This window comes from Mesorhizobium sp. WSM4842 (assembly GCF_055901575.1).
The window spans coordinates 1469244-1696414 of the sequence record NZ_CM148372.1 but is presented as its reverse complement, the minus strand read 5'-3'; the positions used below and the strand labels follow the sequence as shown (position 1 = coordinate 1696414).

Annotated in this window: 223 protein-coding genes, 1 tRNA gene, 3 pseudogenes and 1 riboswitch (2 of these 228 cut by a window edge); of the genes and pseudogenes, 109 read left to right on the top strand and 118 right to left on the bottom strand. The window is 62.3% G+C overall.

The features are described 5' to 3' along the window. A protein-coding gene (locus tag AC0NIE_RS08110) for a tyrosine-type recombinase/integrase (protein WP_473488055.1) crosses the window boundary here: on the top strand, positions 1-127 show its 3' portion. It extends 1121 nt beyond the left edge of the window; only the last 127 of its 1248 coding nucleotides appear in the window; its start codon lies off the left edge, out of view; the stop codon is at positions 125-127. 1071 nt (positions 128-1198) lie between these two features. On the opposite strand, the gene AC0NIE_RS08105 is transcribed toward AC0NIE_RS08110, so the two are convergent. Further along, a complete protein-coding gene (locus tag AC0NIE_RS08105; protein ID WP_473488054.1) occupies positions 1199-1906 on the bottom strand; it encodes an SMI1/KNR4 family protein in 708 nt (235 codons plus the stop codon). A gap of 602 nt (positions 1907-2508) precedes the next feature. Between AC0NIE_RS08105 and AC0NIE_RS08100 the strand changes: the two genes are divergently transcribed. Next, entirely contained in the window at positions 2509-3045 is a 537-nt protein-coding gene (locus AC0NIE_RS08100) for a DnaJ domain-containing protein (protein ID WP_473488053.1), read from the top strand. 221 nt (positions 3046-3266) lie between these two features. Here AC0NIE_RS08100 and AC0NIE_RS08095 read toward each other — a convergent pair whose 3' ends face one another. The 5 genes from AC0NIE_RS08095 to AC0NIE_RS08075 form a co-directional block, all read right to left on the bottom strand. Continuing rightward, positions 3267-4346 (bottom strand): IS630 family transposase, encoded by a 1080-nt coding sequence (locus AC0NIE_RS08095; protein ID WP_473490046.1) that lies wholly within the window; start codon positions 4344-4346, stop codon positions 3267-3269. Between the two features lie 43 nt (positions 4347-4389). Next, a complete protein-coding gene (locus tag AC0NIE_RS08090; protein WP_473489706.1) occupies positions 4390-4623 on the bottom strand; it encodes a hypothetical protein in 234 nt (77 codons plus the stop codon). A 9-nt stretch (positions 4624-4632) separates the two neighbouring features. After that, entirely contained in the window at positions 4633-5622 is a 990-nt protein-coding gene (locus AC0NIE_RS08085) for a phosphatase PAP2 family protein (RefSeq protein ID WP_473489705.1), read from the bottom strand. Between the two features lie 119 nt (positions 5623-5741). After that, positions 5742-6596: a sterol desaturase family protein gene (locus AC0NIE_RS08080; protein ID WP_473489704.1), complete on the bottom strand. Its 855-nt coding sequence runs from the start codon at positions 6594-6596 to the stop codon at positions 5742-5744. 137 nt (positions 6597-6733) lie between these two features. Beyond that, the gene (locus tag AC0NIE_RS08075; protein ID WP_473489703.1) at positions 6734-6907 is read right to left on the bottom strand and encodes a Flp family type IVb pilin; all 174 of its coding nucleotides are present in this window, start codon (positions 6905-6907) and stop codon (positions 6734-6736) included. 332 nt (positions 6908-7239) lie between these two features. Here AC0NIE_RS08075 and AC0NIE_RS08070 point away from each other — a divergent pair, with 332 nt between their 5' ends. Further along, complete coding sequence (locus AC0NIE_RS08070) at positions 7240-7473, top strand: DUF7940 domain-containing protein (protein WP_473489702.1); 234 nt, start codon at positions 7240-7242, stop codon at positions 7471-7473. Beyond that, on the top strand, positions 7460-7894 hold the full coding sequence (locus AC0NIE_RS08065; RefSeq protein ID WP_473489701.1) for a glycoside hydrolase family protein: 435 nt from the start codon (positions 7460-7462) through the stop codon (positions 7892-7894). The genes AC0NIE_RS08070 and AC0NIE_RS08065 overlap by 14 nt, the downstream gene beginning before the upstream one ends. Here AC0NIE_RS08065 and AC0NIE_RS08060 read toward each other — a convergent pair. The 8 genes from AC0NIE_RS08060 to AC0NIE_RS08025 all read right to left on the bottom strand — a co-directional run bounded on the left by AC0NIE_RS08060 (position 7855) and on the right by AC0NIE_RS08025 (position 13823). Beyond that, positions 7855-8025, bottom strand: coding sequence for a hypothetical protein (locus AC0NIE_RS08060; RefSeq protein ID WP_473489700.1), 171 nt, complete (start codon positions 8023-8025; stop codon positions 7855-7857). The genes AC0NIE_RS08065 and AC0NIE_RS08060 overlap by 40 nt on opposite strands. Before the next feature lie 302 nt (positions 8026-8327). Next, entirely contained in the window at positions 8328-9017 is a 690-nt protein-coding gene (locus tag AC0NIE_RS08055; RefSeq protein ID WP_473489699.1) for a methyltransferase family protein, read from the bottom strand. Continuing rightward, positions 8989-9249: a hypothetical protein gene (locus AC0NIE_RS08050; protein ID WP_473489698.1), complete on the bottom strand. Its 261-nt coding sequence runs from the start codon at positions 9247-9249 to the stop codon at positions 8989-8991. The genes AC0NIE_RS08055 and AC0NIE_RS08050 overlap by 29 nt, the downstream gene beginning before the upstream one ends. A gap of 105 nt (positions 9250-9354) precedes the next feature. Continuing rightward, positions 9355-9879 carry a prepilin peptidase gene (locus AC0NIE_RS08045; protein ID WP_473489697.1) on the bottom strand — a complete coding sequence of 175 codons (525 nt, stop codon included), beginning with the start codon at positions 9877-9879 and terminating at the stop codon, positions 9355-9357. A 9-nt stretch (positions 9880-9888) separates the two neighbouring features. Next, positions 9889-10434 (bottom strand): tetratricopeptide repeat protein, encoded by a 546-nt coding sequence (locus tag AC0NIE_RS08040; protein WP_473489696.1) that lies wholly within the window; start codon positions 10432-10434, stop codon positions 9889-9891. Positions 10435-10491: 57 nt separating this feature from the next. Beyond that, on the bottom strand, positions 10492-11442 hold the full coding sequence (locus tag AC0NIE_RS08035; protein ID WP_473489707.1) for a type II secretion system F family protein: 951 nt from the start codon (positions 11440-11442) through the stop codon (positions 10492-10494). A gap of 18 nt (positions 11443-11460) precedes the next feature. Continuing rightward, positions 11461-12432 carry a type II secretion system F family protein gene (locus AC0NIE_RS08030; RefSeq protein ID WP_473489695.1) on the bottom strand — a complete coding sequence of 324 codons (972 nt, stop codon included), beginning with the start codon at positions 12430-12432 and terminating at the stop codon, positions 11461-11463. Beyond that, a complete protein-coding gene (locus tag AC0NIE_RS08025) occupies positions 12432-13823 on the bottom strand; it encodes a CpaF family protein (protein ID WP_473489694.1) in 1392 nt (463 codons plus the stop codon). Before AC0NIE_RS08025 ends, AC0NIE_RS08030 begins: the two co-directional genes overlap by 1 nt. A gap of 523 nt (positions 13824-14346) precedes the next feature. On the opposite strand from AC0NIE_RS08025, the gene AC0NIE_RS08020 reads away from it, so the two are divergent. The 10 genes from AC0NIE_RS08020 (at position 14347) to AC0NIE_RS07975 (ending at position 22418) form a co-directional block, all read left to right on the top strand. Next, positions 14347-14529: a Flp family type IVb pilin gene (locus AC0NIE_RS08020; RefSeq protein WP_258121790.1), complete on the top strand. Its 183-nt coding sequence runs from the start codon at positions 14347-14349 to the stop codon at positions 14527-14529. Between the two features lie 94 nt (positions 14530-14623). Further along, positions 14624-15664, top strand: coding sequence for a Flp pilus assembly protein CpaB (gene cpaB / locus AC0NIE_RS08015; protein WP_473489693.1), 1041 nt, complete (start codon positions 14624-14626; stop codon positions 15662-15664). Between the two features lie 44 nt (positions 15665-15708). Then, entirely contained in the window at positions 15709-17154 is a 1446-nt protein-coding gene (locus AC0NIE_RS08010; protein WP_473489692.1) for a type II and III secretion system protein family protein, read from the top strand. A gap of 4 nt (positions 17155-17158) precedes the next feature. Further along, entirely contained in the window at positions 17159-17428 is a 270-nt protein-coding gene (locus AC0NIE_RS08005; RefSeq protein WP_473489691.1) for a hypothetical protein, read from the top strand. A gap of 54 nt (positions 17429-17482) precedes the next feature. Continuing rightward, entirely contained in the window at positions 17483-19003 is a 1521-nt protein-coding gene (locus tag AC0NIE_RS08000; RefSeq protein ID WP_473489690.1) for a TadE/TadG family type IV pilus assembly protein, read from the top strand. Between the two features lie 61 nt (positions 19004-19064). Beyond that, positions 19065-19526, top strand: a complete 462-nt coding sequence (locus AC0NIE_RS07995; RefSeq protein WP_473489689.1) for a TadE family protein — start codon at positions 19065-19067, stop codon at positions 19524-19526. A gap of 67 nt (positions 19527-19593) precedes the next feature. Then, positions 19594-20100: a TadE/TadG family type IV pilus assembly protein gene (locus tag AC0NIE_RS07990; RefSeq protein WP_473489688.1), complete on the top strand. Its 507-nt coding sequence runs from the start codon at positions 19594-19596 to the stop codon at positions 20098-20100. After that, a complete protein-coding gene (locus tag AC0NIE_RS07985) occupies positions 20097-21260 on the top strand; it encodes a CpaE/TadZ family protein (protein ID WP_473489687.1) in 1164 nt (387 codons plus the stop codon). The genes AC0NIE_RS07990 and AC0NIE_RS07985 overlap by 4 nt, the downstream gene beginning before the upstream one ends. Further along, positions 21244-21834, top strand: a complete 591-nt coding sequence (locus tag AC0NIE_RS07980) for a L,D-transpeptidase (protein ID WP_473489686.1) — start codon at positions 21244-21246, stop codon at positions 21832-21834. The genes AC0NIE_RS07985 and AC0NIE_RS07980 overlap by 17 nt, the downstream gene beginning before the upstream one ends. After that, positions 21831-22418, top strand: a complete 588-nt coding sequence (locus tag AC0NIE_RS07975; RefSeq protein WP_473489685.1) for a hypothetical protein — start codon at positions 21831-21833, stop codon at positions 22416-22418. Before AC0NIE_RS07980 ends, AC0NIE_RS07975 begins: the two co-directional genes overlap by 4 nt. Positions 22419-22987: 569 nt before the next feature. Here the strand turns inward: AC0NIE_RS07975 and AC0NIE_RS07970 are convergent. Both AC0NIE_RS07970 and AC0NIE_RS07965 read right to left on the bottom strand, forming a co-directional pair. After that, positions 22988-23268: pseudogene (locus tag AC0NIE_RS07970) on the bottom strand (GIY-YIG nuclease family protein). Between the two features lie 159 nt (positions 23269-23427). After that, positions 23428-23967 (bottom strand): hypothetical protein, encoded by a 540-nt coding sequence (locus tag AC0NIE_RS07965; RefSeq protein WP_474046537.1) that lies wholly within the window; start codon positions 23965-23967, stop codon positions 23428-23430. Positions 23968-24266: 299 nt separating this feature from the next. Here AC0NIE_RS07965 and AC0NIE_RS07960 point away from each other — a divergent pair, with 299 nt between their 5' ends. The 4 genes from AC0NIE_RS07960 to AC0NIE_RS07945 are packed head-to-tail and all read left to right on the top strand — an operon-like array spanning position 24267 to position 29852. Further along, positions 24267-25715 carry a TolC family protein gene (locus AC0NIE_RS07960; RefSeq protein ID WP_473489683.1) on the top strand — a complete coding sequence of 483 codons (1449 nt, stop codon included), beginning with the start codon at positions 24267-24269 and terminating at the stop codon, positions 25713-25715. Positions 25716-25755: 40 nt separating this feature from the next. Then, complete coding sequence (locus tag AC0NIE_RS07955) at positions 25756-27885, top strand: type I secretion system permease/ATPase (RefSeq protein WP_473489682.1); 2130 nt, start codon at positions 25756-25758, stop codon at positions 27883-27885. Positions 27886-27934: 49 nt separating this feature from the next. Next, positions 27935-29224, top strand: a complete 1290-nt coding sequence (locus AC0NIE_RS07950; RefSeq protein ID WP_473489681.1) for an HlyD family type I secretion periplasmic adaptor subunit — start codon at positions 27935-27937, stop codon at positions 29222-29224. Next, positions 29214-29852, top strand: a complete 639-nt coding sequence (locus AC0NIE_RS07945) for a ribbon-helix-helix domain-containing protein (protein ID WP_473489680.1) — start codon at positions 29214-29216, stop codon at positions 29850-29852. Before AC0NIE_RS07950 ends, AC0NIE_RS07945 begins: the two co-directional genes overlap by 11 nt. A gap of 62 nt (positions 29853-29914) precedes the next feature. On the opposite strand, the gene AC0NIE_RS07940 is transcribed toward AC0NIE_RS07945, so the two are convergent. Further along, positions 29915-30865 carry a transglutaminase-like cysteine peptidase gene (locus AC0NIE_RS07940; RefSeq protein WP_473489679.1) on the bottom strand — a complete coding sequence of 317 codons (951 nt, stop codon included), beginning with the start codon at positions 30863-30865 and terminating at the stop codon, positions 29915-29917. 322 nt (positions 30866-31187) lie between these two features. On the opposite strand from AC0NIE_RS07940, the gene AC0NIE_RS07935 reads away from it, so the two are divergent. From AC0NIE_RS07935 to AC0NIE_RS07915, 5 genes are all read left to right on the top strand, one after another. Beyond that, positions 31188-41195: an Ig-like domain-containing protein gene (locus AC0NIE_RS07935; protein WP_474046534.1), complete on the top strand. Its 10008-nt coding sequence runs from the start codon at positions 31188-31190 to the stop codon at positions 41193-41195. A 60-nt stretch (positions 41196-41255) separates the two neighbouring features. After that, a complete protein-coding gene (locus AC0NIE_RS07930) occupies positions 41256-41627 on the top strand; it encodes a hypothetical protein (protein ID WP_473486885.1) in 372 nt (123 codons plus the stop codon). Positions 41628-41659: 32 nt separating this feature from the next. Continuing rightward, the gene (locus AC0NIE_RS07925; RefSeq protein ID WP_473486886.1) at positions 41660-42100 is read left to right on the top strand and encodes a hypothetical protein; all 441 of its coding nucleotides are present in this window, start codon (positions 41660-41662) and stop codon (positions 42098-42100) included. Then, a complete protein-coding gene (locus AC0NIE_RS07920) occupies positions 41997-43355 on the top strand; it encodes an ABC transporter substrate-binding protein (RefSeq protein ID WP_473613672.1) in 1359 nt (452 codons plus the stop codon). Before AC0NIE_RS07925 ends, AC0NIE_RS07920 begins: the two co-directional genes overlap by 104 nt. 1025 nt (positions 43356-44380) lie before the next feature. Then, positions 44381-45127: a GGDEF domain-containing protein gene (locus tag AC0NIE_RS07915; protein WP_473486887.1), complete on the top strand. Its 747-nt coding sequence runs from the start codon at positions 44381-44383 to the stop codon at positions 45125-45127. A gap of 869 nt (positions 45128-45996) precedes the next feature. Here AC0NIE_RS07915 and AC0NIE_RS07910 read toward each other — a convergent pair. The 8 genes from AC0NIE_RS07910 to AC0NIE_RS07875 form a co-directional block, all read right to left on the bottom strand. After that, positions 45997-47055, bottom strand: a complete 1059-nt coding sequence (locus AC0NIE_RS07910; protein ID WP_473486888.1) for an ABC transporter ATP-binding protein — start codon at positions 47053-47055, stop codon at positions 45997-45999. 46 nt (positions 47056-47101) lie between these two features. Then, positions 47102-47923 (bottom strand): carbohydrate ABC transporter permease, encoded by an 822-nt coding sequence (locus AC0NIE_RS07905; RefSeq protein WP_473486889.1) that lies wholly within the window; start codon positions 47921-47923, stop codon positions 47102-47104. After that, a complete protein-coding gene (locus tag AC0NIE_RS07900; RefSeq protein WP_473486890.1) occupies positions 47924-48883 on the bottom strand; it encodes a carbohydrate ABC transporter permease in 960 nt (319 codons plus the stop codon). After that, positions 48883-50220, bottom strand: coding sequence for an ABC transporter substrate-binding protein (locus AC0NIE_RS07895; RefSeq protein WP_473486892.1), 1338 nt, complete (start codon positions 50218-50220; stop codon positions 48883-48885). The genes AC0NIE_RS07900 and AC0NIE_RS07895 overlap by 1 nt, the downstream gene beginning before the upstream one ends. 62 nt (positions 50221-50282) lie before the next feature. After that, positions 50283-50942 carry a GntR family transcriptional regulator gene (locus AC0NIE_RS07890; RefSeq protein WP_473486893.1) on the bottom strand — a complete coding sequence of 220 codons (660 nt, stop codon included), beginning with the start codon at positions 50940-50942 and terminating at the stop codon, positions 50283-50285. A 23-nt stretch (positions 50943-50965) separates the two neighbouring features. Then, a complete protein-coding gene (locus AC0NIE_RS07885) occupies positions 50966-51850 on the bottom strand; it encodes a dihydrodipicolinate synthase family protein (RefSeq protein ID WP_473486894.1) in 885 nt (294 codons plus the stop codon). A 150-nt stretch (positions 51851-52000) separates the two neighbouring features. Next, positions 52001-53287, bottom strand: coding sequence for a D-tagatose-bisphosphate aldolase, class II, non-catalytic subunit (locus AC0NIE_RS07880; RefSeq protein ID WP_473486895.1), 1287 nt, complete (start codon positions 53285-53287; stop codon positions 52001-52003). Further along, the gene (locus tag AC0NIE_RS07875; protein ID WP_473486896.1) at positions 53284-54228 is read right to left on the bottom strand and encodes a sugar kinase; all 945 of its coding nucleotides are present in this window, start codon (positions 54226-54228) and stop codon (positions 53284-53286) included. Before AC0NIE_RS07875 ends, AC0NIE_RS07880 begins: the two co-directional genes overlap by 4 nt. A gap of 244 nt (positions 54229-54472) precedes the next feature. Between AC0NIE_RS07875 and AC0NIE_RS07870 the strand changes: the two genes are divergently transcribed. After that, a complete protein-coding gene (locus tag AC0NIE_RS07870; RefSeq protein ID WP_473486897.1) occupies positions 54473-55495 on the top strand; it encodes a LacI family DNA-binding transcriptional regulator in 1023 nt (340 codons plus the stop codon). Here the strand turns inward: AC0NIE_RS07870 and AC0NIE_RS07865 are convergent. Continuing rightward, positions 55483-56460, bottom strand: a complete 978-nt coding sequence (locus tag AC0NIE_RS07865) for an alpha/beta hydrolase (RefSeq protein WP_473486898.1) — start codon at positions 56458-56460, stop codon at positions 55483-55485. The genes AC0NIE_RS07870 and AC0NIE_RS07865 overlap by 13 nt on opposite strands. A gap of 18 nt (positions 56461-56478) precedes the next feature. Next, positions 56479-57626, bottom strand: a pseudogene (locus AC0NIE_RS07860) (Gfo/Idh/MocA family protein). Positions 57627-58139: 513 nt separating this feature from the next. Here AC0NIE_RS07860 and AC0NIE_RS07855 point away from each other — a divergent pair. The 11 genes from AC0NIE_RS07855 to AC0NIE_RS07805 all read left to right on the top strand — a co-directional run bounded on the left by AC0NIE_RS07855 (position 58140) and on the right by AC0NIE_RS07805 (position 68197). Continuing rightward, complete coding sequence (locus AC0NIE_RS07855) at positions 58140-58913, top strand: sugar phosphate isomerase/epimerase family protein (protein WP_473486990.1); 774 nt, start codon at positions 58140-58142, stop codon at positions 58911-58913. 10 nt (positions 58914-58923) lie between these two features. After that, the gene (locus AC0NIE_RS07850; protein ID WP_473486899.1) at positions 58924-60000 is read left to right on the top strand and encodes a Gfo/Idh/MocA family protein; all 1077 of its coding nucleotides are present in this window, start codon (positions 58924-58926) and stop codon (positions 59998-60000) included. Next, entirely contained in the window at positions 60000-60818 is an 819-nt protein-coding gene (locus AC0NIE_RS07845; RefSeq protein ID WP_473486900.1) for a sugar phosphate isomerase/epimerase family protein, read from the top strand. Before AC0NIE_RS07850 ends, AC0NIE_RS07845 begins: the two co-directional genes overlap by 1 nt. Further along, positions 60818-61651, top strand: coding sequence for an alpha/beta fold hydrolase (locus AC0NIE_RS07840; protein WP_473486901.1), 834 nt, complete (start codon positions 60818-60820; stop codon positions 61649-61651). The genes AC0NIE_RS07845 and AC0NIE_RS07840 overlap by 1 nt, the downstream gene beginning before the upstream one ends. Continuing rightward, on the top strand, positions 61648-62370 hold the full coding sequence (locus tag AC0NIE_RS07835; protein WP_473486902.1) for a ribulose-phosphate 3-epimerase: 723 nt from the start codon (positions 61648-61650) through the stop codon (positions 62368-62370). Before AC0NIE_RS07840 ends, AC0NIE_RS07835 begins: the two co-directional genes overlap by 4 nt. Then, the gene (locus tag AC0NIE_RS07830) at positions 62370-63407 is read left to right on the top strand and encodes an ROK family protein (RefSeq protein ID WP_473486903.1); all 1038 of its coding nucleotides are present in this window, start codon (positions 62370-62372) and stop codon (positions 63405-63407) included. The genes AC0NIE_RS07835 and AC0NIE_RS07830 overlap by 1 nt, the downstream gene beginning before the upstream one ends. Further along, positions 63400-63909, top strand: a complete 510-nt coding sequence (locus AC0NIE_RS07825; protein ID WP_473486904.1) for a TOBE domain-containing protein — start codon at positions 63400-63402, stop codon at positions 63907-63909. Before AC0NIE_RS07830 ends, AC0NIE_RS07825 begins: the two co-directional genes overlap by 8 nt. A gap of 375 nt (positions 63910-64284) precedes the next feature. Next, positions 64285-65274 (top strand): sugar ABC transporter substrate-binding protein, encoded by a 990-nt coding sequence (locus tag AC0NIE_RS07820; RefSeq protein WP_473486905.1) that lies wholly within the window; start codon positions 64285-64287, stop codon positions 65272-65274. After that, complete coding sequence (locus AC0NIE_RS07815) at positions 65271-66272, top strand: ABC transporter permease (protein WP_123150262.1); 1002 nt, start codon at positions 65271-65273, stop codon at positions 66270-66272. The genes AC0NIE_RS07820 and AC0NIE_RS07815 overlap by 4 nt, the downstream gene beginning before the upstream one ends. Further along, on the top strand, positions 66269-67033 hold the full coding sequence (locus AC0NIE_RS07810) for an ATP-binding cassette domain-containing protein (RefSeq protein WP_473486906.1): 765 nt from the start codon (positions 66269-66271) through the stop codon (positions 67031-67033). The genes AC0NIE_RS07815 and AC0NIE_RS07810 overlap by 4 nt, the downstream gene beginning before the upstream one ends. A 78-nt stretch (positions 67034-67111) precedes the next feature. Next, a complete protein-coding gene (locus AC0NIE_RS07805; protein ID WP_473486907.1) occupies positions 67112-68197 on the top strand; it encodes a Gfo/Idh/MocA family protein in 1086 nt (361 codons plus the stop codon). Positions 68198-68204: 7 nt separating this feature from the next. Here AC0NIE_RS07805 and AC0NIE_RS07800 read toward each other — a convergent pair whose 3' ends face one another. Further along, entirely contained in the window at positions 68205-68474 is a 270-nt protein-coding gene (locus AC0NIE_RS07800; protein WP_473486909.1) for a hypothetical protein, read from the bottom strand. Between the two features lie 228 nt (positions 68475-68702). Beyond that, positions 68703-69239: a TetR/AcrR family transcriptional regulator gene (locus AC0NIE_RS07795; protein WP_473486910.1), complete on the bottom strand. Its 537-nt coding sequence runs from the start codon at positions 69237-69239 to the stop codon at positions 68703-68705. 150 nt (positions 69240-69389) lie between these two features. On the opposite strand from AC0NIE_RS07795, the gene AC0NIE_RS07790 reads away from it, so the two are divergent. Continuing rightward, positions 69390-70652: an efflux RND transporter periplasmic adaptor subunit gene (locus tag AC0NIE_RS07790; RefSeq protein WP_425294135.1), complete on the top strand. Its 1263-nt coding sequence runs from the start codon at positions 69390-69392 to the stop codon at positions 70650-70652. Next, on the top strand, positions 70649-73732 hold the full coding sequence (locus AC0NIE_RS07785; protein WP_473486911.1) for an efflux RND transporter permease subunit: 3084 nt from the start codon (positions 70649-70651) through the stop codon (positions 73730-73732). Before AC0NIE_RS07790 ends, AC0NIE_RS07785 begins: the two co-directional genes overlap by 4 nt. A 98-nt stretch (positions 73733-73830) precedes the next feature. On the opposite strand, the gene AC0NIE_RS07780 is transcribed toward AC0NIE_RS07785, so the two are convergent. Next, positions 73831-74304: a L,D-transpeptidase gene (locus AC0NIE_RS07780; protein ID WP_123150257.1), complete on the bottom strand. Its 474-nt coding sequence runs from the start codon at positions 74302-74304 to the stop codon at positions 73831-73833. A gap of 366 nt (positions 74305-74670) precedes the next feature. On the opposite strand from AC0NIE_RS07780, the gene AC0NIE_RS07775 reads away from it, so the two are divergent. Continuing rightward, positions 74671-75015 carry a hypothetical protein gene (locus AC0NIE_RS07775; RefSeq protein WP_473486912.1) on the top strand — a complete coding sequence of 115 codons (345 nt, stop codon included), beginning with the start codon at positions 74671-74673 and terminating at the stop codon, positions 75013-75015. A gap of 23 nt (positions 75016-75038) precedes the next feature. Further along, entirely contained in the window at positions 75039-75206 is a 168-nt protein-coding gene (locus AC0NIE_RS07770) for a hypothetical protein (protein WP_123150255.1), read from the top strand. Between the two features lie 39 nt (positions 75207-75245). Here the strand turns inward: AC0NIE_RS07770 and AC0NIE_RS07765 are convergent, their stop codons facing one another. Further along, positions 75246-75932 (bottom strand): response regulator transcription factor, encoded by a 687-nt coding sequence (locus AC0NIE_RS07765; RefSeq protein WP_123150254.1) that lies wholly within the window; start codon positions 75930-75932, stop codon positions 75246-75248. Positions 75933-75978: 46 nt separating this feature from the next. Here AC0NIE_RS07765 and AC0NIE_RS07760 point away from each other — a divergent pair, with 46 nt between their 5' ends. Next, on the top strand, positions 75979-76758 hold the full coding sequence (locus AC0NIE_RS07760) for a response regulator (protein WP_189522455.1): 780 nt from the start codon (positions 75979-75981) through the stop codon (positions 76756-76758). A 57-nt stretch (positions 76759-76815) separates the two neighbouring features. Further along, positions 76816-78903 carry a GAF domain-containing sensor histidine kinase gene (locus tag AC0NIE_RS07755; RefSeq protein ID WP_473486913.1) on the top strand — a complete coding sequence of 696 codons (2088 nt, stop codon included), beginning with the start codon at positions 76816-76818 and terminating at the stop codon, positions 78901-78903. An 83-nt stretch (positions 78904-78986) separates the two neighbouring features. On the opposite strand, the gene AC0NIE_RS07750 is transcribed toward AC0NIE_RS07755, so the two are convergent. The 6 genes from AC0NIE_RS07750 to AC0NIE_RS07725 form a co-directional block, all read right to left on the bottom strand. Beyond that, the gene (locus AC0NIE_RS07750) at positions 78987-79394 is read right to left on the bottom strand and encodes a hypothetical protein (protein ID WP_473486914.1); all 408 of its coding nucleotides are present in this window, start codon (positions 79392-79394) and stop codon (positions 78987-78989) included. A 275-nt stretch (positions 79395-79669) separates the two neighbouring features. Beyond that, complete coding sequence (locus tag AC0NIE_RS07745; RefSeq protein WP_473486915.1) at positions 79670-80956, bottom strand: flavin monoamine oxidase family protein; 1287 nt, start codon at positions 80954-80956, stop codon at positions 79670-79672. Positions 80957-81092: 136 nt separating this feature from the next. Beyond that, positions 81093-82151: a dipeptidase gene (locus AC0NIE_RS07740; protein WP_473486916.1), complete on the bottom strand. Its 1059-nt coding sequence runs from the start codon at positions 82149-82151 to the stop codon at positions 81093-81095. A 184-nt stretch (positions 82152-82335) separates the two neighbouring features. Continuing rightward, complete coding sequence (locus AC0NIE_RS07735) at positions 82336-82635, bottom strand: GNAT family N-acetyltransferase (protein WP_095494371.1); 300 nt, start codon at positions 82633-82635, stop codon at positions 82336-82338. 3 nt (positions 82636-82638) lie between these two features. After that, on the bottom strand, positions 82639-83262 hold the full coding sequence (locus AC0NIE_RS07730; RefSeq protein WP_473486917.1) for an alpha/beta hydrolase: 624 nt from the start codon (positions 83260-83262) through the stop codon (positions 82639-82641). Between the two features lie 10 nt (positions 83263-83272). Next, the gene (locus tag AC0NIE_RS07725) at positions 83273-84205 is read right to left on the bottom strand and encodes a VOC family protein (protein ID WP_473486991.1); all 933 of its coding nucleotides are present in this window, start codon (positions 84203-84205) and stop codon (positions 83273-83275) included. A 217-nt stretch (positions 84206-84422) separates the two neighbouring features. Between AC0NIE_RS07725 and AC0NIE_RS07720 the strand changes: the two genes are divergently transcribed. Continuing rightward, positions 84423-86000 (top strand): alkaline phosphatase family protein, encoded by a 1578-nt coding sequence (locus tag AC0NIE_RS07720; RefSeq protein WP_473486918.1) that lies wholly within the window; start codon positions 84423-84425, stop codon positions 85998-86000. 50 nt (positions 86001-86050) lie between these two features. On the opposite strand, the gene AC0NIE_RS07715 is transcribed toward AC0NIE_RS07720, so the two are convergent. After that, on the bottom strand, positions 86051-87448 hold the full coding sequence (locus tag AC0NIE_RS07715) for a PRC-barrel domain-containing protein (RefSeq protein WP_473486992.1): 1398 nt from the start codon (positions 87446-87448) through the stop codon (positions 86051-86053). A 293-nt stretch (positions 87449-87741) separates the two neighbouring features. Between AC0NIE_RS07715 and AC0NIE_RS07710 the strand changes: the two genes are divergently transcribed. Next, a complete protein-coding gene (locus AC0NIE_RS07710; protein WP_473486920.1) occupies positions 87742-88662 on the top strand; it encodes a diacylglycerol/lipid kinase family protein in 921 nt (306 codons plus the stop codon). 29 nt (positions 88663-88691) lie between these two features. On the opposite strand, the gene AC0NIE_RS07705 is transcribed toward AC0NIE_RS07710, so the two are convergent. Then, positions 88692-88892, bottom strand: a complete 201-nt coding sequence (locus tag AC0NIE_RS07705) for a hypothetical protein (RefSeq protein ID WP_473486921.1) — start codon at positions 88890-88892, stop codon at positions 88692-88694. A 196-nt stretch (positions 88893-89088) separates the two neighbouring features. Between AC0NIE_RS07705 and AC0NIE_RS07700 the strand changes: the two genes are divergently transcribed. Then, on the top strand, positions 89089-90606 hold the full coding sequence (locus tag AC0NIE_RS07700) for a sensor histidine kinase (RefSeq protein ID WP_473486922.1): 1518 nt from the start codon (positions 89089-89091) through the stop codon (positions 90604-90606). Between the two features lie 102 nt (positions 90607-90708). Here the strand turns inward: AC0NIE_RS07700 and AC0NIE_RS07695 are convergent, their stop codons facing one another. After that, positions 90709-91173, bottom strand: coding sequence for a hypothetical protein (locus AC0NIE_RS07695; protein ID WP_473486923.1), 465 nt, complete (start codon positions 91171-91173; stop codon positions 90709-90711). An 11-nt stretch (positions 91174-91184) separates the two neighbouring features. Continuing rightward, positions 91185-91511, bottom strand: a complete 327-nt coding sequence (locus AC0NIE_RS07690) for an ElaB/YgaM/YqjD family protein (protein WP_123150242.1) — start codon at positions 91509-91511, stop codon at positions 91185-91187. A gap of 340 nt (positions 91512-91851) precedes the next feature. Between AC0NIE_RS07690 and AC0NIE_RS07685 the strand changes: the two genes are divergently transcribed. Beyond that, positions 91852-92223: a response regulator gene (locus AC0NIE_RS07685; protein WP_473486993.1), complete on the top strand. Its 372-nt coding sequence runs from the start codon at positions 91852-91854 to the stop codon at positions 92221-92223. Positions 92224-92277: 54 nt separating this feature from the next. On the opposite strand, the gene AC0NIE_RS07680 is transcribed toward AC0NIE_RS07685, so the two are convergent. Together AC0NIE_RS07680 and AC0NIE_RS07675 are read right to left on the bottom strand one after the other, a co-directional pair. Beyond that, entirely contained in the window at positions 92278-92829 is a 552-nt protein-coding gene (locus AC0NIE_RS07680) for an RNA polymerase sigma factor (protein ID WP_029348707.1), read from the bottom strand. Between the two features lie 3 nt (positions 92830-92832). Beyond that, complete coding sequence (locus AC0NIE_RS07675; RefSeq protein ID WP_473486924.1) at positions 92833-93027, bottom strand: NepR family anti-sigma factor; 195 nt, start codon at positions 93025-93027, stop codon at positions 92833-92835. 236 nt (positions 93028-93263) lie between these two features. On the opposite strand from AC0NIE_RS07675, the gene AC0NIE_RS07670 reads away from it, so the two are divergent. From AC0NIE_RS07670 to AC0NIE_RS07645, 6 genes are all read left to right on the top strand, one after another. Further along, positions 93264-94058 carry a response regulator gene (locus AC0NIE_RS07670; RefSeq protein ID WP_258121726.1) on the top strand — a complete coding sequence of 265 codons (795 nt, stop codon included), beginning with the start codon at positions 93264-93266 and terminating at the stop codon, positions 94056-94058. A 233-nt stretch (positions 94059-94291) separates the two neighbouring features. After that, complete coding sequence (locus AC0NIE_RS07665; protein WP_023797107.1) at positions 94292-94459, top strand: DUF1328 domain-containing protein; 168 nt, start codon at positions 94292-94294, stop codon at positions 94457-94459. Positions 94460-94607: 148 nt separating this feature from the next. Then, complete coding sequence (locus AC0NIE_RS07660; RefSeq protein WP_473486925.1) at positions 94608-95642, top strand: sensor histidine kinase; 1035 nt, start codon at positions 94608-94610, stop codon at positions 95640-95642. A gap of 163 nt (positions 95643-95805) precedes the next feature. Then, positions 95806-95988, top strand: coding sequence for a hypothetical protein (locus AC0NIE_RS07655; RefSeq protein WP_473486926.1), 183 nt, complete (start codon positions 95806-95808; stop codon positions 95986-95988). Positions 95989-96136: 148 nt separating this feature from the next. Continuing rightward, positions 96137-96463 carry a hypothetical protein gene (locus tag AC0NIE_RS07650; protein WP_473486927.1) on the top strand — a complete coding sequence of 109 codons (327 nt, stop codon included), beginning with the start codon at positions 96137-96139 and terminating at the stop codon, positions 96461-96463. 81 nt (positions 96464-96544) lie between these two features. Next, positions 96545-96787, top strand: coding sequence for a YMGG-like glycine zipper-containing protein (locus tag AC0NIE_RS07645; RefSeq protein WP_258121719.1), 243 nt, complete (start codon positions 96545-96547; stop codon positions 96785-96787). 95 nt (positions 96788-96882) lie between these two features. Here the strand turns inward: AC0NIE_RS07645 and AC0NIE_RS07640 are convergent, their stop codons facing one another. From AC0NIE_RS07640 to xylF, 4 genes are all read right to left on the bottom strand, one after another. Next, entirely contained in the window at positions 96883-98526 is a 1644-nt protein-coding gene (locus AC0NIE_RS07640) for a CHASE domain-containing protein (protein WP_473486994.1), read from the bottom strand. Between the two features lie 113 nt (positions 98527-98639). Then, positions 98640-99434, bottom strand: coding sequence for an ATP-binding cassette domain-containing protein (locus AC0NIE_RS07635; RefSeq protein ID WP_473486928.1), 795 nt, complete (start codon positions 99432-99434; stop codon positions 98640-98642). Between the two features lie 93 nt (positions 99435-99527). Continuing rightward, positions 99528-100859, bottom strand: a complete 1332-nt coding sequence (locus tag AC0NIE_RS07630; RefSeq protein ID WP_473486929.1) for a sugar ABC transporter permease — start codon at positions 100857-100859, stop codon at positions 99528-99530. Positions 100860-101001: 142 nt separating this feature from the next. Then, positions 101002-102042, bottom strand: coding sequence for a D-xylose ABC transporter substrate-binding protein (xylF, locus tag AC0NIE_RS07625; RefSeq protein WP_292512078.1), 1041 nt, complete (start codon positions 102040-102042; stop codon positions 101002-101004). Positions 102043-102309: 267 nt separating this feature from the next. Here xylF and AC0NIE_RS07620 point away from each other — a divergent pair, with 267 nt between their 5' ends. Then, on the top strand, positions 102310-103557 hold the full coding sequence (locus AC0NIE_RS07620; RefSeq protein WP_473486930.1) for an ROK family protein: 1248 nt from the start codon (positions 102310-102312) through the stop codon (positions 103555-103557). Between the two features lie 196 nt (positions 103558-103753). Here AC0NIE_RS07620 and phoB read toward each other — a convergent pair whose 3' ends face one another. The 6 genes from phoB to AC0NIE_RS07590 form a co-directional block, all read right to left on the bottom strand. Beyond that, positions 103754-104443 (bottom strand): phosphate regulon transcriptional regulator PhoB, encoded by a 690-nt coding sequence (phoB, locus tag AC0NIE_RS07615; RefSeq protein WP_123150227.1) that lies wholly within the window; start codon positions 104441-104443, stop codon positions 103754-103756. A gap of 16 nt (positions 104444-104459) precedes the next feature. Further along, a complete protein-coding gene (gene phoU, locus AC0NIE_RS07610) occupies positions 104460-105167 on the bottom strand; it encodes a phosphate signaling complex protein PhoU (protein WP_123150226.1) in 708 nt (235 codons plus the stop codon). Positions 105168-105205: 38 nt separating this feature from the next. Continuing rightward, on the bottom strand, positions 105206-106021 hold the full coding sequence (gene pstB, locus AC0NIE_RS07605) for a phosphate ABC transporter ATP-binding protein PstB (RefSeq protein WP_473486931.1): 816 nt from the start codon (positions 106019-106021) through the stop codon (positions 105206-105208). A 12-nt stretch (positions 106022-106033) separates the two neighbouring features. After that, entirely contained in the window at positions 106034-107647 is a 1614-nt protein-coding gene (gene pstA / locus AC0NIE_RS07600; RefSeq protein WP_473486932.1) for a phosphate ABC transporter permease PstA, read from the bottom strand. Then, positions 107640-109028, bottom strand: a complete 1389-nt coding sequence (gene pstC, locus AC0NIE_RS07595) for a phosphate ABC transporter permease subunit PstC (protein ID WP_473486933.1) — start codon at positions 109026-109028, stop codon at positions 107640-107642. Before pstC ends, pstA begins: the two co-directional genes overlap by 8 nt. Before the next feature lie 119 nt (positions 109029-109147). Beyond that, on the bottom strand, positions 109148-110152 hold the full coding sequence (locus AC0NIE_RS07590; RefSeq protein WP_473486934.1) for a PstS family phosphate ABC transporter substrate-binding protein: 1005 nt from the start codon (positions 110150-110152) through the stop codon (positions 109148-109150). A 777-nt stretch (positions 110153-110929) separates the two neighbouring features. Here AC0NIE_RS07590 and AC0NIE_RS07585 point away from each other — a divergent pair. Together AC0NIE_RS07585 and AC0NIE_RS07580 are read left to right on the top strand one after the other, a co-directional pair. Beyond that, positions 110930-111292, top strand: a complete 363-nt coding sequence (locus AC0NIE_RS07585; RefSeq protein ID WP_473486935.1) for a hypothetical protein — start codon at positions 110930-110932, stop codon at positions 111290-111292. A gap of 371 nt (positions 111293-111663) precedes the next feature. Next, the gene (locus tag AC0NIE_RS07580; RefSeq protein WP_473486936.1) at positions 111664-111879 is read left to right on the top strand and encodes a hypothetical protein; all 216 of its coding nucleotides are present in this window, start codon (positions 111664-111666) and stop codon (positions 111877-111879) included. 106 nt (positions 111880-111985) lie between these two features. On the opposite strand, the gene AC0NIE_RS07575 is transcribed toward AC0NIE_RS07580, so the two are convergent. Next, positions 111986-112240 carry a hypothetical protein gene (locus tag AC0NIE_RS07575; protein WP_473486937.1) on the bottom strand — a complete coding sequence of 85 codons (255 nt, stop codon included), beginning with the start codon at positions 112238-112240 and terminating at the stop codon, positions 111986-111988. A gap of 510 nt (positions 112241-112750) precedes the next feature. Between AC0NIE_RS07575 and AC0NIE_RS07570 the strand changes: the two genes are divergently transcribed. Beyond that, on the top strand, positions 112751-113635 hold the full coding sequence (locus AC0NIE_RS07570) for a hypothetical protein (protein ID WP_473486938.1): 885 nt from the start codon (positions 112751-112753) through the stop codon (positions 113633-113635). A gap of 465 nt (positions 113636-114100) precedes the next feature. Here the strand turns inward: AC0NIE_RS07570 and AC0NIE_RS07565 are convergent, their stop codons facing one another. The 5 genes from AC0NIE_RS07565 to AC0NIE_RS07545 form a co-directional block, all read right to left on the bottom strand. Next, positions 114101-114991, bottom strand: coding sequence for a glutathione S-transferase family protein (locus AC0NIE_RS07565; RefSeq protein ID WP_473486939.1), 891 nt, complete (start codon positions 114989-114991; stop codon positions 114101-114103). 26 nt (positions 114992-115017) lie between these two features. After that, positions 115018-115599 (bottom strand): VOC family protein, encoded by a 582-nt coding sequence (locus tag AC0NIE_RS07560; RefSeq protein WP_473486940.1) that lies wholly within the window; start codon positions 115597-115599, stop codon positions 115018-115020. A 1082-nt stretch (positions 115600-116681) separates the two neighbouring features. After that, a tRNA-Glu gene (locus AC0NIE_RS07555) sits at positions 116682-116756 on the bottom strand. A 90-nt stretch (positions 116757-116846) separates the two neighbouring features. Then, complete coding sequence (locus AC0NIE_RS07550) at positions 116847-117254, bottom strand: VOC family protein (protein ID WP_123150213.1); 408 nt, start codon at positions 117252-117254, stop codon at positions 116847-116849. Continuing rightward, on the bottom strand, positions 117251-117628 hold the full coding sequence (locus tag AC0NIE_RS07545; protein WP_123150212.1) for a fimbrial protein: 378 nt from the start codon (positions 117626-117628) through the stop codon (positions 117251-117253). Before AC0NIE_RS07545 ends, AC0NIE_RS07550 begins: the two co-directional genes overlap by 4 nt. Positions 117629-117654: 26 nt before the next feature. Here AC0NIE_RS07545 and AC0NIE_RS07540 point away from each other — a divergent pair, with 26 nt between their 5' ends. Together AC0NIE_RS07540 and rpoH are read left to right on the top strand one after the other, a co-directional pair. Further along, on the top strand, positions 117655-118740 hold the full coding sequence (locus tag AC0NIE_RS07540; protein ID WP_473486941.1) for an RluA family pseudouridine synthase: 1086 nt from the start codon (positions 117655-117657) through the stop codon (positions 118738-118740). A gap of 207 nt (positions 118741-118947) precedes the next feature. Next, entirely contained in the window at positions 118948-119859 is a 912-nt protein-coding gene (gene rpoH / locus AC0NIE_RS07535) for an RNA polymerase sigma factor RpoH (protein WP_029348727.1), read from the top strand. Positions 119860-119912: 53 nt separating this feature from the next. Here rpoH and AC0NIE_RS07530 read toward each other — a convergent pair. Continuing rightward, a pseudogene (locus tag AC0NIE_RS07530) lies at positions 119913-120053 on the bottom strand (DUF2274 domain-containing protein); the annotation flags it as partial. Positions 120054-120356: 303 nt separating this feature from the next. On the opposite strand from AC0NIE_RS07530, the gene AC0NIE_RS07525 reads away from it, so the two are divergent. Then, entirely contained in the window at positions 120357-120764 is a 408-nt protein-coding gene (locus AC0NIE_RS07525) for a hypothetical protein (protein WP_473486942.1), read from the top strand. 236 nt (positions 120765-121000) lie between these two features. Here the strand turns inward: AC0NIE_RS07525 and AC0NIE_RS07520 are convergent, their stop codons facing one another. The 4 genes from AC0NIE_RS07520 to AC0NIE_RS07505 all read right to left on the bottom strand — a co-directional run bounded on the left by AC0NIE_RS07520 (position 121001) and on the right by AC0NIE_RS07505 (position 123508). Further along, positions 121001-121873, bottom strand: a complete 873-nt coding sequence (locus AC0NIE_RS07520) for an MBL fold metallo-hydrolase (protein WP_473486943.1) — start codon at positions 121871-121873, stop codon at positions 121001-121003. 150 nt (positions 121874-122023) lie between these two features. Then, positions 122024-122683 (bottom strand): peroxiredoxin, encoded by a 660-nt coding sequence (locus AC0NIE_RS07515; protein ID WP_258121696.1) that lies wholly within the window; start codon positions 122681-122683, stop codon positions 122024-122026. 175 nt (positions 122684-122858) lie between these two features. Beyond that, positions 122859-123224, bottom strand: coding sequence for a cell division protein ZapA (locus tag AC0NIE_RS07510; protein WP_095495292.1), 366 nt, complete (start codon positions 123222-123224; stop codon positions 122859-122861). A gap of 11 nt (positions 123225-123235) precedes the next feature. Then, positions 123236-123508, bottom strand: a complete 273-nt coding sequence (locus tag AC0NIE_RS07505) for a DUF4164 domain-containing protein (RefSeq protein ID WP_023797069.1) — start codon at positions 123506-123508, stop codon at positions 123236-123238. A gap of 306 nt (positions 123509-123814) precedes the next feature. On the opposite strand from AC0NIE_RS07505, the gene tkt reads away from it, so the two are divergent. From tkt to AC0NIE_RS07470, 7 genes are all read left to right on the top strand, one after another. Further along, positions 123815-125806 (top strand): transketolase, encoded by a 1992-nt coding sequence (gene tkt, locus AC0NIE_RS07500; protein WP_473486944.1) that lies wholly within the window; start codon positions 123815-123817, stop codon positions 125804-125806. Positions 125807-125960: 154 nt separating this feature from the next. Continuing rightward, on the top strand, positions 125961-126971 hold the full coding sequence (gap, locus tag AC0NIE_RS07495; RefSeq protein WP_473486945.1) for a type I glyceraldehyde-3-phosphate dehydrogenase: 1011 nt from the start codon (positions 125961-125963) through the stop codon (positions 126969-126971). A 245-nt stretch (positions 126972-127216) separates the two neighbouring features. Beyond that, positions 127217-129106 (top strand): potassium/proton antiporter, encoded by a 1890-nt coding sequence (locus AC0NIE_RS07490; RefSeq protein ID WP_473486946.1) that lies wholly within the window; start codon positions 127217-127219, stop codon positions 129104-129106. 109 nt (positions 129107-129215) lie between these two features. Continuing rightward, positions 129216-130412: a phosphoglycerate kinase gene (locus AC0NIE_RS07485; protein ID WP_473486947.1), complete on the top strand. Its 1197-nt coding sequence runs from the start codon at positions 129216-129218 to the stop codon at positions 130410-130412. A gap of 129 nt (positions 130413-130541) precedes the next feature. Continuing rightward, positions 130542-131567, top strand: a complete 1026-nt coding sequence (locus AC0NIE_RS07480) for a class I fructose-bisphosphate aldolase (RefSeq protein WP_473486948.1) — start codon at positions 130542-130544, stop codon at positions 131565-131567. A 128-nt stretch (positions 131568-131695) separates the two neighbouring features. Next, positions 131696-132436 (top strand): DUF899 domain-containing protein, encoded by a 741-nt coding sequence (locus AC0NIE_RS07475; RefSeq protein ID WP_473486995.1) that lies wholly within the window; start codon positions 131696-131698, stop codon positions 132434-132436. A 99-nt stretch (positions 132437-132535) separates the two neighbouring features. Further along, on the top strand, positions 132536-133267 hold the full coding sequence (locus AC0NIE_RS07470; RefSeq protein WP_123150201.1) for an SGNH/GDSL hydrolase family protein: 732 nt from the start codon (positions 132536-132538) through the stop codon (positions 133265-133267). A 116-nt stretch (positions 133268-133383) separates the two neighbouring features. Here AC0NIE_RS07470 and AC0NIE_RS07465 read toward each other — a convergent pair whose 3' ends face one another. Both AC0NIE_RS07465 and AC0NIE_RS07460 read right to left on the bottom strand, forming a co-directional pair. Then, positions 133384-133566, bottom strand: a complete 183-nt coding sequence (locus AC0NIE_RS07465; protein WP_165848714.1) for a hypothetical protein — start codon at positions 133564-133566, stop codon at positions 133384-133386. A 45-nt stretch (positions 133567-133611) separates the two neighbouring features. Next, a complete protein-coding gene (locus AC0NIE_RS07460; RefSeq protein ID WP_473486949.1) occupies positions 133612-134565 on the bottom strand; it encodes a ring-cleaving dioxygenase in 954 nt (317 codons plus the stop codon). A 266-nt stretch (positions 134566-134831) separates the two neighbouring features. On the opposite strand from AC0NIE_RS07460, the gene AC0NIE_RS07455 reads away from it, so the two are divergent. The 5 genes from AC0NIE_RS07455 to AC0NIE_RS07435 all read left to right on the top strand — a co-directional run bounded on the left by AC0NIE_RS07455 (position 134832) and on the right by AC0NIE_RS07435 (position 137271). Beyond that, entirely contained in the window at positions 134832-134999 is a 168-nt protein-coding gene (locus AC0NIE_RS07455; RefSeq protein WP_095495301.1) for a hypothetical protein, read from the top strand. Positions 135000-135083: 84 nt separating this feature from the next. Further along, positions 135084-135686 carry a DJ-1/PfpI family protein gene (locus AC0NIE_RS07450; protein ID WP_473486950.1) on the top strand — a complete coding sequence of 201 codons (603 nt, stop codon included), beginning with the start codon at positions 135084-135086 and terminating at the stop codon, positions 135684-135686. A gap of 63 nt (positions 135687-135749) precedes the next feature. Further along, complete coding sequence (locus AC0NIE_RS07445) at positions 135750-136115, top strand: VOC family protein (protein ID WP_473486951.1); 366 nt, start codon at positions 135750-135752, stop codon at positions 136113-136115. A gap of 7 nt (positions 136116-136122) precedes the next feature. Then, positions 136123-136533, top strand: coding sequence for a hypothetical protein (locus AC0NIE_RS07440; RefSeq protein WP_473486952.1), 411 nt, complete (start codon positions 136123-136125; stop codon positions 136531-136533). A gap of 18 nt (positions 136534-136551) precedes the next feature. After that, positions 136552-137271, top strand: coding sequence for a helix-turn-helix transcriptional regulator (locus tag AC0NIE_RS07435; protein WP_095487267.1), 720 nt, complete (start codon positions 136552-136554; stop codon positions 137269-137271). A gap of 155 nt (positions 137272-137426) precedes the next feature. Here the strand turns inward: AC0NIE_RS07435 and AC0NIE_RS07430 are convergent, their stop codons facing one another. Beyond that, positions 137427-138122 carry a DUF1013 domain-containing protein gene (locus AC0NIE_RS07430; RefSeq protein ID WP_473486953.1) on the bottom strand — a complete coding sequence of 232 codons (696 nt, stop codon included), beginning with the start codon at positions 138120-138122 and terminating at the stop codon, positions 137427-137429. A 528-nt stretch (positions 138123-138650) separates the two neighbouring features. On the opposite strand from AC0NIE_RS07430, the gene AC0NIE_RS07425 reads away from it, so the two are divergent. Continuing rightward, positions 138651-139199: a LysE family transporter gene (locus AC0NIE_RS07425; protein WP_473486954.1), complete on the top strand. Its 549-nt coding sequence runs from the start codon at positions 138651-138653 to the stop codon at positions 139197-139199. Between the two features lie 194 nt (positions 139200-139393). Here the strand turns inward: AC0NIE_RS07425 and AC0NIE_RS07420 are convergent, their stop codons facing one another. Then, on the bottom strand, positions 139394-139534 hold the full coding sequence (locus AC0NIE_RS07420; protein ID WP_065011316.1) for a DUF1127 domain-containing protein: 141 nt from the start codon (positions 139532-139534) through the stop codon (positions 139394-139396). Positions 139535-139666: 132 nt separating this feature from the next. Then, a complete protein-coding gene (locus AC0NIE_RS07415; RefSeq protein ID WP_473486955.1) occupies positions 139667-140680 on the bottom strand; it encodes an NAD(P)H-quinone oxidoreductase in 1014 nt (337 codons plus the stop codon). A 187-nt stretch (positions 140681-140867) separates the two neighbouring features. On the opposite strand from AC0NIE_RS07415, the gene AC0NIE_RS07410 reads away from it, so the two are divergent. From AC0NIE_RS07410 to AC0NIE_RS07400, 3 genes are all read left to right on the top strand, one after another. Continuing rightward, positions 140868-141062, top strand: a complete 195-nt coding sequence (locus tag AC0NIE_RS07410; protein WP_473486956.1) for a DUF1192 family protein — start codon at positions 140868-140870, stop codon at positions 141060-141062. Between the two features lie 84 nt (positions 141063-141146). Then, positions 141147-142394, top strand: a complete 1248-nt coding sequence (locus AC0NIE_RS07405; protein ID WP_095495307.1) for an MFS transporter — start codon at positions 141147-141149, stop codon at positions 142392-142394. A gap of 31 nt (positions 142395-142425) precedes the next feature. Beyond that, positions 142426-142713, top strand: coding sequence for an ArsR/SmtB family transcription factor (locus AC0NIE_RS07400; RefSeq protein ID WP_473486957.1), 288 nt, complete (start codon positions 142426-142428; stop codon positions 142711-142713). Positions 142714-142856: 143 nt separating this feature from the next. Here the strand turns inward: AC0NIE_RS07400 and AC0NIE_RS07395 are convergent, their stop codons facing one another. The 7 genes from AC0NIE_RS07395 to AC0NIE_RS07365 all read right to left on the bottom strand — a co-directional run bounded on the left by AC0NIE_RS07395 (position 142857) and on the right by AC0NIE_RS07365 (position 146371). After that, the gene (locus AC0NIE_RS07395) at positions 142857-143060 is read right to left on the bottom strand and encodes a hypothetical protein (RefSeq protein ID WP_473486958.1); all 204 of its coding nucleotides are present in this window, start codon (positions 143058-143060) and stop codon (positions 142857-142859) included. A 240-nt stretch (positions 143061-143300) separates the two neighbouring features. Then, positions 143301-143909, bottom strand: a complete 609-nt coding sequence (locus tag AC0NIE_RS07390; RefSeq protein ID WP_473486959.1) for a glutathione S-transferase family protein — start codon at positions 143907-143909, stop codon at positions 143301-143303. Between the two features lie 44 nt (positions 143910-143953). Next, positions 143954-144247, bottom strand: coding sequence for an SRPBCC domain-containing protein (locus AC0NIE_RS07385; protein WP_473486960.1), 294 nt, complete (start codon positions 144245-144247; stop codon positions 143954-143956). A 16-nt stretch (positions 144248-144263) separates the two neighbouring features. Further along, positions 144264-144410, bottom strand: coding sequence for a hypothetical protein (locus AC0NIE_RS07380; protein WP_473486961.1), 147 nt, complete (start codon positions 144408-144410; stop codon positions 144264-144266). 10 nt (positions 144411-144420) lie between these two features. After that, a complete protein-coding gene (locus tag AC0NIE_RS07375; RefSeq protein WP_473486962.1) occupies positions 144421-144765 on the bottom strand; it encodes an ArsR/SmtB family transcription factor in 345 nt (114 codons plus the stop codon). 5 nt (positions 144766-144770) lie between these two features. Continuing rightward, the gene (locus tag AC0NIE_RS07370; protein WP_473486963.1) at positions 144771-145427 is read right to left on the bottom strand and encodes a glutathione S-transferase family protein; all 657 of its coding nucleotides are present in this window, start codon (positions 145425-145427) and stop codon (positions 144771-144773) included. 107 nt (positions 145428-145534) lie between these two features. Further along, on the bottom strand, positions 145535-146371 hold the full coding sequence (locus AC0NIE_RS07365; protein WP_473486964.1) for an alpha/beta fold hydrolase: 837 nt from the start codon (positions 146369-146371) through the stop codon (positions 145535-145537). A gap of 99 nt (positions 146372-146470) precedes the next feature. On the opposite strand from AC0NIE_RS07365, the gene AC0NIE_RS07360 reads away from it, so the two are divergent. Next, positions 146471-146998, top strand: a complete 528-nt coding sequence (locus AC0NIE_RS07360) for a winged helix-turn-helix transcriptional regulator (RefSeq protein ID WP_473486965.1) — start codon at positions 146471-146473, stop codon at positions 146996-146998. An 80-nt stretch (positions 146999-147078) separates the two neighbouring features. After that, complete coding sequence (locus AC0NIE_RS07355; RefSeq protein ID WP_095495316.1) at positions 147079-147309, top strand: hypothetical protein; 231 nt, start codon at positions 147079-147081, stop codon at positions 147307-147309. A 133-nt stretch (positions 147310-147442) separates the two neighbouring features. Here AC0NIE_RS07355 and AC0NIE_RS07350 read toward each other — a convergent pair whose 3' ends face one another. The 3 genes from AC0NIE_RS07350 to AC0NIE_RS07340 all read right to left on the bottom strand — a co-directional run bounded on the left by AC0NIE_RS07350 (position 147443) and on the right by AC0NIE_RS07340 (position 149178). Further along, positions 147443-147844, bottom strand: a complete 402-nt coding sequence (locus AC0NIE_RS07350) for a hypothetical protein (RefSeq protein ID WP_095495317.1) — start codon at positions 147842-147844, stop codon at positions 147443-147445. A gap of 243 nt (positions 147845-148087) precedes the next feature. Beyond that, positions 148088-148270 (bottom strand): 50S ribosomal protein L32, encoded by a 183-nt coding sequence (rpmF, locus tag AC0NIE_RS07345; RefSeq protein WP_029348751.1) that lies wholly within the window; start codon positions 148268-148270, stop codon positions 148088-148090. A 137-nt stretch (positions 148271-148407) separates the two neighbouring features. Continuing rightward, positions 148408-149178 carry a biosynthetic peptidoglycan transglycosylase gene (locus AC0NIE_RS07340; RefSeq protein WP_473486966.1) on the bottom strand — a complete coding sequence of 257 codons (771 nt, stop codon included), beginning with the start codon at positions 149176-149178 and terminating at the stop codon, positions 148408-148410. Positions 149179-149257: 79 nt separating this feature from the next. Between AC0NIE_RS07340 and AC0NIE_RS07335 the strand changes: the two genes are divergently transcribed. Next, positions 149258-150175: a polyprenyl synthetase family protein gene (locus AC0NIE_RS07335; protein WP_473486967.1), complete on the top strand. Its 918-nt coding sequence runs from the start codon at positions 149258-149260 to the stop codon at positions 150173-150175. A 27-nt stretch (positions 150176-150202) separates the two neighbouring features. On the opposite strand, the gene AC0NIE_RS07330 is transcribed toward AC0NIE_RS07335, so the two are convergent. From AC0NIE_RS07330 to AC0NIE_RS07310, 5 genes are all read right to left on the bottom strand, one after another. Beyond that, positions 150203-151111, bottom strand: a complete 909-nt coding sequence (locus tag AC0NIE_RS07330; protein ID WP_473486968.1) for a LysR family transcriptional regulator — start codon at positions 151109-151111, stop codon at positions 150203-150205. 273 nt (positions 151112-151384) lie between these two features. Further along, positions 151385-152122, bottom strand: a complete 738-nt coding sequence (locus tag AC0NIE_RS07325; RefSeq protein ID WP_473486969.1) for a class I SAM-dependent methyltransferase — start codon at positions 152120-152122, stop codon at positions 151385-151387. 88 nt (positions 152123-152210) lie between these two features. Beyond that, positions 152211-153083 carry a lytic transglycosylase domain-containing protein gene (locus AC0NIE_RS07320; RefSeq protein ID WP_473486970.1) on the bottom strand — a complete coding sequence of 291 codons (873 nt, stop codon included), beginning with the start codon at positions 153081-153083 and terminating at the stop codon, positions 152211-152213. A 4-nt stretch (positions 153084-153087) separates the two neighbouring features. Beyond that, complete coding sequence (ispG, locus tag AC0NIE_RS07315; RefSeq protein WP_473486971.1) at positions 153088-154341, bottom strand: flavodoxin-dependent (E)-4-hydroxy-3-methylbut-2-enyl-diphosphate synthase; 1254 nt, start codon at positions 154339-154341, stop codon at positions 153088-153090. Positions 154342-154758: 417 nt separating this feature from the next. Next, a complete protein-coding gene (locus AC0NIE_RS07310; protein ID WP_095495322.1) occupies positions 154759-154938 on the bottom strand; it encodes a YdcH family protein in 180 nt (59 codons plus the stop codon). Between the two features lie 240 nt (positions 154939-155178). On the opposite strand from AC0NIE_RS07310, the gene AC0NIE_RS07305 reads away from it, so the two are divergent. Then, entirely contained in the window at positions 155179-155382 is a 204-nt protein-coding gene (locus AC0NIE_RS07305; protein ID WP_077380473.1) for a YdcH family protein, read from the top strand. Positions 155383-155415: 33 nt separating this feature from the next. Here the strand turns inward: AC0NIE_RS07305 and AC0NIE_RS07300 are convergent, their stop codons facing one another. Next, a complete protein-coding gene (locus tag AC0NIE_RS07300; protein WP_473486972.1) occupies positions 155416-156219 on the bottom strand; it encodes an IclR family transcriptional regulator in 804 nt (267 codons plus the stop codon). A gap of 121 nt (positions 156220-156340) precedes the next feature. Here AC0NIE_RS07300 and AC0NIE_RS07295 point away from each other — a divergent pair, with 121 nt between their 5' ends. From AC0NIE_RS07295 to AC0NIE_RS07245, 11 genes are all read left to right on the top strand, one after another. Then, on the top strand, positions 156341-157222 hold the full coding sequence (locus AC0NIE_RS07295; RefSeq protein ID WP_473486973.1) for a transporter substrate-binding domain-containing protein: 882 nt from the start codon (positions 156341-156343) through the stop codon (positions 157220-157222). Between the two features lie 70 nt (positions 157223-157292). Then, complete coding sequence (locus AC0NIE_RS07290) at positions 157293-157958, top strand: amino acid ABC transporter permease (RefSeq protein ID WP_473486974.1); 666 nt, start codon at positions 157293-157295, stop codon at positions 157956-157958. A gap of 1 nt (position 157959) precedes the next feature. Continuing rightward, the gene (locus AC0NIE_RS07285) at positions 157960-158610 is read left to right on the top strand and encodes an amino acid ABC transporter permease (RefSeq protein WP_473486975.1); all 651 of its coding nucleotides are present in this window, start codon (positions 157960-157962) and stop codon (positions 158608-158610) included. Between the two features lie 4 nt (positions 158611-158614). Beyond that, positions 158615-159409 carry an amino acid ABC transporter ATP-binding protein gene (locus AC0NIE_RS07280; RefSeq protein ID WP_473486976.1) on the top strand — a complete coding sequence of 265 codons (795 nt, stop codon included), beginning with the start codon at positions 158615-158617 and terminating at the stop codon, positions 159407-159409. Positions 159410-159445: 36 nt separating this feature from the next. Then, positions 159446-159907 (top strand): RidA family protein, encoded by a 462-nt coding sequence (locus tag AC0NIE_RS07275; protein ID WP_473486977.1) that lies wholly within the window; start codon positions 159446-159448, stop codon positions 159905-159907. 24 nt (positions 159908-159931) lie between these two features. After that, entirely contained in the window at positions 159932-161137 is a 1206-nt protein-coding gene (locus tag AC0NIE_RS07270) for an aminotransferase class V-fold PLP-dependent enzyme (RefSeq protein WP_473486978.1), read from the top strand. 103 nt (positions 161138-161240) lie between these two features. Then, positions 161241-161738 carry a 5-(carboxyamino)imidazole ribonucleotide mutase gene (gene purE, locus AC0NIE_RS07265; protein WP_473486979.1) on the top strand — a complete coding sequence of 166 codons (498 nt, stop codon included), beginning with the start codon at positions 161241-161243 and terminating at the stop codon, positions 161736-161738. Continuing rightward, positions 161735-162811, top strand: a complete 1077-nt coding sequence (locus AC0NIE_RS07260) for a 5-(carboxyamino)imidazole ribonucleotide synthase (protein WP_473486980.1) — start codon at positions 161735-161737, stop codon at positions 162809-162811. Before purE ends, AC0NIE_RS07260 begins: the two co-directional genes overlap by 4 nt. A gap of 272 nt (positions 162812-163083) precedes the next feature. Then, a complete protein-coding gene (ykgO, locus tag AC0NIE_RS07255; protein WP_006327841.1) occupies positions 163084-163209 on the top strand; it encodes a type B 50S ribosomal protein L36 in 126 nt (41 codons plus the stop codon). A 217-nt stretch (positions 163210-163426) separates the two neighbouring features. Continuing rightward, positions 163427-164011 (top strand): tetratricopeptide repeat protein, encoded by a 585-nt coding sequence (locus AC0NIE_RS07250; RefSeq protein ID WP_473486981.1) that lies wholly within the window; start codon positions 163427-163429, stop codon positions 164009-164011. Between the two features lie 88 nt (positions 164012-164099). Next, a complete protein-coding gene (locus AC0NIE_RS07245; RefSeq protein ID WP_473486982.1) occupies positions 164100-165167 on the top strand; it encodes an alpha/beta fold hydrolase in 1068 nt (355 codons plus the stop codon). A 238-nt stretch (positions 165168-165405) separates the two neighbouring features. Here AC0NIE_RS07245 and pyk read toward each other — a convergent pair whose 3' ends face one another. Both pyk and AC0NIE_RS07235 read right to left on the bottom strand, forming a co-directional pair. Beyond that, positions 165406-166842: a pyruvate kinase gene (pyk, locus tag AC0NIE_RS07240; protein ID WP_473486983.1), complete on the bottom strand. Its 1437-nt coding sequence runs from the start codon at positions 166840-166842 to the stop codon at positions 165406-165408. Further along, positions 166839-167285, bottom strand: coding sequence for a DUF1036 domain-containing protein (locus AC0NIE_RS07235; RefSeq protein ID WP_292187291.1), 447 nt, complete (start codon positions 167283-167285; stop codon positions 166839-166841). Before AC0NIE_RS07235 ends, pyk begins: the two co-directional genes overlap by 4 nt. A gap of 287 nt (positions 167286-167572) precedes the next feature. Here AC0NIE_RS07235 and AC0NIE_RS07230 point away from each other — a divergent pair, with 287 nt between their 5' ends. The 3 genes from AC0NIE_RS07230 (at position 167573) to AC0NIE_RS07220 (ending at position 170085) form a co-directional block, all read left to right on the top strand. Beyond that, on the top strand, positions 167573-168370 hold the full coding sequence (locus AC0NIE_RS07230) for an N-formylglutamate amidohydrolase (protein ID WP_473486984.1): 798 nt from the start codon (positions 167573-167575) through the stop codon (positions 168368-168370). 10 nt (positions 168371-168380) lie between these two features. Beyond that, positions 168381-168689, top strand: coding sequence for a DUF1244 domain-containing protein (locus AC0NIE_RS07225; protein ID WP_192360898.1), 309 nt, complete (start codon positions 168381-168383; stop codon positions 168687-168689). A gap of 199 nt (positions 168690-168888) precedes the next feature. Further along, positions 168889-170085, top strand: coding sequence for an MFS transporter (locus AC0NIE_RS07220; RefSeq protein ID WP_473486985.1), 1197 nt, complete (start codon positions 168889-168891; stop codon positions 170083-170085). Here AC0NIE_RS07220 and AC0NIE_RS07215 read toward each other — a convergent pair. Beyond that, the gene (locus AC0NIE_RS07215) at positions 170043-170954 is read right to left on the bottom strand and encodes a LysR family transcriptional regulator (RefSeq protein WP_473486986.1); all 912 of its coding nucleotides are present in this window, start codon (positions 170952-170954) and stop codon (positions 170043-170045) included. The genes AC0NIE_RS07220 and AC0NIE_RS07215 overlap by 43 nt on opposite strands. A gap of 94 nt (positions 170955-171048) precedes the next feature. Here AC0NIE_RS07215 and AC0NIE_RS07210 point away from each other — a divergent pair, with 94 nt between their 5' ends. Continuing rightward, entirely contained in the window at positions 171049-172008 is a 960-nt protein-coding gene (locus tag AC0NIE_RS07210) for an NAD-dependent epimerase/dehydratase family protein (RefSeq protein WP_473486987.1), read from the top strand. Between the two features lie 138 nt (positions 172009-172146). Here AC0NIE_RS07210 and AC0NIE_RS07205 read toward each other — a convergent pair whose 3' ends face one another. The 5 genes from AC0NIE_RS07205 to AC0NIE_RS07185 form a co-directional block, all read right to left on the bottom strand. Continuing rightward, complete coding sequence (locus tag AC0NIE_RS07205; protein WP_036267059.1) at positions 172147-172305, bottom strand: DUF3309 family protein; 159 nt, start codon at positions 172303-172305, stop codon at positions 172147-172149. A 119-nt stretch (positions 172306-172424) separates the two neighbouring features. Continuing rightward, on the bottom strand, positions 172425-175601 hold the full coding sequence (locus AC0NIE_RS07200; protein WP_474046351.1) for an efflux RND transporter permease subunit: 3177 nt from the start codon (positions 175599-175601) through the stop codon (positions 172425-172427). A 2-nt stretch (positions 175602-175603) separates the two neighbouring features. Next, positions 175604-176782 (bottom strand): efflux RND transporter periplasmic adaptor subunit, encoded by a 1179-nt coding sequence (locus AC0NIE_RS07195; RefSeq protein WP_474046349.1) that lies wholly within the window; start codon positions 176780-176782, stop codon positions 175604-175606. 396 nt (positions 176783-177178) lie between these two features. Further along, complete coding sequence (locus AC0NIE_RS07190) at positions 177179-179452, bottom strand: xanthine dehydrogenase family protein molybdopterin-binding subunit (protein ID WP_473486376.1); 2274 nt, start codon at positions 179450-179452, stop codon at positions 177179-177181. Between the two features lie 2 nt (positions 179453-179454). Then, a complete protein-coding gene (locus AC0NIE_RS07185) occupies positions 179455-179916 on the bottom strand; it encodes a (2Fe-2S)-binding protein (protein WP_123150164.1) in 462 nt (153 codons plus the stop codon). A 122-nt stretch (positions 179917-180038) separates the two neighbouring features. On the opposite strand from AC0NIE_RS07185, the gene AC0NIE_RS07180 reads away from it, so the two are divergent. Then, positions 180039-180635, top strand: a complete 597-nt coding sequence (locus AC0NIE_RS07180; protein ID WP_473486375.1) for a TetR/AcrR family transcriptional regulator — start codon at positions 180039-180041, stop codon at positions 180633-180635. 14 nt (positions 180636-180649) lie between these two features. Here the strand turns inward: AC0NIE_RS07180 and AC0NIE_RS07175 are convergent, their stop codons facing one another. The 3 genes from AC0NIE_RS07175 to AC0NIE_RS07165 all read right to left on the bottom strand — a co-directional run bounded on the left by AC0NIE_RS07175 (position 180650) and on the right by AC0NIE_RS07165 (position 183466). After that, positions 180650-181780 carry a patatin-like phospholipase family protein gene (locus AC0NIE_RS07175; protein WP_473486374.1) on the bottom strand — a complete coding sequence of 377 codons (1131 nt, stop codon included), beginning with the start codon at positions 181778-181780 and terminating at the stop codon, positions 180650-180652. 46 nt (positions 181781-181826) lie between these two features. After that, entirely contained in the window at positions 181827-182609 is a 783-nt protein-coding gene (locus tag AC0NIE_RS07170; RefSeq protein WP_473486373.1) for a 3-hydroxybutyrate dehydrogenase, read from the bottom strand. A gap of 170 nt (positions 182610-182779) precedes the next feature. Continuing rightward, entirely contained in the window at positions 182780-183466 is a 687-nt protein-coding gene (locus tag AC0NIE_RS07165; RefSeq protein ID WP_473525651.1) for a TetR/AcrR family transcriptional regulator, read from the bottom strand. Positions 183467-183567: 101 nt separating this feature from the next. On the opposite strand from AC0NIE_RS07165, the gene AC0NIE_RS07160 reads away from it, so the two are divergent. Then, positions 183568-184014 carry a hypothetical protein gene (locus AC0NIE_RS07160; RefSeq protein ID WP_473486372.1) on the top strand — a complete coding sequence of 149 codons (447 nt, stop codon included), beginning with the start codon at positions 183568-183570 and terminating at the stop codon, positions 184012-184014. A 196-nt stretch (positions 184015-184210) separates the two neighbouring features. Here the strand turns inward: AC0NIE_RS07160 and phaR are convergent, their stop codons facing one another. Beyond that, positions 184211-184822 carry a polyhydroxyalkanoate synthesis repressor PhaR gene (gene phaR / locus AC0NIE_RS07155; RefSeq protein WP_473486371.1) on the bottom strand — a complete coding sequence of 204 codons (612 nt, stop codon included), beginning with the start codon at positions 184820-184822 and terminating at the stop codon, positions 184211-184213. A gap of 299 nt (positions 184823-185121) precedes the next feature. Here phaR and AC0NIE_RS07150 point away from each other — a divergent pair, with 299 nt between their 5' ends. Further along, complete coding sequence (locus AC0NIE_RS07150; RefSeq protein ID WP_473486370.1) at positions 185122-186300, top strand: acetyl-CoA C-acetyltransferase; 1179 nt, start codon at positions 185122-185124, stop codon at positions 186298-186300. 205 nt (positions 186301-186505) lie between these two features. Then, positions 186506-187231, top strand: coding sequence for an acetoacetyl-CoA reductase (phbB, locus tag AC0NIE_RS07145; protein ID WP_065011280.1), 726 nt, complete (start codon positions 186506-186508; stop codon positions 187229-187231). Between the two features lie 87 nt (positions 187232-187318). Here the strand turns inward: phbB and AC0NIE_RS07140 are convergent, their stop codons facing one another. Then, the gene (locus AC0NIE_RS07140) at positions 187319-188563 is read right to left on the bottom strand and encodes an FAD-dependent monooxygenase (protein ID WP_473486369.1); all 1245 of its coding nucleotides are present in this window, start codon (positions 188561-188563) and stop codon (positions 187319-187321) included. Positions 188564-188646: 83 nt separating this feature from the next. Between AC0NIE_RS07140 and AC0NIE_RS07135 the strand changes: the two genes are divergently transcribed. The 5 genes from AC0NIE_RS07135 to AC0NIE_RS07115 all read left to right on the top strand — a co-directional run bounded on the left by AC0NIE_RS07135 (position 188647) and on the right by AC0NIE_RS07115 (position 195137). Further along, a complete protein-coding gene (locus tag AC0NIE_RS07135; protein WP_473486368.1) occupies positions 188647-189231 on the top strand; it encodes a TetR/AcrR family transcriptional regulator in 585 nt (194 codons plus the stop codon). Positions 189232-189901: 670 nt separating this feature from the next. Continuing rightward, a complete protein-coding gene (locus tag AC0NIE_RS07130; RefSeq protein ID WP_473486367.1) occupies positions 189902-193300 on the top strand; it encodes a helicase-related protein in 3399 nt (1132 codons plus the stop codon). 14 nt (positions 193301-193314) lie between these two features. Then, entirely contained in the window at positions 193315-193701 is a 387-nt protein-coding gene (locus AC0NIE_RS07125) for an RNA-binding S4 domain-containing protein (protein WP_473486366.1), read from the top strand. A gap of 149 nt (positions 193702-193850) precedes the next feature. After that, positions 193851-194189 (top strand): ferredoxin FdxA, encoded by a 339-nt coding sequence (gene fdxA, locus AC0NIE_RS07120; protein ID WP_023762879.1) that lies wholly within the window; start codon positions 193851-193853, stop codon positions 194187-194189. A gap of 366 nt (positions 194190-194555) precedes the next feature. Beyond that, complete coding sequence (locus AC0NIE_RS07115) at positions 194556-195137, top strand: CarD family transcriptional regulator (protein ID WP_027152934.1); 582 nt, start codon at positions 194556-194558, stop codon at positions 195135-195137. Between the two features lie 102 nt (positions 195138-195239). On the opposite strand, the gene AC0NIE_RS07110 is transcribed toward AC0NIE_RS07115, so the two are convergent. From AC0NIE_RS07110 to AC0NIE_RS07100, 3 genes are all read right to left on the bottom strand, one after another. Next, positions 195240-196013, bottom strand: a complete 774-nt coding sequence (locus AC0NIE_RS07110) for an amino acid ABC transporter ATP-binding protein (RefSeq protein ID WP_473486365.1) — start codon at positions 196011-196013, stop codon at positions 195240-195242. Beyond that, a complete protein-coding gene (locus AC0NIE_RS07105) occupies positions 196010-196690 on the bottom strand; it encodes an amino acid ABC transporter permease (protein ID WP_473486364.1) in 681 nt (226 codons plus the stop codon). The genes AC0NIE_RS07110 and AC0NIE_RS07105 overlap by 4 nt, the downstream gene beginning before the upstream one ends. A 159-nt stretch (positions 196691-196849) precedes the next feature. Then, positions 196850-197623 (bottom strand): amino acid ABC transporter substrate-binding protein, encoded by a 774-nt coding sequence (locus AC0NIE_RS07100; RefSeq protein WP_473486363.1) that lies wholly within the window; start codon positions 197621-197623, stop codon positions 196850-196852. A 331-nt stretch (positions 197624-197954) separates the two neighbouring features. Here AC0NIE_RS07100 and AC0NIE_RS07095 point away from each other — a divergent pair, with 331 nt between their 5' ends. Further along, on the top strand, positions 197955-198818 hold the full coding sequence (locus AC0NIE_RS07095; protein ID WP_473486362.1) for an RNA polymerase factor sigma-32: 864 nt from the start codon (positions 197955-197957) through the stop codon (positions 198816-198818). Positions 198819-198915: 97 nt separating this feature from the next. On the opposite strand, the gene AC0NIE_RS07090 is transcribed toward AC0NIE_RS07095, so the two are convergent. From AC0NIE_RS07090 to thiB, 4 genes are all read right to left on the bottom strand, one after another. Further along, on the bottom strand, positions 198916-200343 hold the full coding sequence (locus tag AC0NIE_RS07090; protein WP_473486388.1) for a M48 family metalloprotease: 1428 nt from the start codon (positions 200341-200343) through the stop codon (positions 198916-198918). Between the two features lie 299 nt (positions 200344-200642). Further along, positions 200643-201413 (bottom strand): thiamine ABC transporter ATP-binding protein, encoded by a 771-nt coding sequence (thiQ, locus tag AC0NIE_RS07085; RefSeq protein ID WP_473486387.1) that lies wholly within the window; start codon positions 201411-201413, stop codon positions 200643-200645. Then, positions 201413-203032, bottom strand: a complete 1620-nt coding sequence (thiP, locus tag AC0NIE_RS07080) for a thiamine/thiamine pyrophosphate ABC transporter permease (RefSeq protein WP_473486361.1) — start codon at positions 203030-203032, stop codon at positions 201413-201415. The genes thiQ and thiP overlap by 1 nt, the downstream gene beginning before the upstream one ends. Before the next feature lie 261 nt (positions 203033-203293). Next, complete coding sequence (gene thiB, locus AC0NIE_RS07075; protein ID WP_473486360.1) at positions 203294-204307, bottom strand: thiamine ABC transporter substrate binding subunit; 1014 nt, start codon at positions 204305-204307, stop codon at positions 203294-203296. 43 nt (positions 204308-204350) lie between these two features. After that, positions 204351-204465, bottom strand: a riboswitch (TPP riboswitch). Positions 204466-204567: 102 nt separating this feature from the next. Here thiB and AC0NIE_RS07070 point away from each other — a divergent pair. The 4 genes from AC0NIE_RS07070 to AC0NIE_RS07055 are packed head-to-tail and all read left to right on the top strand — an operon-like array spanning position 204568 to position 207629. Then, positions 204568-205212: a thiamine diphosphokinase gene (locus AC0NIE_RS07070; RefSeq protein ID WP_473486359.1), complete on the top strand. Its 645-nt coding sequence runs from the start codon at positions 204568-204570 to the stop codon at positions 205210-205212. Between the two features lies 1 nt (position 205213). Further along, positions 205214-207031, top strand: coding sequence for an ABC-F family ATP-binding cassette domain-containing protein (locus AC0NIE_RS07065; protein ID WP_473486358.1), 1818 nt, complete (start codon positions 205214-205216; stop codon positions 207029-207031). 56 nt (positions 207032-207087) lie between these two features. Further along, the gene (locus AC0NIE_RS07060; protein ID WP_123150288.1) at positions 207088-207330 is read left to right on the top strand and encodes a type II toxin-antitoxin system CcdA family antitoxin; all 243 of its coding nucleotides are present in this window, start codon (positions 207088-207090) and stop codon (positions 207328-207330) included. Next, positions 207330-207629: a CcdB family protein gene (locus AC0NIE_RS07055; RefSeq protein WP_123150144.1), complete on the top strand. Its 300-nt coding sequence runs from the start codon at positions 207330-207332 to the stop codon at positions 207627-207629. Before AC0NIE_RS07060 ends, AC0NIE_RS07055 begins: the two co-directional genes overlap by 1 nt. Positions 207630-207656: 27 nt before the next feature. Here AC0NIE_RS07055 and AC0NIE_RS07050 read toward each other — a convergent pair whose 3' ends face one another. Both AC0NIE_RS07050 and AC0NIE_RS07045 read right to left on the bottom strand, forming a co-directional pair. Continuing rightward, positions 207657-209339: a hypothetical protein gene (locus AC0NIE_RS07050; RefSeq protein ID WP_473486357.1), complete on the bottom strand. Its 1683-nt coding sequence runs from the start codon at positions 209337-209339 to the stop codon at positions 207657-207659. 73 nt (positions 209340-209412) lie between these two features. Continuing rightward, positions 209413-210711 carry an adenylosuccinate synthase gene (locus AC0NIE_RS07045; RefSeq protein ID WP_473486356.1) on the bottom strand — a complete coding sequence of 433 codons (1299 nt, stop codon included), beginning with the start codon at positions 210709-210711 and terminating at the stop codon, positions 209413-209415. A 320-nt stretch (positions 210712-211031) separates the two neighbouring features. On the opposite strand from AC0NIE_RS07045, the gene AC0NIE_RS07040 reads away from it, so the two are divergent. Then, positions 211032-211922: a DMT family transporter gene (locus AC0NIE_RS07040; protein ID WP_473486355.1), complete on the top strand. Its 891-nt coding sequence runs from the start codon at positions 211032-211034 to the stop codon at positions 211920-211922. 113 nt (positions 211923-212035) lie between these two features. Here AC0NIE_RS07040 and serA read toward each other — a convergent pair whose 3' ends face one another. The 5 genes from serA to glmM all read right to left on the bottom strand — a co-directional run bounded on the left by serA (position 212036) and on the right by glmM (position 218552). Next, positions 212036-213634: a phosphoglycerate dehydrogenase gene (serA, locus tag AC0NIE_RS07035; RefSeq protein WP_123150140.1), complete on the bottom strand. Its 1599-nt coding sequence runs from the start codon at positions 213632-213634 to the stop codon at positions 212036-212038. Positions 213635-213812: 178 nt separating this feature from the next. Next, the gene (locus tag AC0NIE_RS07030) at positions 213813-214988 is read right to left on the bottom strand and encodes a phosphoserine transaminase (RefSeq protein WP_473486354.1); all 1176 of its coding nucleotides are present in this window, start codon (positions 214986-214988) and stop codon (positions 213813-213815) included. 201 nt (positions 214989-215189) lie between these two features. Beyond that, entirely contained in the window at positions 215190-215939 is a 750-nt protein-coding gene (locus AC0NIE_RS07025; protein ID WP_473486353.1) for an outer membrane protein, read from the bottom strand. Positions 215940-216129: 190 nt separating this feature from the next. Further along, positions 216130-216975, bottom strand: coding sequence for an outer membrane protein (locus tag AC0NIE_RS07020; protein ID WP_473486352.1), 846 nt, complete (start codon positions 216973-216975; stop codon positions 216130-216132). A 224-nt stretch (positions 216976-217199) separates the two neighbouring features. Continuing rightward, complete coding sequence (glmM, locus tag AC0NIE_RS07015; protein ID WP_473486351.1) at positions 217200-218552, bottom strand: phosphoglucosamine mutase; 1353 nt, start codon at positions 218550-218552, stop codon at positions 217200-217202. A gap of 481 nt (positions 218553-219033) precedes the next feature. Here glmM and AC0NIE_RS07010 point away from each other — a divergent pair, with 481 nt between their 5' ends. Beyond that, a complete protein-coding gene (locus AC0NIE_RS07010; protein WP_473486350.1) occupies positions 219034-219696 on the top strand; it encodes a hypothetical protein in 663 nt (220 codons plus the stop codon). 226 nt (positions 219697-219922) lie between these two features. Here the strand turns inward: AC0NIE_RS07010 and ftsH are convergent, their stop codons facing one another. The 6 genes from ftsH to AC0NIE_RS06980 all read right to left on the bottom strand — a co-directional run. Then, the gene (ftsH, locus tag AC0NIE_RS07005) at positions 219923-221851 is read right to left on the bottom strand and encodes an ATP-dependent zinc metalloprotease FtsH (RefSeq protein ID WP_065011263.1); all 1929 of its coding nucleotides are present in this window, start codon (positions 221849-221851) and stop codon (positions 219923-219925) included. A 123-nt stretch (positions 221852-221974) separates the two neighbouring features. Further along, positions 221975-223348: a tRNA lysidine(34) synthetase TilS gene (tilS, locus tag AC0NIE_RS07000; protein WP_473486386.1), complete on the bottom strand. Its 1374-nt coding sequence runs from the start codon at positions 223346-223348 to the stop codon at positions 221975-221977. A gap of 58 nt (positions 223349-223406) precedes the next feature. After that, complete coding sequence (gene ybgF / locus AC0NIE_RS06995; protein ID WP_473486349.1) at positions 223407-224531, bottom strand: tol-pal system protein YbgF; 1125 nt, start codon at positions 224529-224531, stop codon at positions 223407-223409. Positions 224532-224733: 202 nt separating this feature from the next. Continuing rightward, positions 224734-225240 (bottom strand): peptidoglycan-associated lipoprotein Pal, encoded by a 507-nt coding sequence (gene pal, locus AC0NIE_RS06990; RefSeq protein WP_027152911.1) that lies wholly within the window; start codon positions 225238-225240, stop codon positions 224734-224736. A gap of 267 nt (positions 225241-225507) precedes the next feature. Further along, positions 225508-226818, bottom strand: a complete 1311-nt coding sequence (gene tolB, locus AC0NIE_RS06985; protein ID WP_473486348.1) for a Tol-Pal system beta propeller repeat protein TolB — start codon at positions 226816-226818, stop codon at positions 225508-225510. A gap of 29 nt (positions 226819-226847) precedes the next feature. Next, positions 226848-227171, bottom strand: the 3' portion of a protein-coding gene (locus tag AC0NIE_RS06980; RefSeq protein ID WP_473486347.1) for a cell envelope integrity TolA family protein. The gene runs 843 nt beyond the window's last position; 324 of the gene's 1167 nt are visible here — the last part of the coding sequence; its start codon lies off the right edge, out of view; it ends in the stop codon at positions 226848-226850.

The following is a 227171-nucleotide window of genomic DNA, read 5'->3' as shown; positions in this document are numbered from 1 at the left end:
GAAATCGGTACAGGAGCGCCTTGGCCACTCGACGATAGCCCTGACGATGGATACCTATTCGCACCTGTTCCCACGTACCGACGACGCCTCTGAGTTGGCCACCGCAGAAGCGGCCCTGCTCAATTAGGGTACGGGCTCTAGCGTAATGCTATGAAGCAAGGACCGACTTCCGGTCCCCACGTCCATCGCTATGTACAGTTCCTTCCTCGCGATAACGGCATGGGCTTGATCCTCCGTAACACGCCGCTGGTGTTCCGTCGCCTTCCAGCGCTTATCTCCAGGAATATAGCCTACCGCTCTCGCGAAGCCGTCCTCTCCAGTGTGGACGGTTACGATGCGCCCGGTGGGCAAATGCCGATACTTCATCTGTAATGCTCCTAGGCTTCCATGACCACGTTATAGCAATCGTGGCGAGGGAACGCTGAGGATTGCAAAATTTTTTATAGATAGGGCGACGGCAAATCGCACTCATGCGACATGAATGCGACATGACGGTCTCTATAGCTTGCAACGTAAGGAGTTAAGGAAGCTTCCTAATCTGTAGGTCACAGGTTCGATTCCTGTCGGGATCACCACGCTTAGCAACGGGGAGGATTATATTCCTGATCGTAATGGTCATAGCAAGCGCCTACCTTGCGCACCTCCGGAGCTGCCTCAATCGATCAGGTCGATTTCAAATTCCGGTAACCGCTGCCACTGCTGCAACGGTGTTTCGCGCCGCCAATATTCCAGCACCTTAATTCCCACTGCGCTCACATCGCCGTTCTTGGCGTGTGCAGACCTGCTGGTGGTTCTCCTATCGGAAGAAACTGGCGTCGGATAATTTGTTCGGCTCTTTCGAATTGCTCGGTATAGCCGCATATCAGTTGTAGGTATTCGGGACCACCGCGAGCCCGAGCCAATACGAGGACGCATTCTCTGCTGGACCCGCCTGGACGGAAAGGGACATAGCGCGGCACACCGTATCTATCCCACCAAATCGGTTCTCTGTTGACCAACGATTGGATGTCGTCATAGGCGTGGATGTCATTGTAGACGTTGTGCATCAGACTCCCCGCCTTCAATGTAAGGCGCCCTTAATAGACCTCAAATCTCATGAATGCTCAACCAGACGGCGCCGAGTGGCAGAAGGGCGCGCTAGCTTTCGTCCCAGAAGTCCTGAAGCGAAGCGTGCCGAAGGTCACCGAAATACGTGCCGTCATAGGAAGGGGCCAGGTACGCCCAGAAGGCTTCGTGCGCCTTCGTGGAAGTCGTTTGATGGGGGGGCTTTCAATCGGAACCGGCGCAGCACTGGCTCTTCCGCCGCTTCCAATCTGAAATTGCCGCTTTCCAGCAGACCGGCGATCCACTCGAGGAACTTGCCAAGGGATTCCGCAAGCACCGCCTTCACGTCTTCGTCGCGCCCAAAGAGGATGACCTGGCCGACGCGACCGCTGGGCCAGGGATCGAAATCGAGACCGATATGATTACCTGAACCATCATGGGTCAGCGGTATCCAGCGCGGATTGATATAGGCCGGGTCAACCGCGTGTTCAGGCCACGCCCCTCCGGGAATTTCATAGCGATTGCCGCCGAAATCGGCGAGCACATCGACCCAGGCTTTCCATTGCGCCCCCGCCTGATGCAGCGGCAGCAGCGGATGCCCATAGATATGGCCCCGACGGTCGTCGTTCTCGCCGTCGTGCCATCGGTATAGGTCGCGATAGGCGCGCGGCATCTTGAGGCCGATCAGGCGCTCGAACGCATCCAGTTGCGCGTCCGTGGCCGGCGGATTGAACACATATTTGTCTGGCGGCAGATGGGCAGCATACCAGGCATCAAGGCGCGCAAGCACCGGCGCGATATCTTCCTCCAGCAACGGCTTCGCCTGTCCCGGCGGCCGTTTGGGACGACTGGTTTCGGCCATGGGGGATTTTGTCCTTTGCCGCCTTGCGCACATGGTAGGAAGCAGCCCCGCAAGGCTCAGGGCTCCGAAGATAGACGCACCGATCAGCACATTGCGCCTGCTCCGATCCATCACGGACATTCCGGCGCGATTGATCGGCGCCGCCACACAAGCCCTGAAGGCATCGCAGGTCTCGGCCCGAATTCGTTTGCCGCCATTCAGACGAAGTCCGAGTCTGGCGGGTAACGGTTGTCCATGATTATCTTCATAGCAGACACTTATACCAGAGATCACCGATAGCGACTCATTGTGAGGGCAGTTCGAGCCTTGGAAGACGATCCGTCAATCGAAATCGGATCGGTGCACGAAGACTACCAGGCGGGCATCAGTGATCCCGACTGGAGAGAACGATCGCCGACGTATATCGGCGGATGACCGGAATGAGAGCAGCCCTTTGCAGGGGCGAAGCTTGCGCGCTAGTATCTGCAAAACGGGAGGGGGACTAATGCCACGAATTGAGCGAGTAGAAACCCGCAAGCGCGGATTTCTGGCTATGACCGCAAGACACTCCGGCGACGTTCTCTCGACTGTGTGCGCAATAGCGTTGTTGTGGGAGCACCACTTTGTTCATTGACTACTACGAACTCCTGGAAATCAGCCCGAACGCCAACTCGGAAACGATAGAACGGGTATTTCGTTATTTTGCTATGCGCTACCATCCCGACAATCAGGACACCGGCGATGCATCACGCTTCAGTGAAATCGCGGAGGCCCATAATACTCTCAAAGATCCGGTCAAACGCGTGCAGTACGACATTCAGTATAAAGACCATTTGAAACTTCGCCTCGAGTTGATTGAGGAAGTCAGCAACACTAAAGGAATCGAACGGGACGGCGTCATTCAGGCCAAACTGCTCTCGCTACTTTATGTCAAACGCCGACAAGACGTCAACAATCCTGGCATTGGCGATGAAGAACTCGAACGCATGTCGGGCTGTCCGCGTGAACATCTGGAATTTCATCTCTGGTATCTAAAAGCAAAAGGTTGGATAGGAAGGGTCGAAAACGGAATGTTCGCGATTACCGTAGAAGGCATCGATCGCGCCAATACCGGACATCGTCGTGACACCTCCACCAGACTACTGAATCATACAGGCTGACGAGTGGAAGCTCGCGTGCCAGTGCCCCTTTGATTAGCCCTTAGGAGCCCCACCAGCGCGCGTTCCGGCTGGCCGCTCTCCTAACACCGCCGAAGCGCCTCGCGCACGCCGGCGCTTCTCGCTGGCCTGAATGAGACGCTGCAAAGCCCTGGCCTGAACTCCGGCCCGGAATCGCCTCAACAGGACGCTCTCGCGGCAGACTTCGGGTCTCACATCGGGGCCTAGTGTTGTGACTCTAACACTCGACGCCCTCGTGCGACCTTTTCAAGGATGTCAGCAGCCTTGGCGGTCCAGATGAAGGGTTTGGGGTCGGCATTGTGATGCTCCAGGTAGGCCTCGATCGCGATCGTCAGATCGGTCACGCTGCGAAAGACGCCGCGGCGGATGGCGTCGTCGGTGATGAGCCCGAAGAAGCGCTCGACCTGGTTCAGCCAGGAGGCAGAGGTCGGGGTGAAGTGGAGGCGGAAGCGCTTATGCCGGGCAAGCCAGGCTTTGACCTTGGGATGCTTGTGGGTGGCGTAGTTGTCGACCACCAAATCCAGGGCGAAGTGCTTGGGCGTGTTGCGATCGATCGTACGCAGGAAGCGCAGGAACTCCTGGTGGCGGTGTCGCGGCATGCATTCGCCGATGACCTTGCCGGTGGCCACGTTGAGGGCGGCAAACAGTGTCGTGGTGCCGTTGCGCTTGTAGTCATGGGTCATCGTGCCGGCCCGCCCCTTCTTGATGGGCAGCCCCGGCTGCGTGCGGTCGAGCGCCTGGATTTGGCTCTTCTCGTCGACGCAAAGCACCAGGGCTTTGTCCGGCGGGTTGAGATAAAGGCCGACGACGTCCTGGACCTTCTCGACGAACGCCTTGTCATTGGACAGCTTGAATTTTTTGATCAGATGCGGCTTCAGCCCGTGCGCTGCCCAGATGCGCTGCACGCTCGACGGGCTGAGCCCAACCACCTTGGCGAGCTTGCGCACCGACCAATGGGTGCCCGCCGGCGGCTTCTGATGCAGCGTCATATCCACCACACGCTTGATCACCTCGGCCGAAAGCGGCGGCTTGCGGCTCGGCCGGCTGGCATCCCGCTTCAGCCCCTCAATGCCGCACGCAACGTAACGATCACGCCAGCGATAGGCGGTTCGCTTGGTTTTGCCGGTCGCCCGTACAATCGCGGTGACGCCGTCGCCGCCCGCCCACAACAGCACGATCCGCGCCCGCCAAACCCATTTCTGTGGCGAGTTGCGGTCCGCCACCCAACCTTCCAGCGTCGCCCGATCCTCAGGAGACAACCGGATGCCCGATTCAGTTGACATGCCCTCTGACTCGCACATCAGAGAGCTAAAGGGAATCCTTTCGTCAGAGACGGAACACTAGAAGCCGGCAACCTTCAGCGGCCATATCGTGGCGTCGTAGATCGAGAAAGCAGACGCCGATCAGGTTCAAATCGCTGCCGTGGATGAAGCTCAGGACCAGCGAGGTTAGCAACGCCGGCAGGTATCCGACCACGTAGACCGCTAGCACCAAGGTCAGCGGATCGGTCTTGATCTTGCTGATCGACCAGTGAAGTGCTTCGCGAGCCAGTTCTTCCATAGTGTGCAGTCAACCACGCCGGCGGCTTTGCAGCAACATCCAAGGCCGCGACGATCCTGCCTCCTTCGTCGCGACCGCGCGAACGATCAAAGTCGCCGCCAGAGCAGCAGCTCCACCGGCAAAGACGTCGGCCAGATAGTGGCTGCCTTCGGGGATTGTCGCCACGATCATCGTCGCATTGAGAGCCGCTGCCGGCAGGGCGACAAACCTGACGCCGCGCAGCGCATAGATGAAGATGAAGCCGATCGCCGCGTGAAACGATGGGAAGGTCACCAGTCCTTCGACTTCCGAGAGCGTGAACGGCTCCAGGCGGCGTAGCGCGAAGAGCTGGGCTAGGTGACGCGTGCCGGCGCCGGGGCTGAATGAACTCAATATCTCCGGCGAGGGCCTGTAGAACTCATATGTGCCGGCCGCAGGGATTGCCCACATCACCAGGCAGGTGAAGCAGGCGGTCAGCCCATACAAGGCCACGAACTCGTGGAGGCGACGTGTGCGACCGGCGAATGCCAGGACCGCCGGCACGGCAAGCATCTGCGCTGTGATGCTTCCATAGGCCATCGACAATACCGAGGCAGCGAGCTGGCTCGAGTTGAGAGCGGCGACAAAGCCTGTCCAGTGAAAGCCGAGAGACTCGTCGAAGGCCGCCAGATCGGCATCCATGAGCGGCCTGTCTGTCGCGCTCGCAAGGTACGAAAATATGCCAAAAGCCGCAGTCAGAAAGACCATCAACAGCATGGCGCCTGCCAACGTTCGACCACGGCTCACAGCCATGCTCATTGTGTCGCGGTAACGAAACCGCATCTTGCGAAGCTGGTAGCTAAGCGCAACTAAACACAGCCATAGCAGGGCGATCGACGCCGCCAGGGCGGCGTAGACGCGCAGTGCAGCCGGATCGAGCGAAATGGTCGAGGTCGGCAGCCAGAGCGCGTCGACCACGGCTAACACGATCGTAATCACCACGCTGACTGCAATCAGACAACGACTTCTATCGTTTTCCATGCCCCGCCCCCTGAACGACCCGCCAGATTGAAACACCGCTATCGGTTGCGCGCAAGGCGATGGTTTCCGATGGGTTAACCTCCAATTTGAAGGCCACTTGAAAGGGCCTTAGAAACTGCTCAATCAGGCCGGTCGGCCGCAAATCCGAACGGACGCTGGCCTTGCTCCTCCGACTGCGGCGGTGCCACGGTTTTGCCAGGTGATTGCAGGCGGCCCGTTCTGAGAAAGGGATACAGCAGTTGGGGGGTGAACCACCCCGGGATTTGCTCGTCGATTCCGTACTTTTTTGGCATCTCGTTTCCGGGCAGATAGAGAGTGCCGAAGAGGGCATCAAGAAACGGAAGCTGTGCAGCGAAGTTCGTGTCATGGGCGGCCTTCTCGTGGCCATGGTGCCAGTGATGGAACTGAGGCGTTGCGATCAGCCACCTGAGCGGGCCAAGACTGACCTTGGTGTTCGAATGGATCAGGCAGGTGTGAAAGTAAAATACGGTGCCGAACAGGGCGATCGCCGGCTCCGAGAAGCCAAGTCCGAATACTGGCACGAAGGATGCCGCCTTGGTCAGAATCAGGTCGACCGGGTGTATTTTGAAGGACGCCGCCCAGTCGAGTTCTTCTGAGCTATGATGGATCGAATGGAAGCGCCAAAGCACCGACCAACGGTGCATTGCGCGGTGTGAGAAATAATACCCAATATCTGCGACCGCGACGATTTCCAGAATCTGCAGCCACACAGGCTGTGAGGCCACCGCCGCGCGCATCGGCTCCGGGAAAATCCACGCCAACACCCACATGCCGCCCGTTACGATGGGTATCAACCCGGCCTTGACCATCGGTCCATTGAGCATGGCGAAGGCGATGTCGTTTGCCCATCCGGCCCTGAACGTCTTCTGGTGTGCTCGAAGGCTGATCAGGTGCTCCAGGGGCACGAAGATCAGAAAGGTAACAAGCAGCAGTTTGATGCTGAAGATATCCACGTCCCGCGCCCCAAAATGTCCAGAGACAGAATACCGGCAGCGACGATCCATTGAAAGCTAATCAATGGGTTCAAAGCTGCCGGTAAACGTGCCGGTCTCTCGGGTCCAAATCGACGGGGCCGGCGGTGGTTTCCAGATTACGGGTTGGCCGTCAGTGTCGCGGACAGCGAGGTCCACCGGGCCCCGACCCAGGTGCCGACGACAACGATCGAGGCGATCACGGCGATGGTGATGATGCCGAGGAGGATCGTGTATTCCACCATCGCGGCGCCGTTTTCGTCGTCGCGGAACTGCTTGAAAAGTTTGGTCATATCTCTGTACCCCTTACCCATTTACCCGGACAGAGGTGCCCCTTTAGGTCGCTCATCCCCCAGTCCCGAAGATGATCCTCTTCCTCAAATCCGATGCAAGTCAACTGTCGTTTAACGGACGGTTAACCTTGGGATGCTTCCGGGCTTGCGGGTTTTACACCTAAGCCTCTGCGAATTCATCGAAATTTGCCGGCTTAACCATTCGGCGTAGTTTTGACCGACCACTTCGTGGGACCTAAGCCCCAGATATATCCCGTTATTTAGAGGGTGCTGATGCGCCTTCGCTCCGAAAATCTGAACCAGCAACTTCCGCGATCACGGAAAGGCAAACCATGCGCCTCATCGACAACTGGCAGGCCGTGCTTAAGCGCGGCTGGACGCCGCGCCTGATCGCCCTGATGGGCGTCGTCAACGGCGTCTATGCCTTCACCGATATCATCGTTGGCACCATGCCGATGCCGCCGAAATGGCTGGCTGCCGTCAACGGCGTGCTTGCTGCCGTGACGTTCGTGGCGCGCTTCATCCCGCAAAAGCCAATCTCAGGAGATCCCGATGCCGAGGAATAAGATCGTTTCGAGCAGCCGCGCCAAGGCCGCCATCGCCGCCGTCATGGCGATGTCGAGCATGATCGGTGGTGCTTGGCATGTCGTGAGGCCGGGCGAGGCGTCGGTGCCGGCTGCCATCGTGCTTGCCGGGCAGACGTTGGTCCAGCCCTGGGAGGGCCGCGAACTCAAGGCCTATTACGACAGGATCGCCAAGCCGGCGGTCTGGACCATCTGTGATGGTGACACGGAGAACGTGAAGGCCGGCATGGTGGAAACGCCGGCCGGCTGCGACAGGCGGCTGCAAAAGTGGCTGACCAAGGATTTCTATCCCGGCCTCAAGAAGTGCATTGCCTCGTTCGACAAGAAACCGGTGTCCTGGCAGGCGATGATGACCTCGCTTTCCTACAATGTCGGGATCGGCGCGGCGTTGAGTGCGATGTAGTCGGCGAGCCCGGGAACGGGCGTGACGACCGTCAGCGCCGGGTCGGCAAGCGGGCGCCCAGTGGCGCTGGCCACATGCATTAGAATAGTCGTGCAGATCAGCAGTGGGACAAAGGCTGCCGCGACAAGCACCAAGCTTCCAAGAAAATCGGATGCCCGGCGAACAAATTGGCCTGCCCGCGAGCGATCGTCCGTAGGCGCCGCGTGGCAAGCCACGAAACCAAACCAGCCAAGCAGATGCATAATGCCACTGCTCTAATGTCATGCCAGTTAAGTGGCGAAAAGCGGACGCTCGAATAGGGCAGCCACAGCAGGTCAACAGCCCCGAGCAGGCCTGAAGTGATCAACGTCGCGTAAAGGTAGTTCCTTGCGCCCATAATACTCGCCGCAGTATTGGATGAATTTACCCACCGTGTTTTGAGATGCGACATAAGCTATCGCGGGTCAGGCGCCGGCAAAGATGCGCCAGCGAAACGAGGCAAGAGCATCGGGACGCGCTGGGCGTATTCATGATATTCGGGAAACGTCGCTCGCAAGATCCTCTCCTCGTTGATTATCCGCCGGTATTGGAAAGCGAGAGCGATCGCGCAGATTGCGACCGTTGCCCATGTCGGATTACCGAGAAGAATGCCGAGCAGGACGATCGCTTCGCAGGCGTAGAGCGGGTGCCTCACGATTTGATAGGGGCCTGCGGTGACGAGCCGCCTGGCCTGAGCAGCGATGCTGAACGATCTGCCGAGCCACCATAGGCACCAAACACAAAGCGCGAAGCCGATGATGGTAATCAGGTCGGCAGTGAGCTCAATCTGCGGAAGTATCTCGACTCGAGGGACAGCAATCAGAGTTGCGGTGGCAAAGCATCCGATCAGCGCCGAGATTCGGGGCTCCAGTCCCTGCGCTGTCTTCAGTGGCGGAAGACGCACCACTGTCGTTGCAACAACGAGAACGAGGAAGCCGAGAGCGGCAACGTCTGCTGCGAGCCCGATAATTCGTGTTATTGGCCATTCTTCGCCGCGAAGAGCTATAACCAATGCTCCAGCCTTCAAAGTCGCGCAGAACGTGAAGTAAAGTGTCATCGTTGCGCGCCCGATGAAATCACGCGTCGCTGCTGGTGGGAGCTTCATGGATTTTGCCCTTCGGAATAAACGGATAGGCGAGTTGCTCGACGTAAGTTGGTGGAATGGGATCATCGACGCCATAGCGGTCCGGCACCGCTTTGCCAGGCAGGTGCATCGTTCCAAACAGCGCGTCGGCTTTCCTGACGATCTTTTGACCTAGCCTAACAGCGAGCAGGCGCTCGACCGGAACGAAGATCAGAACCGCAATCAAAAGCGCTTTGAGATTGAGAATGTCCATACGGCGCCCCGCCGGCAAGACCCAATCCAAGCACTTCGCCGATTTGAGCGCAAGTTAATGGTTTCCAAAAGGTTAATTGGGAAGGTGACTTGCGCGCCACCAGTGTCAGATCGAGAAGCCGACTAGAACCGTCAAGTTGCTATAAATCTGAAACGCTATCGTGAAGATCGCTGCGAGTGAGATCGGCACACCAAACGGCACAACGCCTTTGCGATCCAGGTGCTGAACATAGAGGCGGAAGGCGCCCGCGGGCAGCATGAGTGGATTTTTGACGACCATCGCCGTGGCGAGGGCGAAAAGAAGCAGGAGCACGGAAAACACCAGGAGGCCGCTGCCGCCGATCAGAAACGGCACCACCGCTAGCAGCTTGACATCGCCGGCCCCGACCTTGCGCAGGGCCCAGAACGGAAACAGCGCAACAAACAGCAAAAGACCGGCAAGCGCGCTCAGGCCCATGTCCCACCACGACCCGGATTGCACCGACAGGAGTTGCAGCGAGCCCAAACCCAGGCAAAGCAGCAGCAGCACATTCTGGTTGGATATTTTCTGGGTGGTGAAGTCGAGCCAGGCGATCCTTGCCAGCAAAGGAATGGCTAGTCCCTTCAGCAGCACCGATGCGGCGAGCAACATGCTATCGCCTTACCGCTCGAGATTCTTCACGCTGGACGACAGGAGCTGCAGATTGTTGGCCACGGTCGGATCGTTGGGCGCCAGTTCATAAGCCTTGAGGAAATTGCTGCGCGCGTCCTGCAGCTTGCCACGCAGCAGATAGGAATAGCCGACATTGTTGTAATATTCGGGTGTCCCGCCGACCAGCCGGAAGGCCTGGCGATAGGCCAGGTCGGAGAGGTCGAAGCGGCGGATGCGATCGCTAGAGGCGGCCAGGCCCATCCAGGCACCACCATCATTGGGCGCCAGTTGCGTCGCCTTGTAGAACAGGGCGCCGGCATTGCCGTAGTTTTCCGCGCGGAACTGGTTCTTGGCTTCGGCGACGGCTAGGTCCGAGGCATAATATTCGACGTCGCTGACCGTCTTCAGCCCGTCGAAGGCATCCCCAAAGGCAGTCACATCACCTTTTGAGGGCTCGTTGGTGCGGACGACACCGCTGGTATCAGCCGTCTGACAGCCGGAAAGCACGATCAGCAGCAGACTGGCTGCGGCTGCGAGGCGCATTGGCCCTGTCATTTCGTCCCCCAAAAGAATTCTCTCCGACTCTGTATTCCGACCAAAGCATATACCTGCCTAGAAGAAAATGCCCTTCATTCGAATGATGACAGGCAGCATCACGACCATCATCACCACCGGAAAGATGCACAGCCCCAATGGAATCATCATCTTGACCGGCAAAGAGTTGGCGCGTTCCTCGGCCCGAAGGATTCTCTGTCCACGCATTTCGTCGCTGTAGACGCGCAAGGCTTCTGTCAAACTTGTACCGAGTTCCTCGGATTGCCGGAACAGAACCGCCAGCGCCCGCGCCTCTTCAAGCCCGATGCGGTCAGACAGTTCGCGCAGCGCCTCGCGCAGCGGCTTGCCGGCGCGCAACTGCAGAGTCATGATCGAAAGCTGGATGCCAAGCCATTTATGGGTGCCGGCCAGTTCGTTGCTGACGCGCTCGACGGCCGCCTCGAGGCTCATGCCCGCGTCGGCGCAGGTAATCATCATATCCATGAAATCCGGAAAGCCGCGACGATAGATCTGCTTTTGCCCATTCTCGAACCGGTCGAGCGCGATGCTGGGTATGACAATACATGCCAGCCCAAGCAAGGCTGAACCTCCAAAAGCAACAAGACTGGGCAATTGGGGCGGTAAAATCTGGGACAGGAGAGCATAGGTCGCAACAAAGCCGACGCAGACTGCGCCGAGCCGAGACAGAGTATAAATGAGCGGCGCGCTTGACTGGTAGAAGCCGGCGCGAAAGAGCTTCGCGTCCAGCGCGCTGGGCTCGTCCCGTTCCTTTTTGAGCGATCGAAAATACGCTTCGACCGGCCGCTGCGCCGAGATCCTGGCCAGTTCTTCCTGTCCCACAAGCGAGCGTCGATTGGGAATACCCTCTGCCAACAGGCTTTGCGCAACCCGTTTCCTCGTCTGCAGCGCCGGCGTGAAGACAAATGCGCCCAACAGGAATAGCGCCACCGCCGCCAGGAAAACGGCGATGGAGACCAGAAGGCTCAGATCCTGGGTATTCGAAAACAGGTTTATGGCTGGCTCCTGTCAAAAATCGAAATTGACCATGCGATACATGATGAAGTCGCCCAGCAGAGCCCATAGTCCGAAAATCAAAAACACAGGCATGATCAGCGGATTGCCCCATACATCGCCATAGTAGCTCGGAGCGATGCCCATGAGGATGCCGAACATGAAGAGCGGAAACAATGAAATGATCCACCCCGACATTCGCCCCTCGGCCGAGAGCGCCTTGATCTTCAATCTGAGTTTCTGCCGTTCGCGCAGCACCGATGCGAGGTTCGACAGTATCTCGGTCAAATTGCCTCCGGTCTTGGCCTGAATCGATAGCGACACAGACAGCAGTTGAAGGCCCTCGAAGCCGACGCGTTGCGAGAGTTTCCGCACCGCGTTTTCAAGGCTAAGGCCAAAGGTGATTTCGTCGGAAACGATGCCGAATTCGGTGCCGAGGGGATCAGGCATTTCACGGGCGACAAGACCTATCGCCACGGAAGTCGGATGACCGGCGCGCAGCGAACGCACGATCATGTCAAGTGCATCCGGCAATTGCTTCGCGAATTTCTGTATTCGCTTGGCACGGGCGCGGCGGAGAACCAGAAACGGCAGGGCGAATCCGATGAGAAGAAAGGTGATACATGAAACCACGGCGGAGAAGTGTAGCAGGAACGAAAATACCAGTGCCAGTACTAGCCCAGCGAGAATAAATATCGCGACAAACGACAGCGGATTCCCGGTAATGCCGGATTGGGTGTATAGCCTGTTCAGCCCGACCGCATTGAAAAGAAAATCGCCTGAGCCGGTAAGCCCACGTTCTCGCAGCAATCCCTGCAAGGTCTGTTCGGCCGGAACCTCGTCAGCGAGCCGCTTCAGCCGACGATTGATCGTGCTGACCGTTGAGCGGCGCTTGGAGTACGTCATGTACAGAGCTTCGGCCGCGAGAATAACCGACGCCGACGCCATCACATAGATGAGGTAAAGTAATGTCTGGCCAGACGGCATCAAAGCGGAACCTGCGGATTGAAGGCATCCTTGGCGAAGTGGTGGCCGAGCGTCGCCGCTTCCTGGGCAAAGCGCGGCCGGACGCCGGTGGCGCGAAATTCACCGACGATCTGACCCTCCGCATTCACATCGCGGCGAACGAAATGGTAAAGTTCCTGAAGCTGGACGACATTGCCTTCCATACCGGTGAGTTCCGAGATGGAAACGACCCGCCTGCCACCGTCTGAAAGGCGCTGTGTCTGCACGATGATGTCGATGGCCGACGCAATCTGCGCTCGGATGGACTCATGTGTCATCGGCATGCCGGCCATGCCGACCATCTGTTCCAGCCGCGATATGGCATCTCGCGGTGTATTGGCATGAATAGTGGTCATCGAACCTTCATGGCCGGTGTTCATCGCCTGCAGCATGTCGAAGGCTTCCTCGCCGCGGACCTCGCCGACGATGATGCGGTCGGGCCGCATGCGCAGCGCGTTCTTGAGCAGTTCGCGCTGACGAACCTCGCCCTTGCCCTCGACATTGGGCGGACGCGTCTCCAGCCGGCCGACATGCGGCTGCTGCAATTGCAGTTCCGCCGCGTCCTCGATGGTGATCAGGCGCTCCCGGGACGGGATGTAGCTCGACAGCGCGTTGAGCAGGGTCGTCTTGCCGCTGCCGGTGCCGCCCGAAACCAGGATCGACTTGCGCGCCTGCACCGCAATGCGCAGCAGGTCAATCATCGGCTGGCGGATTGAATTGAACGCCATCAGGCGTTCGAGCGAATAGGGGTTTTTGGAGAATTTGCGGATCGACACCAGCGGGCCATCCACCGAGATCGGCCGCACCGCGATGTTGACGCGCGACCCATCTTCCAGCCGCGCATCCACCATCGGCGCCGACTCGTCGACGCGTCGGCCGATCGCCGAGACGATCTTGTTGATGACACGCAGCAGATGCGCCTCGTCGCGGAAACGGATCGAGGTTTCCTCGATCACGCCGCGCCGCTCGATGAAAACGCGATTATGCGTGTTGATCAGTATGTCGGAAATTGAATCGTCTTTCAGCAGCGGCTCGATCGGCCCCAGGCCGAGCATCTCGTCGGCGGTGTCGCTGGTCAATTGATCGAGCTCGCGAGCATTCAGCGGCACGTTGCGAGCGCGGACAAATTCCCGCACGATCGGCCGGATTTCGTTCAAGATTTCATCCTTGGACGCGTTTTCAAGGGCGGTCAGGTTGAAGCGGTCAATGAGGTGGCGGTGGAGCTCGACCTTGAGCGTCAGGAAATCGTTACCATGCGGCGCTAGATCGGAGGCTGGGGAAAGCGTAGGGACGACAGGCGACACCGCCGCTATCGGATGGAGCGTTGGCTCGACCCGCGGCTCGCTTGATCCCTTGATGAATCGCCCCAGCATGACGCTTCTCCCCTTTGAAATCCCCACCGCGAAACTAAGCGTTAACCACGCTTGGCACAAGCGCCAGCCGCACCATGCAACTTAATACTTCAGACATAGTTAAAATCAAGGATAAGAAAACGCGACGTTCATTTGGTCAGCGGCGCTGTCCTAATGGAACACGAGCACTCGCCTTTCAATGCCAGATGCTTTTTTGTCACAAAGGCGCCATGGAACCCACGCAAACCCTTAAGATATAAAGGAATATGCACTACCGCTAATGCTGCCCCACTTCTGCCATACCCACGGCCAAATTGTGAACGAATGGTTAAGATGGTTGAAAAACGAGGCGAATCAATGTTTTGGTCCGCCTGAGATCGGCAATATTCTTGCCAACTCATGTATAGGAAAGTTAAGAAACCCTTAATGTCGTTTGACTCTGATTTTCGTCGGGACTTAGATCGAGATGACGGGGGATGCTTGGGTATGGATTTCATCCTTGGCTCGTCTCGTCGGGTTCAAACCTCCAAAGGGAGAAATTGGCATGAAGAAGCTCATGACGATGACCCGGCAGTTCCGCGACGACGAAAACGGCGCTGCCATGGTCGAATATACCATCTTGCTCGGCATCATTACTATCGCAGTGATTGCGTCGATTGTTGTCGTCGGCACTTGGGTCGGTGCCCGGTGGACATCGCTATCGACGACGTTGACTGCCAACCCGTGATACGGGTCGCGTCATCGACGCCGCGGATATCCGCGGCGTCGATGATCAAGAATAATACAGCAAGCTGTGCAAACGCAGTCGGGTGGGGCAAGAAATGCGCGCAAACACTGTCATCATGATCGTTCTCGCCGGCGTGTTCGGCGTGGTGGCGGTGGTGCTCGCCAATATTTGGCTGGCTAGCCAGCGCAGTGCAATGGCGCGGACGGATGATGTCCAGCGCGACACAGTCGTGGTGGCCGCGATGCCGTTGAAGTTCGGCGACACGCTGTCGGCGGACAAGCTGCGCGAAGTCGCCTGGCCCTCAGGCGCCGTCCCGACCGGAGCTTTCAAGACAACGAAAGAAATGCTGGACGGCGAAGGCACCAGGCAGGCGCTGCAGGCGATCGGCGTCAACGAGCCTGTTCTCGCCACCAAGATCACTGGCCCGGGCCAACGCGCCACCCTTTCAGCGGTGCTCGGCGAAGGCATGAAGGCCGTCTCTATCAGGGTCAACGACGTGCTTGGCGTCGCCGGGTTCGTTTTCCCCGGCGACCGGGTCGATGTGCTGCTGACGCGCAAGGTGCGCACCGGCCAAGGGACGGACCAGAGTTTTGTCGACGTGCTTCTGCAGAGCATGAAGGTGCTCGCCGTCGACCAGGTCGCCGATGAAAGCACCGAGAACCCGACGGTCGTGAAGGCGGTCACGCTCGAGGCCAGCACCAAGGACGCACAGAAGCTTACCCTCGCCGCCGACGCCGGCCAGCTGTCCCTGGCGCTTCGCCAGGCTGCCGCCAGCAAGGGCGAGACGACCGAACGTATCACGCTTTCCGACCTGACCGGTGATACGCCGGACGATGTCGCCGCCAGGCAGGCCGAACTCGCCAAGCAGGCTGCAGCCGAGGCTGAGGCCGCGGCCGAGCGCAAGCGCGCAGACGACAAGATCAATGGGCTGACCCAGGCCGTGGAACGTGTGGGAAGCAGGCTCGACCTGTTGAGCAGCGCAAAACCGGCGCCGGCAGTGGCCTCAGCACCCCAGGTGCAAGGAGTGGTTAAGGAAGTGATCAAATATGTGCAGCCGGAGCCGCCGACGCGTGCGACAATCGGCGTGTTCAGGGGTGTGAAGCTCGAATCTTACGACGTGCCGCGACAAAAATAACGCTAGGGTAGTGCCGAACGAATCGGCAAACGGGGGTAGTCTAGATGCGTATGTTCCGGGGACCACTGGCGGCTGCCGCGCTGGCCTGTTCGGTCATGTTACTGCCGATCGACCTTGCTGCTCATGCAGCCGATCGCAGGATCGATGTATCGAACCCCAGCGTCCACCGTGTTTTCCTGCCCATGTCGCAGTCGGTGACGATCCAGGTGAACGCCACGCTGGGCGACATCGTCGTCGGCGACGAGAAGATCGCCGACGCCCAGCCAATGACCGATCGGACGCTCTATGTCATCGGCAAGAGCGCCGGCACCACCACCGTCAACCTCTTTTCAGAAGACAAGCGCTCGCTTGGCGTGATCCAGATCGAAGTCGGCGTCGACGTGAGCGACATGGCGCAGGCGATCCGGCAAGTGGCGCCCAATTCGCGCATCGATATCGGTTCGATCAACGGCAAGGTCAGGCTTGGCGGCCATGTCAAGGACGGCGCCACGCTGGCGGCGATCATGGAGGTTGCCCAGCAATATGGCCCCGATGCGATCATAAACGCCGTGACCGTCGACGACAGCCAGCAAGTAAACCTCGAAGTGCGCGTGCTCGAGGCCAAGCGCAACGCCGGCCGCGATCTTGGCGTCTCAATCAGGAGCACCAACGGCAGCGGCACGACCCGCACCGCAACGGGCATAGCCGCCGTCGACGAGGACGGTGTGGTGCTGGGGCCGGGCAATCTGCTTACCGGCCTTCTTTCGAACACCAACCCGTTCGCGGCGCTGATCACCCGCGTCATCGACAGCAACATCAAGGTCGACCTGATCATTGAGGCGCTCGAGGCCAAGGGCGTGGTGCGCACCCTTGCCGAACCCAACCTCACCACTCTTTCCGGTGAGCTCGCCAGCTTCAATGCCGGCGGCGAAGTGCCTATCCGCACCGACGAGGGTGATGGCGAGATCTCGGTCGAATACAAGCAGTTCGGCGTCAATCTGCTGTTCACGCCGGTCGTGCTCAACAACGACAAGATCAACATCAGGCTGGCGCCGGAAGTCAGCGACCTCACCGGTTTCACCGTCGCCGGCGACCCGATCTTCACCAACCGCAAGCTGTCTACCGTCGTCGAGTTGCGCGACGGCCAGAGCTTCGCGGTCGGCGGGCTCTTGTCCAGCAAGAACACCAAGATCCAGAGGCAGGTGCCGTGGCTCGGCCAGGTGCCGATCGTCGGGACGCTGTTCCGGAATTCGAGCAACCAGAAGGAAGAGACCGAACTGGTCGTGATCGTCACGCCGCGTATCGTGCGGCCGGTAAAGCCTGGCGAGCAGCTGGCGACGCCGTTCGACAAGACACGGTCCGCCAACGACCCGGAGCTCTTCATTCTCGGTCAACTCGAAGTGACCAAGGACATGGTTCGCAAATATGAACTCGGCCAAGGCGTGGTCGGTCCCTACGGCCACATGCTCGACCTCAAATCCAAGGACAAGATGCTCTATGTCAAGAAATAGGATCTTGCTCATCCTCTTGTGCGCCGGCGGGCTGACGGGCTGCGCCGCTGACTACCTGAACAATTACGAAACGGTTACACTGGCTGCCGGCGACACGCAGAAATACAATTCGCTGCTGCAGACCGTCGATCCGCTCAATCCGGCGTCGAGGAACACGGCGATCGAAGGCGATGGCGCTCGCGCTGCCGCTGTTGCCCAGAGTTACAAATTTCCACCACCGCCGCCGCCTCCGCCGGCCATCACGGTCAACGTCGGCAACACCGGGGTTGAATAGAAGAGTGCGGGTTCAGCGTCAGGCAAAGCGACTGGCGTCAGGGGAGCAAGGGCCATGCTGCGGATTGTTCGCGCGTTCTGGCACGATCAAAGAGGAATAGCGCTGATACTGGTCAGCATCATGCTGCCGGCAATCATCGGCTTTTCCCTGCTGGCGATCGACATGAGCCGGGTCAACAATTTACACAATGATTTGCAGAAGGGCGCTGACGCGTTCGCGCTCGCGGCGGCAGCGGAACTGGACGGCAAGCCGGATGCGTGGACCCGGGCGGAACGAGCACTCGCCAACCTTGTCGAAAACGACAGCCGCTTCTCCAGTGTGACTGCTCGCGCCGACCTTGATAATGGCGGCGCCGTGAACGGCACGACGGCCTGCCGGAACGGAGGCGACATCGCTTGGTGCTTTCTCGCGAGCATACCGCCAAGCGATTCGACGGCCATAAATCCGCTGACGGGGGTCGACGCCAATGGAGTCGATCGGAAGGCGGCGACCAGCGCGGATGCGCAGTTTGCCATGGTTTCAGTCCAGGCAAGCCGTTTCGACGCGATCTTCCCAGCGTCCTTCGTCGGCGCCGGCGCGAACAACTTCTTCGATGTCGGCGCGACCGCCGTTGCGGGATTCGCGGGCGTCGTCGTCTGCGACATGACCCCGCTCTTCATCTGCAACCCGTTCCCGGGTCAGAACCTGCAGGATGTGGCGAACAATCAGAATTTCTACCGAAAGGGCATTAAACTTGTGATGGGCTCAACGTCGTGGGGGCCGGGCAACATGGGCTTCCTGCGCCCGCTGTCTGCCCATGGTTACGGTGAGCCAGATCTTGCCGATGACATCGCGCACGTCGATTTTCCGGAATGCGTGAACAGCAGAGGAATTTACACACAGACCGGCAATCTGACTGAAAAAGCGAAGGCGGCGTTCAATACCCGGTTCGACATGTACGGATCGCACTTCGCGAAGACCGACGCGTCGGTGCCACCGGCACCCAATATTCGAAAAGGGTTCGACTTCGCGCCAAAGGGCAACAATCCCGGCACCGACCCGTGCGACAAGATACCCGGGACCGACCTCACAAAGTTCCATGGCCTGACGCAGGACACCGCCTACCCGCTATTCGACGGGCGCATCGGTAATGGCCTGTGGGATTACGAGGGCTACGTGGCAGCCAACTACCCCAATGGTGAGCTGGATGACTTCCAACACGAAGACGGGAGCGCCTATACGAACGCCAACCCGCCGTCCCGGTATGACCTTTACAAATACGAGACGGACCCCGCCAACGGTCTGGTCGACACCCTATCAGTCGGCGGTGAAACCGGCGAAGCACTTTGCCATGCATCGCCATCGACCGATCCTGATCGGCGTTTGATCTACGCAGCCATTGTCGATTGCGCTCAATACGAGGATGAACTGAACGGACAGAGTGGCAGCATGACCGCGATGGGCTTCGCGAGTTTCTTCCTCACCGAGCCGGTTACCGGTGACGACGTGCTGGCCGAAATCGTTGACATCGATGGCAATAAGGGTCGAGGCACCATGATGGGCTTCGCGAAGGACAATGTGCAGCTTTATCGCTAGGTGCGTCGACTCCGTCCAGCGCCTCGCCCGGCAATTCCGGCGCGAGGAGCGCGGTGCAATTTTGGTCGAGATGACGTTGATCACGCCGCTGATGATTGCCCTGACGGCCGGCGTATTTGAGTTTGGCACCATTATCCATCGCAAGCTGCTGATCGAGGCGGGTCTGCGTGATGCCGCACGCTTCATGGCGCGCTGCACAGAGGACTTTGTAAACCCTGACCCAGGCACAAATTATTGCGTCTCTACTGCACAAAACATCGCTAAATACGGGACACCGGTGGCCGGGACGTTCAGGGTAGCTGACTGGGCTGCCGACGAGCCCGTCGCAATCGCGACCTACGACACTGCAAACCCGGTCGATCCAGACACGGGCTTGCAGGACTACAGAGGGACCGGCACGACCGTTCGCACAATCCGCGTGACCACTACCTACAACTATGGGGCCGGCTCGCTGTTGTTCTACATCGGGGTCGGCCCAATCACCATCGCGGCCTCGCATGAGGAGCGATTTGTTGGCTATTGACATGCGACCACGACGTGATTTCAGACAAGAGGAATGCGGAGCAGCAATGGTCGAGGCTACAATTGCCATGACCCTGCTTCTCACGCTGACGCTCGGCTTTATCGATTTCGGCTATGCGCTTTACCAATGGAACGCAGCCACAAAGGCGGTCCAAGTCGGCGCGAGGGCAGCCTCTATTTCCAATCCTGTCAGTGTCGCGCTTGCCAGCGCGGCGGTCACCACCAACGTGCCGCTGGTGGGAACGGCTATGGCGTCTGGAAGCTTCCCCACCTATTCCTGTACCGGTGCAGGCGGATGTACTGGATTCGACCAGGCGAATTTCGACGCGATCTACAATCGCATGGTCGTTTTCTTCCCCAGGCTCCAGCCGGCGAATGTCAGGATCACCTACTCCGCGACCGGCCTCGGCTATTGGGGCCGTCCAGGCGGACCGGTCCCGACGGTCACGGTCAGCCTTGAGGGTCTTACCTTCCAGTTCTTCTTTCTCAGTGGGCTTCTTGGATTCAATGACATCACCATGCCCTCCATGCTCAGCACAGTTACGGGCGAAGATATGAAAAGCACCTACCCATGAATGCCATCAACACCAAAGTTCTCCCGACCAAAAGAAAGCAGGTCGCTCTGTTCTCGTCGGATCCGCAGTTCAAGCGCGAGGTGGCGACGCGGCTGGACGCCCTGGCCATCTACGATGTCAGGATTTCCGAGACGGCTGACTTCCTCAACGGTCCGCCCCCCGAGTCGCGCCCGGGCATCGTCATCCTCGACCTGGCCAATGGCGAGCTGCTCGGCATGCCCGGTATCGTCGCGGCCCGCGCCTTGTGGGCGACCGTTCCGCTGATTGCGGTTTCCGACGAATTGACTTCCGAACAGACGCGCATCCTGGTTCGCATGAACGCTTCGGACTGGCTGCACAAGCCGCTCGACGCCAAGGAGCTGCTGAACGCGGTCACCTTTCACGACACCGGCAACCAAGGCACCAAGAGCCGCATCATCACCTTCATCAGCGCCAGCGGCGGCGCCGGCGCCACAACAATCGCTCTGTCGGCAGCGGAGTTCCTGGCCTCGAAATCCACCGAACGTGCGGCTTCGACCTGCCTCGTCGACCTCGATTTCCAGAGCGCCAATTGCGGCGCCTATCTCAACCTGTTCAACCAGTTCGACCTGGCCGGCATCATCGGCCAGCCGGAAAGGCTCGATGTCGAACTGATGGACGTCATCAAGCTCTCTCGCCCGTCCGGCCTGACCCTCTATTCATTCGAGAGGCCGCAGCTGCCGTTTGAGCCGCAGGGCGCCGATTTCGTGTTCCGGCTGCTGGACCTCGTCGCCTACCGGTTCGACGACATCATCATCGACCTGCCGAATATCGAAACCCCCTGGCAGAATTCCGTGCTTTCGACGAGCGACGAGATCTTCATCGTCTTCGAGCTCAACGTCGCCTCGCTGCGGCAAGGCAAGCGGCTCTACACGAAGATCCGCGAACTGCGCGGCAATTCGGTGAGCATCACGCTGGTCGCCAACAAGCATAAGCGCAAATGGTTCGGCAACCACTTTTCGCGCAGCGAACTCGAGAAGATCTTCAAGGCGCCGCACATCAAGTCGGTCGGCCTGGACAATGCGCTGCTGACCGACGCGCTGAACCGGGCCATCCTGCCATCCGAAGTGGACGGGCGGGCGCGCTTCAACAAGGACCTGAAGCGGATGTTCAAAGAACGGCTCGATGACGCTGCACGGTAGATTTCGCACCGTCCCGAGGCTTGCCGGCGCCTGCATCATCGGCCTTGCCTTGGGGATGCCTGCCTGGGAATTCGCCCATGCCCGATCCGCGCTGTCGGACCGGCCACCGCTGCCGGCAATGGGGCCTAGCCTGCGCAAGGCAGTTGCTCTCCAAACCGCGGAACATCCCGGCACGATCATCATCCGCAAGGACGAGAAGGCGCTTTATCTGGTCACCCGGCAGGGCCAGGCGCTGCGCTACCAGATCAGCGTCGGACGCGACGGCTTTGGCTGGACCGGCATCGTCAAGGTCGGGGCGAAAACGGAATGGCCGGAATGGCGCCCGCCCAGGGAAATGCGCGCCCGCCAGCCGGAGCTGCCGGAAATGGTGCCCGCCGGTCCCTATAATCCGCTCGGCGCCAGGGCACTCTATCTGCTGCGGGACGGGCGCGACACGCTCTACCGCATCCACGGCACCAACGATCCCAAGGGCATCGGCTTCGACGGAACATCGGGATGTTTCCGTCTTACCAACACTGATGTGATCGATCTCTTCAAGCGCGTCCCGGTCGGCGCAAAGGTGGTGGTCCAATGACGATGATCAGCGACCCGGATATGCCGGCAATCGACATTGGGCCGGCAGCCCACACTGAAGAACAAGCTGCAGTGGGGAAACCGAGCAGTGCAAGGATGATCGGCGTTGTCGCAGTCGGCGCCTTGCTGATCACGGCGGTGAACATAACGGCCGCGGTCTATTTCTACCGCGGCATCAACGATCTGCGCCTTGTCGAACGGCGGCTGGAACAGCTCGGATCGTTCGAGCAACGGATCGCAGCCCGGATTGATACGGTCAACAACGGCTTTCAAAGCCGGTTTGAAAAACTGGACGGTCAACTGCAGGGCAGCTTCAACGAAGTCAAAGGCAGCATTGCCCGGCTTGAACAGGAGCTGCCCCTGGACAGTGACGACAACATGTCGAGCATGGCGGAGCCTTCCGTGATCACGACCAGCACTATGGCGGAAGCAGCCACCGATCTCGAAGAAGCGACCGAACCCAGTATCGTCGAAACGCCGCGCCCGCCCAAAAAGAGGATCGCGGCGCCGCCCCCTCCCCCAAACTCGTCCTACCAGCGCATAGTGCAGCCTGACGGCAAGGTCCACTACAAGAAAATCAACTAGAAGCGACAGACATCGAGAGACGGTTTTTGCGTTCAGCTGCGTGCAGAGCTGCCGTCGTCTTGTTGGCAATGCCGATCGGGAGCGCGACGGCTGCTACCTGCTACCATGTTGTCAATGTCGACTTTTGGGATGTTCTCTATATCCGATCGCAGCCAAGCCACCTCTCCAGGGCTACGGGCGCAATCGCTAGCGATCACAACGGCATCATCGTGGCCACAGGCCCATGCCGGCCGGCCGGGGCGGACCGAAAGCGGCAATGGTGCCCGGTCACCTACTATCCGTTGCCGTCAGTGAGCCTGGACGGCTACGTGAAAGCCCATTTCGTGAAAACCACGGCGTGCCCTGGGTCCTAAAGCGCGTCGCATGTGAATGGATTCATGCGACGCGCTTTAGACTGTCGACGGTCACTGCCGACCGGCCTGCAGCCGCCACTCCGACGTCTGCGATTAGCCGTAAGCCCCCGCGCCTTCGTCTTCCTAGGGCGAAGCAAGGAGCGAAGCGACGCGGCGCAGACCCTAGGATCCATGCCGTTACCCAAGCCGAAGAATGCAGCGGACCAGAACCCAACGCTACCACCCCGTTCCGCGAAAAAGCTCGAACCACTCTGGATTGGTCTTCTCGATCAGTTCGATCTTCCATTGGCGCGGCCAGCGCTTCAGCGACTTCTCGCGCTGGATGGCGTCGCGAATGTCTCCTCGTACCAGACCAGACGCTGCACACCGTAGCGGCTGGTGAAGCGCGAGCCATCGCCGGACTTATGCTCCGGCATGCGGCGGCCGAGATCATTGGTGACGCCGATGTAGATCGTGCCGCGCTTCTGGCTCGCGGTCATATAAGCATAGCCGGTCATGGTGGAAGGGTAGCTGGCACCGTTGCGGATACAAGCACCCGTTCCAGTCCGCTGCATTCTTCGGCTGATGTCACGGCATGGATCCCAGGGTCTGCGCCGCGTCGCTTCGCTCCTTGCTCCGCCCTGGGATGACGAAGTTGGCACGGCGTGTCCCGGGTCCTAGAGATCCCGCTGCAGAGCAATAAGCCGTACGGCGAGCGCTTGGAAACGCTGTCGCGCTTCGCCGAGAAACGCAACATGACAGTAGGCGCAGGCTGCAGTGCCCAGAAGCAGCACCAGGCTGTTTTGCCATGTGAAGTCGAGGATCAGCGAGAACGGATGGCCGCTCGGTGCGGTGAATGCCGCAATCGTGCTCGCTGTTTCAGAATGGCTGCTGGAAGCGACCATCATCGCGGCGAAAAGCAGAGCGACGTGGTTGGCAAGGAAAAAGAACGCGGCCGACTTTCGCGTCCGGCAAGCCATCCAGCAGAGGATCGATGCGGCCGTCAGGATGGCGGCATCAAGGGCCATTGAACCGCTGAGATAGAGGTCGACCTGCTGCCAGAACATCATCGACAACGGCCGCAGTTCAAGCCAGATCCGCCACAAAGCGGGGCTAGCCGGATAGGTTCCGAGCAGGAACGTCGCCGCTCGCCCCCCTGCAAGAATCAGAAGGATGAGAGCCGGGAAGGCAAAAAGCAGTAGCGGCTTGCGCGTCATGTTCCCTCGCCAATCGATGAGCAGAATAGGCTGCAAAGATTGCGCGAAGCTTAAGGAAGGCGGCGAGCAGCATTGATCACAGGCGCAGGCGCTTGCCGCAACCACAGCGAGCGCCCGTTTTATGTGCCATTTTTGCTACATTCCCGAAACTTATGACCCGAATTCGCTTCTTGGCCGGCCCTAGATCAATAAACACTCACGTATTCGAAGAATTTATTGGATAATTTGTCAAAGCTTCGGTGAGAAGGCTTGGCATACAAAAAGTACCGGGCAGAAGCATGGGTGGGGTGGGGTAGACCATGAATACGACAATCAAAGTGGCCATTGGCAAGCGCCTTGGCCTGCTCTTTACATTTTCGATGCTGGCTTGCGGGAGCGCTAGTGCCCTCACGCTCAAGGAAGCGATGGCCGTCGCCGTCGAGTCCAATCCGGAGATCGGCCAAGCAATAGAAAACCGCGAAGCAATCGAATTCGAGCTGCGCCAGGCGAAAGGGCTCTACCTTCCCAGCATCGATCTTGAGGCATCTGCAGGTGCCCGCCTCCTCGACAATTCGTCCCGACGAGCGCTCTCCATAGAGAATGACGGGCTCTATCCGGCGGAAGCGGGTGTCGTGATATCGCAAACGCTCTACGACAGTGGAGCACGACGGGCCGAACTGAACCATCAGGCGTCGCGGGTCGACGGGGCTTCTTTCAGGGTACTGGAGCGGTCTGAATTCATCGGGCTCTCCGTCGTTCAGGATTATCTTGAATACATGCTGCAGGCCTCGATCGTTTCGGAGGCGAAAAAGAACCTGGGCTTCCATCAGGGGATTCTCGGCGATATCCGGCAAGGCATCGCGGGTGGTGCGTTGAACGATGCCGACGGCCAACAAGCCCAGGAGCGGCTTTTAGCAGCCAAGGCACGCTTGCAGGAAGCCACCGAAGAGCTGGAACAGGCCAAAATACGGTTCTTCAAGACCGTCGGCAAGCCGCTGACGAACGCCTCAAGGCCAGGCAGTGTTGGCGGCGCGCTGCCAAGGTCGCTTGATGAGGCGCTGGGACTGGCGCGCGAGAATAATCCGCGCGTTCACATGGCCAACAGCGATATCGACGCTGCTGCTTCACTGGTGGACGCAGCCCGGGCTAAATTCGGGCCCGCTATCGTCGCCGAAGGCCGTGCCCGGGCCGGATATGATCTTGATGGCGATGACGGCGACGCCAGCGACCTGCAAGCGCGGCTCGTGCTGCGCTGGAACCTCTATCGGGGAGGTATCGACAAGGCCAACGAACAAGAACAGATCCGCCGCACCAGCGAACAGCGACTTGGATTGAATCAGGTCTTGCGGGAAATCGAGGAAGCCGTCCGCACCTCGTGGGATCGCCGTTTCCGGCAAGCCGAACTTGCCAAGACTCTGCGGCAGCAAGCTGCCGAGAGCGTAAAAATCGTCGCGTCCTACCGCGAGCAATTCAAGGTCGGACAGCGTTCGCTGCTCGACGTGCTTGACGCGCAAAATACGCGGTTCAACACAGCAGCGCTGGCGGATACTGCCTCCTACGCATCGCTTTTCGCCGAGTATCGGCTGTTGGCGGCGACCGGGCAGTTGCTGAAAACGATGAACCTTCAGCCGGCAAAACAGGCGGCGGCTTATGCCAGGACCGAGTTTGGAACGCCGGAGACTGCTGACACCGAAACCTATGCGCGCACCCCGTCGGAACAGAAAAATGATCTGCCTTTCGACATCCTCGCCCCGGTCAGGAAGAAATAGCTCGGTTTAAGGATCGATCGAGAGTCCTTGCGGGCAGATCGTGAATCAGCAACCCAACATCCTCTCTCCTAAAGAGGCATTCAAGGCCTGCTTTTCGGCTGTTGCCGGATATCTCGGCAGACCGAGCGCCGAAACCGTCCTGTTCGCCGGGGTTCCGCTTTCAGAGACGCGAATAGAGGTGGAGGACATCAGGCATCTTGCCGAACGGATCGGTCTGGAGGTCCAGGAATTCAGCCACCGGGATTTTCTGCGCGGTCGTGTCGATCTCCCTGCCATTCTCTTTCGCGTCAGCCAGTTGCCTGTTGCCCTGCTGGCGGAGATGCACGACGGCGCATATACGACCGCCCCGCAGGAAGATGGCCGCACGATCATCGCCAAATCCGAGCTTGCCGCCAGTTTCATCAGTGGCGGCGTATCCTTTTCGATTACCTATGCCAATGCCGCCGAAGGAATGAATGTCGGTTCGGCGGCGAAGATAGAAAGGCGCCACTGGCTGACGGGAACGATGGGCGCCTTCTGGCGCACCTATTCGAAAGTGGTCCTGTCGGCGATATTCATCAATCTGCTGGCCATCGCCTCGCCGATCTTCACCATGAACGTCTACGACAGAATCCTGCCGAACAAGGCAACTTCAACGCTGTGGGTTCTGGCAATCGGCATCGGCGCCGTCATTCTGTTCGATCTGCTTTTGAAGACCGCCAGGGCATCTCTCATCGACTATGCCGGGCGCAAAGCAGATCTGCGAATATCATATCGTCTGTTCGAAAAAGTCCTCAACTCGTCTTTGTCAGCGCGCCCTGGCTCGACCGGTGAATACGCAAATCGTGTGACCCAATATGAGTTCGTGAGGGAGTTCTTCACCTCCAACACCATCAGCGTCTTCATCGATACGGCTTTTGTGTTCGTCTTTCTTCTGGTCATCTATGCGATAGGCGGCTGGTTGGTGGTGATACCGGCATTGGCCTTCGTGGCGTCGGTCATCGTCGGGCTGATCACGCAGCGACGTATCGGCAGGCGAGTCGCCGCCTCGATGAATGAAGCTTCTCAGCGCCAGGCCTTGCTGGTCGAATCCATTTCGACGCTGGAGACGATCAAATCGCTGCGGGCCGAAGCGTATCTGCTGCGGAGATGGGGCGAGCACTCCAAGAACGCTGCCAACACGTCGGAAAAGATCAAGCAGCTTTCGGCCGCCGCCGGCAACATCACCCAGGCCATACAGCAGCTTGTGACCGTCGCCCTGGTCGTAGCCGGTGCCTATGCCTTCTCGGAAGGGGATATTTCGACGGGAGCAATAATAGGCACGGTCATGCTCGCGAGCCGCGCGGTTGCTCCGCTTGGCCAGATCGCCATCACGCTTTCGAGACTGCGGCAAGCCATGCTCTCGTTGAGAATCATCAATTCGATCATGGCTCAACCGGAAGACCGGCCGGACACGGTGGGCTTCGTCAATCGCCCCATCCGCAACGGTGCGATGGTGTTCAGGAATGTCGGGTTCGTCTATCCCGGTTCGGAAAACGAGGTTCTTACCGGCCTCAATTTTTCGGTGAAACCGGGAGAACGGATCGGCATCATCGGCCGCATAGGGTCCGGCAAGACAACGATGGGTCGCCTGATCGGCAGGCTTTTCCTTCCGACCTCGGGAGAGCTTTTGCTCGACGGCATCGACATCCGCCAATACCACCCGTCGGAGGTTCGCGCTGCGGTGGGAATCGTCGCCCAGGCCGGCGATCTGTTTTCAGGCACCATCAAGGAAAATCTCCTGATGGCCTGCCCCGAAGCGACCGATGAGGAAATCATCGACGCCGCAAAGGCTGCCGGCGTCGACGAGTTCGTCTCTCGCCACCCGCGCGGCTATGACATGAACGTCGGCGAGCGGGGTACCAATCTCTCGGGGGGCCAGCGACAGACGGTGGCAATTGCGCGGCTGCTGCTGACCAAGCCGAAAATCGTCTTCCTGGACGAGCCGTCAGGCTCAATGGATCTCGCCTCGGAACGACAATTGATCAAACAGCTCAAAGTGGCTTTCGACGGGAATACGACGCTGATCGTGTCGACCCACCGCTACAGCATGCTTGAGTTGGCGGATCGGCTTATCGTTATCGAGCAAGGCAGGATAGTGGCAGACGGGCCAAAGGAACAGGTCGTAAAGGCTCTGCAGAAAAGTGGCTGATAAAAAATAGATTATATTGAGCGAGTTCAATATAATGGGGCGTAAGGAAATGCTTGCCAAAGAAGATCGTCCGCCGCTTTTCGCGTCGGCGTCCATATTCATCATAGGAGCGCTCTTCGTCGTTTTTGTTGCTTGGGCGTCTTTTGCCGAAGTCGATGAAATCGCACGCGGCGACGGCAAGGTCATCCCGGCGTCCAAGACCCAAATCATCCAGGCCAGCGAAGCCGGCGTCGTCCAGGAAATCGCCGTCAAGATTGGGCAGGTCGTCAGGAAAAACGACCTGATCATTCGCCTCGACAACACGCTGAATACATCCAGCCTTGGCGAGCAGCAGGCCAAGTCACGCGCGCTTGAAGTGCGAATCGCAAGGCTCAAATACGAACAAAGCGGCAATCTCGCAGGGCCCTTTCCGTGCCCGGCCGACATTCAGTCGATCGCTCCGCAAATCTGCGACAATGAGCAGAAGCTCCTTATCGCCCGGCGCGAAAACTTCGACAATAAATTGTCGGTTCTCAAATCGCGCCTCGACCAGCGCGAAAAGGAACTGGACGAAGCAGCCGCCAATTCCGAACGCCTCACCAAGAATCTGGCCGTTAGTGACGAAGAGGCAAAACTGGTTGGATCAATGGTCAAAAAGGGGCTGATGGCCAGGACAGAGCAAATCCGGGTTGAACGGGAGCAAACCGAACTCAATGGTCAGCTGAATCTGTCCGGCGAGACAGTCAAGAAGATCAGGTCAACGATCACTGAAGCTCAACTCCAGGTTGATGAGCTCGGCCTCCAGCTGCAGCAGGAAGCACTGGATGAACTGACGCAGGCGCTGGCCGAGCTTTCGGTCGTGGACGAAACCATTCGTGGGGCCACCGACAAGGTAGCGCGCACCGATATCCGTTCGCCGGTGGACGGCATCGTCAATACACTGGAGCTAAACACGGTTGGCGCCTTCGTCCAGCCTGGCTCGGTCGTGGCAGGCATCGTGCCCACCTCCGAAACCTTGCTGGTCGAAGCGCGGGTCTCGCCACGCGATGTCGCTTTCATTCGTCCCGACCAGGAGGCGCTGATAAAAGTCACCGCTTACGACTTCTCGATCTTCGGCGGCATCGAAGGCAAGGTCTCCAACATCACCGCCGACAGCCTGGTCGACGAGAAAACGGGTGAGCCCTTTTACCAGGTGCGTGTCGCGACGGACAAGTCGACCCTCGAAAGGGACGGCAAGGCCTATTCGATCATCCCCGGCATGATCTGTTCAGTCGACATCAAGACAGGACGCAAGACGATCCTCAGTTACCTTTTGAAGCCGATCAACAAGGCGCGTCAGGAGGCCATGAGTGAGCGGTAGCGCCAACTCTCCTCCCACCACCCATGATCGGTTGCTCCTGCCGATCACCAGAGAGGATTTCGGGCTGGAGTTCCGGGTTGTCGCGCGTGGCGGCATACGCCGCGGCATTCGTCTGGAAAAGGCTTTCTGGATGTCGCTGAAGCAGATGGCTGAAAACAGGAAATGCACGATCGGCATGCTGATCGACGAGATCGCCAAAAATCAACCCAAGACTGGTAATCTGACGTCGGCGATACGGGTGGCCTGCATACTCGGGCTGGCGGATGAAAACCTGATCCTGCGAAAGCTTGCATCGATCAGAACGATCAATGCCATATTGGTTGCCTGTCCCTCGCCCGCTTTTGCCTTGGCGTCATCGAAGAAGATCCTGACTTTCAATGCTCCGTTCCAGCAATTGGTCAAGCGTCAGTTGCCGACCGGACCAAACAATGATGCACGACAAGATCTCAAGCTGGCGCTGGATCTCAATGTCGCCGACATTTTTGCCCGACTCGATGCCAATGGCGAAGTTCCGATCGCCAGCGGATTCGTCATCGGCGCCGGCGAACGTCGGTATCGAGGTCAATTGAATGCGGTGCGGGCGCCCGTACCCGAACCGGAGCTGCTGATGGCGTTCGTCAACGGCTAATTTAGAGCTGCCGCTCCGGGCAAGTGCAGCTCAATCCTGGCTGACGATGCTTCGCGTAATTTTCACAGGGACATATCCGGCTCCGAACCGTCGCCAGGAGCAACCGTTGCGAAAGCGCCTTTGATGTCGGCTATTTGCGCGCCCCCTGGTTTTGCGCCATGGATCCACGCCCGGTCAGTGCTGAAGGAATACAGCGGCAGATAATCAGGGAGATCGCTATCTTTCAAAACAGTGTTGTTGAGACTGTCGAGGATGAATGTGCCGCTGTCCGTACTCACCGACAGTACGGCATGAAAGAATTTTCTGCGGCGATCCTGGAGAACAACAAGCGACATGCTCTGCGCCGGGATGCCGGCCCGCAGCAGCGCCGCCATCTTGAGGATGGCAAAATCCTCACAGTCGCCAGCCCGCCGCTCGAGGATTTCCGAAGGCTTCGCCCAATAGTCGAGCCTGCTGTAAACTGCACTGTCTTTCTTGTAGGCAATCGCGCGGTTTATGCTGCTGTTGACGAAGGACAGCTTGTCGCTGAATCCCCGGTCTTTGACAGCGTTAACGATCTCGGCGAAAGCAGCGCTCTTGCGCTCGCACGCACTGCTCGCAGAGCAGCCGGCGATGGCCCTGTAGACAGGTGCCCAGCGCGCCGAGACGGGAGAGTTGCGCATCGACAAGGCAACCGATCCGAACACACCGGGGATTATCGCCGCCGTCTGCACAGGATCTATGCCGGCATCGCCTCGCGACGTCGAAAGAGCCTCCCCGTAATAAGCAACGGCTGGCCCGTAGCTGCCGGGAAACATTTCTGCGCGGTAAGCTTCAGCAGGCCGCCAAGGCTGAAATCTCGCCAGCGAAACGCCGCCGAGGCATGGCGGCGCCTGCACCTTATCCAGCTGCGCACCGGCCGCAGCGACATCCGCCACAATGGCATTCGCCAGTGCTGGCTGCGACAGGCCGACAAGGCCGACCGCCAGCAAGAGCATTTTGAGGCCGCCCAGGCCAGCCTTTTCTTTTTTCATAACGCCCACCTTTGACTGTGGACGCTACCAATCTTGTCTCAAATTATTGGAAAGGAAGGTGGATAACTTTGCCGCAAAGGGATACGTCTATTTTGTATAAACTTTTATATATATTTATACTTATTTTTTCGCGTCATTGTCGTAAGGATTGCCAGCAAGTCGGTCTGCAGCGCCAACATATATAGGGTTATATAAATATGATTTACCATGCGTAAAAAATAGTGGCAGATGCATATTAGGATATATGGAATAGATTACCAGACTGTTGCAAAGCCGAGGTGACCGCTGTCTCTTCCAGAGAAATACCGGAGGGGTTTCAGCTATGGCGACCATTATCGAATTGGACAGTGTTTCAGATTCCTCGGACGAACATTCTGCTTCCAATGAACACAGCGGCCTGGCATCGGCGGCAGGTATCCAGGTCGCGCAAGCAGCCTCGACCGAGCAACCGGCAGCAGCCGAGCCGGTGCCGGCGGATGTGGGCAACGGCGCACCAGTGCAAACGGAAGCGCCGGCAGCGGCCAATGCACCAGCGGCTGCGGCGCCGCATGAATATGTGGCCGACGCCAGCAACACCGTGAGATTTCCGGCCAACGTCGCCATCGACAATATCCGAGTCGATGGCCGCCACCTTCTGCTCGAACAGCCAGACGGCTCGGTGGTCATCATCAAGGACGGTGCCCTGAACGTGCCGACCTTTATTCTCGGCGACATTGAGGTGCCGCGCGTCGCCTTGCTGGCGGCGCTTGAAGCAAGCCATGTCGACATTGCCTTCGGCGCCGACGGCTCGATCTCGGCGGGGCCGGGAAACGGGACGCCGGGCAGTGCCGGCGGAAACTTCGCGGTTCCAGTCGGTGGGATCGGCAATGGATTCGATCTGTCGGCGTTGCTGCCGCCGACGGCCTTGCAGTTTGGCCGTTTGGAGCCGCGGGAACTGACGATTGGCGTCAGGGAGAAAGACTCTACCCCTTCGATCGATCCTGTGGCCTCGACCACGGTCTATGAGGCTGGCCTGCCGGCACGCAGCGGCGAGTCACAAGGCTCGAACGAGCCTGCGGCCACGGAGACGACCTCTGGCACGATCGGCTTCAACTCGCCGGACGGCGTGTCGGAAGTCTCGCTGGGCGGCCATGTGCTGACCGGCGTGCCCCAGACCTTCACCGACGCGACCGGCTCGCTGACAGCGAGCTATGTCTATGACCCCGCGACCGGCCTCGGCACGATCAGCTATTCCTATACGCTCATCGACAACACCTCCGGCGACACCACCAGCGTAAACCTCCCGGTGGCGGTGACGGACGCCGACGGCGATCCGGCAGCGCCAGGCAACCTGGCCATCAACATCGTCGACGACGCGCCGACGGCGATTGCCGACACGGACAGCATCGCGGCGGGTCAGTTCGGCCCCGCGACGGGTAATGTGCTTGCTGGCGGGACAGACGGCCTTGACGTCAACGTGACTGACGGGGCGGCCGACACGCAGGGCGCCGATGGCGCGACGGTGGTCGGGGTCACGAGCGGCACGACGAATTCCGATCTGGACGACGCTGGCACGCTTGGCATGCAGATCCAGGGGACTTACGGCAAGCTGACGCTGAACGCGGACGGCACCTACAGCTATGCGCGCGATGCCGGCACGCCCGGCGGCGTCGACGACGTGTTCACCTACACCATCAAGGATGGCGACGGCGACTTGTCGCATACGACACTGACAATCTCGATCGGCGATGCACCGCCGGTGATCAGCGACCTGACGCCCGGGGCGCGTGGCGGCGACGTGACGGTGAATGAAGAGGCGTTAAATGTCGGGACGCCGGGCGGGCCCGGCTCGAACCCGTCAAGCACGGCCGAGACCGGTACGGGCACCTTCACCATCTCCTCGCCCGACGGCATTGCCTCGCTGACGATCGGTGGTCAGGCCTTCATCACCAACGGCGTGTTCACGGCGGGCTCGTTCACGACGCCGGAGGGCAACACGCTGGCTGTGACGGCCTACGATGCCGCGACAGGTCAGGTGAGCTACACCTACACGCTCCTCGACAATGAGGCACATCCCACCGCCCTCGGTGAGAACAGCCTGTTCGAGAACTTTGCAGTGGTGCTGACCGACCAGGACGGGCAGAGCGCCAACGATACGCTCACCATCGACGTCGTCGACGACGTGCCGACGGCGAACGCCAACACCAACAGCGTCGCCGAGGGCGCCATCGCCACCGGCAACGTGCTGAGCGACGGCACCGACGACGTGTTCGGCGCCGACGGTGCGGCCGCCGGTGGCGGCGTTGTCGGCGTGGCCGCCGGCAGCAACACCGCCAGCCCGGTGAGCGGCGGCCTCGGCGGCGCCGGCATCGCCGGCAGCTACGGCACGCTGACGCTGAACGCCAACGGCAGCTACAGCTATGACGGCTTTGCCAACGTCGTGCCGGCCGGCGGCGCAACCGACACCTTCGTCTACACCATCATGGACGGCGACGGCGACCTGTCGACGACGACGCTGACCATCACCCTGTCGGACAGCGGCCTGGCGGCCGCCAATGACGACGCCACGGTCAACGAAGCAGCACTTGCGATCGGCAGCAATCCGCCGAGCCCGGCCGAGACGGTGACCGGCACGGTCGCCGACAACGTCTCCGGCGGCAGCGGCCCCTACACCTTTGCGCTGGTCGGCAGCGCGACCGGCTCGCATGGCACGCTGACCCTCAATACCGACGGCACCTACAGCTACACGCTGACCGCACCGGTCGACGGCGCCGATGCCAACAACGGCACCAACACGGTCAACAACGTCGAGAGCTTCACCTACCAGGCGACCGACGCCAACGGCAACACGATCACCAACACCATCACCATCGACGTCGTCGACGACGTGCCGACGGCGAACGCCAACACCAACAGCGTCGCCGAAGGCGCCATCGCCACCGGCAACGTGCTGAGCGACGCCACCGATGACGTGTTCGGCGCCGACGCTGCGGCCGCCGGTGGCGGCGTTGTCGGCGTGGCCGCCGGCAGCAACACCGCCAGCCCGGTGAGCGGCGGCCTCGGCGGCGCCGGCATCGCCGGCAGCTACGGCACGCTGACGCTGAACGCCAACGGCAGCTACAGCTATGACGGCTTTGCCAACGTCGTGCCGGCCGGCGGCGCAACCGACACCTTCGTCTACACCATCATGGACGGCGACGGCGACCTGTCGACGACGACGCTGACCATCACCCTGTCGGACAGCGGCCTGGCGGCCGCCAATGACGACGCCACGGTCAACGAAGCAGCACTTGCGATCGGCAGCAATCCGCCGAGCCCGGCCGAGACGGTGACCGGCACGGTCGCCGACAACGTCTCCGGCGGCAGCGGCCCCTACACCTATGCGCTGCTGAGCAGCACAACCGGCTCGCACGGCACGCTGACCTTCAATGCCGACGGCACCTACAGCTACACGCTGACCGCACCGGTCGACGGCGCCGATGCCGACAACGGCACCAACACGGTCGACAACGTCGAGAGCTTCACCTACCAGGCGACCGACGCCAACGGCAACACGATCACCAGCACCATCACCATCGACGTCGTCGACGACGTGCCGACGGCGAACGCCAACACCAACAGCGTCGCCGAAGGCGCCATCGCCACCGGCAACGTGCTGAGCGACGGCACCGACGACGTGTTCGGCGCCGACGCTGCAGCCGCCGGTGGCGGCGTTGTCGGCGTGGCCGCCGGCAGCAACACCGCCAGCCCGGTGAGCGGCGGGCTCGGCGGCGCCGGCATTGCCGGCAGCTACGGCACGCTGACGCTGAACGCCAACGGCACCTACAGCTATGACGGCTTTGCCAACGTCGTGCCGGCCGGCGGTGCCACCGACACCTTCGTCTACACCATCATGGACGGCGACGGCGACCTGTCGACGACGACGCTGACCATCAACCTGTCGGACAGCGGCCTGGCGGCCGCCAATGACGACGCCACGGTCAACGAAGCAGCACTTGCGATCGGCAGCAATCCGGCCAGCCCGGCCGAGACGGTGACCGGCACGGTCGCCGACAACGTCTCCGGCGGCAGCGGCCCCTACACCTTTGCGCTGGTCGGCAGCGCGACCGGCTCGCACGGCACGCTGACCCTCAATACCGACGGCACCTACAGCTACACGCTGACCGCACCGGTCGACGGCGCCGATGCCAACAACGGCACCAACACGGTCAACAACGTCGAGAGCTTCACCTACCAGGCGACCGACGCCAACGGCAACACGATCACCAACACCATCACCATCGACGTCGTCGACGACGTGCCGACGACGAACGCCAACACCAACAGCGTCGCCGAAGGCGCCATCGCCACCGGCAACGTGCTGAGCGACGGCACCGACGACGTGTTCGGCGCCGACGGTGCAGCCGCCGGTGGCGGCGTTGTCGGCGTGGCCGCCGGCAGCAACACCGCCAGCCCGGTGAGCGGCGGCCTGGGCGGCGCCGGCATTGCCGGCACCTACGGCACGCTGACGCTGAACGCCAACGGCAGCTACAGCTATGACGGCTTTGCCAACGTCGTGCCGGCCGGCGGTGCCACCGACACCTTCGTCTACACCATCATGGACGGCGACGGCGACCTGTCGACGACGACGCTGACCATCACCCTGTCGGACAGCGGCCTGGCGGCCGCCAATGACGACGCCACGGTCAACGAAGCAGCACTTGCGATCGGCAGCAATCCGGCCAGCCCGGCCGAGACGGTGACCGGCACGGTCGCCGACAACGTCTCCGGCGGCAGCGGCCCCTACACCTTTGCGCTGGTCGGCAGCGCGACCGGCTCGCACGGCACGCTGACCCTCAATACCGACGGCACCTACAGCTACACGCTGACCGCACCGGTCGACGGCGCCGATGCCAACAACGGCACCAACACGGTCAACAACGTCGAGAGCTTCACCTACCAGGCGACCGACGCCAACGGCAACACGATCACCAACACCATCACCATCGACGTCGTCGACGACGTGCCGACGGCGAACGCCAACACCAACAGCGTCGCCGAGGGCGCCATCGCCACCGGCAACGTGCTGAGCGACGGCACCGACGACGTGTTCGGCGCCGACGGTGCAGCCGCCGGTGGCGGCGTTGTCGGCGTGGCCGCCGGCAGCAACACCGCCAGCCCGGTGAGCGGCGGGCTCGGCGGCGCCGGCATCGCCGGCAGCTACGGCACGCTGACGCTGAACGCCAACGGCAGCTACAGCTATGACGGCTTTGCCAACGTCGTGCCGGCCGGCGGTGCCACCGACACCTTCGTCTACACCATCATGGACGGCGACGGCGACCTGTCGACGACGACGCTGACCATCACCCTGTCGGACAGCGGCCTGGCGGCCGCCAATGACGACGCCACGGTCAACGAAGCAGCACTTGCGATCGGCAGCAATCCGCCGAGCCCGGCCGAGACGGTGACCGGCACGGTCGCCGACAACGTCTCCGGCGGCAGCGGCCCCTACACCTTTGCGCTGGTCGGCAGCGCGACCGGCTCGCACGGCACGCTGACCCTCAATACCGACGGCACCTACAGCTACACGCTGACCGCACCGGTCGACGGCGCCGATGCCAACAACGGCACCAACACGGTCAACAACGTCGAGAGCTTCACCTACCAGGCGACCGACGCCAACGGCAACACGATCACCAGCACCATCACCATCGACGTCGTCGACGACGTGCCGACGGCGAACGCCAACACCAACAGCGTCGCCGAAGGCGCCATCGCCACCGGCAACGTGCTGAGCGACGGCACCGACGACGTGTTCGGCGCCGACGGTGCAGCCGCCGGTGGCGGCGTTGTCGGCGTGGCCGCCGGCAGCAACACCGCCAGCCCGGTGAGCGGCGGGCTCGGCGGCGCCGGCATTGCCGGCAGCTACGGCACGCTGACGCTGAACGCCAACGGCACCTACAGCTATGACGGCTTTGCCAACGTCGTGCCGGCCGGCGGTGCCACCGACACGTTCGTCTACACCATCATGGACGGCGACGGCGACCTGTCGACGACGACGCTGACCATCACCCTGTCGGACAGCGGCCTGGCGGCCGCCAATGACGACGCCACGGTCAACGAAGCAGCACTTGCGATCGGCAGCAATCCGGCCAGCCCGGCCGAGACGGTGACCGGCACGGTCGCCGACAACGTCTCCGGCGGCAGCGGCCCCTACACCTTTGCGCTGGTCGGCAGCACAACCGGCTCGCACGGCACGCTGACCTTCAATGCCGACGGCACCTACAGCTACACGCTGACCGCACCGGTCGACGGCGCCGATGCCAACAACGGCACCAACACGGTCGACAACGTCGAGAGCTTCACCTACCAGGCGACCGACGCCAACGGCAACACGATCACCAGCACCATCACCATCGACGTCGTCGACGACGTGCCGACGGCGAACGCCAACACCAACAGCGTCGCCGAGGGCGCCATCGCCACCGGCAACGTGCTGAGCGACGGCACCGACGACGTGTTCGGCGCCGACGGTGCGGCGGCCGGTGGCGGCGTTGTCGGCGTGGCCGCCGGCAGCAACACCGCCAGCCCGGTGAGCGGCGGCCTGGGCGGCGCCGGCATTGCCGGCACCTACGGCACGCTGACGCTGAACGCCAACGGCAGCTACAGCTATGACGGCTTTGCCAACGCCGTGCCGGCCGGCGGCGCAACCGACACCTTCGTCTACACCATCATGGACGGCGACGGCGACCTGTCGACGACGACGCTGACCATCACCCTGTCGGACAGCGGCCTGGCGGCCGCCAATGACGACGCCACGGTCAACGAAGCAGCACTTGCGATCGGCAGCAATCCGGCCAGCCCGGCCGAGACGGTGACCGGCACGGTCGCCGACAACGTCTCCGGCGGCAGCGGCCCCTACACCTATGCGCTGCTGAGCAGCACAACCGGCTCGCACGGCACGCTGACCTTCAATGCCGACGGCACCTACAGCTACACGCTGACCGCACCGGTCGACGGCGCCGATGCCAACAACGGCACCAACACGGTCGACAACGTCGAGAGCTTCACCTACCAGGCGACCGACGCCAACGGCAACACGATCACCAGCACCATCACCATCGACGTCGTCGACGACGTGCCGACGGCGAACGCCAACACCAACAGCGTCGCCGAGGGCGCCATCGCCACCGGCAACGTGCTGAGCGACGGCACCGACGACGTGTTCGGCGCCGACGGTGCGGCGGCCGGTGGCGGCGTTGTCGGCGTGGCCGCCGGCAGCAACACCGCCAGCCCGGTGAGCGGCGGCCTGGGCGGCGCCGGCATTGCCGGCACCTACGGCACGCTGACGCTGAACGCCAACGGCAGCTACAGCTATGACGGCTTTGCCAACGCCGTGCCGGCCGGCGGCGCAACCGACACCTTCGTCTACACCATCATGGACGGCGACGGCGACCTGTCGACGACGACGCTGACCATCACCCTGTCGGACAGCGGCCTGGCGGCCGCCAATGACGACGCCACGGTCAACGAAGCAGCACTTGCGATCGGCAGCAATCCGGCCAGCCCGGCCGAGACGGTGACCGGCACGGTCGCCGACAACGTCTCCGGCGGCAGCGGCCCCTACACCTATGCGCTGCTGAGCAGCACAACCGGCTCGCACGGCACGCTGACCTTCAATGCCGACGGCACCTACAGCTACACGCTGACCGCACCGGTCGACGGCGCCGATGCCAACAACGGCACCAACACCGTCAACAACGTCGAGAGCTTCACCTACCAGGCGACCGACGCCAACGGCAACACGATCACCAGCACCATCACCATCGACGTCGTCGACGACGTGCCGACGGCGAACGCCAACACCAACAGCGTCGCCGAAGGCGCCATCGCCACCGGCAACGTGCTGAGCGACGCCACCGATGACGTGTTCGGCGCCGACGCTGCGGCCGCCGGTGGCGGCGTTGTCGGCGTGGCCGCCGGCAGCAACACCGCCAGCCCGGTGAGCGGCGGCCTCGGCGGCGCCGGCATCGCCGGCAGCTACGGCACGCTGACGCTGAACGCCAACGGCAGCTACAGCTATGACGGCTTTGCCAACGTCGTGCCGGCCGGCGGCGCAACCGACACCTTCGTCTACACCATCATGGACGGCGACGGCGACCTGTCGACGACGACGCTGACCATCACCCTGTCGGACAGCGGCCTGGCGGCCGCCAATGACGACGCCACGGTCAACGAAGCAGCACTTGCGATCGGCAGCAATCCGCCGAGCCCGGCCGAGACGGTGACCGGCACGGTCGCCGACAACGTCTCCGGCGGCAGCGGCCCCTACACCTATGCGCTGCTGAGCAGCACAACCGGCTCGCACGGCACGCTGACCTTCAATGCCGACGGCACCTACAGCTACACGCTGACCGCACCGGTCGACGGCGCCGATGCCGACAACGGCACCAACACGGTCGACAACGTCGAGAGCTTCACCTACCAGGCGACCGACGCCAACGGCAACACGATCACCAGCACCATCACCATCGACGTCGTCGACGACGTGCCGACGGCGAACGCCAACACCAACAGCGTCGCCGAAGGCGCCATCGCCACCGGCAACGTGCTGAGCGACGGCACCGACGACGTGTTCGGCGCCGACGCTGCAGCCGCCGGTGGCGGCGTTGTCGGCGTGGCCGCCGGCAGCAACACCGCCAGCCCGGTGAGCGGCGGGCTCGGCGGCGCCGGCATTGCCGGCAGCTACGGCACGCTGACGCTGAACGCCAACGGCACCTACAGCTATGACGGCTTTGCCAACGTCGTGCCGGCCGGCGGTGCCACCGACACCTTCGTCTACACCATCATGGACGGCGACGGCGACCTGTCGACGACGACGCTGACCATCAACCTGTCGGACGTCAACAATGCGCCGGTTGCCGCAAACACCCAGAACTGGATGTCGAGCGATCCGGCACAGCAAACTTTGAGCACGCCGAGCTATCCCGACGGATATCCCTTGCTGGTGACTATCCCGACCGATGCGGATGGCGATAACCTCATCGTCACCGCGACGGGGACGATCCCCACAGGCACGTTCTATTTCGATGGCGTCACCTACGTCGCCCTGACGGCCGGCACTGTGCTCTACGATCCGGCCGGTGGCATCAACCTGCTGGACGACCTGGTCTACAGGCCGACCGCAACGGTAACCGACACCGTCAACGTCAATCTATCGCTGGACGTCTTCGACGGCACCGCCCACGTCACTCAGACTGTTGGCATCCACGAAGTCCCGCCGACCAGCTTGCCCAGCGATACCGCACAGGTGGGTAATGGCAACAGCCCGCTCACGTCCGGAAACGACCAGACCCAGAACCTGAGCCTGTCCCAAGCCACGGTAAGCGCCATAACGGCCGATCCTCATGGCTCGACAGTAGTAGTCTACACCGACTTCCAAGAGTCGCCCTTCGTAACTCCGATCCCGCTAGGGGAACGCAATCCAGGCGTCTTCGGAGACGGCAGTGCGGGGTCGCATCGCGAGGAGGAAGTTCAAGTCGAGATCAGGATTGGAGCGAACCGTTTTGCAGTTGTTGAAGACGATTTGACTGCCGGAACATTCGAGCAGAGTTGGACCTACGACCCGGCCACCGGGCTGATGAAGGCGACCGTCGACTATGACCATATCTTCCTTCTCGACGGCGCCGGGGTCGCAACGACGACGACTCTCGCGGACTATCTGATCGCAAATCCACCGGCCGCCGGCGACACATGGACAGTTTCCTATTTCGACAATGATGGCGGCAACTACCAGGCCCGCGCAGTCAGATTCGAATTCTTCTCCCATGATCCAGGCGATCCCGGAATAACAGTGAATGGCGATGCCACCTTGGCCGACCAGATCTATGGCACATCCGGTATCGACCACCTCAATGGCAATGGCGGCAATGACGTCATCATAGGCAGGGGAGGCAATGATTTCCTCAGCGGCGGTGGTGGCAGCGATCTTATCAGCGGTGGCGACGGCAACGATCTCCTCGTTGGAGGTTTCGGCCAAGACACAATGACTGGAGGAAACGGCGCTGATACGTTCAACCTCGACCAGCTGGACATCAAGGATCTCATCTCCGACTACAGCGGCGCCGGCGGCCAGGGCGACGTGATCGACCTGACGTCGTTGTTCGACACAGCCCCGGGGGGAGCCAATATCGGCGAGTTCGTGAACTACGATGCGGGGACCGGCACGCTAAGCGTCGATGCCGACGGTACGGCCAACGGCACCAATTTCGTGGACGTGGCCACGCTAACGAACGTGCCGGTGTCCAGCACGATCACGCTGCTTTATGACGACGGAATAACCCAGCATACGACCACGGCCAATGCGGTTTAGGGGAATAGTGCACGGGCTAGATGCTATGCTATACATTCGAATGGTAGAGGGGAATTCATCATGAAAAAGTCTGCAAAACTTCTGGTTGCCGGTGCAACACTGTTCCTGGCTGTTGGATCGACGGGGTATGCCGCCGACATCATCGAAGGTCCGTCGGTCGATTATTGTCGCGTCGTGGGCACGTCCAACCTGGTGCAGACCGACAACATCGTCGATCTCAAGAACCAGGTAGTGCAACTGATGGACGAGTCTGTCGCCGTCGCCAACAGCTCGGAATGGATCCATTCGTCACGGCCTGTCTTCGTCTGGGCCTCCGAGGCCAAGGTCGCCTGCGGCAAGGCTTACGGCTATTTGAAGACAAATTATCGCGACGAAGACTACCTCAATAAATGCGAGTGTTTCCACGACCGCATGGTCGAGTACATGAACTGACCAAAAGGCGGCGACGCGCCGGCTGGCTGACAATGATGGCCGCCCGAACACTGCTGCGGGCGATCGCCGGAACGATTGCCTTGGTCGGTTTTGACCTGCTTGCCATGCATGCCGGCGCGGGTGCGTCGGAACAATCCACTAGAGTACAAAATGCCTTGCCCGAGCGGTTGCGGCCGACGCGCTGCGATGCCACCCAGGAATGGACGAGAGAAACGCTGAAGGCATTTGCGACCTTCCAGTCGTCGATCTACGGCCTGGAGCCGCGGCTGGCACACGCCGTGATGGAGATCGAAAGCGGGTTCGATCCCGAGGCGCGCGGTGCCGACGGAGAAGTCGTGCGGGTTATGCCCGCGACAGCGCGAATGCTTTATGCGCCGACTATCGAAATGCAAGGCAAGCCAGACAGATCAGGACGCTCAGAGCCCGGCTTTTTTCAGGCTAAAGAACCACAAGACGGCGCAACTCAGCCGTGACATGACTGGAAGATCAGACCGGGAAGTGACCCGGCGGCAAATAGGGTGGAAAATAATGGAAGCTGGCCGACAGGTCCTCTGGCTGCGGACGAGGGCAATCGCCTTTGCGCTCGCCGTGACATTGTCAGGTTGCCAGTCGAAAGGCAGCGTTTCCGAAGCGCTCGATCCGGCTGCAATCGCCGCACCCGGAGTGCAGAATGACGCCGCAGTTGCGGGCCGAGCCCAGGCGACCCAATCGATCGGCAGTGGTTCGGCGAAGATCACGATGCTGCTGCCCTTGTCCGCCCCTGGAGCCACGGGGGAAACCGGCAGGAAGATGCTCGATGCCGCAAAACTCGCAATGGCGGATCTTGGCAATGGATTGCTCACACTGACGGTCGAGGACACGCAGGGCGACAGTGCACACGCCAGGGAATTGTCGATAAAGGCGATCACGACGGGGGCGAAAGTCGTCATCGGTCCGACCGAACTACCGGCGGCACAGCATATTGCCAAATTGTCGGGACCGAAACGGCCGCCAGTGTTGGCACTTGCCAACAATTTCACAGGCGGTCCAGGCGTTTATGCCGTGCGCCTCAGCGAGGCAGACAGCGCGGCCGCGGGCGCCGCAGGCATCGCGGCGAAAGGCAGCAAGAAGTTCGTATTGCTTGTCGCAGCTGGCTCGAACGGCAGTGCCGTTGAAAAGCGGGTCGCGAACAGCCTAAGCATCTATGGCGCAACGCTGGCGGTCACTATCCCATACTCGGCAGGCGACGGCGGCACCAAAGCGGTCACCGACATGAGCTCACTCGTGGATGCTCCGGACGCCGTCATTGTCGCCAGCGGAGACGACAGCCCGCTGCAAATCCTTGCCGCCCTGAAATCGAAGGGTATCCCGGGAAGAACAATCGCTGTGGTGGGAACAAACCGCTGGCTGGAACGCCCCATCGAACCGCTGTTTGAAGGGGCCCATATCGCCACGCTCGATCCGCGCGAAACCGGACCAATCGCCGACCGCTTCAAGACTACCTATAACTATCAGCCCGACGTCAATGTCGCCTACGCCTATGATATGGTTGCGCTGACTGCTGGGATCGCCAGCGCAGTTGGACCCGATGGCTTCAGCAAACAGGTACTCGAAAATCCGAGCGGGTTTCGCGGATCCACAGGTCTATTCCGGTTTCGCGCCGACGGATCCAGCCAGCGATCGATGCCGTTCTATCGAGTTGAAAAGGGTGCGCTCAAATTGGTTGCCAAATCGACGTCGGGTTTTTGACCCGGCGCGAACCCGTAGGACCTTCTCGACCTGATGGGCAGGCCGAGCCGCATCCGCTTGGCTGTCGCGCTCGCAAGCCTGGAGCTTCTGGCCGGGCTCCTCCTGATCATTCAGGGCGGGGCATTGCTTTCGGTCGACCGGCCTGTTCCTGCGCCGTCTCATGATATTCGCGGCAAGCAGCTAACCCGACCGGGCGCAACCGTTCTCGACGCTCAACGGCGAGAGCCGGCACGCAAGATTGCTCAGGACCTCATCGCTCCGCCACAACTTGGTTCCTCGGAAGTCGAACGGATCGAGCCCCGTCCGCCACTCAGCGAACTCGGTCTCGCCGTGCCCCCGAAAACGCCGATGCCGCAAGATTGGCGGGAGGTCCTGCTCTACGCTCCGATTGCGAGTTCGTCCGCGATCTTCGAATCGATGGGACGGACGCTGGTCATCAGCGGGGTTCAGAGCATTGACATGGACAAGACCTGTTCCTTTCATGACATCGTCTGGCCTTGCGGCCAACGCGCGCGCGCAGCCTTCAACTCCTGGTTGCGCGGACGCGCACTGAATTGTTTCGTGCCACCGGAAGTTGATCGTTTCGCTATCGCCGCCCCATGCAGGCTCGGCAGGCAGGATGTCGGCGCCTGGCTGGTTCCAATGGCTGGGCCCTGTCATTGCCGAGCGGTATCTACGGCAAGGCGGACCGTACTTGCCGAAGCTGGAGCATGATCCCGAAAGTGGAATCCGGTTTTCGGAAAAGATCATGCTCAAACAAAAAGATAGAGCCCCATCCCGATTTTATCGGGGCAGGCTCTAGAGCAGCATGCTGATACAGGCGGTTGCCTGCTCCGCTGGTTGTTCAGCCTGTGCCGACACTTAGTTCGTTAACTGTTGTCTTCCAGCTTTCTCGCGGGCACTCCAGCTTCATCTGTGGGTCAGCCAGAGCTCGTTCAGTCCGATCGATCAAATTGTATTGGCTTTTGAGACCGAATTTGTAACTTGCCGGCCTTATGCCAGCCTATCTGACAGGAGATCGGTTAGTGACAAAATCGATGGCGAACAGCTCTGCCCAAGCGTGGAAGAGTATCGCGTGGCTGACGCTTCTGGGGACCGCCGGGAGTTTGGGCTTTTCGCTAGCCCTCAACTATCTGCTCCTGTTCGCCGATGGGCTCACGCCGTTCGGACGCGGCGTTGTCACGGCAACGCTCGTCCCCCTCGCCATTGGGCTACCGCTTTTCCTGTTGATCGGCTGGGGTCGGGTTGAGATCCGCCGCTATCGGCAAGAGTTAAACAAGTCAGCGACCTACGACGGCCTGACGGGCTGCTTGAACGGAACGGTTTTTACTTCGATCATCGAACGGAGAGTAAAGAAGCCATCTGAGCGTGGCTCTCGTTCGGGCGCCTTCCTGGTCATCCATCCCGAACACCTTCGATCCATCAACCTGCGATTTGGTATTGAATGGGGCGACGAGGCCTTGCGGCTCATAGCCTCGACCATAAAGTCATCAGTGCGCGAGGAGGATCTGATCGGCCGCATAGGGACATCCATCTTTGGGGTATTTCTACCTGGTGCCACCGAAGAAGACGCCAAGGAGGTCGGTGAGCGTATCCGGGCGCGCGTTGCGCAAGTCTATTTCGCGCCAAAAGGGGCGGAGGATGTCCTGAGCATAGGCGTCGGAGGGGTAGTCTTCGAGGATGAACTCGCGTTCGAAGACATGTTCCGGTCCGCCGAGCAGCTGCTATCCAGAAATGGAACCGACTTCGAACTGTCTCGTCTGCCCAGTTGACGATCACAGAGGGGCTAGGGCGCCAATCGGAATTTTTGGTCTATGGACTCCTCTAACCAGATATCTGCACCTGCTTTGGACCGCGGCCGATTGGAAGGTTAATGCATGTCGCGCAAAAGTGTGCAGCGGTTTTGCGACAATGACATGCATAAAAACAACAACCTAAAGCGTGTCGCATGAGGCCGGGCAAACGCGACGCGCTTTAGGTCATCCGTTGGGATGATGGGAGGCTGACCGATCTGCCCAGACCGTGCTGCCGTCCTGGCCAATCGGCTTCCCCGCTTGCAGGACTGGAACTTGCTCCGGCTGCCAAGGCGAACGACGACGAGGACACACCCACACCCCATCGCCCCAAGCGGAGCAATCCGAGTCGCCTCCACCAGCTTTTACACCCTTCGTTGGCAGCCGACAGACCGCCGGAACAAACGACTTTAAACTTAAGGTTGCATGTCGCGGCCGCTACCCGACATGGTACTTGCGCCATCCCTAAAATAATGAGATGTTGGTTCGGGGTATTGAGTATCGAGTATTGGGTTGGGGGAGCCTCTCGGCTGTTGTCAGTTCCGGGACGCTTTGAAAAACAGATGAATGTTCTGCAGGTCCTGGTGGGGATACTCACTACGTCGTGCCTTGTGTCGATCTCGATTTATTGGGCAACGGGTTCAATCGGCTGGGCGATCATTAGCCCGATAGTTTTGCAGGTCGGGTATTTTGTCTACATGCTCTGGACGGTCTACGGCGCAGAAGCCGCAGAAGCTGATCCGGGACCCGAGGGCGTTGGCCCGCTCGATCGTAAAGAAAAGATGGTATCTGGCTCTAGACTAGTGAACCTCAGCCGTGAGCGAACCCGCCCGCGCAGGCCACGCCAATCACACACGCCGGCCGGTTTTCGCGTCGAACAGGTGGGCGCAGACGCGATCGACTTCGATCCGTATCTGCGCGCCCTGCTTGAGCGGCAGCCGCTCGCGGAAAAGACAGGCAATTTCCTCGCCGGCGCAGTCGACCTTGGCGAAGATTTCCGAACCCGTGGCTTCCAGAAGCGTGACCGTGCCCGGCATGCCCTGGGCGGTTGCGCGGATATGTTCGGGGCGGATGCCGTAGACAAGTTCACGTCCTGCAGCGTCGGTCGGGCGGGCGCCTTCCGGCAGCGGCAGGATCAGCCCGCCGGCGCTGCGGAACACGCCTTCCTCGATGCGCCCGGCAATGAAATTCATGGCGGGCGAGCCGATAAAGCCGGCAACGAAGAGATTGGCTGGCTGGTCGTAGAGGTCGAGCGGCGCGCCGATCTGCTCGACCAGGCCGTCATGCAGCACGACGATCTTGTCAGCCATGGTCATGGCTTCGATCTGATCATGCGTGACATAGATCGTGGTGGTGCCGAGCCGCTGGTGCAGCGCCTTGATCTCGCCGCGCATCTGGACGCGCAACTTGGCGTCGAGATTGGAAAGCGGCTCGTCGAACAGGAAGACCTGCGGGTCGCGCACGATGGCGCGGCCCATGGCAACGCGCTGGCGCTGGCCGCCGGAGAGCTGACGCGGATAGCGCTCAAGCAGCTTTTCCAGGCCGAGTATGCTGGCGGCATTCCTGACGCGGCCAGCGGTGTCGGCCGGATCGGCTTTCTTGATCTTGAGGGCAAAGCCCATATTGTCGGCCACCGTCATATGCGGATAGAGCGCATAGTTCTGGAACACCATGGCGATGTTCCGGTCCCGCGCCCGCAGATTGTTGACCATGCGTTCGCCAATGGCGATCTTCCCGCCGGAGATCGTTTCAAGGCCGGCGATCATGCGCAGCAGCGTCGACTTTCCGCATCCCGACGGGCCGACCAGGATGACGAACTCGCCGTCGGCGATATCGACGCTGACGTCGTGAATGATCTTGGTGGCTCCGAAAGCCTTCTGCACGTTGTTGATGGTTACCGATGCCATTGGATTTCTCCGGGGAAAAAGAGTGATGTCCAGCTGGAATGCGGCCTCAGCCGCCCTTGACCGCGCCGGCGGTCAGCCCGGCGACGATCTGCTTTTGCGCAAACATGGTCAGGACCAGCACCGGCAGCGTCACCACCAGCGCTGCGGCGGCGAGCGGCCCCCAGCTCACCTGCTCATAGGAAAGCATGTTGTAGACAGCGACCGGCAGCGTGCGCGTCTCGCGGCTGGCGAGCACCACGCCGAACACGAAATTGTTCCACGAAAAGATGACCGACAGGATGAAGGCGACAACGATGCCCGGCTTGGCGATGGGCAGGGCGACCAGCCGGAACACCTGCCAGGAGCTGGCGCCGTCGATGTTGGCCGCTTCTTCCAGTTCCATCGGCGTGGTCTCGAAATAGCCGATCATCACCCAGACCACGATCGGCACGGTCACCACCAGGTGGATGATGATCTGCGGCCAGAGCGTGCCGAGGATCCCGATCCATTGGAACAGCAGAAACAGCGGGATGAGATAGGACAGCCCCGGCGTCATGCGGGCGATCATGATGACGACCGCCGATTTTTCGGCCTTGAGCCGCGCTATGCCATAGCCGGCCGGTACGCCGATCAGCAGCGCCAGCAGTGTCGCCGTGCCCGTCACCAGAACCGAATTCCAGAGATAGAGCAGGAAATTGTTCTCTTCGAACACCTTTACATAGTTCGACCAGGCGAAGCGTTCGGGGATCAGGATCGGCGGATAGGCGCCGTTGTCGATCTCGAATTTCAGCGAAAGCGAGATCATCCAGAGGAAGAACAGGATCGCCGGCGAGACGATGACCAGAGCCGCGAAAAACAGGCCGATCCGATTGAGCAACCGTGAACTCATCTATTTGCCCTCCGCATCGTTCCACTGCGAGCGCTGGCGCAGCATCAGGAGGATGAAGGACAGCGCTACGATGACGATGAAGAACACCACGGCCATGGCCGAGCCATAGCCGATGTCGTAGTAGGAAAAGGCGGTGTTGTAGAGATAGATGTTGATGGTTTCGGACGCCGTGCCCGGTCCGCCCTGGGTCATCGCATAGATGATGTCGAAGCTCTTCAGCGCATCAATGGTGCGGATGATCAACGCAATCATCAGGAACGGCGCGATCATCGGCAGGGTGAGGTAGCGGAATTGCTGCCAGGCATTGGCACCGTCGATCTCGGCGCTCTCGAACGGCTCGCGCGGTACCGAGGCCAGCCCGCCCAGCACGATCAGCATCACCAGCGGCGTCCACTGCCAGGTCTCGACCGCGACCAGCGAAGGGATGACGGTGTTGGCGTTGAATATCCATTCCTGCGCCGGGATGCCGACCAGCGATAGAAGGTAGTTGAGCACGCCGAGTTGGGGATGGAACATCATGGTCCAGACCAGCGCCACCGCAACCGGCGTTGCCATCATCGGCATGACGAAGACGCCGCGCAGCAGGCCGCGCAGCGGAAACCTGGCGTCGAAGATCAGGGCGGCGACAGTGCCCAAGAACATCGGCGCTGCCACCGAGAGGGAGGTGTAGGTCAACGTATGAACAAGGGATTCCCAGAATCGCGGGTCGCTGGCCAGACGGAGATAGTTTTCCATCCCGGCAAAGCTCCGCGACTGGCCGAGCGTCCAGCGGTTGACGCTCATCCAGAGCGTGAAAGCCCAGGGAAAGACGATCACGGCGCTAACGACGACGAGCGCCGGAACGACGAAGGGCCAGTAGTTGGGAGCCAGTCGGACCGACTGGCTCTCCTCGATGGCTTGCGTCGCCGCCCCGGTGCGATCTATCGTCGCCCCGGTGCGACCTGGGGCGATGGTCGACATCAGCCCTGCTCGCTCCTGTCGAGAACCGGCTGGAACTGCGCGGTGGCCTTCTTCAGTTCTTCGGCAGGATCGGCACCGGCAATCATGTTGGTCAACGCCACGCCGTAGATGTCGCGGAACTCGGTGACCGGGATGATCACCGGCAGCGCCAGCCTGCTGATATTGCCGGACTGAACCACTGCATCGAGCCAGCTTGCCGGCATGGTGACGCCTTCGCGCACCTTGGGATCTTCCAGCACCGACTTGCGGAACGGCACGCCGGCGCCGGCCTGGAGCAGGCGCGCGCCCATCGCCGGGGAAACCGCCCACTGACAGAAGAGATAGGCAGCTTCCTTCTTTTCGCTGGAGGCGGTCACGCCGAGGCCGTCGCCAAACGTCCCGGAGGCATGTGCCTTGGGCCCCTTTGGCATGACGCCATAGCCGACCTTGCCGACCACGCGCGACTTTTCGGGATTTTCCATCGGCGGGGCAAAACCGACGCCATCGAACCACATGCCGATCTTGCCTTGCAGGAAGGCGGACTGCGCTTCAGCCCAATTGAAGCCGGTGACGCCCGGAGGGGCGGACTTGGTCATCAGCCTCTGGTAGAGGGCAGCGGCCTCGATCGCCTCGGGCGTTTCGGTGCGCAGCTTTCCCTTGTCGTCGAGCGCCGTCATGTCGTAGCCGAGCATCAGCGACGTCCACACCGGCGTGTTGGCATTCTTGAGGCCGCGGGCGACGAAACCGAACGTGTTGGTCGATGGATCGGTCAGCGCTTCGGCGGCGGCCACCAGCTGGTCGAACGATTCAGGGTATTTGAGGCCCTTGGCCTCGAACAGCTCCTTGTTCCAGTAGACGATCCAGTAGTCCACCGAGAAGGGCAGCGAACGCAGCACGCCCTGGTTGTCCTTGGCGAAAAGCATGCCGGCCTCGGCGAAATCGCTTTCGACCAGGCCGGGATCGGTCAGGGTCGGATCGGCGAGATAGCCGGCGATGTCGGCCAGCCAGCCGCCCTTTTCGAACTGGCGCTTCTGCACGTGATAGCTCAGATGCACGACATCGAAGCTCGGCTTGCCGGAGCTGAGCTCGATCACCGTCTTCTGCCGCTGCTGCTGTTCCGGCGTCGCCTCGGCATTGACCTTGATGCCGGTCAGCTCCTCGAATTCGGCGATATATTTCAGGATGGTGTCGCTGCGCGGGCTTTTCACCAGATTGACGTCGAGCGTGGTGCCGGCAAAGCGCTTCCAGTCGACGCTGGCGGAAAAGCTCGGGCGAAGGCCCGCCAGACCCGCGGCGGCGAGCGCCGTGGTTCCTGCAAGGACTTGCCTTCTTGTTGGCTTAAACGGATTGGACGACATTTCTTCCTCCCTGGGTTGCTGTCGTTGTGGATAGTGTCGCGGCAGCCGCGAACCATACGTCCTCAGATCTGGAGCGCCAACCGGCGCGCGTTGTCGATATGCCGGCTGATCGCTTCGACCGCCTTTTGCGGGTCGCGGCTCTCGAGCGCTTCGATCACCGTCAGGTGCTCCTGCATCACCGGCACGACGCGCCCGTCGATACGGAAACGCTCCTGGTGGATTAGCCTGATCTTTACCGAGTTAACCAGATACGCCTTGGCGATGATCTCGTTGCCCAGCGCATCGATGAAGGTGTCGTGCATGGCCCAATCGATGTTCTGGGCCCTGGCTTCCATTTCCGGCGTCGGCGCCTGCGACAGCGCTTGAGCCAGCATGTCCTCATGCTCGTGCCGCAGGCGGGCGAGCTCGGCGTCGGAGGCGTTGACGGTGAACAGCGCCACCGCTTCGCGCTCCATGAACAGGCGAAACTGAAAGGCCTCGCGGATCAGGTTGATGTCGATATGGGCGATCTGCATGCCGCGCTGCGGGATGGTCGTCAAAAGCCCCTCGGCCTCGAGACGCGGCACGATCTCGCGGATGGCGCCAAGCGGCAGCCCGGTAAAGGCAACCAGTTCACGCTGCGACACGAACTGTCCCGGCCTGAGATCGCGGGCCAGCAAATGCCGCGTGAAACTGGCATAAGCTCTTTCCCTGAGGGTTCCCGGTTCGCTGCTGTCGTCCATTTCAGCGCGCTTCCCTTTGCCGGTCAGGCCGGCTCTGTCGCAAACAGCCTGTCATAGGCGGCAGCAAGCTGTTGCCGCCCCTGCGAAGCGATCGGCTCCAGCGGCGGACGGACAGCCAGCCAGCGCTCGTCGCCGGTCTTGCGCGCCACCATGACCTTCACCGCCGGGGTGACCGGATATTTGAGCAATTCGAGCACGAAGCCCTCGACACGGGCATCGTCGCGCCCATCCTCGGCCATGGCACGGATTTCACTGGTGGCGAAATTGGCCATGCCGGAAATGGCGCCCTGCCCGCCCTGGCGCACACTTTTGGCCAGGTGCCGCTCGTCGCCGATCAGGATCACCAGGTCGCCATGAGCTCTTAGCAGTGCCTCGCTGTAACTCCAGTCGCCACCCGAATCCTTGACGCCGGCGACCACGCCGGGGAAGGCCGCACGCAGCCGACCGATCAGGGCAAGCGGGAGCGGCACCATGGTGACAGAAGGGATGTTGTAGAGGAGGACGCCGCGGGCCAGTGGGCCGAGCGCAGCGAAGACGGCGGAAAACCATCCGAACAACCCGTCCTCGCTGACATTCTTGAAGTAGCTCGGTGGAGCCAGCAGGATGTTGCGGACGCCGCACTGCAAGGCATGCCGCGCCTGTTCGGCAGCGTCTTCGGCCGCATCGACCAGCACGCTGGCGACGAGCTGATGTGGCGGAATGCCGGCGGCCAGCATGGCCTCGGTAACAATCCGCCGCTCTCCCGTGCCCACCGAGGCGCCTTCCCCGGTGGTGCCGAAGAGCGTTGCGCTGCTGCAGCCGGCGCCAAGGCAAGCCCGGGCCTGCGTGATCATGGGAGAGATGGCGATTTGCCCGGAAGCCTCGAAAGGCGTGGTGAGGGCGACCGAAAGACCAAAGCGCGAGGCCACTGCTATTCTCTCCAGACATCAATGTGCACGCAGTACTAGCACACTAACATGTTAGTTGTAAATTGGGGCGACGCCCTTTTCGAAACAACGTCGACATCCGACTCTATGAGGCGGATTTAGGCAGATGTCGTTTTTCCGGCTGCGCGATCCCTACTGTCCCGTCGCGTCCGCGTAGATATCGAGGACACGGGTGATGCTGCCGATCAGAAGGTCGTGCGCGAGGGGCTTGACCCGGCCTGCCGCAACCTCGGCGTCGAGCTGCCCCAGATACTGGCTTATCAGAGGCCGGGGAATGTCCTTCTCGCTCAGCACGTCCAGCAGCGTCTGTGTCGCGCGCTGCGCCTCCGGCGTCGGCCAGTAATAGCGGATGCGGTCGCTGAGCGAGAAATGCCGCTGCACGCGCTGCTCGTCCGGCGTGCCCGGATAGTATTTCTGCCAGTTGTCCGGCAACGCCAGCATGATGCGTTCCATCGCGGCAGGCAGGCTTTCGCGCGAGGGGTCCGGCGCGAGCACATCGGCGATATGGCCGAGCCCATACAGCGCTTCGCGAAGCGCGAAGGTCAGCCAGGGGCCGACCTTGAGGATGGCAAAACCGTCGCGAACGAGAGCGTTAAGCGCTTCGGCCGGCTGGTAGTCGGTCGAATGCGCTTCAAAAACGACTTTTGGCATGCGGTCGAGCACGCCCACCAGTTCGGTCGCCTTGGCTGGCGCATAGGGCATGATCTCGATGTTGCCGAATTCGACGCCGGGCTGAACGACGACGCCGAGCGTACGGCCAAAAGCGGCCTCGAGGCCGGCGCGGGAAAACGCTCGGGCGTGTACCTCTACCGTTCGCAAGGCATCGTCCGGCGCAGTCACATGCAAGTGGTCGAGCGCCTCCAGTGCACCGCCCGGCACCGGCACTTCGGTGCCGATGACGTAGACGGGTTTCTCGCTGCCGGCGCGCTCGACCGCCGCCTCGGCGATTGCAGCAAGTTCGGCCGCGCGTGCGGCGATGATCTCATCGGCAAGCACGGCTGGATCGTCGGCGCAGGCCATGCTCGTGTCCAGATGCATCTTGGTGAAGCCGGCGCTCGCATAGGCGTCGATCATCGCCCCCGCCTTCTTCATCGCGGTAGCTGCTGCCATGTGCTTCCACGGATTGGGTCCGAGATGATCGCCGCCAAGGATCAGGCGATCGACTGGGAAACCCGCTTTCAGCGCATGCGCCTCGACGAAGCTGCGGAAGTCGGCGGGCGTCATCCCGGTGTAGCCGCCCTCGTGATTGACCTGGTTGCAGGTGGCCTCGATCAGCACATCCGCGTGCCGCGCGGCGCCGTGGCGCAGGGCAGCCTCGATGACCAGCGGATGCGCCGAGCAGACCGAGGCGATGCCGCTTCTCTCGCCTGCGGCGCGCCTGGCCGCAATGTTCGCAAACCTTCGCGTCGCGTCACTCACTGCGTGTTGCCCGTGGCGATGAATGCCTCGACCGCTTCAAGCGGGAAAATGCCTTCCATCGGCCCCTTGCGGGTGACGGCAAGCGCACCGCAGGCATTGCCGATCCGCAGGGCTTCGGCAGGAGCCGCCCCGCGCAGCCAGAACGAGACGAAGGCAGCACCGAAACAATCGCCCGCGCCGGTCGGATCGACCTCGTCGACGGCAAAGCCGGACGAGGCGACCGCACCGTGTCGATCATGATAAACGGCGCCGGCGGCGCCTTTCTTCAGGACGATGCAGGACAGGCCACGGGCCAGCAGTTCGTCGACTGCGCCCTTCTCGTCCGTGGCTGATGAAAACAGGAAGAGTTCCTCGCCGCTCGGCAGGAAGATGTCGGCTTGCGCCAGCACTTGGTCGAGTGCTGCGCGCATGCCGGATGCCTGCATGATCTCGCGGCGGATGTTCGGATCGAACGACACGGTTCCACCTTTGGCCTTGACCGTCTCGATCGCCGATAGCGCCACCGCGATGGCGCGGTCGGAAAACAGCGACGAGCCCATGACATGGACATGATCGGCGCCGGCGAGCAGCTTTGTCGCCGCCGCGTTTGTCTCGATCAGGCCGGCGGCGCTGTTGCGGATGTTGAAGACGAAATGCCGGCTGGCGTCGGCCCGGTAGGTGACGAAAGCGGTGCCCGTTGCATGGCCCTTGTGTACCGCGATCGCCGACACGTCGGCGCCCAGTGCCCGCAGCCGCTCTATATTCAGCCTGCCGAAATCGTCGTCGCCCACGGCGCCGATGAGACCGGCCGGCTGGCCAAGCGCCGCCGCCTGGCCGATGAAGATGGCAGGCGCTCCGGACGGGTAGGGTCCAAGCAGCGGACCAGGCTCGAGAAAGCTCTGGCCGATCCGCTCGGCCATGATCTCGACCAGAATCTCGCCGGCACTGACCAGCTTCCTCATCTCGCGGAATCCCTCCCGGCGTTTCGCCCCGGCCTCGCTTCTGATGAACCGCGCGAGCACTTTCCGGGTGACATGAATTTCGAATTCGCCCACTGGAGGTGATAGGGCTTGTGCTTTTTCGCGTCAATTAATAAATTGACGCATGAAAACTATCGAAATTGTCTGTAAAGTTTCGCCTTGCAGTTGCGCGCTGGCGCACCGTATGTAGAGACCGGGCAGCGCTCGCAGCAGCGCGGGGGCTTTGATGTCGATGACACACAAGACGATGGAGGATTTTGCTCGCTCTTGCGGCGTCTCCAGGCCGACACTGTCGAAATATTTCGACGATCCGACCAGCGTCAAGCCGGCGACACGTCAGCGGATCGAGGTAGCGCTGCGCTCGTCCGATTACCAGCCCAATCTCTTTGCGCGAAACCTGAACCGCAAGCGGACCCGCAGCATCGGCATTGTCGTGCCGACGGTCGCCGATCCCTTCTATTCCGAGATGGTCAGCCGAATCGAACTCAGGCTGCGCGACGAAGGCTACTGGCCGATCGTGATCTCCTCGCACGGCTCGCGCGAGCTCGAAGTGGAAGCAGCGCGAACCATTCTTTCGCTGAAAGTCTCCGGCGCGCTGATTGCGCCGCTCGGCCTGCGCTCAGACCACCGCACGCTGGAGAAGCTGACACAGACCATACCGATCGTCTATTTCGACACTTATCTCGAGGGCGACACGCCATTCGTCGGCAACAACAACAGCCAGAGCGTCTCGACCATCGTCGATTATCTATGCCGTTCCGGCGATGCCCCGGTCTATTTCGACATCCCGCACGTCAACCACAATTCGCGCGAACGCCTGAACAGCTATGTCGGCGCCATGCAGCGGCTTGGGCATGAGCCGGTGCTCATCGGCAACACCTACGACTACACCTGGGATTTCGAACGGATCGGCTATGAGCAGATGGAAGCGATGCTCGCCCGTGGCGGTCTGCCGGGCAAGACCATTCTGTGCGCCAACGACCGTCTCGCCTTCGGCGTGATGGCTGCCGCCTACTCGCAAGGCCGCAAGGTCGGCCGCAAGGGCGATTGCGACCTGCGGGTCGCAGCCCATGACGACCATCCGCTGAGCCGCTACACCTGCCCTGCCCTCACCACCATGGCGCAGGACTTCGCTTCCATGGCGGGACGCAGCGTCGAGACGCTGCTGGCCTTGCTGGACGAGGACGACGCGGCAGTTGCCAGCAAGGTCAGTCTCGACGCGACGCTGGTCATGCGTCAGTCGGCCTGAGCGTTTCCAAAGACAGGATCGAAGCCGCGCCATGCGGCAACCGCCGCGCCGACCGCTTGCCGCGCCGCCGGACCATGACGGCCCATCGAGACGAAGCCGTGGATCTGGCCGGGCCAACGCCGCAGGACGACCGGCACACCGTCATCTTCCAGACGCTTGGCATAAGCCTCGCCTTCATCGGCGAGGATGTCGTGACCGGCGATGGCGACAAAGGCCGGGGCTGCGGCGGCAAGGCTCGCGGCTTTGAGCGGCGATACGCGCCAGTCGCCAATGTCCCTGGCATCGCGGATGTAGTGGTCGCGGAACCAGGCCATGGTCGCCGCGGTGAGACCATAACCCTCGGCAAAGCGGCGATAACTGTCTGCCGCCTGCGAGGCGTCCGTATTCGGATAGAACAGCAGTTGCGCAGTCGGCGGGTTCTTGTCGCCGCGCGCAAGCAGGCAAAGCACGGTAGCGAGATTGCCGCCGGCACTGTCGCCGGCGACAGCGAGTCGCTCTGCATCGATGCCGAGGTCGCCCGCGCTGTCCTGCATGAAGGAAAGTGCGGCACGGCAATCTTCGATCGCCGCCGGAAATTTGTGCTCCGGCGCCAACCGATAGTCGGGAGAGACAACGACGCAGGCCGCCATATTGGCAAGCCAGCGGCAGATCTCGTCATGCGACTCGAGATTGCCGATCACCCAGCCGCCGCCATGCAGATAGAGCAGCGCCCGGGCAGCGGCCCCGCTCACGCCCTGTCCGCGATAGATCCTGAGCGTCAACGGGCCGCCTGGCCCGGCGATGATGCGCTCGGTCAGTGAGCCAACCGGCTCGCGCTCGCCCTGGAGTGCCGGAAAGCCTTGCTCATAGGCGCGGCGCGCTTCTTCGGGAGTGCCAGCTTCGAATGGCGGGGCAGCCGCCTGCCGGTCGAGCCCGAGCACATGCCAGGCCTCCGGATCGAGCAAGGGCGAAAGCGATGTCGTCACAGCAGGTCCCCTCCGATATCAGGCAAGCAGGCTGGCCGCTTCGTCTTCCCCAAGAAGCGGCGGCTGATCAACCTTTGTGTTGACGGCGACGGACTCACGGCTCTCTCCCGAAGCGAGAATCGCCTCCATGATCTCCAGCACATGCAGCGCAAGGTCGCCGGACGCGCGCGGCCTTCTGCCGGTTGTCAGCGCGCGTGAAAGATCGGCGACCCCGAGCATGCGATAGTTGGCGCGGTCCGGCGCGGCGAAGGGCCAGTTGCACGCGCCATAGAGTTCGCTCTCACTGTGGAAGTCGGCCCAGTCGGCCCCACGTTCCGACAGCGAAACGGTGCCGCCGAACGTGTCCGGATCGGGCAGCCTGAGCGAGCCTTCGGTACCGTGCAACTCGATCGGATGGTTGGAGTGCCTGAAGACATCCCACGAGGCGCCGAAGGTGATAGTTGCACCGGAATGGAACTCCAGCAGCGACAGGATGTTGGTCGGTGTGCCGACCTTGAAGCTGGTGTTCCGGTAGGGGCCTTCGGCGGTGATCAGCCGCTCCTCCTGGCCCCGCGTCGCCATCGCCATCACGCGGGCCACCGGCCCGAGCAAATTGACCAGCATCGTCAGGTAGTACGGACCCATGTCGAAGACCGGTCCGCCGCCGGGCTGATAGTAGAATTGCGGATTGGGATGCCAGTGCTCCATGCCGCGCCCCATCATGAAGGCGGTGCCGGTCACGGCGCGGCCGATCGCGCCCTCGTCCATGAGGCGGCGCGCCCGCCGTCCGGCGGCGCCGAGGAAGGTGTCCGGGGCCGAGCCCAGCAGCAGCCCGCGCTCCGCCGCCTCGGCGACAAGGCGCCGGCCGTCGCTTGCCGAGGTTGCCAGCGGCTTTTCGGTGAAGACGTGCTTGCCCGCCGAAAGCGCTGAAAACGAAATATCGAAATGCGCCGCCGGGATGTCAGGTTGAGGACAAGGTCGATCTCGGGATCGGCCAGCAGCGCATCGACGCTGAGAGCCCGGATGTCGTATTCGCTGGCACGCAGGGCCGCCATGTCAGTCGATATGTCGGCGCAGGCGCGCAGCTCCACCTCGCCGAACAGAGCCGCATTGCGCAAATAGGTCATCGAGATGTTGCCGCACCCGACAACGCCGATGCCGAGCTTAGCTGCTGATCTTTCCAGCATTTTCTATTCCACCTCCCGACGTCGCAACGCCCTGGGGATCACATTCGAAAGCAGGCTTTACAGCATTTTTAAATGTTGACGCGCGTAAAATTTTTATGGAACATGCGGAAATGCTGTCTGGGAGGCTGCCAGAGCAAGGAGGAGAAAATGACTGACATCGTCAGGCTCGCCATCGCTGATCCCCGCGCTCGAGCCCTGCTACAACGCTGGCCACGACATTCCTGTGCCTCTTCGCCGGGTCGCCAGCTGCCTTCGCGCTGTCACGGCTCAACGTCAAGGGCCGCTTCGGCATCCTGACGGTCATCCTTTCGGTGTCGATGTTTTCGCAGACCGCGCTGGGTCGGGCCCAGGGGGCGACATGCCGCAGCTTCGGCCGTCGTCACCGTCCCTTTGATCGTGCTGGTGCTGTTCTTCCGCGGCACATCATCGAAGGGCTGACGCAGGGCGGCATCAAGGAATGAAAGGACGATCGTGAAAGACCTGAAAGTCGGATGCCAGACCTTTACCTGGGAAATGCTCGGAGACCGGTTTGCCGGTGGTCCCGACGACCTCCTGAAGGCGATCGCCGATGGCGGGTATGCAGGCATCGAGATCACCGACACGATGATCGGCCACTATGCCGACAGCCCGGCGGAATTCGCCACGGCACTGAAATCGGCTGGGCTGGCGCTCGTTTCCTTCGCCTTCGGCTCCGAAAGCGGCTTCACGCTGGAGGAGAAAATCGGCGCCGACCTCGAAACCGCGCAGCGCTGGATCGATTTCGCCGCTGCATTCCCCGGCGCCCTCGTCTCCATGGGTTCGGCCACCGCCGTGTCCGATGGCCCGCGTGACGACAAGTTTGCCATCGCGGCCGAGTTCTACAACAAGGCCGGCGAATTCGGACGCAAGGCCGGCGTCGACATCGCCGTCCATCCTAGTTCCCACCACAACACGCTGCTGTTCGACCGTGCCGACTATGACCGGATTTTCGAACTGATCGATCCGTCGCTCGTCGGCTGGGTGCCCGACACCGGCCACATATTGCGCGGCCATGAAGACATGGCAGATACGCTCACCGCCTACCGCGATCGCATCCGCTACGTGCATCTGAAAGACGTCGACGCCAGCGGCACCTGGGCTATGCTCGGCAAGGGCGTCTGCGACACCCAAGCTGTGATTGATATCGCCAGCGCCGCGCCACATTTCAACGGCTGGCTGGTGCTGGAAGAAGAATCCGAGATCGCCGCCGCCGATCCGGCCGCCGCGGTCAAGACCAACCGCCAGACCATGCGCGGCTATGGCGCGTGAGGAAGAGACCATGATCCGAAAGCAAGACCGTCGCCTTCGTGTCGGCGTGCTCGGCTGCGGGCCGATCGCCCAATTCGCCCATCTCGAATCCTGCGTGAAGGCCAGGAACGCCGATCTCTATGCTATCTGCGATGCCGCCCCCGATCTTCTGGCGCGCATGGGCGCGACCTACGAACCCGAAAAAATCTATCGCGATTACGATGAGATGCTGGCCGACCCGCAACTGGAAGCGGTGATCGTCGCGACCTCCGACGCCTATCACGTGCCGACGTCGATCAAGGCGCTCGAGGCCGGCAAGCACGTGCTGTGTGAAAAGCCGATCGGCGTCTCGGTCGAGGAAGGCGAGATGCTCGCCGATGCGGTCCGGCGCTCCGGCAAGGTGCTGCAGGTCGGCCATATGAAGCGTTTCGACCCGGCACTGGAAGCGGCGCGCGATTTCGTCCGCGACGAGATCGGCGAGATCCTGGCGCTAAAAGCCTGGTATTGCGATTCCACTCACCGCTACACCAACACCGACGCGGTCCAGCCGCTGCCGGTCACCAGCAAGCTGGCGCGCAAGCCGGGCGGCAATCCGAAGGCCGATCTCAGGCAGTATTTCATGCTCGCGCACGGCTCGCACCTCGTCGACACAGCGCGCTTCCTGTGCGGCGAGATCGTTGCCGTGCGCGCCCGCCTCAACGAACGTTTCGGCGCCTATTGCTGGTTCGTCGAAACCGAATTCGCCAATGGCGCGCTCGGCCATCTTGATCTCACCGTGGCTGTCCGCATGGACTGGCATGAGGGTTTTCAGCTCTATGGCGAAAACGGCTCGGTGATCGCGAAGACCTTCAATCCCTGGTATTTCCGGGCGAGTGAGGTCGATATCTTTCACGAGAAGGATGCGACGTCGCGAAGGCCGCTCGGCGCCGACGGGCATTTCTTCAGGCGGCAGCTCGAAGGCCTCGCCGAGACAATCCTTGACGGCAAGCCGATGCGCGGCGCCAACGTCGAGGACGGCCTTGCCTCGATCCGCGCCATGGTGGCGATCGCCCGTTCGGTCGAAACCGGCGATCGCGTCGAGATCGCTTCCGCAACGGGAGCGGTCTGATGCAGATCGGGGTGTTCGCCAAGACCTTCCCGGGCAGCGAGCCGGCTGGCGTGCTGGCAGCGGTCCGCGACGCGGGATTTGCCGTCACCCAGTTCAACCTTGCCTGCGCCGGGCTGCCGTCGATGCCGGATGCGGTGCCGCAAGACGCCATTAATGCCATCGCGGCCGCGTCCAATGCTTGCGGTGTCGCGCTGGTGGCGCTCTCCGGCACCTACAACATGGCCCATCCCGACAGGGCTGTGCGCGACGACGGCCTGCGCCGGCTTGGCGTGGCCATCAAGGCCGCGGCATCCCTGTCCGTTCCCTTGGTCACCTTGTGCACGGGAACGCGCAACGCGGACGATCAGTGGGCGTATCACCCTGACAATGCTGCCCCTGAGGCATGGGACGACATGGCGAGCGAGATGGAAAAGGCGTTGCAACTCGCCGAGCGCCACGGCGTTGATCTCGGCATCGAGCCCGAACAGGCCAACATCGTCACCTCGGCGTCGGACGCGACGCGCCTCATCGCCGAGATGGGCTCGAAACGGCTGCGCATCGTGCTCGATCCGGCCAACCTGTTCGAACAGGCGAGCCCGGCCGAAGCACGCGACATCGTCGCCGCCGCCGTCGAAACCACGGCAGGCCATGTCGCCATGGCGCACGCCAAGGACCGTTTCGCCGACGGCCGCTTCGCCACCGCCGGGCAAGGTGTCGTCAATTTCCCGGATTTTGTCGCTCGACTAAAGGTATCAGGCTTTGACGGGGCGCTGGTCACCCACGGCCTTTCGGCCGACGAAGCGCCCGGGGTCGCCCGCTTCCTGAAGGGGCTGACCTGATGCGCCGCCTTGCCAAGCTGCTTCGCGATGACGCATTGCTCCAAGTCTGCGACCACGGCGACGGGCTTGCGGTTGTCTTTCAGCACGGCCTGGGCGGTGGCGAGGCGCAGGTCGCCCAGGCTTTCCCTTCCGGGCCGGGGTTGCGGCGCATCACGCTGGAATGCCGCGGGCACGGCGCCTCCGGACTGGGCAGCCGCCGGCCGTTTTCCCTGGAGATGTTCGCGGACGATGTTGTTGCCGCCGCCGATCAGGCCGGTCTCGACCGTTTCGTCGCGGGCGGCATTTCCATGGGCGCCGCGATCGCCATGCGCCTTGCCTGCCGTCATTCTGACCGCGTCGCGGGCCTGCTGCTGGTGCGGCCGGCCTGGATTTTCGACAGCGCGCCGGTGAACCTGCGGCCGATCGCCGAGGTTGCCAAGCTTATCCTGGACCACGGCCCCGACAAGGCGAGGGCGATCTTCGCGCAATCGGAAACCGCCGCGCGCCTGCAGCGCGACGCGCCCGACAACCTTGCCTCGCTGTTCGGCTATTTCGACCGGCCGGACGCCGCGCCATTCACGCAGGTCCTCGCCGACATTGCCGCCGACGGCCCGGGAGTTTCAGCGAGTGACGCCGCTGCCCTTGGCATCCCCACGCTCGTCATCGGCAATGCCATGGATGCGGTGCATCCGCTGACGGCGGCCCATACGCTCGCGGCGGCGATCCCCGGCGCCACGTTTGCGGAGATCTCTTCCAAGGCGCTCGACAGCGTCAGGCATTTCGCCGAGCTGCAGGCTGATATCACGACCTTCCTTCACACCTCCTCGAACTTCCGGAGCCTCATTCCGTCATGACGACCAAAACCCTGTCCGGTCCCGACGCCATCGCCGCCCTGCCGCGCAACCGGCTGCTCGGCGAGTTTTCGCTGTGGTCGGCCGATCTTGCCAATATGGAGCGCGACCTGAAGCGCATAGAACCTCATGTCGACCTCCACCACATCGATGTCGCAGACGCCCGCTTCACCCCCGGCTTCCTGTTCTTCCCGGATCTGGTAGCGCGGATCGCCGGGCTGACGGCAAAACCGATCCATGTGCACCTGATGGTCGAAGCCGAGATCGTCGAGGAGCAGACGCGTCAGTTCATCGATGCCGGTGCCGACCTGGTCAGTGTCCACGCCGAAAACGGCGAAGCCGGCCTGCGCGCCGTGCGGCTGGCGCATGCGCTCGGCGCCGAGGCCGGCGTGGTGCTCAGGCTGGAAACGCCGGTCGCTGCGGTCACCCCGTTCCTGCCCGAAGTCGCGTTTGTGACGCTCCTCGGCACATCCATCGGCGTCAAGGGCCAGAGCCTTTCCGACCAGGCTTGCCCCCGCCTGATTGAAGCACGCACGCTGATGCAGCAAGCGGGTCGCGAGGCCGACATCATCCTGGCTGCCGACGGCGGCATCCGCCACGAGACGCTGGCGCGCCTGCGCGCCGCCGGGGCCGAGACGGTGGTGCTCGGATCGCTGGCATTCGGCGACCCCGACCTCGCGCAGCGCATGGCCTGGCTGCGTGGGCTGAAGGTCGCCGCCTGATGACAAGACTGGCCCTCGCCTTCGATCTCGGCGGAACGGAGCTGCGCGGCGCGCTGGTCGAGAGCGGCGGCCGCATTGTCGCGCAGGTTTCGGCGCCGACGATGGCGATAGCGGGATCGGATGCGGTGATCGGCCAGATCATTGCACTGGCCGGGGCGCTTCTGGCACAGCGCCCACTGGCGGATGTCGCCGGGATCGGCATCGGCGCGCCGGGACCGCTCGATCCCAAGGCCGGCATCGTGATCGCGCCGCCGACGCTGGCCGGCTGGCACGACGTGCCGTTGATCGACATTCTCGGCAAGCATTTCGGCCTGCCGGTGCGGCTGGAAAACGACGCCAACGCGGCCGCCCTTGGCGAATGGCGCTTCGGCGCCGGCCGAGGCAGCGGATCCCTGGTATTCGTCACCGTGTCGACCGGCATCGGCGGCGGGGTCGTTGCCGACGGCCACATCTATCACGGCCGGCGCGGGCTGGCGGCCGAAATCGGCCACATGACCATCACCGGCGAGGGCGACCGCTGCTTCTGCGGCGCCGTCGGCTGTTTCGAGGCGGTCGCCTCCGGAACCGCGCTCGGGCGGCGTGCCACAGCGCTGACAACGCCGGGCGACGGCTCCCGGCTCAGGCGCCTTTCGGCTGACGGCGATGTTTCAGCCAGGCACGTCGTCGAAGCCGCACGTGCCGGCGATATCAGCGCGCTCGAATTGATCGAGGCGGAGGCGAAGTGGCTCGGCATCGGCTTCACCAACCTGCTTCACCTCTATTCGCCGGACCTGATCGTCATGGGCGGCGGCCTCGCCAATGGCTTCGACCTGTTGGCTCCAACCATCAGGGCGACCGTCGAGCAGCGGGCGATGCCGGCCTACCGGGATGTGCCGATCGTGCCGGCGCAGCTTGGCGACCGCGCAGGACTGATCGGCGCGGCCAGCCTGATCCTGTGGGAAGGCGAACCGGGCGCGCCATTGGCGATGGCGCAGGACGAGGACAACAAAGACGGCGCGACTGAGCGTGCCGGCGCCAGGGAGACAAGCCATGGCTGAGCTCAAGCTGCGCGGTGCGCGCAAATCCTACGGGTCCGTCGAGATCATCAAGGGGCTTGATCTTGACGTCGAGGACCGCGAATTCGTCGTCTTCGTTGGCCCGTCCGGCTGCGGCAAGTCCACGCTGCTCCTGCTGAAGCTGAAGGTGGCGTCAGCCGTCCCCGAAGGCGTCACCGTCACCTTGTCGGACGGCGGGGCGTTGACCGTGGCGGTCGCCGCCGGTGCAAGCAAATCTGGCGACGATCTGCTGCTCTGCATGCGGCCGGAACATCTCCGCATCTCGGCCAACGGACAATTCAAGGGGCAAGCCGTGCTGGCGGAGCGGCTTGGCAGCCTGACCATCCTGCATGTCGAGATCGCGCCTGACATCACTCTGGTCGTCCAGGCCGAAGGCGGCGACAGGACGCCGTTGCACAGCCCGATCGCGCTCGACATCTCGCCATCGGCTTGCCACCTATTTCGCACCGATGGGCCAGCGCTGGCGCCTCTGCAACCGGCCTGACGGCGTGCACTTGCAGTTTGACCCGGACCACTGACGACGCAGCATCGAGCCTGCTTCGACTTCCCTGCAGTGTCGATTTCTGCTGCATCGCAGCACATCGAAAAACCACTGCACACCATTTTAAATCTTGACGCGTGTCAAATTTTTCTAAAACATGCGGAAATGCTGACAGGCATCGGTCAGCGCTCTGGGAGGAGAAATGCCTGACACGAACAATGACCCGGAACGGTTCCTGAACCGGCGAGCCGCATGGCAATCGCCCAGTGGTCGGCAGCTTTTCGCAAGTGCCGGGCTGGCCTTAGCCGGCACAGGCATTCCGTTCGCCGGACAACGGGTCAATTGCGGCACAACCAACAATTAGGAGGAGGCAGAAGCATGCGTATGTTCAATTGCCTGTCGCTTGGCGCAGGCCTGTTTGCAGCCATCATTTCCATGCCGGCCCAAGCCCAGGACGCAGCCCGCGTCGCGGCTATCGTCAAGGGTCTCGACAATCCCTTCTTCCAGTATATGCACCAGGGCATCGAAGAGCAGGCCAAGGCCGAGGGTGTGGCCGTCACTATCCAGGCAGCCGCCAATATGGGCGACGCCACCGGGCAGGCCGATCGGTTGACCGCCATGGCCATGCAGGATTTCGATTGCTATCTGGTCAATCCGATCAGCGTCAGCAACCTCGTCCAGGCACTTGTGCCTGTCGCCCAGAAGAACAAGCCGATCGTCAACATCGACAGCACCATCGACGCCGAGCAGGCCAAGGCCGCGGGCTTCACCATCTCAACCTATATCGGCACAGACAACGTTGCCGCCGGCGTGCTGGCAGGCGAAGAGATGCTGAAGCTGGTTCCTGCAGGCTCCAAGGTCGCGCTGGTGGCCGGCATCGTCGGCGATGTCGGCAGCAACGCCCGCATCAAGGGCTTCAAGCAGGCTGTCGAAGGCAAGCTCGAAGTCGTGGTGATGGTCAGTGCCGACTGGGATCGCGAGAAGGCACTCACCGCTGCCACCGACATCCTGGCCGCGCATCCCGATCTCGCCGGCTTCTTCGCCGCCAACGACATCATGGCGCTCGGCGTTCAGCGCGCCGTCCAGACCTCGGGCAAGGACGTCAAGGTGATCGGCCTCGACGGCATCGTCGACGCGTTGAAATCGGTCGCGGCCGGCGAACTCGCCGCGACCGTCGCGCAATATCCCTATGTCGTCGGTGCCATGGGCGTGGAAGCCTGCAAGGCAGCGGCCATGGGCAAGGAACTGCCCGCCAACGTGCCGGCGCCGGTTCTGTTGATCAACAAGGACAATGCCGAAGCCTCGCTGAAGAACTTCCCGCGTCCGGGCGGCGACTATCCCGATCCCTTCCGCGAGATGTTGAAGTGAGCATTCCTGAACAAAACGCGCCCGTGCATACCGCGGGCGCGGCGGAGGAGAGCCGCCCCTCCCTGTCGGCTCTCCTCCTGGATCCTTCCTTCTGGGCCGACTGGGCATCGGTCGTCGGCCTTGTCGGCCTCGTCATCGTCTTCGGCATTAGTCAGCCGGTCTTTCTCAGCATCGCCAATTTGCAGGCCCTGCTGCTGGCCGCGGCAATCCTGGTCGTGCTGTCGATCGGCCAGACCTTCGTCGTCGCCACCGCCGGCATCGATCTCTCCTTGGCGGCAGCCGTCATGCTGGGCGCCATCATCCTCGGCCTCGTCGATGCCGCGGGGTATGGCATCTTCCTCGCCTGTGTGCTCGCCGTAGCCGCCACCAGCGCGGTCGGTTTCCTCAATGGCGTGCTCATCACAGCCGGGCGAATACCCGACTTCGTGGTAACGCTCGGCACGCTTTCGGGCGTCACCGGGCTCGGCCTGATCTTGTCGGGCGGCGAGCCGATAATGGTCGGCTCGCCTTTCCTGCTGCGGCTGGCCTCCGGCTCCTTTGGACCGTTCGGCTATCCCGTCTGGGTGGCGATATCGGCCGTTCTGGTGGCGCATATCGCGCTCTACCACACCCGCTTCGGCGTGCATCTGCTGGCGACCGGCGGCCAGGTCGAAAGCGCCAGCGCGCTCGGCATCCGCACCAACCGGGTCAAGATCGCCGCCTATACGATTTCAGGCTTCTGCGCCGGCATCGCCGCACTGCTCCTGGTCGCGCGCATCGGCTCGGCCGAACCGCAGATCAACACCAGCCTTCTGCTGAATTCGGTGGCGGCGGTGGTTCTCGGCGGTGTCAGCCTGTTCGGCGGCCGCGCCAGCATTCTTGGCCCGGCGATCGGTGCGCTGATGCTCACCGCTCTCGTCAACGGGCTAACGCTGCTCAGCGTTTCGGCCTTCTACCAACCCCTTGCCGTAGGGGCCATCGTGGTGCTGGCGGCACTGATCATGCGGTATCAGAAATGAGCGCCGTCAATCACTCCCCGTCGGCCGACGCGATCCTCGCCTGCGAAGGGCTGAGCAAGCATTTCGGCGGCATCCGAGCCTTCACCGATGTCGCCTTCCAGGCCCGCCGTGGCGAGGTCACGGCGGTGATCGGCGACAACGGCGCCGGCAAGTCGACACTGATACGCTGCCTGGTCGGCGTGCATGTGCCGGATGCAGGAGACATCTTCTTCGACGGGCGGCCGCGTCCCTTCGCCAATCCCGACGAGGCGCGTAAGGCCGGCATCGAGACGGTGCACCAGAACCTGGCGCTCATCGACGAACTGACCGTCGCCCAGAACCTGTTCCTCAACCGCGAGATCGTGCGTCGGATCGGTCCCTTCGCCCTGCTCGACCGCAAGGCGATGAAACAGCAGGCGCGCGCCATGCTGTCGCGCCTGTCGATCAACATGCCTTCGGTCAGTCAGCGCGTGCGGCGCCTTTCGGGCGGACAACGACAGGCGATCTCGATCTGCCGCGCCGCGGGTTCCGGCGCCAAGCTGGTGGTGATGGACGAACCAACCGCAGCGCTCGGCGTGCAGGAGACGGCCAATGTCGAAGCCCTGATCCGGCGGCTGCGCGAACAGGCCGTCAGCGTCATCCTGGTCAGCCATAATTTCGATCAGGTGCGGCGCCTGTCCGACCAGATCTGGGTGATGCGAGCGGGACGGATGGTGGCGACGGTGCGTGCCTCGGAGACGACCGGCAACGAACTCGTTGCGCTCGTCACCGGCGCCGCATGACGGACGGCCGGGTCGAGCCGCACCTGTCGCTATAACGAGCTGTTGGCTGAAACAATTGGTTTGCAAAGGGAGTGTGCCGTGGCGGTAATCCGTGTCGGACTTGTGGGTCTTGGCGAGGTCGCGCAGTCGATCCATCTGCCGGTGCTGAGCGATCAGCGCGACCGCTGGCTGATATCAGGCGTCTATGATGTTTCGCCGAGCCTGGTGGCGCTCTGCCGGTCCCAAAACCCGACGGCTGCGGCCTTTAATTCCGCCGAAGAGCTGATCGATTCGCCGGATATCGACGCGGTTTTCATCCTCTCGTCCGACGAAACCCACAGCCGTTTCGTCCGTGCCGCCGTCCAGGCGAACAAGCATGTCCTCCTGGAAAAGCCCGCCTGCCTGACGGTGCGCGAGATCGACGAGCTTCTGGCGCTGACGCCAAACTACGCCAAGACGATCCTTGTCGGCTACATGCGCCGCTACGCGCCGGCCTATCTGGCAGCGATGGAGGAACTGCCTGACTTCGCCGATATCACCCATGTCCGAATCTTCGACCTGATCTCCGAGGGCCGGCATTTCCTGAAGAAGAGCCAGAACGTCCTCTATCCCCGGGATATCGACCCGGCGCTTCTGGAGCGTGGCGCCAAGGAGCGCGACACGCTGATTCGAGAAGTGGTGGGCTCCGATGCGCCGGCCGATCTCGTGCGCGCCTATCGCGGCCTGACGGCGCTGAGCTCGCACCATATTTCGGCGATGCGCGGGCTGCTCGGCGAACCGGTTCGCGTGCTGGCGGCGCACCGCACCAATGGCGGCGCCAACACCAGCGTGACCTTCGACTACGACCATTTCGCCTGCTGCTACGACGCAGTGGTCGACGATCTCGGCCTGTTCGACGCGATGATCGAGGTGCGCTCGAATACCAAGCGGGTCCGCATCATCTACGACACACCCTACATCCGCAGCCTGCCGACGCGGCTAGAAGTGACGGAGGCCGGCGCAGCCGGCCCGGTGACGCGGACATACGGGCCGCTCTATGGCGACGCCTTCTCGAATGAACTTGAGACCTTCCATCGCCACATCACCGACGGGACAAAGCCACTGACCGACCTCGCCGATTCACGTCGCGACCTGGCGCTGATGGCCGAGATCATCGAGCAGATGAAGAAGACTGGCGGGCGCTGAAGCCTGCCTACTTGCCGCAATGGTGATCGTTGATCTTGTTCAACGCATTCGCGTCGGGGCCGACCCTTTGGTAGGAGCAGGCTCCGGCGGCCGTCGTGAACAACTGCTGGTCATAGTAGCGCGGGCCGCCGAACAGGATGTCGATGATGTCGCCTTCGGCGGGAACGTAGCGTTCAGGGTCAGCCCGTTGGTCGCGACTTCCAGCGAAGGCCGCGGCGGACATGCTGCAGCCCATCGCGAAAGCGAGCGCGCAGATCGCAAAGCGTTTTGTCGTCATCGGCAACACCCTTCTGGCCGTTCGGGTTCCCACCATACATCCAAAATCGCCAGCCGAACAAAAGTTCCCTGAACGGCACTCTGGCCAACCAGCTCAACCTGTTTCTCGACCAAGCTGGTCACCACCGGCATCGTCTACAACAGCAAGGCGCCCCTCGTGCCGGCGAGCGGGGAGGATCTCACCAAGCGGTCTTCGGCCGCAGGTGCTTCGCCCGCCCTACGCGGCAATCTATCCCGCGATTTCCAGCAAGGACGATACCAGCAACCGGCGTTCGTCGACCGAAAGGACGTCCGAATCGAACAGGTTCATGCTGCGAAGTCCTTCGATTGCGAGGTAGCAGACCAGCAGCGCCTTGAGGTCCGGCGTCTCTCCCTTGAGGCGCTCGAAAACCTGCCGCCTGAACGATTTTATAGGTGTCAGGAAATCGGGATCCTCGGCGATCGCTGAAAATATCCAGGAAGCCGAAGGTTTCGATTCATCGGCATGTTCGGCCGAAAGCTTGATGTAAGTCGCAAGCGGGCTTTCGCCGTCGACGCCGGCCGTGCGGGCGGACTCCAGCGCCTGCTCGAAGGCGCGCAGGTAATCCTCTACCAGCGCCTGCATCAGTTTCGCCTTGGTTGGGAAATTGTACAGCAAGCCGCCTTTCGACACGCCGGCTCGGCTGGCGACGGCGTCCAGCGACAGGCTGCCGGGCCCTGTCTCGCGTGCCACATCGGCGGCGGCGGCGAGAATTTTATCACGCGAATTTGTTCTGCGGGCCTTCATCGGTCGCTCCCCATACATTAGCCTACGCGGAATTGACAAGACCGTCCAGACGGTACAGTAAGATCGCCGTCATTTGAAATCGGGACCAGTCACAGGTATGTGTTTCGGTCATCCGACCGTTATGCCGGGCCATGGCCAAGGGGACTGTTCGTGATCAAGCGTTTCATCATTGCCTTCATTCTGCTCGTGCTGGTGTGCGGCGGCATCGTCGGCTTCAATTTGTTCCGCGACAATGCAATGCAGCAATTCTTCGCCACGATGAAACCGCCGGCCGCGACCGTGTCGACGACAATCGTCAAGCCGACGGAGTGGACGCCGGGCGTCGAGGCGATCGGCACTGTCAGCGCGGTCCGCGGCGTCGACCTGACCGTCGAAACCGCCGGCATCGTCAAGGACATCCTGTTTCACGCCAATCAGAAGGTTGAAGCCAACGCGGCTCTCCTTCAGCTCGACGATGCCGCCGAACGCGCCGATCTCGATGCGACGAAGGCGCAAGCAGCGCTCGACCAGACGGCTTTGACACGCGCCCTTGAATTGCAGAAACGCGATGTCGGCTCGGAATCGACGCTCGATACGGCGCGGGCAGCCGCATTGGCTTCCGCTTCGCGGGTCAACAGGCTGCAGGCGGTGCTCGAGCAGAAGCTGCTGACAGCGCCATTCAGCGGCACCGTGGGTATCCCCAGGATCGATCTCGGCCAGTATCTCTCACCCGGTACTTCCGTAGTCACCCTGCAGGATCTGGAGACGATGCGGGCCGATTTCTCGGTTCCCGAACAGCAGCTTCCGCTGCTCAAGATCGGCCAGAAGGTACGGCTTGGCGTTGGTGACGGCGAGCTGCCGTTCGCTGGCACCATCCGCGGTATCGACCCGAAGATCGACCCGACCAGCCGGCTGGTGACGGTCAGAGCCGAGGTCGCCAACCCCGAAGGCAAGCTGACCCCTGGCCAGTTCGTGCAGGTGCGCGTCGAACTGCCCGAGGAAAACAACGTGCTGACGGTGCCGCAGACCGCGCTGACCTCCAGCCTGTACGGCGACTTCGTCTTTGTGGTGCGTCCGGCAAAGCCCGCGGACAACGGCGCCGCCCCTGCTGCTCCTGCGAAGCCGGAAGAAAAGCCCGCCACGGATACTGCGAAATCCGCGGCCGAGGCGCGCGCGGCAAAACCCGAGGAAGAACCGGCGGCAACGCCGGCCGAACCGACGGCGGAAGAACAGAAACCGCAGCTCGTGCTTGCCCAGGTGTTCGTCAAGCCAGGCCGCCGCAATGCCGGCCTGGTTGAGATCCTGGAAGGCATCGCGCCCGGCGACGAAGTCGTTACCGCCGGCCAGAACCGCCTTTCCAACGGCATGTCCGTTGCCGTCGACAACACGATCGATCCGACCAAGCCGGCAGACCAGCAGGCAGCCCAGAAATGAGCTTCTCCGACATCTTCATTCGCCGTCCGGTCCTTTCGACCGTGCTCGCCTTGATGATCCTGCTCCTGGGTTTCCAGGGCATCTTCAGCCTCTCGATCCGGCAGTATCCGGAGGTTGAAGAAACGGCCATCACGATCACCACGGCCTATCCCGGCGCCAGCGCCGACCTGATCCAGGGGTTCATTTCCGCGCCGATCGCCCGTGCCGTCGCTTCGACCGAAAATATCGATTATGTCACGTCGGCGAGCCGGGCGTCCTCCAGCACCGTGACGGTGCAGATGAAACTCGGCTCCAACCCCGACGTCGCGCTGAACGAAGTCCTCTCGAAGGTACAAGGCGTGCGCGGCGACCTGCCGGACGAGTCCGAAGACCCGGTGATCGTCAAGGGCACCGGCGAGCAGTTCGCGATGATGTATATCTCGATGCAGAATCCGAACATGACGCCGGAACAGCTCACCGAATATATCGAGCGCGTCGTGCGGCCGCGCATGTCGACGGTCGAGGGTGTCGCCGACGTGCAGATCTTCGGGGCCGCCGAATATTCGATGCGCGTCTGGATCGACCCGATCAAACTGGCGGCGCGCGGCGTGACGGCGGCGGAAGTGCTGACCGCCATCAACGAATCGAATTTCCTGTCAGCACCCGGCAACACCGAAAACGAATACGTCGCTTCCTCGATTACCGTTCGCTCGACGCTGCAGACGCCGGAAGCTTTCGCCGCTCTTCCGCTCCGCTCGAAGGACGGCAACGTGGTGAGGCTGCGCGACGTGGCGCGCGTCGCGCTCGCCGCGGCGAACACCGACACCAGGGTCACTTTCAACGGCAAGCCCGGCATCTTTCTCGCCATCTTCCCGACGCCGGCCGCCAATCCGCTGACGACGGCGGAGGCGATCCACGAAATTGTGCCGACAATTCAGGAGACGCTGCCGCTCGGCATGACGATCGAGATCGTCTACGATTCGACCGAGCAGATCAGCGCGTCGATCGAGGAGGTGTTCAAGACCATCGGCGAGGCGGTCGCCATCGTCATCGTCGTCATCCTGCTCTTCCTCGGCTCGTTCCGCTCGGTGCTGATGCCGATCGTGACCATTCCGCTGTCACTGATCGGCGTCTGCTTCCTGCTGTTTTCGCTGGGCTATTCGATCAATCTTTTGTCGTTGCTGGCCATGGTGCTGGCGATCGGCCTCGTCGTCGACGATGCTATCGTGGTGGTGGAAAATATCCACCGCCACATGGAGGAAGACGGTTTGTCGCCGATGCAGGCGGCCTTCAACGGCATGCGGGAGATCTCGTCCGCCGTCATCGCCATGACGATAACGCTGGCCGCCGTGTTCGCGCCGCTGGCCTTCACCGGCGGCCTGACCGGCGCACTGTTCCGCGAATTCGCGGTGACGCTTGCCGGCTCGGTGGTGCTTTCGGGTGTCGTTGCCCTCACCGTCACGCCGATGATGTCGGCACGCATCCTCAGGGCCGGCTCGCACAGCCGCTTCCAGCGTATTGTCGACAACACGTTCGGGCGCGTCGAAAACATCTATGAGCGGCTGGTCAGCGGCTCGTTGAAATATCGCCCGGTGACGCTGATGATCGTCATCGCACTGGTGGCCACGACCGGCTTCATGTTCACCAAGACCGCGAGCGAACTGGCACCGGAAGAAGACCAGGGCTTCTTGCTGTCTATTGTGAATGCGCCGCGCTATGCCACATCGGACTACACCGAGACCTATGTGAACCAGATTCTCGGGCTGATGAATGATATCCCCGAAACCAGGGCGCGGTTCTCCGCTGTTGCGTTCCAAGGCCCGACGAACAACGCCTTCGTCGGCTTCGCATTCAAAGACTGGGCCGAGCGCGCGCGCAGCTCGAAGGAACTTCAGGAAGACATCACAGCCCGCCTTGCCAAGGTGGCGGGCGTTAAGGCTTTCGTCTTCGCCCCACCGACGCTGCCCGGCTCCGGCGGCGGCTTGCCGATCACGATGGTGGTGCGCTCGACCGGCGAGGCCTCCCAGGTGTACGAGGCGGCCGAGGACATCAAGAACAAGGCGCAGGCCTCCGGTCGCTTCCTCGCCGTGGAGAATTCGATGTCCTACGACGCGCCGCAAGTGACAGTGACGATCGACCGCGACCGCGCCGCGGCGCTCAACCTGCCGATCGCCGACATCGGCCGGACGCTGACCCTCTTGGTCGGTGGCGCCGAAGTGGCGCAATTCGACCGCGAATCCAATAGCTACGACATCATCCCGCAGGTGCCGCAGAACTTCCGCGACAACCCTGAAAAGCTGGCCGAGTATTTCGTGCGCAGCGCGTCGGGCGAGATGGTGCCGCTCTCGGCGGTGGTGAAGATCTCGACCAACGCCTCGCCGGCCGTGATCGAGCAGTTCAACCAATTGAACTCCGCCACGATTTCCGCTCTGCCATTGCCAACCGTCACCACCGGCGACGGGCTGAGGACCATCGAGGACATCGCCAGGGAAAGCCTGCCCGAGACGTTCTTCATCGACTATACCGGCCAGTCGCGGCAGGAGAAGGAACAGGGCTACACGATCATCATCGCCTTCGCGGCAGCCGTTCTCGTCATCTATCTGGTGCTGGCGGCGCAGTTCGAAAGCTTCCGCGATCCATTGATCATCATGATGTCGGTGCCGCTGTCGATCTTCGGCGCAATCGTGCCGCTCAACCTGGGGCTGGGAACGCTCAATATCTACACGCAGGTCGGCCTGATCACGCTGATCGGCCTGATCACCAAGCATGGCATTCTTCTGGTCGAGTTCGCCAACCAGCAGCGCGAGCACCACGGGATGCGGCGGCGCGATGCGATCGTCGCCTCGGCCAGGGTGCGGCTGAGGCCGATCCTGATGACGACCGCTGCGATGGCGCTCGGCGTGGTGCCGCTGATCATCTCCAGCGGCGCGGGTGCGGCGGCGCGCTATTCGATGGGCCTGGTGATCTTCACCGGCATTCTGGTGGGGACCATGTTCACCCTGTTCGTGGTGCCGATGTTCTACACCTTCATTGCCAGCAAGGACCTGCCGCATCACGCCGAGAAGCCGGACCCGAAGCTGATGCCAGTGCCGGTTGATTGATTGACAAAAAAGGCCGGAAATTTCCGGCCTTTTTTCTTGGGCAGTGATGTCCGACCCGTAATGGACTTATAACCGGCAGGCGGATCGTCTTTGGTTATCTATTTGACGATGACGATCCTGGTGTTGGTCGGACCGAAAATCTCGACAAGCTGGTAGAAATCGGCGGCGTTGTCCGGATGCAGCCGCACGCAGCCATGCGAGGCCGGGCGGCCGAGACGCTTGACGAAATTGGTCGCATGCACGGCGTAGCCACCCTTGAAGAAGACCGAATGCGGCATCGGCGCGTTGTCGTATTTCCTCGAATACCACATTTGGTGCATGCGGGTCGGCTTGAACGAGCCGGTCGGGGTGACATGCCCCTTGCCGCCGGTCGAGACTTTCCACGCGAAGGTCGGCCGCCCGTCGACCAGGACTTCCATCGTCTGCTGCGAAAGCGAAATCCGCGCCACGATCTGATTGGCGGCCCGATTGGCGGCATGGGCAACGCCGTTGCCAGCGCCGAACAGAAGAACCGTACCCGCAGTGACGGCGGCGGCGATGTTGATGAGCTTGGCGGAAATGCCAGTGTACATGATATCCCCCTGTCTGCCGGGCACGGCCGGCTCCAATTCGATGAGTGGCTTATCGTTGGGGCACGTTTCGAATTGATTTCGCACGGCAGACGTTTCTGTTTCGAATCTGTTTCCTCTGGTTAACGGACGGAAGCCCATCCGAGGGGTTTGCAGGGGTGAATCAAGGACACAACGCCTCGGCTGATCGAGCCCGGATTCCGCAAAAAGCTACTGCCATCTGCAAGCGAAAGTGCGGTTTTCGCTCCTAGGAAAGAAACTTGACTTGGCTCGAAACCAATCTGCAACAAAGCGCGGACTCTAGCGGCATGAGCCGGATACAGGCCACCCGCAGAGTTGACCCAACGAAAACAGCCGGCACAAACGAAGATGAACATGCAATCGAACGCGATCTCCTGGCTCTTTAGGATAAGCATAGCCGCAGCGATCATTGGTGGTGTCGGCACCTTCGCCGGCAACCCGATGACGAAGCTTGCGGAGATGACTTCAGGCGAAGTTTCGACGCTGTATGCCGCACTGTTTTTCGCCACGGTCTGGATCGTGTCCAGTCTGCGCATTAACCGGCTCAAGACCCTCTGGCGGGTCGGTTTTGGGCTGAAGAAGATGCGCGGCCCCTCCGGCAACTTGCAGCCGAGAGGACCGAAGGCCCGCGCCGCGACGGGGGGCTCCGCTGGCGGCGCGGGCACTTCGGGGGTTTCCCTGAAGCGAACCTAAAACCAAATTGGGGGACGAAAACGATGAACACGAAATTTGCAGCTTCGGTGCTTTCCGCACTGCTCTACGCACAGGGCCTGCTCGGCTTTGCCGGCCTCGCCACCGTGCTTCTTAGGGATCGTGCCCATGCGAGCGAATTCGTCGCGGCCAGCGAAATGCCGACAGGTCCGTCGCTTCTCGTGGTGCGCTGAGCGCCTGGGCCTGTGGACAGTACGGTGAGGGCCCCGGCCTCAGTCGGCGAACTGCGTCGGCGGATCGAACCGGTAGCCCGCACCCCTTATGGTGGTTATGGTTTCGGTGTCGAGCTTGCGGCGCAGCCGCACGATGCGCGAATCGATCGAGCGATCGAAGGCATCGGCATTTTCGGCGGGCGCGGCGGCAATGATGTCGTCGCGCGTCAAGACCTTGCGCGGACTGGCCAGGAACAATCTGAGCAGCGCCACCTGACCCGGCGACAATTGCTCTTCCGTGCCGGACCGATGCATGACCATGGCCGACCGGAGGTCGACCGTCGCGTTCTCCAGCACCACCAGTTCCCCGGCGTTCCTGCCGCGCCGTGCCAGCAAGCCGCCGATACGGGCGGCGAGTTCCCTGACGTTGAGCGGGCTCTCGACGACGTCGGCGGCGCCGAGTTCGAGCGCCAGCACCTTGTCGACGAGATCGGCCGGCCGGCAGATCAGGATGAAATCCGGCCCGCCCTCGCCGCCATGGCGCCTGAGCAGATCACGCCCTTCCGCCTGGCTGAGGCTGTCGCCGACGACGACGACATCGATGCCCTTTCCGGAAAGCAAGGATTCGGCCTCCCACGGCTGCCGCACCGCGCGCACGTCATGGCCACGCCGTTCGAGATGGTCGGCGAGATCGGTCGCGACCACTTCGGCGACCGAAACAAGCGCGATGACGGATCGTGCAACCATTTTTTTCCACCCTGCAACCGGCAACCGAAGATGAGTGCTGGACATGATGTTTATACCCAATCTACTTTCCGCTGAAAGCGGGAGCGAGAGCATAGTGCGGGCACGAATTGTCATCGTCGAGGACGAGCCCGATCTGAGGGACGCGGTCGCCGAGTATCTCGGCGCCAGCGGCTACGATGTCGCGACGGCCGAGAGTGCCAGCGCCGCGCGAACCTTGCTGGAAACGCAGTCGTTTCATCTGGCCATCCTCGACATAGCCATGCCGGGCGAGGACGGCCTGTCGCTCGGCCGCTGGTTGCGCTCGAAAATGCCGATCGGCATCATCTATGCCACTGCCGCCGGCACCGCGCTCGACCGCATAGTCGGGCTGGAACTCGGCGCCGACGACTACATCGTCAAACCTTACGAATTGCGCGAGGTGCTGGCGAGGGTCCGCAGCGTGCTGCGCCGCGTGCCGCAGCCGGCCGAACCACAGGGCGCCAAGGCTGAAACAACTGCCAACCGCCGTTTCATGAGCTTCGGCCCTTTCCATGCCGATCTCGACGGCCGGTTCGTCACCGGCACCAATGGGACGGTCATCGACATGGCCAAGAGCGAATTCGACGTGCTGGAGGTCTTCCTGACACGTGCCAACCGTTTGCTGACGCGTGCGGCGATCTCCGAGGCGATCGGCTTCGTGGAAGATCCGGAATCGTCACGCGCGGTCGATATCCGCATCATGCGGCTGAGAAAGAAGATCGAGGCGGACCCTGCCAATCCGAAATTCCTGCGCACGGTCCGCGGCGAAGGCTATATCTTCTCGCTGCCGACCGGCGAAAGCAACTGAGCGGCGCGACCACTGGTACCACTGTGGCCGGGCACGACTGTGAAATGACGGCTGACCATGACGGCTGAAGCAGCACGCAGCGGTATGCAAGGCGTCAGGCAGGGCGCGGCGATGGCGGCTGTCCATGTCGTTCGCTGGCTTCGCGAAGCCGGCGACTGGCAGCGCGAGATGGACGGCATCCTTGAAAGGCTTTGCGAGGCCATGGATTGCCAGCGCGGCATCCTGTTTCGGCTGCGCGAGCTGCCCGGCCAGGGCTTTGCCCAGTCGGTCGCGGCCTACTGGATCAACCCGCGATTTGGCGGCGAACTGGCATCGCCAACGGTGATCTTGCAGTCGGTTGTCAATTCGGACCCACTGCTGGAACGGTTGGCGGAGGACGAGCGGCAAGGCAAGATCTTCGCGGGACACACGCGCGACCTCGAAGGTTTTCTGAGAATCGACTTCGAAAAGCAGCACATCAAGTCGTTCCTGTCGGTGTCGGTCTTTGCGCATGGCCATCTGTGGGGCACGCTGGCGGTCAACGACTGCGTCAACGAGCGCGAATGGACCGACGAAGAAGAGGCAACGCTGCACATCGTGGCACTGGCCATAGGCGACGCCATCGAACGATCGCTTTCCGATGCCCATGCCAGCGAAGTCATCCGCCGCACCATGCTGCAGGCTTCGCTCGACGCCATCATCGTCATCGACGAGACCGGTTCGATCATCGAATTCAATCCGGCCGCCGAAAAGATGTTCGGCTACCAGCGCAGCGACATCCTCGGCAAGGACCTGCTCGACACCGTCGTTCCGGAATATTATCGAAAGGGCTATGTGTCGGGCGCCGAATACATGTCGGGCCGCGGCGCGCCGATGGTCGGCCAGCGGATCGAGACCGTAACCCAGAATGCGGCCGGCGAGGTCTTTCCGATCGAACTGACCGCGACCGAGATGCGGGTCGCCGATCGCCGCCTGATTTTCGGCTCGATCCGCGACCTTCGCGACAAATTGCGCGCCGAAGAGGAGATCGGCCGCCAGCGTGAAAAGCTGCACCAGAACGAGAAGATGGCGGCGATGGGCTCGCTGCTTGCCGGCGTGTCACACGAGCTCAACAACCCGCTCGCCGTGGTCGTCGCCCAATCGACTTTGCTGCACGAGTTCGCCACAGACCCGCAGACCAAGGTGCGCGCCGAGAAGGTGCGAGCAGCCGCCGAGCGGTGCGGCCGCATAGTCAAGAGCTTCCTCTCGATGGTCCGCCTGCATCCCGCGTCGCAGGCCGAAACCGACCTCAACCAGGTGGTCCGCGCGGCACTCGAAGTGACAGCCTACGGCGCCAGGTCAACCGGCATCATTATCGATACCGATTTCGCCAGCGGTCCGCTGCTGGCCATGGCCGACGCCGACCATGTGACGCAAGTGGCTGCCAACTTCCTCATCAACAGCCAGCACGCTCTGGCCGGCATCGGCGGCGACCGGCTGATCAAGGTACGCACGTTTCGCAGCGATCGCGGCAATCCCTGTTTCTCGGTCGAGGACAACGGGCTGGGCGTGCCGGAAGCGATACGCTCCCGCATCTTCGAATCCTACTTCACCACCAAGCCGGTCGGCGTCGGCACCGGCATCGGCCTGTCGATCTCGAAATCGATCATCGAACGGCACAATGGCGATGTCTGGTTCGAGGAAGTTCTGCCGAGGGGCGCCCGTTTCGTCGTCCAGTTGCCGGCGATCGCCGCCGGCGCGGCCGCCGCCGGCGAAACCCCGTCGCGCTCGAGCGGATTGCGCCATGCGCTCATCATCGACGACGAGCCGGATGTCGCCGCGTCGCTGTCCGACATTCTGGAATTGATGGGCATCAAGTCGCGGATCGTGCCGGCCTGGGCATCGGCCGCCGCGACCTTGACCGGCCACATGCCACCGGACATCGTCTTTTCCGATCTGCGCATGCCCGGCACCAGCGGCATATCAGTCTATCGCGAACTGCTCGCCGAAAAGCCTGATCTGGCGCGGCGCTTCGTTCTGGTCACCGGCGACCTGATCGGCGCGAAAGCCGAAATCGAGGCGTTGCCCGCGCCGCAGCGTCCGCAGATCCTGGAAAAGCCGTTCAGCACGCTGGACGTGCGCGGCGTGCTGTCGGCCATTGCCGAGCAGGCCGCATTGGGCGGTTAGAGCCGGCCTAGGATCCTCAAAAGAAAGCTCCCGACCGATGCGGCGGGAGCCTGCCTGGAGCGCTGGAGGGTCGCTCGGGGGCATCAAAAAACGTTCGGCGTATGGGTCAGCGGCGCGGCATTGGCGATCACGCGGACCGCGCGAGCCTTGTGAATGCCGGATTGCTCGGCGATGACGCGCAGGCAGTCCGCACTTTCGGCGCCCCAGGCCTGCCCCTTGCAGACAAAATCGACCTCCGGCATCGGCAGGCGCGCGGTCTTTGTCGTAGTCGGCGCGCCGTCGACGATGTTTGCCGGCGGATTCAGCGAAGCGAAAGCTGGACCAACCGTCGGCGCGAACGCCATGCCGACGAACGCGGCGCCGCCCAGCACCACGAACAGCGCCATCGGATGGTCGTTGGCGCGCCGGCGCAGCGCCAGCTTCGGCCGCCGATCGTTGCGCTCCGGCGCCTGCAGGCGGCCGCTGTAGGCAGTCTGGATTTTCGTATCCATCGCCATTCCCTTCATCGATTTTCTTTTTCTGTGAAACGAACTTAGCCGCACCCGGTAACGGACGAACGACGCGCGCAAACTGACCGTGTAACAGATTTGAAACGGGAATTCGGGCAGTACCGGGCATATTCGGTCATGCGAGGGCGAGGGAGTTCTTTGCCGAACTGTTTCATGCAGTCGCATGTTCACGGCATCAAATCACGCCGCCGCGCTGGCCCGGCGACGTCGGGTCGCCACCTTGAGACGCCTCGCCTGCGACCATGAGGCGCTTTTGACTATTGCGAATTAAATTTCGAGAGGATTTTCTGTGCAGCAATGCGCCCAGCCACGATTGCGCCTTCGACATAGCCCGGAAATGACGGTGACAATTCCGAGGATGCGAAATACACTGGCGGGGTGCCGGCCAGGATGGTTTGTTCGGCGTCGGTGGCACTCGTATCGATGATGAGATCGCTGTAGCCGCCGCCGCTCCAGCGATCATCGGTCCAGTCGCGACATGTGAAATCGGTGAAGCTGCCTGCATCCGTGCCGAGCGCCTCCTTGAGCCGCGCCGTAACCTCGGCGCGCAACGCGGCATCTCCCAATTCCCGCCAGCGTAGGGCAAGCGGCCCGCCGACGAAGACGACCAACGCAGGGTGGCCGCCATCCTTGCTGACGTCACAGGCAAAAAGTGCCGGCGGATCGCGCCACATCACCATGCCGCTCAAGCCCTTGGCGCGCCAAAAGGCTGTGGGGTAGCGCACCTGCATTTTGATCACCGCGCCGCTCTGCCAGACACCGAGGGCCTTTTCCAAGGCAACCGGCAGCGGCGGCGCGAAATCCAGCTTCGAAGCCATCATCGGCGGCATGGCGATCAGCGCCGTTCGCGCCGTGATCGAGCCCGTTGCCGACGCGAGACGAACGCCTCCCGGCCTGCGCTCGATCGTTCTGACCGGCGTGTTCAATCGCAGGCGGTCGCCGAGATCGCCGGCCAGATCATCCGCCAGAGACTGCATGGTTTCGTGCACGAAATACTGCAGTTCCGACACCTCATTGGTGATACGGCGGTCATTGTCGATGAGGTGCCAAAGCGGCAGTTTTTCGAGCGCCTGGCACCACAGGCCCTCGATCATCGAGCGAAAAGTCGCCTTGGCCTCACCGGGATCGTTCTGGCGATCGAGCCATGCGGCGACGGTCAAGCCGGCAATAGCCGGATCGGCCGGTGCAATCGCGTTCATGCGGTCGCGGATCGCCATCGAGGCGCAGTAGATTCGCTCGGCTTCCTTTTCGCCCGTCCGCGGCTGGGCAATGACTTCGCCCTTAACATAGGTCTCGATCAACGTCTTACCGCGCGTTCGCACCAGGGCCATCAGTTCCGGCATGTCCTCGCACAGGAACTGACCGCCGCTGTCGACCAGCTCGCCAAGCCCATTCCACTTGGCCTCGACCCGCCCGCCGACGCGGCCGCGCGCCTCGAGCAGCACAAAATCAATGCCGGCCTTGTTCAATTCATGCGCGGCTGACAGGCCGGCAAAGCCGGCGCCGACGATGGCGACATCGGTTCGTACGGTCTGGCGCTTCAAGAGCCGGCCCTGAAGTTCTCGAAGTCCGCAATCATCCGCGGCTTGAGCTCCGGAGACAACGGTCTTGTCGAGATCATCAAAACCCCGCTCGATCGATATATTGCAGGTCGCTGGCTACTTTGCCGGGCGACACGCTTTAGCCGATGGTCTTTTCCAGCATACTGATCCAGTTGCGATAGGCGATCTTCTCGATCAGCGCGCGACCGAAGCCGCGCTCGGCGAACGCATCGAGCAGCTTCGGCAGGCCGGTGACGTCGCCAATCACAGCCGGGATCATGGCGCCGTCGAAATCGGACCCGAGGCCGACGCCGTCTTCGCCCAGCGCCTGCAGCAGTGAATCGACATGGCGCACCATGATGTCGAGACTGGTATCGGCATTCATCCTGCCGTCCTCGCGCAAAAACCCGGTGGCGAAATTCAGTCCGACCATGCCACCCGACTCGCGGATCGCGCCGAGCTGCCAGTCGGTGAGGTTGCGGGAATGGCCGCAAATCGCATGGACGTTCGAGTGGGTCGCGACCAGCGGTGCGTCACTGATCTCGGCGACGTCGCGAAACCCCTTTTCGTTGAGGTGCGAAAGATCGACCATGATGCCGAGCTGGTTGCAGGCCTTGACCAGTGCCTTGCCGGCATCGGTCAGGCCAGGTCCGGTGTCGGGCGTCGACGGGAAGCGGAACGGCACGCCGTGGCCGAAAGCGTTCGGGCGGCTCCAGACGATGCCGAGCGAGCGCAGGCCGGCCGCATGCAGTACGTCGAGCATCGTCAGTTCGGGGTCGATCGCCTCAACGCCTTCTATATGGAACACCGCCGCGATCGACCCTTGCGCCATCGCGTTTCGCACGTCGCCGGCGCTGCGGCAGACGGTGAGCGCCGACGCTCGTTCCAGCCTGAACAGGATCGAGGCCATCGCGATAGTGGAGGCGAGCGCGTCGGCGCGCGGAAGCTCGGGCGGCAAGGGCTCAGTATCGCTCGGCGCAGGAGGAACCGCACTGCGCTTGGATTTCTCGAGCGGCGGCGGAAAGATCGCGAACATGCCGCCGGCAAAGCCGCCCTTTTTCGCACGCGGCAGGTCGATGTGGCCGCCCTGCGTTCCCTCGATGAACAGCTTTTCGACATCCGCGTCCTTCGACTGATGGAGCCTGAGCAGCGTATCGTTGTGGCCGTCGAAGACGGGAACAAGGTCGGTTTCGGTCATCAAGGGATCATTCGGTTCGATTGGTCGGGCGGCAATATACCTACTTAGGCAAGGCGATACCCACTAGGCAAGACAACCCACCGGGTAGGACAGGCGATCTGCGCAAATGCCACAGCGATGGATGCCCTTGTGGCTGCCCGCCCTCAACCGTCACCGCGGGCTAAGGCCTGTGGTAGGACCAGCGCTATTGCTTCAGCACGTCGGCCCATTCCGGGTGACGATGGAACTGGGCATTGGCGAACGGACAAAGCGGGATGATCTTCTTGCCCGCCGCGCGCGCGTCCTCGACGGCGCGGGTAACGAGGCGAAGCCCGGCGCCCTGGCCGCGAAACGCATCCGGCACCTCGGTGTGGTCGATGATGATCTGGTGCTCGCCGATCTTGGTGAAGGTCATCTCCGCCTCGGCGCCATCAGGCCCGCGCAAGAGATAACGGCCCTTGGAACCGCGATCCTCCAGTTCGATCTCCGGCAATTGGTCAAGCATTGCTTACGCTCCTTCTACCGGCGTAGCGGACAGGAACCGCCGCGCCGCCTCGATCTCGTTCGACTGCACCTCATGGCCGCCGTCGTGCCACTCCACTGTGACATCGGCGCCATCGGCGCGCAAATAGGCTTCGAGCCGAGCGGTCAGGTTGGGCGGACAGATCGGATCGCGCCTGCCTGCTGTGACCAGGATGCGGCGGCCGGCGAGACTTCCCTCGATTTCCGGCTCGAACGGAATCAGCGGATGCATCAGCACCGCCGCGTCGAACAGAGAGGGCGCCGCGAACACCACCGAGGCCAGGATGTTGGCGCCGTTGGAATAGCCGAGGCCAAGCACCGACGAGGGCTTTGCCGCCTCGACATGCGCCTTGACGAAGCCAACCATCTTGTCTGTCGCCCGCGCCAGATCGTCCATGTCGTAGACGCCCTCGCCGGTGCGGCGAAAGAAGCGCGCGGCACCGTGTTCCGAGACATCGCCGCGCGGCGATACGATGGTCGCCTGCGGCGCGAGATCACGCCCGAGCGACAGAAGCTGGCTCTCGTCGGCCCCGGTGCCATGGAAGACGAAGAGCAGCGATCCATCAGGCGAACCGGGCAGTGTCTTGTAGATGTAAGCGTCCTTGCTCATTGCCTTGTCCTCAGCCTTCCAGCTTTTGCAGATGTTGCTCGAGATAGGGCCGCAGATGCTGGTGCTGCGACGGCAGCTTCAACGCCTCGCCGAGATGGGCGGTGTCCTCGTCGCGGTCGAAGCCCGGCTCGTTGGTGGCGACTTCGAACAGCACGCCGCCCGGCGTGCGGAAATAGATCGCCCAGAAATAGTCACGATCGATCACCGGCGTCACCTGATAGCCGGTGTCGATCAGCGCCTTGCGCACTTCGAGCTGCTTGGCGCGGTTTTCGACGGCGAAGGCGACGTGGTGGACGGAGCCGGCGCCGAGATCGGCAAAAGCGGCGCCCGGCAGCGATTCGATGTCGACGATATTGGCGCCGTTGCCGTTCTTCACCGCCAGCCTTTTTACAGTGCCGGATGTGTCGACTTCTTCATAGCCCATGAATTTCAGCAGCTCTTCCGTGGCGCCGCCATCCTTCAGCCTGAGCGACACCGAGTGAAAGCCGCGGATCGCCTCGTCGGAGGGAACATCGCCCTTCGCCCACGGCGTACGGGTGTCGGCGTTGTTCTCGACCAGCGCAAACCCGTCGCCGTCGGGACCGGCGAAGCCAAGGCGCTTCTCGCCGAAGCTCTCGTCGCGCGAGAGGCCGGCGACGCCCTCATCGGCAAAACGCTTTTCCCAATAGGCAAGCGTGCCTTCGGGCACCGAATAGATCGTTGTGCCGACTTCGCCGACGCCGTGGCGGCCCTTGCCGATGTTGGGGAAAGGAAAATAGGTCATCACCGAACCGGGCGTGCCGACCTCGTCGGCATAGTAGAGATGGTAGACATCCGGCGCGTCGAAGTTGACGGTTTTCTTGACCCGGCGCAGGCCGAGCTTTTTTGTGAAGAACTCATTGTTCTGGCGTGCATCCCTGGCCATCGAAGTGACGTGATGCAGGCCCTTGATCTGGTCGAGCATTTCCTGCTCCTTCCCTTGTCCTGTGCGGCCCATGCCGCGCTCCACGCCAATATGAGGACCCGCCGGCCGACGGCAAAGGTCGCAAACACAGAATGGACTGTGCTCTACAAGTGAACAATAAGACAACTTTTGTTCACCGTTTCGCGAACACCTCAGGCTTGCGTCGCCACAAAAATTCGGCTCCATGAGCGGCACGTTCTCAATGAAGGATACAGCATTGGTCAGAAAAGACAGACGCCCGAATGTTCTCCTGATCACCTGCGATCAGTGGCGCGGCGAGTGCCTGTCGGCGGCAGGCCACAAGGTGGTGCGGACGCCGAATGCCGACGCGCTCGCCGCCGAGGGTGTACTGTTTCGACAGCATTATGGCGGCGCGGCGCCGTGCTCGCCGGCACGCGCCTGCCTCTACACCGGCCTCTACCAGATGAACAACCGCGTCTGCCGCAACGGCACGCCGCTCGACGCCCGCCATGGCAACATCGCGCTCTCGGCGCGCAACCTCGGCTATGATCCGACGCTGTTCGGCTATACCGACGTATCGCCCGATCCGCGCACGCTGGCGCCGGGCGACCCGCGGCTGAAAAGCTACGAAGGCGTGCTGCCCGGCTTCACCGTGCGCCAACTCCTGCCGGAGCACCAGAAACCATGGCTGTCGTGGCTCAAGGCGCGCGGCATCGATAGCGGCGCCGGCTTTCCCGACATTCATCGCCCAGCCGACGAGCATGGAGGCACGACCGACAGCGCAGTCACCAACGCGCCACCCGTCTACTCGAAGGACGAATCCCCAGCCGCTTTCCTGACCGGCGAATTCCTCCGCTGGCTTGGCGAACAGGAGCGCGATACACCGTGGTTCGCGCATCTTTCCTTCCTCAGCCCGCATCCGCCGTTCATCGTGCCAGAGCCCTACAACAGCAGGTATGATCCTGCCGAGGGACCGGCTTTCCACCGCGCCGTGAGCTGGCAGGCCGAGGCAGAATGCCATCCCTACCTTGCCTACAACCTTAACCTGCAGGAGCGTTCGAATTTCCGCCCCGGCGCCGAGGGCAAGGTGCGCGATTGGGGCGACGACGATTTTCGCCGCATCCGCGCGCTCTATTACGGCATGATCTCGGAAGTCGACGCGCAGCTTGGCCGTATCTGGCAGGCAGTCAAGGCAGCGGATGCCTGGGATGACACCATCGTCGTGCTGACCTCCGACCATGCCGAAATGATGGGCGACCATTACATGCTGGGCAAGGGCGGCTTCTTCGACGGCAGTTATCATATTCCGCTGATCGTCCACGACCCGCGTCGCCGCAAAGCGGCCGGCGCCAGCGTCGACCGCTTCACCGAGGCGGTGGACATAGCGCCGACCTTGCTCGATCTGCTTGGCGAGGAAACCCCGCCGCATCTCGACGGACAGTCGCTGAAGCCGTTCCTGGATGCCACGGAGCCGGACAACTGGCGCGAGGCCGCGCATTGGGAGTTCGATTTCCGCTCGATTGCCGATGGTCATGCCGAGCGCCATTTCGGCATCGGTCCGCGCCAGTGCAATCTGGCCGTCATCCGCACGAAGGAATTCAAATATGTACATTTCGGCGGCGGCCTGCCGCCGCTGCTGTTCGACCTGGAGCAGGATCGGGACGAACTAACCAATGTCGCTGCCGATCCGGCCTATCTGCCGGTCCGGCTGGAGCTTGCCGAAAGGTTGCTTGCCTGGCGGGCCGAACATCTCGATCAGTCGCTGGCGCTTGCCGAACTGACCGAGGACGGCGTTGTCGGCCACGTCGCCGGCCTGCCACCTTTCCAGTCATAAGAAAGGCCCGCGCCTTTGCCGGCACGGGCCTCCTTCGTCGTTGGAGTAAACTAGCGCATCATCATGCGCTGGGTGTCGCGGTTTTGCGCATATGTGGCCTTGTCATAGGGGGCCTGCGCCTCGAGCTGCTCCTTGGTGAAGTTCGTGTAGAGATAGCGCTTGCCATCCTTGTCGGTCATGAATTTCAGGTTATCCATGCCGATCGCCACTTCCTTCTCGCCAACGCCAAGGAAACCGCCGACGTCGATGATGACGGCATCGACCTTCTTGTCGCCCGTCAGCACGACGTCACCAATCTCACCGACGTTGACATCATTGGCGCCATAGACGGTGGTTCCAACCAAATCCTCGGACCGGATTTTGTCGACCGGCATTTCGGTCAGCGCCGACTTGTCGATCGCCGCGGTCTGTGTCTGGTCGGGGGTTGCGTCAGGCGTTGCTGCAGCCGGAGCCTCGGCTGTCTTGTCCATTGGAGCCGGAGCAGCGGGTTCAGGCGTTGCCGCCGGAGCTTCCGCGGTCTTCTCCGCCGGGGCTGGAGTGACAGCAGGGGTGGTGGTCACCGGCGCCGGCGTCGCCGCGTCAGTCGATGCGGTTGTCGCCGGGGCGGGATCATAGGGCTCGCGGTTGAACTCCGGCAACGCCTCCAGACCCTCCCTCGTGGTCTCGGCTACCAGCCAGCGATCGCCATCCCTTTCAGCCCACTTGGCCTTGTCGAACTGATAGGCCACATTCTTTTCGCCAATCTCAAGGAAGCCGCCGACGCCGATGATCAGCGACTCGGCCTTGCCATCCTTGGCCAGGACGATGTCGTTCACGTCACCGATGTTTTGAGCGTCATCGCCAGTGCCGTTGTAGACGGTTTCGCCGATGATATTGGTGGCAAGGTTACCGTCGGCACGCTTCACGGGTTCGGCCGGAACCGGTTCGACCGGAGCCGCCGGAGCGTTCTGTGCGGTGGTATCGGTCGTGCCAGAAGGGGCTGGAGGAGCCGTAGCCGTGGTGTCGGTGGCCGCAGGAGGCGGATCGTAAGGCCTGCGGTCGAAGTCCGGCTGAGCCATCAACTCATCCTTTGTAGTTTCGGCGATCAGCCAGCGGTCGCCACCCCGTTCGGCCCATTGCAGCTTGCTGTAGTCGAAAGTGACATTCTTGGCGCCGACGCCAAGAAAGCCGCCGACACCGATGACGACGGATTTCGCCTGACCGTTTTCATCGAAGACGACATCACTGACATTACCGATGTTCTCGGCATCGTCGCCTGTGCCGTTATAGACCGATTCACCGACGATGTTGGTTACCAGGCTGCCCTCGGCGCGTGGAATGGGCGCAGCCGGAGCGGTCTCCTGAACCGCCGGATCCTGGGTCGGCGCCGGGGTTGTGGCTTCCTGCGCATACGCACCAGTCGCAATCAACGCTGCCAGTGCGGTGGTGGTTAAAAGGGTGCGGATCATCATAATCCTCCTCGAGCGTTATTTCGTTCACGCCACGAGCCGCCGGGTGGGAGATTGGTCGCGGCGTTACATATTCACAACGTCGTGACCGCGCCGTTGTTCCGACACCATGGCGAGCGTCGTGAAAAAACCACCCGAATCGCGCTCAATCATGCGTTCGGCCGGTGAGATTCGCTCCTGTATTTTCGTCAGAGCTGCGGAACTTTTTTTCAGCCGCCCCGTTCCAACCTGTGGCTGGGTCTGTCCTGGCCGATGATTATCCAATGGTTGGCAAGAAAAAACGGAGCGGGGGGATGAGATTTGCGGCGGTGCTGAACCAGGAGGGCGGCACCCTGCGTACGATTGATCTTTCCGCCTTCACGGACCGGATGCGCCAGACGTTGGAGGCAGCAGGTCACTCCATCGATATCGACATCGTTGCCAGCAAGGACATCGTCGCAACGCTGGACCGCATCGCTTCGAAGCACGGCGTCGACATTGTGCTGGCCGGCGGCGGCGACGGCACCATTTCGGCCGCGGCGGCTCGGTTGATGGGCAGGAAGAAGGCACTTGCCATTTTACCGGCTGGCACGATGAACCTGTTCGCGCGCGGGCTCGGCATTCCACAGACCCTGGACGCGGCCGTGAAATCTTTTGCCGACGGCGAGGTGATCGCAGTCGATATGGCAACCGCCAACGGTAAGCCATTCGTGCATCAGTTCTCGATCGGCATGCATGCCAGGATGGTTCAGCTTCGCCAGACCATGGAATTTGGCTCGCGGTTGGGAAAGATGCGGGCTTCAGTGAAGGCTGCCTGGGCGGCGATCAACAACCCGTCGGCAATGAAGGTGACGCTGACCATCGGCGAAGCCGAGATCGTGACGCGCACCACCGGCATCGGCGTCACCAACAATCTGTTCGGTGAGGGTCACCTGCCCTATGCCGACAATCCCGCCGGCGGCGTGCTCGGCATCTATGTCACGGTGGCGCGGCGGCGTGGCGAACTGGTCAGGGTCCTCTTCGACATGGCGCGCGGCAAATGGCGCGACAGTGAACATGTGGAAATCCACCAGGCTGACCGGGCCGTTTTGAAAGTCCACTCGGCTGCGAAGAAATTCCGCGCCGTCATGGACGGCGAACTGGTCAGGCTTGACCGCGAAACGACGATCGAAATTCATCCTGGCGCGCTGAACGTTCTCGTCCCGGCGCGCGCCGTCCAAGCGAAGGCCGCGTGATGCAGCCCGGCATAGTCGATTGGACAGCTTCAGCCTTTGGGAATCTCGCCCTGTTCGTCCCTGGGAAGCTCGCCCTGTTCGGTTGTCGACCTCTTGTCTATCATGTTGCCGTAAATCTCCGCGATGCCCCAGGCGATAAACGCCAACAGCAGCGCGGCGATCAAGATACGGAAAGTATGCCACCCCCAGCGTCCCTGGCGGGCTTTGTCTTCAGGAACGATCCTGGGCATGATCGGCCTCCATTTCGTTGGGCGCCGGCACGTCGTTTAGCGCCGGCAAGTCGTTTGGCGCCGGCGGGCGCGGCTGGCAAAACGTGGTTGGGTAACGGTTCCTCAAGGCGAAGGTTCCGGTTTCGGAGCCAGGCAACTGGCCTGGCGCGAATGGCTGCAAGCCGATGCATTTGGGGGCCTTGTGGATAGCAGGGTAGTGAAAAAGCCGAATCTGCCGGTCGATGTCCTTGGCGTGGTAAGGGCGCAGGACCGGCTTGCCGTACTCCACGGTCTCGATGCAATCGACACGGCGGCCGATCCTGACTTCGACCATATCAGCCGTCTTGCCGCCGCGGTGATGCAAACGCCTATCGCGCTCGTCACGCTGCTTGACGTCGAGCGGCAATGGTTCAAGTCCTGTGTCGGCCTGGATGAGACCGAGGTCGCGACAGATACATCTTTCTGCGCCCATGCCATTGCCGCCGGCGACGAGCCGATGGTGGTGACCGATGCGACCACGGATCTACGTTTCAACGCCAGCCCGCTGGTCACTGGCGAGCATCATGTCCGTTTCTATGCGGGTGCGGCGATTGTGGTGGCCGGCGCCCGGATCGGCACGCTCTGCGTGTTCGACCGGAAGCCGCGCGCGTCCCCGTCTGCCGCCCAGCTCGAACAATTGACGGCGCTCGCCAGCCTCGCGGCCAGCCTGTTCGCATTGAAGGACGCCACCCGCAACGGCGCCAGCGTCGCTGCGGCGCTGGCGCGCGAGGAAAAGCGGCGCGGCATCGCGCTCGATGCCGCCTCGCTCGCCAGCTGGGCATGGGATATCCACACCGATATGATCGAATGCGATGTCCGGTTGTCTGAGCTGTTCGGCCTGCCGCGCTCGAACCGGCTGAGGGCGCGCGATATCCTTGCCGCCATCGACCCGCGTGATGTCTACCAGACCGAGACGCGCTTTCGTGACGCGCTGACCGGCGGCGACGACTATTTTGGCGAATACCGCATCAAGGGCTTCAGTCCGCCGCGCTGGCTCGCTACGCGCGGCCGTGTCATCGAGCGCGACGGCGACGGCAAGCCGACGCTGATCTTCGGCGTCAATTACGACATCACTGAACGCAAGCTCGGCGACGAGCGGCAACGGCTCTTGCTGCGCGAGCTGAACCATCGCGTCAAGAACACGCTGGCGACCGTGCAGGCGCTGGCGACGCAGACCGTTCGCCATGCCCGCCAGCCGAGCGAGTTCCTTGAAGCCTTCAGCGCCAGGCTTCAGGCGCTGGGCGCCGCCCACAGCCTGCTGTCCGACCGCGAGTGGCGCGGCATTGGCATCCGCGAACTCGTGCAGATCGAGGTCAAGCCGTTCGACACCGCCGAACGGCCGCGCATGACGATCTCAGGCGCCGATCTGCTGCTTTCGCCCGACCAGGCAGTCGGGCTCGGCCTGATCCTGCATGAACTGGCCAGCAACGCGTTGCAATACGGAGCGCTGTCGGCGGCTTCGGGCAAGGTCGATCTCGACTGGCAGGCACAGGGCCGGAAAGGCGCACGGCGCCTGGTGCTGACCTGGCGCGAAAGCGGCGGGCCTGAAGTTGCCTCGCCCGAACGCCACGGCTTCGGCTCGATCCTGATCCGCCGCAGCCTGGCCAAGGTCATCTCCAGCGAAGTGACCCACGAATTCCGGCCGGAAGGCGTGTTCGCCGAAATATCGATGCCGCTGGAGGATCTGCCGAAGTGACGGCCCGGCCATGATCCCGAACCGAAGGTCCGCGTCAGCGAAAAGTGGGAGCCCGCTTTTCGGATAAGATCATTGTCAAACAAGGAGAAGAATCGCTTCGAGCTATTTCGCTTCGCCGGCATCCGGATCGTCGGCATCGGGCTTGGTGTTCTCGCGGTAGATGGCGTAGGCGGCGAGTGCAATCGCCGGGCCGAGTATGGTGCCCAGGCCGCCTTTCCCCTTGAGTAGCGCCGGCAGTACGGCGAGCGCGGCCGTGATGCCGACCGCCTTCATGTCGGCATTGCGCCTCCGCGCCCGGCGTCGAGCGCGCGCGCCGGCCGACAGCTGATGGATGAGCAGGAGGAGCCCTGCGATCACCAGGAAGCCGACCCCGAACCCAAGGCAGGCTGCCATCGGCCCGTAGTGACCCGCCACCCAGATATAGGCCGCTCCGACGAGGAAAACGACGCCGCACAGTGCTGCAAGTGCTGCGAGCGCATAGACGATTGCAGCCGTGCGCGCGCGGCGCACGGCTGCAGCGGCTTCACCCGAGACGAGGCCCGAGATCAACGATGCCAGCATTCCCATCTGGGCTGAGACTAGCGGCGCGCGAGAAGCGCGAACAGAAAGCCGACGCCTGCCGCGATTGCCAGCGACGTCACCGGCTTTTCGCGCACGCTCGCCACCACTTGCGCCTCGATGTCCTTGGCGTTGCTGCGCAGGGTGTCGAAGGCTGCTTCGCCCTGGGCGCGCAATTGCTCCACACCTTCGGTCGCGGCGCGGCGGGCCGTCCCATAACCATGTTCGCCGGTCTTGGCCAATTGCTTGGTGAGTTTTTCGATATCGGCTTTCAATTGCCTGATGTCGGCCTCAAGATCCGAATCCGCCCGGCTTGCGTTCGCGGCCTTTCCTGCAGCAGTCGCCATTGCTTAACTCCTTGCTTGCTTGGCTCCAAACGCTCGATACACGCCAAGGTTCCGAAATCGGAATGAGGTCCATGAAAGGGTGTTTCCGCGTATGAGTCCAGCCCGACCCGAGCGTCCCGGGACCGGCGTCAGATCAGCGGCCGGCGATCCTCGCTCAACCCTCCCAGCGAGTTGAGCTTTCGTTAAGGACCGAGATTTCTGTCATCTGCGACGGGCATGCCTTTAGATGACAGGATGCCAAATAACTTTAGATGACAGGAAGCCAAATAGAGATCATGACTCCTCTGTTCCCTGCGCTTCCCCTTTTCCCTGCGCCCCACGGAGACATTGCCACGTGCCCTTGCTTGACGGATTGCGGATTCTTGTTCTGGAGGATGAATTCCTGATCGCCATGGATGTCGAGCAGCTTTGCCGCGACTACGGCGCCGGCGACGTGATCGTCGCCCGCAATCTGGGTGAGATCGATCGGAAGAGCGTTGCCTCGCAATTCGACGCCGCCATCGTCGATCTCATGCTGGGCGGCGCTTCGACGCTCGATTTCGCTTCGCGGCTGCGCGAATCGGGCGTGCCTTTCGTCTTCGCCTCGGGCTATTCCGACATGGACGAAATCAAGGTGTCCTTTCCCGATATCAGATTGGTCACCAAGCCTTATTCGGGAGACGATCTCGTGCAGGCAGTGGCGGCGGCGTGCGGGCGCGGCCCTCTTATCTGATGTCCGAAAACCGGGGCCCGCATTACCGGGGACCATATTATCGGGGTCGGTATTTCAGGCGGCGTTCGACCCCGTCACCTGAGCCGATATCGCATCCGGCCCAAACTCGTCATCGCCGGAAATCTTCAAGATTTCCTGCAGCCGCGTGCGGGCGCGGCTGACGCGGCTCTTGATCGTTCCGACCGCACAGCCGCAAATCTCAGCAGCTTCCTCATAGGAAAAACCCGAAGCGCCGATGAGGATGATGGCTTCGCGCTGGTCCTCGGGCAATTGCTCGAGCGCGCTACGAAAGTCCTTGAGGTCGAGCTGACCGTGCTGGGCCGGATGGACGGCTAGCCTGGCCGTCATGATGCCGTCGCTGTCCTGCACCTCGCGGCCGCGCTTGCGCATCTGCGAATAGAATTCGTTGCGCAGGATGGTGAACAGCCATGCCTTGAGATTGGTGCCCGGCTCGAAGCTTTCATGCTTGTCCCAGGCCTTCACCAGCGTTTCCTGCACCAGATCGTCGGCCTTGTCGGCATTTTGCGTCAGCGACACGGCAAAGGCCCGCAGGCTCGGAATCGAGCCGAGCAGATCCGTCTTGAAGCTCTGGGACACGGCCGCCATGCCTCAGTCCTTTTTCCGTGCAGGTTGGGCCCGTTCCAACTGGCTGAGCAATTGGGCGAAGCGATCCGGCACATTGTCGGAGACCAGCTCGTCGTAATATTGCTTGAGTTTGCGGCCGATTTCCGAATTTGGCCCGAGCGGGTCGCCGGAAGCTGCCCGGCGCCTGTTTGCAGCGCCAGCCGTGGTATCTTTCGTCATGTCTTCATTTCGCCCTTTGTTCCCAGCACCCTGCCGCCCTTCAATACACGATGCAAAGCAGGCGGTCCCCTCGTCTGGTTGCCCGTCCCGACCTCAAACGCCGTCCTCTTACATTAGTTCCAAACCATCGGAACTTTTTCGGAAAGCCGGCGTTTATGTTTTCAGGGTTTATTTTCGGGGCTTGTAATCACCTTGGCCTGCAATCTATGCAATTACGTCGGAGGGAGACGTCCATCATGAGCCTATCCGCAACCATCGCTCCGCACCTGCCGTTCCTGCGCCGCTTCTCGCGAGCCGTTTCCGGATCGCAGGAGAGTGGCGACGCGCTGGTCGCCGCGATGCTCGAAGCCATCATCGCCGACATCGACATCTTTCCGGACGCGTCGAACGACCGCATCGCGCTCTACAAAGTCTTCGCCAGGCTGTTCACCTCGGTCGCCATCCGCGTTCCGCAAGAACACCCGCAGTCGGCGTGGGAACAGCGCGCCGCCGCCAATCTGAACGCGATCTCACCCCGCCCCCGCCAAGCCTTCCTGCTGGTCGCCGTCGAAGGTTTCAGCGAAGACGAGGCGGCGGAGATTCTCGACGTCGACGATCAGGAGTTCTCCGAACTTCTCGCCGAGGCCAGCAACGAGATTTCCCGCCAGGTGGCAACCGATGTGCTGATCATCGAGGACGAGCCGCTGATCGCCATGGACATCGAGCAAATGGTCGAAAGCCTCGGCCATCGCGTCGTCGGAACTGCGCGTACCCACGCCGAGGCGGTGGCGATGTTCACAAAGACGCGGCCGAAGATGGTGCTGGCCGACATCCAGCTTGCCGACGGCAGCTCGGGCATCGAAGCGGTGAACGAGATCCTGTCGTCCACGCCGGTGCCGGTGATCTTCATCACCGCCTTTCCCGAGCGCCTCCTGACCGGCGAGCGGCCGGAGCCGGCCTTCCTCGTCACCAAGCCGTTCAATCCGGATATGGTCAAGGCCCTGATCAGCCAGGCGCTGTTCTTCGACCGGCATGCGAAAGCCGCTGCATAGGACCGGGCAGGCCCAGCCTCGCGCTGCCCGTTCCACGGATCGCCCGTTTTCCCACTGATCGAATGATGCTGGCCGCTTGCGGCTGGCAAACGTCACTTGCGCCTCGAACTTCCCCCTGCGCATGGCGATTCAATTCGGGCCGGAAAGATTTCCAGGGATCGTCTTTTTCGGGAAATGGTGGAACAAACGGTAGCGAAAGACGTTTTTGCCGTACCATTTGAAGGAGATGGATCATGCTTTACTGGGCGCTCGTATTTCTCGTCGTCGCGATCATTGCAGGCGCTCTTGGTTTCGGCGGTATCGCCGGCACCTCGGCCGGTATAGCGCAGATACTGTTTTTCATTTTTCTCGCTTTCCTGATCATTTCGCTTATCGCGGGCTTGTTCAAACGCGCGTCGTGAACTGCGATCGAACACTGGGAGCCGCACCCCTCAAGCGGTTTCCAGCTACCGCCGGGCGGAGTCCTTACCGGACGTCGCTCGGCGGACCTCTTTTTGGAACCCAATTTTCCGTCAGCCGTTCAGTCTGCATTGGGCGGTGAAGTGACCAATGCAATCCAGAGCCGGAGACATGAAAGACAGCGGACGGAGCGATGAAATCATCGCTTTGCAGTCCGCTGAGAGTGGAATGCAGCTTGGCCGGGCCCTTCTCCATGCGCTGCACAATGCCGGCATTTCGGTTCTCTATCAGGATCGCGAGATGAAAACCGTCTGGGCCCGCAACATGCGCCCGCCATGGGCTTCCGATACGACCGACGGCAACGGCATCCTGCCGCTGGCGCAGGCGGAGCGTATCGGTGCGGCCAAACGCAATGTCGTCGCATCCGGCAATCCGGAACATCTTGAGCTCAGCATTCCCGCCGATGATGGCGTTCGCTGGTTCCAAATATGGGTAGACGCGGATCATGACGACGGCGGCGCCGTGCAGGGCGTCGTCACCACCATGGTCGAAACGACCGAGCAGAAACGTCGCGAGCAGACCCTGAAGACGCTGCTGCGCGAGGTCAGCCACCGCTCAAAGAACCTTTTGGCAATCATCCAGAGCATCGCCACCCAGACCAGCCGTTATTCGGACACGCTCGGTGATTTCCTGACACGCTTTCGCGGCCGGCTGCAGTCGCTTGCCTCATCCCAGGACCTGGTGACCTCGTCGAACTGGCGGGGAGCGGCACTGCGCGAACTGGTGTCCGGCCAGGTCGGCCGCTATGGAGCCGACCCTGTGCGCAGCTTGCGTTTCCAGGGTGCAAATCCGTACCTCAACCCCAATGCCGCCCTGCATATCGGCTTGGCCATGCACGAGCTTGCCGTCAATTCGGTCAGCTACGGCGCTCTGTCGCGAGCCGACGGATTCGTCGAGGTGACGGCCGATCTGACGGCCGCTTCCGCTGGCGAGACCGCATTGTCGCTGACATGGGCCGAAGCCATCGGAGCCAATGACAATCAGCCCAGTGAGAAGCGCTTTGGCAGCGTCGCGCTGGAGCGCGTCGTGCCTGCGTCGTTGAACGGTACGGCGACACTTGAAATCACCGGGGACCGCCTCGAATATCGTCTTGTCGTTCCTCGCGGCAATTTCGAGACGGATTGAACGGACAGCAGCCGAGCCCAAGAGAGCCGTGGCCAAGAGGGCTGGGGATCGATACGGGCCGCGCCGGCTTAACCATCTGTTCACCATAAAGTCCGATGCTGTTTTTCCCAGACACCGCTCCGCATGACGTTTTCGATCGCAGTTGCTGCGCAGTACGGGAGGAATGGCTTTGACGGTTGCCGACATCAACAGGCTCGAACAGGCCGCGCGCGTTTCGATGGGCGGGTTTCAGGATCTCGAAGCATCCGCGATGCCGTCGCCCCATACTTCCCTCCCGACCCCCGGCGTCGCCGCGATCGGGCTGGCTGCAGTGGTCGTCCTGGTCGCCGCGTTCCAGTTGATCTAATGCATGTCGCGCAAAAGCATGCCCTCGGGCCTGACCCAGGGCCTGACCCGAGGCCTCATGTCGACCTGTTCTCCAATCAGTCGCGCCAGCCTGCATGGCAGGAACTTTGACGGATGTGGCCCGTTCTTATGGCCGGAGGACCGTCGCCATGGAACACATCGCTGCCGTGTTGCTGGTCATTGGCTGTTCGAACGCGATGACCGAGTGTCGCGAACTGCCCGTATCGGTGAGCGTTTTCGAAACCGCTCAGGAATGCACCGCCGCGCGGCCCTTTGCCTTGAGCGATTTGCAGGGTCAGGCTCCGCGCATAATTGCCAAATGCCTTTCCGTCGATCCGGCACTTGAGGATGATTACGACCAGATCGTCTGGAATGTGCGTCCGGACGGCACGCTCGACGCGTCCGTGGAGATTTCCAATCTTGAGGTTGCCTCGAACGGCGCGCGCCCCGAAAAAGATTCCCTTAGCCAACAATGAAATCGAGCAGGCAAAACGCTTTTTCGCATGATACATGACGGTAGAGCTACAAGTGAGGACAAAAAGGCGAGGAGTGACCCTATGCGGAAGATGATTATTGCCATGGTTGCCGTGATCGCAGTCAGCGGTTGCAGCACCACTGAGAAGGATGTCGCCGTCGGCGCCGGTGTCGGCGCGCTGGCCGGCGGCCTGATTGACGGCGGCAAGGGTGCGCTGGTGGGCGCAGCCATCGGTGCCGGTTCCGGCCTGCTGGTGCGCAACCTGCGCAACGGCTATTGCCAGTACCGCGACAACCGTGGCCGTCTGTTTACGGCTCGCTGTTGATCCGTTTCAAACGCATGAAGCAATAGAAGCGGAGACCGGACGAGCCGGTCTCTGTTTACTTGCGCCTTCGAAAACGGTCGGTTTGCGGCAGCGTTTCAGTCCGACAGTGGAATCCTGATTTCCACGCTCAACCCGCCATCGTGAAAATCGCGATTGATCGTACCGCGCAATTCGCGCGTGACGTTCAGATCGATCAGCTTGGTGCCAAAACCGGTTTTGACAGGTGGTTCGAGCTTCTTCTGGCCGGCTTCGCGCCAGTTGAGGACCAGCGTCCGGTCGCTCCTGCGGCCCTCGACCGACCAGTCGACCTTGAGTGACCACTCGCCCGTTCTAGCATTGACCGAATTGCCGGTTTCGCCATATTTCAGCGCGTTCGTTGCCAGTTCATGAAAGGTCAGGCCGAGCGCTTGCGTCGTCGTCTCGTCGAGCAACACCTCTGGCCCCGACAATATCCCCTCGGGAAGCTCCTTGCCGAACACCTGGCCAAGTTCGATGCGCAAGAGATCGCCGAGATCGGCCTTCTGCCAGCGCGAGCGCGTCAGCATGTCCTGGGAAGCCGCCATCGCTTGCAGCCGGGCCGAAAAAGAGGACGAGAACTCGTGGACGTCGGTAGCGTGCGACGCCGTCTGGCGCGCGATCGCCAGCACCCGCGTGATCGAGTTCTTGATGCGGTGCTTCATCTCCTGCAGCATCAGGTCTTTTTCGAGCAGGCTTTTTTCCGTCGTTTCATGAAGCAGCGAGACCGCGTCATAGGCCCGCTCCTGATAGCGGGCCACCAGCGCGATGGTTCCCGCAAGCAGCAGCCCGAACAGGCCGAGCATCACCGGAATGGCGCGCGAGGAGGGTTGCGAGAATGCGCTTGTCGGTCTGAACAGGACGGTCCATGGACGTCCGGCGATGGTGATCTCACGAGAAACCAGCAGCCTGTCGCCGAAGCTCGACGCCGGCGGCGTTTCCGACTGGAACAAAAGATGGTCGGCATCCACCTTGCCGTCATAGATTTCGATGTTCACCGGCAGCAGCGGCGTTCGGCTCAGCGCGGTCTGGAACAGATCGCGGGCGCGGAAGGCCGCATAAAGAAAGCCTGCTGTCGAGGATCTGGACGCATCGATGCCGTCCTGGGCGGTTTCGACGTTGAGCCGCACGAAGACCAGGAAGCCGGTGAAGGTCTGCGCAGCACCTGTTTCCTGGCCTAGCTGCACGCGCCCGCTCGCGTGCTGCTGGTTGTCGGCCATCGCCCTTTCGATCGCCTCGCGCCGCACCGGTTCGGTGAACATGTCGTAGCCGATGCTGGACTGATTGGAAGGATCCAGCGGCTCGAATAGCGTGATGGGCGTACGCCATGGCAGCGTTGTCGTAGCCGGATAGATCGCATCGCTGGCGCCATAGTCGTGCAGGATGGCACGCTCGACGGCTGCCTCGTCGCCGGCTCTCACCAGCCGGAGAAAGCCGATACCGCGCAGGCCGGTAAAATTGTCGTTGATACCAAGCGCTTCGAAGAACGCCTTGAACTCACCCCGCGAAATGCCACCATTGCGCGCCTCGAACAGCGCATGGGTCGATCGCAGCAGCGACAGATGCAGGTCGATGCGGCTATCGATCCGGTTGAGCGCATCGTCCGCCGTCGCCTCGAACTTGATGCGCGCCGCTTCCTGCGTGGCGAAATAGGCGAATCCCGCCATCGTCAGGCTGATCAGCGCGACGGCGATGAAAGCGACGATCGGGAAGAACTTCTTCAAGTTGCTGCTGCGGCCCATGGTTCCCCATCTTATGGGCAAGTCCCCGTGGCAACACAATGGCGCGGCCAAACCATCATGACGACTGGCATATCACATGACAGGTATTTGACGCTTCAGGCGGCGATCTTCAGTGCACCTGGGCCCGGAATTGCACCGGGCGGGCACTTGCCCAAAATGATCATGCCGAGCACCTCGTCCTGGGTCACGTCGCTGGTGTGCGCCGTGCCGACGACCCGACCATTCTTCATCACGCAGACGCGGTCGGCAAGCTCGAACACATCGTGGATGTCGTGGCTGATCAGGAAGATGCCGATGCCGTCGGCCTTGAGCTGCATGACCAGTTCGCCGACCTGTGCCGTTTCCTGCGGCCCCAATGCCGCCGTCGGCTCATCCATGATCAGGATGCGGGCGTTGAACAGGATGGCGCGCGCGATTGCCACCGACTGCCGCTGGCCGCCCGAAAGCTTGACCACCGGTTCCTTGAAGCGCTGGAAGCGGGGATTGAGCCTGCCCATCACCTTGCGCGCCTCGGCCTCCATGGCGCCGTCGTCGAGCGTGCCCCAGCCGGTCATCAGCTCGCGTCCGAGGAAGAGATTGGCGGCGGCGTCGACATTGTCGGCGAGCGCCAGCGTCTGGTAGATCGTCTCGATGCCGTATTTCTTGGCGTCGCGCGGATTGGAGATCGAAGCCTCTTCGCCATTGACGAAGATCTGGCCCGAATCGCGCTTGTAGGCGCCGGACAGGATCTTGATCAGCGTCGACTTGCCGGCGCCGTTGTGGCCAAGCAGCGCCACGACCTCGCCGGGGAAAAGGTCGATCGACGCATCGTCGACAGCACGAATGCCGCCAAAGGCAATCGAAATGTTGCGCATATCGATCAGTGGCGTGGGCGCAGTTGTGTCAGCCATGATCGTTCCTCCCCATAGTTTCTGCTTGAGCATGGTCTTGTCGAAACCGGCGTCCAATTTTCGCTGACGCGGCGCTTCGGCTCGGGATCATGCTCAGACCCGCTTGCGGTAGACGGTGTCGAGCCAGACGGCGACGACCAGCACGGCGCCGACAACGACGCTCTGAAGCGGTGAATCGATGCCGAGCAACACCATGCCGGACTGCAGCGACTGCATCAGAAGTGCGCCCAGCATCGCGCCGAGCACCGTGCCGGAGCCGCCGGCCAGCGACGTACCGCCAATGACCGCAGCCGCGATGACCAAGAGCTCGTCCAGCGTACCCAGCGCATTGGTCGACGCATTGAGGCGGGCCGACGCAATCGCCGCGCTGATCGCGGCCAGCACGCCCATGATCATGAACACCTTCATGGTCACCCAGCGCGTGTTGATGCCGGCGAGTTCGGCCGCTTCCGGATTGCCGCCAATGGCGAAGACATAGCGGCCGAAACGGGTGCGCCTGGTGATGAAGGTCATGACGATGCCGACTGCGACCGCGATCAGCACCGGTATGGCGATGCCATGGGCGATGAACAGGCCGCCTTCGGGAACAGTGATGCCGGTCCGCTGAGCGTACTGGCGAACGATGCCGATCGGCCAGGGGTAGGAATTGGCGATCCAGACGGCGCCAAGGATGGCGGCGCAGGCGACAACACCAAGCAAGCTCTCCGCCCAAACCGGGCGCAGCGGGAATTTGAACCGCTTGCGCTGCGACCGGCCGTTGAGCAGCATCAAGGCGACGGCCACACAGGCGAGAATGCCGACGATCCAGCTTGCAGTTGCCCCGATCGAGCCACGCGGCCCGCCACCCATGAGCTGGAATGTGGCGTCGAGCGGCGCGACGGTGCGCCCGCTCGTCATCAGCCACGCGATGCCGCGCCAGATCAGCAGGCCGCCCAGCGTCACGATGAAGGCCGGAACCTCGAGATAGGCGATGATGAAGCCCTGGAGCGCGCCGATCATGAGGCCGAGCGCTACGCCGGCAGCCAGTGCGATGATCCATATCCAGGGATTTCCAAGCTGGAAGCCCATGACCCGGATGAGGAATTCGGCCTGCGCGACGCCCATCACCATGCCGATCACACCTTCGACGGAGCCGACCGAAAGATCGATGTTGCGCATCACGATGACCAGCACCATGCCGGTCGCCATGATCGCGACCGAGGAGGTCTGCACCGACAGGTTCCAGAGATTGCGCGGCGTGAGGAAAAGCCCGCCCGACAGGATGTGGATTCCAACCCAGATGACCAGCAGCGCGCCGATCATGCCGAGCATGCGTATGTCGAGTTCGGTTGCCTTGAGGAAGCGGCCGACGGGGCTGAGCTCGGATTCACGCGCCCGATCGGCAGCTGTGTCGGCGGCCGGCGTGTTGGAAGTCGTGTCGGCCATGATGTCCTCCCACCGGGTTGCCGTCTGCCGCGGATGCCGGAAGCAGCTTAGAAGTTAGCCGCGAGAAGCGGAAAAACAATTCTTTTTGAAAAAACGCCGCGGCGTGAAGCCGCGGCGTTTCAGGCTTCTTGCGAAGGCCGGATCAGTTGCAGACCGGGACGGTGCCCGCTGCCACGCCGGCGCAGACCTCTTCCTTCTTGATCCAGCCCGCGTCGATGACGACGTTGAGATTGTCCTTGGTGATGGCAATCGGCGTCAGGAACAGCGACTTGACGACATTGCCGCCCGGCGTGGTGAAGTCCTTGACGCCCGCAATGTCTGTCATCTGCTTGCCGTCGGCCAGCTGCGAGGCGATCTCGGCAGCGTTCTTGCCGAGCTCGCGCGCGTCTTTCCATACTGATACGGTCTGCGTGCCGAGCGCGATACGGTTCAGCGCGGCATGGTCGCCGTCCTGGCCCGACACCGGGACGGATCCGGCCAAGCCTTGCGCCGTCAGCGCCGCGACGACGCCACCAGCGGTGCCGTCATTGGCAGCAACCACGGCATCGACCTTGTTGTCGTTGGCGGTCAGGAACTGTTCCATGTTCTTCTGAGCGTTGGCGGGAAGCCAGCCGTCCGTATAGGCCTCGCCGACATTCTTGATCTTGCCGCTGTCGATCGCGTCCTTGAGCACTTCCATGGATCCGGCGAACAGAAAATCGGCATTCGGATCGGCGCCCGAGCCCTTGATGAAGACGTAATTGCCTTCCGGCGCCACCTTGAACACTTCGCGGGCCTGCATGCGGCCGACTTCCTGGTTGTCGAAGGTCAGATAGAACACGTCCTTGTTCTCGATCAGCCGGTCATAGCCGACGACCGGAATGCCTTCGTCCAGCGCCTTCTGCACCGCCGGCCCGATGGCCGAGGCATCCTGCGCAAGGATGATCAGCGCGTTGGCGCCCTGCGAGATCAGGCTCTCGACATCGGTCAGCTGCTTGCCGGGATTGGACTGTGCATCGGCGGAAATATACTTGTCGCCGGCGGCCTCGATCGCCGACTTCATGGCGGCTTCGTCGGTCTTCCAACGCTCTTCCTGGAAGTTCGACCACGAAACGCCAATGACCTTGTCCTTGGCCTGTGCGACCGACGCGAGCGTCAGCGACATGGCGACCCCCGCCAGAATGGCGGCTGTGAATCTCTTCATGATTTTCCTCCCTGCGCCGCGTACGGCGCGACCAACTGGCCCGAAGGCCGGCACAAAGGCTCCTATTTTTTCGAGCCTCGAAAAAATACTGGTCCAACGCCGAAGCACTGTCAACACCAATTCTGATGGATTTTGTTGGCCTGCCGGCTTTTTTTCGAGGCTCGGAATAAACAATGACAGGCCCTTCTGCTTCTGCCAGTATTTGTCGGACATTACCGACGGCTTCCGGTTCATGAGCGGCCGCGGCAATAGGGAGGAAGCAAAAGAATGTCGGTTGGAATCCGTCATGACGATTTGCGCCGGCGCAACCGGGCGATGGTGATTTCTGCGGTACGCCGGGCCGGCCAGCCGTCGCGGACCGAGATCGCCGCAACCACCGGCCTCAGCCATTCGACCATATCGGCGATCTCTTCCGACCTGATCCAGCAAGGCATCCTGACCGAGAGCAAGGCGAGCGAGACCGTTTCGATGAAACGCGGCCGACCGCAGGTCGGCCTCAGCCTCAATCCGGAAGCCGCTGCGGTATTGGCGGTCGTGTTGTCGCTGAATTTCCTGTCGGTCGCTGTCATCGATTATGCCGGACAGGTGGTCGCCGAGGAACAGCGCCGGCTGGACACGCTGACCATGTCGCGCGACGAGCTGATCGACGAATGTGTCGCCATCGTGCGGCGCCGGATCGAAGACCCCAACCTCGACGTCCAAAGCGTCGCCCGCATCGCGCTGGCGATCCAGGGCATCACCGATTCGCATGCGCGCGCCATGTTGTGGTCGCCGATCACGCCGCAGACGAACATCGCCTTCGCCGACATTCTGGAACGCGAGTTCGGCATCCCGGCCATCATGGAGAACGACTGCAACATGATGGCCGTGGCGCTGCGCTGGCGTGACCCGGATCGCTACCGCGACGATTTCATCGCCATCCTGCTCTCGCACGGCATCGGTATGGGGCTGGTGCTGAAGGGCGAACTGTTCACCGGCACCCATTCCTCGGGCGGCGAATTCGGCCACATGATTCATCGGCCGGGCGGCGCGCTTTGCCGCTGCGGGCGGCGCGGCTGCGTCGAGGCCTATGCCGGCAACTACGCCATCTGGCGCAACGCAAGGCAATTGAGCGAGAACGCAGAGCCGGTCGCCGATGTCAGCGACGCCGAGATGCGGGCACTGGCGGCCCGGGCGCGCCAGACGGACGGACCGGAGCGCGAAGCCTACCGCAAGGCCGGCGAAGCGCTCGGCTTCGGGCTTGGCAGCCTGTTCGCGCTGATCGATCCGGCGCCGGTCGCCATGGTCGGCGCCAGCGCTGCCGCCTTCGACCTGATCGAGCCGGCCCTGCGCGAGGCCATCGCCCAGACCGCCGGCGGCCAGCATTCGGGTTCGATTTCCTTCGACACCGAGACGAACGAGCTGCCGCTGATCCGCGAAGGCTGCGCCTTGCGAGCGCTGAGCTTCGTCGACCAGGAGATTTTCGCGCCGGGCGCGCAAGGGAAGTCCGGCACGATCAGGAAGGACGTGGCGTGAGTCCGAAGGCAAGGAACAAAGGCGGAATGCGACTTGGGGTTGTGTTGAGATTCAGGTCAGGCCGCGCCGGAGTCGAAGACGGGCGCGAAGCGACCAGACTGGGCGAGTTCCGAGAACCGGAACGGAGCGTACTTTTGGGTACGTACCGGAAGCGCAGGAAATCGCCGGTCGCAGGCCGGCATCACCTGAATATCAGCTAGTCTTCCCTGATCGCATAGCCCGCACCGCGGATGGTGCGGATGACATCGGGCATGCGACCATTGTTGACCGCCTTGCGCAACCGGCCGACATGGACGTCCACCGTGCGCTCGTCGATGTAGATCGTCTCGCCCCAGACATTATCGAGCAACTGGCTGCGCGAGAAGACCCGACCTGGGTGCCGCATCATGAATTCGAGCAGCCGGAATTCGGTCGGCCCGAGCCGGATCTCGCTCTTCTTGCGATAGACCCTGTGCGATTCGCGATCGAGCATGATGTCGCCGACCTTCAGCACGCTGGACAGCACTTCGGGCTTGGCGCGGCGCAGCAGCGCCTTGATCCTGGCCATGAATTCCGGTGTCGAGAACGGCTTGACCAGGTAGTCGTCGGCCCCTGTCGAGAGGCCGCGCACCCGGTCGCTCTCCTCGCCGCGTGCGGTCAGCATGATGATCGGCAGCCGCTCGGTTTCGGGGCGCATCCGAAGGCGTCGGCAAAGCTCGATGCCGGAAACCGCCGGCACCATCCAGTCGAGCACCAGAAGATCGGGCACGTTTTCCTGCAGCCGGATTTCGGCCTCGTCGCCGCGCGTCACCACCTCGACCTGATAGCCTTCGGATTCCAGATTGTAGCGGAGGAGGACGCCCAGCGGCTCTTCGTCCTCCACCACCATGATGCGTGGCGCGATCATCGACCGGTCACCCCCGTCATGTCGCCGGCGCCGACATCGTCGTTTCGTCGAGCTTCGGGCGATCCGCCGGCAATTGCTGCCCGGTCACGACATAGTAGGCGTTTTCGGCGATGTTGGTGACGTGATCGCCGATACGCTCGAGATTCTTGGCGCAGAACAGAAGATGCGTGCAGGCGGTGATGTTGCGCGGATCCTCCATCATGTAGGTCAGGAGTTCGCGAAAAACCGCCGTGTATTTCACGTCGATCTTCTGGTCGTCGGCGCGCAGTTCTTTCAACGCGCCGGCATTGCGCGACACATAGTGCTCGACCACGCCGCGGAGCTGCACAAGAACGAGATCCGCCATCGCGTCGATACCGTGCGAGAGATTACGCGGCGTGGCGCTCTGCCCGACTGCGCTGACCCGCTTGGCTATGTTCTTGGCCAGGTCGCCGATGCGCTCGAGATCGCCGGCCATGCGGATTGCGCCAACCACGGCGCGCAGATCTTGCGCCATCGGCTGCCGCTTGGCGATCAGCGTGATCGCACTATCGTCGAGTTCGCGCTGCCGCGCATCCATGATGGCGTCGTCCGAGACGACGCGCTGCGCCATCGCATTGTCTGATGCAAGCAACGCGCGGATCGAGGCTGCGACCATCGCGGCGGCGAGCTCGTCCATATCGCGGATCAGCCTGTCGATGTGCTCCAGTTCCTCGTCGAAAGATGCGACGGTGTGTTCACCCATGATACTGTCCTCGTGTTCGAAATTCGCCGCCGGACCGCTCAGCCGAACCGGCCGGTGATGTAGTCCTGGGTGCGCTTGTCGTCGGGGTTGGTGAACATCTTGTCGGTCGCGCCCTCCTCGACCAGATAGCCGAGATGGAACATCGCCGTGCGTTGCGACACGCGCGCTGCCTGCTGCATCGAATGGGTGACGATGACGATCGTGTAGTTCTGGCGCAGTTCGTCAATCAGTTCCTCGACGCGGGCGGTGGCGATCGGATCGAGCGCCGAACAGGGCTCGTCCATCAGGATCACTTCCGGCGATACGGCGATGGCGCGCGCGATGCACAGGCGCTGCTGCTGTCCGCCGGAGAGACCGGTACCCGACTCGAGCAGGCGATCCTTGACCTCGTTGAACAGGCCGGCCTTCTTCAGGCTCGATTCAACGATGCCGTCCAACTCGGCCTTGCTCCTGGCCAGGCCGTGAATGCGCGGACCGTAGGCGACGTTTTCATAGATCGACTTCGGAAACGGGTTCGGCTTCTGGAATACCATGCCGACGCGGGCTCGCAGCTCGACGACATCGATCTTCGGGTCGTAGACATCCTCGCCGTCGAGCGTGATCTTGCCGCTCACCCGCGCGATATCGATGGTGTCGTTCATTCGGTTCAGGCACCGCAGGAAGGTCGACTTGCCACAGCCCGATGGGCCGATCAACGCCGTCACCTGGTTCTCGCGGACATCGAGATCCACGTCGAACAGAGCTCGCTTCTCGCCGTAATGAACAGAGACCTTGTCGCCCTTCATCTTGATCGAAGGGGCGATGGTTCCGCTGCTCAGTTTCTGTTCGACGCCGGCTTCCGTCATGATGTTCATATCCTCTACTCCTTACCAGCGCCGCTCGAAGCGCCTGCGCAGTATCACCGCGATGGCATTCATGATGACCAAAAAAAGCAGCAAAATCAAAATCGCCGCCGAAGTCTTCTGCTGGAACCCGGCTTCCGGGAAATCCGCCCACATGAATATCTGCACCGGCAGGATCGTCGCGGGATCGGTGAAGCCGCCGGGAATGTCGACGATGAAGGCGACCATGCCGATCATCAGCAGCGGCGCGGTTTCACCCAGCGCATGCGCCATTCCGAGGATGGTGCCGGTCATGATACCCGGCATCGCCAGCGGCAGGACGTGATGGAATACGGTCTGGACCTTGGACGCTCCGATGCCAAGCGCCGCCTCGCGGATCGACGGCGGCACGGCGCGCAGCGAAGCGCGTGAGGCGATAATGATGATCGGCAGGGTCATCAGCGCCAGCACCATGCCGCCGACCACCGGGGCTGAGCGCGGCAGGCCGAAGAAGTTCAGGAATACGGCAAGTCCAAGCAGGCCGAAGACGATCGAAGGCACCGCCGCCAGATTGTTGATATTCACTTCGATGGTCGTCGTCAGCCGGTTCTTGGGCGCAAATTCCTCAAGATAGATCGCCGCCGAAACGCCTATGGGAAAGGCGATGGCGAGCGTGACGATCATGGTCAGGAACGATCCGACGACCGCGCCCCAGACACCGGCCAGTTCCGGCTCGCGGCTTGCGCCGGTGAAGAAGAAGATCGAGTTGAACCGGCTTTCGATCAGGCCGGCGCTCTTCAGCGTGTCGAGCCAGACGATCATCTTGTCGGAAATCTTTCGCGATGCTTCCGGCGTGTCGATGACGCGCAGGAATGCCTGGCCGCTCGCTGCGGGCGCCGTGCTGTCCAGCGCCTCGATCACCGTGCCCTTTGCGACCGCCGTCCCGTTGGCCCCAGGCGACAGCGCGGTCAGCTTGACCGTACCGCCATTGAACGCGACCAGCAGCGACGATGCGCCGCTCGTCAGCGTGAGCATACCGTTTTCGCCCTCGGTCGCACCATTGCCACGCGCCAGCGTCAGCATGGCGTCGTCGCCGAAGGTCAGATCGATGTCGCCGCTGGTTTCCGAAGGGGTGACGCTTGTCGAAATCGCTTCGTCCGAACCGACGTCGGCAAGCAACCCCTTGAGATAAAGGTCGGCAAAATCGTCAAGTGGAACCGCATAGTCCACCGTTCCTCCGAGCATCCCCGGATCAGCCGCAATATCTTTGCGCAGGAAGACGCCTGTGCCGGTGGAAATCAGTCCGCGCAGCAGGCGCTTGTCCTGACGGCTCGTCACATCAGGAAATTTTGCCGTAAGCGCTTCCTGAGCGATGGCGTCGTAGTTGGCGGCGTCGAGTTTCGCCGGGTCGACCTTGGCCGCCGAAAGATCGATCGGCAGCGTCAGATAGTTCTGCCGCAGCGCCGGGATCGCCTGCGTGACGATCGTCGACAGGAGCAGCACAAGGAATAAGCCGGCCAACGCGACGGCTGCGGCGCCGAGCCATTTGAACCACGTTTCAGTGCGGTAACGACCCTTCAGCCGCGCCTTCGCGGCATCGTCGGTATGAACGCTGACCGGCCGCCGGCCGGCGCCGAATGACGCGATCGCATCAGTCATATTGCTCTCGGTATTTCTGGACGACGCGCAAAGCGACGATGTTGAGGGTAAGCGTGATGCTGAACAGCACCAGGCCGAGTGCGAAGGCTGCAAGCGTCTTGGCGCTGTCGAACTCCTGATCGCCTACAAGCAGCGTCACGATCTGCACCGTCACGGTGGTGACCGCTTCGAGCGGGTTGGCCGTGAGGTTTGCCGCCAGGCCCGCCGCCATGACCACGATCATTGTTTCACCAATTGCGCGGCTGACGGCGAGCAGCATCGCCGAAACGATGCCCGGAAGGGCAGCGGGAAGGACCACCTTGCGGATGGTTTCCGACTTGGTCGCGCCGAGGCCGGCGGAACCGTCTCGCAGGGATTGCGGAACGGCATTGATCACATCATCGGAAAGCGAGGAAACGAAGGGAATGATCATGATACCCATGACCACGCCTGCCGCGAGCGCGGATTCGGACGCGACGCTGAGGCCCAGGCTTTCGCCCATACCGCGGAAGTAGGGCGCAACCGTCAGCGCGGCGAAGAAGCCGTAGACGACGGTCGGGATGCCGGCGAGGATTTCCAGTACCGGCTTTGCCATCGCGCGGACGCTTTTGGAAGCGTAATCCGAAAGATAGATGGCAGCCATCAGCCCGATAGGCGCAGCCACCAGCATGGCGATGAAGGTGATGAGCAACGTGCCGGCAAAGAGCGGCACCATGCCAAAAATATCCTGGTTGACCGCCCCGGCTTCCGTTCCGGCGCCGGCGAAGGCGCTCTGCGGCGACCAATGCGTGCCGAACAGGAACTTATAGAACGGCACCTGTTGGAAGAACCGCAGGGACTCGAAGATAAGCGACAGGACGATGCCGATCGTCGTCAGGATCGCGACCACCGAACAGGCGATCAAGAATGCGCGAAGAACGCGCTCGACCACGTGGCGCGCCCGGTAGGCCTGTGCGATACGCGAATAGGCCCAGTAAAATCCGGACGCGGAAAGCACGAGCGCGACGGCCCAGATGATCCAGGTGCTGGTCGTATGGATCGATTTGTAGACGGCCGCGGCCGCCTCTTTCGCCGGATCGGCGAAGCCGACAAGCCCGCCAAAGGCCATCGCGCGAGCGTCGCGGATGAAAGCTTCGACCTGAGGAACGCCCATTCCCGACAACTCGGAGGAGAAGCGGTCGGCAATGATCGACGATTCAATTCCCGGCGTCACCAGCGACCACAACACGATCGCAAGCAGCGCGGGACCGGCAGCAAAAAGCGCCAGAAACATGCCATGTTGGCCAGGCAGCGAATGCAATCGCGCGACGTCGCCATTGACACTGGCAATTGCGCGTGTCCGGCCGATCCAATAGGCCGCAGCGGCCAGAATTAACAGTAGAACAACGAGATAACCGACCATTCAGGACGTCCCCTCGACCGCCGGTCATTCACCGGCTCAAAGCACGGGACCTCTGGTCCCGCGCTTTGGGCTTTTAGAGCATGAGGGTCAGGGCGGATATACACCCGGACCCCGAAACATCAAGAGCCCATGCCCTTCAGGGCCTTGGCGTTTTCGGCCCACTTGGCGCGCTCGGCGTCCGGCAGCGGGATCAGGCCCTTGTCGGCCAGATAACCATCAGGACCCCATGCGCCGTCCGAGGTGTACTCGGCGATGAACTCCTGCATGCCGGGGATGACGCCGACATGCTCTTTCTTGGCATAGATGTAGAGCGAGCGGGAAACGCCGTAATCGCCGGATGCGATGTTCTCGAAGGTCGGCTCGACGCCGTCGACCTTGTGGCCCTGCAGCTTGTCGGCGTTCTGGTCAAGGAACGAGAAACCAAAGATGCCGAAGGCATTGGCGTTGGCTTCCAGCTTCTGGACGATCAGATTGTCGTTTTCGCCGGCCTCGACAAAAGCGCCGTCTTCGCGGATCTCACCGCAGCCCTTTTCATTAGCCGCCTTCACTTCTTCCTGGCAGGCCGCATCCATGACGAGTTCAACGAACGCATCGCGCGTGCCGGATGTCGGCGGCGGGCCAAGCACCTCGATCTTTGTCGCGGGAAGCGATGCATCGACATCCGACCAGTTCTTGTAGGGGTTGGGGACGACCTTGCCGTCAACAGCGACGTTCTTGGCGAGCGCCTTGAAAACCTGTTCCTTGGTCAGATCGACGACAGCCCCTGCCTTCGAGTTCGCGAGTACGATGCCGTCGAAGCCGACCTTGATCTCGACCGGCGTCACGCCGTTTGCCTTGCAGGTCTTAAGTTCGCTGTCCTTGATGGCGCGCGAGGCATTGGTGAAGTCAGCGGTATTTTCGCCGACGCCCTGGCAAAACAGCTTCATGCCGCCGCCGGTGCCAGTCGACTCGACGACCGGGGTCTTGATCTTTCCGCTCTGGCCGAGCTTTTCAGCGACAGCCGTCGTGAAGGGGAACACTGTGGACGAACCGACGATTTGAATCTGGTCGCGCGCGGCGGCATAACCAGCCGACGCGGCGAGCGCAAGCGCCGCGGCCGACGCCGTAAGGAGGAATTTCTTCATGTGGCCTGCTCCTGTTCGGAAAATAGTCTCTCGGCGCCATTCCTTCGGCGCCCGCTGAGGCCAATAGCCTCCGATTATTACAGTCACATGACAGTTTGATGTCAGCCCGGTAACGCGGCACTGCCGTGTCGAAAAGGAAGCGCCGCGGGTCTCGCCGGCACAGCCGTGGTTTGCCGCTGGAATCAGCAGCTTGCACGATTTCCGGCCGACATTTGCCCTCGACAGGCGAACAATTGGCGCCGAAAAAGAAAATCCGGGCGGGAGCGCGTTGCATGCGGCCAAGGAGGTCATGGCCGCGCCATCGCCGAAACAGGTCCGTTGGGGTAAATCTGACCCTGCTTCTTGCCGGCGGTCGCTGCTCCCGCCCGTAACCGGAGGGCGGAACTCGAATGCGCTTATTGTCCCAACCGGACGCACGCTTTGGTATGGTGCGATCGCACCATAGTCTTGCTCGCAACGCGTCGCCGAATCGCGGCTGAACTCTACGGCCTGACGGGGATGCCAATCCCGCGTTGCGCTGGATTTCTCCGTCCGCGCCGAGCCAGCGCTCGACCTTTTCGAGCAAGGCCCTGGGGCTGATGGGCTTGGGCAGGCAATCGTCCATGCCCGCCTCCGGTCGCGCTAGTCTAGGGACATTGCGGCACTTTGATTTTGCGCATGATCCCCAGCGAAATCGATTCCGATTCTCCGGGTCATGCGCTAGCCTTGCCCGCGGTGTATTCCGACGGTTGTCGGCAGAGCCGAAGCCGCGTTATAAATCCCGCAAGGGTGTTGCCGATGTTGGGACGGATCCTGCCTTTTTTCCTGTGCCCGATGCTGCTGTTGGGGAGCGGCTGTTCGCGCAGCTACGACGGCACCGTCGTCATTCCAAGGCCGCTCGATGTCCGGCGGTTCTGGGACAGGCCGCCGCAGCAGGCGCAAGCCGAACAGCAGCAGCTGCTGCAGACCGATGTCTTTCCTGTGGCGCCCGAAACGCCGAAAAGGGCGACGGCTCCCGGTATCAAGACTCCCGTGGCGCCGAGAAGGCACGTCAGGAGGATTTCCAACGATCCGCCGATGCCGTCATCCGAGCCGACAAAACCGCTCACCTGCAGGAACGTCAGCCAACCCGGAAAACGGGTCCGCATGGTCTGCGAATAGCCGGCCGGCATTCAAACGGTGGCAGCCAAATATCCCTCCTCAAACGCTGCCTGCGCACCTGACGCAGCGGTTCGGTCAGACGCGCACGCGATCGCATAGACCGACTTGTGGGTTTCGGGCTGCCCGATCGATCCGGTGCCCCGACAATCCAGGGTTACCGGCCGCCACGTTGAAACCTTATCCCGCCTTCGACGTTAAACAGCCATTGCAGCGCCGCGCGTCCCTTTTGCGGCGCCGCGCGTCTCTTTGGACGCAGAAAGGACGCTGTGACGTTGGTTTGGTTCATGGACCTTGCCAAACCGAAGGGCAGCGTAGCGAAGGTTGATCCCGATTTTTAGGTCACGCGCTGGATGGTCAAAAGGAGACCGCACATGTCGATTCACTTCACTGTCTCGGGCCTGACCAGAAATCTGTTTCACTCGCTGGGACTGGATCATGAGCGCGCGCCGAGACCTCTCAGTCCTGAGCAAAGTCTTTTGCTGGAATGTTATCTGGCTGGCCAGATTCCGGAATCGGCCTGGAGCGACTACGTCTTCGAGGCGCCGGAATTGGCACGCCATGTCAATGCGAGACGCGCCCAACACTGACATCTCGTGAACCGGGAACCGTCCGATCGCTTGAGGTGACGCTAGCAACGCGTGGCTGAATGGCCCGCCGGGGAAACGAGCGGGCTTTGCCTGGGATGACGCCCGGCTACTGTTTGGGCGAGCCGAATTGCAGGGTGAAGACGCTGCCTGCGATCCCTTGGGCGAGCGCCGGCGAAAAGCTAAGCGGCAAGCAGCGTTCCAGGGCGGCGATCGCTGCATCGACAAAGGATTGCCGCGCCTTCGCGTCGTCGGTCACATTGATGGCAGTCGGCCTGGCGGGCCGATCAGCGTGCCGTTGCGCTTGAAACCCAAACTCAATGTGACGGTTGAATTCCCGGCATTCGCCGGCGGGGTCCAGCACACGTGGATCGCAGCCCCGACATCGTCCATGGTGTTCAGCGATGCGGCATTCGATTGACAGCTGGCGCCTGCCAATATCGCGCCGGCAATCACCAACAGTCCTGCCGTGCGTTTCATTGCAAGTCCTCGTCCCTCCGCCTTGCCCGCACAGCAAGGCCGGATGTTTTGAAGGCTTGACGCCAGACGACAATCGCGAATGTCAGGCCGCAGCTTCCCGGGAAACGAAACAAAAAGGCCGGCACATGGCCGACCTTTCCTTTCCACCTCGACCGCGCCAGTACATCCGTGGTCACGAATTGGAGGTGAATTGCCAATCAGTAGATAGGGATTTGGTTAACGAATCCTTAACCGACCGGATCTGCTCATCTGCGCGTCATGGCAAATCTGATCTGCGTTTTGGTGATGAGTGCGGAAAGTCCTCTTTAAATGCGGCACATATTATTAATCGTTGTACACCAATGTGTTAGCATGTGAAGCATATCCAAGTAACGATCGTGTTCTGGGGTTTATTATGGCCGTACTTGGCGCTCTCCCTCCCGGCGTTCGCTGTCGACCAATTCGCGAAGCCGATTGGGAAGGAGTAGTCGACTGCCTGTGCCGGGGCTTTCCGGAGCGTGACCGGAGTTACTGGATACAAGCGCTGACCCGATTGTCGCAGCGGCCTGCTATCGCCGAATGCCAACAATACGGCTTTGCTTTGGAGGAGACTGGTCGGATCGTCGGCGTCGTGCTGACCCTTTATACCCGCTATCGCAGGCAGGTAGGCGATGAAATCCGCTGCAACCTTTCGAGCTGGTCCGTCGACGAAGAATTCCGCCCCTATGCCATCAAGCTGATTACGACGATTCTCAAGCAAAAAGACGTGACCTACACGAACGTTTCGCCGGCGCCTGCTACATTAAAGCACAATTTGGCGCTCGGCTTTCGCCTCTTTTCCAGCGGACAATTTGCCTTCTTGCCGGCTTTTAGTTCGGTGCCGCGGTCATGTCGCGTGCTCGAAGCTCGTCCCGATCTTGCGGAAATGGCGATGCTGTCCGACAGTGAGAGATACATACTCTCGGAACACTCCGCGCTGGGCTGCCTGTCATTGATTTGCATTTGCGACGGAGCAGTGTTTCCTTTCGTATTGATGCCGCGCCGGATATTGCGCGGTCTTATCCCATCCTATCAGATTGTCTATTGCCGCTCTCTCGCAGATTTGAGCCGGTGCGCCGGTGCCATCGGACGCTTTCTCTGGCGAAGCGGCATCCTGCTTTGCGTCGTCGACGCCAAGGAACCGATTGCAGGTCTGTTCGGGTGGTACCGCCCCAACAGAGGGCTGAAGTACTTCATGGGCCCCAGACCACCCTCGCTCGGAGATCTGACGTTCACCGAGCTCGTGATATTCGGCCCCTGAACGACAAGCGCAACATCAATCAGCCCGCGCCGATTTGCGACCGCGATGCCGAAAGCGAACCCCCGCCTCGGGCGAGGGTTCTATTTTTTGAACTACGATCTGCTACTGAACAGGGGCGGTCTGAGCTGGCGGCGGGGTTGCGGGTGCCGGCGTCATCGTGTCGGCTGGAGGTGGCGGCAATTGGCCAGCGGTCGTCGCCTGCGTTCCTGCCGATTGAGTTTGGTCACACGCCGCCAGGGCAGCAAGCGCCAGACCGAACGCGGCGAATAAGGGTAGTTTGCGGGTCATATACAGTCCCTTCCATGGACGCCACCCGCGCAGGCCCGATCATCAGGACCGCTGCCGCCAGGTCAACCGTCGCTTCGTCGTCGACGCTTCAAACATTCTTACGTCCCGTAAAAGGCGGCGGGCCTTCGGTCTCGGTTTAGGTCGGCCTGGGCAACCAAGACCGTTAGAGCGAAAGCTTCACGCCCCGGCCTGCGACTTCACATAGGCGATATAGCCGCGCACGTCGGCGGCCGGCTCGGCGTAGGCCTTGCCGAGCTTCTTCTCGATCGCCGCCATGTAGTCTTTTGCCCATTGGGGCAGCGCGTAGTCGATGACGGCCAGGAATTCGAGCGTCGCCGCCAGGCGGATGTCGGCGATCGACGGGTTCTTGCCGCCGATGAACGGCTTGCTGTTCCTGAAGAAGCTGTGAAAGACCTCCAGCGGCTCGGCAATTGCGGCCGCCGCGGCCTTCTGGGCTTCCGACTTCCTGTTGGGGTCGGCGTCGCTGTAACCGACCTCGCCGGCATATTGCGGGAAGTTCAGCGCAGGATATGTGGCGCGCGCCACATAGGGGTAGAGCGTGCCGATCAGATAGAACATGGCGCTGTCGATCATTGCCCGCTTGGCCGGCGCCTTGGGATATAATTTGTCCAGCCCATGCTTGTTGGCGAGATACTGCATAATGGCGCAGCTTTCCCACAGCACGCCTCTCGGCAAGTCCTTGTCCTCGATCATCGGGGTGAGATGGGCTGGGTTTCGCGCCATGTATTCAGGCGAGCGCGTGTGGCCCCATACGTCGGTCTCGGAATGATCGAGCCCGGCCGCGCGTGCAAACACCCGAACGCTCATATTGTTGACGCTCGGCTTCAGCATGCTGAGCGTCAGCGCGGGCTTCTTTCCTGATTTCGCCTTGGTCTTCCGCGCGGATTTCGCGGATGCCTTGGCTGCAGGTTTTGCGGCGGCTTTCGCTGCCGGCTTGGCGGAAGCTTTCGCCGCCTTGACTGCAGGCTTTGTCGCGGCCTTGGCGGCTGGTTTCGTAGCGGTCTTGGCGGCCGGCTTCTTCGCACTCTTCGTTGTCATCTTTGCCATTGTGTCCTCCCTTGTTTGGCCTGTAGTCAGTATGGATTTTTCGGCGTGCGGTCCTCCGACAAGGTCGCGCGGGAGTGCTCGACGAGCGCCTGGATCGCGTCGGCAAGATGCACTTCGGCTATTGCATAGTCGCCGCGCGCAACGCGAATCTTGTGCGCCTGCATCAGCACGTCGGCATGAGTGAAGCCCGCTGGCGGCTCGAAACGGTAGGAGGCGAGCTCGATCAGCAGGCCGAGCGGATCCTCGAAATAGATCGAATCCATAAAGCCGCGATCCTTGACGCCGCTGTGCTTGATGCCGCGCTCGTCGAGCCGGGCGACCGCCTGCAGGAAGGTGACGCGCGACACCGCAAAGGCGATGTGGTGGACGCAGCCCGTATCTGTCGGCGTGCGCCGTTTGACCGGCGTGCGGCTCTCGTCGCTGAAGATGGTGATCAGCCGGCCGTCACCCGGATCGAAATAGAGGTGGCTTTCGCTGGCCTTGTCGAGATTGGGCTGCTCGAAGATGAAAGGCATGCCAAGCACGCCCTCCCAGAAATCGATCGAAGTCTGGCGCCCGGCGCCGACCAGCGTGATGTGATGGACGCCCTGCGATTGCAGTTTCTGCATTGGCCCTCTCCCAAGGTTTCCCCTCTCTATGCCGAACGGGTTCGACGTCGCATCCACCGCGCTTGATTGGCACCGGATATGCTCGGCCGGCCCAAAGGCTTGATGAGGCGATGCTAATTCAATCGGCCGCGCTGCGCCAGAAGCGGCGAATGGCCACTGCCGACTTGCGGGAAGTCAGCGGCGACCCTGGCCGGGCACCCGCGTAAGCACCTAAGGGGCGAGCAAGACCTTCGTCACGCCTCGTTGTAGGATTTCTGGGAAGAGGATTGATCCGCCGACAGGCTGGAGAGGCCACAGCCGCCACGCAATGGCGAAGCGGAGCACTTGTTTCGGAAGACTCCTCAAACCTTCGGCTTTGCAAGCGTATTACTTGGATGCATGCGAAATCCCCTTCGTTATGAGCCCTAACCTCGCACAAAGGGGGGCGGTTTGCTACGGTCCGCGTCCCCAATTGATGGAGGCCCCATGGGTAGGCCCTACGCCCCGTCCTTCACCCGATGGTAGGCCATATTTCCTAACCAGATGGCTATGCCGGTGCCGATTGGACCGACCCACCAGGCGTCATGGCCGTATATCGAAAATAGCGCGACGATAAGGCTGACGGTAATGGCAACAAATCCCGCCGCGCCGAGGGCTACTGCTACTCGACCCGTTGTGGGTTGGGTCGGTCTATCTGCTGCCATATTGGTTTATCCAGGTTCGCCCAAAACGCGCGCTGCACTCTCATGGCAGAGAGAATGCCGCAATTGCAGTAAGCGGGCAATGCGCTTTCAGTCTGACCACGGCAGCACCGGCCCGGTCGTCGTGCCCCAGGGCACCCAAGGAGCGGTCTTTCCGGTGACTTCCTTCACCGTCTGCAAGAGTGTTGATTGAGCGCCACCAATGCCCTGTGTTGATCGCTGCTAGGCGAAATAGTCAATTGACTACGGTCCATCTGTGCGACTCGCTGACACGTGCTGGAAAGAATCAGCGCTATGACAAATCTACATAGGAAAGAGCGCCAACTACTAGGTTCTGGAAAAATCGAATTCCACAAACGTTGGACAGAAAAACTTGCCGGCCAGCTAAGCACTTGAAATCCTTGGTACGCCCAAGGGGAATCGAACCCCTGTTCCCGCCGTGAGAGGGCGGTGTCCTGACCGCTAGACGATGGGCGCGTTCAAGAACCGGCGATATAGGCTGACGGCTGGGAAAAAGCAACTGGCCTTCGGACAGTCTATGGAGCCGGGAAAACATCAGTCGCAAGCCTATCGTTTTGGCTCGATGAGGTCCCAGAGATTTCCATGGAGATCGGCGAAAACCGCCACAATGCCATAGGCCTCGTGGCGAGGCGCCTCACGGAATTCAACGCCCTTTTGGAGCATTGCCGCGTGGTCGCGGACAAAATCGTCGGTTTCGAGAAACAAAAAGACGCGGCCGCCGGTCTGGTTGCCGACGCTATCCCTTTGCGCATCATCGGCCGCTTCGGCCAGAAGCAGCCGCGCGCCCTGTTCGTTGGCCGGCGCCACCGTGACCCAGCGCTTGCCACCGCCAAGATCGACATCCTCGGTGAGCAAAAAGCCCAGCCTGTCGACATACCAGGAGATCGCCTCGTCATAGTTTCTGACGACGAGCGCGACGGTGGCGACGCGGCGATTTTCGGCGAAACCAGTCATTTGTTGCGGATCGAAAAGCGGCCGATGATCCGCCGCTCAGTGATGTCGTAGACAAAGATCGCGCGGCTGCCGTCGGCAAGCTCCGCATCGATGGAGACGCGGTTGCCGGCAAGCGACTGGCTGATGACCCTGGCGCCGACCGGCAGCACGATGTCGCCGGTCAGCGGCTCGCCGGCCGGCACCTGGATGTCGCCGGCAAGTGATGGGGCTGCCGGCGGCGTGGTGCGCGTTTTGTAGACAAGGGCAGCGATCACCACCATAAGGGCGAGGAACAGCAGGCCGAGATTGATGGCGACGAAGCGGACAAGCTTCTTGCGCACCTTTTCAACTTCGGGGTCGAGCGGCTTTTCCTCGTCTTCGTCGGCAGCAGCCATGGCAAAACATTCCGGAACGATTTTCGATGAGCGCTCATAACGAAGAGGCCCCCATATTGATAGAGGATGGATTAATGGAGGGCGGATCGCCAGACGGGGAATCGCCAAACAGGGGATCGATCGTGCTGGAAGCCGGTCCCGATGCGGCCGGCCAGCGCCTCGACCAATGGCTGGCTGGCAAGCTCGGTCCGGACATGTCGCGCAGCCGGGTGCAGATGCTGATCAGGCAGGGCGCGGTCAAGGTCGGCGGCCAGCCGGTCAACGAGACGAAGCGCAAGATGGCGGCCGGTGACTGCGTGTCGGTCGACATGCCGCAGCCGGAGCCGGCGGAGCCGCAAGGCGAGGAGATCCCGCTCGACGTCCTCTATGAAGACAACGAATTGATCGTCATCAACAAGCCGCCGGGGCTTGTCGTCCATCCGGGTGCCGGCAACTGGACCGGCACGCTGGTCAACGCTCTGATTCACCATTGTGGCGACAGTCTTTCCGGCATCGGCGGTGTGCGTCGGCCGGGCATCGTCCACCGCCTGGACAAGGAGACCAGCGGTGTCATGGTCGTCGCCAAGACCGACCGTGCCCACAAGTCATTGTCGGAGGCCTTTGCCGACCATGGCCTGACCGGCGATCTCAAACGCGCCTATCTGGCGCTGGTCTGGGGCATACCGATGAGACCGACAGGCACGGTCGACGAGCCGCTTGGCCGCGCCGCCGACCGCGTGCGCCGCGCCGTGGTGCCGGAGGGCCGCGACGATGCCCGCCACGCCGTCACCCATTTCTCGGTGATCGAGCGCTTTGGCGAGCAGCAAAAGGAATTTGCCACGGCGAGCCTGGTCGAATGCCGGCTCGAGACCGGCCGCACCCATCAAATCCGCGTCCACATGGCGCATATTGGCCATCCGGTGGTCGGCGATCCCGATTACGGCCAGGCCTTTCGCACCAAGGCGAACCGGCTGCCCGAGCCGCTGAAAGGTCGGGTGAAGGCATTTCCGCGACAGGCATTGCATGCCCGCCTGCTTGAATTTCGGCATCCGACTACCCATCTAACGATGAGGTTCGAGGCGCCTGTACCGAGGGATATGGAGGAACTCGTCGACGGCTTTCGCAAACTCTGATCCGCCTTCCATCCATTCAAAACCTGATCGGCAAAAACCTGACCGGCGTTGTTCACTTTGGCGTGACACACTGTTTCGTGTTGAACCAATGCTGTCCTTTCTGGTTTTGTTCCTATATACACCGGTTGTCGCGAACGAGCCTTTGGCGTTCGCGATATATGCCCGCCGAATTTCGGGGGCACCACTCCAAGAGAGAGGGGCGCTATCATGGCCCAATCATTACCCAGTATCGTTTCCGGCGAAGGCGGCCTCAGCCGCTACCTGGAAGAAATCCGTCGCTTTCCGATGCTTCAGCCGCAGGAAGAGTACATGCTCGCCAAGCGTTACGCCGAGCATGAGGACACCACGGCTGCGCACAAGCTCGTCACCAGCCACCTTCGGCTCGTCGCCAAGATCGCCATGGGCTATCGCGGCTACGGCCTGCCGATCGGCGAGGTGATCTCGGAAGGCAATGTCGGCCTGATGCAGGCCGTCAAGAAATTCGAACCGGAGCGCGGCTTCCGGCTCGCCACCTACGCAATGTGGTGGATCAAGGCCTCGATCCAGGAATACATCCTGCGCTCGTGGAGCCTGGTCAAGATGGGCACGACCGCCAACCAGAAGCGCCTGTTCTTCAACCTGCGCAAGGTGAAGGGCAAGATCCAGGCGCTCGACGACGGCGATTTGAAGCCTGACCAGATCACCGAGATCGCCACCCGCCTCAACGTGTCCGAAGCGGAGGTGGTGTCGATGAACCGCCGCCTGTCGGGCGACGCCTCGCTCAACGCACCGATCCGGGCGAGCGAAGGTGAATCTGGTGAATGGCAGGACTGGCTCGTCGACGACCACGAAAGCCAAGAAGAAGCGCTGATCGAGCAGGACGAGTTGGAAAACCGGCGCGGCATGCTGTCGGGCGCTCTTGCCGTGCTCAATGAGCGCGAGCGGCGCATCTTCGAGGCGCGCCGCCTGGCCGAGGAGCCGCTGACGCTGGAAGAGCTGTCGGCCGAGTTCGACATCAGCCGCGAGCGCGTGCGCCAGATCGAGGTGCGCGCCTTCGAGAAGGTGCAGGACGCGGTCAAGGCCGCGGCCAAGCGCCAGATGCAGGCCCTGCGCACCATCGAGGCGCAGCCGGCCGCATAAAGCTTCCGACGGAAACAAATAACGGCGGCGTCAGGTAACTGGCGCCGCCTTTTTTATGGGTCCTCGGACCACCGGAAGAACTGTCGCTTGGTGTCATATTCTAGCCAGGGCTGCCGGTTCCGCCGCGCCTTCGCGAACGCCCGATCCGTCGCCATAAACCGCTCAATCATCGGTGTGATCAGCCTGGCCGGCTCATAGCGGCATTATAGCAATTTTCCCCAAGCCCTGGAAACCGCAACGCTGCAAATTGTGGCGGCAATGTTCCGGCGCCGACACGGGCTTCCGTCGCGGAATTTCACAAGGCGGCGCTTGCGGCAAGCGGGCGCGACAAAGGGCCGCCGGGACTGCGCTGGGCAGTTGAGCTCGCCTATTTGGAAACCAAAGGCAGTATGACGATGACGATTTCTCCGTTTCTCACCGCTCTCGGATCCGAAGGTCCCCCAGCCGACCGAGCGAAAGACATGGACCTGTATGGATGGCTAATTGGAAGCTGGGAAATGGACACGGTCCACTACCTCGACGACGGCACAATCCAGAAGTGGAATGGAGAATGCCATTTTGGCTGGGTGCTCGAAGGCCGCGCGATTCAGGACGTCTGGATTAGGCCCAAGCGCCCTGCGCTGTCCACGATGTATGGCACGACTTTGCGCATCTTCGATCCTGGGATCGATGGCTGGCACATCATATGGAACGACCCGCTCAACCGAGATCACTCGCGCCAGATCGGGCGGGCCGAGGGTAAGGACATTGTCCAACTCGGCACTGACTCGCGCGGTCTGAAAACTCGATGGCGTTTCACCGAGATCACTGCCAACAGCTTCCACTGGATCGGCGAGGAAAGATCTTCCGAGAGCGACCCTTGGCAAATCACGTATGAACATTTAGTCCGCCGAACAAATCCCTGAAGCTAGCTGGCGCCTGCGCTGCCCCTCATCCGGCTGCCGCCATCTTCTCCCCGTATAGTGACGGGGAGAAGAGGCAGATCGCACCGCCGCCACTCTTTCTTGCAACGTCGAAAATTAGCGAAATCGTCAGTGAAAGCGTCCTTCTCCCGGTCACTTTGCGGGGAGAAGTGCCCGGCAGGGCGATGAGGGGCGGCGCCGAGTTTGAATTAGAGTTGTAGTGCCAGCGACCCATCTGATCACAGGCAATCGAGCGGAAACTTCAGATAGCGGCGACCGTTGGATTCCGGTTCCGGCAAGCGCCCGCCGTTCATGTTGACCTGCAGCGCATGCAGGATCAGCCTCGGCATCGGCAGCGTCCTGTCGCGCGCCTCGCGCAACGCCACGAAATCGGCCTCTGTCCTGCAGCCGGCAGCATGGGTGTTCTTGGATTTCTGCTCCGCGACCGTGCTCTCCCACAAGGGTTCGCGTCCTTCCGTCTGGTAGTCATGGCCGACGAAAAGACGTGTCTCGTCCGGCAGCGCGAGGATATCCTGGATCGAACGCCAGAGTTGCGCGGCACTGCCGCCGGGAAAGTCCGCTCTCGCCGTGCCGCTGTCCGGCATGAACAGCGTATCATGGATGAAAGCGGCGTCGCCGATCACATAGGTGATCGAGGCCAGCGTGTGGCCTGGCGAAAAAAGCACCTTTGCCGGAATGGCGCCGACCGAAAAGGTCTCGCCATCGGCAAACAGCCTGTTCCACTGGGATCCGTCGGCAGGAAAATCCGGCCAGTTGTAGATCGCCTTCCACAATTTCTGGACGCCGACGACCTTCTCGCCGATCGCGGTGGGCGCTCCTGTCTTCGTGCTGAGATAGTGGGCCGCCGAGAAATGGTCCGCATGCGGGTGCGTGTCGAGGATCCACTCGACCTCCAGCCCGTTTTCCCTGATGAAATCGAGCAGAGCGTCGGCATTTTTCGTCGCCGTGGCGCCGGACTTCTCGTCGAAATCGAGGACCGGATCAATGATTGCGCATCGTCGCGTCTGCGGGTCGGCGACGACATACTGGATGGACCCGCTCGGCTTGTCGTAAAAGCCTGCCACCTGCAGCTTGGCCGATGTCGCGTCCAATCCCGGCTCCCTCAACTCCCACCCGGCAGGAATGGTTTTCCCTGCCGGGGTAAAAGAAGAGCATGGTCATTCGCCAGCGCCACGCCGTCAAGCACCGCATGCTTCGCCGAAGCAAAAAGGCCGAAAATCCTTCCGTGCCGCCCTGGCCGCTCAGGCGGAGGGCTGCTTGGTCTTCCGGAGATACGGCAGGATCGTCTCGTAGGCACCGAAACGCTTGATCGCGTCCTCATTGGAAACAGCGGCGGTGATGATGACGTCTTCGCCCTGCTTCCAGTTCGCCGGCGTCGCCACCTGGTGCTTGGCGGTCAACTGTATGGAATCGATCGCGCGCAGGATCTCATCGAAGTTGCGGCCGGTGGTCATCGGATAGGTGAGAACCAGCTTGATCTTCTTGTCGGGGCCGATGACGTAGACCGATCGCACCGTCGCGTTGTCGGCGGGCGTGCGCCCTTCCGAGGTTTCGCCGGCGCCGGCCGGCAGCATCTCGTAAAGCTTGGCGACCTTGAGATCCTTGTCGCCGATCAGCGGATAGTTCACCGATTGGCCGGTCGCCTTCTTGATATCATCCTGCCATTTGCCATGGCTTTCGACCGGGTCGACGGAAATGCCGATGATCTTGACGTTGCGCTTCTTGAACTCGCCTTCCAGGCCGGCCATCGTGCCGAGTTCGGTCGTGCAGACCGGCGTGAAATTCTTCGGATGGCTGAAAAGCACCGCCCAGCCGTCACCGATCCAGTCGTGGAAGCTGATCGTCCCTTGCGTGGTTTCGGCCGTGAAATCCGGCGCGGTATCGTTGATACGGAGGCTCATGACGTGTCCCTACCCTGTGAGTGCAGATTGCAGCCGGCACTGACCGGCGCTGCTTTTGCCTTTCTACCACTCCGGCGTCATCCTTCAAACGCCTGTTGCGCCGGCATCAAGGCCGACTGCGAAAATATTTTCATTGCTTCTCGGCAAAGGCAGCAAGAATTTCCGCTGCGCTGGCTCAGCCCTTGTTCACCGCCAGCGTCGTCGCCAGGTCTTCCATGCGCTGGGCGAGCGCGCCAAGCGCTTGGGTCAGCACGGAATCGTTCTTATCGGCCTTGGTCAGCGCATCGTCACGCGTCTTGCGCAGCGTCAGCACTTCGCTTTCCATGCCCTTGACGCGTTTTTGCAATTCCGAAAGCTCGTCCATGACCATGATGCCGGCCATCACGGTCAGCCGCTGGTCGCCGATCTCGCCGAAAGAATCCTTCAGATGCGAGACATAGCGGTCGAAGCGCTCGGCAAGATCGATCAGATGTTCTTCCTGGCCCTCGTCGCAAGCCATGCGATACTGCTTGCCGTCGATGGAAACCGTGACTTGTGCCATTGGGCCAGCCCCTATCTGTCCAACACGGCGCGGATGGTTTCCATGGCGGTCACCAGCCGACGCGACACTTCCTTGTTGGCGTCTTCCAGCCGTTCGGCGCGCGCTTCGGAATTGTCGAGTTCCTGCGCCAGCCGCGAGCGGTCGGCGTTCATGCGCTGCACCTCCGCCTCGGCTTCCGTATAATCGCGCTCGTGCTCGAGCTTGGCCGCGACGGCATTTTCCAGCCCCTCGATGGCCTTACCCAGCCTGGCGATAACTTCCTTGAGTGTCGTTTCCCCGGTCATGGCTTTCGTCCTGCGCCCTGCCCATCACCGAATCATCCACGTTCAGAACGCGTTATGTCTGAAACATTACCCGCCGTGTGAAGCCAACGTCAACAAAGCTCTCGCGACTGTCCCCTGCTAACGCTAATGTAGAGCCCCCAAGGCCCTTCTGGGGCCATCACAAAGACCGGCAAAAGCGCCGGTTTATTGACTAACAAGATCGGCAAAAGCGCGCCGGTTTGTTGACTAAAAAGCCGCGCCTGCTATGTGTCGCGCACCCTTTTCCAGGGCTCTCACAAGGCCCCAAACCCCCACACTGGAGGAAGCATGACCTCGCGTGAACGACATGACCGGATGGCCAATGCGATCCGTTTTCTTTCCATGGACGCCGTCGAGAAGGCCCAGTCCGGCCACCCCGGCCTGCCCATGGGCTGCGCCGACATTGCCACGGTGCTGTTCACGCGTTTCCTGAAATACGATCCGAAGAACCCGCATTGGCCCGATCGCGACCGTTTCATCCTGTCGGCCGGCCACGGTTCGATGCTGCTCTATTCGCTGCTTTATCTGACCGGCTACGAGGACATCACCCTCGACCAGATCAAGCATTTTCGGCAAGTGGGGTCGAGGACGGCAGGCCATCCCGAATTTGGCCATGCCGCCGGCATCGAGACGACGACCGGCCCGCTCGGCCAGGGCCTCGCCAATTCGGTCGGCTTCGCACTCGGCGAGCGCATCATGAATGCCGCCTTCGGCAACGACCTCGTCGACCACTACACCTATGTGCTGGCCGGCGACGGCTGCCTGATGGAGGGTGTTTCCCAGGAGGCCATCGCACTTGCCGGGCATCTCAAGCTGAACAAGCTGATCGTCTTTTGGGACAACAACAACATCTCGATCGACGGCCCGGTGTCGCTGGCCGACAACACCGATCAGGTTGCCCGCTTCCAGGCATCCGGCTGGAACGCCAGCCACATCGACGGCCAGGATCCGGAAGCGATCGCCTATGCCATCGAGGCGGCCCGCCATTCCGACAAGCCGACGATGATCGCCTGCAAGACGACGATCGGCTTCGGCGCGCCGACCAAGGCCGGCACCAACAAGGCGCACGGTTCGCCGCTCGGCGCTGAGGAAATCGCCGGCGCGAGAAAATTCTTCGGTTGGGATTATCCGCCTTTCGAGCTTCCTGCCGATATCCTCGATGCCTGGCGCGACGCCGGCAAGACGGGCATCAAGGCACGCACCGACTGGGAAGGCCGCCTTGCCAAGGCCGACGCCCAATTGCGCAGCGAATTCGAGCGTCGCATCAGTGGCACGCTGCCGGCGAATTTCGACGCCGTCATCACTGATTACAAGAAGAAGCTCGCCGCTGACAAACCGAAGGTCGCCACCCGCAAATCGTCGGAAATGGCGCTCGAAATCATCAACGGCGCGGTGCCGGAAACCATCGGCGGCTCAGCCGACCTGACCGGCTCCAACAACACCAAGACCAGCCAGACCAAGAACATCACATCAGACGATTACGACCAGCGCTACGTTCACTATGGCGTCCGCGAGCACGGCATGGCTGCCGCGCTCAACGGACTGACGCTGCATGGCGGCATCATCGCCTATGGCGGCACCTTCATGTGCTTTTCCGACTACGCCCGTCCGTCGATGCGGCTCGCCTCGCTGATGGGCATCCGCTCGATCTTCGTCATGACCCATGATTCCATCGGTCTCGGCGAAGACGGCCCGACCCATCAGCCGGTGGAGCATCTGGCCGCACTGCGCGCCATTCCGAACCACAATGTCTTCCGCCCGGCGGACGCGGTCGAGACCGCCGAATGCTGGCAACTGGCCATCGAACAGGAAAAGACGCCTTCGACGCTGGCGCTGACCCGGCAGAACCTGCCGGCGGTGCGCAACGACTTCGTTGCGGAAAACCTCAGCCGCCAGGGCGCCTATGAGCTGGCCGCCGCCAGTGGCGATGCGGCGGTGACGATCTTCGCTTCGGGTTCCGAGGTCGAGATTGCGCTGGCGGCGCGCGAGGCATTGGAGAAGCACGGCCATCCGACCCGCGTCGTCTCTGTCCCCTGCTTCGAATTGTTCGACAAGCAGAGCGCCGACTATCGCAACAAGACGATCGGCAACGCGCCGATCAAGATCGCCATCGAAGCCGGCATCCGTCAGGGCTGGGATCATTTCATCGGCACCGACGGCATCTTCATCGGCATGACCGGCTTCGGCGCGTCTGGCACGATCGAACAGCTCTATCCGCATTTCGGCATCACCGCGGAAGCGACGGTGAAGGCGGCGGAAGCCCGCCTGCACGGCGAGTAAAGCCAGACACCCGCGAGACCGCGCATAGCGGTTTTGCGGGCAGCCTCCGTCTGGTGGACTTAAATCCAACTCATCGACGGCTGGATTCTTTGACAGCCCGCCGTTATGAAGCTGCGGACTTGATCTTCGGCCTCCAACTCCCAGGGAGAGAAAAATGACCGTCAGAGTTGCCATCAATGGATTCGGCCGCATCGGCCGCAACATCCTGCGCGCCATCCACGAATCCGGCCGCAAGGACATCGACGTCGTCGCCGTCAACGACCTCGGCCCGGTCGAGACCAACGCGCATCTGCTGCGCTTCGACAGCGTGCATGGCCGCTTCCCGCATGAAGTGACGGTTGACGGTGACCAGATCACCGTCGGCACCGAAAAATTCAAGGTCACCGCGATCAAGGACCCGACGCAGTTGCCGTGGAAGGAGCTCGGCATCGACATCGCGCTCGAATGCACCGGCATCTTCACCGCCCGCGACAAGGCCGCGGCGCATCTGACCGCCGGCGCCAAGCGCGTCCTCGTCTCGGCGCCTGCGGAGGGCGCCGATCTCACCGTCGTTTATGGCATCAACCATGACAAGCTGACCAAGGACCACATCGTCATCTCGAACGCCTCCTGCACCACCAACTGCCTAGCGCCGCTGGCAGCCGTGCTGCATGAGGCCGTCGGCATCGAGAAGGGCATGATGACGACGATCCACTCCTACACCGGCGACCAGCCGACGCTGGACACCATGCATAAGGATCTCTACCGCGCCCGCGCCGCGGCCCTGTCGCAGATCCCGACCTCGACCGGCGCGGCCAAGGCGATCGGCCTGGTGCTGCCCGACCTCAAGGGCAAGCTCGACGGCATCTCCATCCGCGTACCGACGCCGAACGTCTCGGTCGTCGATTTCAAGTTCATCGCCAAGCGGCCGACGACCGTACAGGAGATCAACGAGGCGGTGATCGCCGCCTCCAACGACAAGCTGAAGGGCATTCTCGCCGTCACCCATCACCCGAACGTATCGATCGACTTCAACCACGATCCGCATTCCTCGATCATGGCGCTCGACCAGACCAAGGTCATGGACGGCAACTTCGTTTCGGTGCTGTCCTGGTACGACAATGAATGGGGTTTTTCCAACCGCATGGCCGACACCGCCGTCGCGTTCGGCAAGACCATCGCCTGATCGCAGAACCATCTTCTTGCGACTTGAAAGCGCCCGGCTCTGTCCGGGCGTTTTCATGAGAGCGCCCAGCGCCCTTTTGGATGCGCAAACGGCGCTCTGACGGATTGATTGGCAAGACCGCGCCTTGAGCGCCAAAACACTCAGCACATAGGGCAAAAAACCACCCTCCCGCCTTGCACCGGTCATGTCTTCGCCTCACTCTGCCGTAAAGCGAGAGGAACACGAATTCGAGGGGCGATTGGCGGATGGAGCATGCGATCTATCTCGTGACACTGGTCGGCGCCGCACTGGTCGTCGCCGCCGCGTTTTCGAGCCTGATCGCCTTCCGCTTCGGCGCCCCTCTCTTGCTGCTGTTTCTCTGCATTGGCCTGGCCACGGGAACCGACGGCCTCGGCATCCAGTTCGACAATGCGCGGCTGGCTTATTTTGCCGGCTCACTGGCCCTGGCGGTCATCCTGTTCGATTCCGGTTTCGGCACGCCGCTCAACGCTTTGCGGCAGGCGGCCGGACCGGCACTGTCGCTGGCGACTATCGGCGTCCTTTTGACCACTGGCCTGTTCGGCGTCGTCGCCCACTATCTGCTCGATCTCAGCTGGCTGGAATCCTTCCTGCTCGGGGCCGCTGTCGCGTCGACCGACGCGGCAGCCGTGTTCTTCCTGTTGCGCGCCGGCGAGATCAATTTGCGCGAACGCGTGCGTTCCACGCTCGAGGTGGAATCCGGCACCAATGATCCGATCGCCATCTTCCTGACCATCAGCCTGGTCGAGATCATCGCCGCCAACGCCAATCCCGAGGCCAGGGTGCTGGTTACCGACCTCGTACTCGGCTTCCTTCTCAACATGGGGCTTGGCGCCATTGTCGGCATTTTCGGCGGCCTCGCCATCGTGCGGCTTGTCGACCGGCTCAATCTCGACCACGGGCTGCTGCCGATCTTCGTGCTGACGCTATCGCTGATGGTGTTCGCCGCTGCCGGCGCCATTGGCGGCTCCGGGTTTCTGGCGGTCTATCTTGCCGGCCTCATTGCCGGCAATTCCGACATCCGCGCCGTCACCATCCTCAAGCGCTTCCAGGACGGCATGTCGTGGCTGGCACAGATCATCATGTTCCTGATCCTCGGCCTGTTCGCGACGCCCTCGCAATTTCCGGCGATCCTGCTGCCGGCGGTGCTGCTGGGCCTGTTCCTGATATTCGTGGCACGGCCGATCGCCGTCTGGCTTTGCCTGATGCCGTTCCGTCTGCCGCGCCCGGAAGTCGCCTTCGTCTCATGGGTGGGCCTGCGTGGCGCCGTGTCGATCCTGCTCGCCATCACGCCGCTGCTTGGCGGCCTTGAGAACGGCCGCCTCATCTTCAACACCGCCTTCATCGTCGTGCTGGTGTCGCTGGTCATCCAGGGATGGACTGTCGGACCGCTGGCGCGCCGCCTCGGCCTGATCGTGCCGGCCCGCCTGGGTCCGTTGGACAAGGTCGAACTCGAATTGCCGGGCTCCGCCCATCACGAACTGCTCGCCTACCGCGTAGCACCTGGCAGCCCGGTGGCGCGCGGTGAGCGCATTCCGCGCTGGGCGCGACCGTCGCTGGTGCTGCGTGACGGACGCTCGATGCGCTTCCAGGACATGGGCAGGCTCGCCGCCGGCGACCATGTCTACATCTTCGTGCCGGATCGCTATCCAGCCCTGCTCGACAAGCTGTTCGCCAGCCGCGCCGTGGTCGATCCCGAGGATGCGGACTTCTTCGGCGCCTTCGCCGTCGATCCGGCGCGCTCCGCCGCGGAACTGGAAGCCGCTTACGCGCCGGGCCTGACCGAGGAGGAACGCAAGCTGACCGTCGGTGACCTTGTGACGGAGCGGCTCGGCGGCCATGCCGAATATGCCGACCGCGTGCTGATTGGTCCGATCGAGCTGATCGTCCGCGACGTCGACGACAAGGGCAAGATTACTGGTCTCGGTCTTTCCCTCGAGCCGACCGCGCCGGTGGCACGGGTGCCGGTGTTCCTGAGTGCCGGCGAGATCGCCGACCGCATCGTTGCCTTTGTGCGCAATTGGCGCAAGCGGATCAAAAAGCGGAGTGCAGAGGCGCCGGCGGACGCGGAACCGTCTCCAGAGCCAGTGGTGGAAAAAGCAACCGACGGGGGCTGACGGCTTCCGACACAAGCCGTGGTCATATTTTCCGCGTAGCACCATTGCAGGTCTTGCATCGTCGTTGGTGCGGGTTAATGTCCCGGCGTTTTTTGCGAAAGGGAACAGCATGGCCGGCTTCAAGACACTGGACGACATTGGCAATATCGATGGCAAGCGCGTGCTGGTGCGCGTCGACCTCAACGTTCCTGTCGCCGACGGCAAGGTCACCGACGCCACCCGCATCGAGCGCATCGCGCCGACCATCGCCGAGCTTTCCGGCAAGGGCGCCAAGGTCATCCTGCTTGCCCATTTCGGCCGGCCCAAGGATGGACCGTCGCCCGAATTCTCGCTTGAGCCGATCGCCAAGGCGACCGCGGAGGTGCTCGGCCGCCCTGTCGGCTTCGCGGCCGATTGCATCGGCGACGCAGCGGCGAGCGCCGTCGCCGCCATGAACAACGGCGACGTGCTGCTGCTCGAGAACACCCGCTTCTACAAGGGCGAGGAGAAGAACGACCCGGACTTCACCGAAAAGCTCGCCGCCAATGGCGACATCTTCATCAACGACGCCTTTTCCGCTGCCCACCGCGCCCATTCGTCGACGGAAGGGCTTGCGCACCTGCTGCCGGCTTTCGCCGGCCGTACCATGCAGGCCGAACTCGACGCCCTGGAAAAGGGCCTCGGCAATCCCGCGCGCCCTGTCGTCGCGATCGTTGGCGGCGCCAAAGTCTCGAGCAAGATCGACCTGCTGATGAATCTGGTGAAGAAGGTCGACGCGCTGGTCATCGGCGGCGGCATGGCCAACACCTTCCTGGCCGCGCGGGGGACCGATGTCGGAAAGTCGCTGTGCGAGCACGACCTCGCCAACACCGCCAAGCAGATCATGATCGAGGCGGCCGAAGCCGGCTGCGCCGTCATCCTGCCGATCGACGGTGTCGTCGCCAGGGAATTCAAGGCGGGCGCCGCCAGCGAAACCGTCGCCATATCAGAGGTGCCGGCCGACACCATGATCCTCGATGTCGGCGAAAAGACCGTGAAGACCGTTGCCGACTGGATCGACCGCGGCGCGACGCTGGTCTGGAACGGTCCGCTCGGCGCCTTCGAGATCGAGCCGTTCGACCGGGCGACGGTGGCGGCAGCCAAGCACGCCGCGGCCCGCACCAAGGCCGGCAAATTGATCTCGGTCGCCGGCGGCGGCGACACGGTGGCAGCACTCAACCATGCCGGCGTCGCCGACGACTTCACCTACGTCTCAACCGCCGGCGGCGCCTTTCTGGAATGGATGGAGGGCAAGCCGCTGCCCGGTGTCGATGTGCTGAAGCGCTGAGGCGAGAGGCGAACGAGGGCGTTTGCGCGTTTCAATCGATTCGAGTTTTCCACTCGGAATGGTTCGACTTGAACCTGCCTTGCACTAGTGGTCTGCTAGCTTGGAACAACTGTTTCAGGAGGATGCACAATGAGCGAACGTCTCGAGGACATTGCCGCCGCGATGGTGGCCGACGGCAAGGGTCTTTTGGCCGCCGACGAAAGCTCCGGCACCATCAAGAAGCGCTTCGACGTGATCGGCGTCGAATCGACCGCCGACAGCCGCCGCGACTATCGCGAGATGATGTTCCGCGCCAAGGAGGCGATGACCAGATACATTTCCGGCGTCATCCTCTATGACGAGACCATCCGCCAGAAGGCCGCGGACGGCACGCCGCTCGTCGACATCATCAAGGCGACCGGCGCCATCCCAGGCATAAAGGTCGATGCCGGCGCCAAGCCTCTGGCTGGGTACCCCGGCGATACGATCACCGAAGGCCTCGACGGCTTGCGCGAGCGGCTCGCCGACTATTACAAGCTCGGCGCCCGTTTCGCCAAATGGCGTGCGGTGATCGACATCGACGTCGCCAAAGGCGTGCCTTCCGCCACGTCGATCGGCTCGAACGCCCATGCGCTCGCCCGCTATGCGGCGCTTTGCCAGGAGGCCGGCATCGTGCCGGTCGTCGAGCCGGAGGTGCTGATGGACGGCGCCCATGACATCGGCACCTGCTACGAGATCAGCAAGGCAACGCTGACAAAACTCTACACCGAACTCTACGCGGCCCGCGTCGTCCTCGAAGGCACTATCCTGAAGCCGAACATGGTTCTCGCCGGCAAGAAGTCGGGCAAGACCAGCAGCCCCGAGGAAGTCGCCGAAAAGACCATAAAACTGTTCCGCGAAACGGTGCCGGCCGCGATTGGGGGCATCGCCTTTCTCTCCGGCGGGCAATCGGACGAGGAGGCGACCGCCAACCTCAATGCCATCAACGCCATCGGCCCGCATCCATGGAAGCTGACTTTCTCCTACGGCCGAGCCTTGCAGGCGGCGCCACAGAAGGCGTGGAGCGGCAAGGCGGCCAACGTCGCCGCTGCCCAGGCCGCCTTCGCCCACCGCGCCCACATGAACCATCTGGCCGCGCTTGGAAAATGGCAGCCGGAACTGGAACAGGCCGCCTGACCGGATTTTTTCTACCTCAGCCGAACCCGGGCCATCTGCCCGGGTTCCATATGCTCCCAAAAAACGCGACGGCCGTGTCGGCTCGCGTTGAACCCAAACGTCCTTAGGGCTCAAAGAGGAGCAGGATGATGCCAAACAACAAGATCGTTTCACGGGAAGACTGGTTCCAGGCACACAAGGCGCATCTGGCGCGCGAGAAGGAATTGACGCGATTTCGCGACCGCATCGCTGCCGAACGGCGGGAATTGCCTTGGTTTAAGATCCGGAAGGACTATGTCTTCGAGACCGAACAAGGGCCGAAGAAACTGGCCGAACTATTCGCCGGCGCAAGCCAGCTGATCGTCTACCACTTCATGTTCGGGCCGGGCGCCGACTACCGTTGCGAAGGGTGTTCCTTCCTCGCCGACCACATCGACGGCGCCAATCAGCACCTCAAGCACCACGATGTGTCGCGGGTCGTGATCTCGCGGGCGCCGTTGGCCGAGTTCCTGCCCTACAAACAGCGCATGGGCTGGAAATTCGACTGGGTGTCGTCCTACGCCTCGGACTTCAACTTCGACATGCAGGTTTCCTTCACCGACGAGCAGATCGCATCCGGCGACACGATCTACAATTTCGAGCAGCGGGCGCTGAAATCGAAGGACCTTCCCGGCACCAGCGTGTTCTACAGCGATGAGAACGGCGACATCTTCCTGACCTTCATGTCGCGCTCCAGGGGCGGCGATCCGCTGATCGGCGCTTATCACTATCTCGACCTGACGCCGAAGGGCCGCAACGAGACCGGTCCCCACCACAGCCTGATGGACTGGGTGCGGCTGCACGACGAATATGCAGACAGGTCCGAAATGCAGGACGCCTGTTGTCATTGACGACCGGCAGCCGACGCAAGGTCTTTCGCCTTTGGCCCGATATGCGCTAAGTGCTGCTCGCTATGCCCTTAAACGGACTTGCCCCATTAACGGTTTGCGATGCAGCGCTTTCTAGCCCTCCTCACCTGGCTCGCCTTTCCGGTCTATGTCTGGCAGGGGCTCGGCGTGCGCCGCCGCACCACTCGCATGCTGCCGGCGCAAGGTCCGGTCATGCACGAGATATCAGGCCAGGCGCCGGCGGTCTCGCTTCTGATGCTTGGCGATTCTTCCGCCGCTTCGGTCGGCATCGGCAATTCCGAGTACGGGCTGGCCGCGCAACTGGCCGAGCTGATCTCGAAACGCACTGGCCGTGCGGTGCGCTGGCGGGCAGCCGGCTTCAACTCGGCGACCTCAGGCCAGATCCGCGACCATGTGCTGCCCAATCTGTCGGCCGATCCTTGGACGCATATCGTGCTCGCCATCGGCACCAACGACACCAAGAACTTTCACTCGGTGCCACGCTTCAAGAGCGATTTTGGCGGCCTGCTCTACGCGCTGCGCGCCAAATGGCCGGAGGCGCGCGTGGTGTGGTCGCCAGTGCTGGAATTCACCCGGGCACCGGCAATGCCGCCGCTGCTCGGAAAAATCCTGGAGATCCGCGCCGCCGAGATGAACCGGATGGGCGAGCGCCTCTGCCTCGAACGCGGCGCCGTGCCGGCGCCGCGCCTGCCGATCACCGACGCCGAAGCCGGTTTTGCCTCCGACGGATTTCATGCCTCGGAAGCCGGCTACCGAGCCTGGGCGGAACATCTCGTCGACTTGGTGCTGGCCAAGGAACCACGCCTCGCATAGCGGGCCGCCAGCCCTAATGCATGTCGCGCAAAAGTGTGCAGCGGTTTTGCGAAAACGACATGCATAAAACAACAACCTAAAGCGCGTCGCGTGATGTCGGTCGAACGCGACGCGCTTTAGGTCCAATGCCCCAGCGCCGCTGTTATCGAAATCGCCGCCATCGCCAATACCGCCAGCTTCCAGAAATCGCTGCGCCGCTTCAGCCCTGGCCAGCCGAGCGGCTTGATCAGCTGGATGACCATCATGGCAATGATAACGAGCGCGAGGAGTTTCGACATGCCGCCTTTGACCAGCATCACGGTCGGCTGTCAAAGCGCTCCTTTCGCTCGCTCACGAAAGCGTTGCTATGCCAGCGGCTTGAGGCCGGCCTCGATCGCAGCCCGGTTCGGTTCGAGGAACGGCGGCAAGGCCAGCCTTTCGCCCAGCGTTTCCAGCGGCTCGTCGGCCGTGAACCCGGGGCCGTCGGTGGCGATTTCGAACAATATGCCGTTTGGCTCGCGGAAATAGAGCGAGCGGAAGTAGTATCGTTCGACCTCGCCGCTCGACGGTAGGCGGAATTCGGCCAGCCGTGCGGTCCATTGATGCAAGGTCTCCTGGTCCGGCGCCCTGAATGCGACGTGGTGGACCGCACCGGCGCCTTGCCGTGCCGGCGCAAAGCCCGGCTGCACCGCGACATGAAGCTCCGCCGCCGGCCCGCCTTCTCCCATTTCGAAGACATGAACCTGACCCTCGCCGTCTGGCGAGGCATGGTCCCGCGCCTTGCGCATGTTCATCACCCTGGTCAGCACCGCTTCAGTGTTGGTGATATCGGGAACGCTGATGACGATAGGCCCGAGCCCGCGTATCTGGTGCTCGACTGGGACCGGGCTTTGAGCCCAGGGATGACTGTCGCCCTTGCCGCCATCGCTGACGAGACGCAGGCGCTGGCCTTCTGGGTCTTCTAAATCCAGCGACGGGTAGCCGCCAACATCGCCGATCTCTCCCGTCGCGACGGTCTCGCCGGCCAGGCGCTCCTTCCACCAGGCAAGGCTTTCCGGGCTGGCGACCCTCAGGCTGGTCCGCACGATGCTGTTGGTGCCGCGCCGTTCGCGTCCGACCGGCCAATCGAAGAAGGTAAGATCGGTGCCAGGCGTCGCCTCGGCGTCGGCATAGAAAAGGTGATAGGCTGACGTGTCGTCCTGATTGACCGTCTTCTTGACTAGCCGCAGCCCCAAAGTGCCAGTGTAGAAACGAAGGTTTCCCGGCGCGTTCGCGGTGATAGCGGTTAGATGGTGGATTCCCGTCAGTTGCAGGCCCATGGTCGTCTCCCTGATCTCTGGAAAATTTTTCTCCTTCAATATCAGAACGCCGTCCCTATCGCAGAAGGATTGCGAATTCCGACAGTCCGTCGCTGCAAGCTGAACGACTTAACCCGCAGAGCGACGAAAAAGCCTGCTTCTCTCGCGCAGGCGGGATCGGAATCGACAAAACCTGGCACGCTCGCCAAAGACCTCTCAGCCTCCTGACAGACTGCTGTCAGGAGGGGTGTGCGATAGTGTCTCCATCGAAAGAGAGGAGACCAGCCATGAACGGTTTTACCATTCTGCGCAGTGTGCAGCACTATGTCGGCAAGATTCGGACGATGCGCAACGAGATCCGCACCCGGCGTTTCATGAATGGGTTGCCGCAGAGCATCCGCAAGGACATCGGTTGGCCGGATAATTACGAAGGCCGCCACGGCCGCGGCAATTGAGGTGCTTTTTTCGCGGCAACGGTTGGATGCCGACGCTACAGCGCCCAGATAATAGGTCCGGCGCGCCGAAAGACGGAGCAGGAAATGTCCGAACAGAAGACCATCGGCGTCTTTTTCATCGATCGCTTCGCCGACTGGGAATACGGCTTGCTGGCGGCTTCGGCGGTCGAGTGGTTCGGTGCACGCGCGGTGTCGCTGACCCCGAACGGCAAGCCGGTGACCTCGGCATGCGGATTTGTGCTGACGCCCGACCGCTCCGCCGAGGTTGATGAAAACACCGATCTCGACGCCGTCGCGGTCATCGGCTCCGATCAGTGGGTCGATGCACCGCCTGATATCTCCGGACTGCTGACGGCAATCGCGGCGCGCCGTGGCGTGGTCGGCGGCATCTGCGCAGGCACGCTGGCACTGGCGCGCGCCGGCCTGTTCGAGAAGGCCAAACACACCAGCAATGGTCGTGACTGGATCAATGAAAAGGAACCGGGTTACCCCGGCGCCCAGAACTATCAGGACGTGCCCTATGCCGTCGCCGACGGTCGCATCGTGTCCGCGCCGGGTTCGGCGCCCGGCACTTTCGCTCTTGCCTATTTGAAGACGCTCTACCCCCAGAGAAGCGGCGACTTGGCGCAGATGCGCGCGCTGTTCGCCAAGGAGTATGCCGAAGGGGAATATGCTGAAGCCTCCTGACAGTATGGTGTCAGGAGCGGCGTGCAATAGTGCGACAGTATCAGACAGTATCAGGAGACAGACATGGCCATCATCCCTGCAAAAGCGTCGGCATGGTTCGAGATTCCCGTCACCGACATGGATCGGGCGCGCGCCTTTTATGGGTCGGTGCTTCAGAACGATCTCATCCTGGAGGAGAGCGGCCCGAACCCGCTGGCCATGTTCGCAGCGCAGGACCGAATGGCATCCGGGCACGTCTACCCCGGAAAACCCGCAGCACCGGGAACCGGCCCGACCATCCATCTGTCGGTTGCCGCACCAATCGAAGACGCCATGGAACGGGTGAGGCAGAACGGCGGTCAGGTCGTCTCGCCGGCGATCTCCATTCCGGCCGGCACATTCGCCTATTGCCTCGACCCCGACGGCAACAGCTTTGGGCTCTTCGTCTAGGTGGCGCATGGTAAAGAGCTGGAGCGACAGGCTGAATACGCCGGGCACCAACGGCATAAAGCCGTCGGCGCGCACTGTTGGCGACGTCGTCGAGGGCCAGCCGATGCTGGTGCCGACGGCACGGCAGGTCGATGATTTCATGCGCTCCATCCCAAAGGGCGTGGACATGGACGTCCGCGCATTGCGCACCGCGCTCGCCACCGAGCACGGTGCCGAAGTGACATGTCCAGTCACTATCGGCTATCATCTGCGCACTGTCGCCGAGGCCGCCAACGAGGATCTGGAGCGCAGCATGACGCTGAGCGAGATCGCGCCGTTCTGGCGGGTGCTGGATGCAAAGACGCCGACAACAGGGAAATTGTCCTTCGGTGCGGCATTCGTCGCCGCGCAGCGCAAGCGCGAAGGGCTGGAATCATAAACACCGAGGGACCATACGATGCGCCGCGCCGACAGGCTCTTCCAGATCGTGCAGCATCTGCGCGGTGGCCGTTTGGTCACCGCCCAGAAGCTGGGCACGTGGCTCGAGGTTTCCGAGCGAACCATCTACCGCGACATCGCCGACCTGCAGTCGACCGGCGTGCCGATCGACGGCGAGGCCGGCGTCGGCTACATGATGAGGGAGGGTTTCGACCTTCCGCCGCTGATGTTCACGCGTGACGAGATCGTCGCGCTGGTCGCCGGTGCCCGCATGGTGCGCGCGTTTGGCGGCGCTGCGATGGCGCGGGCCGCCGACGAGGCGCTGGTCAAGATCGGCGCCGTGCTGCCCGATGCCGAAAAGGACCGCATCGCCCGCACCGAGATCCACACGCCGATGTGGGTGGTGAGCGACGCCGCCCGCGAAGCAATCGACCTGATCGAGCGCGCGGTGGAAAAACGCCAGGTGCTGACCATCGACTACTCCGACGAAGCAGGCCGCAGCACCGCGCGCGACATCAGACCATTGGGCCTGTGGTTCTGGGGCAAGGTGTGGACGCTGGTCGCCTGGTGCGAGATGCGCGACGATTTCCGCGCTTTCCGCATCGACCGCATCGCTTCGGTGGTCATAGCCGGCCGCGTCTTCAAGCCGGAGCGCGGCAAGCAGCTCGCCGATTTCTATCGTGCGGTGGAGCGCAGCGAAGACTACGGCATGGCACCGGACCGGGCCGCGCGAACCTGACGCTCTTACCTTCTCCCCTTGTGGGAGAAGGTGGATTGGCGCGCAGCGCCAAGACGGTTGAGGGGTGGTAGCTTGAGCGTTGTTGGTGCCAAGCTGAAACACCCCTCATCCGCCCCTTCGGGGCACCTTCTCCCACAAGGGGAGAAGACAGGCATCTACTCCTCGTCGTCCTTATCCTCGTCCTTCGACTTCAGTGCCGAAAGCTTGGCGAAGACGGCGTTGGCGTCGAGCTCCGCATCCTCGTCCTTTGGCTTCTCCGGCGCCGGCACCAGGCGCTCGGTCAATGCCGCCGGCAGCAGCGTGTCGCCGGCCGGCTGTGCCTGCTCGCGGCCTCGCGAGGCGCGGTTGACTTCCATGTCGAGATCGATCTGCGAGGCGAGACCCAGCGTCACCGGATCCATCGGCTGCAGATTGGCCGAGTTCCAATGCTTTCTGTCGCGGATCTGGTCGATCGTCGACTTGGTGGTGCCGACGAGGCGCGCGATCTGCGCGTCCTTCAACTCGGGATGGTTGCGCACCAGCCAGAGGATGGCGTTGGGCCGGTCCTGGCGCTTGGACAGCGGCGTGTAGCGCGGACCCTTGCGCTTGGATTCCGGCACCCGCACCTTGGGATCGGACAGTTTCAGCCGATGGTTCGGGTCCTTCTCGGCGCGTGCGATCTCGTCGCGGGTCAGCTGGCCGGTCATGATCGGGTCCATGCCCTTGATGCCTTGCGCCGATTCGCCATCGGCGATAGCCTTGACCTCGAGCGGATGCAGCCCGCAGAACTGCGCGATCTGCTCGAAGGACAGCGCGGTGTTGTCGACCAGCCAGACGGCGGTCGCCTTGGGCATCAGCAGCATATTGGCCATTTGCAAAATATCCTTCTCGTTCGCCCGCGTTCCCGCGCGGGCGGTGGTTTTAGAGCCACCAAAATGGGAAATTCGCTGCGTATATAACCACTCCGTTGCCGTTTCGCAACGGTTTTGGAAGGTACTGTCGTAAGCAGATGAGTTGTCCGGATTAGGTAGCACGTGAGTTGTCCGGTTTTATCACCAGCGCATGGAAGGCTGGGGATGAAACGGACAGCATGGCTACAGGACCCGAGAATGCAGAAGTTTCTGGACGTTTTGAGCCGTTCGGAAGGCGGCGATCTTTCGATGATGGAGGCAGGCGAGCTGCTCAGCGGGCGCGGCCGATAATCCGGCAAAAAAAGAGGTCCTCATGTCGGCATTTGCCGACTGTTAGAAGGGACATGTTTCATACACATTTTGCCCTCGGTGGCAGCGGCTGCCTTCAGGAGAGCAGGCCGCGCCGATGTGGGCTGATCGATGTTGGAAACCGCGCACGCTGTCGCGGCGGGGTTGTTTCCGTTCGCCATTTCCTATGCGCTGTTGGCAATGCTGCCGGGCGCCAATTTTGCTGTCGTCGCGCAGGCCGGGCTAACCGCTTCGCGTGCCACAGCGCTTTCGGCAGCCGCTGGTATCGCCCTTGGCGCGAATTCGTTGGCGGCGATCGTCGCGACGGGAGCCGGCGCGCTGCCGCCGGGGGGCATCGCACACCAGATGGCCGCCAGGCTATACGGCGCAATGCTGGTCTTCATCGGCTGGAATTCGATGCGGCGGGCGCTGTCTATCAAGACCGGCATCAACGAGCCGGAGTCGGTTCCAACCGCTCGATACTTCCGGCTGGGCTTTGTCACGGCAGTGGCAAATCCTGCCACCGCGCTGTTTTTCGCATCCTCCACGCTGAATTTAAATGCTCGTGGGGCAACTCACCTGTCGGTGGTCGCACTGGTGTTTGCCATTGCGATCGCCTGGTTTGGTCTTCTCGGCCTTTCCATTTCCCAACCGGCCACACGACGATTTTACAGTCGTTTCCGAAAGCATGCGGACATCGTGCTGGGAGGAGCCCTGGTGGCGCTCGGCTTTGCCGCACTTGGCTATTGAGACAGGTACACGCAACCGCCGCTGCTTGACGGACCTCAAAACGACAAAACCCGCCGGACAGGGTCCAGCGGGCTCGGAACTGGCGACGGGAAACCCGTCTGCTGCGGCTCTGGCTTCTAAAGCAGGATCTCGGACCGAAGCACCACTTCGCGAAAAAAGCGGCTTGATGCTTTCGGGCGAGATCACACTCGAGATCAAAGCGCCTTGCGGGCGATCCTCTCGATGTCACCACGGTTGATGCCGAGGTCGTTGAGCTGACGGGCGTTCAGGCGGTTCAGTTCGCGCACGGTTTCATTGTACATGCGCCAGTTACGGAAAGCACGGATCGGGTTCATGGTAGTCCTCCATCGTTTCGATGCCGCTCAAATAGGCATCGTTGATGAAAAGTTGAACAGACGCTTTTGCATGGCCGCAATGCGTTTGTTGCATTGCACAATTAAGGTTTTGTTCAGCTTGTTTACCGACCGTCAGCCGACATCGAGCACGATCTTGCCGATATGGTCGCCGTCCTCCATTCGCTCATGCGCCCGCCACGCTTCCTTGAGCGGGAAGATCATGTCCATGACGGGTGCTACCTTGCGGGTGCCAAGCAGCGGCCACACCTGCGCCTCCAGCGCGGCGGCGATTGCCGCCTTGAATTCGACGGTGCGCGGCCGCAACGTCGAGCCGGTGTGGGTGAGCCGCTTGACCATGATCTTCGAGAAATCGGCGCTTGCCACCGCTCCGCTCTGCGTGGCGATCTGGACGATGCGGCCTTCCGCCGCCGCGGCCTCATAGTTTCGCGCCACATAGTCGCCGCCGACCATGTCGAGGATAACGTTGGCGCCGCGGCCAGCGGTCGCGTCCTTGACCGCCGCGACGAAATCCTCCTCGCGGTAGTTGATCGCCCGGTCGGCGCCGAGCTTCAGGCAGGCGTCGCACTTCTCCTGGCTGCCGGCGGTGGTGATGACATAGGCGCCGAAGGCCGAGGCGAGCTGGATCGCCGTGGTGCCGATCCCGGACGAGCCGCCATGGACGAGCAGCGTCTCGCCGCTCTTTAAGGCCCCGCGCTCGAAGACATTATGCCAGACGGTGAAGTAGTTTTCCGGTACCGCCGCCGCTTCTGTGTGGGTAAAGCCGGCGGGTAGTGGCAGCACGCTGCCGGCATGGACCTTGACGTATTCGGCATAGCCGCCGCCGGGCGTCAGCGCGCAGACCCGGTCGCCGACACGCCAGCGCGATATCTCGTCGCCAAGGGCTGCAACTTCGCCGGACGCTTCGAGACCCGGCAGGTCCGACGCACCGGGCGGCGGCGGATAGACGCCCTTGCGCTGCTGCACATCCGGCCGGTTGATACCGGCAGCGCGCACCCGGATCAGGATTTCGCCGGGACCGGGCACGGGCACGTCGCGCGTTTCCGGTTTCAGCACTCGCGGTCCGCCGGGTTCCGAGATCGCAATGGCCGTCATCGTCGCCGGAATTGTGTTCTGTCCACTCGCCATAAATTTTCCCGTCTCGCTTTGCCAGTTTCTTGCCGGCTGCCGGTTTTCTTGCCGACTATTTGCATCCATGCCCCTGCCCTATGTATGCTGATTGCCAAATCAGGCAAATGGCCACTGCAGCGTCGGGCGTTCGATTGGACGCGCAAAGGTAGCAGTTTAATTTTTTGCGCATGAGCGAGGAGCGACGATGGCGATCTTCGACGACGAACCCAAAAAGAAAGCCCGCCCGCATGAGATCGGGCAGGATCTGTCGCTGCTTTCCCTTGACGAGCTGTCCGAGCGGATCGGCATCTTGCGCGACGAGATCGCCCGGCTCGAAGCCGAGCTCAAGACCAAGAGCACCACCAAATCAGCGGCCGAGGCGCTGTTCCGCCGCGGATAGCTTCCAGAGCCGAAGCGCCCGCCGCCGAAAAGCTCGAACGCGACTGTCTTCAGACCCTTCCGAAATTCCAGCCGGATCAGCTAAATGTTTGCAAGCTACCGACCGATCCTCTCGCTGCTTCGCGGCACCGCTTTCCTGCTGGCAGCGACCGGACTGCACGGGCTGCTGTTGCCGCTGCGCGGCCAGTTGGAAGGCTTCTCGACCGCATCGCTCGGCCTGATGGGCACGGCCTGGGCCGGCGGCTTCGTCACCGGCTGCTTCTTTGCGCCGCGCCTTGTGCGTCGCGCCGGTCACGTACGCGCTTTCGGCGCCTTTGCGGCATCGGGAGCCATCGTCGCACTGCTCACGGGCCTGATCATCGACGAATATGTCTGGATCCTGCTGCGCGCCTTCACCGGCTTCACCATGGCCGGCGCCTTCATGGTCATCGAAAGCTGGCTGAACGAGAAGTCCACCAACGAGAACCGCGGCACCGTCTTCGGCCTTTACATGATGGTCACCTATGCCTCGATCATGGGCGGGCAGATGATCGTTGCCGGCGGCGACGTGAAGTCGGCCTCGCTGTTCATGATCACCGGTATCCTGTTCTGCCTGTCGCTCATTCCGACCGCAGTGTCGACGGCTTCGCACCCCAAGCCGCTGCAGGACGTCTCGCTCGACGTCAAGGGGCTCTATGTCAATTCGCCGGTGTCGGCGATCGCCTGCGTTTTGATCGGCATCGCTAACGGCGCCTGGGGCACGCTTGGTGCCGTCTATGGCGCCCGTATCGGCATTTCCACGGCCGAGATCGCGCTGATGATGAGCCTGGTGGTCGTCGCTGGCGCCGCCATGCAACTTCCGGCCGGACGTCTCTCCGACAAGACCGACCGCCGCTTTGTGCTGGCGGGCCTGGCCTTCGGCGCGGCGCTGTTCGCCGTCGCGGTCTTCCTGTTCGAGCCGCGCTCCGGCGTCTTCGTCATCGTCTGCACCGCCGCCTATGGCGCTTTTGCCTATACGCTGTATTCGATCGCCGTTGCCCATGCCAACGACCACGCCCGGGCGGAGGATTTCGTCAAGGTGTCGGGCGGCCTGCTGCTGCTCTATGGTTTCGGCACGATGATCGGGCCGCTGCTGGCCGCCGGCCTGATGGGCTGGATGCGGCCGGAAGGCCTGTTCCTTGCGACGGCCTTCGCGCATCTTTGCCTGGCGGGATATACGCTGCTGCGCATCAGCCGGCGCGCGCCGGTGCCGATCGAAGACCGCGACGCCTTCAAGACGCAACCGGCCGAGCGCTCGATCACGCCGGAAGCATTGCGGCTCGATCCGCGCAGAAAGCCTGAAACCAACGGTTGAGATTTAGAAAACTTTGCCCCACAAATAAGGCATGATGTTTTCCGACGCCTTCATGGCGATTGCCGATCCCAACCGGCGCCATCTTTTGGAAGAGCTCCGGCGCGGCCCGAAGACCGTCAACGAACTGGCCGCCGGGTTGCCGGTCTCGCGCCCGGCTGTTTCGCAGCATCTAAAGGTGCTGCTCGATGCCGGACTGGTCAACGCCAAGCCGGAAGGGACAAGGCGCGTCTATACGGTCAGCAATGCCGGCTTCCTGAAGCTCAACATCTGGCTCGACCAGTTCTGGGATTCAGAGCAGCTTGGCTCGCCCGGAAACTGAGATGCGCCGTCGCAGCTTTGCCAGTAGCGCATCAGGCGCGTCAAGCAGTTCGCCCGTGCCATGCTTGCTTGCGGGTGCCGAGATCATGATGGCTGTCGAGAAAGGCACACTGCTCCGTCATACCTCCTCGGCAGGCCGATGAGCTAGCTCAATGGTTGTTGCGGGACGAAAACGCCGTCCTTGTAGGTAGCGCCGAAATAGACCTCGACGCTGTGCAGCCTAGCGTCCTGGAACGAATGCAATTCGGTGTTGCGGAAGACCTTGCCGTCGAGCGTTTCGCAGCGATAAAGAACGAAAGCACCGTTGCCGTCCTCACAAATCCTCTCGACGGCGATCGACTTGAACAACGTGCTGTTCGGCCAGCAGTGCGCGAAGTAGGTCGCGCGATCGATGGCGTCGTCATAGGGGCTGGTGAAATCGCCTGTCAGAGCCGCCTCGATGACGCTGCGGTCGCCGGCCCGGTAGGCGGCGAAGTAACTGCTGATCAGGTCCGATCTGCTTTTGACGGCCTGGCGAAAGCTCCTTAGGATTCAGGTGCTTGGTGTTGAGCCGCATATCGTCCCATTGAAACAGTGTCGGGCATCGGCCTAAGCGTTCCAGCTTGGACGTTTCTGAACACGGTCGAGCCAATGATGGACATTGACGAGCGAGTCCGGGATGTCGGCTCCGAAGAAGGCGCCAAGCCACGCTGCGACGGCGGCGGTGATGTCGGCGACGGAGTACTGGTCGCCGGCGATGAACGGGCGGCCATCGGCGATCTCGCGGTCAAGCCACGCCCACTTTGCCGGAACGGCTTCGCGCTGCGTTTCGGCGAAAGCCGGGAACTGCACGAGCCGCTCCGCAAACATGGGGTCGGAATGCTGGGCAATGCTGCCGATCGTTCCGAAGATCTCGATCTCGGCGCGGCGGTTCCACATCTCGACCTTGCCTTGGCTGACCGCGTCTGAGCCGAACAGTGCCGGCGTTGGATGAAGCGCCTCCAGATAGCGGCAGATGGCGATGCTTTCGGTGATCACCGTCCCGTCATCGAGCACGAGCACGGGAATCTGGCCGAGTGAGTTGAGCTCAAGGAATTGCGGCGCCTTGTGCTCGCCTTTTGTCAGGTCGACTTCAACCCGCGGAACGTCGATGCCTTTCTCAGCCATGAAGATGCGAACGCGGTAGGAATTCGGACCAATGCCGCAGTAGAGTTTCATACTATCCTCCCAATTCTGCTGGTCTTTGGCTCAGGCTGCGGCGCTCACGCGCATTCCACCCGCAGGTTGTCGAGCATCTGGCTCCAGCCAGCCTGATGGTTTTCGGGCTGATCATGGCCGTCAAGAAAGGCGCCTTGCTCGGTCATCACCAGCCGGCAGCCTGTGCCTTCTGGACTGAATTCAACCGTCAGCAGGCCGACAAACAACCGCTGGCCGCTGCTGGTCATGCCACCAGCCGAGACGATGCGCTGGTCGCACACGATGTCGAGGTAGCGCGTCTCGTTCACATAACTCTCGCCGCCCTTGGGTCCGAAACGGCTGAGCGCAATACCGCCCACCTGGAACTCGAAGCAGTCAATGCTGCTTTCCCACCCCCTCGCCGGGCGAGCCCCAGCGCTGCAATGCGGCGGGATCGGACCAGGCAGCGAACACCCGCGCCGGCGAAGCGTCGTAGCTGCGTTCGAGCACTATGGTCGAATGGACGACAGAGCGTTCGCTCATGCTGGCCTCCTCAGTTTCCATCGGTTTCGTCCTTGGTTTCCGCGAGCAAAGCGCCGAGTCGGTCGAGCCGCTGTTCCCAGGCCAGGCGCCGTTCGTTGATCCAGTGTTCGGCGGTCCTCAGCGCCTTCGGCTCGATCTGGCAGGTGCGCACCCGGCCGAGCTTTTCGGTGCGGACGAGACCGCTCGCCTCGAGCACGTTCAGGTGCTGGACGACCGCCGACAGCGACATCGCCAGCGGCTCGGCCAACTGGCTTACCGAGGCGGGGCCGCACGACAGCCGCTCCACCATGTGCCGCCGCGCCGGGTCGGCGAGCGCCTGGAACATCAGGTCGAGCTGGGCGGTATCCTGCAGCATCGGGCTTAGCCGTTGTTGTAGGGGAAGAGCTTGAAATAGGGCTGCGCTTCCTCGATCACGCGGGCGACAGACGGGCGTTGCAGCAAGCGGTCGTGGTAGCGTCTCACCGCCGGATATTTGTCGCCGAACGGCTCGACCTTGTTGGCGTAGAACAATGCCGGGGCGGCGGCGCAATCGGCCATCGTGAAGGCCTCGCCCATCGCCCATGTCCTCGACTGCATGTCCTGTTCGATGATGGCGTAGGCGCTGCGCAGCTGGGCGCGCGCCTCCTCGACGCCGAACGGATCGGTCTTGCCTTCCGGCCGCAGGCGGTCGCCGACGATCTTCTGCATCGGGTGCTGCACGTAAAAGTCATAGAAGCGGTCGGCGAGGCGGGTCTGGCGGGCGAGATCGATATCGGCAGGGATCAGCTCGACCGGTCCGGGATAATACGCGTTGAGATATTCGATGACGATCGTCGATTCCGGCACCGTCCGGTCCAGCGCTTCATCGCGCAGCACCGGCATCTTGCCCGCCGGCGACAATTTCAGGAACGCCGCGCGCGACTGTTCATTGCCGAGATCGACGACGACCGACGTGAACGGCGTGCCGTTCTCATAGAGCGCGATCAGCGGCTTCCAGCAGAAGGAGGCCAGCGGATAGAGATGCATCGTCAAGGACATCGTTTTGCTCGTTCCCTTGATGGTTCGCCGCTGCATGGTTTACAGAGCTCAACACTGAAGCGATTACTTAACTATTGCCGATGGTGTGTCAAGGTTCGGCCCGCTACTTACCTGGATTGGCTATGGGCAACGATGGCATCGATGATCGTGGTCCAATCGTCGGGATGGAGTTCGTGGCCACCGCCTTCGATACGGACAAGCCTCGCGCCGGCAATTGCTTCGGCAAGAGCGGCGCCATGCTCGACCGGAAAGATCGGATCCTCGGTGCCGTGGATAACGAGGAGCGGAACCTTCAATTCGTGCAGGCGGCCCTTCCAGTTTTCGCCGCCTTTAAGCATGAAATGATTTGTCGCGCTCAAGAAGCCGCCGGATCGGTCGTAATCCTGTTCGACGAACGCCCTCGTCCGCTTCTCGTCGAAGGGATGCGCGGTGCCGGCGATCGCGTGCGCGTCCTTGACGATAAAGTCGACCACCTGGTCGCGGTCCGCCCAATCGACCTTCGCGCCTTCGGCCGAATGTTTCATATAGGCCTCGGTCATCCCAGGCAGATGCGACGTGTCGGTTCCCACAGGAGAAGTGCTGATCGCCGTAAGCGAGATGACCCGCGATGGATGTTTCAGCGCCACAAGCTGCGCGATCATGCCGCCCATCGACATGCCGACCACATGCGCTTTCGCGACGCCATGGCCGTCGAGAACGCGGATGGCGTCGTCCGCCATGTCGTCGAATGTGTACGGCGGCTCGCCCGGCGCATATTTGATCGAACGGCCGGTATCGCGATTGTCATAGCGGATCACGAACAGGCCCTTGCCGGCCAGTGTCCGGCAGAACGCCTCCGGCCACCAGAGCATCGAAGCCATGGCGCCCATGATCAGCAGCACCGATGGGTGCGCGGGGTCGCCAAACGTCTGCGACGCGATTTCGGGTTCCGCAGCCTTCATCATGATCGCAGTCTCCTCTCTATAAACTGATTGCACTTTGCAATCAGTTGCACGATAATAAAACTGATATGATAATGCAACCGGTTTCTCTTGGAGAATCGCATGAGCATCGATCGCCGGTCTGGGTGCCCGATCAACCTGTCGCTTGAAGTGTTTGGCGACCGGTGGAGCCTGATCATTCTTCGCGACATGATTTTCGGCGGCAAACGCCACTTTCGCGACCTGCTCAACGGATCGCTGGAACGCATCGCTTCCAACATCCTCGCCGATCGGCTGAAGCGGCTGATGGAGCTCGGCATGCTGACCAGGGCCGACGATCCCACCCACAAGCAGAAGGCGATCTACAGCCTGACCGAAATGGCGATAACGCTGGTGCCGATCCTGGCGCATCTCGGGGCCTGGGGTCGCGTCTGGCTGCCGGTCAGCGAGGAACTCTCGATCCGCGCCGAGCTTCTGGAAAAGGGCGGCCCGCCGATGTGGGAAAAGTTCATGGACGAACTGCGCCATGAACATCTGGGCACGCCTTCCGACACGCCGCCGGATGCCACCGTGCGTGCGAGTTTGCAGGCTGGATACGAGGCGGTTGTCGCCCAAAAGGCGCCGGGCGCCGGGTGCGATCCTGACGCCTGACCAACTTATTTTCCCCATCGCAGACCGGCTCTGCTATTAAAGGGATTGAAAGCTATAATTTACGGGATTGGAAAAAGCCCTTGGTTGAGAACTCTAAGGATACTGCCCGCGCGCGGGCCGATTTGCGTTTCAAGAAGCAGGAAGAGGCAGCCACGGTTCGTCAGAAGGCGATGGCGGAATATGTCGCCGAGAGCGACGCCCGCCAGATAAAGACCAATAAACTGAGGGCGCTGCGCCTCGCCAAGGAAGCGGAAGATCTCGCCAATGCGCCGGCTGCTCCGGCAAAGAAGCCGCGCGCCAAGAAAAAATAGAGCTGGTTCCTTGCGCATGACGCTGGAAACCGGAATCGGTTTCCGGAAAAGATCACGCGCTGATTCAAAGCAGCCGCCACCGCGGGCATCAAGACGGCTGGCTTCACCGCCGATCCAGGCTAAGGCCGGGGCTCTAGTTCACATTTATGTCACGAGTGGCCGCCCGCATCGACACCGAGAAACCGGCCAGGACGTCGACCAGTGCGATGACCATCAGCGTGAAGAAGACCGAGTGCGCCGCACCCTTCACCAGCAGGAACTCGACCAGGAACGCCACAAAGACGAAGGTCGACAACAGGTGGTCCATGACTGAAGCGTTCGACGTGCGCGTCGATTTCACGATTTCGATGAAGAAGAGGATCAGCCCGATCAGCACGATCAGATCGCCGAGCGTCATCGAGAACACCCCGCCCGACATCATGCGGATCGAGAACATTTCGCTTGCCCAGGGATCGTCGCCGCCGCCGAATATTCCCAGAAGCCCGAGATTATAGAGGACGAAGGGCACGATCAGCAGCGGGATGGCACCGAACATCAGGCGGCTCCGGTTGGACAGCCTTCTCTAGTATGCACTCGGCGTTCGCCGTCAAGAAATTTCGTACGTGACCGCGAACACGGACAAAGACCGTGCGAAATAACAGTGCCAGCCGGCCCGGCTGCCATCCGGCATGGCTGCTGGGCGTTTGAAGATGATCCGGTGGGCGATCATCTGCGCACAATGCAAAAAGACCGGCGCAATGGCCGGTCTTCGATAGTCACAAACCCGTCGAAAGCTGTTTCAGCTTTCCTTCGGTTCCAGAACCTGGCGACCGCGATACATGCCGGTCTTCATGTCGATATGATGCGGGCGGCGCATCTCGCCGGAATTCTTGTCCTCGACATAGGTCGGGGCCTTCAAGGCGTCGGCCGAACGGCGCATGCCGCGCTTCGACGGAGAGGTTTTTCGTTTCGGTACGGCCATGGATATGCTCCACTACATGGTCAAAATGCCCCGGCTGCCCTCGTGAAAGGGCCGCGTCAGGGCCGGAATCTGAGAAAGTCGGGTGCCTATACACGCCCTGCGCCGTTTTGGCCAGCGCCGTCGCGAATTTTTTTAAGCTATCGCAGACAGCCGACATAGGCGCCGGACCGACCCGCGCGCCGCTCGATCAGCGCGGCCAGCCGTCTCAGTCCCGGTCCGGGTTTCGCCGGGTTGCGTGCGATCGGGTTCGGCAAGGTGACGGCAAGCAGTGCCGCCTGGCGACGCGACAATCGTTTTGCCGAAACTCCGAAATGGTGCTGGGCGGCGGCCTCAATGCCATAGATGCCCGGCCCCCATTCGGCGATATTGAGATAGATTTCCATGATGCGCCGTTTCGACATCACCATGTCGACATGGACGGCCAGCGGCAGCTCGACGACTTTCCGGACCGAGCCCAGCGGCCGCGACCACAGATAAAGGTTCTTCACCGTCTGCATGGTAATGGTGGATGCGCCGCGCGTCATCTCCCCGGCCAAGGCATCGTCGACGACGCCCCTCAACTCGCCAAGGTCGATGCCGTGATGGAAACAGAACTGCCCGTCCTCCGACATGATGACCGAATTCGCAAGCGCCGGCGCCACATCGTCGATCGAGACCCAGCGCCGGTCATAGCCGGAAAACGTCGCCAGATCCTTCAGCATCAGTGTCGATACCGGATGCACGAACGGCGGCAGATAGAGAAAGGTCAACACCACCGGCATCAGCGCCAGCACGACGGCGACGGTGATACCGCGCCGGACCCAGTGCCGGGGCCAACGTTTGAGACCGATGCGGTTGCCGCGTTTCGGCCTCACCATGTCCAGCCCTTCGGTTTCGTGATCGACGATCGGTTCCGCCAAGCCGCTCAATCCATGCTGCTCCCTGCCCCGGCATAATGGCGCTTGGCTTCTTGCGCAACGTCTGAGTGTCGGCTACCCCGTCCCCGGCATGACGAAAGACGATCAAATACCGTTCGAGGCAGCGCTTGTCGCACGCACAGGGCCGATCGAGGCGCTGCTCAGGCAGCTGCTCGGCGACCGCCCGCTTTCAGGCGAGATCGCGCGGCCGCAGCGTCTGATGGAGGCGATGCGCCACGGCGTGCTGAACGGCGGCAAGCGCCTGCGCCCTTTCCTGGTCATGGAAAGCGCCGCGCTGTTTTCCGCCGACGGCGAGGCGGCGCTGCGCGTGGCGGCCGCGCTCGAATGCGTGCATTGCTATTCGCTGATCCATGACGATCTGCCGGCCATGGACGACGACGATTTGCGCCGCGGCCAGCCGACCGTGCACAAGGCCTTCGACGAGGCGACCGCCATCCTCGCCGGCGACGCCTTGCTGGCGCTCGCCTTCGACATCATTGCCGACGAAGCGACGATGCTGCCGGCCGAGCGACGGGCGGCGCTGGTGCTGGCGCTGGCCCGCGCCGCCGGAGCCGGCGGCATGGTCGGCGGCCAGATGCTCGATCTTGAAGCCGAGCGTATCAGGCCGGACGAAGCCGGCATCATCCGGCTTCAGGCGATGAAGACCGGTGCGTTGATCCGCTTCGCCTGCGAGGCGGGCGCAATCCTTGCCGGCGCGCCAGCGGCCGACCGTGAAAGACTGGCGGAATTCGGCTCGGCGATCGGGCTTGCTTTTCAACTTGCCGACGACCTGCTCGATCTGACGGCGGATGCGCACCAGATGGGCAAGGCGACCGGCAAGGATGCCGCCGCCGGCAAGGCGACGCTGGTGGCACTGCACGGCGCGAACTGGGCGCGGGACCAACTTCAAGGCCTCGTCGACCAGGCCCACGCCTTGCTTCATCCCTATGGCGAAGACGCCGTGGTTCTGAAGCAGGCAGCGAAATTCGTGGCGGCCCGCAACAGCTGACGCTGTTCCAACTGTACTCCCGACGTCTTACGGCGCGCCATGTAGCCAAGGGGGGTTGGTGAACTGTTCGGCCAGAAAATCCACGAACACGCGCACACGCGGCGACAGAATTCGACCAGGCGGATACACAGCGCAGATTGGCGGTCCGTCATGATGATTGTATCCGGTGAGCAATGCGGTCAGCCTGCCTGCCCTGATGTCCGGCCCGACCAATATCTCCGACATGCGGATGATGCCGACACCGGCGAGCGCCAGCCGGCGCAGGGCTTCGGTGCTGTTGGCCTCTATCGGGCTGCGGATACGCATGCTTTGCGGACCGTCCGGGCCGTCGAATTCCCAGATGTTGAGGCCGCCGCGTGATGTGATGCCGAGACATGTATGATGTTGAAGGTCGCCTGGCGTCATCGGTGTGCCGTGTTTTTCGAGATACCGAGCTGACGCGCAAATGACACGGTGATTGGGCGCCAGCCGCCGCATCACCAGCCTGGAATCGTTCTGGGCGGCAACACGCACGGCGACATCCGTCTCCTCAGCCAACAGGTCAATGATCGCATCTGTAAACATCAGCTCGAGCTCAATGGCCGGGTAGCGATCGATGAAAGCCGGCAACAACGGCACGATCAAACGATGGCCGAAGGCGCTCGGAAGACTGACGCGCAGCCGGCCGCGCGGTTCTGCGCCGGGTTGAATCGCGATTTCAGCCTCTTTGATGTCGCTCAGGATACGGCGGCCACTGTCGGCGTAGGTGCTGCCTTCCGCCGTCAAGCTGATGCGCCGCGTCGAGCGCTGCAGCAAGCGCACGCCAAGGCGGGATTCCAGGCGACCTACGATTTTGCTGACGGCCGAGGGGGTCATCCGCAGCCGGCGCGCCGCCGCCGAGAAGTCGCCTTCCTCGACAACCGACAGGAACACACCCATCGTTTCTTGCCGGTCCATGTCATCTATTCCATTTCGTCACAGGTAAATGGAATTTATCACCGATTATCGGCGCACGCACTACATAATATGATTTCCTCCTCAGCATTCAAAAATACTGGCGAGGAAGTGCGATGCGTTCAGAACAGCCAAACCTGCGCGATGCTCACGAACTGCATCGGTGGGCACGTCGCCAGCGCAGCGCCGCAATTGGCCGGTTATGCCTTCGGATTGTCCGCGTGCTCATTCGGTCACGGCAAAAGATGAGGAACCGCTCAAGGAGCAACGTCCGGGCTAGCGCAGCCGGCCGATCGGAATGATTTCGGGCGATGTCGGAGCGTATGGCTCGCCACGCCAATTGCCGAGCCATTCTTCGACGACCAGCCCGGTCTGGTCCAGCATCTGCGCAAGGCTTTCCTTTGTCGGGAAGGCGATTTTCGATTCGGCGCTGAGCACCCGTCCGCTGTCGGGAATTTCGTAATGGGTGGAGTAAGTGACGACACCGCTAGCGGGATCGTGGCGGCAATCGTTCCACGCTCTTACCGTGCCCAATCCGGGATGACTCAGTTCCCGTTGCGACCGTTCCGGCGTCCACTCGAGCCATTCCTCCGTGGCTGGATTTCGCGTATCGAAGATGAAGCGCCCATCGGGAGCCAGATGAGCAGCGATCGTGCGAAGCACCGCCTTTCGATCTTCTGGCGTGAGGAACACCTGGAAGGCGTGCCCGGTCAAAAGCACCAGATCGAAGCGTCGTCCGAGCCGGACGTTTCGCGCATCGGCCTCGACCCAGTCGACCCTCTGCCCGCCGGCTCTGCGGCGGGCGATATCGAGCATCGCCGGCGCCGGATCGACGCCGGTCACCCTGCGCCGGTCGGCGAGCGCGGCGGCCAATTGTCCGGTGCCGCAGCCGAGGTCGAGAACGCAGCCCGCATGCTTGGCAAAGCCGACGCAATAGTAGAAGTCCACGCCGACTTCGTTCTCGATATCGTAGAACTGGACGAGATCGGGATCGCTGTAGAGACGGTCGATCATCGTGGGCCTATAGCTCGAGCCATGGATCAGCAGAATTTGTGAAATGAAAGCACAGCTTCGGCGGTTGGCGGCCAATCAGTCGGTAACCCTACCGATTCCGCACGACAATGCATGCACCGCCGACGCTTTGCAGTTTCTGGCAGATGTTGTCGGCCTTGGCTTTGGAGTCGGCGCCGATCCGGACCGCATAGATGCCGCGCCTGCCGATCGGCGAGCGCACCCGGCTGACCACCGGATTATGCCCGCCAAGCAAAGCCGGAAACCGGCGCTTCACACCAGTCCATTGATTGAGCGCGGCGGCGCGGCGGAAATTGCCGGCGACCTGCACGCCCCACGGCTTGATGTTGATCGACGCCATGGCCACGGTTTGGGACTTGATGACCGGCAGCTTGCGGCAGGCGACCGCGAAGCTCGCTTTCTTGTCGAGCGGCTGGATGGTGCCGGCATAGGCGGTGTCGGTGAACCTGTCGGCCGGCTCGCCCATGATATCCAGAACGTAGTTTTCGGTCTCCATCGGCAGGAAGCCACCGGAACTCAGCCAGCGCGATACCCGGCTTTCACCGGCATTGTAGGCGGCGGCCGCCAGGCCCAGATTGCCGAAGCCGGTTTTCATTTCGGCGAGATATTTTGCCGAGGCGGGGATGGCCTGCTCGATATCGAAGGAATTGGCGAGACCGCGTATCTTGGCGGTGCCCGGCATGAACTGGGCTATGCCTTCGGCGCCGACCGGACTGACCGCATTGGGATCGAAGCGGCTTTCCTTCCAGATCAGCCGGGCAAAGAAATCCTTGGGCAGGCCGTTTTGATCCGCCTGGGCCTCGATCAAGTTGCAAACACGGTCGAGCAGCCGCTGCTTGGCGGGGCGCGGCGGATCGGCGTGGGCGGCTGTCGCCCAGCCCAGCCCACCAAGCAAAACCAATCCACCAAGCAAAATCGGCGTCGCCCAGCGGAAGCGCCGCATCGACCTACTCCGCCGCAGCCTTGCCAGGTTGCCCAAACCGCTGCTCGATATAATCGGCGACCATTTTTTCGAAGTCGGCGGCAATCGAAGGGCCGCGCAGCGTCGCCGCCTTGCTGCCGTCGACGAACACCGGCGCCGTCGGCGTCTCGCCGGTGCCGGGCAGCGAAATGCCGATATCGGCATGCTTGGATTCACCCGGACCGTTGACGATGCAACCCATCACCGCGACCTTGAGGTTCTCGACGCCGGGGTATTTTTCACGCCACACCGGCATGTTCTTGCGCAGATCCGCCTGGATATTCTGGGCGAGTTCCTGGAACACGGTAGAGGTCGTGCGGCCACAGCCGGGGCAGGCGGCGACGATCGGCACGAACTGCCGGAACCCCATGGTCTGCAGGAGTTCTTGCGACACCTGCACCTCGCGCGTGCGGTCGCCGTTCGGCTCCGGTGTCAGCGAGATGCGGATCGTGTCGCCAATGCCTTGCTGGAGCAGGATGCCCATCGCCGCGGACGAGGCGACGATGCCTTTCGAACCCATGCCGGCCTCGGTGAGGCCGAGATGCAGCGCGTGGTTGGAGCGGGTGGCAAGCTCGGTGTAGACCGCGATCAGATCCTGCACGCCGCTGACCTTGGCCGACAGGATGATCTTCTCGCGGCCAAGGCCGATCTCCTCGGCCATTTCGGCCGATAGGATCGCCGACTGCACGATCGCCTCGCGCGTCACTTCCTGCGCGGTCAGCGGAAAGCCCTGCCGCTGGTTGTCGTCCATCAGCCGGGTCAGAAGCTCCTGGTCGAGCGACCCCCAGTTGACGCCGATGCGCACCGGCTTGTCGTACCGGATCGCCATCTCGACGATCGCCGCGAACTGCCGGTCCTTCTTGTCCTTGAAGCCGACATTGCCGGGATTGATGCGGTATTTGGCCAGCGCCTCGGCGCAAGCCGGATGGTCGGCAAGCAGCTTGTGGCCGATATAGTGGAAATCGCCGACCAGCGGCACGTTGATGCCGAGCCGTCCGAGCCGCTCGCGGATGGCGGGCACGGCGGCAGCACTCTTGTCGCGGTCTACGGTGATGCGCACGATCTCGGAGCCGGCGCGATGTAGCGCCGCAACTTGAGCAACTGTCTGGTCGACATCGGCGGTGTCGGTGTTGGTCATCGACTGAACGACGACAGGGGCACCCCCGCCGACCATCACGCCGCCGACATCGACACCGACCGAGGTGCGGCGCGGGAAGGGAGAGGAAAAATATCCGGTCATGGCCGGCTGCCCTTTGTTAGCTCCGAATTCCGGAATCGGTTTCCGGAAACAATCATGCGCAAAAATCAAAATACAGCGTCGTTTGCGGGTCCGAAAGGACGCGCGGCGCTGTAGAAGGTCCGGGCATGAGGTGGAGGAGCAAAGATGGCTTGTCAATGGCGACAGGCAGGCAGACCTGCCGAATCGATAACAGGAAGACGGCTGGCAAGCCATCTTTCCTGTCCACGTCGCCGGAACAAAACAAGGGAACGCTCCGACGGCATGGCTGCCACCGGAAAGGTCGCGCCGAAAGCGGCGCAGCTATCCCCGCGCATGATTTCGAAAATCGGAATCGATTTTCGCTGGGATCATGCGCCAAATCAGAAGGGCTACAGCGTCCTTTGCGCGCCCAAAGGACGCCGGCGCTGTAAAAGAGCGTCAGTGCTTGGTCGGTTTCGCCTTCAGTTTTTCAATCTCGTCCTTGAGTGCCAGCTTGCGCCGCTTGAGATTCACGATTTCGAGGTCGTCGACCGATGGATGGTTCATCGCATCATCGATTTCGCGTTCGATGTCGCCGTGTTTCCGCTGCAGCTCATCAAGATGGGATGCAAGAGACATGATTGGTTCTCCCTTTCATGGTTTCCTCGATTGCAGCCGTCCAAGGCGCGTCCACCGCAAGTTCGCTTCTGTGACGGCATAATGACAGTGTGCCACTATCGGGCATCGATGTCGAATGCTGCGTGGTAGCATTCCACGACAATACGAAATGTGGTATTGGCTGCGCGCCGGTGCAAGATACCTCCGGCCTCGCCCAATCAGGCCCATTTTTGGGCGCCGCAGACGTGCAGACGGTAGGTAATGTCCGAACAGGAACAGGCTGATATCCGCCTCGAATATTCTCGGCTGAAGCAGGAGCACGCCGATTTCGACGCGGCCATCAACGCGATGATCGCCATGAACTGCGACCCTCTGCAGATCCAGCGCATGAAGAAGAAGAAACTTTTCCTGAAAGACCGGCTGATGGCGCTGGAAGACCGGATCATCCCCGACATCATCGCGTGAGCGAATCCCACTTGCGGTCGCGACAAATTCTGCTCATCCCGTGATCGAAAGCCTCGCGGCGCGATCGCGCAGCAGGGCGATGAGATCGCCGGTCTTCTCCTCGGAAGTGTCGATTGGAACCACCAGGCATATCGTCGCCTCGACCTTGCCGGCAGCTGAGAAGACCGGCGCGGCAAGGCACTTTGTATAAGCGTCGACAAGACCTGAGGTTACACAGTAGCCGGCAGCCCCAGCCGTAGCGATATCGGCTATGAAGTCGTCCAGCAGCAATCTGCGGCCGTCTGGCAGGACGAGATCGTCTTCGGACACCATGTCTTCGATCACCGCCCTTTCGAAACCGGCGAGAAGCAACCGCCCGGAAGCGGTCCAGGGAAGCGGGATCTGCAGACCTGTGGCCGAACTGATCCGGAACGGCCTGGTGCCTGGACTGGAATGGACAATCGTGTAGCGGCCGCTTTGCAACATGCACAATTCGGAGGTCTCGCCTGTCTCGCGCGACAGGTTGTCAACTTCCTGACGCCCTCGCCTGAGCAGGTCGTTGCCGCGCACATAGTCCATTCCGTAGAGATAAAGCTTCTTCCCGAAATAGACCCGATTACCGTCGCCGGCCATTTCCAGCAGGCCCGCATCCACGAGCGAGCGCACGAGCGTGTAGATCGTCGAGCGCGGCGCATTCACTCCCTTGGCGAGATCACCAATCCCGATCGCACGCTGGTTCGCGTGAAGAAACTCTAGGATATGGAGCACCCGGTTGAGACCCTTCTCGCGAGAGCCCGAAATCCTGTCTTCGTCCGGACCAGCGTCCGGCCGAACTGCCAAGGCATTGCCATCTTGCATTACTTGTTCCTGATGTTAGTATCTGTCTTGTACAGGATACATGTGTCTTTTGTAAGAGACAATCCAGCAGATCACTGATGCATGTATCGGCAAAGGGGAACAACACGAAAAGGAGGTCGCCGTGAACGACACATCCAAAAGACGTGAATTTCTGAAACTGGGAATGGCCGGGCTTGCAACGGCCGGAGCGGTGGGCGCAGCAGCAACGGTCGATGTTCAGAAGGCGGCGGCGCAAGCGGCACCGGACAGCCTGCTGCGCACCATTCTCGAGCGCGGCAAAGTGATCGTCGGCACCGGCAGCACCAACGCGCCATGGCACTTCGAAAACGATGCCGGCGAACTGGTTGGCATGGACATCACCATGGGGCACATTCTTGCCAAGGGGCTTTTCGACGATCCGACCAAGGTCGAATTCGTCATGCAGGATCCGGCCCAGCGCATTCCGAACGTGACCACCAACAAGGTCGACATCTCGATCCAGTTCATGACCATGACCGCCCAGCGCTCGCAGCTGATCCACTTCTCCCGGCCCTATTACGTCGAAGGCATCGCCTTGCTGACCCTTCCGAACGCCGAAAACAAGACCTTCGACAAGCTGGCTGCCAGCGGTTCGGCGACACGGATTTCCATCCTGCAAAACGTCGATGCCGAGGCAAATGTGCACATCGTCCTGCCGGAGGCGCAGGTGATGCAGATTGACACGCAGGCCAACGTGCTGCAGGCACTGGAATCGAAGCGCGTCGACGCCGCCGCCGTCGATCTGTCCACGGTCCGCTGGCTCGCCTCACGTAATCCGGACAAATACTTCGATGCCGGCAAGAGCTGGTTCTCGATGCTTTATGGCGCCGCACTTCGGCAAGGCGACCCCGACTGGCTGACCTTCGTCAACACGACCTTCACCACCGCCATGTTCGGCCATGAGACGGCGCTCTATGACGCTGCATTCAAGGACTATTTCGGACAGGAGCCGCCGGCGCGCCATCCCGGCTTCCCGGTCATCTGATGCAAGCCGGCGGAAGGGCCGCGCCCTTCCGCCTCCTTCTCGTCGACAGCCCTCGATATGACAGGGACACATGGGCTATACCCTAAACTTCAACCTGATCTGGCGGCATTTCGACAAGCTCTGGGGCGGGCTGCTGCTCAGCCTCGAGCTGGCCGTGATCTCCATCGCGATCGGCATCGTCATCGGGCTGCTTCTGGCGGTCTGGTACGTATCGGCCGGGCGGCTGGTCCGGACCGCCATCGCCGCCTATGTCGAATTCATCCGCAACGTACCGCTGATCCTGCTTGTCTATCTCGTCTTCTACGGCCTGCCGACGGTGGTCGACATCGCCTACAGCGCGCAGACCTCATTCATTGCCACGCTGTCGCTCTATAGCGGCGCGTATCTCGTCGAGGTGTTCCGCTCGGGGCTCGAAGCGGTTCCGCGCGGGCAGCTCGACGCCGGCAAGGCGATTGGCCTGACGCCATGGCAAAGGCTGCTCCATGTGCGCCTGCCGACGATGCTGCGCATAACGCTGCCCGCGCTTTCCAACACGTTCCTATCGCTCTTCAAGGACACGTCCGTTGCTTCGGTCATTTCGGTGCCCGAGCTCACCTACGGCGCCCAGTGGATCAACTTCAACACCTTCCGGATCGTCGAGGTCTACCTTTTGGTGACGGCGATGTACCTCTTGACGGGCTACGCGCTTCTTTATGCGCTTCGGCTTGTCGAGCGCCGGTTCAGCGCGGCGCACTAGGATGCTTGGCCAGATCGCCTATGCCTTGCCCTTCCTGGCCCAAGGTTTTGCCGTGACACTGTGGGTGTCGCTGCTGGTCGTGGTATTGTCGCTCATCGCCGGTGTGATGATGGGCGTCGGCCTTGTCTATGGCCCGGCTCCGCTGCGCTGGCCAGTGCGCATTTTCAGCGACACCATTCGCGGCATTCCGATCCTGGTGCTCATCTTCTTCGTCTATTACGGCCTGCCTGCCGTCGGCATCCATCTGGAATCCTTCTGGGCAGCCGTGCTGGCGCTCACCCTGTTCAAGACGGCACAGGTCATCGAGTATCTGCGCGGTGCAGTCGGTTCCATACCGAAGGGGCAGTCCGAAGCGGCGATGGCGATCGGGCTGACCTTTCGCCGGCGACTGGCCTACGTCATCTTCCCGCAAGCGTTCAGGCGCTTCCTGCCGCCTTGGATCAATGGCGTCACCGATGCGGTGAAGGGCAGCGCGCTGGTCTCGCTGCTCGGCATCACCGACCTGATGCACGCCATCAACCAGGTCATCGGCCGCACCTACGAAGCGATGCCGCTCTACATCCTCGGTGCGGTCATCTACTTCGTCGTCAATTACGCCCTCTCCCTGGCCAGCCGACGGTTGGAGCGGCGTTTCTCCTTCATCCGGGAATAGCAAGATGTCCATCTCCCCGCCCGCCAATCCGGCGCTTCTCGACATCTCCGACGTTTCCAAATCCTTTGGATCCGTCGAGGTCCTGCGCTCCGTCAGCCTGCAGGTGACATGCGGTGAAGTGGTGACTGTCATCGGACCTTCCGGCAGCGGCAAGACCACGCTGCTGCGCTGCGTCAACTTCCTGGAGAGCTACGACAGCGGCTCCATCCGCATCGACGGCAAGGAGGTCGGCTTCCGCGACACGGGAACACGCCAGCGCCGCAGCGAGCGCGACCTGGCGAAGATGCGCGCCGAAACCGGAATGGTGTTCCAGAGTTTCAACCTGTTTCCGCATCTGACGGCGGCCGGCAACATCATGCTTGGCCTGCGTAAGGTGCGCGGCAAGAGCAGCGCCGAGGCCCGTGCCATTGCCGAGCACTGGCTGGGCCGGGTCGGACTTGCCCACAAGGCCGACAGCCTGCCCGCCGAGCTTTCCGGTGGCCAGCAGCAGCGCGTCGGCATCGCCCGGGCGGTGGCGATGGAGCCGAAAATCCTGCTGCTCGACGAGATAACGTCCGCGCTCGACCCGGAACTCGTCGGCGAGGTGCTCGAGGTCGTGCGCAGCCTGGCCGAGGACGGCATGACGATGGTGATGGTCACGCACGAGATGGCCTTTGCGCGCGACGCGTCGAGCCGCATCGTCTTCATGGCGGATGGCGGTGTCAGCGCCGCGGGCCCGCCTGCCGACATTCTGGGCACCGAGATCGACAATGAGCGTCTTCGCAGCTTCCTGGCGCGGTTTCGTGCCTCGCATTTCTGACACCGGGCGGCGAAAGCTGTCGCAAGGAGCCTTTTCATGACGCCTTACATCCGGCTCGCCGAATTGGGCCTGACGCTGCCCGAGCCGCCGACGCCGATCGCCAATTTCGTCACCCACGCCGAAAGCGGGCGGCTGATCTTCCTCTCCGGCCAAGGGCCGCTGCGCGCCGATGGCACGCTTTGCACCGGCAAGGTGGGCGAGGACGTCACGGTTGAAGAGGCCTATAAGCATGCCCGTCTCACCGGCCTGAACCTGCTCGCCGTCATGCACGCCGCGGCAGGCGACCTCGGCCGTATCGTGCGCGTCGTCAAGCTGCTTGGCTTTGTCAACGCCATCCCGACCTTCAGCGACCATCCGCAGGTGGTGAATGGCTGTTCCGATCTTTTCGCCGCTGTCTTTGATAACATCGGCGGGCACGCCCGCTCGGCGATCGGTGTCGGTTCCTTGCCGGGAAACATTACGGTCGAAATCGAGGCGGTCGTCGAGATCGCTGCCTGACATCTACCAATGGGATCTCTAGAGATGAAAACCTATTCCGCAAACGGCTCCAACACGACAATCCGCGAACGGCTCGGCCTTCGCCCGATCGTCAATGTTTCCGGCACGATGACGGCGCTCGGCGCCTCGATCATCGTCCCGGAAGCGATCGCCGCGATGTCGGAAATCGCTTCGCAGTGGGTGGAGATGGACGACCTGCAACGCGCCGCAAGCACGGTCGTCGCGCGCCTCACAGGAGGCGAGGCCGGTTTCGTCACGGCTTGCTGCGCCAGCGGCATCACCATGGCGATTGCCGGCACAATGACCGGCACCAACCTTCTGGCGATCGAGCGGCTGCCGGACGACACCGAGGGCCTCAAGTCGGAGGTCATCGTCCAACTCGGCCATATCGTCAACTACGGCGCGCCGATCGACCAGTCGATCCGGCTGGCCGGGGCCAGGACCGTACCGGCCGGTACGGTCAGCGTGACGCAGGATTATCATGTGCGCGAGGCGATCCGCGACCGCACCGCGGCAGGCCTCTATGTCGTTGCGCATCATACGGTGCAATACGGCATGCTCTCGCTCGAGGAATTCTGCGAAATCTGCCACGCCAGGGGTGTCCCGGTGATTGTCGATGCCGCCTCCGAATACGATCTGCGCGGCTTTCTCGCACGCGGCGCCGACATCGTCGTCTATAGTGGGCACAAATTCCTCAGCGGACCGACAAGCGGCATCGTGACGGGGTGCAAGGATCTGGTGCGGGCCGCCTATCTGCAGAATCGCGGCGTTGCGCGGGCTATGAAGGTCGGCAAGGAAAGCATCGCCGGCACCGTGGCCGCGCTGGAGGCCTGGGAGCGGCGCGACCATGCCGGCATCCGCAAGCGGGAAGAAGCCGCTCTGCATCTGTGGAGAGACGCATTGCAAGGGCTGCCCGGTATCGCTGCGCATGTCATTCCCGATCCGACCGGCAATCCACTCGACCGCCTGCAGGTGTTTGTTACGCCCGAAAGCAGGTTCACCGCCGCCGGCCTTGCCTCAGCGCTGGCGGCCGGTTCGCCCCCTATTATCGTCCGCAATCACGAGGTCGAGCGCGGTCACTTCTTCCTCGACCCATGCAATCTTCATCCTGGCGAGGCGGAGATCGTCGCCGAACGCCTGCGGGCCGTGTTGAGCACGGCCGAGCGTCCGGCGGATGCGATGAAGTCCGCCCGCAAGGATAGCGCCGGCGCCTTGCGCTGGCCGGATTAGGTAATGATGGTGCCTCGCGCCCGAATGCTGCGCAGAGGCACCACATCCTTGCCGTCGATCCCGAATTCCGCTAATGCGCGCCTTTGCCGCCGGGAGCAGAAGCTTGGACGATCACCGCGCCGAAGTCGCCGTCATCATGGGCAGCCAGTCCGACTGGGCGACGATGCGCCACGCCGCCGAAACGCTGGAGGCACTGGGCATTCCGCACAAGCGGCTGATCGTCTCGGCTCATCGCACTCCCGACCGGCTCTATGATTTTGCCAAGGGCGCCAAGGCCGCCGGTTTTCGGGTGATCATCGCCGGCGCCGGCGGTGCGGCGCACCTGCCCGGCATGACGGCGGCGATGACGCCGCTCCCGGTTTTTGGCGTGCCGGTAGAATCGAAGGCGCTTTCCGGACAGGACTCGCTGCTCTCCATCGTGCAGATGCCGGCCGGCATTCCGGTCGGCACGCTGGCCATCGGCAAGGCGGGCGCCACCAATGCCGCCCTTCTGGCCGCGGCGGTGCTGGCGCTGACCGACGAAAAGCTCGCTGCCCGGCTCGATGCCTGGCGCGCCGCCCAGACCGCCAGGGTCGCTGCCGAGCCCACGGACACGCCATGAGCCTGCCCGCGGGATCGACCATCGGCATCGTCGGCGGCGGCCAGCTCGGCCGCATGCTGGCCATGGCCGCGGCCCGCCTCGGCTACCGCATAGTCGTGCTGGAACCGCAGCCGGATTGCCCGGCGGCACAGGTCGCAAACCGGCAGATCACCGCCGCCTACGACGACACGGCTGCGCTCGCCGAACTGGCTGCAGTCAGCGCCGTCGTCACCTACGAGTTCGAGAACGTGCCGGTCATGGCTGCCAGCGCGCTTGCCGTCACGGTCCCGGTCTATCCGCCGGCGCGCGCGCTGGAAGTGGCGCAGGACCGGGTGGCGGAGAAGAAATTCCTCAACGGCATCGGCGTTCCCACTGCGGATTTTTGTCCCGTCGACAATGACGACGAATTGACGGCGGCGCTGAAAAAGTTCGACGGCAGCGGCATATTGAAGACGCGGCGCATGGGCTATGACGGCAAGGGTCAGCGCGTCTTCCGCAACATGGAAACAGGCGGCTTTGCCGGCACCTGCGAGGCGATGGGCAACGTGCCGCTGATCCTCGAATCCTTCGTCGCCTTCGAACGCGAGATTTCGGTGATCGCGGCGCGCGGCATGGACGGTTCGCTCGCCGCCTACGATCCGGCAGAAAACGTCCACCGCAACGGCATCCTGCACAGCTCGACCCTGCCGGCCAGGATAGAGTCCGAAACCGCCGCTGCAGCGCAGGCGGCGGCGGCAAAGACACTTGCGGCGCTCGATTATGTCGGCGTCATCGGTATCGAGTTCTTTGTCCTTGCCGACGGCGCGCTGCTGGCCAATGAGATCGCGCCGCGCGTCCACAATTCCGGCCACTGGACTGAGGCCGCCTGCATCGTCTCGCAGTTCGAGCAGCACATTCGCGCCGTCGCCGGCCTGCCCTTGGGAAATCCCGGCCGCCATTTCGACTGTGTCATGGAAAACCTGATCGGCGACGATATCCTGCGTGTTCCAGCCCTGCTCGCCGAGCCCGATCTGATGCTGCATCTCTACGGCAAGGCCGAAGCGCGCCCCGGCCGCAAGATGGGCCATTTTACGCGAATGAGCCGTCACCGTTGAGGCTATAGGACGGCACCGCTCTAACGCCGTCGGTCGAGCAGGAAACCAAACTCCGCCACGCTGGCTTCATCTATGAAGCACGCTTGCGGTTGACACGGACAAGGCTCCTCGTTTATGACAAACTCCGCCACGCTGGCTTCATCTATGAAGCACGCTTGCGGTTGACACGGACAAGGCTCCTCGTTTATGAGCCACGCACAAGTTGAGAGGCGCGCTTTCCGAGCGCGCCTTAATAATTCGGCCCAAGCGGGCCCAGACCGACGGGCAAGACCATGAAGATCAAGAATTCGCTCAAGGCGCTCAAGGCGCGTCACCGCGACAACCAGCTGGTTCGCCGCAAGGGCCGCGTGTACATCATCAACAAGACCGCTCCGCGCTACAAGGCGCGTCAGGGTTGAGTCTTTCGCGTGGAGGCGCCTGCCTCCGCGCCTGCATGATGTACCGCATCGACCCAAAATCGGAATCGATTTTCGGAAAGTACGATGCGAGGAATTCAGAATGTTAGAGCGTCCTTTACGCGTCCAAAAGGACGCGTGGCGCTCTAATACCGGCCTGCCGGCCCTTTCACGCTAAATTCAGTTTGACGATCTGCTGTCCGGGGTTAGATTCTCGGCCATGCGGATTCTTTTTGCATTCTTCGCGGCGCTTTTTCTTTTCGGTTCCGCCTCGCTTCCAACCCAAGCGGACGATGCGGTCGCCCCTCCGGTTGCCACGACTAGGGAGGCAAGGCTCGACCAGCTGTTCGTCGACCTGAAGCGCCAGCGCAATGAAAAGGCCGCTGAGCGCATCGCCGCGCGCATCTCGCACGAGTGGTCGCAATCCGGCAGCGCCTCGATCGACCTGATGATGCAATGGTCGCAAAAGGCGATCGAAGACAAGAAATTCGACGTGGCACTCGATTTTCTCGATCAAGTGGTGACCTTGCAACCGGCCTATGCGGAGGGCTGGAACCGGCGCGCCACCGTACATTTCATGATGAATAACTTTGGAAAATCGATGTCTGACATCGACCGCACGTTGCAGCTCGAGCCGCGCCATTTTGGCGCACTGTCCGGCCTGGCGCAGATCATGGCCGTAACCGGCCACAAGCAGTCGGCGCTGGAAGCCTGGCAGCGCGTGCTCGGCATCTATCCGATGATGCGCAGCGCCCAGGATCAAGTCGGCACGCTTTCGGAAGAACTTGCCGGCGAAGGAATTTGATTTCCCGGTTGGCGGACAATTCCACTTGAGTGAAAGTCGCTTTAGCTAGACTGTGAACTAATTTCGCTCCGGGTCCGTATCTCTCCCCATGAACCTGATCTTCGCCGCGCTCGTCTTCCTCATGGCGCTTGTGTTCACCCTTGCAGGTGTCACCCTCGCCGGTTCATGGCTGATCGAGCGCCGCAATCCGCCGATCGGCGACTTCGCGGATATAAACGGTGCCCGCATCCACTACGTTCACGTTCCGGCGCGGAAAAACGCCGAACTGCCGCCGATCGTCTTCATCCACGGCGCCAGCGCCAATCTCAGAGATCAGATGCTGCCGCTGAGGCCCTTGCTGGAAGGCCGTGCCGAGATGCTGTTCTTGGACCGCCCGGGTGCAGGCTGGTCGGGGCGCGGCCCCGGAAACAACGAGACCCCATCGGCACAGGCCAGCACCATCGCAGCTCTGATGGACCATCTCGGCATCGGGAAAGCCATTATCGCCGGCCATTCCTTCGGCGGCTCGGTGACCACCGCCTTCGGCCGCGAGCATCCCGACAAGACGCTCGGCCTAGTGTTCGTGGCGCCCGCCACCCATCCCTGGCCGGGCGGCGCGACCGCCTGGTACTACAATTTGACGACCATTCCGATCGTCGGCCGGCTGTTTTCCGAAACGCTGGCCTATCCGTCGGGAGCGCTGCAGATGAATACCGCCACCGCCTGCGTCTTTGCCCCCAACAAGGTGCCGGACGGCTATGTCGCCGAGGTCTCGATCCCGCTGGTGCTTCGGCCGAACGCCTTTCGTGCCAACGCCACCGATGTCGCCGGGCTCTATCGCTACACGCTCGATGCCGCGCCGCACTACCGCGATATCAAGGCGCCGACTGTGGTCATCTCGGGCGACCGCGACAAGGTGGTCTATGCAACGATCCATTCGGTCGGCCTCGTCCGCGACATTGCCGGCGCCGAGCTGGTCTGGGTCCACAATCTCGGCCACAAGCCGGACTGGATCGCGCCCAATCTCGTCGTCGGCGCGATCGAAAAGGTCGCCGGCAAGGAGGTGGACCTTCAGGCAATGGCGAAGGCCGTGGAGGTCAGGGTCGCCAACGACACTAACGGCGCCGGCAAATGCGCCGACATCAAAGCGCCGGAAGCCGAACTCGCGCCGATTTAGAGTCCTCGCCGAAGCGCGTCAAAATTCGTGGATGACGCCCGTCATCTCTGCCGGCGGCAGCCAGGCGACGAGCGCGGTCGGATCCGTGAAGGCCGCGTAGGGGGTCTTCGGGCTGGACTTCGATGACCCTCGTCGTGCGGGCCTAGACGCCCGCATGGTCTTTGCTCATGTGGCTCCAATGGTCGCGACACGGAGAACAGGACCTCTCGCTGCCGCGAATCCGCCCAGTGTCAGCGGCCTAGCGGCGGGCCTGCACCTCCGACCCGACATAGGCGATGCGCAGCATGTTGGTGGAGCCCGGCGTCCTCAGCGGCACGCCGGCGGTGATGATGACCCGGTCGCCCGGCTTGCCGAACCCCTCGTCCAAAGCGATGCGGCAGGCGCGGTCGACCATGTCGTCGAGGTCGATGGCGTCGGGCGAGACGACGCAATGCGTGCCCCACAAAAGCGACAGCCGCCGCGCCGTGTTGACGATCGGCGACAGTGCGACGATCGGAACCTGCGGCCGCTCGCGCGCGGCGCGCAGGCCGGTCGTGCCGGACGCCGTATAGCTGATGATCGCCGACAGTTTCAGCGTCTCGGCAATTTCGCGGGCGGCAAGCGAGATGGCGTCGGCGCCGGTCGCTTCCGGCTCCGAACGCTGCGCGTTGATGATGCCGGCGTAGGTCGGGTCGGTTTCGACCTTGCTGGCGATGCGGTTCATCATCGCCACCGCCTCGACCGGGTAGGCGCCGGCCGCGGACTCCGCCGAGAGCATGATGGCGTCGGCGCCTTCGAACACGGCGATCGAAACGTCCGACACCTCGGCGCGGGTCGGCACCGGCGCGGTGATCATCGATTCCAGCATCTGCGTGGCGATCACCACCGGCTTGCCGGCGCGGCGCGCGGCGCGGGTGATCTGCTTCTGGATACCGGGCACGGCTTCGAGCGGCATTTCGACGCCGAGATCGCCGCGGGCAACCATCAGTGCGTCCGAAAGTTCGATGATCTCGGCCAGCCGGGCGACGGCCTGCGGCTTTTCGATCTTGGCCATGATGAGCGCCCGGCCGCGCGCGATCTTGCGCGCTTCCGCCAGATCCTCCGGCCGCTGGACAAACGAGAGCGCCACCCAGTCGACGCCGGTGGCCAGCACCGCATCGAGATCCCTGCGGTCCTTTTCGGTCAGCGCGCCGACCGGCAGGTCGGTGTCGGGCAGGCTGACGCCCTTCTTGTCGGAGATGCTGGTGCCGGCGACGACGGTGCAGACGATCGCCTTGCCGTCGCTCTTCACCGCCTTCAGCTCGAGCTTGCCGTCGTCGATCAAAAGGCGGTCACCGGCCTCGACCGATCTCAGGATTTCGGGGTGGGGCAAATAGACCCTGGTCGAATTGCCGGGCTCGGGATTGTCGTCGAGCGTGAAAGTCTGGCCGAGTGTCAGCGCCTCCTTGCCGCTGGCGAATTTGCCAACGCGCAGCTTAGGCCCCTGCAAGTCGGCGAGAATACCGATCGGCCGGCCGACTGCTTTCTCGACAGCGCGGATGCGACCAACAAGTGTGTGCATCAATTCATGATCGGTGTGGCTCATATTGATGCGAAACACGTCGGCGCCGGCTTCGAAGAGCTTCTTCAGCATGTCCTCGGAGGAGGAGGCCGGCCCGATGGTGGCGAGTATCTTGACCTTGCGGCTGCGTCTCATTGACTGTTTGTTCCCGGGGCGGCTGGAACGCCCCCCGTTGCGGGGTCATCGGTCAGCTGGACCATCCAGCTTGCCTGCTCGCCCGTGTCATATTCCTGGAATCCGGCGCGCTGGAAGCCCCGGGCGACGCAATCGCTAACGCCGGCGATCTTGAACTCTTTTTCAGCCACGCACATGTTGATCGGGCCATCCCAGCGCCCGCCGCGCTCGGCGTCTTCTGCATAAAGATAGTAAAATCTTGATGACAGCGGCCCTTCGATCAACGTCTTGCAGCTCGATCCTTCGATGTGCCACCAGCCTTCGGTGATCCAGCCTGCCTTGGCGCGATAGCCGATGCCGACGCCCACCAGGTTCTGCGTGGCGTTGCAGACACGGAAATCGGCGCGCGCCGGCGAGGCAGCAAGCATCGCGGCGAGGCCCACAGCAAGGGTCAGGAGCGGCATGGCGAAGGCATAGCGCACGCGCGGCCTGCCGGCGGAACCCATCCTGAAATCCCTCAAGAACCACATTTGCATCTCTCAATGCCCCTTTTCGGAAAAGTCCGGGCGCATGTCAACGCGCCCTTTTGCCCAATTCCAATCGATTTAGAAAGGCTTCGGCGCACGGTCTGTCGCCTTCTGCCAGATTTCCGCAGAAACCGTGGCCAAACGACGGCATTGCGTAATCGTCCCCTTCGTGGAAAGACGATACCATCCTCCCTGGAAGCCAGCGAACAGACCATTTCCCGCCGATGACCCGATCCACAGTTTTCGCGCCTTTCGACGTCGTCGAAGGCGACCGCAAGCGAGGCATGGTGCTTTTGGCCGATCACGCCCGTCGCGACCTGCCGGAAGAGTATGGCAGCCTCGGCTTGCCGGCGGCGGAATTCGACCGCCATATCGCCTACGACATCGGTGTCGAGACGGCGACGCGCGAATTGGCGGCTTTGCTCGGCGTGCCGGCAGTACTCGCCAATTTTTCGCGGCTTCTGATCGATCCCAATCGCGGCGAAGACGATCCGACGCTGATCCGCCAGCTCTATGACGGTACCGTCATTTCGGGAAATTATCCACTTGCCTTGAAAGAACGTGAAAGGCGGCTTGACCGCTTCTATCGGCCCTATCACGATGCCGTCGGCGCCATGATCGCCTCGGTGGCGCAGGCTTCCGCAAGCGCCCCCTTCATCCTGTCGATACATTCTTTCACCCCTTTCATGCAGGGATTCGTGCGCCCTTGGCATGTTGGTGTCTTGTGGGATCGCGACGACCGGGTGGCGCGACCGCTGATCGACATGATCGCCGAGGACAAAAGCCTTATCGTTGGCGACAACGAGCCCTATGACGGCGCATTGCGCGGCGACACCATGTTCAGGCATGCCATCGTCAACGGCTTTGCCCATGCGCTGATCGAAATCCGTCAGGACCTGATCGCCGATCGGCAGGATGCGGTCGCCTGGGCCGAACGGCTGGCGCCGGTCGTTGACGCGATCAACCACCGTCCCGATATACATCAGGTCAAACGATTCGGCTCGCGCACCGGGCCGTTGTAAGGAGGTTTCGATGACCGAACTCAGCGACGAGCAAAAACGCGATTTCGAAGCCGCCGCCTTCCGCCGGCTGGTTGCGCATCTGCGCGAACGCACGGACGTGCAGAACATCGACCTGATGAACCTCGCCGGCTTCTGCCGCAACTGCCTCTCCAACTGGTATCGCGACGCCGCGGAGGCCGAGGGCGTCGATCTCAGCAAGGACCAGTCGCGCGAGATCATCTATGGCATGCCTTATGCCGAATGGCAGGCGCTCAACCAGACCGAGGCCTCCGATGCCAAGAAGGCGGAGTTCGAGGCAAGACGCCCCAGGGATCATTAAGACCACGATCCCGAAAAGTGGAATCCGGTTTTCGGACAAGATCATGGTCGAACAAAAAACCCTGTCCCGATCGGCTCTCATCAACCTCGGATTCAAGCGAGCCGCTTGGCCCAAGCACTTCCAAGAGCGAGCGCTTGACTGAAGATTGAATCGATCTAATTTGCCGCGCGAAGCTATTTTCGCACCGGACTCCTACACGATGGACACGCTAAAAATCATGCAGACCGCCATTCGCGGACGATGGGCCGTGGCGGCCATCTTCCTGGCCAATGGTTTTCTGACCGGCGCCTGGGCGCCGCAGATCCCGGTGGTCCTGACCCGGCTGGATATCAGCAAGTTTACGCTCGGCCTGCTGATCCTGCTGTTCGGCGCCGGCGCGGTCACGGCCATGACCTGGTGCGGCCACCTGATCTCCAGGCATGGTTCGCGCAGCGTGCTGCGCTGGTTCGGTCTCATCGGCAGTTTCGGCCTGCTGGTTGTGGCGCTTGCCCCCAACGTGCCGCTGGCGGCCATCGCCATGTTCATCTTCGGCGCTTCGATCGGCGGCATGGATGTCGCCATGAACGCCAATGCGGTCACGGTGGAACGGCGGTTGTCCCGCGCCATCATGTCGTCCTCGCACGGCTTCTGGAGCCTTGGCGGTTTCGCCGGTGGCGCTCTCGGCGGCTTCGCCATCCAGAATTACGGCCATCTCGCCCATGCGGCGGTGGTGACGGCTCTTGCCTTTGCCGTGATCGCTGTGGCAGTTCGCTACCTGATCGCCGAGGGCAAGCCGCCCCAAGGATCATCGGGGATTACCGGACATCGCAAATTCGCGCTGCCTGGAAATCCGCTGGTCTATCTCGTCGGGCTGATGGCGCTGATGACGATGATCTCCGAGGGTGCGGTGCTCGACTGGGCGGCGCTTTACCTGCAACAGGAACTCGGCACCGACCTCGCCGTAGCTGGTTTGGCATACGCCGCTTTTTCCGGCGTCATGGCCGTCATGCGCTTCGTTGGTGACGGGGTCCGCAACCGTTTCGGTGCCGTAACGACGCTGCGCGTCTCGGCCCTTGTCGCCGCCGCCGGCATGCTGGTGGCGGGGCTAGCGCCTTCGCCCTGGCTCGCCATCTCAGCTTTTGCCCTTTGCGGCTTCGGCATCGCCAATATGGTGCCGATCCTGTTTTCGGCCGGCGGCAACCAGGAAGGCATGTCGTCCGGCACCGGTATGAGCGTCGTCACCACGATGGGCTATTCCGGCATTCTGGTGGCGCCGTCGGCGATCGGCTTCATCGCCGAGCACTTGAGCTTCAGTCCGATCTTCGTCGCTTTGTCGGGGCTGCTGGTCGTCGTATTTTTGATGGCCGGGCTCGCTCACCGCGCCGAATTCGCGCCCGACGCAGCACCGGCCGAATAGCGCTTCAACTCCTCATAGAGGAAATCCGCGACACGGCGGATGCGCACGCTGGTGCGCACGTCGCGGTGCATGGCCAGCCATACCGGCAGCGTCGGCAGCGCGAGGCCCGGCAGCACTGTCTCCACCAGCGGATCGCGATCGGCCAGCGGCTCCTGGCCGAAGCCGATGCCGTTTCCCGCCCGCACCGCCTCCCAAAGCACGATTTGGTTGTCGGTCCTGAAGCGGAAGGCATCGCGGGTGAGCGGGACGCCGAACTGGGCAAAGCCGCGAATGATCTCATCGCTGCGGTCGAAGCCGATCAGGTCGTGGCCGGCAAGATCGCCGGGCTCGCGCGGACGGCCACGCCGGTCGAGATAGGATTTTGCCGCGCAGGCGCGGAGCGGAATGTCGGTCACCTTGCGCGCCACCAATTCGTTCTGCGCCGGCTTGACCATGCGGATGGCGATGTCGGCATCACGGCGCAAAAGGTTCTCGACCTGATTCGACGCGACGATCTCGACCTCGATGCCGGGTTCCTCAGCGCCCAGCCGCGCCGTCATCTCGGGCAGGACATAGGCAGCCACCACCTCGCTGGCGGCAATGCGCACCGTGCCCTCGATCGCCTCGACCGATCCCAGCGCCAATAGCGAAAAGGCGCTCGCCTGCTCGCTCACCGCCCGGCCGCGTTCGTAGAGCGTGCTGCCGGCTTCCGTCAGCGCGTAGCCGCGCCGCCCGCGCCGGAACAGGGTGACGCCGAGCGCCTGCTCCAGCTCGGCGATATGGCGGCCGAGCGTCGGCTGGCTTGCAGCCAGCTTGCGCGCGGCAGCGGACAGGCTGCCGGTTTCCGCCACGGTGACGAAACTCTTGATCAGATTCCAGTCGATTTCCATTCAAAGCTGAATATCACATCGCCAAATTCAGTCAATTTCCATTCGTTTGCGGGCGGATCATATTGTGACGGTAACGCAAACACGGAGACGAAACATGACCAAGATCGCAATTCTGGGTGCCAATGGCCGGCTCGGCCGCGTGGTTGCCAAGGCCTTCATCGACGCCGGCTATGATGTCCGCGCCATCACCCGCAGCGGCAAGATACCGGCAGAACTCACCGGCTCCACCGCCGTCGCCGGCGACGGGCTCGATCGCGAAGCGCTTATCCGCGCCACCGAAGGCGTCGACATCATCTTCAACGGCCTCAACCCGCTCTACACCGACTGGGGCAAGTGCCTGCCGATGGCCGAGAACGTCATGGCCGCGTGCCGGGCGAACCACGCATTGCACCTCGCTCCCGGCAGCGTTTACAATTACGGCTCGCCGATGCCGGCGGTCATTACCGAAGACACGCCATTCCACCCGACGACAGAAAAGGGCCGCATCCGCGTCGCCATGGAAGACCTCTTTCGCCGCGAGGCCGAAGCAGGCCGAGTAAGCACCATTCTGCTGCGAGCCGGCGATTTCTTCGGCGGCACCGGCACCGGATCGTGGTTCGATCTGATCGTGGCCGCCAAGATGGACAAGGGCGTCTATACCGCCCCTGGGCCGGCCGATCTCGTGCATGAATGGGCCTATCTGCCTGATATGGCCAAGGCTTTCGTCGGACTGACTGAGAATCTCGCCAAGCTCGGCGCCTACGAGGCGCTGAACTTTCCCGGCCACGCCGTTACCGATCTGGAGATCAAGGCGGCCGCGGAGCAGGCGCTCGGGCGCACGCTGAAACTGACCTCGATGCCGTGGTGGGTGCTGCGCGCCGGCAGTCCGTTCGTGGCGATGTGGCGCGAACTCGTCTCGATGTCCTATCTCCGCTTCGAGCCACACCAGCTGACCTCGGCAAGGCTGGAAGGCATCATCGGTACGATCCCGCATACGCCGTTGGGTAGGGCGGTGGCAGCGGCTCTCGATGATATCGGTGTCGCCACGATTGATGGCGTTTCGAAAGCTGCCTGAAACGGAAAGCGGCCATTACCCAACGCATGGATCCGAACCGAAGGCTCGGAAAGGACCATGCGCAAAATCAAATGCTACAGCGCTGTGAGTCCAAAAGGACGCGCAGCGCTGAAGCATTCGTGCACACCAATCTCCGGGTCAAATCCTGCCCATCAGCAGCAACACCAGCAGTACGATCAGGATGACGCCAACAATGCCGGAGGGACCATAACCCCAGGAACGCGAATGAGGCCATGCCGGCACCGCGCCGATCAGAATGAGGATCAGAATGATGACGAGAATGGTGCTGAGCGTCATGAGAAACTCCCCGCTTTGAGGTGTCGCATGACAGGACAATGCAAAAGGCCGCTGGGTTGTTCCCGGCGGCCTTTTCTTTGCGCGACCAAAATACGCGCGGCACTCCAAGCAAAGTTGGCCTATTCGGCGGCCTTCGGGAAGGCGAACGCCGGCTCGTCAAGCGAGCCCGGTCTTGCGGAGGTCTCGACAGTCGCACCGACTGTCTTGCCGCGCCGGAACACCCGACGGAAGAATGCATAGAAGCGGCTGTTCTTACTACGCGTGAACACCATCAGCATCGACGGTGTCACCACCAGCGTCAGCAAGGTGGCGAAGGACAGGCCGAAGACGATCGCCGACGACAATGAAATCCACCATTGCGTCGACGGCGCGTTGATCGTCGTCTCGTGATGGAAGATTTCGAGACCGAGGCCGAAAGCGATCGGCAGCACGCCGAGAATCGCCGACACCGCCGTCAGCACGACCGGGCGGGCGCGTTCGCGGCAGGTCTGCAGCACCGCGTCCATCTTGTCCCAGCCTTCTTCGCGCAGCCGGTCATAGGTGTCGATCAGCACGATGTTGTTGTTCACCACCACACCGGCCAGCGCGATGACGCCGATGCCCGACATGACGATGCCGAACGCCTCTCCAGTCAACAGCAATCCCAGGAACACGCCGACCGTCGCCATGACCACGCAGGACAGCACCAGCCAGACGCTGGTGAACTTATTGAACTGCATCAGAAGCACCAGGAAGATCAGGAAGATCGCCGCACCGAAGGCCTTGCTAAGGAAGGCGCTGGCCTCGGCGCTGTCCTCGTTCGAGCCGGCGAGCTTCCAGCGTATGTCGCTGCCGAGCTCCATATCGGCGACCGCCTGGCTGACCTGCTGCTGGACAAAAGCGACCTGCTCGCCGGCGGCGACATTGGCCTGGACGACCACCGTGCGCGCGCCGTCGATGCGGTTGAGGATACCAACGGTCGGCTCGGGCTTGCGCACGACGAAATTCGAGATCGGCACCGACCCTTGCGAAGTCTGCACCCTGAGGTCATCGAGTGTCGACAGCGTGCGCCGGTCCTCGGGCAGACGCAGCCTGATGTCGACGGCGTCGTCAGCACCGGCTGGCCGGTATTCACTGAGCTTCAGCCCGTTCGTCACCAGTTGCACCACCGTTCCGACCGAGGTCGGGCTGATGCCGTATTGTGCCGCTTTGGCGCGATCGACGTCGAGCGCCCAGTCGACGCCGGGCGGCGGCAGGCCGTCGGAAATATCGATGACGCCGGGCACCTTGGCAATGCGCGCGGCGACGGCGCGCGCATTGTCGTCGAGGCCTTCCGGGTCGACGGCCGAAAGCCTGATCTGGATCGGCTTGCCGGTGGGCGGGCCGGCCTCGGGCACGCGAACCTCGACGTCGACGCCGGGAATGCCGGCCATGACGCCGCGCAATTCGTCCAGGATCGCGTTCGCCGATTTGCGCTCGCGCCAGTCGACGAACTCGTACTGGATCACGCCGACCACGTCTTCCGGAATATCCTGGCCGCCGCCTTGCGTCTTGCCGACACGGGTATAGACCGATTTCACGCCCGGCCAGCCGAGAAGCCGGTTTTCCGCGGTCGTTGTGGCGGCATCCATTTCTGCGAGCGAAAGGTTGCCGCGGGCGTGCACATAGAGCAGGCCGTAGTCAGGCTCGACATTCGGGAAGAACTCGACGCCGGCGCCATATTTCGAATAGGCAAAACCGACACCGAACAAAAGGCCGACGGTGAGTAGAAGCACGGTGATGGGAAAGCGCACCGCCTGCTTGACCACAGCCATGTACCAGCCGTCGCGATTGTCATTCTCGTGATGCGGCGGCGCCTTGGCGAACAAGGCGCCCAGCGCCGGTGCAAAGACCAGCGCATAGAGCATCGAGGCCGAGAGCGTGACGATCAGCGTGATCGGCATGTATTTCATGAAATCGCCGATGATGCCTGGCCAGAACAACAGCGGCGAAAAGGCGGCGATGCGCGTCATCGTCGCGGCGATGACCGGACCGGCCATGCGCTTGGCGGCAAGCGCGAAGGCCTCTGCCTTCGGCATGCCTTCGCTCATCCGCCGCTCGGCGAATTCGGTGACGATGATGGCGTCGTCGACGAGCATGCCGACCGCCAGGATGAGGCTGAACAGCACGATCATGTTGATCGTGTAGCCCATCATGGCCAACAGCAGGATGCCGATCAGGAAGGACGATGGAATGGCCAGTCCGATCAGCAGCGAGGCACGGCCCGACAGTGCATAGAGAATGACGATGAACACCAGGATCACGGCGATCATGACGTGGTTCTGCAGATCGCCGAGCAACTGGTTGACGAAGACCGATTTGTCCTGCGTGTAGGTGACGTGCATGCCTTCCGGCATGGTCTTTATGAAGGCATCGGACACGGTCCTCACCTGGGCGATCGTGTCGATCAGGTTGGAGCCGATGCGCTTCTTCACCTCGATGGCGATCGCCGGCTTGCCGTCGAGACGGGTTACCGTCTCAGCGTCCTTGAAGGTGGAGCGGACGGTGGCGATATCCTTGGCCTGTACCACGGCATTGGGGCCGGCGACGACCGGAAGCGCCGCCACGTCCTCCGGCGTCTCGATCAGCGACGGCACCTTGACGGCGTATTTGCCCTCGGACCCTTCGATGTTGCCGGCGGCGACAAGACTGTTGGAATCGCCGACCGCACCGATCAGCTGCTCGAGCTGCAGCCCGTAGGAAGACAGTTTCATCGGATCGATGACGACTTCGACGAGATCGTCGCGCGCACCTTGCAGCGCGCCTTCCAGCACGCCCGGCACTTCCTCGATGCGGTCGCGCAACTCGCGCGCCGCCGCCGTGAGCATGCGCTCGGGCACTTCGCCCGACAGCGTCACGACAAGGACGGGGAATTCGGAGACGTTGACTTCGGAGACTACAGGCTCCTCGGCTGCCTGCGGCAGGTCGGCCTTGCCGTCCTGGACCTTGCTGCGTGTGTCCTGCAACGCCGTCGCCAGATCCGTCTGCGGGTGGAATTCGACCAGCACATAGCCGCCGCCCTGGAAGGCGGCCGAGCGCATCTCCTTGAGACCCTTGAGGCTCTTCAGCTTGGCTTCCATCGGCCGCAGCAGAAGGCGCTCCGAATCCTCGGGCGAGATGCCCTGATAGATCAGGCTGACATACATCATGGGAATCGGAACGTCGGGTTCCGCTTCCTTGGGTGTCGACTGATAGGCGACCGCACCCGCGAGGATGAGGAAGACCAGGACCGAAATGGTCAGCCGGGCATTGCTGATTGCGAGTTTGACGATATCCATGATTACTGCGTCCCGGCCGTCGCTTCGCCCAACAGCTTCTGGATGGTCGCCTGGTCGGCCTCGACCGGCTTGACCACTTCGCCTTCCTTCACCAGTTCCTGGCCGGCGACGATGATGCGCGCATCGGCAGGGATGCCGCCGAGCACCAGGCCGGTTGGCGTGTCGTCGACCAAGTCGATCGGGAAGAACACGACCTTGTCGTCCTTGTCGACGGCGCGAATGCCGAGGTCGCCCTTGTCGCCCAGCGTCACCACGGAGCGCGGCAGCATGACTGCGTCGGTCGGCTGGGCGCTCAGCGCGATCTCGGCGGTCATCCCGGCCGGAATGGTGCCCTCGGGGTTGGGGATTGCGATCTCGACGCGGAAGGTGCGGGTGGCGGACGAGGCGTCGCGGCTGATATAGCGCACGGTGCCCTCGACATTCTGGCCGCTGACCAATCGTACATTCGCCTTGTCGCCGATCTTCAGATAGCCGAGATCACGTTCGCTGACCTCGCCGCGGGCGATCACCGGATCGAGGCTCAGAATGGTCGCCACTTCGCCGCCCTGCATCACGGAACTGCCGAGCTCCACCGGTACACGGTCGATGACGCCGTCAAACGGCGCCTTCACCTCGTTGCGGTCGAGCTCGGCCTGCGCGGCTTCCAGGTGCGACTGGGCTAGCGTCAGGCTGGAGCGAGCCGTATCGAGCTGCAGCTTGGGCAGATTGCCGGTTTTCATCAGCCGCAATGCTGCATCGAGTTCGGCCCGACGCTGAACCAGAAGCTGCTTGGCGTTGCTGACCGCCGAGAGCTTTTCCTCGGCTGCCAACATCAGCACGAGGTCGCCGGTCGTGACGCGCTGTCCCTGCTTGACCGGCAGCTTGTCGATGACGCCGGCGACGCGCGTCGCCAGGACCGCGCGCTTGTCGGCTTCGGTCAGTCCGGAAATGCGGATGGCGCGCGCATAGGTACGCCTAGGCGGGGTTATGATCGCGACGGTGCGCAACGGCGCCTTGGGCTGCTCTGCCTCAGCGGGCTTGGCCTGGCCGGCGTCAGCCGCCTTTGGCTGCTCGACCTCCCCCGCCTTGGGTTTATCGGCGGCCGCGCTGCCGACGGACGAGAACTCGCCCGTCACCATCCATGCAGCGAACCCGACAAGCACAACAATGGCTGCAAGCTTGTGAAACCTGTATTTCGGCATCGTCGTTTTTCCATTGCGCGGAGTTCGGCCAGGCCGCGTCTTCTAACTCGGCGCGTCGCCGATATGGGTGCGCGCAAGGCCGTGTTCAACTTGCCGTGATCGGCGAACGAGCTTCTACATCAAAGTTGCACCGCAATATAGTCAGAAAAGTTGATGGGTAATACTTCGCTGGACAGGATGCGCCCGCCGCCGTCAGGCGCGCCGGACCAGCGCGGCCGTTCGTCTGCGACATCGCACTCCGCGCAGCGCGGATGCGAAAGCAACCGCTAGGCCGCGTTCCTCGGGCAAGTCTTGGCTGCATCGACCGTCATCGGTGCCGTGCCTTGGCTTTCCTCTGCCGCTGGGGAGGCGCCATCGAAACAGCATGGCAGCAACTGTCAGCATGATGGCAATACTTCATGCAAAGGTCACCTCCTTCGACAAGGGCAGTGTCCGGATGCGCTTGCCTGCTAGTGCGAAGATGGCGTTGGCGAGTGCCGGTGCCGCCGGCGGCGTGCCGACTTCGCCGACGCCGCCCATCTTGTGAAAATTCTCCAGGATGGCGACTTCGAACGCCGGACACTGGGAGATGCGCATGGCGTCGTAGTCATGAAAATTCGACTGTTCGACCATGCCGTCGGCGAAAGTAATTTCCTGACCCATCGCTGCCGACAGGCCGTAGATGGCGGCGGAGACGAGTTGCGCCTCGATGATATCAGGATCGAGCGCGGTGCCGACATCGGCGGCGATCCACACCTTCTCAATGCGGATTCCGGACGGCGTGTCGGCGACCTGGACGATCTCACCGACCCAACTGCCGAAGGACAGCGTGAACGCCATGCCCTTGGCCTTGCCGGCGGGCAGCGCCTCGCCCCATTTCGCCATCGCGGCGACCTTCTCGACAACTTTCACCGCCGCCGGATAGGCAGCCATCAGCGTCTTGCGCAGTTCGACCGGATCGACTTTCCCGGCGGTGGCGATCTCGTCCATGAAGCCCTCATGAAAGAAGCCGTTGATCGAGCAGCCGACCGATCGCCAGAAGCCGACCGGGATGGAGGTGGGCGCAGCAATGCCGCTGACCCGGTAATTCGGGATGGTGTAGGGCTGGTCGTAGGCCCCATCGACAATGGACTTGTCGGGGCCAAGCGGCGGGATCGAGGGAAACAACCGGCGCAAGGTGCTGGCTATCAGCGATGGCGAGGCGATTGTCATGTCGACGGCGAACGGTATGCCGTCGTTGCCAAGCCGCGCCTGGAATTTGCCGACCGAAGCCGGCCGGTAGGCGTCGTGGCGCATGTCCTCCTCGCGCGTCCAAATCACCTTGATTGGCCGGCCTGCCGTTTCTTTCGCCATCAGCGCAGCACAGAGCGCATAATCCACCTCGATACGTCGGCCGAAGCCGCCGCCCATGAAGGTGGTGTGGACGCTGACCTTGTCCTGCTCAATGCCGACAGCATTGGCGCAAAGCTGCCGTACCAAGGTCGGCGCCTGGTTGCCGCACCAGATGTCGAGGACGCCGTCCTTCAGCCGCGCCGTGGCGTTCATCGGCTCCATCGTCGCATGTGCCAGATAAGGCACCGCATAGTCGGCCTCGACGATCCTTTCGCGCGGCGCATCGGCGAAGGCGGTATCGACATCGCCATCGTCGCGCATCACCGACCCTTTGGTGCCGAGCGCCTGCTTCAGCACCTCGGAAATGCCGGCGCTGTCCAGCGGATATTCGGGATCGGCCCATTCGGCGTCGATCGCCTCCGCCGCCTTGAACGCCGCCCAGGTGTTTTCTGCGATGATGCCGAAGCCGTGGCCGTAATTCGTGTCGATCGGCACGATCTTGATCACGCCAGGCATTTTCTCGGCGTTGGAGAAATCCGCCTTGACCGGCTTGGCCCAGAAGCGCGGGCTCATCTTGACCGTGCCGTACAGCATCTCCGGCAGCGTCACGTCGATGCCGAAGATCGGCGCCCCGGTGACCTTGGCCAGCATGTCGATGCGTCTTTGCGGTTTGCCGAGCAGTTTCCAGTCGGCTTTGTCTTTGAGCCTGATTTCCGCGGGCGGCGCCATCGTCGCGGCGGTCGCGGCGACAGCGCCATAGGTCAGCGACTTGCCCGACGCCTTGTGCAGGATCGAGCCATTGGCCGTTTCCAGATCGGCGGCAGCTATACCGAACTTTTGCGCGGCCGCTGCAATCAGCATCTGCCGCGCGGCGGCGCCTGCCTGCCGCATCTTGCCGAAACCATCGAGCGTCGATGTCGAACCGCCGGTGCCTTGCAGGGCGAGGAATTTTCCGACCACGCCCATGCCGGCGCGCACTATTTCCGCGGTCATGCTTTCGTTGAAGAAGGCGAACGGACCGCCCTCTTCCAGGATCGCCGCATTGAAATAGGCGTAGGAGGCCGGGCCGTGCTCGACCTTGATCTGGTCGAGCCCGACATCGAGCTCTTCGGCAACCATGGCAGCAAGCGTCGTCGAGATACCTTGGCCCATCTCGGCGCGCGGCGCGACGATGGTGATGGTGTTGTCGGCGCCGATCTTCACATAGGGGTTGAAGGTCGCTTCATCAGCGGCGAGGTAGCCTTCCAGCGGATTCGGGTAGGGTTTGCGGTAGTAATAGTAACCGACAGCGATGCCGCCCGCGATGGCAGCCGCTCCGATGAGAAACGTGCGGCGTGCGATCTTTCCGACACTGGCCATGGTCAGATCCCCGCCGTCTTGAGCACGACCGCTCTTTTGATCGCCGCACGGATCTTCGGGTAGGTGCCGCAGCGGCAGAGATTGCCGCCCATGGCATCGTCGATGTCGGCATCGGTCGGGTCGGCAACCTCGTCGAGCAACGCCACCGCGCTCATGATCTGGCCGGCCTGGCAGTAACCGCATTGGGCGACCTGCTCTTCCAGCCATGCCTGCTGTACCAGATGCAGTCTGCCTTCGGTACCGATGCCTTCGATCGTGGTGACCGCGCCGGTGACCTCACCGACCGGCAATGAACAGGAGCGCACCGGCTGGCCGTCGACATGCACCGTGCAGGCGCCGCAGGCGGCGATGCCGCAGCCGAACTTCGGCCCGGTCTTGCCCATGAGATCGCGCAGCGCCCACAGCAGCGGCATTTCGGGATCGGCATTGACGTCGAATGCCTGCCCGTCGACGGTGAGGCGCATCGGGATACCCTTTGTTGTCGTCCACAGCCCGAGGCAAAAGGACGGTCGGCCATTTCGTCCTCATACATCTTGACAAATTACGTCATTTTGTCAACAGAGCTTTTGCAGGATAAAGTCGCGCCATGATCGAGATCGAGGACATCGCCACCGACCCCAAGCGCGTCCGCATTCTGGACAGCGCGATGAAGGTGTTTCTGGCCTATGGTTTCGCCCGCACCACCATGGACGACATTGCGCGTGCCGCCGACATGTCGCGGCCGGCGCTTTATCTCCAGTTCAAGAACAAGACCGAAATTTATCGCGCCATCGCGTTGATGCTGCTCTCCCGCTCGCTCGAGCAGGCGAAAACGGCACTCGCCGGCGAAGAACCATTTGCCGAGCGCACGATGCGGGCCATCGACGAAGCGCTGATCTCGATGACGCGCACCGTCCACGCCTCGCCGCATGGCGCCGAACTCCTCGACATGAAGTCGAGTCTCGCCGACTTGATCGGCTGCTGGCGCAGCCGGTTTGCCGAGCATATCGCCGCAGCGATCCAGAGCGAGGCCGGACGCAATGGCGTCGATCTCACCGCCAAGGGCTTGTCGGCAAAATTGCTGGCCGACATGCTGCTCGACGGGCTGGAAGGCATGAAGATGCGCATCAGCGATCCGGACGAGCAGCGGCGGGCCGCGGCCGCGCTGATCAAGGTGATCGATCTAGCCTTGCAAAAAAGCTGACAATTCAAAACGCCTCAGGCTCGGCGACGCGCTGCTTCGGGCTTCTTGCGTGCCGCGAGGAACTCCTTGACCCGCCGCCCTGGTGCCGGACCACGCACCGGCTTGAAGCCGTCATCGAGTTCGCCTGAGAGATCAAGCGTCGGCCGCTTGCCGACGGCGTCGTAATTCTCCTCCAGCCAGTCGCTGGCGGCGGTGCGGCCAAGGTCGCGCAGATAGGTCAGGAACGCCCATTCGGCATTGACCTTGGACGATGCCGACAGGTCCTTGAACGCCTCGTCGGCATCGATGCGGTGCATGCGGATGTCGCGGTATTCGCCATGCGGCAGCCGGCCGGCTGCAATCAGCTCCTTGATGAAGGCGATCGAGCGGAATTCGCGCAAGAGTCCGGCGTTGAAGGTGATCTCGTCGATGCGATTCTGGATTTCGTTGGCGCTCTTCGGCGTCCCCTCGCGGACCACCGGATTGATCTGCACCAAAAGCACGTCCTCGGTGGCAGTCGTCTTGAAGAACGGGAACAGCGCCGGATTGCCGCCATAGCCGCCATCCCAGTAGGGCACCCCCTTGATCTCGACGGCGCGGAACAGCTGCGGCAGGCAAGCCGACGCCATCACCGTGTCGAGGTCGATCTCGCCATCGGAAAAGACGCGTAACTGCCCGGTCTCGACATTGGTCGCGGAGATGAACAGTTCCATCGACTTGCAGGCGCGCACATTGCCGAAATCGATCTCCTTTTCAATCACGTCGCGCAGCGGATTGAGGCCGAGCGGGTTGGCGACATAGGGCGAAAACACCCGCGACATGGTGTCGAAAAAGAGATAGCCCGGCGTGTTCTCGATCGACCAATTGCCCCAGGCCACGTCCCACGGCATGCGCTGCACCGGGCTGAACCGGCCCTTCCGCGCCACCGCGCGCCAGAAATCGTCGAGCTTCTGCCGCGCGCCCTCGACGCCGCCGCGGACGAACCCGTCGGCCAGCGCCACCGCGTTCATGGCGCCGGCGCTGGTGCCCGAAACCGCCGCGATGTCGAGCCGCCCGTCCTCCAGCAACTGGTCGAGCACCCCCCAGGAGAAGGCGCCGTGCGAGCCGCCACCCTGCAGCGCGACGTTGATCTTCTTGGGCTCCTCCACCTTGCCGTTCGTCGTCATGGCGTTGCCCTTGATTTGTCGGCCAGATTTGTTCGCACGCTCAAATTCACTGGGCGGTCCAGCCGCCGTCGACCGAAACATGCGTGCCGTTGATCTGCGCTGCCGCATCCGAACACAGGAACACCGCGGCAGCCGCAACCTGCTCGACCGTGACGAATTCCTTGGTCGGCTGCTTTTCGAGCATGACCTCGCGGACCACAGTGTCGCGGTCCATCTTGTTCGCCTTCATCTGGTCGGGGATCTGCGCCTCGACCAGCGGCGTCAGCACATAGCCGGGGCAGATGGCGTTGCAGGTGATCTTGTCGCGCGCCAGTTCCAAAGCGACCGTCTTGGTCAGCCCCATGATGCCGTGCTTGGCCGAGACATAAGCCGATTTGAACGGCGAGGCGACCAGCCCGTGGGCCGAGGCGATGTTGACGATCCTGCCGCCGCCGGCTTGTTTCATCAGCGGGATCGCGGCAGCGATGGTGTGGAAGGCCGACGACAAATTGATGGCAATGATCGCGTCCCATTTCTCGATGGGAAATTCTTCCACCGGCGCGACATGCTGGATGCCGGCATTGTTGACCAGGATGTCGACCGAGCCGAACGTCTCGGCTGCTTTCTCGATCAAAGCCCGGCATTCGGCCGGCTTCGACATGTCTGCCTTGATATAGACGGTCTTCACGCCGTGATGTTTGGCGATCGCATCGGTGATGGCCTGATCGTCGGCAGTGTCGGAAAAGGAATTGACGACGACATTGCAGCCGTCGGCCGCGAGCGCATGGGCGATGGCCAGGCCGATGCCCGAGGTGGAACCGGTGATGATGGCGGTTTTTCTGCTGGGCAAGGCGAAATCCTTCAGTACGGTGCTAACGGAAGCATATTGCAGTGCAGCATATATGTCTCGTGCGGCGCAAGAACAGCGGCGCGGATTGGCGATGACATGAAATTTTTGTCATGAATGAGGACACCCTCACTCGAAGTTGTGCGCCTGACAGACCGTGTGAAAACAGTTTGTCAGCGATCCCGGGTAGCCACTTCGGGGTGCTCCTGAGATTGCGTTTTGGATGAAATCCGGCTCATGAAAAGATGGAGAGCTCTGCGCGCGGCGAGCGATGGCGGCTCGGACGGATGCCACTCCGGAAAATGACCATCGATCGCCATGCGCGCCAACCCGTAGACAAATGCGCGCGCGGCAAGCACCAGATGGTCGAAGTCGGTGTCCGGAGCAAGCCGACCTTCTTGTAGCGCTTGGGTCAGCAGGTCGATCATCTTTCGGCGAACGGCTTCATTCTGATCACGAAGACTATCCGACGCGTCGAAATCAATCAGCGTTCGAGAACTTATGATCTGGAAATGCGTCGGATTGCTGATCGCCCATTCCAGATAGCCTTGTCCGATCGCTTCGAAGGCCACGATGGGATCTGCGCTGTCGACTTTGGACTGTGCATCGGCAACGGCTTCGGTCAGCCGGTTCATGGCCTGTTCGGCGACAGCGGTCAGCAGTGCTGTTTTCGACCGAAAATGCCGGAATGGCGCGCCGGGCGAGACGCCGGCACGTTTTGCGGCCTCACGCACGGAGACATGCTCTGCTCCGCGCTCTTCGATGATCTCCACGGTAGCAGCGATCAAGGCCTCAACCAGATTGCCGTGATGATAGCGCTTGGGGTTGGCGGCTTCGCCGGAATCCGTTGGGTTGGTCATGCCTGCCCAATAGCACGAGGCCGAAATGTAATCACCGATTATTTTCTTGCGCCCGAGCGATTCCTATGTAATCAGTGATTACAACGTCAACGGAGGTTACCATGCTTCGCATCATCGCAACGACTGTCCTCGCTTTCTCTTTATTGTCGCTCGGGTCTGCCCAGGCCGAAGATCGGCCAACCCTGGAAATCGTCTGGCCGGTGGCCGGTTCGGTCATCGAACTCGGCAACGATCCCGAGAAGGCGATAGGCGTCATCGTCAGGAGCAACTTCACGCTGCTGCCAGCGGGTGAATGCGACGGCGTCGGCCAATGCGGCCACGTGCATATGAAGGTCGATCCCACCGGAGATACCTGCAACATCCCCGGCAAGCCGTACAACAGCATGAACAGCGACTTTGGCGGCGATCTTATCAAGGCTCGTTTCGGCCATTGTCCGGATGCCGCCGGCAAGCACGTGATCGGCGTGCTACTTGCCGATGATCATCACAAGCCCATTCTTGTGGACGGCAAACCCGTTACCGCTCTGGTGACGGTGACGACGAAATAATGCATGTCGCGCAAAAGTGTGCAGCGGTTTTGCGATAACGACATGCATAAAACAACAACCTAAAGCGCGTCGCATGAGGCCGATCAAACGCGACGCGCTTTAGCGTGGCCGGAGTCCCTCAGCCTCATTCGAGGCGGAGATTTTCTGACACGGTCTACTGATGAGAGATTTCGGCCGGGTTCGGTCCGGCCGGCGATCACGACATGGTGTCGAGCTTGCGCTGCATGGCGGCGATCTGTTCCTTCAACTCCTGAAGGTCGTCAGGTTTTTCCGACGTTTCTTTCCTGGGCGGCTCCGCCGGCGCTGCGGAAGAGCCATTCAAGCCTGCGGGTGGGAAGGGCGTGAACAGGCGCATGGCGTTCTGGAACATCTCCATATTGCGGCGCGTCTGCTCTTCCAGCGCTTTGATCGGCGTGGCGATCTTCATCATGTCCAGCGGCGACTTGCCCAACGCACCCTTCATCTGCTCGCGGAAGCGTTCCTGTTCCTTTGAGAAGGCGATCATCGATTGTTCGAGGAAGCTCGGCACGATCATCTGCATCTGGTCGCCGTAGAAGGCGATCAACTGGCGCAGGAATGGAATTGGCAGCATGTTCTGCCCTTCCTTGTTCTCCAGTTCGAAGATGATCTGGGTCAGCACCGGATGGGTGATGTCGTCGCCGGTCTTGGCGTCCTGGACGGTGAACTCCTCGCCCTTCTTGACCATTTCGGCAAGGTCCTCGAGCGTCACATAAGTGCTGGTGCCGGTGTTGTAGAGGCGGCGATTGGCATATTTCTTGATGATAATCGGTTCGTCTTTCGCGGCCATCAGCATCCTCCCAGGACACCGGCGCATTTGAGTAAGCTGCCGGTAACGATTGCGCCTTTTCAAGGATATGCGCAAAAGCGTCACAATTCCAAGCGGTTTGTGCAGTGCGGGATAAATTAATGCTGCATGGCGGCCCAAATATGCTGCGCAGCAATGCGCCAGACTGTTTCCACGATCGCGAGCGACCTGCTTGCGACGCATGGCCGTCATGCTCATTTCAGGTTTGACTTGGATCATTGAAAGGGCAAGAAAAGCCCTGACGATACCAAAACTCGATACCTCGAAGTCTGGAGAAGAACATGTCCGCTGCTATCGTTGTCGCCAGTGCGGCGCGCACGCCCGTCGGGTCCTTCAACGGCGCCTTTGCCGCCACCCCGGCGCATGAGCTTGGTGCCGTGGTCATCAAGGAACTGCTGTCCCGTGCCGGTGTCGAGCCGGCGGAGGTCGACGAGGTCATCCTCGGCCAGGTGCTGACCGCGGCTCAGGGCCAGAACCCCGCCCGCCAGGCATCTATCAATGCCGGCCTGCCAAAGGAAACCACGGCCTGGGGCCTCAATCAGGTTTGCGGCTCAGGTCTGCGCGCTATTGCTCTCGGCATGCAGCAGATCGCCGCCGGCGACGCCAAGGTGATCGTCGCCGGCGGGCAGGAATCGATGTCGCTGGCCCCGCACGCTCAACACCTGCGTGCCGGCGTCAAGATGGGCGACTACAAGATGATCGACACCATGATCAAGGACGGGCTTTGGGATGCCTTCAATGGCTATCACATGGGCAACACCGCCGAAAACGTCGCTCGCCAGTTCCAGATTACCCGCGAGGACCAGGACGGGCTCGCATTGGCCTCCCAGAACAAGGCAGAGGCCGCACAGAAGGCCGGCAAATTCAAAGACGAGATCGTGGCTTTCATCGTCAAGGGCAAGAAAGGCGACACGACAGTCGACCAAGACGAATATATCCGCCACGGCGCGACGATCGACGCCATGACCAAGCTAAGACCGGCCTTCGACAAGGACGGCACGGTGACCGCCGCCAATGCCTCCGGCATCAATGACGGCGCCGCCGCTGTGCTGCTGATGACCGAGGCGGAAGCCGCAAAGCGCGGCATCACGCCGCTGGCGCGCATCGTGTCCTGGGCGACGGCGGGTGTCGATCCGCAGATCATGGGCACCGGGCCTATTCCCGCCTCGCGCAAGGCGCTGGCCAAGGCCGGCTGGTCGGTCGGCGATCTCGACCTGGTCGAGGCCAACGAGGCCTTCGCCGCGCAGGCCTGCGCCGTCAACAAGGACATGGGCTGGGATCCGTCCATCGTCAATGTCAATGGCGGCGCCATCGCCATCGGCCATCCGATCGGCGCCTCAGGTGCCCGCATCTTCAACACGCTGGTTTACGAGATGCGCCGCCGCGGCGCCAAGAAGGGCCTCGCCACGCTGTGCATCGGCGGCGGCATGGGTGTCGCCATGTGCGTGGAAGCGCTATGAAGACAGACTACAGCGCCGGGCGTCCCTTGGGGCGCGCAAAGGACGCTGTAGCATTTGACCTTGCGCATGATCCTTTTCGAAAATCGATTTCGATTTTCGGGGTTCATGCGCCAGCCAAGCCATGAAATAGTCAGTGGCGAACGGGGCTCAATCGCCGTTAGAGCGTTCAGCGCCCGCCACTCACGAATTAAAAAGGGAGGACACCATGACAAAAGTAGCACTCGTCACCGGCGGGTCGCGCGGTATTGGCGCCGCGATTTCGATCGGCCTGAAAACCGCCGGCTACAAGGTTGCCGCGAACTACGCCGGCAATGACGAAGCGGCGCAGAAATTCAAGGCAGAGACCGGCATTCCGGTCTACAAATGGTCGGTGGCCGACTACGATGCCTGCGCCGCTGGCATCAAGCAGATCGAGGCCGATCTCGGCCCGGTTTCCGTTCTGGTCAACAATGCCGGCATCACCCGCGACGCCATGTTCCACAAGATGACGCGCGAGCAATGGAAAGAGGTCGTCGACACCAATCTTTCCGGCGTCTTCAACATGACGCACCCGCTGTGGGGCGGCATGCGCGACCGCAAGTTCGGCCGCGTCATCACCATCTCCTCCATCAATGGCCAGAAGGGCCAGACCGGCCAGGTCAATTATTCGGCGTCGAAGGCCGGCGACATCGGCTTCACCAAGGCGCTCGCTCAGGAAGGAGCGCGGGCCGGCATCACCGTCAATGTCATCTGCCCCGGCTATATCGCTACCGAGATGGTCAGGGCGATGGACGAGAAGGTGCTCAACGAGCGCGTCATCCCGCAGATCCCGGTCGGCCGCCTCGGCGAGCCGGAAGAGATCGCACGCTGCGTCGTCTTCCTCGCTTCCGACGATGCCGGTTTCATCACTGGCTCGACCATCTCCGCCAATGGCGGCCAGTACATCACCTGAGGCGTCGGCTCTCGCCGGTAACTGATGTACCGGGCCCAACGCCCACCCGGCCAAGACCGAGGGCTGGGATCCGCACAATCGCGGCTGTCAGGCAACAAGCTTCAGCCCTGGTTCGGCTGCAGGCTTGGCCCGGGCGATCGGCTCGCGCGAAGGTGCCGGCAGGCGGGCAAGCGGCGCCCGGCTGAGGCCTGACAGTTTCAATGCGATACGAAGCTTCAGGAATGGATTGAGATTCAGCACCGAAAGCACGAGATTGCGGACGAACCGCTTCACCGAACTGCGGGTAAGCGCCATGTCGGTCATCGTGCCCGCCAGTTCAAGCACCTCTTGGGCCGCCGGGCGGCGCAGCGCTTCGTAAAGGTCGAGCTCGGCTTCCGGACGCACGCCTTTCACCACGTCGCCAAGCAACTGGCCAAGCACGACCGCGTCGATGATGCCGGTGTTCATGCCTTGCCCTCCCGCCGGGCTGTGCACGTGCGCGGCATCACCCATGAGGAACAACCGGTCCTTGCGGTACGAGCGGACCAGGCGGTGATGCACACGAAAACGCGAGCTCCACGACAGGTCGAGCACCCGGGTTCTTTTCTTGGTCGGTCCGCGGCTGTCGAGCAGCGCCTGGATGTCGGCGATCTCGGGCTTTTCCGGTGCGTCATCCATTGTCGCGACGACCCGGTACGATCCGTCCGGAAGCGGCGCCACCACCACCAGCCCGGCCGGTGCAAAGAACAGCGACACTTCCGTCGGCCCAACCGGCCAGTCGAGACGAACATCGGCGAGTACGAACGAAGCGTCATAGGCCGCGCCGTCGAACTCGATGCCGGTCGACCTGCGCACCAGGCTTTGCATGCCGTCGGCACCAACGACATAGCGTGCCGATATCAGTTTCTCGCGGCCGTTCTCGACCACCGTCACGCGCGCGCCGTCAGCATCCTGAACGACCGCCTTGGCCTCGACCATGCGGTGAATCACACCGCCCAGGGCTGCGATCCGTTCGGCGAACACCTGCTCGGTCAGGTTCTGAGGCAGCATCATCAAATAGGGATGCCTTGACGGAAGCTTGCCGAAATCAAGCGTGAGCTGCGCCCGATTGCGGTCGCGGATGGCGAAATTCTGCAGCTTCAGGGCAAGTTCGCTCAGCCGCTGCGTGACGCCGAGAGGCTCCAGCGTTTCCAGCGTCTGCGAGTGGATGACGCCAGCCCGCGAGGTCTGAAGGCCCTGCGCCAGCCTGTCGATCAGAACATGATCGACACCGGCTTGGTGCAGCACGATGGACAGCGCCATGCCGGTCGGGCCGGCGCCAATGATCAGGACTTCCGTTGTATCGGGCAACATTTTTTCTCTCCATTTGTCAACGATCGTTGACTTTCTAGTCGAAGCTATTGCATTTGTCAACGGCCGTTGGCATATGAATTTTCATGACCGAGAATCAGCCGAAGAAACCCAGCAAGTCGGACCGCACGCGCGCCCAAATCCTCGAGGCCGCGAGGCTCCTGTTCGCCGAGCGCGGCTATGACGGCGCCTCCATCCGCGACGTCGCGGCGCATGCCTCGATCGATCCGGCCATGGTGATCCGCTATTTCCGCAGCAAGGACGAGCTGTTCGCCAGGGCGGCGGTCGTCGACCTGCAATTGCCGGCACTTCGGGTGATCGACCGAAACACCATCGGTGAAACGCTGATCAGGCGTTTTCTCGAAATCTGGGAGGGCGCGGCCAGCGGTCCTGGCATGGCAATTCTGCTGCGTTCGGCGACGTCGAACGAATTCGCCGCCGAAAAGCTGCGTGACGTATTTGGCAACCAGGTCAGGCCGGTGGTTGCGGCGGTCGCTGATCCCGCCGACGCGGGTCGACGTGCCGGGCTCGTTTCGAGCCAGTTGCTGGGTTTGGCGATGTGCCGATACCTGCTGCGGCTTCCGCCCGTCGTCGCCCTGTCCCACGATGAAATCATTCAGAACGTCGGCCCTACTTTGCAGCGCTATGCCGTGGGAGAGGACATTTCTTGAACCCGGAGTCTGGTCCTCGTGCGCGACTGCGCCGACCGACGGACGTGACACCGATTTGTGCCGAAGCGGCACGCAAAAGTTAACGGCGGCCGCACAGCCTGTGCAAAACCCTGTTCCTCGCCTGTTGATAACAGGTGGAAAACCTGTTCACGACACAACATATTGGGGTGAACAAACCGGGAAACACCCGCCAGCGCTGATTCGTCGCCGTTTCGTTCCGGCTTTGACCGGAAGGTTAACGACAAAGGCTGAAAACATCCCTCAAACCGTAAAGGCGCGTTAGGAAAGATCAATAATTTCATAATGTTGGGTGATGCCCGCCGGCCTGCGCCGATCGTTTACCGGCAACTGTTAAGGAGGACGTCCGCCCTGCATGAATCGGGCCAGTTCGGCGATTCAGCATGTGGTGAGACTCGTCGGCAAAAAGTCCAGATGTAGCCGTGAACAAAACCTGAATCAGCAAGAGTCAGCGATTCGTAGCTGATTCGTTCCAGACTCGTTCCAACTGTTAATCAGGACCGGTTGACAACACCAGACGAGAGCCTTCGAGCTGCCGTCGGAACATTCCGCTTTCGCTTCGCACTCGAAATCCCTATGTGTCGGCTGTCACACGCGCCGCCACGGGGCGCGCTCCCGACAACGCGAAGAAGAGAGCCTGATTTCCAGGTCGATGAACATCCCGCCGAAACATATTGAGCCGCTGATCCTCTCGGGCCGCGACGTGACTGCCGTGCTCGGGCCGACCAACACCGGTAAGACCCATCTCGCCATCGAGCGCATGGTGGCGCATGAAAGCGGCATCATCGGCCTGCCGCTCAGGTTGCTCGCCCGCGAGGTTTATTCACGCGTCTGCGAGAAGGTCGGCGCTCACAAGGTGGCGCTCATCACCGGCGAGGAGAAGATCCAGCCCGACGGTGCCAGATATTCGGTCTGTACCGTCGAAGCCATGCCGCGCGAGACCAACGCCGCCTTCGTCGCCATCGACGAGGTGCAGCTGGCTGGCGATCTCGAGCGCGGCCACATCTTCACCGACCGTATCCTGCATCTGCGCGGCCGCCAGGAGACATTGCTGCTCGGCGCAGCCACCATGCACGGCATCCTCCAGCGTCTGCTGAAGGGCGTGTCGGTGGTGACCCGGCCACGGCTGTCGCATCTCGCCTATGCCGGCTCGAAGAAGCTGACCCGCCTGCCGCGACGCACGGCGATCGTCGCCTTTTCCGCCGACGAGGTCTATGCGATTGCCGAACTGATCCGCCGCCAGCAAGGGGGTGCGGCCGTCGTGCTCGGCGCGCTATCACCCCGCACTCGCAACGCGCAGGTGGAGCTGTTCCAATCGGGTGATGTCGATTACCTGGTCGCCACCGATGCGATCGGCATGGGCCTGAACCTCGATCTCGATCATGTCGCCTTCGCTCAAAACCGTAAATTCGATGGCTACCAGTATCGCAACCTGACGGCGGCCGAGCTCGGCCAGATCGCCGGCCGCGCCGGCCGGCACTTGCGCGACGGCACTTTCGGCGTCACCGGCCAGGTCGATCCGCTCGACGAAGATCTGGTCAAGAAGATCGAAGGGCATGAGTTCGACCCGGTGAAAGTGCTGCAATGGCGCACCGCGCATTTCGATTTCGCCAGCCTCGATGCGCTGAAGCGCTCCACCGAGACCAACGCGCCGGTCGAAGGCCTGACGCGTGCGCTACCGGCTGTGGATGCGCAGGCGCTCGAGCATTTGTCCCGCGACGAGGATATCCGGGCCTTGGCCACCAACGCCAAGCGCGTGGCGCTGTTGTGGGAGGCCTGCGCCCTTCCCGACTACAGGAAGATCGCGCCTGCCCAGCATGCCGACCTGATCGCCTCGATCTACATGGACCTTGCCAGGCATGGCCATGTCGACGAGAATTACATGGCCGAGCAGGTGCGCCGTGCCGACACCACCGAGGGCGACATCGACACGCTGTCGCACCGGATCGCCCAGATCCGCACCTGGACATTCGTCTCCAACCGGCCCGGCTGGCTGGCCGATCAGGCACACTGGCAGGAAAAGACGCGCGAAATCGAAGACAGATTGTCGGATGCGCTGCATGAGCGGTTGACGAAACGCTTCGTAGACCGCAGGACTTCCGTCCTCATGCGGCGCCTTAGAGAAAATACCATGCCTGAAGCCGAAATTAGCCCAACCGGAACTGTCCTCGTCGAAGGCCATCATGTCGGCGAGTTGCAAGGGTTCCGCTTCACCGCCGACCAGAGCGCCGGCGGCGAGGACGCCAAGGCAGTGCGCACAGCAGCCCAGAAGGCGCTTGCAGCCGAATTCGAGGCGCGGGCCGAACGCTTCGGCGCCTCGGCCAATGGCGACATCGCGCTCGGCTCCGACGGCACGCTGCGCTGGATCGGCGCGCCGATCGGCACGCTGGTCGCAGGCGACGAGCCGTTGAAGCCGCGCCTTGTGCTGCTGGCCGACGAGCAGCTCACCGGACCAGCCCGCGACAAGGTCGCGGCGCGCGCCGAGCGCTTCGTCAATTTCCAGATCGAGTCCTTGCTGAAGCCGCTGGTCGACCTCAAGAACGCCGAGCAGATCACCGGCATCGGCCGCGGCATTGCCTTCCAGCTCGTCGAGCATTTCGGCCTCATCAACCGCCGCGACATCGCCCAGGAGATGAAGTCGCTCGACCAGGAAGGCCGCGCCGCCCTTCGCCGGCTCGGCGTGCGCTTCGGCGCCTACCACGTCTTCGCGCCCGCGCTGATCAAGCCGGCCCCGGCCGGACTGGTGACGCTGTTGTGGGCGCTGCAGAACGACGGCAAGGACAAGCCCGGCTTTGGCGATGTGGTCCACGCGCTGGCCTCCGGCCGCACCTCGGTGGTCATCGATCCCACGTTCGACAAGGCCTTCTACAAACTGGCCGGCTACCGCAATCTCGGCCGTCGCGCGGTGCGCGTCGACATCCTTGAACGGTTGGCCGACCTGATCCGGCCCGCAACCAACTGGAAGCCGGGCCTCGGTCAGCGGCCCGACGGCGCCTATGACGGTCAGTCTTTCATGGTGACGCCGCCGATGATGTCGATCCTCGGCGCTACGGCCGACGACATGGAAGAGATTTTGAAAGGCCTCGGCTACCGAGCGGAGCCGAAGCCGGCAGTCGAGGTGAGGGCGCGGCTCGAGGCACAGGACAATGCCGCGCGTGAAGCCGCCGCGGCCAAGCAGGAGGCGGAAGAAGCTGCGCGAGCCGAGCAGGCCAAGGCAGCGGACGCCGCGGTTGCGGACGCAGCCGCCGAGGCGCCGGCCGAGAGTTCGGAGCCGGATGCAGTGGCAGAGGCCACAGCCGAAGCGCCCGCGGAAACCACCACCGAAGCGGAACCTGTCGCAGAAGCTCAGGTGGAAACTCCGGCTGAGCTCACGGTAGAGGGGCTGCCTGCAGCCGAAGCCGCAGCTCCAGAGGCAGCACCCGAAACCGCCGAGATTGCGGTCGCACCGGCGGAGCCGGCTTTCGAAGCCTCGCCCGCAACGGAAGCCGTGTCGGCCGAACCTGCCGCGGCGGCGGCAGCCGCCACCGGCGAGGCTGCTCCAGAGGCCGAGAAAGAGGCCGAAGAACCAAAACCCATCCTGTTGTGGCGGCAGGGCCGCTTCGACCAGCGTCCGCGCCACCGCCACCACGACAGCCGGCCCCGTGACAGGGACAATCGCCCGCGCAACGGGCAAGCCGCCCGCGATGGCCGTGGCGACGCACCGGCAGATGCCACCGGCGGACAACCGGCCGGCGCTCCAGGCAGCCGGCCCCCCCATCAAGGACGCCGCGACGGCGACGGCGCCGGCAAGCCGCGCTTCGACCGCAGCAAGTTCAAGCCCAAGCCTCAGGGTGAGGCAGGGGAACGGCGCGACGGCAAGCCGCAGGGCGAGCGTCCCGATCGTCGCGAAAGCCGGCCGGACTGGAAGGGCGGCAGGCAGGACGGCAAGGGTGGCGCACCAGGTGGAAAGCCCGCGTTCCAGCCTAAGCCTCGCGAGGAGCGTCCCGTGCGCTTCGACCCGGATTCTCCATTCGCCAAGCTCGCCGCGTTGCGCGACCAGCTGAAGAAGTAAGTTCGCTCGCTCCGATGGTCGCCGAAGGCCGCCAGCGCATCGATAAATGGCTGTTCTTTTCGCGTGCGGTGAAATCGCGCTCGCTGGCAGCGAAGCTGGTGGTGGCCGGACGCGTCCGCATCAATCGCGACAAAGCAGCGCAGGCCTCCGATCTGGTCCGGGCCGGCGACGTCCTGACCATCACTCTCGAGCGGCGCATCTTCGTCTGGAAGGTGCTCCGCACGGGAAGCCGGCGCGGCCCTGCCGAAGAAGCGCGCATGCTCTACGAGGATATGTCGCCGCCGCCCGCGCCGAAGGGCGAGGCCGTTGCCGATGCGATTCCCGCGCTGCGCGATGCCGGCAGCGGCCGCCCGACCAAGAAGGAACGCCGGGAGACCGACCGGTTGTTAGGCGACGACTGACGCATAACCGGGCTTCGCCGCATCGCCCCTCTGGAATTCCATTCCGGAAACACCGGTATCGCGCGCAATGGCTGCCCTTGCAAGCGGCGGGTAAAGACGTTACCTCACCAAAAAAGCCTAACAAAAACGGGACGTCCGGGAGCCGACCGATGACCTATGTCGTGACCGACAATTGCATAAAATGCAAATACATGGACTGCATCGAGGTCTGCCCGGTCGACTGCTTCTACGAAGGCGAGAACATGCTCGTCATCCATCCCGACGAATGCATCGACTGCGGCGTCTGCGAACCGGAATGCCCGGCAGACGCGATCAAGCCCGACACCGAGCCGGGTCTCGACAAATGGCTGCAGATCAACACCGAATACGCTGATAAATGGCCCAACATCACCGCCAAGAAGGAGCCTCCGGCCGACGCCAAATCCTTCGATGGCGAGGCCGGCAAGTTTGAGAAATATTTCTCCCCCGAGCCCGGCGAGGGCGACTGACAAGACCGCTGTTTCAGCCAGCATAACGCCGCCTAAAAGGCATGGTACATTAACTGCCTTGGCAGGCGGCGATGGCGCATGGCCTTCGCGCGTGCAGCAAAACCTTGATTCTTCCGACTTTTTGTGCTACATCAACCAAACATGCCGGTGACACAACGTCGATTTATGGCGCAAACGCCCCAAATCACTGAAAGGTGAATTTCTCAATCCGGACCAGAGTGATCTGGGGCAGGCGGTCGCAATTATGCGGTTTGCCGGCCTCGGCTTTTCCGGTGGGTTCGTAGTTGTGCGGCTAACGATCGGTTATCCGATCGCGCGAGTTCGGCCGGCAGAATGCCGGTACCACACCAAGGAGTTCATGGCGTAATGGCAACAATCACCCCGCAGAAGAAGTCCAGCGCAGCGCGTCACGGTTTTAAGACCGGCGAGTACATCGTCTATCCGGCGCATGGCGTCGGCCAGATCGTCTCGATCGACGAGCAGGAAGTTGCGGGCCACAAGCTGGAACTGTTCGTCATCGACTTCCAGAAGGACAAGATGCGTCTGAAAGTGCCGGTTGCCAAGGCGACCTCCATCGGCATGCGCAAGCTGTCGGAAGAGGATTATGTCGATCGCGCGCTGAAGGTCGTGCAGGGCCGCGCCCGCGTCAAGCGCACCATGTGGTCGCGCCGCGCCCAGGAATATGATGCGAAGATCAATTCCGGCGACCTGATCTCGATCTCCGAAGTGGTGCGCGACCTCTACCGCGCCGACAACCAGCCGGAGCAGTCCTATTCCGAGCGCCAGCTTTATGAGGCGGCACTCGACCGCATGGCGCGCGAGATCGCGGCCGTCAACCGCATGTCGGAAACCGAAGCGGTGCGCCTCATCGAGGTGAATCTCAACAAGGGTCCGAAGCGCGGCGCCAAGGCCGACAACGAAGAAGCCGAGCAGGAAGAAGCAGCCTGAGCGCTTCTCGCCTTCGAATTGCAAAAACCCGGCCTCGCGCCGGGTTTCTCTTTTATGCATGTCGTTATTCCAAAACCGCTGCGCAGTTTTGGGCGACATGCATTAACCTTCGCCGCCGCCTTCCTTCTCCGCTTCCTGCTTCAGCGTCGCGATGAACCGCCTGGTTCGCTGCCGCTCCGGATTGCTGAACAAAACAGCGGCGGGGCCTTTCTCGATGATGGCGCCGGCGTCGAGGAACACCACTTCCTGCGCGATCTTCGAAGCGAGGCGCAAATCATGCGTCGCCATCACCATGGTGGTGCCCTCACGAGCGAGTTGGCTGAGCACGTCGACCACCTCCTGAGCCAGTTCCGGATCGAGCGCCGAGGTCGGCTCGTCGCACAGCAGCACTTTCGGCGATGGCGCCAGCGCCCGGGCAATCGCCACGCGTTGCTGCTGGCCGCCTGACAGCGTCGCCGGCCAGGCATCGGCCTTGTGCACCATCCCGACCTTTTCGAGCAGAGCGAGCGCCCGCTCGCGCGCTCGCTCGACCGGCCATTTCAGCACCGTCACCAGCCCCTCCATGACATTTTCGATTGCCGTGCGGTGCGGAAACAGCTGGAAATTCTGGAACACCATGCCGGTCTGCAGCCGCAGGCGCTGGATGGCCGTGCCGGAAACCTTGCCGCCGGGATGGAATTCGAGCGCGTCGTCGCCGATGCGCACCGTGCCCGAAGTCGGGATCTCGAGCAGGTTGATGCAGCGCAGAAGCGTGCTTTTTCCGCCGCCCGAGGGACCGACAAGGGCGGTGACGCTGCCTTCCTCGATGGTGACCGTCACGCCCTTCAGCACTAGGTTGTCGCCGAAGCGCTTCTCGATGTCGGTAAGACCGATCATGAGCGCGCCTCCAGGAAGCCGCCATAGCGGCTGAGCCGCTTTTCCAAGCGCGTCTGCAACGCCGACAGCACCGAGCTCAGCGCCAGATAGAGAGCCGCCGCCTCGACATAGAGGATCAGCGGCTCATAGGTGGTGGCGACGATGCGCTGCGCCGCCTGGAACATCTCCGGCACGGTGATGGCGGCGGCCAGCGATGTATCCTTGACCAGCGAGATGAAGGTGTTTGACAGCGGCGGCACCGCGACGCGGCCTGCTTGTGGAAGAATCGTGCGCCGCATCGCCTGGCTCCAGGTCATGCCGATCGAATAGGCCGCTTCCCACTGCCCCTTCGGCACCGAGCCTATGACGGCGCGGATGATCTCCGACGTATAGGCGCCGATGTTGAGCGTGAAGCCGATCAACGCAGCTGAAAAAGCGTCGAGCAGGATGCCGACCGAGGGCAGGCCGTAGAAGATCAGGAAGAGCTGCACCAGAAGCGGCGTGCCACGGAAGATCCAGACGTAGAAGCGGACCACGGCGACCAGCGGCTTCGGACCGAACAGCCGAACGAGCGCCGCAACCAGTCCTACGAAGAGACCGAATGCGAACGACAGCAGCGTTAGCGGCACGGTGAAGATCAGCGCGGCCCATAGCAGCGTGGGCAACGAGTCCAGCATCAGTTGCAGCCAGTGCGGCACGAAAACCCTCCTTGCGAGATGGCCGCCCAAAACCGCCCCGGCAGCATCGAAGCGCGATCATACGGCCGCCATATCACGCGAAAAGCGGCGGCCGTCAAAGACAGCTCGCCGCGATACCTGCCATACGGGCCGGCAACCGGCCCGCTCCGTGAAATGCGCTTACTTCGAAACGTCCTGGCCGAAATAAGTGTCGGCGATCTTCTGGTAGGTGCCGTCGGCCCTGATATCGGCCAGCGCCTGATTGATGGCGGCGACCAGTTCCGGATCGCCCTTGCGCACGAGGACGCCGGAATAGTCGGCGTTTTCTTCCTGCGCGGCGATCTTCACATTGGCGTCGGGCTTGTGCTTCTTGAAATCGAGGAAGGACAGGCTGTCGTTGATGGTGGCGTCGGCACGGCCGGTAAGAAGCAGCTGGATCGACTGGTCGAAACCATCGGTGCCGACGAGTTCGGCGCCGTTCGCTTCGGCGAGCTTGCCGAAATTCGAGGTCAGCGACTGCGCCGCCTTCTTGCCCTTGAGGTCGGCAAAGCTCTTGATGTCGGTATTGTCGCCGCGCACGATCAGCACCGCCTTGGACGCGATATAGGGATCGGAGAAATCATACTTGGCCTTGCGCTCCTCGGTGATACCGACCTGGTTGATGACGGCGTCATAGCGCTTGGCGTCGAGGCCGGCGATCAGCCCATCCCATTTGCCTTCGAGGAATTCGGCCTTGACGCCGAGGCGCTCGGCGATCGCCTTGGCGATCTCGACATCGAAGCCGACCAATGCGCCCGAGGCATCATGATAGGTGAAGGGGGCATAGGTACCCTCCGTGCCGACCTTGAAGACACCGGCCTGCTTGATCTGCTCGAGATTGGCGCCGGCATGGCCTGATGTGACGGCCAGTACCTGCAGTATTGCGGCGACGATAAGCGAATTGAGCCATTTCATTTTTCTGTGATCCCGTCATTGGCCGGCGTACGCCGCATTTGTGAGCGCCGGAAACTGACAGATGCGGGCTGGCGAAATAAGGAACCAGATTTCAAAAATGAGACGCTTTCGAAATCCAATTCTCAAAACCACATCGAGTCGCGCCAACCGACCACGTAGCGACCACCGCAACGAGCTTTCGGCAGTGCAATCCACGCGACATCAGCGGCGGAACCATTCACCCGCGTGGCACGTTCTTGGCTGTTGTAGGGCGCGGCGTCGCCAATTCAACCACGATGCCAGCTTAGGGTTCGAGCGATCGCACCGCAACGCCCGGAACAGGGAGCGTGGCATGATGGAAGATATGGCAGGGCGAACCATGGTCCGCGCGGCGATGAAAGCCCCCTATCTCGAGCGCGACGAAGAGCATCTTCTCGCGCTGCGCTGGAAGGAAGACAACGACCAGCAGGCGCTGCACCAAATCGCCATGGCACATATGCGTCTGGTCATTTCCATGGCCTCGAAATTCCGCCACTACGGTCTGCCGCTCGGCGATCTGGTCCAGGAAGGCCATGTCGGCCTGCTGGAGGCGGCGGCCCGCTTCGAACCGGAACGCGAGGTGCGGTTTTCGACCTACGCGACATGGTGGATTCGCGCCTCGATGCAGGACTATATCCTGCGCAACTGGTCGATCGTGCGTGGCGGCACCAGTTCGGCGCAAAAGGCGTTGTTCTTCAATTTGCGGCGCCTGCGCGCCCGCTTGGCGAACGGTGCCGAGCCGATCTCGAATACCTCGCTCTATCGCGAGGTGTCGGTCGCGCTCGGCGTCTCCGAGGCTGACGTGGCGATGATGGACTCCCGCCTTTCGGCACCGGATAGCTCGCTCAACCAGCCGCTCGCCGACGATGCGGGCGCCACCGAGCGAATGGATTTCCTGGTTTCGGACGATCCTTTGCCGGACGAGGTCGTGGGCGACACGATCGATGTCGAACGCCGTTCTGTCTGGCTGAAAACGGCGCTCGGCGCGCTCAATGCCCGCGAGCTCAGGATCATCGAGGAGCGCCGGCTGAGCGACGAGGGCGCGACGCTCGAAGCCCTCGGCGAGGCGCTCGGCATCTCCAAGGAACGCGTCCGCCAGATCGAGGCACGCGCCATGGAAAAGCTCAAGATAGCGCTGGTGAAGCAAAACCCCGAGTTTCTGGCGACCGCCGCCTAATCAGGGTGTGTTGAGATTCAGGACTTAAAGTACGTGAGCACCGGAAGCGCAGGAAACTGCCGGTTGCAGGCCGGCATCACCTGAATATCGACACACCCTATTTGTCGGTGATGATCTTGACCTTGTCGCCGGCCGAAACAGCTGCACCGGGCGACATCGCATTGAGCACCCTGAACAGATCGAGCTTGCGCTCGACGCCGACCATCTGCGAGGCGAGCGAACCCATGGTCTGTCCGGGCCGCACCGTGACAACGCGGATATGCAGCGGCTTCAGCGCCGCTTTCTCGGCCGCGCTCAAGATACGGAAGGAACCGCTGACCGAGCGCGCCACGGCATCCAGCGAGGCGCTGGCGGAAGGGGCAGCCGTCAGCAGCCGGTAGACCTGGCCACCGGCGCGGATCACCGCGATGTCGAACTGCCAGCCCTCGGCACTGGCATGCGCCGTCGCCGCGTCGTTGCCATTGATCGTTTCCTGGCGCACGCTGCTTTCGTCGAGACCGGCCACCCAGCCGCTGCGGATGTAGTCGGTCAGCGAGCGGCTCTTGTCGATCGAAACGCCGTCGAAGCGAATCGCTATGTCGCCTGGCCCGGTTGCCGTCACCGCCGCGGCCGAGTTGTCGATGATGAAGCCGTCGGGCACCGAGAACGACACGCCGAGCCCTGGATGCAGGAAGGTTTCGCCACGCACATAGCCCTCCTCCGGCGTGTCGCCGTAGAGCAGGCCGTCTATGCCGGCGAGGAAGGCGTCGCGGTCGCGCGTGCCGACGCCGGGCGCGCCGAACTGGCGGGCATGACGCTGCGCCAGAACGATGCGCTGCGGCGTGTTGGGATGCGTCGCCAGGAAGTCGAGGCTGGCGTCGGTGGCGCCGCTGATCGAGCGGAAATCGGTGTAGGCTGACATCGACTGCAGGAAGCGGCCGGCGGCAAAGGGATCGAAGCCCGCCTCGCCGATCGACTTGATGCCGATGCCATCGGCCTCAAGCTCCTGATTGCGCGAGAACTGGGCAAGCCGCAGCTTGCCGCGGATCAGTGCCGCCTTGGCGGTCGGGCTGTCGCCGAGCACGTCGGAGACGACCTTGGTTGCAAACCCCTCCTCAGCCTCGAGCTGCTGGCGCTGCAAGCCGTGGTTTGCAGTGACGTGGCCCATCTCATGCGCGATGACCGCGGCGAGCTCGGCCGAATCGTTGGCCAGCGCCAACAGGCCGCGCGTGATGTAGAGATAGCCGCCCGGCAGCGCGAAAGCATTGACGTTGGGCGAATTAAGGATGGTGATGCGGTAGGTCTGGCTCGGGTTGGCCGACACCACGGTCAGGCTGCCGACGACCTTGGCGACCATGCGCTCGAGCTTGGGATCGGAATACTCGCCGCCATAGGTGGCCAGGATGCGCGGATGCTGCGCCTTCGCCATTTCGGCGAGCTTGCTGTTGGCGGCGACATTGTCGACCGTGATCGGTTTGCTGGAAGGTTGGAAGCCGGATTCCTGAACGTCCGGAGGCGTGAACATCTGGCAGCTTGCCAGCGCCATGGCAAAGCCGGCCAGCGCGAGGAAGCGCGCCAGCGGTTTCCTTCTCACTCTGTCGGTGCCGGTCGGCAGAACAGCTTCCTTTCGGGTCTCAGCACATGGCCCCGAAAATCGGGCATCGATTTTCAGAAAGGATCATGCGCACAATCAACTGCCACAGCGTCCTTCGCGGCCATGAGCACGCATGGCACACCGTAGTGGCAAATCACAACCTATGCCGGACCAGTATCGGAGGACCTAGTCACACTACTTTGACCATGGCAAGCAAGCACCACATCGCCTGAAGCCGGTTTGGCCGTAAATTATGTCCGCTTCCGGGCAACATCTCGTGATCCCGCGCCAAACGGACCTGCACCGATATAGCGTCGGAAGGCCTCCGGTCCAGCCTTGGTAAAAAAATCGGCGACAGTCCCGGTTGCGGCAACCGTGCCATTGTCCAGGAACACCATGTCCTGGCCGATACGGTGGGCATCCTCCGGCTGATGCGTGACGAACAGCACCGTCATGCGCCGCTCCGCATGGACGCCGGCTACCAGATCGAGCATGTCGTCGCGCAAGGCCGGTCCGAGCGAGGCGAACGGTTCGTCGAGCAAGAGCACCGGCCGGTCGCGCACCAGGACGCGGGCGAGCGCGACGCGCTGCCGCTCGCCACCGGAGAGTTCGCGCGGCAGGCGCTGTTGCTTGCCGGCAAGGCCGACGCGCTTGAGCGCCCCGGCGATTGCAGCGTGGTCGCCCTCGGCCAGCCTGAGCGACGGCGAGCGGCCAAGGCCGACATTTCGTTCGACCGAAAGATGGGCAAAGAGATTGTTTTCCTGGAACACCATCGACACTGGCCGCGCCGACGGCGGTTTGGCGCCGACATCGGCGCCGCCGATCAGCACGCGGCCCGATCGCGGCGTCTCGAAGCCGGCCACCAGATTGAGCAGCGTCGATTTTCCCGAACCGCTCGGCCCCATGATGGCGGTGATCTTCGAGGCGGCGAACTCGACATCGAATAAAAACGGCGCTTCGCGATAGCTGAACGAGACCTTTTCCAGCCGCACGGCCGTACCGCTTTCCGCACTGTTGAGCATCATGATTTTTCTCCCTGCCCCAGCCAGTCAGCGGCCAGGACAAGCGCAAGACAAACCAGGCCGAGCAGCAACGCCAGGCCTGCCGCGTCCATCGTGCGGTAGCTGCCCATGCGCGCCAGCAAGAGGTAAGGCAGTGTCTGCAGGGAGTCGCTGCCGAACAGGGCAATGACGCCGAGATCGCCGAGCGACAAAGCCATGGCGAACGCGAAACCGGTGGCGAGCGGCCGCCGCAGCGACGGCCAGTCGACCAGCCGGAACCGGTTCCAGCCCGAAATGCCAAGCAGCAAACAGAGCCGTTCGTGGCGTTCGCTCGCCGCATCATAGCCGGGGCGAATGGCGCGGATGGCAAACGGCATCGCCATTACCGCATTGACGGTGACGACCATGACAGGGGCGATGGCAAAGACGTCGCTGACAGCACGCAGGAGCAGGAACCAGCCGGCGCCGATGACGATGGGCGGCACGACGAGGACGAAGCCGGCGCCGGTATCGGTGGCGTATTCGAGCAGCGTCCTGGCGCCGACGCGACGCCTCAAGGCCAGCGCCCGTCGTGCCATGACGAGCGACAGCGACAGCGCCACTGAAAGCAGCGCCGCCAGCAGGGCGAGCACGGCGCTGGTCAGCGTCGCCTGCCGCACCGCGATCTCGCCCGCCAGCCGGCCGAGATCGGCGCCAAGGCCTGACGTCACCATGGCAGCCATCGGCCCGGCGACGAACAGCAATGCGAGAGCGATCAATGCTGTATTCAGCACGGTCTCGGCCGGGCCGGCCGAAAGATAGCGGCGCGGTGCCACCGGCAGGTTGGCGTCGCCGACGATGTTGGCGCCAAGCCGCATCAATGCCAGCACAACGACGAAGGTCAGCGCGATCTGCAGCAGTGTCAGCGTCACCGCGCGGGCAGGATCGAAATCGAAACGCAGTGCCTGGTAGATGGCGACCTCCAATGTCGTCGCACGCGGCCCGCCGCCCAGCGTGAGCACGATGGTAAAGGATGTGATGCAGAGCATGAAGACAAGCCCAGCGACGCCCGGCAGCGCCGCACGCAGCGTCGGCCATTCAATCAGCCGGAAGGCGGGTCTGGCGCCCATGCCGAGCTGGCTCGCCAACCGCCACTGGTCGGCCGGCACTGTCGTCAGCGCTTCAAGGAACAGCCGCGTGGCCAGCGGCAGATTGAAGAAGACATGGGCGATGAGGATGCCGGACAGGCCGTATATGCCCGGCCAGCCCAGACCGCCAATCGCGGTGAGCACGCCGGCGAAATAGCCGGCACGGCCATAGAGAGCCAGAATGCCGAGTGCGGCGACGATGGCCGGCAGCGCAAGCGGCACGGCGAAGAGCTGCAGGATCAGGCCGCGACCAAAGAAGCGCGGATGCCGCGACAGCGCCCGCGCAACGAACAGCGCCGGCACGACGGAAAGCAGTGTCGACAGCAAAGCCTGCAACAGCGTGAAACGGGCGACCCGGAAGAGGTAGGAATCGAAGGTCGACGCGGCGCCGGACGGGTCGCGGGCGCCTTCGACGATGAGCCCGGCGAACGCTCCGCCGACCAGCAGCGCAACAGCGGCAAGCGCGAGAATGCCGGCGGTGACGCGGGGATCGGCAGGATATCCGGTATGCATGCCGCCCTGCCTAGTTCAACGATCGTAGAAGCAGAAAATATGGCTGAGGTCGAGTTCCCGCCCACCCCTCTGTCCTGCCGGACATCTCCCCCTCAAGTGGGGAGATTGGCAGCTTCATCCTCGCCTCAATCTTTCGACTGTTGCGATTGGCGAAAGCGGAAGTGACATCCGATCTCCCCCCTTGAGGGGGAAATGCCAAGTTTTGGCAAGGAGGGCAGGACAGAGGCGGGCGCCGTAGAGTAATCATCTTTCAATCACAAGCTACTTGCTCATCACCGACAGCCATTCGTCGACCCAGGCCTTGCGATTGGCGGCGACCGCTTCGGGGCTGAAAAGCAAAGTCTTGGTCGGCTTGACGAGCTTGTCGAAAGCCGGATTGAGCGGCTTGTCGGTCTTGCCGGCAGGGAACATCCAGTTGGTCTCGGGGATGACATCCTGGAATTTCGGTCCGGTCATGAAAGTCAGGAACTGTCTCGCCAACGGGTTCTTCGCGCCTGACGTGGTGATGCCGGCAACCTCGATCTGCAGATACTCGCCCTCCTCGAAGGACGCCGCCTGATAGCGTTCGGTGTTTTCGGCGACCATGTGATAGGCCGGCGACGTGGTATAGGACAGCACCATCGGCGCCTCGCCCTTGGTGAACAGGCCATAGGCCTCGCTCCAGCCCGGCGTCACGGTGAGCACCTTTGCCCTAAGCTTGGCCCAGGCTTCCGGCGCCTTGTCGCCATAAACCGACCTCACCCACAACAACAAGCCGAGACCGGGCGTCGAGGTGCGCGGATCCTGGATGACGATCTTCTCATCGGCATTGCCCTCGACCAATTCCTTCAGGCTCTTCGGCGGCGTCTTCAGCTTTTCGGTGTCGTAGACGACGGCGAAATAGCCATAGTCGAACGGCACGAAAACATCGTCGCTCCAGCCGCCCGGCACATTGACATCGATGACGGCACCATGCGGCGAAAACAGGCCGGTGGCCTTGGCTTCCGCAGTCAGATTGGTGTCGAGGCCGAGCACGATGTCGGCCTTGGTCGCGGCCCCTTCCAGCTTGACGCGGTTGAGCAGGGCGACGCCGTCGGCGACCGCGACGAATTCGAGAGTACAGCCGCATTCGGCCTCGAAGGCCTTCTTCACCGCGGGGCCTGGACCCCAGTCGGCGGTGAAGCTCTCATAGGTATAGACGGTGAGTTTTTCCTGCGCGGATGCCGGCCCGATGCCGGCGGGAACAGTCGCCGCAAGCAGCACTGCCGAAACTAGAGTGTATAAAAACGTGCGCATCGGCGCCTCCTTCGTTCGCGTTGAAAGGAATTGAGGCGTCGGGCTGTCCGAAACGTCTAATCCCTCCGCCGGTACAAACCGGATCAGGTTCAGCGGGTTGGCATGGTCGCCTCTCAGCTGGCTCGCGAAGATCGCGTCCAGCACCCCGTTAGAGCGTTTCGACACATAGGCCCGGCCTGGTTGCGGCGCAAGCGGAAGTTTGCCGGGCATCTGGAACGCGGCCTTCCGTTTGGCAAGCAGGGCTGGTAAGGGCCACGCATATGAGCAAATTCACCATCCTGCTTGGCGGCGATCTAATCCGCACGCCGCTGCTCGACCGCCAGGTCGAAGGCTCCCGTGTCATCGCCGCCGACGCCGGCATGAGCCATGCCCGGACGCTGAACCTGACGCCGGAACTCTGGGTCGGCGACTTCGATTCGGTGCCGGCGGACTTGCCGGACGAGTTGGCCGCCGTGGCCCGCCAGGTGTTTCCGGCAGAAAAGGACAAGACCGACGGCGAACTGGCTATCGCCGCCGCGCTCGAACGCGGCGCGACCAGTCTCGTGCTCGCCGGCGCGTTCGGCGGCAAGCGCACCGACCACGCCTTCCTGCACCTGGCGCTCAGTGTCCGACTGGCCGAGGCAGGGACGGAGGTGCTTTTGACCAGCGGCGCACAGGAAGGCACTCCCTTGCTTCGCGGAAAGGCCGGCTTCGACTACGCCGATGGCACGCTGTTTTCGATTCTCGGCTTTTCCGACCTTACCGGCCTGACCGTGACCGGCGCCAAATGGCCGCTGAACCATATCGAGATGGCGTTCGGTTCGTCGCTGACCATTTCCAACGAGGTCAAGGGCCGGCTGGAAATTGCGCTGAGCAGTGGCCGCGCGCTGTTGCTCGCCCACCCATTCCCCTTACCTGGAAGCTGACATGGCGCCGCCACTTCTCAATCTCGACGGCATAAAACTGACCTTCGGTGGCACGCCGCTGCTCGACGGGGCGGAACTGACGGCGTCGGCGGGCGACAAGATCGCTTTGGTCGGCCGCAACGGCTCGGGCAAATCGACGTTGCTCAAGATCGCTGCGGGATTGATAGAGCCGCAGGACGGCGAGGTGTTCCGCCAGCCCTCGGCGACAGTGCGCTACCTGCCGCAAATGCCCGACTTGGATGGTTTCGCCAGCGTCCGCGCCTATGTCGAGGCGGGGCTCGGACCCGCCGACGATCCCTACCGCGCCACCTATCTGATGGAGCATCTCGGCCTGTCCGGCGACGAGCGGCCGAACGATCTCTCCGGCGGCGAGGCGCGCCGTGCCGCCCTTGCCCGCGTCATGGCGCCGGAGCCCGACATTCTCCTCCTCGATGAGCCGACCAACCATCTCGACCTGTCGGTCATCGAATGGCTGGAGGAGGAGCTTGCCCGCACCTCTTCGGCGCTGATCGTCATCTCGCATGACCGCCGCTTCCTCGAGCGCGTGTCGCGCGCCACCGTCTGGCTCGATCGCGGCCAGACCCGCAGGCTGGACAAGGGCTTTGGCCATTTCGAGGAATGGCGCGACACCGTTCTGGAAGAAGAAGAACGCGAGCAGCACAAGCTTGGCCGCCAGATCGTGCGCGAGGAGCACTGGCTGCGCTACGGCGTGACTGCAAGGCGCAAGCGCAACATGCGCCGGCTCGGCGAACTGCAGACCATGCGCCAGCGCTTTCGTGGCCATCGCGGCGCCGAGGGTGCGGCGACCATGGTGGCCAGCGACGCCGCCGAATCCGGCAAGCTGGTGATCGAGGCCAAGACCATCGAGAAGAGCTTTGGCGACCTCACTGTGGTCAAGGGCTTCTCGACCCGCATCCAGCGCGGCGACCGCGTCGGCCTGGTCGGCCCGAACGGTGCCGGCAAGACGACACTGCTGAAGATGCTGACCGGCGAATTGAAGCCGGACTCAGGCACGGTGCGGCTCGGCACCAATCTGGAGATCGCCACGCTCGACCAGAAACGCGACGCGGTCGATCCGCAAGAGACACTGGCGCAATACCTCACCGACGGGCGCGGCGAGAACCTCGTCATCAATGGCGAGCAGCGCCACGTCGTCTCCTACATGAAGGATTTCCTGTTCAAACCGGAACAGGCGCGCACGCCGGTGCGCGAGCTTTCGGGCGGCGAGCGGGCGCGGCTGCTGCTCGCCCGCGTGTTGGCGCGGCCGGCGAACCTGCTGGTGCTCGATGAGCCGACCAACGACCTCGACATGGAGACGCTGGAATTGCTGCAGGAACTGGTCGCCGGTTTTGCCGGTACGGTGATCCTGGTCAGCCACGACCGCGATTTCCTCGACCGCACCGTGACCAGCCTGATCGCGCCGGACGGCGGCGGCCGCTGGATCGAATATGCCGGCGGCTATTCCGACATGCTGGCGCAGCGCGGCGGCACCAGGCTGGACGACCGCAAGGCACGGCCAAAGGCCGAGACCAGCGAAGTGGTGGCGGCAGGCAGGAGCGAAGCACCCGCGCCGAAGGGCTCAAAAAAACTGTCGTTCAAACAAAAATTCGCGCTGGAATCGCTGCCGAAGAAGATCGAGGCGGTGAACGCCTCGATCTCACGGCTGGAGAACAACATCGCCGACCCAGCCTATTACGAGCGCGATCCGGCCTCGTTCCAGAAGACCATCGCCGCCCTCGACAAGGAGCGCGCCACGCTGGCAGCGCTCGAGGAGGAATGGCTGGAACTTGAAATGTTGCGCGAGGAGATGGAGGGGTAGGCATTGCATGCGTGCTTTTATGCGCCTATCTTATGCGCATAAATGGGAGCTGCTCCATGCTTCAGTCGACTCCAAAAGCCCAACGAAAATCGGTCAATACCTCGATCGACTCCAGATTGATCGAGGACGCCAAGGCGCTCGGTATTAATATATCTCGCGCCGCCGAGGAGGGTATCGCCAAGGCGATTTCAGCCGAAAAAACGCGCCGGTGGCAGGAGGAAAACAGGGAGGCGATCGAGAGCTCTAACGACTATGTCAGGCGCAACGGACTGCCACTGGCCAAGTACCGGCCGTTTTGATGGCGCGTTACGATTTCTACCGGAGAGCTGAAGGCGACGGCTATCTGCTCGACGTTCAGGCTGATCTTCTTGAAGGTCTAAACACAAGGATTGTTATCCCGTTGATGCCGCCCAACATGGCCCCGGTGCCGGGGCGCCGGCTAAACCCCACCTTCACGATCAACGGCAGTGACCATGTCATGGTCACTCAATTCATGTCAGCCTTGATGGCTTCTGAATTGCGTGCCGCCGAAGGAAATCTTTCCAGCCGCCACGACGACATCGTGGCCGCGCTCGACATGCTATTCCAGGGCTTCTGAGAGGGTTGAGGCTGGTAAGCCCCGGCCTCAGCCCGCCTCTTTTGTTTGCCAGGCCTTCAGCGCCTCGTCGAACACCTTCTCGCCGGGAATGCCCTTTTCCATGGTGAGCAGCGCCCGCCGTCCGGTCTTGTAGACGACCGGTACGTCGATCCATTTCTGGCCCCGGAGCAGGGTCAGATTGGCGTCTTCGTCCGCCTTGGTGTCGTTGAGAGCGACCAGGAAGAAGCCGTCCGCGATTTTCGCCGGGATGCCGATCAGCGGGCTGCCGGCATCCTGTTCAGAGCCCTTCATGGCGACGCGCAGGATATTGTCGACGCCGCCGCCGTCGAAACCATCGGGCGTCAGGAAAATCATCTCGATGATGTGGCTGGCCGGCAGCGTTTGGTCGGTGTTGCGGCGGATGGTCATGCGCAGCTGCACGTCCTTACCCGGAATGCTCGCCTCGGCGCGGATTGCCGGCTCGGGCGGCAGATTGCCGCCGGGCGATTCCTGTACCAGCGACCAGACGATGCTGCCGGGCTCGGCCGAGCCTTGGGCGGTGCTGGTGCGCTCCTCGTAGAAGATCGCCTTTTGGCCGACCGCCAGCGCGGTTTCCGCAGGCGCGGCTGTCGGCGCGGCCGGCGCAGCACCGGGGGCCGGCGCTGCCGGGGCGGCTGCGCTATCGGTCGGCGCCGCCGGCGCCGGCGTGGCGCCATCGGCAGGCGGCGTTGCGGGGGCAGCACCCGGCGTGGCGGGCGCAGTCGTGGCTGGCGTATCGCCGGCCGGCGCGGCAGGCGCAGGTGCAGCCGGCGGCGGCGTGGTCAGTGCTGCGACGGATTCGCCCTCTCCGATACCGCTTTGTCCTGGAGCGGGGCCGGGATCGACCTCACCGCCCTCGGGCGTCAGCCGCTGGGTGAACTTTGTGCCCTCGGCATCCGTTGGAGCCGCAGCTGCCGGAGGCCTTGCCGCGGCATCGGTAGCCGGCTCGGCCGGGGTCGGCTTCACTAGCGGCTCTATGGTTGCGACCGTCGTGCTGTTGAGACCTAGCATATTGCTGAACGCGTCCTTGTTCAGCCAGATGCCATAGCCGCCGCCGGCGACGACGAGCAAAGCGACGACAGCGGCGATCAGCCCGCCAGAGCTGCGCCTCCGCTCGGCAGGACGCAGACGCTGAAAGGTGTCCGGCGCCGGCTCCTCGTCGTTGGGAAAGACATCGTCTCTAAAGGTATCGCTCTTCTCGTCCTCCGCTGGAAGATCCGCGACCGAAGGCACCGCATCGGTGTGCTCTGGAGGAGAAGCAACGGATGGCGGTTTTTGCCAATTCGGCGCGGCTTTGGCGGCAGGCGCCGGCTGCCTTGCCGGCTCAGTCTTTACCGGCTGCCATGCCGGCTCAGTCTCTGCCGGCTGCCATGCCGGCTCGGTCTTTGCCGGCTGCCGAACATGGCTGGGTTGGTTCTTGTTGCGGTCGATGGAGGAGAAGATGTCTTCCAGCTCCGACAGCGGATCGGATGCCGGCACGCTCCTGGTATAATCCCGCTCGACGCTGGCGATGGCGTCTTCCAGGGTGCGCTTATGCTGGGCAACGACCGAAGGCGCCAGCGGCGGTGTGATCTTGGCCAGCTTGTCCGCGATCGTTGAACGGGCCTTGTCATAGACCCTCGCGCGTACCTCCGGCGACGGCTCGCCGAGACCATTGAGCGTCTTTTTCAGAGCACCAACAAAATCTGCCATGCTTCAGTCGACCTGCATTTCGTTTCTGGGCCGGCCCCGCAAATCGGCCGCGATGCCCGGAACGGCTGAGAATCTAGTCTTGAAACGGATCGGTCACAAGTATTGTGTCGTCCCGTTCAGGGCTGGTGGAAAGGAGTGCGACCGGCGCGCCGATCAGCTCCTCGATGTGACGGACATATTTGACTGCCTGGGCTGGCAGATCGTTCCAGCTTCTGGCGCCCGCGGTGGTGCCTTTCCAGCCCTCCAGCGTCTCGTAGACCGGTTCGACGCGCGCCTGCGCACCTTGGCTGGCCGGCAGATAATCGATCGCCTCGCCATCGAGGCGGTAGCCGGTGCAGACCTTGATCTCGTCCAGCCCGTCGAGCACATCGAGCTTGGTCAGGGCGATGCCCTTGATGCCGTTGACGGCGACGGCCTGGCGGACCAGCACGGCATCGAACCAGCCGCAGCGGCGCTTGCGGCCGGTGACGACGCCGAACTCGTGGCCGCGCGTGCCCAGGAACTCGCCGATCTCGTTCTTCTGTTCGGTCGGGAACGGACCTTCGCCGACACGCGTCGTATAGGCCTTGGTGATGCCGAGCACATAACCGATGGCGCCCGGACCGACACCGGATCCGGCGGCCGCTTGACCGGCGACCGTGTTCGACGAGGTGACGAACGGATAAGTGCCGTGGTCGATGTCGAGCAGCGTGCCTTGCGCGCCCTCGAACAGGATGCGTTCACCGGCGCGGCGCTTGTCGTCGAGGATCTTCCAGACGCGGTCCATATAGGGCAGGATCTCGTCGGCGACCGAAATCAGCTCACTCATGATGGCGTCGTGCGTGACCTCGGCGTGGCCGAGCCCACGACGCAGCGCATTGTGATGCGTCAGCAGCCTGTCGACTTTCAAGGGCAGCGTTTCCAAATCCGCCAAGTCCATCACCCTGACCGCGCGCCGGCCCACCTTGTCCTCATAGGCGGGGCCGATGCCGCGACGGGTCGTGCCGATCTTCGTTCCGGAATTGGAGGCGGCGTCTTCGCGGAATCCGTCCAGCTCCCGGTGCAAGGACAGGATAAGCGCGGTGTTTTCGGCTATTTTCAGGCGCTCGGGCGTCACCTCGACGCCTTGCGCCTTCAATTTCGCCACTTCCGCGACGAAGGCGTGCGGGTCGAAGACGACGCCATTGCCGATGATGGACAGCTTGCCTTGTCGCACCACGCCGGACGGCAGCAGCGACAGCTTGTAGACCCTGCCGTCGACGACCAGCGTATGGCCGGCATTGTGGCCGCCCTGGAAGCGCACGACGACGTCAGCGCGTTCCGATAGCCAGTCAACGATCTTGCCTTTGCCCTCGTCGCCCCATTGCGAGCCGACGACCACCACGTTGGCCATGTTTCTTTTCCCTTGAGGCGCCGCTCGGAGCGGCTTGAAATGGTTCGAAACGACAGGCTTCTATCGCATAGGCCCGAAAATCGGAATCGATTTCGGAAAGCACGATGCGGACATTCAAGCCTTGAGACGCGTACTTTGTCCGTCCAAGTGGACGCACGTCGCTCTATAACGTCAAGACCCGGCGAGCGCGACCATTCTTTACCGCCGAAAGCGCCCTCAGGCACAACAATTTTCGCCTTTGACATCATTTACTTGGGCGAACCACCACAATAGCTCGGCATAGACCCTCCGCCTGCCCCTCGCCCGGCTGGAATTTCGCGATGCATCGAACCGCCTATCTGTTCTTGCTGTTCACCACCTTGCTGTGGGGCGGCAACTCCGTGGCCGGCAAGCTGGCGGTCGACCACATTTCGCCGATGACGCTGGTCTTCCTGCGCTGGGTTCTGGCCGTTCTGATCATGCTGCCGATCGGCTGGCGAGCGCTGCGCGAGGATTGGCCGGTGGTGCGCCGGCATTGGTTGCTGCTTGGCGGGCTCGGCGCCTGCGGCTTCACCTTCTTCAACGCGATCTTCTACACGGCGCTCAATTACACGACGGCGATCAACGTCTCGATCGAGCAGGCGGCGATCCCGATCGTGATCATCCTAGCCAATTTCGTGCTGTTTCGCCTGCGTGTGAACCAGGTGCAGATCGCCGGCGTCGTGCTGACGATCATCGGTGTCGCCCTGACCGCCAGCCATGGCGATCTGCGCCAGCTTCTCAAGCTGGATCTCAACTTCGGCGACGCCATTATGCTGATCGCGGTGCTTTGTTACAGTTTCTACTCGGTCGGGCTGCGGCTGAAGCCGGCCATACGCTGGCAAAGCCTGATGCTGGCGCTGTCGATTGCCGCACTTGTCACCTCGCTGCCTTTCTTCCTGTGGGAATTGGCCGCCGGCAAGGTCATCGTCCCCGATGCGCGCGGCTGGGCGATAGCGTTCTACACCGCGATCGGCGCCTCAGTCGTCTCGCAGATCTTCTATATCAGGGGCAACGAACTGATCGGCGCAAACCGGGCCGGCCTGTTCATCAACCTGGTGCCGATCTTCGGTACGCTGCTGTCGGTGCTGATCGTCGGTGAGACATTCCAGCTCTATCAGGGTCTGGCCCTCGTGCTGGTGCTCGGCGGCATCAGCCTCGCCGAATACAGCGGAAGGAAGCTGGCGATTTAGCCGGCAAATGTTCGGGATCGGATCAGAATGGTGCAATCCAGAGCCCGTCGCAGCCATTATTGTCGAAACGCCCCGTGTGCTTGTAGAGCACGCGGGGCGCGCGCGGGCATGTTTCAGGCGCCGCCCACATCGAAATGCAGCCGCTTGGCGGAGTCGATCGACTTGTGCGCCCGCACCTGTTCCAGCACGTTTTCCGGAAACGGAGCATCGAGATAGAGCAGCGCGATGGCATCGCCGCCAGGCCGGTTGCGGCCGAGCTGGAAATTGGCGATGTTGACGCCGTTCTCGCCGCAGACCGTGCCGAGCAGACCGATGATACCGGGCGCGTCGGCATTCGTCGTGTAGAGCATATGCTGGCCGACCTCGGCGTCTAGGTTGATGCCTTTGATTTGGATGAAGCGCGGCTTGCCGTCCGAAAAGCAGGTGCCGGCGATCGAACGCGTCCTATGCTCGGTCTTGACCGTGAGCTTGATATAGCCGTCGAACACGCCGGATTTGTCGCGCTTGACCTCGGCGACGATGATGCCGCGCTCCTTAACCATGATCGGCGCCGACACCATGTTGACGTCGGAGACCTGCGGCCGGATCAGCCCGGCAAGGGTGGCGCTGATCAGCGCGCGCGTGTTCATCGTCGCGGTCGAGCCGTCGAAAAGGATCTCGACCTCCTTGATCGGGTCCTCTGTGACCTGGCCGACAAAGGCGCCGAGCACTTCGGCCAGCTTGACGAAAGGTTTTAGGCGCGGCGCCTCCTCGGCGGTGATCGACGGCATGTTGATGGCGTTGGAAACGGCGCCCTTGATCAGATAGTCGGCCATCTGCTCGGCGACGTGCAGGGCGACATTCTCCTGCGCCTCCATCGTCGACGCACCGAGGTGCGGCGTCGCCACCACATTCTCCATGCCGAACAGTTCGCTCTGCTCCGCCGGTTCGACCTCGAACACGTCGATGCCGGCACCTGCCACCTTGCCGCTTTTCAGTGCCGCGATCAGGTCGGCCTCGACGATCAGCCCGCCACGAGCGCAGTTGATGATGCGCACGCCGGTCTTCATTTTGGCGATCGCCGCAGCGTCGATGATGTTGCGCGTCTTGTCGGTCAGTGGCGTGTGCAGGGTGATGAAATCGGCGCGGGCGAACAGCTCGTCGAGTTCGACCTTCTCGACGCCGAGTTCCTCGGCACGGCTGTCCGACAGGAAAGGGTCGAAGGCGATGACATGCATCTTCAGGCCGACGCCGCGCGTGGCCACGATCGAGCCGATGTTGCCGCAGCCGATGATGCCCAGCGTCTTGCTGGTGATCTCGATGCCCATGAAGCGGTTCTTTTCCCACTTGCCGGCATGGGTCGAGGCATTGGCTTCCGGTATCTGGCGGGCCAGCGCGAAGATCATGGCGACGGCATGCTCTGCGGTGGTGATCGAATTGCCGAAGGGCGTGTTCATCACGATGATGCCCTTGCGGCTCGCCGCCGGGATGTCGACATTGTCGACGCCGATGCCGGCGCGGCCGACCACCTTCAATTTGGTGGCGGCGTTGATCAGCTTCTCGGTGACTTTCGTCGCCGAACGGATGGCGAGGCCGTCATACTGGCCGATCACTTCGAGCAGCTTTTCCTTGTCCTTGCCGAGGTCGGGCAGGTAGTCGACGTCGATGCCGCGATCCCTAAAGATCTGCACGGCAGTGGTGGAGAGTTTGTCTGAGACGAGAACGCGGGGCATTGGCTTGGTCCTTTGCGATTGGCGCCCCTCCCCCTTTGAGGGGAGGGTCGGCGCGAGCGCCGGGTGGGTCGTTGCGGCCGGACGCCGCCGAAATCTTTTCTTTCTGGATGGCGGACCGTTGAGTTGGTGGAGGCGACCCCACCCGGCCCTTCGGGCCACCCCCCTCAAGGGGGAGGGGTCAGGCGGCCGCCTTGAGCGACGCCTTTTGTGCGGCAAAGGCCCAGTCGAGCCACGGCAGCAGCGCTTCGAGATCGGAAGTCTCGACCGTCGCCCCACACCAGACGCGCAGGCCGGGCGGCGCGTCGCGATAGGCGCCGATGTCGTAGGCGACGCCTTCCTTGTCGAGATCCGAGACAATTGCCTTGGCGAAGGCCGCCTGTCCGTCGGCGTCGAGTGCCGCGATATCCGGGTCGGTGAAGGAAAGACAGACGGACGTGTTCGACCGCGTCGCCGGGTCGGTGGCCAGATGGCCGAGCCATGCGGATCTGCCGACGAAGCCGTCGAGAACGGCGGCATTGGCGTCGGCGCGGGCGATCAGCGCATCGAGGCCGCCGATCGACTTCGCCCAACGCAGTGCGTCGAGATAATCCTCGACGCACAGCATCGACGGCGTGTTGATGGTCTCGCCCTTGAAGATGCCTTCGATGAGCTTGCCGCCCGAGGTGAGGCGGAAGATTTTCGGCAGCGGCCAGGCCGGCTTGTAGCTTTCCAGCCGCTCGACGGCGCGCGGGCTGAGGATCAGCACGCCGTGCGCCCCTTCGCCGCCGAGCACCTTCTGCCAGGAGAAGGTGACGACATCGAGCTTCTGGAAATCGAGCTTTTGCGCAAAGGCCGCCGAGGTCGCATCGCAGATGGTCAGGCCCTTGCGGCTGGCCGGGATGAAATCGCCGTTCGGCACACGCACGCCTGATGTCGTGCCGTTCCAGGTGAAGACGACATCGCGGTTGAAGTCGATTTTTGCCAGATCCGGCAGCGCGCCGTAACCGGCTTCGATCCTGCGCACGTCGGCGAGCTTCAGCTGCTTGACCACATCGGTGACCCAGCCGGAACCGAAACTCTCCCAGGCGACCATGTCGACGCCGCGTTCGCCGAGCAGCGACCACAGCGCCATCTCGACCGCGCCGGTGTCCGACGCCGGCACGATGCCGATGCGGTAATCTGCGGGAATCTGGAGGACCTCTCGCGTCAGCTCGATCGCCTGTTCGAGCTTGGTCTTGCCGATCTTGGCGCGGTGCGAGCGTCCGAGCGCGGCATTGGCCAGCGCCTCGACCGACCAGCCGGGACGCTTTGCACAGGGACCTGAGGAAAAATTGGGATTTGCCGGACGCGGTCCGGGCTTCGTATGCGTCGCCATCGTGGTCTATCCTTCCAGATAGTGGCCCCTCGTTGGGGAGGGGTGGCCCACGGACGGCGATATGCGTTCAGGCTTCCGGCGTCAAGAGGAAAGTTTTTGTCGCTGACGGGATACTGATCACCTGTGATGAGAATGTCATGGCCTCGAAACACGAACGGCGGCCCCGAAGATCCGCCGTCAAGATTGTCGCGTGCGCAGCTCCTACCAGAGGTCGTAACGCAACCCGAGCTTGACTTGATGATTGCTGATCCCTTTGTCGATCGGATAGGAAGTCAGGCTCTCGGCAGTCGCGTATTCGGCGTCGGGCGCGGAAAAATACTGATAGCCCAGATCTACGGAAAAATTCTTGGACACTTGATAGGCAAGGCCTGCATTCAGCGTGTAAGCGAAGGAATACTGGGTCTTGTCGTCCTGCAGAACGAAATCGTCGGTAGGGTCATTGTTGTCGGTGAAATAGCTCGCTGAAAGCTTGCGGTTGCTCTGGACGACACCGATACCCGCGCCGAGATAGGGCGTGATCCCGACATAGGTGCCAAGATCGACATAGCCGTTGAGCATGCCCGAGAAGGCGTAGTTCTTCAGGGACGCTGATGCCACGGTCGTTCCGTCATCATAGCCGACGCCGATCTTATTGCCGGGCAGATAGCCGAAATTGAGATCGGCACGCAGATAGTCGTTGAAATGGTAGCCGAAGCCGATGCTGGCAAAGATCGGATCCTCATTGTCGCTGAAGCTCGCCGGTGTGAAGGCGAAATCCTCATCTTCGAAGCTCTTTTCCGGCAAATAGGCGACATCGCCGCGCAGATACCATCCCGAACCGACTTCGACCGGCACATAGTCCGGCGCCTGGTCGACATAGATCGGCGGATCGTAGTCGGCGCCAAGCGCTTGAGACAGCGGCATCAGGGCGATTGCTGCAAGCGCCAGCGCTATACGCGATTTGACTGTCATGATCCCGGCTCCCGAAGGTGGCGCCATTCGCGATCGCGAGCGCCGTTTCAGGAAGCATTGTTAACCATAGTGGTTAAGTGGCGGTTAAGGATAACAGGACGTTAGCGAATTGATTTTGATGCGCTTTCCCGACACAAACGGAAACCGCCCGGCTTTTGCCGGGCGGTCTGCAAACCTGCTCTCGAAGTGATTACTTGGTGTAGACCGGTTCGGGTTCGTAGGCGATCGGCACCGGCTGGGCGCAGTCCGAGTTGCCGAACTGATAGCGCAGGCCGCCGCGCACTTCGTGCACATTGATGCCCTTGTCATAGCCGGGACCGACATTGCTGTCTGAAGCGTAATCGAACATCTTACCGCCTTCGATATGACTGAAGCGGTAGCCGACATCGAGCTTGACGCGATCAGTCAGGCAGTAGGATGCGCCCGCCATGGCAGCATAGGCAAAACGCCAGTCCTTGCCGCCATGATGCTCGAAATCGCCGTCGATATCGCTGTTGTGCAGCGTATCCCACTTGACCCAGGCGCCGCCGATGCCGGCACCGACATAGGGCGTGATGCCGTGCCAGGTGCCGATATCGACGTAGGCATTGGCCAGGAGCAGCAGCGCCGAATAGGACGAGGTGTCGGTCGAGGTGCAGGGCGTTTGATTAATGCCGCAGAAGCCGCTGGTCGAGCCACGGAAATCGGATTTGCTCATCCAGTCCAGAGTGAGATCGGTGCGAAAATGCTGGTTGATCTGGTAACCGACGCCGGCGCCGGCCGAGAAGGCGCCGTCCAACTCGCCGCTGTCGAAGCTGCCGGGATTCTGCGGCGGGGCCGCGCTATAAGTGATGTAGTCGCCGCCGCGGAACTCCGACCAGTGATAGTCGATGTCGCCGCGAATGTACCAGCCGCCATATTCGACCGGCGGCTCGTCGACCGGCAGCGGCGGAGCCGGCTCGACCACGGGCGGCTCGACGAAGTCGGCGGCGAACACTGGTCCGGCCGCGCCCGCGAGCAGCGCGGCAAAGAGGGCCGTTCTTGCTGTATTCAACATGCTTGTCACCCCTGAGAACCCTCGGCACAGCGAACGCGTCCGAATCTGATTGGCTTCAGTCGTGGATAATGAATTGGAAAAGTTAAAAGGCGTTTAACCTTATCGCTTAACCATGAATCTCTAAATCTTTCAGGATTTCGCGTCATTTCCCTGGATTAATTGGAATGCAACCCAATAAAAAAGCCCGCCGGGAGGCGGGCTTTCGAACTGGCAAAGCTGCAGGATCAGGCGGCGCTGCGCGTTTCCGAAATGACCCCGACAATGTCGTTGACGACGGCCTCGACCAATTGCTGGTCATCGCCTTCCGCCATGACGCGAATAAGTGGTTCCGTGCCGGATGGCCGGATGACCAGGCGCCCGGCCTTGCCCAGCCGGTGGCGTGCATCTTCGATCGCCGCCTTGACCGGGGCTTCCTCGAGCGGCTTGCCGCCGGAAATATGGACGTTCTTCAGCAGCTGCGGCACCGGCGCAAACTTCTTCGACAGTTCGCTGACCGGCCTGTTCTGCCGCTTGATGCAGGCGAGCACCTGGAGCGCCGAAACGAGGCCGTCGCCGGTCGTGGAAAAATCGGACAGCACGATGTGGCCCGACTGTTCGCCGCCGACATTCAGGCCGTGCGCACGCATGTGCTCGACGACATAGCGGTCGCCAACCTTGGTGCGGTGCAACTGCAGGTTCATGTCGCCGAGGAAGCGTTCGAGGCCGAGATTGGACATCACCGTCGAAACGACGCCGCCTCCGGCCAGCCGTCCGCTCTGATGCCAGGCCTCGGCGATCAGCGCCATGATCTGGTCGCCATCAACGATCGCGCCGTTCTCGTCGACGATGACGACACGGTCGGCGTCGCCGTCGAGCGCGATGCCGATATCGGCGCGCACTTCGTGCACCTTCCTCTGCAGGCCTGCCGGATGGGTCGAGCCGCACTCCTTGTTGATGTTGAAGCCGTTGGGCTCGACATTGATGGCGACGACCTCGGCGCCGAGTTCCCACAGCGCCTCGGGCGCCACCTTGTAGGCAGCGCCATTGGCGCAATCGACGACGATGCGGAGGCCCGACAGTGACATCGACCGTGGCAGCGTGCGCTTGGCGAATTCGATGTAGCGGTCATGAACGCCGTCGACGCGCTTGGCGCGGCCGAGCCCGTCCGAATCGGCGAGCGCCAGGTCGATATCCTTGTCGAGCATCCCCTCGATGCGCTCCTCGATCTCGTCGGAGAGCTTGTAGCCATCTGGGCCGAACAGCTTGATGCCGTTGTCGTAGTAAGGATTGTGCGAGGCCGAGATCATCACGCCGATGTCGGCGCGCAACGAGCGTACCAGCATGGCGACCGCGGGCGTCGGAATCGGGCCGAGCAGGAACACGTCCATGCCGGCGGCGCACAGGCCCGACACCATCGCATTCTCGATCATGTAGCCGGAAAGCCTGGTATCCTTGCCGAGCACGACCCGGTGGCGATGGTTGCCGCGCTGGAACGAAAGGCCGGCGGCCATGCCGACCCTCATGGCGACCTCCCCCGTCATTGGAAACCTGTTGGCGCGCCCGCGAATGCCGTCCGTACCGAAATAACTTCCTGCCATGCTAGCCAGCTTCCCGATGGTTCTTTTCCGGCACGTCATGCCACAAATTGGCCCGAGCCCTATCATCACAATGCATTATTGTACGTCGCCAATCCTTAGAAAATTGTTGGTTTGTGTGTTTTGTGTCACGCTAGTGTGTTGATTTGCCTGCTCCGGTTGTGGCAGCAGCCTTCAGGAACTTCAGACCGTATCTGCATTCTTTGGTGTGTCGTCAGTGTCCGGGCAATCAGGTCCGCCGCACCGGCCGACCCGATCAACCTGTCGTGAGGCCGTTCCTGACTGTGGCCGCTCTATACGCGTTTTCCGTGCAAACGCTCGGAAAAATTGCATCTGGCGGACAGTAGCTGCCGACGATTCCATCATTCTCTTGGAAATAACGCACTTTCAGGCGGCTTTTGCGCTATTTAGCATCTGGCGCAACCAGTCGTTGAGTGCTATTGCTTGCATGGGACATATCGTGAACACATGAGGGAGAAGACGCATGCTCATCCATCGACTTGCCACTTTGACGGGTCTTGCCGTCGTGACTTTATTCCTGGCGGCGCCTGCCAATGCGCTGACCATGGCCGAATGCAGCACCAAGTATAACGCGGCAAAGGACGCCGGAACACTTGGCGGCCAGAACTGGAACCAGTTCCGCAAGGCAGAATGCGGCACCGAGGCCGCCGCAGCCGACGCCACGCCAGCCAAGGCGGACAGCACCAGCGCTGCAACTATCGATGCGGCCGCTGCAGCGACGACCAAGGCAGCGGCAACTGTCAACGCCGGCAACGGCCTCAGCAGAGCGGATTGCAGCGCCAAATATCAGGCGGCCAAGACCGGCAACACGCTGAACGGCATGAAGTGGAACGACTTCCGCATGAGCCAGTGCGGTGCCGGTGCTTCCGACGACACCGTGCCGGCAGCCGATCAGGCAAGCCTCACCAGCCACCCGGAAACGCCGACCCTCATCGCTCCCCAGGGAGTGACGTTTCCGAAGGCGATCTCCACCAAGTATAGCAGCGAAACTCCGGCCAAGGCCCGCATGCACACCTGCCGCGACCAGTACCACGCCAACAAGGATGCCGGGACGCTGGGTGGCCTCAAGTGGATCCAGAACGGTGGCGGCTTCTACAGCCTTTGCAATGCCGCGCTGAAGAGCTGATCGGCATCAACATTCGAAGATAGCAAGGCCCGCGAGCCGCAAGCTTCGCGGGCCTTTCTTGCTGCCGGCGATAAATTGCGCCTGCAGTGCTGAAGGTTTGTAAAAGCGGAAGTGACGGCCGATCTCCCCCCTTGCGTGGGAGATCGGCCCTCATCACGGCACCTCCTGAACGGAAAACGCCGCGGTCAACACCGCGGCGTTTTCGAAATCAACCTCTTGGGCGGGCCTAGCTTGACGGCTGAGGCTCCATGCCGCCTTCGGGCTCCGGGCCCTTCTTGCGGCGGCTGCCGGACTTCGGCACGGCCGAGCCACGGCTCGGAGGCGTGTCGTCGCCGAGATCGCGGGCGGGCTTGTGGCCGGCGATCAACTGCTTGATCTCCTCGCCGGACAGCGTCTCGTATTCCAAAAGCCCCTGCGCCAGCGCGATCCATTCCTTCTTCTTCTTGGTCAGGATGGATTTCGCCGTCGAATAGGCCTCGTCGATCAGCCGGCGCACTTCGGCGTCGATGATCTGCGCCGTCTCTTCCGAGACGTTCTGCGTGCGCGCCACCGAATGGCCGAGGAAGACCTCTTCCTGGTTATCGCCATAGGCGACATGGCCGAGCTTGTCGGAGAAGCCCCAGCGCGTGACCATGGCGCGTGCCAGCTTGGTTGCCTGCTCGATGTCCGAGGAGGCACCCGAGGTGATGTTCTCCTTGCCGAACTTGAACTCCTCGGCGACGCGGCCACCCATCATGATGGCGAGGCGCGAGATCATGTATTTGTAGCTCATCGAATAGCGGTCGCCTTCCGGCAGCTGCATGACCATGCCAAGCGCCCGGCCACGCGGGATGATGGTCGCCTTGTGCAGCGGATCGGCCGACGGCACGTTCAGCGCCAGAATGGCGTGGCCGGCCTCGTGATAGGCGGTGAGTTCCTTCTCGGCCTGGGTCATGGCCGACGAGCGGCGCTCGGCGCCCATCATGATCTTGTCCTTGGCGTCCTCGAACTCGGCCATAGTGACAAGGCGCTTGTTGCGCCGCGCCGCCATCAGGGCGGATTCGTTGACGAGGTTCATCAGGTCAGCTCCGGAAAAGCCCGGCGTGCCGCGTGCAATCACCTTGAGGTCAACATTGGGCGCCAGCGGCACGTTGCGCACATGCACCTTCAGGATCTTCTCGCGGCCGACGATGTCGGGATTCGGCACCACCACCTGGCGGTCGAAACGGCCGGGCCTGAGCAGCGCCGGATCGAGCACGTCCGGCCGGTTGGTGGCGGCGATCAGGATGATGCTTTCGTTGGATTCGAAGCCGTCCATTTCGACCAGCAACTGGTTCAGCGTCTGCTCGCGTTCATCGTTGCCGCCGCCGAGGCCGGCGCCGCGATGGCGGCCGACCGCGTCGATTTCGTCGATGAAGATGATGCAGGGCGCATTCTTCTTGGCCTGATCGAACATGTCGCGGACGCGGCTGGCGCCAACGCCGACGAACATCTCGACAAAGTCCGAGCCGGAAATGGTGAAGAACGGCACGTTGGCCTCACCGGCGACCGAACGGGCAAGCAGCGTCTTGCCGGTTCCGGGAGGGCCGACGAGCAGCACGCCGCGCGGGATCTTACCGCCAAGCCGCTGGAACTTCTGCGGATCACGCAAAAATTCGACGATCTCTTCCAGATCTTGCTTGGCTTCGTCGACGCCGGCAACGTCCTGGAAGGTGACGCGGCCATGCGCTTCGGTCAAAAGCTTGGCCTTCGACTTGCCGAAACCCATGGCGCGGCCGGAGCCGGATTGCATCTGGCGCATGAAGAATATCCAGACGCCAAGGATGAGGATCATCGGCAGCCAGGAGATGAGATAGCCGAACAGCGAATTGGAACCGTCGGATTCGGGGCGCGCGTTGATGGTGACGTTCTTGTCCTGGAGTCTCGAAACCAGCGACGGATCACCCGGCGAATAGGTCTGGAAGCCGGTAGAGGTGTCGGTATAGGTGCCCGAGATGCGGGCACCCGCTATGGTCACCGTCTTGACCCGGCCGGCCGCGACATCCTGCAGGAACTGCGAATAGGGGACATCGCTCGCTGCTCCGCGCGTCTGCGGCGTCTGGAACAGATTAAAGAGAGCGATGAGCAGGACCGCTATGATCGCCCAGAGCGCGAGATTGCGATAATTCGGATTCATCAATTGTCCCGTTGGCGTCCGCTGGCGGACACGCGTCGTGAGAGGAAACTTGGGTCTAACATAGGGATGGCGCCTTCCCTTGCCAAGCAGAACAGCATGTCGCGGTTAAGCTTTCGCCCATGATCAACCGGCAGTGTGGCCGCTGAAAGGCGAGGCAGGAAGAACCGGCGCACCGATCAGCGCGGCGACCGTTCCGGCCGGCGTCAGATCGAATGACGGCAGGAAGCGGGCAAAGGGCGCGACGACCGGCCATACCGCCATTCCTGGCAATCCCGGGCTGTCCTGCGCCGAACCGAGGCATTCGCCAAGATATTCGCTTGCGCGCCACAGCACCGGCTCGGCCGCCAGAGCCGCGCGGACAAGGCTTGGCGGCGTGCCGTCTTCGGCAATTGCCTGTTTTGCGGCACGAGCCGCGCCGAGCGGCGCGATCAAAAATGCACGGGGTTCGTCGCCCAATGTGATCCTCCGGCGGCCGTCCCAGAGGGCATTGTCCACGGCAGGAGCGGCGGGCGGCAGGTTGCGGGTTTCGCGACGCAGGAAGATGCCGGCACGCCGTGCATCGATCACCGTCCGCGACAATGTAGCGCAAAATGGCGCGGTCCTCAGCCGGTTGAGCAGCGCTTCGCTGCGAGCCTGGTCGGGCAGAAAGGCAACGCCGCCGACAGTCGCCAGCAGGATGCGCAGCGCGTAGACGGCCGCCGGCTCGTCGCCGGCCGTCGCAAAGCCCGGATCGAGACGGATAAGGCCGGCGGCGGGCCTGCTGGCAAAGCCACGGATCAGCGCGGCGGCGTGATGGCCAAGCTGTTCGCGCTCGACCGCAGCCCGCGCGGCCAGCGCCACCGCGTCTTCCACGCGCTGCGCGCCATTGCCGTCGGCAAGCGCTGCGCGGATACGCGGCCGCTCGAAAGCCTCGTCTTCATTGGTCGGGTCTTCGGCCCAGCCGACATTTGCGCGCCGCAGGACTTCGCGCAGCGCCGCACGTCGTGTGCCGAGAAGCGGCCGTGCGATCCAGATCCGCCAATCATAGAGGGTGGCCGGTGCCATGCCGGCAAGGCCTCGCCCCTCTTCGCGTGCCCCATAGCCGCGCGCGTGCCGCATCAGCACGGTCTCGGCCTGGTCGTCGGCAGTGTGGCCGGTCAGGATCAGGCCGATACCTTCCGCCTGCGCTGCCTCTGCCAGCAGCCGGTAGCGGGCCTCACGCGCGGCAGCCGGCAGGCCGGTCGACGGCTTGCGTCCGGACCAGACCAGGATGCGGTGGGCAATGCCGCGCCCGGCACAAAGCCTGGCCACGGCTTGCGCCTCAGCGGCCGCGCCCGGCCGCAGACCGTGATCGATCGTCACAGCCAGCAATTTCGTTGCGGGCGCGGTACGGTCGAGGTGATCTTTGAGGAGAAGGAGAAGGGCGGTCGAGTCGCTGCCGCCGGACACGGCCGCAACAGCGCCGTTGGTAAAATCGATCTGCGAAAAAACCGAAAGGTCAGGCTCGGTTTCGAGCATCAATGCATGTCGCCCAAAAGTGGCCCCGGTTTTGGGGCAACGACATGCAAGAAAAAAACTAGCACGCCGCGAGCGCCCTTTCCTGCTTGACGCGTTCCTTGAGCGCGCCGGAAACGTTGGGATAGCGCTTGCCGATCTCGCCGAAAGTGGCGCAGGCCACGTCGCGCTGGTTCAATCCGACCAGCGACACACCGAGCTTCAGCAGCATGTCGGGAGCCTTCTTGGCCTTCGGATAATCCTTGCTGGCGGCGAGGAAGGTCTCGGCCGCGTCGCGGTATTTCTGCTGGCCGAGCAGTGACTCACCCAGCCAGTAATGCGCGTCCGCCGTCTTGGCGTCCTTGGGGAAGCGGGCGATGTGGTCGCGAAAACCCTGTTCGGCAGTGCCGTAGTCGCCCGACAAGATGAACTGATAGGAGTTGCGGTAAAGCTCCTCCGGGTCGTCGGTGGCGGGCAGTGCCGCAACCACCGTATCGTCGGACTTGCCGGCCTGCGTGCCGGCGGCCTGGTCGCCGGCGCCTTGGGCGCCGGTAGCAGGAGCGGTGTTCTGCGCCGGTGCATGTGCCTGCGTGTTGCCGTCGGCGTCGATCACATTGCCGTTCTTGTCGACCGTGATGGTGCCGAACGTCTTCGGCGGCGTGCCCTGGATCACCGTGCCGGGTTCGCCTGTCGGCGATTCGACGATGACCTCCCCGCTCTGGTCGCCGGCTGGCGATGTGCCCGCATCGGCCGGCGCGTGCGTCGCCGGAGCCTCGGCGACGCTGCTGTCGGGGTTGGTGGTGGCGTCCGACTTTTTCTGCTCGGCTGGTTGCTGCGCGCCTTGCGAACCGCCTTCCAGCTGCTGGAAGCGGAACTCGTTGTCTTCCTGCTGCTTGCGGATCTGCTCCTGCATCTGCAGCACCTGGAAGTTGAGTTCCTCAATCTTGCCGTTCATCTGGCGGAGCTGTTCCTCCAGCGCCGTAGTGCCGGTGCCATCCTGCGCAAATTGAGCCTGATCCGGTTTCTTTTTTTCACCGAAAATGCCCGGCTTTTCACCGAAAATGCCGAGCGTCGGCAGGCGGAAGGAAAAACCGCTTTTTTCTGCAGCTTGCTCATTGCCGATTGCCCCGGTACCGCCACCAAGTGCAGCGACGCTTGATACGAGCAGCAGCGCAAGCGTGCCGCTCAAGACCGATCTGAAATGCATGTGCCTCTCGCCGTGAATTGTTTGCCTGTTGCATGCCTTCCGATCGGTGTGGGACCGTCAGGCGCCTCGGCTCTTACCAGGACGCAGGACTTCGGCCAAATTTTGTTTCAAGTTCCATATCCGGGGCGCCGGACATGAAAAAGGCGGCCGCGGCCGCCTTTCGCACATATGTGTTGCATTTCTGCCGATCAGGAATTGCCGATCAAGAACCGGCGCCGCTGATCGTGGTGACGGCGCGGCGGTTCTGCGACCAGCAGGAAATGTCGTCGCAAACCGCGACCGGACGCTCCTTGCCGTAGGAAATGGTCTTCAGGCGCTGGGCGGAAACACCCCTGGCGACGAGGAAGTCGCGGGTGGCCGCGGCCCGGCGGGCGCCGAGCGCCAGATTGTATTCGCGCGTGCCGCGCTCGTCGGCATGGCCTTCGATGACGATGGCATACTGCCTATACTGATTCAGCCACTGCGCCTGGCGCGAAAGCGTCGTCTGCGCGTCGGCGCGGATCGAGGACGAATCCGTGTCGAAGAAGATGCGGTCGCCGATGTTGACGGTGAAGTCCTGCGCCGATCCGGGCGTTGCCGCCCCGGCGCCACTGAGACCAAGATCGGCGGCGCTGTTCAGGTTCTTCTTCGAGGCGCAACCGGCGATGGCGAGCAACGCCACCAGCGCGATCATCGCCGGGTTTCTGGTAAGTGCTGCGATACGGCCCATGCCGCCTCTCCTTCGCAATTCGAGTGATTTCGTTGATCGTCCAGTAACCACGTTTGGGTTAACCGGCGTTCAAGAAACACGGTTAAAATTTGGTTTCGGCTGCCGTCCGCAGCCGTTTTGCCAGACGCCACCAGTGGGGCAACAATGTGCGCGGACCCTAGGCGGAAATGCGGCTGAAACGCGACCAAGCCGTGGAAAGAGCGAATTGAAGAGTTGAGGAATCCGTTTTCTTCAATTCTTCAATTCTTCATTTCTCCAACTCCTCACTTACTCGAGCAGCGGCGACCAGGCCGGGTCCGATGCGAAATTGGCGGTCGGGATCGACTGTTCGTTGCGGCCGGTGAGATCGACCGAAACGAGTTTCGGCCCGCCGGCTGAATCGCGGAAGAACATCAGCACCCGGCCGTTGGGCGCCCAGGTCGGCCCCTCCTGCTGGAAGCCGGTCGAGAGGATGCGCTCGCCCGAACCGTCGACACGCATGACGCCGATCTGGAACTCGCCGGCGGTTTGCTTGGTGAAGGCGATGAGATCGCCGCGCGGCGACCATACCGGCGTCGAATAGACACCGTCGCCGAAGGAGATGCGGGTCTGGCCCGAACCGTCGGCGCCCATCACATAAATCTGCGCGCGGCCGCCGCGGTCGGAGGTGAACACCACCTTGCTGCCATCCGGCGAATAGGACGGCGAGGTGTCGATGGCCGTCGAATTGGTGAGCCTGGTCGTCGAGCGGCTCCTCAAATCCATGGCGAAGATATTGGAATTGCCGTCGTCGCGCAGCAGGCTCATGATCACCTTCTGGCCGTCGGGCGAGAAGCGCGGCGCAAAGGTCATGCCGGGAAAGTCGCCGACCAGTTCGCGCTGCCCGGTCTCGATCTGCAGCAGATAGACCTTCGGCTGGCCGCTTTCATAGGACATGTAGGTGATTTCCTGCCGGCTTGGCGAGAATCGCGGGGTCAGCACGATCGACCTGCCATCCGACAGATAGCGGATATTGGCGCCGTCCTGGTCCATGATGGCGAGGCGCTTCTTGCGCGCGTTCTTTGCGCCCGATTCGTCGATGAAGACGACGCGCGTGTCGAAATAGCCTTTCTCGCCGGTCAGCCGCTCATAGATGGCGTCGGCGATGATGTGGGCGACGCGCCTCGTATTGGCATCGTTGGCGAAGAACTGCTCGCCGGACAATTGCTGGCCGGCAAAGGTATCCCACAACCGGTACTGGGCACGGACGCGGCCATCAGCCTCCTTGCTGACGCTGCCGGTGACCAGGGCCTGGGCATTGATCACTTTCCAGTCCTCGAAACGGGGCGCGGCATCCGGATTGGCGATCTTTTCGATGAAAGCGCTCTTGTCGATCGGCGCGAACAGGCCGGAGCGCTTCAGGTCTGCGCTGACGATCTTCGAGATCTCCGCCCCCAACGCATCGCCGCCCTGGAAATCGGTGATAGCGATCGGCAGAGGCTCGATATTGGGTTCAGTCAAGTCGAGTTGGACCAACGCCTTTGCCGGCAGTGTAACCAGCGCGCTCATGCCGGCCGCAATCGTGCCGATCAGCATCAGCGTCGTAAGGAACTTCTTCATTCGTTCAGCCTCGTTGTTCTCTCGGCAAATCAGTACATGTCGCTGGGGATGAAATTGACCTCGACCTCGTTCCATCCCAATTCACCGTCATATTTTGCGACGGGGAGATTGTAGGGCGCACATCGCAGCACTGCGCGCCGCGCTGCTTCCGAGGCGACGCGGGAGCCCGTTGAGCCATCGCCCCCGGACGCGACTTCCGGAGCGCTGTCGATCTCGCCATTTGGGGTGAGCTTCATCCTGATGGTGACTTTTTGGCTATCGCCATCGAATGTCCCGGGCGTCACACTCCAGCAGCGTTTGATCTGAGCCTTCAAGCCATCAAGCTCGCTCTGCGAGAGCTTGGTGCCTTGGTT

Bases quoted from the DNA above. Each gene is read 5' to 3' on its own strand.
- AC0NIE_RS08105 (WP_473488054.1), bottom strand. From the start codon at position 1,906: ATGGCCGAAACCAGTCGTCCCAAACGGCCGCCGGGACAGGCGAAGCCG.
- AC0NIE_RS08095 (WP_473490046.1), bottom strand. From the start codon at position 4,346: ATGTCAACTGAATCGGGCATCCGGTTGTCTCCTGAGGATCGGGCGACG.
- AC0NIE_RS08090 (WP_473489706.1), bottom strand. From the start codon at position 4,623: ATGGAAGAACTGGCTCGCGAAGCACTTCACTGGTCGATCAGCAAGATC.
- AC0NIE_RS08085 (WP_473489705.1), bottom strand. From the start codon at position 5,622: ATGGAAAACGATAGAAGTCGTTGTCTGATTGCAGTCAGCGTGGTGATT.
- AC0NIE_RS08075 (WP_473489703.1), bottom strand. From the start codon at position 6,907: ATGACCAAACTTTTCAAGCAGTTCCGCGACGACGAAAACGGCGCCGCG.
- AC0NIE_RS08070 (WP_473489702.1), top strand. From the start codon at position 7,240: ATGCGCCTCATCGACAACTGGCAGGCCGTGCTTAAGCGCGGCTGGACG.
- AC0NIE_RS08065 (WP_473489701.1), top strand. From the start codon at position 7,460: ATGCCGAGGAATAAGATCGTTTCGAGCAGCCGCGCCAAGGCCGCCATC.
- AC0NIE_RS08055 (WP_473489699.1), bottom strand. From the start codon at position 9,017: ATGAAGCTCCCACCAGCAGCGACGCGTGATTTCATCGGGCGCGCAACG.
- AC0NIE_RS08050 (WP_473489698.1), bottom strand. From the start codon at position 9,249: ATGGACATTCTCAATCTCAAAGCGCTTTTGATTGCGGTTCTGATCTTC.
- AC0NIE_RS08045 (WP_473489697.1), bottom strand. From the start codon at position 9,879: ATGTTGCTCGCCGCATCGGTGCTGCTGAAGGGACTAGCCATTCCTTTG.
- AC0NIE_RS08040 (WP_473489696.1), bottom strand. From the start codon at position 10,434: ATGACAGGGCCAATGCGCCTCGCAGCCGCAGCCAGTCTGCTGCTGATC.
- AC0NIE_RS08030 (WP_473489695.1), bottom strand. From the start codon at position 12,432: ATGCCGTCTGGCCAGACATTACTTTACCTCATCTATGTGATGGCGTCG.
- AC0NIE_RS08025 (WP_473489694.1), bottom strand. From the start codon at position 13,823: ATGCTGGGGCGATTCATCAAGGGATCAAGCGAGCCGCGGGTCGAGCCA.
- AC0NIE_RS08020 (WP_258121790.1), top strand. From the start codon at position 14,347: ATGAAGAAGCTCATGACGATGACCCGGCAGTTCCGCGACGACGAAAAC.
- cpaB (WP_473489693.1), top strand. From the start codon at position 14,624: ATGCGCGCAAACACTGTCATCATGATCGTTCTCGCCGGCGTGTTCGGC.
- AC0NIE_RS08010 (WP_473489692.1), top strand. From the start codon at position 15,709: ATGCGTATGTTCCGGGGACCACTGGCGGCTGCCGCGCTGGCCTGTTCG.
- AC0NIE_RS08000 (WP_473489690.1), top strand. From the start codon at position 17,483: ATGCTGCGGATTGTTCGCGCGTTCTGGCACGATCAAAGAGGAATAGCG.
- AC0NIE_RS07990 (WP_473489688.1), top strand. From the start codon at position 19,594: ATGACCCTGCTTCTCACGCTGACGCTCGGCTTTATCGATTTCGGCTAT.
- AC0NIE_RS07985 (WP_473489687.1), top strand. From the start codon at position 20,097: ATGAATGCCATCAACACCAAAGTTCTCCCGACCAAAAGAAAGCAGGTC.
- AC0NIE_RS07980 (WP_473489686.1), top strand. From the start codon at position 21,244: ATGACGCTGCACGGTAGATTTCGCACCGTCCCGAGGCTTGCCGGCGCC.
- AC0NIE_RS07975 (WP_473489685.1), top strand. From the start codon at position 21,831: ATGACGATGATCAGCGACCCGGATATGCCGGCAATCGACATTGGGCCG.
- AC0NIE_RS07965 (WP_474046537.1), bottom strand. From the start codon at position 23,967: ATGACGCGCAAGCCGCTACTGCTTTTTGCCTTCCCGGCTCTCATCCTT.
- AC0NIE_RS07960 (WP_473489683.1), top strand. From the start codon at position 24,267: ATGAATACGACAATCAAAGTGGCCATTGGCAAGCGCCTTGGCCTGCTC.
- AC0NIE_RS07950 (WP_473489681.1), top strand. From the start codon at position 27,935: ATGCTTGCCAAAGAAGATCGTCCGCCGCTTTTCGCGTCGGCGTCCATA.
- AC0NIE_RS07940 (WP_473489679.1), bottom strand. From the start codon at position 30,865: ATGAAAAAAGAAAAGGCTGGCCTGGGCGGCCTCAAAATGCTCTTGCTG.
- AC0NIE_RS07935 (WP_474046534.1), top strand. From the start codon at position 31,188: ATGGCGACCATTATCGAATTGGACAGTGTTTCAGATTCCTCGGACGAA.
- AC0NIE_RS07930 (WP_473486885.1), top strand. From the start codon at position 41,256: ATGAAAAAGTCTGCAAAACTTCTGGTTGCCGGTGCAACACTGTTCCTG.
- AC0NIE_RS07925 (WP_473486886.1), top strand. From the start codon at position 41,660: ATGATGGCCGCCCGAACACTGCTGCGGGCGATCGCCGGAACGATTGCC.
- AC0NIE_RS07920 (WP_473613672.1), top strand. From the start codon at position 41,997: ATGCGCCGACTATCGAAATGCAAGGCAAGCCAGACAGATCAGGACGCT.
- AC0NIE_RS07910 (WP_473486888.1), bottom strand. From the start codon at position 47,055: ATGGCATCGGTAACCATCAACAACGTGCAGAAGGCTTTCGGAGCCACC.
- AC0NIE_RS07905 (WP_473486889.1), bottom strand. From the start codon at position 47,923: ATGAGTTCACGGTTGCTCAATCGGATCGGCCTGTTTTTCGCGGCTCTG.
- AC0NIE_RS07900 (WP_473486890.1), bottom strand. From the start codon at position 48,883: ATGTCGACCATCGCCCCAGGTCGCACCGGGGCGACGATAGATCGCACC.
- AC0NIE_RS07895 (WP_473486892.1), bottom strand. From the start codon at position 50,220: ATGTCGTCCAATCCGTTTAAGCCAACAAGAAGGCAAGTCCTTGCAGGA.
- AC0NIE_RS07890 (WP_473486893.1), bottom strand. From the start codon at position 50,942: ATGGACGACAGCAGCGAACCGGGAACCCTCAGGGAAAGAGCTTATGCC.
- AC0NIE_RS07875 (WP_473486896.1), bottom strand. From the start codon at position 54,228: ATGAGGAAGCTGGTCAGTGCCGGCGAGATTCTGGTCGAGATCATGGCC.
- AC0NIE_RS07870 (WP_473486897.1), top strand. From the start codon at position 54,473: ATGTCGATGACACACAAGACGATGGAGGATTTTGCTCGCTCTTGCGGC.
- AC0NIE_RS07855 (WP_473486990.1), top strand. From the start codon at position 58,140: ATGCTCGGAGACCGGTTTGCCGGTGGTCCCGACGACCTCCTGAAGGCG.
- AC0NIE_RS07850 (WP_473486899.1), top strand. From the start codon at position 58,924: ATGATCCGAAAGCAAGACCGTCGCCTTCGTGTCGGCGTGCTCGGCTGC.
- AC0NIE_RS07845 (WP_473486900.1), top strand. From the start codon at position 60,000: ATGCAGATCGGGGTGTTCGCCAAGACCTTCCCGGGCAGCGAGCCGGCT.
- AC0NIE_RS07840 (WP_473486901.1), top strand. From the start codon at position 60,818: ATGCGCCGCCTTGCCAAGCTGCTTCGCGATGACGCATTGCTCCAAGTC.
- AC0NIE_RS07835 (WP_473486902.1), top strand. From the start codon at position 61,648: ATGACGACCAAAACCCTGTCCGGTCCCGACGCCATCGCCGCCCTGCCG.
- AC0NIE_RS07830 (WP_473486903.1), top strand. From the start codon at position 62,370: ATGACAAGACTGGCCCTCGCCTTCGATCTCGGCGGAACGGAGCTGCGC.
- AC0NIE_RS07825 (WP_473486904.1), top strand. From the start codon at position 63,400: ATGGCTGAGCTCAAGCTGCGCGGTGCGCGCAAATCCTACGGGTCCGTC.
- AC0NIE_RS07820 (WP_473486905.1), top strand. From the start codon at position 64,285: ATGCGTATGTTCAATTGCCTGTCGCTTGGCGCAGGCCTGTTTGCAGCC.
- AC0NIE_RS07810 (WP_473486906.1), top strand. From the start codon at position 66,269: ATGAGCGCCGTCAATCACTCCCCGTCGGCCGACGCGATCCTCGCCTGC.
- AC0NIE_RS07800 (WP_473486909.1), bottom strand. From the start codon at position 68,474: ATGACGACAAAACGCTTTGCGATCTGCGCGCTCGCTTTCGCGATGGGC.
- AC0NIE_RS07795 (WP_473486910.1), bottom strand. From the start codon at position 69,239: ATGAAGGCCCGCAGAACAAATTCGCGTGATAAAATTCTCGCCGCCGCC.
- AC0NIE_RS07785 (WP_473486911.1), top strand. From the start codon at position 70,649: ATGAGCTTCTCCGACATCTTCATTCGCCGTCCGGTCCTTTCGACCGTG.
- AC0NIE_RS07780 (WP_123150257.1), bottom strand. From the start codon at position 74,304: ATGTACACTGGCATTTCCGCCAAGCTCATCAACATCGCCGCCGCCGTC.
- AC0NIE_RS07775 (WP_473486912.1), top strand. From the start codon at position 74,671: ATGAACATGCAATCGAACGCGATCTCCTGGCTCTTTAGGATAAGCATA.
- AC0NIE_RS07770 (WP_123150255.1), top strand. From the start codon at position 75,039: ATGAACACGAAATTTGCAGCTTCGGTGCTTTCCGCACTGCTCTACGCA.
- AC0NIE_RS07765 (WP_123150254.1), bottom strand. From the start codon at position 75,932: ATGGTTGCACGATCCGTCATCGCGCTTGTTTCGGTCGCCGAAGTGGTC.
- AC0NIE_RS07760 (WP_189522455.1), top strand. From the start codon at position 75,979: ATGTTTATACCCAATCTACTTTCCGCTGAAAGCGGGAGCGAGAGCATA.
- AC0NIE_RS07755 (WP_473486913.1), top strand. From the start codon at position 76,816: ATGACGGCTGAAGCAGCACGCAGCGGTATGCAAGGCGTCAGGCAGGGC.
- AC0NIE_RS07750 (WP_473486914.1), bottom strand. From the start codon at position 79,394: ATGGATACGAAAATCCAGACTGCCTACAGCGGCCGCCTGCAGGCGCCG.
- AC0NIE_RS07740 (WP_473486916.1), bottom strand. From the start codon at position 82,151: ATGACCGAAACCGACCTTGTTCCCGTCTTCGACGGCCACAACGATACG.
- AC0NIE_RS07735 (WP_095494371.1), bottom strand. From the start codon at position 82,635: ATGCTTGACCAATTGCCGGAGATCGAACTGGAGGATCGCGGTTCCAAG.
- AC0NIE_RS07730 (WP_473486917.1), bottom strand. From the start codon at position 83,262: ATGAGCAAGGACGCTTACATCTACAAGACACTGCCCGGTTCGCCTGAT.
- AC0NIE_RS07725 (WP_473486991.1), bottom strand. From the start codon at position 84,205: ATGCTCGACCAGATCAAGGGCCTGCATCACGTCACTTCGATGGCCAGG.
- AC0NIE_RS07715 (WP_473486992.1), bottom strand. From the start codon at position 87,448: ATGATCCGCACCCTTTTAACCACCACCGCACTGGCAGCGTTGATTGCG.
- AC0NIE_RS07710 (WP_473486920.1), top strand. From the start codon at position 87,742: ATGAGATTTGCGGCGGTGCTGAACCAGGAGGGCGGCACCCTGCGTACG.
- AC0NIE_RS07705 (WP_473486921.1), bottom strand. From the start codon at position 88,892: ATGCCCAGGATCGTTCCTGAAGACAAAGCCCGCCAGGGACGCTGGGGG.
- AC0NIE_RS07695 (WP_473486923.1), bottom strand. From the start codon at position 91,173: ATGGGAATGCTGGCATCGTTGATCTCGGGCCTCGTCTCGGGTGAAGCC.
- AC0NIE_RS07690 (WP_123150242.1), bottom strand. From the start codon at position 91,511: ATGGCGACTGCTGCAGGAAAGGCCGCGAACGCAAGCCGGGCGGATTCG.
- AC0NIE_RS07680 (WP_029348707.1), bottom strand. From the start codon at position 92,829: ATGGCGGCCGTGTCCCAGAGCTTCAAGACGGATCTGCTCGGCTCGATT.
- AC0NIE_RS07675 (WP_473486924.1), bottom strand. From the start codon at position 93,027: ATGACGAAAGATACCACGGCTGGCGCTGCAAACAGGCGCCGGGCAGCT.
- AC0NIE_RS07670 (WP_258121726.1), top strand. From the start codon at position 93,264: ATGAGCCTATCCGCAACCATCGCTCCGCACCTGCCGTTCCTGCGCCGC.
- AC0NIE_RS07665 (WP_023797107.1), top strand. From the start codon at position 94,292: ATGCTTTACTGGGCGCTCGTATTTCTCGTCGTCGCGATCATTGCAGGC.
- AC0NIE_RS07660 (WP_473486925.1), top strand. From the start codon at position 94,608: ATGCAATCCAGAGCCGGAGACATGAAAGACAGCGGACGGAGCGATGAA.
- AC0NIE_RS07655 (WP_473486926.1), top strand. From the start codon at position 95,806: ATGGCTTTGACGGTTGCCGACATCAACAGGCTCGAACAGGCCGCGCGC.
- AC0NIE_RS07650 (WP_473486927.1), top strand. From the start codon at position 96,137: ATGGAACACATCGCTGCCGTGTTGCTGGTCATTGGCTGTTCGAACGCG.
- AC0NIE_RS07645 (WP_258121719.1), top strand. From the start codon at position 96,545: ATGCGGAAGATGATTATTGCCATGGTTGCCGTGATCGCAGTCAGCGGT.
- AC0NIE_RS07635 (WP_473486928.1), bottom strand. From the start codon at position 99,434: ATGGCTGACACAACTGCGCCCACGCCACTGATCGATATGCGCAACATT.
- AC0NIE_RS07630 (WP_473486929.1), bottom strand. From the start codon at position 100,859: ATGGCCGACACGACTTCCAACACGCCGGCCGCCGACACAGCTGCCGAT.
- xylF (WP_292512078.1), bottom strand. From the start codon at position 102,042: ATGAAGAGATTCACAGCCGCCATTCTGGCGGGGGTCGCCATGTCGCTG.
- AC0NIE_RS07620 (WP_473486930.1), top strand. From the start codon at position 102,310: ATGTCGGTTGGAATCCGTCATGACGATTTGCGCCGGCGCAACCGGGCG.
- phoB (WP_123150227.1), bottom strand. From the start codon at position 104,443: ATGATCGCGCCACGCATCATGGTGGTGGAGGACGAAGAGCCGCTGGGC.
- phoU (WP_123150226.1), bottom strand. From the start codon at position 105,167: ATGGGTGAACACACCGTCGCATCTTTCGACGAGGAACTGGAGCACATC.
- pstB (WP_473486931.1), bottom strand. From the start codon at position 106,021: ATGAACATCATGACGGAAGCCGGCGTCGAACAGAAACTGAGCAGCGGA.
- pstA (WP_473486932.1), bottom strand. From the start codon at position 107,647: ATGACTGATGCGATCGCGTCATTCGGCGCCGGCCGGCGGCCGGTCAGC.
- pstC (WP_473486933.1), bottom strand. From the start codon at position 109,028: ATGGTCGGTTATCTCGTTGTTCTACTGTTAATTCTGGCCGCTGCGGCC.
- AC0NIE_RS07590 (WP_473486934.1), bottom strand. From the start codon at position 110,152: ATGAAGAAATTCCTCCTTACGGCGTCGGCCGCGGCGCTTGCGCTCGCC.
- AC0NIE_RS07585 (WP_473486935.1), top strand. From the start codon at position 110,930: ATGTTGGGACGGATCCTGCCTTTTTTCCTGTGCCCGATGCTGCTGTTG.
- AC0NIE_RS07580 (WP_473486936.1), top strand. From the start codon at position 111,664: ATGTCGATTCACTTCACTGTCTCGGGCCTGACCAGAAATCTGTTTCAC.
- AC0NIE_RS07570 (WP_473486938.1), top strand. From the start codon at position 112,751: ATGGCCGTACTTGGCGCTCTCCCTCCCGGCGTTCGCTGTCGACCAATT.
- AC0NIE_RS07565 (WP_473486939.1), bottom strand. From the start codon at position 114,991: ATGGCAAAGATGACAACGAAGAGTGCGAAGAAGCCGGCCGCCAAGACC.
- AC0NIE_RS07560 (WP_473486940.1), bottom strand. From the start codon at position 115,599: ATGCAGAAACTGCAATCGCAGGGCGTCCATCACATCACGCTGGTCGGC.
- AC0NIE_RS07550 (WP_123150213.1), bottom strand. From the start codon at position 117,254: ATGACTGGTTTCGCCGAAAATCGCCGCGTCGCCACCGTCGCGCTCGTC.
- AC0NIE_RS07545 (WP_123150212.1), bottom strand. From the start codon at position 117,628: ATGGCTGCTGCCGACGAAGACGAGGAAAAGCCGCTCGACCCCGAAGTT.
- AC0NIE_RS07540 (WP_473486941.1), top strand. From the start codon at position 117,655: ATGAGCGCTCATAACGAAGAGGCCCCCATATTGATAGAGGATGGATTA.
- rpoH (WP_029348727.1), top strand. From the start codon at position 118,948: ATGGCCCAATCATTACCCAGTATCGTTTCCGGCGAAGGCGGCCTCAGC.
- AC0NIE_RS07525 (WP_473486942.1), top strand. From the start codon at position 120,357: ATGGACACGGTCCACTACCTCGACGACGGCACAATCCAGAAGTGGAAT.
- AC0NIE_RS07515 (WP_258121696.1), bottom strand. From the start codon at position 122,683: ATGAGCCTCCGTATCAACGATACCGCGCCGGATTTCACGGCCGAAACC.
- AC0NIE_RS07510 (WP_095495292.1), bottom strand. From the start codon at position 123,224: ATGGCACAAGTCACGGTTTCCATCGACGGCAAGCAGTATCGCATGGCT.
- AC0NIE_RS07505 (WP_023797069.1), bottom strand. From the start codon at position 123,508: ATGACCGGGGAAACGACACTCAAGGAAGTTATCGCCAGGCTGGGTAAG.
- tkt (WP_473486944.1), top strand. From the start codon at position 123,815: ATGACCTCGCGTGAACGACATGACCGGATGGCCAATGCGATCCGTTTT.
- gap (WP_473486945.1), top strand. From the start codon at position 125,961: ATGACCGTCAGAGTTGCCATCAATGGATTCGGCCGCATCGGCCGCAAC.
- AC0NIE_RS07490 (WP_473486946.1), top strand. From the start codon at position 127,217: ATGGAGCATGCGATCTATCTCGTGACACTGGTCGGCGCCGCACTGGTC.
- AC0NIE_RS07485 (WP_473486947.1), top strand. From the start codon at position 129,216: ATGGCCGGCTTCAAGACACTGGACGACATTGGCAATATCGATGGCAAG.
- AC0NIE_RS07480 (WP_473486948.1), top strand. From the start codon at position 130,542: ATGAGCGAACGTCTCGAGGACATTGCCGCCGCGATGGTGGCCGACGGC.
- AC0NIE_RS07475 (WP_473486995.1), top strand. From the start codon at position 131,696: ATGCCAAACAACAAGATCGTTTCACGGGAAGACTGGTTCCAGGCACAC.
- AC0NIE_RS07470 (WP_123150201.1), top strand. From the start codon at position 132,536: ATGCAGCGCTTTCTAGCCCTCCTCACCTGGCTCGCCTTTCCGGTCTAT.
- AC0NIE_RS07460 (WP_473486949.1), bottom strand. From the start codon at position 134,565: ATGGGCCTGCAACTGACGGGAATCCACCATCTAACCGCTATCACCGCG.
- AC0NIE_RS07455 (WP_095495301.1), top strand. From the start codon at position 134,832: ATGAACGGTTTTACCATTCTGCGCAGTGTGCAGCACTATGTCGGCAAG.
- AC0NIE_RS07450 (WP_473486950.1), top strand. From the start codon at position 135,084: ATGTCCGAACAGAAGACCATCGGCGTCTTTTTCATCGATCGCTTCGCC.
- AC0NIE_RS07445 (WP_473486951.1), top strand. From the start codon at position 135,750: ATGGCCATCATCCCTGCAAAAGCGTCGGCATGGTTCGAGATTCCCGTC.
- AC0NIE_RS07440 (WP_473486952.1), top strand. From the start codon at position 136,123: ATGGTAAAGAGCTGGAGCGACAGGCTGAATACGCCGGGCACCAACGGC.
- AC0NIE_RS07435 (WP_095487267.1), top strand. From the start codon at position 136,552: ATGCGCCGCGCCGACAGGCTCTTCCAGATCGTGCAGCATCTGCGCGGT.
- AC0NIE_RS07430 (WP_473486953.1), bottom strand. From the start codon at position 138,122: ATGGCCAATATGCTGCTGATGCCCAAGGCGACCGCCGTCTGGCTGGTC.
- AC0NIE_RS07425 (WP_473486954.1), top strand. From the start codon at position 138,651: ATGCTGCCGGGCGCCAATTTTGCTGTCGTCGCGCAGGCCGGGCTAACC.
- AC0NIE_RS07420 (WP_065011316.1), bottom strand. From the start codon at position 139,534: ATGAACCCGATCCGTGCTTTCCGTAACTGGCGCATGTACAATGAAACC.
- AC0NIE_RS07415 (WP_473486955.1), bottom strand. From the start codon at position 140,680: ATGGCGAGTGGACAGAACACAATTCCGGCGACGATGACGGCCATTGCG.
- AC0NIE_RS07410 (WP_473486956.1), top strand. From the start codon at position 140,868: ATGGCGATCTTCGACGACGAACCCAAAAAGAAAGCCCGCCCGCATGAG.
- AC0NIE_RS07405 (WP_095495307.1), top strand. From the start codon at position 141,147: ATGTTTGCAAGCTACCGACCGATCCTCTCGCTGCTTCGCGGCACCGCT.
- AC0NIE_RS07400 (WP_473486957.1), top strand. From the start codon at position 142,426: ATGATGTTTTCCGACGCCTTCATGGCGATTGCCGATCCCAACCGGCGC.
- AC0NIE_RS07390 (WP_473486959.1), bottom strand. From the start codon at position 143,909: ATGAAACTCTACTGCGGCATTGGTCCGAATTCCTACCGCGTTCGCATC.
- AC0NIE_RS07380 (WP_473486961.1), bottom strand. From the start codon at position 144,410: ATGAGCGAACGCTCTGTCGTCCATTCGACCATAGTGCTCGAACGCAGC.
- AC0NIE_RS07375 (WP_473486962.1), bottom strand. From the start codon at position 144,765: ATGCTGCAGGATACCGCCCAGCTCGACCTGATGTTCCAGGCGCTCGCC.
- AC0NIE_RS07370 (WP_473486963.1), bottom strand. From the start codon at position 145,427: ATGTCCTTGACGATGCATCTCTATCCGCTGGCCTCCTTCTGCTGGAAG.
- AC0NIE_RS07365 (WP_473486964.1), bottom strand. From the start codon at position 146,371: ATGATGAAGGCTGCGGAACCCGAAATCGCGTCGCAGACGTTTGGCGAC.
- AC0NIE_RS07360 (WP_473486965.1), top strand. From the start codon at position 146,471: ATGAGCATCGATCGCCGGTCTGGGTGCCCGATCAACCTGTCGCTTGAA.
- AC0NIE_RS07350 (WP_095495317.1), bottom strand. From the start codon at position 147,844: ATGTTCGGTGCCATCCCGCTGCTGATCGTGCCCTTCGTCCTCTATAAT.
- rpmF (WP_029348751.1), bottom strand. From the start codon at position 148,270: ATGGCCGTACCGAAACGAAAAACCTCTCCGTCGAAGCGCGGCATGCGC.
- AC0NIE_RS07335 (WP_473486967.1), top strand. From the start codon at position 149,258: ATGACGAAAGACGATCAAATACCGTTCGAGGCAGCGCTTGTCGCACGC.
- AC0NIE_RS07330 (WP_473486968.1), bottom strand. From the start codon at position 151,111: ATGGACCGGCAAGAAACGATGGGTGTGTTCCTGTCGGTTGTCGAGGAA.
- AC0NIE_RS07325 (WP_473486969.1), bottom strand. From the start codon at position 152,122: ATGATCGACCGTCTCTACAGCGATCCCGATCTCGTCCAGTTCTACGAT.
- AC0NIE_RS07320 (WP_473486970.1), bottom strand. From the start codon at position 153,083: ATGCGGCGCTTCCGCTGGGCGACGCCGATTTTGCTTGGTGGATTGGTT.
- ispG (WP_473486971.1), bottom strand. From the start codon at position 154,341: ATGACCGGATATTTTTCCTCTCCCTTCCCGCGCCGCACCTCGGTCGGT.
- AC0NIE_RS07310 (WP_095495322.1), bottom strand. From the start codon at position 154,938: ATGTCTCTTGCATCCCATCTTGATGAGCTGCAGCGGAAACACGGCGAC.
- AC0NIE_RS07305 (WP_077380473.1), top strand. From the start codon at position 155,179: ATGTCCGAACAGGAACAGGCTGATATCCGCCTCGAATATTCTCGGCTG.
- AC0NIE_RS07300 (WP_473486972.1), bottom strand. From the start codon at position 156,219: ATGCAAGATGGCAATGCCTTGGCAGTTCGGCCGGACGCTGGTCCGGAC.
- AC0NIE_RS07290 (WP_473486974.1), top strand. From the start codon at position 157,293: ATGGGCTATACCCTAAACTTCAACCTGATCTGGCGGCATTTCGACAAG.
- AC0NIE_RS07285 (WP_473486975.1), top strand. From the start codon at position 157,960: ATGCTTGGCCAGATCGCCTATGCCTTGCCCTTCCTGGCCCAAGGTTTT.
- AC0NIE_RS07280 (WP_473486976.1), top strand. From the start codon at position 158,615: ATGTCCATCTCCCCGCCCGCCAATCCGGCGCTTCTCGACATCTCCGAC.
- AC0NIE_RS07275 (WP_473486977.1), top strand. From the start codon at position 159,446: ATGACGCCTTACATCCGGCTCGCCGAATTGGGCCTGACGCTGCCCGAG.
- AC0NIE_RS07270 (WP_473486978.1), top strand. From the start codon at position 159,932: ATGAAAACCTATTCCGCAAACGGCTCCAACACGACAATCCGCGAACGG.
- AC0NIE_RS07260 (WP_473486980.1), top strand. From the start codon at position 161,735: ATGAGCCTGCCCGCGGGATCGACCATCGGCATCGTCGGCGGCGGCCAG.
- ykgO (WP_006327841.1), top strand. From the start codon at position 163,084: ATGAAGATCAAGAATTCGCTCAAGGCGCTCAAGGCGCGTCACCGCGAC.
- AC0NIE_RS07250 (WP_473486981.1), top strand. From the start codon at position 163,427: ATGCGGATTCTTTTTGCATTCTTCGCGGCGCTTTTTCTTTTCGGTTCC.
- AC0NIE_RS07245 (WP_473486982.1), top strand. From the start codon at position 164,100: ATGAACCTGATCTTCGCCGCGCTCGTCTTCCTCATGGCGCTTGTGTTC.
- pyk (WP_473486983.1), bottom strand. From the start codon at position 166,842: ATGAGACGCAGCCGCAAGGTCAAGATACTCGCCACCATCGGGCCGGCC.
- AC0NIE_RS07235 (WP_292187291.1), bottom strand. From the start codon at position 167,285: ATGCCGCTCCTGACCCTTGCTGTGGGCCTCGCCGCGATGCTTGCTGCC.
- AC0NIE_RS07230 (WP_473486984.1), top strand. From the start codon at position 167,573: ATGACCCGATCCACAGTTTTCGCGCCTTTCGACGTCGTCGAAGGCGAC.
- AC0NIE_RS07225 (WP_192360898.1), top strand. From the start codon at position 168,381: ATGACCGAACTCAGCGACGAGCAAAAACGCGATTTCGAAGCCGCCGCC.
- AC0NIE_RS07220 (WP_473486985.1), top strand. From the start codon at position 168,889: ATGGACACGCTAAAAATCATGCAGACCGCCATTCGCGGACGATGGGCC.
- AC0NIE_RS07215 (WP_473486986.1), bottom strand. From the start codon at position 170,954: ATGGAAATCGACTGGAATCTGATCAAGAGTTTCGTCACCGTGGCGGAA.
- AC0NIE_RS07210 (WP_473486987.1), top strand. From the start codon at position 171,049: ATGACCAAGATCGCAATTCTGGGTGCCAATGGCCGGCTCGGCCGCGTG.
- AC0NIE_RS07205 (WP_036267059.1), bottom strand. From the start codon at position 172,305: ATGACGCTCAGCACCATTCTCGTCATCATTCTGATCCTCATTCTGATC.
- AC0NIE_RS07200 (WP_474046351.1), bottom strand. From the start codon at position 175,601: ATGGATATCGTCAAACTCGCAATCAGCAATGCCCGGCTGACCATTTCG.
- AC0NIE_RS07195 (WP_474046349.1), bottom strand. From the start codon at position 176,782: ATGCCGAAATACAGGTTTCACAAGCTTGCAGCCATTGTTGTGCTTGTC.
- AC0NIE_RS07190 (WP_473486376.1), bottom strand. From the start codon at position 179,452: ATGGCCAGTGTCGGAAAGATCGCACGCCGCACGTTTCTCATCGGAGCG.
- AC0NIE_RS07185 (WP_123150164.1), bottom strand. From the start codon at position 179,916: ATGCGCCTCACCGTCGACGGGCAGGCATTCGACGTCAATGCCGATCCC.
- AC0NIE_RS07180 (WP_473486375.1), top strand. From the start codon at position 180,039: ATGATCGAGATCGAGGACATCGCCACCGACCCCAAGCGCGTCCGCATT.
- AC0NIE_RS07175 (WP_473486374.1), bottom strand. From the start codon at position 181,780: ATGACGACGAACGGCAAGGTGGAGGAGCCCAAGAAGATCAACGTCGCG.
- AC0NIE_RS07165 (WP_473525651.1), bottom strand. From the start codon at position 183,466: ATGACCAACCCAACGGATTCCGGCGAAGCCGCCAACCCCAAGCGCTAT.
- AC0NIE_RS07160 (WP_473486372.1), top strand. From the start codon at position 183,568: ATGCTTCGCATCATCGCAACGACTGTCCTCGCTTTCTCTTTATTGTCG.
- phaR (WP_473486371.1), bottom strand. From the start codon at position 184,822: ATGGCCGCGAAAGACGAACCGATTATCATCAAGAAATATGCCAATCGC.
- AC0NIE_RS07150 (WP_473486370.1), top strand. From the start codon at position 185,122: ATGTCCGCTGCTATCGTTGTCGCCAGTGCGGCGCGCACGCCCGTCGGG.
- phbB (WP_065011280.1), top strand. From the start codon at position 186,506: ATGACAAAAGTAGCACTCGTCACCGGCGGGTCGCGCGGTATTGGCGCC.
- AC0NIE_RS07140 (WP_473486369.1), bottom strand. From the start codon at position 188,563: ATGTTGCCCGATACAACGGAAGTCCTGATCATTGGCGCCGGCCCGACC.
- AC0NIE_RS07135 (WP_473486368.1), top strand. From the start codon at position 188,647: ATGACCGAGAATCAGCCGAAGAAACCCAGCAAGTCGGACCGCACGCGC.
- AC0NIE_RS07130 (WP_473486367.1), top strand. From the start codon at position 189,902: ATGAACATCCCGCCGAAACATATTGAGCCGCTGATCCTCTCGGGCCGC.
- AC0NIE_RS07125 (WP_473486366.1), top strand. From the start codon at position 193,315: ATGGTCGCCGAAGGCCGCCAGCGCATCGATAAATGGCTGTTCTTTTCG.
- fdxA (WP_023762879.1), top strand. From the start codon at position 193,851: ATGACCTATGTCGTGACCGACAATTGCATAAAATGCAAATACATGGAC.
- AC0NIE_RS07115 (WP_027152934.1), top strand. From the start codon at position 194,556: ATGGCAACAATCACCCCGCAGAAGAAGTCCAGCGCAGCGCGTCACGGT.
- AC0NIE_RS07110 (WP_473486365.1), bottom strand. From the start codon at position 196,013: ATGATCGGTCTTACCGACATCGAGAAGCGCTTCGGCGACAACCTAGTG.
- AC0NIE_RS07100 (WP_473486363.1), bottom strand. From the start codon at position 197,623: ATGAAATGGCTCAATTCGCTTATCGTCGCCGCAATACTGCAGGTACTG.
- AC0NIE_RS07095 (WP_473486362.1), top strand. From the start codon at position 197,955: ATGATGGAAGATATGGCAGGGCGAACCATGGTCCGCGCGGCGATGAAA.
- AC0NIE_RS07090 (WP_473486388.1), bottom strand. From the start codon at position 200,343: ATGGCGCTGGCAAGCTGCCAGATGTTCACGCCTCCGGACGTTCAGGAA.
- thiQ (WP_473486387.1), bottom strand. From the start codon at position 201,413: ATGCTCAACAGTGCGGAAAGCGGTACGGCCGTGCGGCTGGAAAAGGTC.
- thiP (WP_473486361.1), bottom strand. From the start codon at position 203,032: ATGCATACCGGATATCCTGCCGATCCCCGCGTCACCGCCGGCATTCTC.
- thiB (WP_473486360.1), bottom strand. From the start codon at position 204,307: ATGCGCACGTTTTTATACACTCTAGTTTCGGCAGTGCTGCTTGCGGCG.
- AC0NIE_RS07070 (WP_473486359.1), top strand. From the start codon at position 204,568: ATGAGCAAATTCACCATCCTGCTTGGCGGCGATCTAATCCGCACGCCG.
- AC0NIE_RS07065 (WP_473486358.1), top strand. From the start codon at position 205,214: ATGGCGCCGCCACTTCTCAATCTCGACGGCATAAAACTGACCTTCGGT.
- AC0NIE_RS07060 (WP_123150288.1), top strand. From the start codon at position 207,088: ATGCTTCAGTCGACTCCAAAAGCCCAACGAAAATCGGTCAATACCTCG.
- AC0NIE_RS07055 (WP_123150144.1), top strand. From the start codon at position 207,330: ATGGCGCGTTACGATTTCTACCGGAGAGCTGAAGGCGACGGCTATCTG.
- AC0NIE_RS07050 (WP_473486357.1), bottom strand. From the start codon at position 209,339: ATGGCAGATTTTGTTGGTGCTCTGAAAAAGACGCTCAATGGTCTCGGC.
- AC0NIE_RS07045 (WP_473486356.1), bottom strand. From the start codon at position 210,711: ATGGCCAACGTGGTGGTCGTCGGCTCGCAATGGGGCGACGAGGGCAAA.
- AC0NIE_RS07040 (WP_473486355.1), top strand. From the start codon at position 211,032: ATGCATCGAACCGCCTATCTGTTCTTGCTGTTCACCACCTTGCTGTGG.
- serA (WP_123150140.1), bottom strand. From the start codon at position 213,634: ATGCCCCGCGTTCTCGTCTCAGACAAACTCTCCACCACTGCCGTGCAG.
- AC0NIE_RS07030 (WP_473486354.1), bottom strand. From the start codon at position 214,988: ATGGCGACGCATACGAAGCCCGGACCGCGTCCGGCAAATCCCAATTTT.
- AC0NIE_RS07025 (WP_473486353.1), bottom strand. From the start codon at position 215,939: ATGACAGTCAAATCGCGTATAGCGCTGGCGCTTGCAGCAATCGCCCTG.
- AC0NIE_RS07020 (WP_473486352.1), bottom strand. From the start codon at position 216,975: ATGTTGAATACAGCAAGAACGGCCCTCTTTGCCGCGCTGCTCGCGGGC.
- glmM (WP_473486351.1), bottom strand. From the start codon at position 218,552: ATGGCAGGAAGTTATTTCGGTACGGACGGCATTCGCGGGCGCGCCAAC.
- AC0NIE_RS07010 (WP_473486350.1), top strand. From the start codon at position 219,034: ATGCTCATCCATCGACTTGCCACTTTGACGGGTCTTGCCGTCGTGACT.
- ftsH (WP_065011263.1), bottom strand. From the start codon at position 221,851: ATGAATCCGAATTATCGCAATCTCGCGCTCTGGGCGATCATAGCGGTC.
- tilS (WP_473486386.1), bottom strand. From the start codon at position 223,348: ATGCTCGAAACCGAGCCTGACCTTTCGGTTTTTTCGCAGATCGATTTT.
- ybgF (WP_473486349.1), bottom strand. From the start codon at position 224,531: ATGCATTTCAGATCGGTCTTGAGCGGCACGCTTGCGCTGCTGCTCGTA.
- pal (WP_027152911.1), bottom strand. From the start codon at position 225,240: ATGGGCCGTATCGCAGCACTTACCAGAAACCCGGCGATGATCGCGCTG.
- tolB (WP_473486348.1), bottom strand. From the start codon at position 226,818: ATGAAGAAGTTCCTTACGACGCTGATGCTGATCGGCACGATTGCGGCC.